This window comes from Dyadobacter luticola (genome assembly GCF_005860805.1).
Lineage (GTDB): Bacteria > Bacteroidota > Bacteroidia > Cytophagales > Spirosomataceae > Dyadobacter > Dyadobacter luticola.
This window is the reverse complement of the sequence record NZ_VCEJ01000004.1, coordinates 1,441,791-1,672,476: the sequence shown is the minus strand read 5'-3', so window position 1 is coordinate 1,672,476 and position 230,686 is coordinate 1,441,791. Positions and strand designations below refer to the sequence as shown.

194 protein-coding genes (2 of these 194 only partly in view) are annotated in these 230,686 nt (G+C 47.0%); 95 read left to right on the top strand and 99 right to left on the bottom strand.

Annotated features, from left to right (window positions below; all coding sequences use genetic code 11):
- From FEN17_RS17600 to FEN17_RS17590, 3 genes are all read right to left on the bottom strand, one after another.
- Positions 1–271: the beginning of a LytR/AlgR family response regulator transcription factor gene (locus FEN17_RS17600; protein WP_138366631.1), read on the bottom strand. It extends 464 nt beyond the left edge of the window; the window shows 271 of its 735 coding nt (coding positions 1–271); the start codon lies at positions 269–271; its stop codon lies off the left edge, out of view.
- Positions 272–312: 41 nt separating this feature from the next.
- Positions 313–1,398, bottom strand: coding sequence for a sensor histidine kinase (locus FEN17_RS17595; protein ID WP_138366630.1), 1,086 nt, complete (start codon positions 1,396–1,398; stop codon positions 313–315).
- A 106-nt stretch (positions 1,399–1,504) separates the two neighbouring features.
- On the bottom strand, positions 1,505–2,149 hold the full coding sequence (locus FEN17_RS17590) for a histidine phosphatase family protein (protein ID WP_138366629.1): 645 nt from the start codon (positions 2,147–2,149) through the stop codon (positions 1,505–1,507).
- A gap of 86 nt (positions 2,150–2,235) precedes the next feature.
- Between FEN17_RS17590 and FEN17_RS17585 the strand changes: the two genes are divergently transcribed.
- The 5 genes from FEN17_RS17585 to FEN17_RS17565 all read left to right on the top strand — a co-directional run bounded on the left by FEN17_RS17585 (position 2,236) and on the right by FEN17_RS17565 (position 9,692).
- Complete coding sequence (locus FEN17_RS17585; RefSeq protein ID WP_138366628.1) at positions 2,236–2,664, top strand: hotdog fold thioesterase; 429 nt, start codon at positions 2,236–2,238, stop codon at positions 2,662–2,664.
- Positions 2,665–2,693: 29 nt separating this feature from the next.
- Positions 2,694–3,941 (top strand): chorismate-binding protein, encoded by a 1,248-nt coding sequence (locus FEN17_RS17580; protein ID WP_138366627.1) that lies wholly within the window; start codon positions 2,694–2,696, stop codon positions 3,939–3,941.
- Positions 3,942–4,083: 142 nt separating this feature from the next.
- Positions 4,084–5,181: an efflux RND transporter periplasmic adaptor subunit gene (locus FEN17_RS17575; protein ID WP_138366626.1), complete on the top strand. Its 1,098-nt coding sequence runs from the start codon at positions 4,084–4,086 to the stop codon at positions 5,179–5,181.
- A gap of 40 nt (positions 5,182–5,221) precedes the next feature.
- Complete coding sequence (locus FEN17_RS17570) at positions 5,222–8,314, top strand: efflux RND transporter permease subunit (protein ID WP_138366625.1); 3,093 nt, start codon at positions 5,222–5,224, stop codon at positions 8,312–8,314.
- A gap of 52 nt (positions 8,315–8,366) precedes the next feature.
- The gene (locus FEN17_RS17565; RefSeq protein WP_138366624.1) at positions 8,367–9,692 is read left to right on the top strand and encodes a TolC family protein; all 1,326 of its coding nucleotides are present in this window, start codon (positions 8,367–8,369) and stop codon (positions 9,690–9,692) included.
- On the opposite strand, the gene FEN17_RS27775 is transcribed toward FEN17_RS17565, so the two are convergent.
- The gene (locus FEN17_RS27775) at positions 9,684–9,815 is read right to left on the bottom strand and encodes a hypothetical protein (RefSeq protein ID WP_262711559.1); all 132 of its coding nucleotides are present in this window, start codon (positions 9,813–9,815) and stop codon (positions 9,684–9,686) included. The two genes, FEN17_RS17565 and FEN17_RS27775, sit on opposite strands and share 9 nt — an antisense overlap.
- Before the next feature lie 6 nt (positions 9,816–9,821).
- On the opposite strand from FEN17_RS27775, the gene FEN17_RS17560 reads away from it, so the two are divergent.
- The gene (locus FEN17_RS17560; protein ID WP_138366623.1) at positions 9,822–10,661 is read left to right on the top strand and encodes a CvfB family protein; all 840 of its coding nucleotides are present in this window, start codon (positions 9,822–9,824) and stop codon (positions 10,659–10,661) included.
- A gap of 6 nt (positions 10,662–10,667) precedes the next feature.
- Here FEN17_RS17560 and FEN17_RS17555 read toward each other — a convergent pair whose 3' ends face one another.
- Both FEN17_RS17555 and FEN17_RS17550 read right to left on the bottom strand, forming a co-directional pair.
- The gene (locus FEN17_RS17555) at positions 10,668–11,990 is read right to left on the bottom strand and encodes an amidohydrolase family protein (protein ID WP_138366622.1); all 1,323 of its coding nucleotides are present in this window, start codon (positions 11,988–11,990) and stop codon (positions 10,668–10,670) included.
- A gap of 30 nt (positions 11,991–12,020) precedes the next feature.
- Positions 12,021–15,041, bottom strand: coding sequence for an amidohydrolase family protein (locus tag FEN17_RS17550; protein ID WP_138366621.1), 3,021 nt, complete (start codon positions 15,039–15,041; stop codon positions 12,021–12,023).
- An 85-nt stretch (positions 15,042–15,126) separates the two neighbouring features.
- On the opposite strand from FEN17_RS17550, the gene FEN17_RS17545 reads away from it, so the two are divergent.
- From FEN17_RS17545 to FEN17_RS17530, 4 genes are all read left to right on the top strand, one after another.
- Entirely contained in the window at positions 15,127–15,414 is a 288-nt protein-coding gene (locus FEN17_RS17545; protein WP_138366620.1) for a hypothetical protein, read from the top strand.
- A 116-nt stretch (positions 15,415–15,530) separates the two neighbouring features.
- Positions 15,531–16,163, top strand: coding sequence for a SatD family protein (locus tag FEN17_RS17540; RefSeq protein ID WP_138366619.1), 633 nt, complete (start codon positions 15,531–15,533; stop codon positions 16,161–16,163).
- A gap of 6 nt (positions 16,164–16,169) precedes the next feature.
- Positions 16,170–16,910, top strand: a complete 741-nt coding sequence (locus FEN17_RS17535; protein WP_138366618.1) for a DUF3307 domain-containing protein — start codon at positions 16,170–16,172, stop codon at positions 16,908–16,910.
- A 70-nt stretch (positions 16,911–16,980) separates the two neighbouring features.
- Positions 16,981–17,385: a DUF4890 domain-containing protein gene (locus FEN17_RS17530; protein WP_138366617.1), complete on the top strand. Its 405-nt coding sequence runs from the start codon at positions 16,981–16,983 to the stop codon at positions 17,383–17,385.
- Positions 17,386–17,457: 72 nt separating this feature from the next.
- On the opposite strand, the gene FEN17_RS17525 is transcribed toward FEN17_RS17530, so the two are convergent.
- The 12 genes from FEN17_RS17525 to ligA form a co-directional block, all read right to left on the bottom strand.
- The gene (locus FEN17_RS17525) at positions 17,458–19,053 is read right to left on the bottom strand and encodes a peptide chain release factor 3 (RefSeq protein WP_138366616.1); all 1,596 of its coding nucleotides are present in this window, start codon (positions 19,051–19,053) and stop codon (positions 17,458–17,460) included.
- 22 nt (positions 19,054–19,075) lie between these two features.
- A complete protein-coding gene (locus FEN17_RS17520; protein ID WP_171037939.1) occupies positions 19,076–19,687 on the bottom strand; it encodes an inorganic pyrophosphatase in 612 nt (203 codons plus the stop codon).
- Between the two features lie 58 nt (positions 19,688–19,745).
- Positions 19,746–20,717 (bottom strand): glycosyltransferase family 2 protein, encoded by a 972-nt coding sequence (locus FEN17_RS17515; protein WP_138366615.1) that lies wholly within the window; start codon positions 20,715–20,717, stop codon positions 19,746–19,748.
- A 60-nt stretch (positions 20,718–20,777) separates the two neighbouring features.
- A complete protein-coding gene (locus FEN17_RS17510) occupies positions 20,778–21,500 on the bottom strand; it encodes a tRNA1(Val) (adenine(37)-N6)-methyltransferase (RefSeq protein ID WP_138366614.1) in 723 nt (240 codons plus the stop codon).
- 3 nt (positions 21,501–21,503) lie between these two features.
- Complete coding sequence (locus FEN17_RS17505; protein WP_138366613.1) at positions 21,504–22,136, bottom strand: ribonuclease H1 domain-containing protein; 633 nt, start codon at positions 22,134–22,136, stop codon at positions 21,504–21,506.
- A 1-nt stretch (position 22,137) separates the two neighbouring features.
- Complete coding sequence (pepT, locus tag FEN17_RS17500; RefSeq protein ID WP_138366612.1) at positions 22,138–23,373, bottom strand: peptidase T; 1,236 nt, start codon at positions 23,371–23,373, stop codon at positions 22,138–22,140.
- An 18-nt stretch (positions 23,374–23,391) separates the two neighbouring features.
- Positions 23,392–23,856: a pyrophosphohydrolase domain-containing protein gene (locus tag FEN17_RS17495; RefSeq protein ID WP_138366611.1), complete on the bottom strand. Its 465-nt coding sequence runs from the start codon at positions 23,854–23,856 to the stop codon at positions 23,392–23,394.
- Positions 23,857–23,874: 18 nt separating this feature from the next.
- Positions 23,875–24,444, bottom strand: coding sequence for a MarC family protein (locus FEN17_RS17490; RefSeq protein WP_138366978.1), 570 nt, complete (start codon positions 24,442–24,444; stop codon positions 23,875–23,877).
- 87 nt (positions 24,445–24,531) lie between these two features.
- Complete coding sequence (locus FEN17_RS17485; protein WP_138366610.1) at positions 24,532–25,245, bottom strand: NUDIX hydrolase; 714 nt, start codon at positions 25,243–25,245, stop codon at positions 24,532–24,534.
- Positions 25,246–25,319: 74 nt separating this feature from the next.
- Positions 25,320–26,378, bottom strand: coding sequence for an aminotransferase class V-fold PLP-dependent enzyme (locus FEN17_RS17480; protein WP_138366609.1), 1,059 nt, complete (start codon positions 26,376–26,378; stop codon positions 25,320–25,322).
- Between the two features lie 83 nt (positions 26,379–26,461).
- Entirely contained in the window at positions 26,462–27,352 is an 891-nt protein-coding gene (gene dapA / locus FEN17_RS17475) for a 4-hydroxy-tetrahydrodipicolinate synthase (RefSeq protein ID WP_138366608.1), read from the bottom strand.
- Positions 27,353–27,415: 63 nt separating this feature from the next.
- A complete protein-coding gene (gene ligA, locus FEN17_RS17470; RefSeq protein ID WP_138366977.1) occupies positions 27,416–29,503 on the bottom strand; it encodes an NAD-dependent DNA ligase LigA in 2,088 nt (695 codons plus the stop codon).
- Positions 29,504–29,674: 171 nt separating this feature from the next.
- Here ligA and FEN17_RS17465 point away from each other — a divergent pair, with 171 nt between their 5' ends.
- The 17 genes from FEN17_RS17465 (at position 29,675) to FEN17_RS17385 (ending at position 50,982) form a co-directional block, all read left to right on the top strand.
- Positions 29,675–30,196 (top strand): Uma2 family endonuclease, encoded by a 522-nt coding sequence (locus tag FEN17_RS17465; protein ID WP_138366607.1) that lies wholly within the window; start codon positions 29,675–29,677, stop codon positions 30,194–30,196.
- Positions 30,197–30,249: 53 nt separating this feature from the next.
- On the top strand, positions 30,250–30,897 hold the full coding sequence (gene rpe, locus FEN17_RS17460; protein WP_138366606.1) for a ribulose-phosphate 3-epimerase: 648 nt from the start codon (positions 30,250–30,252) through the stop codon (positions 30,895–30,897).
- 33 nt (positions 30,898–30,930) lie between these two features.
- On the top strand, positions 30,931–32,217 hold the full coding sequence (locus FEN17_RS17455) for an apiosidase-like domain-containing protein (RefSeq protein WP_138366605.1): 1,287 nt from the start codon (positions 30,931–30,933) through the stop codon (positions 32,215–32,217).
- Between the two features lie 84 nt (positions 32,218–32,301).
- A complete protein-coding gene (locus FEN17_RS17450; RefSeq protein ID WP_138366604.1) occupies positions 32,302–34,323 on the top strand; it encodes an OmpA family protein in 2,022 nt (673 codons plus the stop codon).
- Positions 34,324–34,401: 78 nt separating this feature from the next.
- Positions 34,402–36,270, top strand: a complete 1,869-nt coding sequence (locus FEN17_RS17445) for a glycosyltransferase family 39 protein (RefSeq protein WP_138366603.1) — start codon at positions 34,402–34,404, stop codon at positions 36,268–36,270.
- 115 nt (positions 36,271–36,385) lie between these two features.
- A complete protein-coding gene (locus FEN17_RS17440) occupies positions 36,386–37,213 on the top strand; it encodes a transketolase (protein WP_138366602.1) in 828 nt (275 codons plus the stop codon).
- Positions 37,206–39,200 carry an NAD-dependent epimerase/dehydratase family protein gene (locus FEN17_RS17435; protein WP_138366601.1) on the top strand — a complete coding sequence of 665 codons (1,995 nt, stop codon included), beginning with the start codon at positions 37,206–37,208 and terminating at the stop codon, positions 39,198–39,200. Before FEN17_RS17440 ends, FEN17_RS17435 begins: the two co-directional genes overlap by 8 nt.
- Positions 39,201–39,276: 76 nt before the next feature.
- Positions 39,277–39,570 (top strand): type II toxin-antitoxin system HigB family toxin, encoded by a 294-nt coding sequence (locus FEN17_RS17430; protein WP_138366600.1) that lies wholly within the window; start codon positions 39,277–39,279, stop codon positions 39,568–39,570.
- Between the two features lie 10 nt (positions 39,571–39,580).
- Entirely contained in the window at positions 39,581–39,766 is a 186-nt protein-coding gene (locus FEN17_RS17425; RefSeq protein ID WP_138366599.1) for a hypothetical protein, read from the top strand.
- Between the two features lie 5 nt (positions 39,767–39,771).
- Positions 39,772–40,692: a transketolase family protein gene (locus FEN17_RS17420; protein WP_138366598.1), complete on the top strand. Its 921-nt coding sequence runs from the start codon at positions 39,772–39,774 to the stop codon at positions 40,690–40,692.
- Positions 40,689–42,386, top strand: a complete 1,698-nt coding sequence (locus FEN17_RS17415) for a hypothetical protein (RefSeq protein WP_138366597.1) — start codon at positions 40,689–40,691, stop codon at positions 42,384–42,386. Before FEN17_RS17420 ends, FEN17_RS17415 begins: the two co-directional genes overlap by 4 nt.
- A gap of 2 nt (positions 42,387–42,388) precedes the next feature.
- Positions 42,389–43,510, top strand: a complete 1,122-nt coding sequence (locus FEN17_RS17410) for an acyltransferase family protein (protein ID WP_138366596.1) — start codon at positions 42,389–42,391, stop codon at positions 43,508–43,510.
- A gap of 69 nt (positions 43,511–43,579) precedes the next feature.
- A complete protein-coding gene (locus FEN17_RS17405; RefSeq protein WP_138366595.1) occupies positions 43,580–44,323 on the top strand; it encodes a glycosyltransferase family 2 protein in 744 nt (247 codons plus the stop codon).
- A gap of 11 nt (positions 44,324–44,334) precedes the next feature.
- Positions 44,335–47,013 (top strand): DUF3352 domain-containing protein, encoded by a 2,679-nt coding sequence (locus tag FEN17_RS17400; RefSeq protein ID WP_138366594.1) that lies wholly within the window; start codon positions 44,335–44,337, stop codon positions 47,011–47,013.
- 4 nt (positions 47,014–47,017) lie between these two features.
- Complete coding sequence (locus tag FEN17_RS17395) at positions 47,018–48,043, top strand: alginate O-acetyltransferase AlgX-related protein (RefSeq protein ID WP_138366593.1); 1,026 nt, start codon at positions 47,018–47,020, stop codon at positions 48,041–48,043.
- A 68-nt stretch (positions 48,044–48,111) separates the two neighbouring features.
- On the top strand, positions 48,112–49,242 hold the full coding sequence (locus tag FEN17_RS17390; protein ID WP_138366592.1) for a lipase family protein: 1,131 nt from the start codon (positions 48,112–48,114) through the stop codon (positions 49,240–49,242).
- Between the two features lie 9 nt (positions 49,243–49,251).
- Complete coding sequence (locus FEN17_RS17385) at positions 49,252–50,982, top strand: M14 family metallopeptidase (protein WP_138366591.1); 1,731 nt, start codon at positions 49,252–49,254, stop codon at positions 50,980–50,982.
- A 4-nt stretch (positions 50,983–50,986) separates the two neighbouring features.
- On the opposite strand, the gene FEN17_RS17380 is transcribed toward FEN17_RS17385, so the two are convergent.
- Entirely contained in the window at positions 50,987–51,808 is an 822-nt protein-coding gene (locus tag FEN17_RS17380; protein WP_138366590.1) for a porin family protein, read from the bottom strand.
- Positions 51,809–51,979: 171 nt separating this feature from the next.
- Here FEN17_RS17380 and FEN17_RS17375 point away from each other — a divergent pair, with 171 nt between their 5' ends.
- A complete protein-coding gene (locus FEN17_RS17375; protein ID WP_138366589.1) occupies positions 51,980–53,119 on the top strand; it encodes a DEAD/DEAH box helicase in 1,140 nt (379 codons plus the stop codon).
- Positions 53,120–53,180: 61 nt separating this feature from the next.
- Entirely contained in the window at positions 53,181–53,483 is a 303-nt protein-coding gene (locus tag FEN17_RS17370; RefSeq protein ID WP_138366588.1) for a rhodanese-like domain-containing protein, read from the top strand.
- On the opposite strand, the gene dapF is transcribed toward FEN17_RS17370, so the two are convergent.
- A complete protein-coding gene (gene dapF, locus FEN17_RS17365) occupies positions 53,467–54,258 on the bottom strand; it encodes a diaminopimelate epimerase (protein WP_138366587.1) in 792 nt (263 codons plus the stop codon). The genes FEN17_RS17370 and dapF overlap by 17 nt on opposite strands.
- A 160-nt stretch (positions 54,259–54,418) precedes the next feature.
- Complete coding sequence (rplS, locus tag FEN17_RS17360; protein WP_138366586.1) at positions 54,419–54,781, bottom strand: 50S ribosomal protein L19; 363 nt, start codon at positions 54,779–54,781, stop codon at positions 54,419–54,421.
- Between the two features lie 134 nt (positions 54,782–54,915).
- Between rplS and FEN17_RS17355 the strand changes: the two genes are divergently transcribed.
- On the top strand, positions 54,916–56,397 hold the full coding sequence (locus tag FEN17_RS17355) for an NAD(P)H-hydrate dehydratase (protein WP_138366585.1): 1,482 nt from the start codon (positions 54,916–54,918) through the stop codon (positions 56,395–56,397).
- A 206-nt stretch (positions 56,398–56,603) separates the two neighbouring features.
- Here the strand turns inward: FEN17_RS17355 and feoB are convergent, their stop codons facing one another.
- Positions 56,604–58,727 (bottom strand): ferrous iron transport protein B, encoded by a 2,124-nt coding sequence (feoB, locus tag FEN17_RS17350; RefSeq protein WP_138366584.1) that lies wholly within the window; start codon positions 58,725–58,727, stop codon positions 56,604–56,606.
- 27 nt (positions 58,728–58,754) lie between these two features.
- Positions 58,755–58,982: a FeoA family protein gene (locus FEN17_RS17345; protein ID WP_138366583.1), complete on the bottom strand. Its 228-nt coding sequence runs from the start codon at positions 58,980–58,982 to the stop codon at positions 58,755–58,757.
- A 231-nt stretch (positions 58,983–59,213) separates the two neighbouring features.
- Here FEN17_RS17345 and FEN17_RS17340 point away from each other — a divergent pair, with 231 nt between their 5' ends.
- The 7 genes from FEN17_RS17340 (at position 59,214) to FEN17_RS17310 (ending at position 66,502) form a co-directional block, all read left to right on the top strand.
- Entirely contained in the window at positions 59,214–59,879 is a 666-nt protein-coding gene (locus FEN17_RS17340) for a heme exporter protein CcmB (protein ID WP_374756672.1), read from the top strand.
- A gap of 35 nt (positions 59,880–59,914) precedes the next feature.
- Positions 59,915–60,586, top strand: coding sequence for a cytochrome c biogenesis protein CcsA (gene ccsA, locus FEN17_RS17335; RefSeq protein ID WP_138366581.1), 672 nt, complete (start codon positions 59,915–59,917; stop codon positions 60,584–60,586).
- Between the two features lie 38 nt (positions 60,587–60,624).
- Complete coding sequence (locus tag FEN17_RS17330) at positions 60,625–60,849, top strand: CcmD family protein (RefSeq protein ID WP_138366580.1); 225 nt, start codon at positions 60,625–60,627, stop codon at positions 60,847–60,849.
- A gap of 6 nt (positions 60,850–60,855) precedes the next feature.
- The gene (locus FEN17_RS17325; RefSeq protein WP_138366579.1) at positions 60,856–61,290 is read left to right on the top strand and encodes a cytochrome c maturation protein CcmE domain-containing protein; all 435 of its coding nucleotides are present in this window, start codon (positions 60,856–60,858) and stop codon (positions 61,288–61,290) included.
- A complete protein-coding gene (gene ccsA, locus FEN17_RS17320) occupies positions 61,287–63,899 on the top strand; it encodes a cytochrome c biogenesis protein CcsA (RefSeq protein ID WP_138366578.1) in 2,613 nt (870 codons plus the stop codon). The genes FEN17_RS17325 and ccsA (FEN17_RS17320) overlap by 4 nt, the downstream gene beginning before the upstream one ends.
- A gap of 81 nt (positions 63,900–63,980) precedes the next feature.
- On the top strand, positions 63,981–64,289 hold the full coding sequence (locus tag FEN17_RS17315) for a DUF3817 domain-containing protein (protein WP_138366577.1): 309 nt from the start codon (positions 63,981–63,983) through the stop codon (positions 64,287–64,289).
- Between the two features lie 35 nt (positions 64,290–64,324).
- The gene (locus FEN17_RS17310) at positions 64,325–66,502 is read left to right on the top strand and encodes a DUF5916 domain-containing protein (protein ID WP_138366576.1); all 2,178 of its coding nucleotides are present in this window, start codon (positions 64,325–64,327) and stop codon (positions 66,500–66,502) included.
- A 3-nt stretch (positions 66,503–66,505) separates the two neighbouring features.
- On the opposite strand, the gene FEN17_RS17305 is transcribed toward FEN17_RS17310, so the two are convergent.
- The gene (locus FEN17_RS17305; protein WP_138366575.1) at positions 66,506–67,882 is read right to left on the bottom strand and encodes a leucine-rich repeat domain-containing protein; all 1,377 of its coding nucleotides are present in this window, start codon (positions 67,880–67,882) and stop codon (positions 66,506–66,508) included.
- 97 nt (positions 67,883–67,979) lie between these two features.
- Entirely contained in the window at positions 67,980–68,954 is a 975-nt protein-coding gene (locus FEN17_RS17300; protein WP_138366574.1) for a polyprenyl synthetase family protein, read from the bottom strand.
- 213 nt (positions 68,955–69,167) lie between these two features.
- Here FEN17_RS17300 and FEN17_RS17295 point away from each other — a divergent pair, with 213 nt between their 5' ends.
- Together FEN17_RS17295 and FEN17_RS17290 are read left to right on the top strand one after the other, a co-directional pair.
- The gene (locus FEN17_RS17295) at positions 69,168–70,076 is read left to right on the top strand and encodes a patatin-like phospholipase family protein (RefSeq protein WP_138366573.1); all 909 of its coding nucleotides are present in this window, start codon (positions 69,168–69,170) and stop codon (positions 70,074–70,076) included.
- 11 nt (positions 70,077–70,087) lie between these two features.
- On the top strand, positions 70,088–70,975 hold the full coding sequence (locus tag FEN17_RS17290; protein WP_138366572.1) for a glycerophosphodiester phosphodiesterase family protein: 888 nt from the start codon (positions 70,088–70,090) through the stop codon (positions 70,973–70,975).
- Between the two features lie 70 nt (positions 70,976–71,045).
- On the opposite strand, the gene FEN17_RS17285 is transcribed toward FEN17_RS17290, so the two are convergent.
- Positions 71,046–74,450: a TonB-dependent receptor gene (locus FEN17_RS17285; RefSeq protein WP_138366571.1), complete on the bottom strand. Its 3,405-nt coding sequence runs from the start codon at positions 74,448–74,450 to the stop codon at positions 71,046–71,048.
- 441 nt (positions 74,451–74,891) lie between these two features.
- On the opposite strand from FEN17_RS17285, the gene FEN17_RS17280 reads away from it, so the two are divergent.
- The gene (locus FEN17_RS17280; RefSeq protein WP_138366570.1) at positions 74,892–75,668 is read left to right on the top strand and encodes an alpha/beta fold hydrolase; all 777 of its coding nucleotides are present in this window, start codon (positions 74,892–74,894) and stop codon (positions 75,666–75,668) included.
- Here FEN17_RS17280 and FEN17_RS17275 read toward each other — a convergent pair.
- The gene (locus tag FEN17_RS17275) at positions 75,661–76,092 is read right to left on the bottom strand and encodes a hypothetical protein (protein ID WP_138366569.1); all 432 of its coding nucleotides are present in this window, start codon (positions 76,090–76,092) and stop codon (positions 75,661–75,663) included. The genes FEN17_RS17280 and FEN17_RS17275 overlap by 8 nt on opposite strands.
- 76 nt (positions 76,093–76,168) lie before the next feature.
- On the opposite strand from FEN17_RS17275, the gene FEN17_RS17270 reads away from it, so the two are divergent.
- The 5 genes from FEN17_RS17270 (at position 76,169) to FEN17_RS17250 (ending at position 80,182) form a co-directional block, all read left to right on the top strand.
- Positions 76,169–76,873: an SAM-dependent methyltransferase gene (locus tag FEN17_RS17270; RefSeq protein WP_138366568.1), complete on the top strand. Its 705-nt coding sequence runs from the start codon at positions 76,169–76,171 to the stop codon at positions 76,871–76,873.
- A gap of 79 nt (positions 76,874–76,952) precedes the next feature.
- Positions 76,953–77,663: a hypothetical protein gene (locus FEN17_RS17265; RefSeq protein WP_138366567.1), complete on the top strand. Its 711-nt coding sequence runs from the start codon at positions 76,953–76,955 to the stop codon at positions 77,661–77,663.
- Positions 77,664–77,717: 54 nt separating this feature from the next.
- Positions 77,718–78,356 carry an MBL fold metallo-hydrolase gene (locus FEN17_RS17260; RefSeq protein WP_138366566.1) on the top strand — a complete coding sequence of 213 codons (639 nt, stop codon included), beginning with the start codon at positions 77,718–77,720 and terminating at the stop codon, positions 78,354–78,356.
- 32 nt (positions 78,357–78,388) lie between these two features.
- Complete coding sequence (pssA, locus tag FEN17_RS17255; protein ID WP_138366565.1) at positions 78,389–79,090, top strand: CDP-diacylglycerol--serine O-phosphatidyltransferase; 702 nt, start codon at positions 78,389–78,391, stop codon at positions 79,088–79,090.
- 90 nt (positions 79,091–79,180) lie between these two features.
- Positions 79,181–80,182, top strand: coding sequence for a 3-oxoacyl-ACP synthase III family protein (locus tag FEN17_RS17250; protein ID WP_138366564.1), 1,002 nt, complete (start codon positions 79,181–79,183; stop codon positions 80,180–80,182).
- 7 nt (positions 80,183–80,189) lie between these two features.
- Here FEN17_RS17250 and FEN17_RS17245 read toward each other — a convergent pair whose 3' ends face one another.
- Positions 80,190–80,549 carry a CoA-binding protein gene (locus FEN17_RS17245; RefSeq protein WP_138366563.1) on the bottom strand — a complete coding sequence of 120 codons (360 nt, stop codon included), beginning with the start codon at positions 80,547–80,549 and terminating at the stop codon, positions 80,190–80,192.
- Positions 80,550–80,701: 152 nt separating this feature from the next.
- Between FEN17_RS17245 and FEN17_RS17240 the strand changes: the two genes are divergently transcribed.
- Positions 80,702–81,274 (top strand): NUMOD4 domain-containing protein, encoded by a 573-nt coding sequence (locus FEN17_RS17240; RefSeq protein WP_138366562.1) that lies wholly within the window; start codon positions 80,702–80,704, stop codon positions 81,272–81,274.
- Between the two features lie 6 nt (positions 81,275–81,280).
- Here the strand turns inward: FEN17_RS17240 and FEN17_RS17235 are convergent, their stop codons facing one another.
- Positions 81,281–81,586, bottom strand: a complete 306-nt coding sequence (locus FEN17_RS17235; RefSeq protein WP_229208861.1) for a HesB/IscA family protein — start codon at positions 81,584–81,586, stop codon at positions 81,281–81,283.
- A gap of 139 nt (positions 81,587–81,725) precedes the next feature.
- On the opposite strand from FEN17_RS17235, the gene FEN17_RS17230 reads away from it, so the two are divergent.
- On the top strand, positions 81,726–82,244 hold the full coding sequence (locus FEN17_RS17230) for a DUF7935 family protein (protein ID WP_138366561.1): 519 nt from the start codon (positions 81,726–81,728) through the stop codon (positions 82,242–82,244).
- Positions 82,245–82,257: 13 nt separating this feature from the next.
- Positions 82,258–84,666 carry an endonuclease MutS2 gene (locus FEN17_RS17225; RefSeq protein ID WP_138366560.1) on the top strand — a complete coding sequence of 803 codons (2,409 nt, stop codon included), beginning with the start codon at positions 82,258–82,260 and terminating at the stop codon, positions 84,664–84,666.
- A gap of 78 nt (positions 84,667–84,744) precedes the next feature.
- On the opposite strand, the gene FEN17_RS17220 is transcribed toward FEN17_RS17225, so the two are convergent.
- Positions 84,745–85,983, bottom strand: a complete 1,239-nt coding sequence (locus FEN17_RS17220; protein ID WP_138366559.1) for an MFS transporter — start codon at positions 85,981–85,983, stop codon at positions 84,745–84,747.
- 234 nt (positions 85,984–86,217) lie between these two features.
- Here FEN17_RS17220 and FEN17_RS17215 point away from each other — a divergent pair, with 234 nt between their 5' ends.
- From FEN17_RS17215 to FEN17_RS17200, 4 genes are all read left to right on the top strand, one after another.
- A complete protein-coding gene (locus FEN17_RS17215; RefSeq protein WP_138366975.1) occupies positions 86,218–87,345 on the top strand; it encodes a Gfo/Idh/MocA family protein in 1,128 nt (375 codons plus the stop codon).
- Between the two features lie 37 nt (positions 87,346–87,382).
- On the top strand, positions 87,383–88,528 hold the full coding sequence (locus tag FEN17_RS17210; protein WP_138366558.1) for a Gfo/Idh/MocA family protein: 1,146 nt from the start codon (positions 87,383–87,385) through the stop codon (positions 88,526–88,528).
- Between the two features lie 3 nt (positions 88,529–88,531).
- Positions 88,532–89,584, top strand: a complete 1,053-nt coding sequence (locus tag FEN17_RS17205; RefSeq protein ID WP_138366557.1) for a sugar phosphate isomerase/epimerase family protein — start codon at positions 88,532–88,534, stop codon at positions 89,582–89,584.
- A gap of 80 nt (positions 89,585–89,664) precedes the next feature.
- On the top strand, positions 89,665–93,072 hold the full coding sequence (locus FEN17_RS17200) for a ThuA domain-containing protein (RefSeq protein ID WP_138366556.1): 3,408 nt from the start codon (positions 89,665–89,667) through the stop codon (positions 93,070–93,072).
- Positions 93,073–93,163: 91 nt separating this feature from the next.
- Here the strand turns inward: FEN17_RS17200 and FEN17_RS17195 are convergent, their stop codons facing one another.
- From FEN17_RS17195 to FEN17_RS17180, 4 genes are read right to left on the bottom strand one after another with little or no spacing between them, the layout of a single operon-like run.
- Positions 93,164–93,967, bottom strand: a complete 804-nt coding sequence (locus FEN17_RS17195) for a TIGR02757 family protein (RefSeq protein ID WP_138366555.1) — start codon at positions 93,965–93,967, stop codon at positions 93,164–93,166.
- Positions 93,954–94,166 (bottom strand): hypothetical protein, encoded by a 213-nt coding sequence (locus tag FEN17_RS17190; protein ID WP_138366554.1) that lies wholly within the window; start codon positions 94,164–94,166, stop codon positions 93,954–93,956. The genes FEN17_RS17195 and FEN17_RS17190 overlap by 14 nt, the downstream gene beginning before the upstream one ends.
- A gap of 19 nt (positions 94,167–94,185) precedes the next feature.
- Positions 94,186–95,229, bottom strand: coding sequence for a septal ring lytic transglycosylase RlpA family protein (locus FEN17_RS17185; RefSeq protein WP_138366553.1), 1,044 nt, complete (start codon positions 95,227–95,229; stop codon positions 94,186–94,188).
- Complete coding sequence (locus FEN17_RS17180) at positions 95,230–96,036, bottom strand: DUF4905 domain-containing protein (RefSeq protein ID WP_171037938.1); 807 nt, start codon at positions 96,034–96,036, stop codon at positions 95,230–95,232.
- Positions 96,037–96,089: 53 nt separating this feature from the next.
- On the opposite strand from FEN17_RS17180, the gene kdsB reads away from it, so the two are divergent.
- Together kdsB and porX are read left to right on the top strand one after the other, a co-directional pair.
- The gene (kdsB, locus tag FEN17_RS17175; protein ID WP_138366551.1) at positions 96,090–96,830 is read left to right on the top strand and encodes a 3-deoxy-manno-octulosonate cytidylyltransferase; all 741 of its coding nucleotides are present in this window, start codon (positions 96,090–96,092) and stop codon (positions 96,828–96,830) included.
- 159 nt (positions 96,831–96,989) lie between these two features.
- Positions 96,990–98,555, top strand: coding sequence for a T9SS response regulator signal transducer PorX (gene porX, locus FEN17_RS17170; protein ID WP_138366550.1), 1,566 nt, complete (start codon positions 96,990–96,992; stop codon positions 98,553–98,555).
- A 74-nt stretch (positions 98,556–98,629) separates the two neighbouring features.
- Here porX and FEN17_RS17165 read toward each other — a convergent pair whose 3' ends face one another.
- Together FEN17_RS17165 and fsa are read right to left on the bottom strand one after the other, a co-directional pair.
- Positions 98,630–99,310 carry a cell division ATP-binding protein FtsE gene (locus FEN17_RS17165; RefSeq protein ID WP_138366549.1) on the bottom strand — a complete coding sequence of 227 codons (681 nt, stop codon included), beginning with the start codon at positions 99,308–99,310 and terminating at the stop codon, positions 98,630–98,632.
- 24 nt (positions 99,311–99,334) lie between these two features.
- Positions 99,335–99,991: a fructose-6-phosphate aldolase gene (gene fsa / locus FEN17_RS17160; protein ID WP_138366548.1), complete on the bottom strand. Its 657-nt coding sequence runs from the start codon at positions 99,989–99,991 to the stop codon at positions 99,335–99,337.
- A 281-nt stretch (positions 99,992–100,272) separates the two neighbouring features.
- Here fsa and FEN17_RS17155 point away from each other — a divergent pair, with 281 nt between their 5' ends.
- Together FEN17_RS17155 and FEN17_RS17150 are read left to right on the top strand one after the other, a co-directional pair.
- Entirely contained in the window at positions 100,273–100,974 is a 702-nt protein-coding gene (locus tag FEN17_RS17155; protein WP_138366547.1) for a tetratricopeptide repeat protein, read from the top strand.
- Between the two features lie 86 nt (positions 100,975–101,060).
- Entirely contained in the window at positions 101,061–101,390 is a 330-nt protein-coding gene (locus tag FEN17_RS17150) for a transmembrane 220 family protein (protein WP_138366546.1), read from the top strand.
- Here the strand turns inward: FEN17_RS17150 and FEN17_RS17145 are convergent, their stop codons facing one another.
- Positions 101,391–102,158 (bottom strand): biotin--[acetyl-CoA-carboxylase] ligase, encoded by a 768-nt coding sequence (locus tag FEN17_RS17145; protein WP_138366545.1) that lies wholly within the window; start codon positions 102,156–102,158, stop codon positions 101,391–101,393.
- Between the two features lie 43 nt (positions 102,159–102,201).
- Here FEN17_RS17145 and rsfS point away from each other — a divergent pair, with 43 nt between their 5' ends.
- The 3 genes from rsfS to FEN17_RS17130 all read left to right on the top strand — a co-directional run bounded on the left by rsfS (position 102,202) and on the right by FEN17_RS17130 (position 105,754).
- Positions 102,202–102,585 (top strand): ribosome silencing factor, encoded by a 384-nt coding sequence (gene rsfS / locus FEN17_RS17140; RefSeq protein ID WP_138366544.1) that lies wholly within the window; start codon positions 102,202–102,204, stop codon positions 102,583–102,585.
- Positions 102,586–102,654: 69 nt separating this feature from the next.
- Positions 102,655–104,712 carry an ATP-dependent zinc metalloprotease FtsH gene (gene ftsH / locus FEN17_RS17135; RefSeq protein ID WP_138366543.1) on the top strand — a complete coding sequence of 686 codons (2,058 nt, stop codon included), beginning with the start codon at positions 102,655–102,657 and terminating at the stop codon, positions 104,710–104,712.
- 94 nt (positions 104,713–104,806) lie between these two features.
- Positions 104,807–105,754, top strand: coding sequence for an aldose 1-epimerase (locus tag FEN17_RS17130; protein WP_138366542.1), 948 nt, complete (start codon positions 104,807–104,809; stop codon positions 105,752–105,754).
- Here FEN17_RS17130 and FEN17_RS17125 read toward each other — a convergent pair whose 3' ends face one another.
- The 6 genes from FEN17_RS17125 to FEN17_RS17100 are packed head-to-tail and all read right to left on the bottom strand — an operon-like array spanning position 105,755 to position 111,132.
- Complete coding sequence (locus FEN17_RS17125; protein ID WP_138366541.1) at positions 105,755–106,840, bottom strand: nucleotidyltransferase family protein; 1,086 nt, start codon at positions 106,838–106,840, stop codon at positions 105,755–105,757. It abuts the gene before it with no gap.
- Positions 106,833–107,750: a serine kinase gene (locus FEN17_RS17120; protein WP_138366540.1), complete on the bottom strand. Its 918-nt coding sequence runs from the start codon at positions 107,748–107,750 to the stop codon at positions 106,833–106,835. Before FEN17_RS17120 ends, FEN17_RS17125 begins: the two co-directional genes overlap by 8 nt.
- Positions 107,751–107,766: 16 nt before the next feature.
- Entirely contained in the window at positions 107,767–108,207 is a 441-nt protein-coding gene (locus FEN17_RS17115; RefSeq protein WP_138366539.1) for a lasso peptide biosynthesis B2 protein, read from the bottom strand.
- A 3-nt stretch (positions 108,208–108,210) separates the two neighbouring features.
- Positions 108,211–108,477, bottom strand: a complete 267-nt coding sequence (locus tag FEN17_RS17110) for a PqqD family protein (RefSeq protein ID WP_138366538.1) — start codon at positions 108,475–108,477, stop codon at positions 108,211–108,213.
- A gap of 45 nt (positions 108,478–108,522) precedes the next feature.
- Positions 108,523–110,061: an L-piperidine-6-carboxylate dehydrogenase gene (amaB, locus tag FEN17_RS17105; protein WP_138366537.1), complete on the bottom strand. Its 1,539-nt coding sequence runs from the start codon at positions 110,059–110,061 to the stop codon at positions 108,523–108,525.
- 9 nt (positions 110,062–110,070) lie between these two features.
- The gene (locus FEN17_RS17100; protein WP_138366536.1) at positions 110,071–111,132 is read right to left on the bottom strand and encodes a saccharopine dehydrogenase family protein; all 1,062 of its coding nucleotides are present in this window, start codon (positions 111,130–111,132) and stop codon (positions 110,071–110,073) included.
- A gap of 113 nt (positions 111,133–111,245) precedes the next feature.
- On the opposite strand from FEN17_RS17100, the gene FEN17_RS17095 reads away from it, so the two are divergent.
- A complete protein-coding gene (locus FEN17_RS17095) occupies positions 111,246–112,460 on the top strand; it encodes a BaiN/RdsA family NAD(P)/FAD-dependent oxidoreductase (protein ID WP_138366535.1) in 1,215 nt (404 codons plus the stop codon).
- On the opposite strand, the gene uvrC is transcribed toward FEN17_RS17095, so the two are convergent.
- The 4 genes from uvrC to porW are packed head-to-tail and all read right to left on the bottom strand — an operon-like array spanning position 112,457 to position 119,990.
- Entirely contained in the window at positions 112,457–114,268 is a 1,812-nt protein-coding gene (gene uvrC, locus FEN17_RS17090; protein ID WP_138366534.1) for an excinuclease ABC subunit UvrC, read from the bottom strand. The two genes, FEN17_RS17095 and uvrC, sit on opposite strands and share 4 nt — an antisense overlap.
- 21 nt (positions 114,269–114,289) lie before the next feature.
- Positions 114,290–115,426, bottom strand: a complete 1,137-nt coding sequence (locus FEN17_RS17085) for a glycerate kinase (protein ID WP_138366533.1) — start codon at positions 115,424–115,426, stop codon at positions 114,290–114,292.
- Between the two features lie 16 nt (positions 115,427–115,442).
- Positions 115,443–117,743, bottom strand: coding sequence for a transglycosylase domain-containing protein (locus FEN17_RS17080; protein WP_138366532.1), 2,301 nt, complete (start codon positions 117,741–117,743; stop codon positions 115,443–115,445).
- A gap of 48 nt (positions 117,744–117,791) precedes the next feature.
- Positions 117,792–119,990 carry a type IX secretion system periplasmic lipoprotein PorW/SprE gene (gene porW, locus FEN17_RS17075; RefSeq protein WP_138366974.1) on the bottom strand — a complete coding sequence of 733 codons (2,199 nt, stop codon included), beginning with the start codon at positions 119,988–119,990 and terminating at the stop codon, positions 117,792–117,794.
- Between the two features lie 133 nt (positions 119,991–120,123).
- Between porW and FEN17_RS17070 the strand changes: the two genes are divergently transcribed.
- From FEN17_RS17070 to atpH, 6 genes are all read left to right on the top strand, one after another.
- Positions 120,124–120,372, top strand: a complete 249-nt coding sequence (locus FEN17_RS17070) for an AtpZ/AtpI family protein (protein ID WP_138366531.1) — start codon at positions 120,124–120,126, stop codon at positions 120,370–120,372.
- A 7-nt stretch (positions 120,373–120,379) separates the two neighbouring features.
- A complete protein-coding gene (locus FEN17_RS17065; protein WP_138366530.1) occupies positions 120,380–120,739 on the top strand; it encodes a hypothetical protein in 360 nt (119 codons plus the stop codon).
- A gap of 24 nt (positions 120,740–120,763) precedes the next feature.
- The gene (atpB, locus tag FEN17_RS17060; protein ID WP_138366529.1) at positions 120,764–121,858 is read left to right on the top strand and encodes a F0F1 ATP synthase subunit A; all 1,095 of its coding nucleotides are present in this window, start codon (positions 120,764–120,766) and stop codon (positions 121,856–121,858) included.
- Between the two features lie 47 nt (positions 121,859–121,905).
- The gene (gene atpE / locus FEN17_RS17055) at positions 121,906–122,169 is read left to right on the top strand and encodes an ATP synthase F0 subunit C (RefSeq protein ID WP_031525687.1); all 264 of its coding nucleotides are present in this window, start codon (positions 121,906–121,908) and stop codon (positions 122,167–122,169) included.
- A gap of 154 nt (positions 122,170–122,323) precedes the next feature.
- Positions 122,324–122,818, top strand: coding sequence for a F0F1 ATP synthase subunit B (gene atpF, locus FEN17_RS17050; RefSeq protein ID WP_229208860.1), 495 nt, complete (start codon positions 122,324–122,326; stop codon positions 122,816–122,818).
- 14 nt (positions 122,819–122,832) lie between these two features.
- Entirely contained in the window at positions 122,833–123,369 is a 537-nt protein-coding gene (gene atpH, locus FEN17_RS17045) for an ATP synthase F1 subunit delta (RefSeq protein WP_138366528.1), read from the top strand.
- A 66-nt stretch (positions 123,370–123,435) separates the two neighbouring features.
- Here the strand turns inward: atpH and FEN17_RS17040 are convergent, their stop codons facing one another.
- The 10 genes from FEN17_RS17040 to FEN17_RS16995 all read right to left on the bottom strand — a co-directional run bounded on the left by FEN17_RS17040 (position 123,436) and on the right by FEN17_RS16995 (position 134,866).
- Entirely contained in the window at positions 123,436–124,320 is an 885-nt protein-coding gene (locus tag FEN17_RS17040; protein WP_138366527.1) for a sugar phosphate isomerase/epimerase family protein, read from the bottom strand.
- A 34-nt stretch (positions 124,321–124,354) separates the two neighbouring features.
- Positions 124,355–126,040, bottom strand: coding sequence for a carboxylesterase family protein (locus FEN17_RS17035; RefSeq protein WP_138366526.1), 1,686 nt, complete (start codon positions 126,038–126,040; stop codon positions 124,355–124,357).
- Between the two features lie 161 nt (positions 126,041–126,201).
- Complete coding sequence (locus tag FEN17_RS17030) at positions 126,202–128,739, bottom strand: ATP-dependent Clp protease ATP-binding subunit (protein ID WP_138366525.1); 2,538 nt, start codon at positions 128,737–128,739, stop codon at positions 126,202–126,204.
- Between the two features lie 66 nt (positions 128,740–128,805).
- Positions 128,806–129,465, bottom strand: coding sequence for a WbqC family protein (locus FEN17_RS17025; protein ID WP_229208859.1), 660 nt, complete (start codon positions 129,463–129,465; stop codon positions 128,806–128,808).
- A gap of 103 nt (positions 129,466–129,568) precedes the next feature.
- Entirely contained in the window at positions 129,569–130,195 is a 627-nt protein-coding gene (locus tag FEN17_RS17020) for an L-threonylcarbamoyladenylate synthase (protein WP_138366523.1), read from the bottom strand.
- A 30-nt stretch (positions 130,196–130,225) separates the two neighbouring features.
- On the bottom strand, positions 130,226–131,218 hold the full coding sequence (locus FEN17_RS17015; protein WP_138366522.1) for a glycosyltransferase: 993 nt from the start codon (positions 131,216–131,218) through the stop codon (positions 130,226–130,228).
- 123 nt (positions 131,219–131,341) lie between these two features.
- The gene (locus FEN17_RS17010) at positions 131,342–132,265 is read right to left on the bottom strand and encodes a YihY/virulence factor BrkB family protein (protein ID WP_138366521.1); all 924 of its coding nucleotides are present in this window, start codon (positions 132,263–132,265) and stop codon (positions 131,342–131,344) included.
- A gap of 19 nt (positions 132,266–132,284) precedes the next feature.
- Complete coding sequence (locus tag FEN17_RS17005) at positions 132,285–132,698, bottom strand: acyl-CoA thioesterase (protein ID WP_138366520.1); 414 nt, start codon at positions 132,696–132,698, stop codon at positions 132,285–132,287.
- Positions 132,699–132,700: 2 nt separating this feature from the next.
- Entirely contained in the window at positions 132,701–133,738 is a 1,038-nt protein-coding gene (gene mltG / locus FEN17_RS17000) for an endolytic transglycosylase MltG (RefSeq protein ID WP_138366519.1), read from the bottom strand.
- Positions 133,739–133,786: 48 nt separating this feature from the next.
- A complete protein-coding gene (locus tag FEN17_RS16995; RefSeq protein ID WP_138366518.1) occupies positions 133,787–134,866 on the bottom strand; it encodes an Ldh family oxidoreductase in 1,080 nt (359 codons plus the stop codon).
- Between the two features lie 167 nt (positions 134,867–135,033).
- Here FEN17_RS16995 and FEN17_RS16990 point away from each other — a divergent pair, with 167 nt between their 5' ends.
- The 5 genes from FEN17_RS16990 to FEN17_RS16970 are packed head-to-tail and all read left to right on the top strand — an operon-like array spanning position 135,034 to position 140,858.
- Complete coding sequence (locus FEN17_RS16990; protein WP_138366517.1) at positions 135,034–135,648, top strand: hypothetical protein; 615 nt, start codon at positions 135,034–135,036, stop codon at positions 135,646–135,648.
- 22 nt (positions 135,649–135,670) lie between these two features.
- Complete coding sequence (locus FEN17_RS16985) at positions 135,671–136,906, top strand: 3-phosphoshikimate 1-carboxyvinyltransferase (RefSeq protein WP_138366516.1); 1,236 nt, start codon at positions 135,671–135,673, stop codon at positions 136,904–136,906.
- Between the two features lie 3 nt (positions 136,907–136,909).
- Positions 136,910–138,502 (top strand): FMN-binding glutamate synthase family protein, encoded by a 1,593-nt coding sequence (locus tag FEN17_RS16980; RefSeq protein ID WP_138366515.1) that lies wholly within the window; start codon positions 136,910–136,912, stop codon positions 138,500–138,502.
- A gap of 17 nt (positions 138,503–138,519) precedes the next feature.
- The gene (locus tag FEN17_RS16975) at positions 138,520–139,194 is read left to right on the top strand and encodes a hypothetical protein (protein WP_138366514.1); all 675 of its coding nucleotides are present in this window, start codon (positions 138,520–138,522) and stop codon (positions 139,192–139,194) included.
- A complete protein-coding gene (locus tag FEN17_RS16970) occupies positions 139,191–140,858 on the top strand; it encodes a S8 family peptidase (RefSeq protein WP_138366513.1) in 1,668 nt (555 codons plus the stop codon). Before FEN17_RS16975 ends, FEN17_RS16970 begins: the two co-directional genes overlap by 4 nt.
- Here FEN17_RS16970 and FEN17_RS16965 read toward each other — a convergent pair.
- The gene (locus FEN17_RS16965; RefSeq protein ID WP_138366512.1) at positions 140,845–141,384 is read right to left on the bottom strand and encodes an NUDIX hydrolase; all 540 of its coding nucleotides are present in this window, start codon (positions 141,382–141,384) and stop codon (positions 140,845–140,847) included. The two genes, FEN17_RS16970 and FEN17_RS16965, sit on opposite strands and share 14 nt — an antisense overlap.
- A gap of 74 nt (positions 141,385–141,458) precedes the next feature.
- Between FEN17_RS16965 and FEN17_RS16960 the strand changes: the two genes are divergently transcribed.
- Positions 141,459–142,367 (top strand): DUF2911 domain-containing protein, encoded by a 909-nt coding sequence (locus FEN17_RS16960; protein ID WP_138366511.1) that lies wholly within the window; start codon positions 141,459–141,461, stop codon positions 142,365–142,367.
- 3 nt (positions 142,368–142,370) lie between these two features.
- Here FEN17_RS16960 and FEN17_RS16955 read toward each other — a convergent pair whose 3' ends face one another.
- The 3 genes from FEN17_RS16955 to FEN17_RS16945 are packed head-to-tail and all read right to left on the bottom strand — an operon-like array spanning position 142,371 to position 144,277.
- On the bottom strand, positions 142,371–142,979 hold the full coding sequence (locus FEN17_RS16955) for a trimeric intracellular cation channel family protein (RefSeq protein WP_138366510.1): 609 nt from the start codon (positions 142,977–142,979) through the stop codon (positions 142,371–142,373).
- Positions 142,980–142,991: 12 nt separating this feature from the next.
- Positions 142,992–143,813, bottom strand: a complete 822-nt coding sequence (locus FEN17_RS16950; protein WP_138366509.1) for a thymidylate synthase — start codon at positions 143,811–143,813, stop codon at positions 142,992–142,994.
- Between the two features lie 35 nt (positions 143,814–143,848).
- Positions 143,849–144,277, bottom strand: a complete 429-nt coding sequence (locus FEN17_RS16945; protein WP_138366508.1) for an OsmC family protein — start codon at positions 144,275–144,277, stop codon at positions 143,849–143,851.
- A gap of 191 nt (positions 144,278–144,468) precedes the next feature.
- Here FEN17_RS16945 and FEN17_RS16940 point away from each other — a divergent pair, with 191 nt between their 5' ends.
- From FEN17_RS16940 to FEN17_RS16915, 6 genes are read left to right on the top strand one after another with little or no spacing between them, the layout of a single operon-like run.
- Positions 144,469–144,711 (top strand): 4a-hydroxytetrahydrobiopterin dehydratase, encoded by a 243-nt coding sequence (locus tag FEN17_RS16940; RefSeq protein WP_138366972.1) that lies wholly within the window; start codon positions 144,469–144,471, stop codon positions 144,709–144,711.
- A gap of 42 nt (positions 144,712–144,753) precedes the next feature.
- Positions 144,754–145,467, top strand: coding sequence for a 16S rRNA (cytidine(1402)-2'-O)-methyltransferase (gene rsmI / locus FEN17_RS16935; RefSeq protein WP_138366507.1), 714 nt, complete (start codon positions 144,754–144,756; stop codon positions 145,465–145,467).
- Positions 145,451–146,671, top strand: a complete 1,221-nt coding sequence (locus FEN17_RS16930; protein ID WP_229208858.1) for an Lnb N-terminal periplasmic domain-containing protein — start codon at positions 145,451–145,453, stop codon at positions 146,669–146,671. The genes rsmI and FEN17_RS16930 overlap by 17 nt, the downstream gene beginning before the upstream one ends.
- A gap of 1 nt (position 146,672) precedes the next feature.
- Positions 146,673–147,467 carry an inositol monophosphatase family protein gene (locus FEN17_RS16925; protein ID WP_138366506.1) on the top strand — a complete coding sequence of 265 codons (795 nt, stop codon included), beginning with the start codon at positions 146,673–146,675 and terminating at the stop codon, positions 147,465–147,467.
- A 1-nt stretch (position 147,468) separates the two neighbouring features.
- A complete protein-coding gene (locus tag FEN17_RS16920; RefSeq protein ID WP_138366505.1) occupies positions 147,469–148,005 on the top strand; it encodes a YfiT family bacillithiol transferase in 537 nt (178 codons plus the stop codon).
- A gap of 17 nt (positions 148,006–148,022) precedes the next feature.
- Complete coding sequence (locus FEN17_RS16915; RefSeq protein ID WP_138366504.1) at positions 148,023–148,184, top strand: FeoB-associated Cys-rich membrane protein; 162 nt, start codon at positions 148,023–148,025, stop codon at positions 148,182–148,184.
- 49 nt (positions 148,185–148,233) lie between these two features.
- On the opposite strand, the gene acs is transcribed toward FEN17_RS16915, so the two are convergent.
- Positions 148,234–150,123, bottom strand: coding sequence for an acetate--CoA ligase (gene acs, locus FEN17_RS16910; RefSeq protein WP_138366503.1), 1,890 nt, complete (start codon positions 150,121–150,123; stop codon positions 148,234–148,236).
- Positions 150,124–150,206: 83 nt separating this feature from the next.
- Here acs and FEN17_RS16905 point away from each other — a divergent pair, with 83 nt between their 5' ends.
- Positions 150,207–151,412 carry a THUMP-like domain-containing protein gene (locus FEN17_RS16905; protein WP_138366502.1) on the top strand — a complete coding sequence of 402 codons (1,206 nt, stop codon included), beginning with the start codon at positions 150,207–150,209 and terminating at the stop codon, positions 151,410–151,412.
- Here the strand turns inward: FEN17_RS16905 and FEN17_RS16900 are convergent.
- The gene (locus FEN17_RS16900) at positions 151,405–151,761 is read right to left on the bottom strand and encodes an ArsC family reductase (protein WP_138366501.1); all 357 of its coding nucleotides are present in this window, start codon (positions 151,759–151,761) and stop codon (positions 151,405–151,407) included. The two genes, FEN17_RS16905 and FEN17_RS16900, sit on opposite strands and share 8 nt — an antisense overlap.
- A gap of 27 nt (positions 151,762–151,788) precedes the next feature.
- Positions 151,789–153,189 (bottom strand): dicarboxylate/amino acid:cation symporter, encoded by a 1,401-nt coding sequence (locus FEN17_RS16895; protein WP_138366500.1) that lies wholly within the window; start codon positions 153,187–153,189, stop codon positions 151,789–151,791.
- 289 nt (positions 153,190–153,478) lie between these two features.
- On the opposite strand from FEN17_RS16895, the gene FEN17_RS16890 reads away from it, so the two are divergent.
- From FEN17_RS16890 to FEN17_RS16880, 3 genes are read left to right on the top strand one after another with little or no spacing between them, the layout of a single operon-like run.
- A complete protein-coding gene (locus FEN17_RS16890) occupies positions 153,479–154,330 on the top strand; it encodes a universal stress protein (RefSeq protein WP_138366499.1) in 852 nt (283 codons plus the stop codon).
- 10 nt (positions 154,331–154,340) lie between these two features.
- On the top strand, positions 154,341–155,462 hold the full coding sequence (corA, locus tag FEN17_RS16885; protein WP_229208857.1) for a magnesium/cobalt transporter CorA: 1,122 nt from the start codon (positions 154,341–154,343) through the stop codon (positions 155,460–155,462).
- Positions 155,453–157,924 (top strand): bifunctional UDP-N-acetylmuramoyl-tripeptide:D-alanyl-D-alanine ligase/alanine racemase, encoded by a 2,472-nt coding sequence (locus FEN17_RS16880; protein ID WP_138366497.1) that lies wholly within the window; start codon positions 155,453–155,455, stop codon positions 157,922–157,924. Before corA ends, FEN17_RS16880 begins: the two co-directional genes overlap by 10 nt.
- On the opposite strand, the gene ppk1 is transcribed toward FEN17_RS16880, so the two are convergent.
- The 17 genes from ppk1 to queG all read right to left on the bottom strand — a co-directional run bounded on the left by ppk1 (position 157,925) and on the right by queG (position 192,507).
- Entirely contained in the window at positions 157,925–160,294 is a 2,370-nt protein-coding gene (ppk1, locus tag FEN17_RS16875; protein WP_138366496.1) for a polyphosphate kinase 1, read from the bottom strand. It lies immediately after the preceding gene.
- A gap of 189 nt (positions 160,295–160,483) precedes the next feature.
- On the bottom strand, positions 160,484–162,439 hold the full coding sequence (gene gyrB, locus FEN17_RS16870) for a DNA topoisomerase (ATP-hydrolyzing) subunit B (RefSeq protein WP_138366495.1): 1,956 nt from the start codon (positions 162,437–162,439) through the stop codon (positions 160,484–160,486).
- Positions 162,440–162,671: 232 nt separating this feature from the next.
- Positions 162,672–164,342 carry a hypothetical protein gene (locus tag FEN17_RS16865; RefSeq protein ID WP_138366494.1) on the bottom strand — a complete coding sequence of 557 codons (1,671 nt, stop codon included), beginning with the start codon at positions 164,340–164,342 and terminating at the stop codon, positions 162,672–162,674.
- A 149-nt stretch (positions 164,343–164,491) separates the two neighbouring features.
- Positions 164,492–167,053 (bottom strand): T9SS type A sorting domain-containing protein, encoded by a 2,562-nt coding sequence (locus tag FEN17_RS16860; protein WP_138366493.1) that lies wholly within the window; start codon positions 167,051–167,053, stop codon positions 164,492–164,494.
- A 214-nt stretch (positions 167,054–167,267) separates the two neighbouring features.
- Positions 167,268–170,444, bottom strand: coding sequence for a PVC-type heme-binding CxxCH protein (locus tag FEN17_RS16855; protein WP_138366492.1), 3,177 nt, complete (start codon positions 170,442–170,444; stop codon positions 167,268–167,270).
- Positions 170,445–170,489: 45 nt separating this feature from the next.
- Positions 170,490–171,353: a ThuA domain-containing protein gene (locus tag FEN17_RS16850; RefSeq protein ID WP_229208856.1), complete on the bottom strand. Its 864-nt coding sequence runs from the start codon at positions 171,351–171,353 to the stop codon at positions 170,490–170,492.
- A gap of 174 nt (positions 171,354–171,527) precedes the next feature.
- Positions 171,528–171,953 carry a DUF6157 family protein gene (locus FEN17_RS16845; RefSeq protein WP_138366491.1) on the bottom strand — a complete coding sequence of 142 codons (426 nt, stop codon included), beginning with the start codon at positions 171,951–171,953 and terminating at the stop codon, positions 171,528–171,530.
- A 28-nt stretch (positions 171,954–171,981) separates the two neighbouring features.
- The gene (locus tag FEN17_RS16840; RefSeq protein ID WP_229208855.1) at positions 171,982–172,695 is read right to left on the bottom strand and encodes a hypothetical protein; all 714 of its coding nucleotides are present in this window, start codon (positions 172,693–172,695) and stop codon (positions 171,982–171,984) included.
- Positions 172,696–172,800: 105 nt separating this feature from the next.
- Positions 172,801–174,117, bottom strand: coding sequence for a vanadium-dependent haloperoxidase (locus FEN17_RS16835; RefSeq protein WP_138366489.1), 1,317 nt, complete (start codon positions 174,115–174,117; stop codon positions 172,801–172,803).
- Positions 174,117–177,431: a VCBS repeat-containing protein gene (locus FEN17_RS16830; RefSeq protein ID WP_171037936.1), complete on the bottom strand. Its 3,315-nt coding sequence runs from the start codon at positions 177,429–177,431 to the stop codon at positions 174,117–174,119. The genes FEN17_RS16835 and FEN17_RS16830 overlap by 1 nt, the downstream gene beginning before the upstream one ends.
- Before the next feature lie 143 nt (positions 177,432–177,574).
- Positions 177,575–179,161: a SusD/RagB family nutrient-binding outer membrane lipoprotein gene (locus FEN17_RS16825; protein WP_138366488.1), complete on the bottom strand. Its 1,587-nt coding sequence runs from the start codon at positions 179,159–179,161 to the stop codon at positions 177,575–177,577.
- 5 nt (positions 179,162–179,166) lie between these two features.
- Positions 179,167–182,280, bottom strand: coding sequence for a SusC/RagA family TonB-linked outer membrane protein (locus FEN17_RS16820; protein ID WP_138366487.1), 3,114 nt, complete (start codon positions 182,278–182,280; stop codon positions 179,167–179,169).
- Between the two features lie 329 nt (positions 182,281–182,609).
- Entirely contained in the window at positions 182,610–185,915 is a 3,306-nt protein-coding gene (locus FEN17_RS16815; RefSeq protein ID WP_138366486.1) for a VCBS repeat-containing protein, read from the bottom strand.
- A 108-nt stretch (positions 185,916–186,023) separates the two neighbouring features.
- Positions 186,024–187,595 carry a SusD/RagB family nutrient-binding outer membrane lipoprotein gene (locus FEN17_RS16810; RefSeq protein ID WP_138366485.1) on the bottom strand — a complete coding sequence of 524 codons (1,572 nt, stop codon included), beginning with the start codon at positions 187,593–187,595 and terminating at the stop codon, positions 186,024–186,026.
- A gap of 29 nt (positions 187,596–187,624) precedes the next feature.
- Positions 187,625–190,687, bottom strand: a complete 3,063-nt coding sequence (locus tag FEN17_RS16805) for a SusC/RagA family TonB-linked outer membrane protein (protein WP_138366484.1) — start codon at positions 190,685–190,687, stop codon at positions 187,625–187,627.
- Positions 190,688–191,069: 382 nt separating this feature from the next.
- The gene (locus FEN17_RS16800) at positions 191,070–191,483 is read right to left on the bottom strand and encodes a DUF1761 domain-containing protein (protein ID WP_138366483.1); all 414 of its coding nucleotides are present in this window, start codon (positions 191,481–191,483) and stop codon (positions 191,070–191,072) included.
- Between the two features lie 76 nt (positions 191,484–191,559).
- Positions 191,560–192,507: a tRNA epoxyqueuosine(34) reductase QueG gene (queG, locus tag FEN17_RS16795; RefSeq protein ID WP_138366482.1), complete on the bottom strand. Its 948-nt coding sequence runs from the start codon at positions 192,505–192,507 to the stop codon at positions 191,560–191,562.
- Positions 192,508–192,620: 113 nt separating this feature from the next.
- Between queG and FEN17_RS16790 the strand changes: the two genes are divergently transcribed.
- The 3 genes from FEN17_RS16790 (at position 192,621) to FEN17_RS16780 (ending at position 195,715) form a co-directional block, all read left to right on the top strand.
- Positions 192,621–193,235 carry a nucleotide exchange factor GrpE gene (locus tag FEN17_RS16790; protein WP_138366481.1) on the top strand — a complete coding sequence of 205 codons (615 nt, stop codon included), beginning with the start codon at positions 192,621–192,623 and terminating at the stop codon, positions 193,233–193,235.
- Between the two features lie 39 nt (positions 193,236–193,274).
- Entirely contained in the window at positions 193,275–194,435 is a 1,161-nt protein-coding gene (gene dnaJ / locus FEN17_RS16785) for a molecular chaperone DnaJ (protein ID WP_138366480.1), read from the top strand.
- A 113-nt stretch (positions 194,436–194,548) separates the two neighbouring features.
- On the top strand, positions 194,549–195,715 hold the full coding sequence (locus tag FEN17_RS16780) for an endonuclease/exonuclease/phosphatase family protein (protein ID WP_138366479.1): 1,167 nt from the start codon (positions 194,549–194,551) through the stop codon (positions 195,713–195,715).
- Positions 195,716–195,797: 82 nt separating this feature from the next.
- On the opposite strand, the gene FEN17_RS16775 is transcribed toward FEN17_RS16780, so the two are convergent.
- From FEN17_RS16775 to tsaE, 7 genes are all read right to left on the bottom strand, one after another.
- On the bottom strand, positions 195,798–198,770 hold the full coding sequence (locus FEN17_RS16775; protein ID WP_138366478.1) for a glycosyltransferase family 117 protein: 2,973 nt from the start codon (positions 198,768–198,770) through the stop codon (positions 195,798–195,800).
- Positions 198,771–198,913: 143 nt separating this feature from the next.
- Positions 198,914–200,239, bottom strand: coding sequence for an ABC transporter permease (locus FEN17_RS16770; RefSeq protein ID WP_138366477.1), 1,326 nt, complete (start codon positions 200,237–200,239; stop codon positions 198,914–198,916).
- A 33-nt stretch (positions 200,240–200,272) separates the two neighbouring features.
- Positions 200,273–201,187, bottom strand: coding sequence for an ABC transporter ATP-binding protein (locus FEN17_RS16765; RefSeq protein WP_138366476.1), 915 nt, complete (start codon positions 201,185–201,187; stop codon positions 200,273–200,275).
- 86 nt (positions 201,188–201,273) lie between these two features.
- Complete coding sequence (locus FEN17_RS16760; protein ID WP_138366475.1) at positions 201,274–201,708, bottom strand: hypothetical protein; 435 nt, start codon at positions 201,706–201,708, stop codon at positions 201,274–201,276.
- 77 nt (positions 201,709–201,785) lie between these two features.
- The gene (locus tag FEN17_RS16755) at positions 201,786–202,190 is read right to left on the bottom strand and encodes a hypothetical protein (RefSeq protein ID WP_138366474.1); all 405 of its coding nucleotides are present in this window, start codon (positions 202,188–202,190) and stop codon (positions 201,786–201,788) included.
- 24 nt (positions 202,191–202,214) lie between these two features.
- The gene (locus tag FEN17_RS16750) at positions 202,215–203,441 is read right to left on the bottom strand and encodes an alanine dehydrogenase (RefSeq protein ID WP_138366473.1); all 1,227 of its coding nucleotides are present in this window, start codon (positions 203,439–203,441) and stop codon (positions 202,215–202,217) included.
- 30 nt (positions 203,442–203,471) lie between these two features.
- Complete coding sequence (gene tsaE, locus FEN17_RS16745; RefSeq protein ID WP_138366472.1) at positions 203,472–203,912, bottom strand: tRNA (adenosine(37)-N6)-threonylcarbamoyltransferase complex ATPase subunit type 1 TsaE; 441 nt, start codon at positions 203,910–203,912, stop codon at positions 203,472–203,474.
- 207 nt (positions 203,913–204,119) lie between these two features.
- Between tsaE and FEN17_RS16740 the strand changes: the two genes are divergently transcribed.
- Positions 204,120–205,073 (top strand): sugar phosphate isomerase/epimerase family protein, encoded by a 954-nt coding sequence (locus tag FEN17_RS16740; RefSeq protein WP_138366471.1) that lies wholly within the window; start codon positions 204,120–204,122, stop codon positions 205,071–205,073.
- 68 nt (positions 205,074–205,141) lie between these two features.
- Positions 205,142–206,179: a Gfo/Idh/MocA family oxidoreductase gene (locus tag FEN17_RS16735; RefSeq protein WP_138366470.1), complete on the top strand. Its 1,038-nt coding sequence runs from the start codon at positions 205,142–205,144 to the stop codon at positions 206,177–206,179.
- Positions 206,180–206,251: 72 nt separating this feature from the next.
- On the opposite strand, the gene FEN17_RS16730 is transcribed toward FEN17_RS16735, so the two are convergent.
- Entirely contained in the window at positions 206,252–206,608 is a 357-nt protein-coding gene (locus FEN17_RS16730; protein ID WP_138366469.1) for a T9SS type A sorting domain-containing protein, read from the bottom strand.
- A gap of 484 nt (positions 206,609–207,092) precedes the next feature.
- Between FEN17_RS16730 and FEN17_RS16725 the strand changes: the two genes are divergently transcribed.
- The 5 genes from FEN17_RS16725 to FEN17_RS16705 all read left to right on the top strand — a co-directional run bounded on the left by FEN17_RS16725 (position 207,093) and on the right by FEN17_RS16705 (position 209,086).
- A complete protein-coding gene (locus FEN17_RS16725; protein ID WP_138366468.1) occupies positions 207,093–207,641 on the top strand; it encodes an RNA polymerase sigma factor in 549 nt (182 codons plus the stop codon).
- An 11-nt stretch (positions 207,642–207,652) separates the two neighbouring features.
- Positions 207,653–208,042, top strand: a complete 390-nt coding sequence (locus tag FEN17_RS16720) for a hypothetical protein (RefSeq protein WP_229208854.1) — start codon at positions 207,653–207,655, stop codon at positions 208,040–208,042.
- A 117-nt stretch (positions 208,043–208,159) separates the two neighbouring features.
- The gene (locus tag FEN17_RS16715; protein WP_138366467.1) at positions 208,160–208,417 is read left to right on the top strand and encodes a hypothetical protein; all 258 of its coding nucleotides are present in this window, start codon (positions 208,160–208,162) and stop codon (positions 208,415–208,417) included.
- Between the two features lie 3 nt (positions 208,418–208,420).
- Positions 208,421–208,639, top strand: a complete 219-nt coding sequence (locus FEN17_RS16710; RefSeq protein WP_138366466.1) for an MFS transporter — start codon at positions 208,421–208,423, stop codon at positions 208,637–208,639.
- Positions 208,640–208,651: 12 nt separating this feature from the next.
- Positions 208,652–209,086, top strand: a complete 435-nt coding sequence (locus FEN17_RS16705; RefSeq protein WP_229208853.1) for an Hsp20/alpha crystallin family protein — start codon at positions 208,652–208,654, stop codon at positions 209,084–209,086.
- 99 nt (positions 209,087–209,185) lie between these two features.
- Here FEN17_RS16705 and FEN17_RS16700 read toward each other — a convergent pair whose 3' ends face one another.
- The 10 genes from FEN17_RS16700 to FEN17_RS16655 all read right to left on the bottom strand — a co-directional run bounded on the left by FEN17_RS16700 (position 209,186) and on the right by FEN17_RS16655 (position 228,486).
- Positions 209,186–210,964 (bottom strand): RagB/SusD family nutrient uptake outer membrane protein, encoded by a 1,779-nt coding sequence (locus FEN17_RS16700; protein ID WP_138366465.1) that lies wholly within the window; start codon positions 210,962–210,964, stop codon positions 209,186–209,188.
- 40 nt (positions 210,965–211,004) lie between these two features.
- Positions 211,005–214,193: a SusC/RagA family TonB-linked outer membrane protein gene (locus FEN17_RS16695; protein ID WP_138366464.1), complete on the bottom strand. Its 3,189-nt coding sequence runs from the start codon at positions 214,191–214,193 to the stop codon at positions 211,005–211,007.
- Between the two features lie 479 nt (positions 214,194–214,672).
- Positions 214,673–218,230 (bottom strand): VCBS repeat-containing protein, encoded by a 3,558-nt coding sequence (locus FEN17_RS16690; protein ID WP_138366463.1) that lies wholly within the window; start codon positions 218,228–218,230, stop codon positions 214,673–214,675.
- Positions 218,231–218,347: 117 nt separating this feature from the next.
- A complete protein-coding gene (locus FEN17_RS16685; protein WP_138366462.1) occupies positions 218,348–219,487 on the bottom strand; it encodes a carboxypeptidase-like regulatory domain-containing protein in 1,140 nt (379 codons plus the stop codon).
- Positions 219,488–219,548: 61 nt separating this feature from the next.
- A complete protein-coding gene (locus FEN17_RS16680; RefSeq protein WP_138366461.1) occupies positions 219,549–221,312 on the bottom strand; it encodes a phospho-sugar mutase in 1,764 nt (587 codons plus the stop codon).
- A 58-nt stretch (positions 221,313–221,370) separates the two neighbouring features.
- On the bottom strand, positions 221,371–224,061 hold the full coding sequence (locus FEN17_RS16675) for an MGH1-like glycoside hydrolase domain-containing protein (protein WP_138366460.1): 2,691 nt from the start codon (positions 224,059–224,061) through the stop codon (positions 221,371–221,373).
- A gap of 48 nt (positions 224,062–224,109) precedes the next feature.
- On the bottom strand, positions 224,110–225,825 hold the full coding sequence (locus FEN17_RS16670; protein WP_138366459.1) for a D-alanine--D-alanine ligase family protein: 1,716 nt from the start codon (positions 225,823–225,825) through the stop codon (positions 224,110–224,112).
- Between the two features lie 166 nt (positions 225,826–225,991).
- On the bottom strand, positions 225,992–226,249 hold the full coding sequence (locus FEN17_RS16665) for a NifU family protein (protein ID WP_138366458.1): 258 nt from the start codon (positions 226,247–226,249) through the stop codon (positions 225,992–225,994).
- A 67-nt stretch (positions 226,250–226,316) separates the two neighbouring features.
- Positions 226,317–227,423, bottom strand: a complete 1,107-nt coding sequence (locus FEN17_RS16660; RefSeq protein ID WP_138366457.1) for an Mrp/NBP35 family ATP-binding protein — start codon at positions 227,421–227,423, stop codon at positions 226,317–226,319.
- Between the two features lie 64 nt (positions 227,424–227,487).
- Positions 227,488–228,486, bottom strand: coding sequence for a GSCFA domain-containing protein (locus FEN17_RS16655; protein WP_138366456.1), 999 nt, complete (start codon positions 228,484–228,486; stop codon positions 227,488–227,490).
- An 83-nt stretch (positions 228,487–228,569) separates the two neighbouring features.
- Between FEN17_RS16655 and FEN17_RS16650 the strand changes: the two genes are divergently transcribed.
- The 3 genes from FEN17_RS16650 to FEN17_RS16640 all read left to right on the top strand — a co-directional run.
- Positions 228,570–229,052, top strand: coding sequence for a DUF6934 family protein (locus FEN17_RS16650; RefSeq protein ID WP_138366455.1), 483 nt, complete (start codon positions 228,570–228,572; stop codon positions 229,050–229,052).
- A gap of 138 nt (positions 229,053–229,190) precedes the next feature.
- Positions 229,191–230,024 (top strand): glycoside hydrolase family 16 protein, encoded by an 834-nt coding sequence (locus tag FEN17_RS16645; protein ID WP_138366454.1) that lies wholly within the window; start codon positions 229,191–229,193, stop codon positions 230,022–230,024.
- 38 nt (positions 230,025–230,062) lie between these two features.
- A protein-coding gene (locus tag FEN17_RS16640; protein ID WP_138366453.1) for a DNA polymerase III subunit gamma/tau crosses the window boundary here: on the top strand, positions 230,063–230,686 show its start. It continues 1,134 nt past the right edge of the window; only the first 624 of its 1,758 coding nucleotides appear in the window; it begins with the start codon at positions 230,063–230,065; the stop codon falls past the right edge of the window.

Sequence of the window (230,686 nt, the reverse complement as noted above, 5' to 3'; positions counted from 1 at the left end):
ATTCAAATGCTTTGATCGCGTATTCGTCGTAAGCCGTCGTAAAGATTACTTCCGGACTTTTGCCTTCGATGGAAGAAAGCAGCTCAAAACCATTTTTTCCCGGCATCTGAATGTCCAGAAACAACAGCTCCGGTTGCAGGTCTTCGATCAAAACCAAAGCTTCTTCCGCATTGGCCGCCTCTCCTACAATCTCAATTTTCGTGTAAGGTTCAAGCAACCGCTTCAACTCATTTCTGGCTAAACGCTCGTCGTCAACAATTAAAGTCCTCATGGCAGATCAGTTAGGAATATATTGAAAAATTGATTTTAACATTAAGATCCTGTTCCCGACTCCGCACCGACCATCATCACCCCCTCCGACAACATAGGTATTTTCACTTCCGAGCAAACGATTCCTTCTTTATATTGGAAAATCCGGAAAGTCGCGCCCTTTCCATATAATATTGACAGGCGTTCCGCAGTGTTTTTCAACCCTACCCCACCCGATTCTGTATTCGATAAATTTTCTGTGGAACCCAGGGTCCCCGAATTCAGGATTGTGATTACCAGTAAATCGTTATCAATTTCGGAAGTCATCTCAATGATACCGCCGCCCATAACTTTTGAAACGCCGTGCTTGATGCCATTTTCAACCAACGTTTGCAGCATCATTGGCGGTACCTGCCAGTAAATCGCCTGTGGGTTGGTGGTGATGGTATACCGCAGCCGGTCTTCGTAGCGCACTTTTTCCAGTTCCAGGTAATCTTCGACGGTTTTGATTTCCTCTTGCAAATCCACCGTTTTTCGTCTGTCGGCGAGCAGGGAATTTCTTAAAATATTGGATAGCTGCGTAATGCTGACCTGCGCTTTCGCCGGATCTTCATAAACCAGCGCGCGGATGCTATTTAATGCATTGAATGTAAAATGCGGGTTCAGCTGTGACCTTAAAACCTTTGCCTCTGCTTCACGCATGGACATTTTCAGCATGATCTTTTCATAACTTTCCAGCCGCGTTTGTTCCACATAATGATAAACCGTGTATGATAAGATCCAGGCCAGCAGATTTTTACACCAGTTGGCATAATATCCCCAGAACACCAGCGGCTGGTTCAGCAAATTATGTTCGAGCATTTCGCGGTCCATCGGCTGATTGATCATCGCCATGATCAGGCCAAGCCATAAAACGGAGCCGACAACCCTTAATGCAAGCCGGGGCAGCGGAAGCGACGACCAGTTCCATTTCCGGATAACCAATCTGTAAACGTGTGTGAGGCAAATGCCGAGCAGAATGTTGGCGAGGGCAGTATAAAATTCCCCGAGCTCGAAGCCGTATTCCAATACGTAGGGAACGTATTCGAACATGATCAGCAGGGTCCAACCCAGGATCTGCAAGGTCCAATAAGTCCTTTTTTTGGACATGAAAATGATGAAACGCTGATTATTCCGACAAGCCGCAAATGTACCGATGCGTCAAAAAAAGGTGTGCTTTACTACACGAAAGGAGACGAATCTACACAAACGGCTTTTACAAAGTTTGCGGAATTTCTAAGGAAAGCAAATGCGTAATGTCGTTGGAAACTTCCAGATCGAATTGCTGGGTATCGTAAGAGTAGTTTATTTTGTAGAGGCAAAGGTTACTGTGCTCATAATCGTCCATTTTGATCAATGGCTGCTTGAAAAGCGTCGTCAGCAAAACACGCATGGCGCGGCCGTGCATGGCGATCAGGATATTTCTTTCGTGCGGCCTGGAAATAATCGTTTCGATCACAGGCAGTTGACGCTCGCGGACTTGTACTGGGCTTTCGCCTTCTTCGGCCGAGAGTTCCACTTGTCCGCTGCGCCAGGCGGCTACCAGCTCGCGGTAATAGTTGTTGTCACCGGTATTCGGCTCGCGGCCTTCACGGATTCCCCAGGAGATTTCGTTGAGGCCCGAATAGCTTTCGTGCGGGATACCCAGGCGGATGAACCCGCGCACGGTTTGATGTGTTCGCTTTAAGTCAGAAGTATAAATTTTATCAAAAGGAACATGCTGATAAGCATTGAAAAAAGCGGCTGCCTGGGCTTCTCCCCATTCGTTAAGCAAAGAGTCAACGCCACTTCCCTGAACCACTCCTCTGCGATTGAAATCCGTTTCACCGTGGCGAATGAGGTATATCGATTTTCTTTTCAAAATAAATAGTACTATTTAAATATTAATTTTGCAAATACCTTGTTATCAGTCAATAAAGCCACTACAAATTTATACAATTTTTAGATATGTTCGCTAAAACCGTCACGATTGATCAACTTCATCGGCTCAGAGAGAACACCATCGCCGGACATCTTGGTATTGAATTTATTGAGATAGGAAATGATTACTTATCCGCGCGTATGCCCGTCGATCAACGTACGCACCAGCCATTTGGGATTTTGCATGGCGGGGCCTCGGTGGTGCTGGCAGAAACACTGGGCAGCATTGCTTCGTATCTGACATTGCCGGACGAAAGCCAGCATGCCGTCGGATTGGAGATTAATGCCAACCATTTGCGGCCGGTGAAAGACGGATTTGTATACGGTGTGGCGAGGCCGATCCATCTGGGGCGGACCACACATATCTGGGATATCAGAATTACCAATGAGCAGGATAAACTCGTTTGCATCAGCCGGCTTACTGTCGCTATTGTGAATGCAAGCCCGCAGAATTAATTTGCAGAACCATTGATTGCCGAATACGCATGTTTTCAATAGACACCGATACCAGAATTTCCATATTTGAGGGCCTGCAGGTGCAGGATATCTGGGAAGCTTCCAGGCAGCTGGGATTTCCTTCCGCACTGTGGCGGCTTCCTCATACCAATGAAATCAAACTTTTAATTTCCATTCACGAAGGCATCCGCAAATGTCAGCCCGACCTGGAAAAACTTTCTCCCGGCTTCATTATCAATACTTTTCAATCGCAAAATGATGATGAAATGCTTTTTCTGGAAGGAGATATCATACTCACTTTTTCAGAAAGCAATGTTCTGAAAACTGTTCAAAACCGAATTGGCGAAGAGCATTCCGAAGTAAAAAGGCTGATCAGTCTGGCAGAAAACATCGGTTCGAAGCAGGATGCAACTTCTCCCGGAACATTCTTTCATCTTGAAAAACCGGAAAACCAGGACCCGGCAGCCCGCTTCCAGCGGACGGTTGAGTTGGCCGTCTCGGCGATCCGTCAGAAACAATTTAAGAAAGTGGTTCTGTCCCGGACGAAGGAGCTGGGATATTCTGAAAATTTTCAGCCGGCAGAGGCATTCCGCAAGCTCTCAGCAGTTTATCCGCATGCATTTATATCGCTGGTAAACCTTCCGGAACATAATGAAATGTGGCTGGGTGCGAGTCCCGAGCTACTGGTTGGCCAGAATGCTGGCGGCAAATTCACAACAATGTCCCTGGCTGGGACGCAGAGTGCACGCAATGCCGCGGGTGAAATTGTTCCTAAGTACGACATTCGCTGGAATGAGAAGGAAATCGAGGAACAGGCGATGGTGAGCCGGTATATTGTAGAATGTTTCAAGAAAATCAGGCTGCGGGAATATCAGGAGACTGGTCCGCGCACGGTGCTGGCAGGGAATTTGTATCACTTACGCACTGATTTCGAAGTGGATACAATCGCATTGAATTTTCCTGAACTGGCCTCGGTCATGTTGAAACTGCTTCACCCGACTTCGGCGGTGTGCGGGGTGCCTAAAAAGGAGAGTTTGCAATTTCTTACCGACGTGGAAGGCTACGATCGCTCGTTTTATAGCGGGTTTCTGGGACCGGCGCAGGTGGGTGGTGAAACCAATCTTTTCGTCAATTTGAGGACGGTTAGATTTAAGGATGGAATCGCTACTTTTTTTGCCGGCGCAGGTATTACAGAGGATTCTATACCAGCCAAAGAGTGGGAAGAAACAGAATTAAAATGCGAAACACTGCTGAAAGTGATAGCACCGACGTTTTAAAAATATTTTTCATTATTAAACTTTTATAATACAAAAAAGTCTAATCGGTTTAAGATTAATATATAATTTTGAGATTCACTCGGAAAAGGATATAAAGTCCTGATGACCCCTAAACCATTAAGTTCCGGAATTTGCCAACCCTATGAATTCTATCTCGAAGTCTGTTTTTGCAGGCATTTCACAAATTAAAACCAATCCACTCTCCTATCTTCTTGTTTCGGGTACGCTCTTCATCACACTTTCCTGCGGAGAAAAAAAAGATACTTTTCAGCAAAAAGGCGGCGGTGGCCCGACTACTGTTGATGTAATTATTGCCAAAGAACAAAGGGTAAGTGATAAAGTTGAGGTGAACGGTACGATCGTAGCAAACGAATTTGCCGAATTACGCCCGGAAGTGAGCGGGCTTCTTACCTATCTGAATGTTCCGGAAGGAAAATCAGTCGAAAAAGGTACGGTAATTGCCCGTATTAATAATGCAGATTTGATGGCGCAGTTGAGCCGGTCGAAAATACAGTTGGACCTGGCGCAAACTACCGAAAAGCGGCTGAAACAACTGGTGGATATCAATGGTATTAATCAGGCCGATTATGATCTGGCTGTGAACCAGGTGAATACATTAAAGGCCGATATGGTTTACACCCAGGCTTTGATTGATAAAACCATCATTAAGGCGCCTTTTACCGGGGTGATCGGTTTGCGGAAAGTGAGCGAAGGCTCCTACGTTTCGCCAAACAGTGTGATCGCTACCATGCAGCAGCTTTCCAATCTCCGGGTCGATTTCACGATCCCTGAAAATTATCAGAAATATGTTTCAAAAGGCGGCAATGTAGAAGTGTTGCTGGATAATTCAGGCCGGAAAGAAACGGCCAGGATCATTGCCCTGGAACCGCAGGTAAACCAAACAACCAGAAACATTACCGTGCGCGCCGTGCTGAATTCAGGCAACACCAGCCCGGGCTCTTTTGCCAAGGTATACCTGAATGCGACGAATAATAAAAGCAGCATTATGATCCCTACCAACTGCATTATCCCGGAAGCGATGGGTAAAAAAGCAGTGACCGTGAAAGGTGGCAAAGCCGTTTTTGTGACCATCGAAACGGGGGACAGGAAAGAAGACGTCGTAGAAGTTACAAGTGGCTTATCCGTTGGTGATACCGTGGTCGTATCGGGTGTATTGTTCGCCCGTCCCGATGCTCCTGTGAAAGTGAGAAACGTAAGAAGCGTAAATGTTGCAAAGTAGCTCATAGGGTTACGATGACTATTCCCTTGAAACCTGTCCTATGAATATTTCAGAATTATCCTTAAACCGGCCCGTACTGGCGGTCGTCATGAACCTGCTCATCATTTTGTTTGGTGTGGTAGGTTATAACTTTTTGTCGCTCAGGGATTATCCGGCCATTGATCCTCCGATTGTCAATGTGCGGACCAGCTACACCGGGGCCAATGCCGATATCATTGAAAGCCAGATCACTGAGCCGCTCGAAAAGAGTATCAATGGTATTCCGGGTATCAAAAGTATCAGCTCATCCAGCCAGATCGGTTCCAGCAACATTACCGTGGAATTCAACCTGGAAGCCGACCTGGAAGGCGCCGCGAATGATGTGCGCGACAAGGTAAGCCAGGCCCAGCGGAATTTACCGCAGGATGTGGATGCCCCGCCTGTGGTAAGCAAGGCCGATGCAAACAGTGATTTTATCCTGTTGCTGGCAGTACAAAGTCCTTCCAAAGGTCTGCTGGAACTGAGCGAATACGCGGAGAATGTTCTTCAGCAAAGTTTACAGACCATTGATGGTGTGAGCTCCATCAACATTTTCGGGCAGAAAAGATATGCGATGCGTATCTGGCTGGACCCGGATAAAATGAGCGCATTTAACATTTCTTTTAATGATATAACCAATACGCTGAGCTCTGAAAACGTGGAGCTTCCGGCGGGTAAGATTTATGGTAAAAATACCGAGCTGACCATCCGGACGATGGGCCGGCTGACCAGTGAAAAAGAATTCAGTGATCTCGTAATCCGTAATGATAGCAGCGGTATTGTGCGGCTGGCTAATGTGGCGAAAGTGGAGCTAGGGCCTGAAAATGAAGAACAAAGCTGGAAATACAACGGTATGTATGCCGTGGGTTTGGCGGTAATCCCTCAGCCCGGCGCCAACTACGTGGAGATCTCGGATGAATTTAACAAGCGTCTACAGGAAATCCAGAAATCCAATAAATCGGACATTACATTCAGTGTACTGATTGATAACACGCGACTTGTACGCCAGTCGATCGAGGAGGTGGAAGAAACCCTTTTCATCGCATTTTCGCTGGTGGTAATCGTAATTCTGTTCTTCTTCCGGAATTTTCTGGTGGCAGTCCGCCCGCTTATCGACATTCCGATTTCCCTGGTCGCGACATTCTTCGTCATGTATCTTTTCGGGTTTTCGATCAACATTCTGACGCTTTTAGGAATTGTACTCGCCACGGGTCTTGTGGTGGATGATGGCATCGTGGTCACGGAAAACATTTTCCGAAAGCTGGAAACCGGATTACCGATCCGACAGGCAGCATTAGAAGGTAGCAGGGAGATTTTCTTTGCGGTAATTTCCACCTCGCTGACACTGGCCGTCGTGTTTTTGCCCGTTATCTTCCTCGAAGGTTTTGTCGGAAGTCTTTTCCGGGAATTTGGTATTGTGGTAGCATCCGCGGTTTTGATCTCGGCATTTGTTTCGTTGACAATTACACCCGTTTTGAACGTATTCCTGAACCGGAAAGATGCAGGTCATGGATGGTTTTATAATAAAACAGAGCCTTTCTTCACGGGCATGGAAGACGGCTACAACCGCAGCCTGCGCGGATTTATGAAAGCGCGCTGGATCGCCTGGGTACTGGTAGCGGCTTGCGGCGTATTGATCTGGTTTACCTACACCCATCTCCAAAGCGAACTTGCGCCTATGGAAGACCGGAACAGCATCCGTTTCAACTTATCTGCACCCGAGGGTACCAGTTTCGACCAGATGCAGCAGGTCAATGATGAGCTGGGCAACTTCTTAAATGACTCTGTACCCGAAAGAGCATTCACCTTCTCGGCCACGCCGGGCTTTGGTGGCGGTGGAGTTAATAGCGGCACGGCGCGTATCGGTTTGGTACCGGCCGGAGAACGTAAAAAAAGTCAGAATGATCTTGCGCAGGAAATCAATAAAAAGCTTTCAAGATTTAATAACGCACGGATTTTCGCTACGCAGGAGCAGACGATTGCCGTAGGTCAGGGTTCAAGAGGCGGCTTACCTGTACAGTTTGTTCTTCAAAATCTTGATTTCGATAAAATCTTCAATGTATTGCCGAAATTTCTCGAAGAAGCCCGCCAGGACCCCACATTCCAGAATGTGGACGTGAATTTGAAATTCAACAAACCGGAAGTAAGGCTCACCATCGACCGCCTGAAAGCGCGTGATTTGGGACTATCTACCACCGACGTAGCCGCGGCTATCCAGTCAGCATTCAGCGGTCGTCGTCTGGCTTATTTCATTAAAAATGGTCAGCAATACCAGGTTATCGGCCAGGTGGAACGTTCTGAGCGTAACAAGCCGGGCGATATTTCAAAACTTTACGTGCGTAACAGCCGCGGCGAAAGCATTCCGCTGACTGCCGTCGTAAAAATGACGGAAGAAAGCGGCCCGCCGACGATCTATCACTTCAACCGATACAAAAGTGCAACCGTATCTGCCTCGCTGGTAGAAGGAAAAACGATTGGTGACGGCGTAGCTGCCATGCGCAGGATCGCCGCCAAGCTGCTCGACGAATCATTCCAGACATCCTTGGTAGGTTCTTCCCGAGATTTTGAAGAAAGTTCTTCCAACACCAGTTTTGCATTCGGACTTGCGCTGCTGCTGGTATACCTGGTTTTGGCCGGACAATTTGAAAGCTTTACAGATCCTTTCATCATCATGATCACCGTGCCGCTGGCCCTCGCCGGCGCATTGCTGAGCTTGTATATCTTTGGTTTAACCATCAATATTTTCTCGCAGATCGGTATGATCATGCTGATTGGGCTTGTAACCAAAAATGGGATTTTGATTGTAGAATTTGCAAACCAGAAGCGGGAAGCTGGTATGGGCCGGACGGCTGCGGCGGTGGAATCTGCTACTCAGCGTCTCCGCCCGATCCTGATGACCAGCCTTGCTACGGCATTTGGTGCCCTGCCGATTGCGATGAGTTTGGGTGCTGCCGCTACCAGCCGTGTGCCGCTGGGCGTCGTGATCGTAGGTGGCTTAATGTTCTCCCTGATCCTGACATTGTTTGTTATCCCAGCTATTTACACCTTTATTTCACCTAAAAAACACCGGGTAATCCACGAACAAAAAGCGACGCCAGCGCAGATCACCGCCTGATACATCCGACTTTCGAGTTCGCCCTGAACCATTAATCAACATTTGTTTTTGCATGAACCTGTTCGCAATCTTTAAAAACAATACACTGCTATTTCTCTTATTGCTTTGTGGCAAATCCTTTGGTTATCAGGCGCCTGACACGCTTGCGCTTACATTAGACAATGCCATTGCCACTGCATTAAAGAATAGCTATGAAATAGAAATTGCAAAGAACAATGTTGAATCCAACACCATTTTGAATAACTATGGCGTCGCCGGCGGCTTGCCGGTAGTGGCCGCAAATGCTTCCAACACCGAGCAGGTTACACAGGTAAACCAGCGACTGAATGATGGTACGGTGATTAACCGGAATGCTGCGGCGGGTAATAACACACAGGCCAACCTGACCGTCGGGCTGCTGCTTTATAATGGAAAAAGGGTGGTTTCTACGAAAAAAAGGCTGGCAGAGCAGCAATTTCAAAGTGTTGAAGTACTTAACTCTCAGGTTCAGAATACCATAGCCTTGGTGATGACGAGCTACTACGATGTAGTTCGCCAGCTAAGTTATCTCAATACATTAAGGGCTTCCATACAAGCATCCGAAAAACGTCTTGAAATTTTGCAGGTACGTAAAGAGGCGGGTATGGCCAATAATGCGGATATTTTTCAAGCCGAAATTGACCTGAACACATTGAACCAGACCCTGCAAGATCAAATGATGGTGGCGCAGGTGGCCAAAGCAGAGTTGCTTCGGGTTCTGACACTGGACCCGAAATCGGCTGTGACGATCCGGGATACGATCACGGTTGACAACAATTTGCAGCTTCAAACTATTCTGGAACGACTTACCCTGAATGCGGATGTGAAGGCAGCGGATCACCAGATCAAAATTAATGAGCTGATTGTGAGGGAAACTGCTGCACTGCGCTACCCGACGGTGAGGCTCAACACTTCCTACAACTATTCCAGAAACCAGGTAGCAGCGGGTTTGACGCTTTTGAACCGGTCGGTAGGTCCGAATGCTGGGTTAACGTTGGTAGTGCCGATTTATAATGGTTCGGCTTATAAAAGGCAAAAACAGGTCGCCGAAATCAATACGACAAACGCAACCCTACAGCGTAACATGGTTTTGCGCGACTACAATGCGGGTGTCGTGAAAATGTACGAAACCTACCTGAGTTCCCTGCAACAGCTTGAAACACAGAAGAGAAACTTTGCATTAAGCAAGCAGCTTCTTGATTTAACATTACAACGTTTCCAGCTGATCCAGGCGACGATCATTGATGTGCGTGAGGCGCAAAGAAGTTTTGAAGATGCAGGCTACCGGATGATCAACCTCAATTATGCCGCCAAAGCTGCGGAAATTGAACTGAAACGCCTGAGCAACACATTACAGTAACCTTACTTTAAGATATGTTAAAACGCTGGCCTTCACGACCGGCGTTTTTGTTTTGTGCCTGAATGCTGCCGGATAGCCGCCGGTCTTGCCGAAAACGTTACCTTTGCCGGATAATTTTGACACAACAGCATGCTTTTTATAGGAAAATACAATAACCTGACGATCGAGCGGGTAACCAGCGTGGGCATGTTCCTAAGCGACGTGGAAGGTGAAGAAGTGCTCCTGCCGAACCAATATCTCACCGACGAAATGCAGGTGGGCGACAACATAAGGGTTTTTGTTTACCTCGATTCCGAAGACCGCCCCGTCGCTACAACCGAGACGCCGAAGATCGTCCGCAACGAATTTGCATTCCTGGAAGTAAAGGATGTTTCCGAGTACGGCGCATTTATGGATTGGGGGCTCATAAAAGACCTTTTTGTGCCGTTCCGTGAGCAAAGCAAGACGATGGAAATCGGGGAGCGCTATGTTGTTTTTCTTTATCTTGATCAAAAAACCTCCCGGCTGCTGGCTTCCGCCAAAATTGATAAATTCCTTGAAAATGAGCGGCTAACCGTGAAGGAAGGCGATCAGGTAGAGCTCCTGGTTTATCAAAAAACGGATCTGGGTTTCAATACCGTCGTCAATCAATACCATAAAGGACTTATCTACGCCAACGAAGTTTTCCGCGACCTGGAAGTGGGCGATTCGCTGACAGGTTATGTGAAAAAAATCCGGGAAGACAACCGGCTGGATATCAGCTTGCAAAAAGGCAGCGCAGAGCAAATTGAGCCCACGTCGCTGCTGGTTTTGGAGGTATTAAAAAAGGAAAATGGTTTTCTGAATCTTTCCGACAGCAGTTCGCCGGAAGACATTTACAAGAAATTCCAGATCAGTAAAAAAGTATACAAAAAAGCCATCGGCGGCTTGTACAAGCAAGGGCTTATACGAATTGCCACCGATGGGATTTATTTGATTGGAGAGGACTAAGACCGGTTACTTCGTCCCGTACTTCTCCTTATACTTTTCGTAAAGCCGTTTTTGCTTATCATCCAGGTTCACTTTTGAGCCCTTGATATACACGGTTTTGATCACATTACCCCGCATATCCAGCACATCACCGTCGGCCACCAGGAAAGAGGCATGTTTGCCTTTTTCCAATGTGCCTACTAGCCGTTCTGCACCGATAATTTCGGAGGCATTCTTGGTGATAAACTGCAATGCTTCTTCCGGGGTAACATTTCCAAAACCGGATGAAGTACCTGCTAGAAACGCCAAATTACGTGTACGCCACCATTCATCGGAGTAAGTGATCGCCACTTTTACGCCTGCTTTGTGTAAAAGTCCGGGTAACTCGTACGGCAAATATACATTCTCGTCAACGCGGTCAGGCAGGCGGTGCGTAGGGTTCAATACTACCGGCACCTGGTTTTCCTTCAAAAATGCAGCGACTTTGAAAGATTCATTTCCACCGACAATCACCAGCTTTTTCACCCCCGTTTCTTTCGCCAGCTTAATCGCTTCCACAATATCCTTGGCATAATCTGCCCGGACGTACAGATTCGCAGAACCATCAAAAAGTGGCTTCATAGCCGCCAGACGGAGATTAACCGGATTGGGCGAAGCAGTTTCACCATAATTTTTCGCATCTGCCAATGTAGCCTTGATCATATCGATCGCTTCCTGGCGCTTCTCATTTCTTTTAACAGAAACCGTAAAATCCTCATTATTGAAGGTACTTGCCAAAAACGGCGGCCAGCTGAGCCAGATACCATCGTCCTTTTTCAAAACCGCATCTTCCCAGTTCCAGCCATCACTGTAAAAAACCGACGACGATCCGGAAATAAGCCCGCCCTGCGGTACCGCCTGCGAAAGCAGGATACCATTACCTCTCAATGTTGGTATTACCTCAGAATCAGAATTATAAGCGACCAGCGCGCGGACATGCGGATTGATCTCCCCTACTTCCTGAAAATCCAATGTGGCTCGGACCGACGCCACTTCCTGCAAGCCAACTGTCGTATTCAGCGAAATAATACCCGGATAAATGTGCTTGCCCTTCGCGTCAATCGTCTCTGCGCCCGTCACATTCGAAACCGAGCCGGCCGCACTGATTTCGGTGATTATACCCTTATCAAATGCAATCACACCATTCTGGATCACCTGCCCATTCCCGACGTGGATGGTAGCGCCCGTCATGACCACCGGCTTGCTTTGCGGCAGACTTGGCGCTGGATTTTGCGCTTGTGTTTTGGAAAATATACCCGCCGCCAGCGAAAATGCGATGGCCAGCGCGGGAATTGTGTTTTGATTTTTCATGATAAACTTTGAATGTTTTGGAAAGAAAAACTACCGGAGCTCGGTATCCATACCCGCCACGTCTTCGCAATGCCACATTTTAGGCTGCGAGGCCTGCGGTTTTTGCGTCGGCTTGCCTTCGCTTTTGTCCCCGATCATTTTCTGGATCAGTCGCTCCCTTTCCACCAGCATCGTTTTTTGCTTTTCCTCGTCTTTTTTCCGATCAAAATACATGGTACCCTCGATCATCGTGAACTCAGGTCGCGCGTACACCGACAGCGGGTGCGCGTTCCAGAGTACCAGATCCGCATCTTTTCCGGCTTTCACACTGCCCATCCGATTTTCCAGATGTAGCAGTTTCGCAGGATTCAAGGTCACCATTTTCCAGGCATCTTCCTCAGGCACACCGCCGTACTCCACGGTTTTGGCAGCTTCCTGGTTTAGCCGGCGCGCCATTTCCGCATCGTCCGAGTTGATCGCCACCGTCACACCTTCATGATACATTAGGGCTGCGTTGTAAGGAATTGCCTCTTTTACTTCCATTTTATAAGCCCACCAGTCGGCGAATGTCGAGCCGCCGATACCGCGTTTCGCCATGCCATCGGCCAATTTGTAGCCTTCCAGAATGTGGGTAAATGTATTGATTTTAAATTTCAGCGAGTCGGCCACATGCATCAGCATATTGATCTCCGACTGCACGTAAGAGTGGCAGGTGATAAACCTTTCGTTCGCCAGGATTTCTGCCAGCGCATCCAGCTCAATGTCGCGTCTTGGCGCAGTCAATGATTGCTTTTTCGAACTAGCATTATAAGTTTTCCAGCTGGCGGCATATTCTTTGGCGCGGATAAAATGATCAAAATAAACCTGCTCCACACCCATCCGCGTTTGCGGGAAACGTACCCGCTGCACATCGCCCCAGTTCGATTGCTTCACATTCTCGCCCAGCGCAAACTTGATCGTCTTCACATCCGGCATCAGCATATCCGACTGGCTCGTTCCCCATTTCAGCTTGATCATCGCACTTTGCCCGCCAATCGAATTCGCAGATCCATGCAGTAGCTGAGAAGCTGTCACCCCGCCAGCCAGCTGGCGGTAAATGTTAATATCGTCCGGATTGATCACATCACTCATCCTCACCTCGGCCGAACTTGTCTGCCCGCCTTCGTTAATGGTAAAAAGCGCAATGTGTGAATGTTCGTCAATGATCCCGCTGGTCAAATGCTTGCCAGTACCATCAATCGTCCTCGCGCCCGAAGGTGCCGCCAGCGACTTACCTACCTTGGAAATTTTACCATTCTGAACAATCACATCCGCATTTTGCAGGATACCTTCTTTTTCGTTTGTCCAAACCGTCGCATTCTTAATCAGGACCGTTTCAGCTTTCGGTAATGTTTCATTTCCAAAACCCACAAAAGGATACACAATCGGCCCGGTTTCTTTGGGCTTGATCGCGCTCGTATCTGCCGCAGCTGCTGTTTGCTGGTATTTTTCAGACAATGTTGCCGCCCAGGGAACCACAGTTCCGTCGGGTAATACACCCTCTCCCGCCAGGCCGCTACCTGCGATCCAGCCGGTCAGTCTGATCGTTCCCGACGCTTTTTTGTCGGGCTGATAAGAGATCGTCAAAAGTTCATTGGCGAGCGTAACTTTTGGCGTGATCTTAATGCTATCCTGGATCAAAACCTTGTATTCCGGCTTTTCCGGCGAGCCGGTGATCTGCAATTTCCCGCCCGGCTGGTTGTTCACCTGCAAAGAATAAGTACCTCTGATATCCGGCACATTCAGCGGCGCAATGATGTATTTCTTTCCCTGCACCCAGTTTTCATAAATCACATTATCCTTCCCGAACAAGTCACCCGAGGTAATGATAAAGTTTGCAAGCAACCCGGCTTTGAGGCTACCGATCTGATTTTCAGCTTTGATCAGGCTTGCTGGCAATGTTGTGAGCGCTTCCAGTGCCTTTTCTTTTGGCAGACCGTACTCGATAGCGGTTTTAATATTTTTCAAAAAATCACCTTTGTTTTTTAAACCAGCCGTCGTGAATGCAAAAGGAATTTCAGCCTTCGCAACTTCCGCTGGATTTTTCGGTGCGAGCTCCCAATGTTTCAGTTGCGCCATACTTACCACGTCCGCATCCCAGGGATCGGTCACGTCATAAGCATCTGGAAAAACGATTGGCAAAATCAGCGGTGCTTTCGTTGCTTTTACTTCCTTGATCCGCTGGTATTCATCGCCGCCGCCGCGGATAATGTACTGAATACCAAACTCATCCCCGATTTTATCGGCGCGAAGAATGCTGTATTTATCATTGGTTTCAAAAATGGAAGGAAGCGTTTTGATCTGGTTAAATGCGTCCAGAGAAAGATTTGCCTCTTTATTTTTTTCTTTCGCATACCAATCGGCATCATAGTAATTCTGCCGCAGCAGCGCCACCACGCCCATCGTCGACGAAGGGTAAGTCTGCGAAGAAGTGCCTTTGCTGAAAGAAAAATGCGCCGATGCTTTCCGGTTCAGCAAAGCTTTATTTGCAGCTTCGTCCGTCAATGTTACCAGCGCGCCGTTTCCCCGCACAATGCCATCGTGAGAATAAACCAGCACCGTACCGAAGCCAATTTTTCGCAGGTCGCCCGCCTTTTTTGCATCCGGCGTGAACATTAGGCTCGCATCATTTTCAGGCTGTACGGCCTGGTTCCAGCCAAACGCACCTTTTTTATTCGATTCAAGTTGAGGCGTTTGTCTTCCGCCGCCCGGTCTGTTCCGGGTTACTTCGGGCATCCCGTAATCCGAGTCCAGGTCGATGAGCGAGGGGTAAATGTATTTTCCCTTTAAATCCACCACAATGGTTCCCGCGGGTATTTTCGCCTGCTTGCCAACTTCTTTAATTACCCCATTTTCAATCAGCATCGTGCCGTTCGGAATGGTCGTTTTTGAATCAACTACAATGGTAGCGTTGGTAAAAGCATATCTTCCGGGACGCTCGTCGTAAGCACCGTTTCGGGGAAATGTTTCCTGCGCGTGACAATATAAACCGACGGTGAGAGCGGCGAGGAACGTTGATAGTTGTTTGAACATATATTGTTATTTTAATGAAAATTCAATCCTACAAGATACAAGGAAAATCATTTTCTTTACACTTCATCCACTATTTCAAATCCGAATGACTTACGAAGAATTTAAAGAATCACTTGCCCAATCATCGCCGCCAAAGGGCATTTCTGTTCTTTTAGAGGCACTTTGGTATGATGCAAAAGGAAATTGGGAGGCCGCCCACAACATTGCCCAAAGCAGCGAAGGTACCCGCGATTATGATCATCTACACGCCTACCTACACCGCGTTGAAGGCGACACCTGGAATGCCGGTTACTGGTACAGAAGATCTGGTAAAGAGGTGTTTAAGGGGACATTACAAGAAGAATGGGAAAGTCTTGCACAGTCGTTTCTTTGAAAAAATATAAGGCTTTTAGCTTATATTAATCAATTATAAGGTTTTTAGCTTATATTCTTATGATATAAGGTTTTTAGCTTATATTTGATAGTTATAAGTTAAATAGCTTATATTTTATGAAAAAGAACCAGGCAGTTATTACCGCTGATATGGTTAACTCAACGCTCTTTTCAAGGGAAGAGTCCACATTATGGCTTGAAAATACCCTTGAAATCCTGCGTCAGCATACCACATTTCAATGGGCACTAAAACCCGAAATTTACCGTGGCGACAGTTTTCAGGGCGTTTTAAAAAATGCATCGGAAGCCATGAAAGTGTCCATTCTGGCAAGGGCCGCAATGCGCAGCCATGCACCGAATACCGATTTACGCATTGCCATCGGTATCGGAAAAATTGAATCGCTCACCGACCGGGCCGGGACTTCCGACGGGGAAGCATTCAGGTTATCCGGGCATTTGGCGGATAATATTCGCAAACAAAAAGCGCGGATCGGGATTGCGCTCGCGGTGCCTTCAGAGCCACTGAATGCAACCCTGGATCTGCTCGAAACATTGATCGAGAACTGGACGACTGCTCAAAGTGAGGTCATTACCGCATTGCTGAACAACTATAATGTAAACCAGATCGCTGAGAAATTTTCGATCAGCCAGTCTGCCGCAAGTCAGCGTGTGGCGGCTTCCAAATGGTGGGCAGTTGAAAGTTTTTTGGCTACCTTTCCAAAACATTTAGAGCTATACACAAAACGCTAAACCCTCATGAAGGAATTTCTCCTGCTGCTTCTGGCCCACATTATCGTCGATTTTTACTGGCAGCCTACTTCCTGGGTGGTTGACAAAAAAGAAAAATCATTTCGCTCGAAATACCTTTATTTCCACATTCTGCTCGTCATTGTAGTTTCCTATATCCTGCTCGGACACTGGGATAACCCGCTGCCCGCCATACTGTTAGGCATCGCCCACGGCATGATTGATATTTTCAAAGTGAGTCTGGATAAAAAAGGCAGCATTACCTGGTTTGTCGGCGACCAGGCGGCACATTTGATCAGCATTATCATCACCGCGCTGCTGATCACCCACAATGTGCCGGCCGGTTTTGAAACATTTAAAAACTGGATTTATACGCCCAAAACACTGGCCATACTTTCGGGCGCGCTGCTCACATTATCACCGATTTCATTCCTGGTAGGTATACTTACCCGGCCCTGGCGCGAAGAATTGGCCACGCTGGTACCCGAGGCCAATGATAACCTGGCCAATGCAGGCCGGTGGATAGGCATGTCGGAAAGACTACTGATCTTCGTTTTTGTACTTGTCAGCCAGTTTGCAGCGATCGGCTTTTTGATTGCAGCGAAATCACTTTTGAGATACAATGATAAAACCGCGGAAGGCACCTCGGCCGCGTACATCAGCAAAAAATCGGAGTATGTGCTTGTCGGGACTTTGATGAGCTACACTTGCGCAATTGCCGTGGCCCTGGCGGTGAAAATGTTTTATTGAAAAAATCCGCAACTGCTTTAAACCCAGGCACGATTTTAGCCTCTAACCCGGGTATCTAAACTTTGTAACCATGAGAAAAACAATGTTTGCCTTTTTGCTGGCGTTTGCGAGCATGACGGCTTTTGCACAACGCGGAGATTCAGGGATGACGCCGGAGGCACGTGCTGAAAATCAGACTAAAACTTTGACCGAAAACCTGAAACTTTCGGATGACCAGAAAAAACAGGTGTACGACCTGAGCCTGGCGCGCGCGAAAAAAATGCAGGAGATGCGCGATTCACAGAAAATGGACCGTGAGCAAATGCGGGCTTCGATGGAAACATTCAACACTGAAATCGCGAAAATATTGACCGTTGAGCAGCAGGAAAAATACAAAACCATGCTAGAAGATCGACGGAATAACCGGGGTGGTGGAAACGGAGGTCCGAGAGGCGGCGCGGCACCAGGAGCAGACGGCGGAGGCACCAACAACTAATACACTGATCAACAAACTAAAAAAGGAGACTGAATCCAAATCAGCCTCCTTTTTTAATGCATTTGAAAAAACTTATATCGCCATTTCCGTCTTAAATTCCGACGTAAAATGGAAATGGATCGCCGGGTTATTCTCGCGGTTCATCCGGATCATCCATTCTGATTCCGCCAGGAAGACCGGGTTGCGGTCTTTGTCGTAAGCGATCTGGTTACCTTTTAAGCGAATAAACTGGTCCATCGCCGGTTTCTCGTCTGCTGTGAGCCAGCAGGCGCGGGAAACGCTCATCGGTACCCAGCGGCATTTCGCGCCGTATTCATGTTCGAGGCGGTACTGGATTACGTCAAATTGAAGTTCCCCCACAGTTCCAACGATCTTCCGGTTACCCAAATCCAATGTAAAAAGCTGGGCTACACCTTCGTCCGTCAACTGCTGGATCCCTTTTTCCAACTGCTTGGATTTCATTGGGTCCATGTTGATCAACTCCTTGAAAATCTCCGGAGAAAAGCTTGGTATACCCGAAAATTGCAGGTTTTCACCTTCCGTCAAGGTATCACCGATTTTGAAACTACCAGTATCGTACAGTCCTACCACGTCGCCGGGGAAGCCTTCGTCCATCACACTTTTATCGGAAGCCATGAATGTAAACGGACTTGAAAACCGCACATCCTTGCCTAATCTGACGTGTTTGTAAAACTTACCTCTCTCGAATTTACCCGAGCAAATCCGCAAGAATGCGATTCTGTCGCGGTGACGCGGGTCGAGGTTTGCGTGGATTTTGAAAACAAAACCGGTGAATTTTGACTCGGTCGGTTCTACTTCGCGTACATCCGTCGGCCGTGGCTGAGGGATCGGAGAAATATCGCAGAATGTATCAAGTAACTCCTTGATACCGAAGTTATTGATCGCACTGCCGAAGAATACCGGCGCCAGCTGACCTTTTTGATAAGCCTCTTCGGAAAACGCGTCATAAACACCTTCTACGAGCTCCACATCTTCGGTAAGCTGCTCCGCATCCTTTTCTCCCACGAGGTCCACCAGGGTGTCGTCGTCCAGACTTACCTTGGCGACATCATTCTCGATTTTGGTTTTATTGATTTTAAAGAAATACAGCATTTGTTCGTACAGGCTGTAAACTCCTTTAAAATTGGCGCCCATATTGATCGGCCAGGTGAGCGGGCGAACACGAATGTTCAGCTTGTTTTCCAGCTCATCCAGCAGCTCAAACGGGTTTTGACCTTCCCTGTCCAGCTTGTTGATAAAAATAATCACCGGCGTATTGCGCATCCGGCACACTTCCATCAAACGTTCTGTCTGTTCCTCCACGCCTTTCACACAATCCACCACCAGGATTACACTATCCACGGCGGTCAATGTGCGGTAAGTATCTTCGGCAAAATCCTTGTGACCGGGTGTATCGAGAATGTTGATCAGCAGATCTTTATACTCAAAAGTCATTACCGACGTAGCCACCGAAATACCTCTCTGCTTCTCGATTTCCATGAAATCGGAAGTAGCCGTCTTCTTGATCTTGTTGGATTTTACCGCACCCGCAGTCTGGATCGCGCCCCCAAAAAGCAGCAGCTTTTCAGTCAAAGTCGTTTTCCCGGCATCCGGGTGACTAATGATCGCAAACGTGCGGCGTTTTTTTATTTCTTGTATGTTACTCATATAAAGCCTTGTACCTGAAATCTCAGTAGTAAGAATGCTTGTAATCTTCCACCGAGGTATGAATTACCTCGTGCGCCTCCTCCTTGCCATAAACATTCGTGATCTCGATTTTGGCCTTTTCGCCCGGCAGGTTTTTGTAGGTCAGAAAGTAATGTTTCAGACGCTCCACAATTCCTTCCGGAAGTTCGTTGATGTCCGAATATCCGCCATACACTTCATCGCCTTTCAAAACTGCAATGATCTTGTCATCCGCCTCGCCACCATCGAGCAGACGAATCCCGCCGATCGGTTTTGCCTCACAAAGAATATTTCCGTGTGAAATGATTTTTTCACATAACACAATGATATCCAGCGGGTCACCATCACCTTCCGTCACCTCGCGACCAGAACGTTCCCGCGCCAGTTTCGCAATTTTTTCGGCACAATAAGTTTTTGGGATAAAACCGTAAAGTGCTGGGACTATGTTGGAGTATTTTTGCGGCCGGTCGATTTTCAGGTAGCCGGTCACTTTGTCAATCTCGTATTTAACGGTATCGGTCGGAACAATCTCAATAAAGGCGGTTACTAGTTCAGGTGCGTTGTCCCCCATCGGAATGCCATGCCAGGGATGGGCTTTGTGTACGTTTGCGATCATTATTTGTGTAATAGATAACTTGTAATTATGAATTTCTTTTTATTTCAAAAATGGAAATTTACGCCCCTACCCGCTCGGAAACATTGTAGTCCCCGGTTTTAGAAACAGATTGTTTAACAAACAGTTCCCCTAAAAATCCGGCAAGAAACAATTGTGAACCCACCATAATTGCGACCAGCGCAAGAAAAAACAGGGGGTTGTCCGTCACATTTCGGTAAGGCAGCAAATGGTAAATGTTATAGATTTTTCGGCCAAGAAGCCAGAAAGCGATAACGCTTCCCAGAAAAAACATAAGGGTTCCCAGACTGCCGAACAAATGCATCGGCCTGCGTCCAAACTTATTCACAAAGGCTATTGAAAGCAAATCCAAAAACCCGAAAATGAAGCGCTCTAAACCAAATTTCGTATGCCCATACTTTCGCGCGCGGTGTTGAACCACTTTCTCCCCGATCTTCGCGAAACCGTTCCATTTAGCGATCACCGGGATGTAGCGGTGCATTTCGCCGTAAATCGTAATGTTTTTCACAACATCTTTCCGGTACGCTTTCAAGCCGCAGTTAAAATCGTGGAGCGACACGCCGGAAATGCTCCGGGTAGCCGCATTGAAAATTTTGGTCGGGACCGTTTTGGTGATCGGATCGTAGCGTTTTTTCTTCCAGCCGGATATCAGGTCAAATTTATCAACCGCGATCATATTATAAAGCTCCGGAATCTCGTCGGGACTATCCTGCAAATCGGCGTCCATCGTGATCACCACATCGCCCCTCGCGGCCTGAAAAGCAGTTTGTAATGCAGCAGTCTTGCCATAATTGCGGACAAAACGAAAGCCGCGAATATGCGGATCATTGGCAGAAAGTTCCTTAATTACGTCCCAGGAGCGGTCTTTACTGCCGTCGTCCACGAAAAGCACCTCGTAGGAATACCCATTTTCCAGCATTACCCTGGCGATCCACTCGCTGAGCTCCGGCAATGATTCGTCCTCATTGTAAAGCGGGATAACAACTGAAATCTGAATAGCTGATAGGGTCATGAACTTATCTTACTGGCAATGTCCTCTGGAACGAAGGTGCAAAGGTCGTGTTTTTCCTGATCAAAATATTAAATAAAAGTCTTTCAGCAAGTCTTTAAATGCCGGATGATACGTTTTTCCGTCTTCCTGATAGATATGCAAGGTTTCTGCCTCGGGCTCGTTTTCTGCCAAATGTTGCTTGCTGAATGTCATCAGCTGCCGGAAAGCCTTTTTATCCTCTTGGTGGCAGAGGTTTAGTTCTTTGGTCAAATGCCAGCCCGCGGCCTCCGCTTTTTTCCGGAATATATTCCCTTCTTCGACGGGCAGCAGAATGTTAAAACGTCCGTCAGGCTTTAACAACCTTTCGATCGTCTGCAGTAATTCCTCAAAACCCAGTGAACCGGCATGCCGCGCGAGATTTTTCTGGTCGACCGGGGATAATAAGTCGGCCTGAAAAAAGGGCGGGTTCGTAATGATCACATCGTAATGATGCTCGGTTTCAAATTCCTGGACAGCTGAATGATAGAGCGTGATCCGCTCATGAAAAGGGCTCTTTTCAACATTCTCCCCCGCCTGGTAAAAAGCTTCCGCATCAATTTCGACCGCGTCGATCATCGCGTAGGAATTTCGCTGGGCTACCATTAAGGATAACAAGCCGGTTCCCGCGCCAATGTCTAGAATGCGGTCAGCGTCAACCACATCGGCCCAGGCGCCCAGCACGCAGGCGTCCGTGCAGACTTTCATCGCACATTGATCCTGTTGGATCGTAAATTGTTTGAACTGGAAACTTGAATTTTTTGCCATCGCCTATTTTCGTCCAAAGTCCGCGGGATTCTCACCCCAATATTCCGTTTCCCATTTCAATATTGGATTGGAAAAACGATTCTCAGCCAGCCAGCGCTCAGCCCTTTGCAGCATTTCAAAAACAGGCTTGTTACGCGGCGTCAGGACCAATTTGGTATTGGCGTGTTTCTTCTTCACCCAACTGATCGCCGTGCGCGAATCGCTGTAAATAGGCAGATCGCTGCCTTTTTTTTGTAAATAAGCGAGCGCATGAACAATTGCCAGAAATTCCCCGATGTTGTTGGTCGCGTCTTTAAATGGTCCCTGTAAAAAAATCCGGTCGCCGGTACCGTAGTAAATGCCCTGATATTCCATATCGCCGGTGGCCGTGTTCCAGGCCGCGTCTACGGCAATACTGTTTTTGATGGGTTTTCCAACATTCGGGGGTGCTTCTTTGAGGACCGGCTTACTGTCTTTTTTTGTAACAAACTCCCAATAATCGCGCTGGATGGCCTTTTCAGCCTCCTGCAACGAGTCAAAAGATTTATAACGCGCGTCCTCAAAGCCCTTGATCTGGGCTTCGCATTCTTTCCAATCCGTAAAAACGCCGGTTTGTCTTCCCTGCCAGACGACGTAGAATTTGGTTTTTTTTGCCATACTACGCGTTTTCTTCCCAAACTTGCGCCAGACTTACGATCACCTCCACTGCTTTTTCCATATCCTGCACGGAGACCCATTCCAGTTTGGAATGAAATGCATGTTCGCCAGCGAAAATATTCGGGCAGGGTAATCCCATAAAAGAAAGCCGCGAGCCGTCGGTGCCGCCGCGGATACTTTGGCGAATCGGGCTTAGGCCTACCTTTTCCATCGCGGTTAATGCATTTGAAATGACTTGCGGATGCTGATCGAGCACTTCCTTCATGTTCCGGTATTGCTCATGCACTTCAAAATCACCGGTAGAATGTGGATAATGTTCCAGCACTTCTTCCATGATTTTTTTTAGGAAATCTTCTTTTTCCTTCAAACCCGGCGTATTGAAATCACGTACTATGAAGCTCAATGTTACTTTTTCCTGAATCCCCTCGAATTGTACAGGATGGATAAAACCCTGCTTATCCTCGGTCGTTTCGGGAGAAAGTGAATCCTTTGGCAGTCGCGCTAGAATTTCTGCACCGATTTTCAAAGCATTTTCCAGTTTTCCGATCGCATAGCCCGGATGCGTACTTATCCCGTGGATCGTGATTTTCACAGCATCGGCAGAGAATGTTTCATCCTCTAATGTTCCTACTGCTTCGCCATCGACTGTATAACCAAAATCAGCTCCCAGCTTCTGTAAATCCACTTTTTCCGTCCCGCGACCCACTTCTTCGTCCGGCGTGAAAAGGATTTTGATGGTGCCATGTTTCAAATCAGGATTATGCATTAATATCTCAGCCGCAGCCATAATTTCAGCCACGCCGGCTTTGTTATCTGCGCCCAGTAATGTTCCACCGCTCGCTGTCACAATGTCATTTCCGATCTGCGTGTCCAGATCATGCAGTTCCCCAATCCGCAAAACCTGCTTGTGATCGTCCGGCAAAACAATGTCCGAGCCGTCCCAATTTTCATGTACGATCGGCACCACACTGGCACCCGTCACATCGGGCGAAGTATCCACGTGCGAACAAAAGCAGATTACCGGCACATTTTCTTTGCTAGAATTAGCCGGAATCGTTGCGTAAACATAGCCGTGCTCGTCCACGTGCGCATCCGAAATACCCAGTTCCTGCAACTCCACCGCGAGCAAATTGCTCAGGTTTCGCTGTTTGGAAGTACTCGGAAAACTCGGTGAATTCGGGTCCGACTGAGTGTCGATCTGGACGTACCTCAGAAAACGGTCAAGAACTGATGTCATGATAGTCAATTTGAAACCTTAACCTAAAATAGAAGTCAGGTCAGCCGGGGAATAATTGATATTCTTCAAAGTTTTATCATCGGCAGTTCTGTAAACCAGGTACTTACCATTATCTTCCTTAAAATAACACTCAGTACCTTTTGCCTGATAATGTGCTACCGTAGCCTCCGCTTCCTCAATATTCAGACAAGCTTTCGACATATTCGACCGCTGCACTTCGTCAAAAAGCGTCCGGAATTTTTCACCTAAACCAAATTCCAGCACCGCGCCCGACAATACATATTGCAAGTCGCAAAGCGCGTCCGCCACTTCCACAATGTCTTTTTCCAGAATCGCCACTTCCAGTTCTTTCAGCTCCTCGGCCAGCAATGCTACGCGCAAGCGGCTGCGTTCTTCGGATGGTATCGTCGGCTTATCGAGAATCGGATGTTTAAATGTTTTGTGGAATTCGGCTACCTGGTTCAGGCTGTCAAGTTGTTGCATTTTTATATTTATTAATGTTTAAACTGAGAAGTTTGCTTTGAAGAGTTTGATGGCGATCGCCAAAAGAATGATCCCGAAAATCTTTCTGAGAATGTCTGTACCACCCTGACCCAGCTTTTTTTCGATCCAGTTGGAGGATTTCAGGACGAGATATACAAAAAAAAGATTGAGAATGATCCCTACTAAAATGTTCTGTATCTGGTAAGCCGAGCGCAGGGAAATCAATGTGGTCATCGTAGCCGCGCCGGCGATCATCGGGAAGGCAATCGGGACGATGGAAGCTACGCCCACATCCATGTTATCATGCTTGAAAATGTTCCGCCCGAGCACCATTTCCATACCCAGCAAAAAAAGAATGATCGCGCCGGCGATAGCGAAAGAAGCGACGTCCACCCCGAAAAGGCTCAGCAAACGCTCACCCAAAAACAGGAAGACGATCATGATAATCCCGGCCGCCAGCGTCGCTTTTTCTGACTCGATCCTGCCCAGTTTTTTCCTGAAATCAACAATTACCGGCAGCGAACCCAGCACGTCGATGACTGAAAAAAGAATAAGGGTAACCGAAACAATTTCTTTAAAATTAAATATCATGTTGCTCCCGGGTCTGTCCTGCAAAGTTGCTCAAAAGCGGCTGCTTACACAACATTCGGTCGTTTTCAGGAGAAAATAAGGCGGTCAGGAGCTGCTGCCAGGGAGAAAATTCAGGAAGTTATTGAAGTGTTTCTTGTACTTCTCTTCATCGATTTTGTAGAAGAATGCGCCCTTTTTGGAATAACCTTTCTGCTTCTCGTCGAGCTTCACCAACAAATTGGTAGAAAGCAGCTTACGGCTGAAATTCCGCTTATCCAGCTCCGTCCCGAAAATCGCTTCGTAGAGTTTTTGCAGCTGCGGTATTGTGAATTTTTCAGGCAATAATTCAAAACCGATGGGATGCTGGGAAGCTTTGTACCTCAAATGCTGGATCGCCATATCCACCATGGCGCCGTGGTCGAAAAGCAGCTTGGGCAATTCCTGCATGGAAAACCAATGTGCCTCAAAGTTTTTGGAAATCTTGTGATCGTAGTCCTCGACATTGATCAGCGCAAAATAGGCTACCGAAACCGTCCTTTCGACCGGGTCGCGGTGCGGGCTGCCGAAGGTATGTAGTTGTTCAAGGTAAATGTCCGTTAGGTTGGTCAGCTCAAATAAGATGCGGGACGACGCGCCTTCTAGACTTTCTTCGGGCTGCACCCAGCCGCCCATGAGCGACCACGTGTGGGTTTCGTCCTCTATACCTCTTTTGACGAGCAACAATTTTAATTCCTCACCGTCAAAACCAAAAATGATGGAATCCAGGGCTACAAGACATTTGGTTTGGGCCTGGTATTGTTCAAGTATATCTATCCGCACAATATATTGTCTAGCGTGGTTTTAAACTGTTTTTTAGTTATTAAATACAAACCACACCATTTACTACTCATTCCCTATTTTACAGCCTCCCGGGCCAGAAAATCCATTAATGTCCTGATTTCGGAATCTTCAATCGCCGGAAAGTTAGCGATCCGGAAGCTGGTTTCTTTTTCCTTTCCGTAGCCATTTCCAATCGTGATACCGGCGGCTTTTGCGGATTTTTTCAGATAGGCGACGCGCTCTTTGGTTTCCCGCACAGCAATCACGGTATCCGAGCGCACCTCTTCATTTTCCACTAATAATTCGTAGCCGTTTTCTGCAAGAAATGCATACCAATTTCTTGCTCTTTCCAATGTCTGAATCTGTAATTCTTCAATCGGCGTGACTTGCTGCATCACCTTCTCCATCAGGTATATGCCCAATGTATTCGGGGTGTAAGGAGTCTGGAATTTGAGAAAGTTATCCCGGATAAAAAGCAGACTGTTATAATGTTTGCGTTCCCCCACCACCTCGGCCTGTTCCACCGCCCGCGGCGAAACGATCATCACCGCCATTCCGGCCGGAAGTCCAAAGCATTTCTGCACGGAGGCATACCAGACATCCGCATTTTCCCAGGGAAGCGCCACGCCCGCCATCGAGGAAGTAGCGTCCACAGCAATGACATTGTTAAATTCCTGGCGGACATCAGCCAGGAAACTATCGGGGACTTTGGTACCATTGGAAGTTTCGTTGTGGGTGATACATATCACTTCATTTTTTGAAAAAACCGCGGAGTGATCCAGCAATAGGTTCTCGTTGTAATCAAAAGAAGCTTCGCTGGTACGGAGAGAAATTTTGTGGGTATACTCCATCCATTTTTCTCCAAAAGCACCATTGAAAACGTGCAGGCTGGAATCAATAATCAGCGATTGCGCGATGATTTCCCAACATTCCGTAGCGGAAGAGACGAAATAAACTTCGTAATCGTCGGGCACTGCAAGCTTTGATTTCAAGCCAGCAATCGTCCTTTCCAGCATTTGCATAAACTCCTGGCTGCGGTGATTGGCGCTGATGATGCCGCTGTCAAATGCTTCCTGAATGTATTGGGCCACCTGCGGATAAACTTTCGACGGCCCGGGATAAAACGTGATCATATTTCAGTTACTTTAAAATAAAAAACATCACAAAATTGGCCGTAACCCAATTCTGTGATGTCATTCAGACCAGATTATCTTTTTTATAAAAATCCTTCGCGGATCATCGCCTTTTCCAGCTTTTCGCCCAATTCTTTCGAGGCTTTCAAAAGCGGCAGACGTACGTCCGAGCTACATACCCCTTTGATTTCCAGGCATTTCTTAATGCCAACCGGATTCGATTCAATATAAAGCAAGGTATCGAATTCCAGAAATGCCAGCTGTAATTTCGCAGCTTCCTTGAACCTTCCTTCCAATGCATGCCAGGTTAGTTCACCAAATTCTTTCGGGAAAGCGTTGGCGATCACCGAAATTACGCCATGGCAGCCTACGCTAGCCATCGTCGTTACAAGGTTATCATCGCCCGAAAGCAGCAGAAAATCTTCCGGTGCCCGCGCTGCCAGTTCCATGGTTTGTTCCAGACTTCCGCAGGCGTCTTTGATGCCGATAATGTTCGGATGTGCCGCCAGTTTAATGATGGTATCCGGCTTCATATTCACGACGGTACGACCGGGAACATTGTAAAGCAAAACCGGGATCGGGGAAGCATCGGCGATGGCCGTGAAATGTGCGAAAATTCCTTCCTGCGTGGGCTTATTGTAATATGGACAAACCGAAAGGATCGCGTCGACGCCGGTCAGGTCCGTTTTCTTGATACAATCCAGGACAGCCCGGGTATCATTGCCTCCGATTCCGTAAACGATGGGTAGTGATTTCGAATTATTCTTTATGGTAAATGCCAGGATATCAAGCTTTTCCTGTGAAGTGACAGTCGGCGATTCGCCCGTAGTTCCCTGCACGACCAGGTAGTCGCTCCCCCCTTCCGTGACCAGGTCGATCAGTCTTTTGAGGCCCGGATAATCAATCTCATTTTGTTCATCAAAGGGTGTAATCAGCGCAGCGCCGACCCCTTTGAAACGTAGGTCCAATGGCATTTACTTACTTATATAATGGTTGTTTTAAAACGCAAAGTTAGCTTTCTGGGTCGTTTTTCTTAGTTAATCATTCAGCATTGCCAAAAATTCTTCCTCCGACAAAATCGTCACGCCCAGTTTCCTGGCCTTTTCCAGTTTGGAAGGTCCCATATTTGCGCCGGCCAGCAGATAATTTAGCTTCCCCGAAACGCCGCTGAGTATCCTTCCGCCATTTGCTTCGATCTTATCCTTCAAATCGTCCCGCTCGAAATTTTCAAATGTTCCCGAAATCACGAAAGTCTTGCCTTCCAGCACATTGCTTTCAATCTCGATTGGTTTTTCATCACTTTCCATTTGCAGGCCAGCCTTTTCAAGTCGCTCCACCAACTGCTTGTTTTCCGGCACGCTGAAATACGATTCAATGCTTAGCGCAATCCGTCCGCCAATCTCAGGAACCGCAACAAGCTGATCATAAGTGGCCGAGCGCAGATTTTGAATAGATTTAAAATAAACCGCCAGTTTCTCAGCCACAGTAGCGCCTACAAACCTGATTCCCAGCGCGAAAAGCACATTTTTGAAAGGAACGGTTTTGGAAAGCTCGATACCCGCCAGAATGTTCTCCACCGTTTTTTCGCGGAAACTGATTTTCTTCACTTTCCCAGTTTCTTCATTCAGAATGTTCTTTTCCAGACCCAGCAGTTTATCATAAGTCAAGTCATACAAATCGGCCGGCGTTCTGACCAAATCAAGATCAAACAACAATTCAATTTTACCCTCGCCCAAACTTTCAATGTTCATCGCCTTGCGGTGGATGAAATGTTCGATCCGACCTTTCAGCTGCGGCGGGCAGTGGCTATCATTTGGGCAGAAAAATGCAACTTCACCTTCGTTGCGTTCCAGTTTCGAGCCACATTCAGGACAATGTGTCGGGAAAATGATAGGTTCGGTGGGATACTGCTCACGCTGAGTGACGTCCACGCCGGTGATTTTTGGGATGATCTCACCACTTTTTTCAACAAAAACCGTGTCTCCAAGCTGAATACCCAGTCTTTCCAGTTCATTGGCATTATGTAATGTGGCCCGCTTCACCCGCGTACCCGACAAATGCACGCCCACGATTTTGTTCAAAGGCAGCGCGCGTTCCGTCAAATCGCACAGGTTTGCTACCGGCGTAATCGTGCCGGTTCTTCCAACCTGGTAAGTTACCAGCCGCAGGATGGCAGGTTTATTTTCAGCTTTATATTTAAACGATATAGCCCAGCGGGGACTTTTGGCAGTGAAACCTAATTCGCGCTGCTGCTCAAAGGAATTTACTTTAATCACTATACCATCCGTCGCGAGCGGCAATGTCATGCGCTTTTCTTCCCACTCGTGAATGTAGGCCAATACGTCGTCAATGTTGTCCACTTTCCGCCAGCCGGGAGACACATTGAATCCCCAGGATTTCAGGCCCAGCAAACTTTCTTCATGACTTTTGAAAAAATCCTGATCGGACAAAAAGGAATAAATGTAGCAATCGAGGCCGCGCCGGGCGGTTTCGGCGGAATCCTGCAACTTGAAAGAGCCGGAAGCCGCATTGCGGGGATTGGCATACTGGTTATCACCCAATGTTTCCATTTCCTCATTCAGCTTTTGAAACGAACTCAGCGGCATAAAACCTTCGCCCCGGATCTCAAAAAGCGGCGGCAGTTTTTCGGATTTCACGCGCAGCGGCAATGTGCGGATGGTTTTAACATTGTTAGTGATCTCGTCGCCGCGGGTACCGTCGCCGCGGGTCACGCCGCGTACCAGCGAACCATTTTCGTAGGTAAAACTGAGAGATATACCGTCAAATTTCAGCTCGCAAATGTACTCATAAGCTTCGCCGTCCAATCCCTTTCGTACCCGCTCATCGAAACTACGTAGCTCCTGCTCATTGTAGGTATTGTCCAGCGACAACATTGGGTACCGGTGGTAAACCGCATTGAATGTCTTGGTAATCGTCCCGCCTACCCGCTGTGTCGGTGAGTCGAGCTGCCGGAATTCCGGGTACTGGTCTTCCAGCGTTTTCAGCTCTTTGAGCAACTGGTCAAATTCATAATCCGATATTTCCGACACGCTGTCCTGGTAATAGCGGTCATTATAGTGATGCAGTTTTTCGGTCAACTCCTGGATTTGCAATTCGGGGCTCATGGATCTGGCGGCTACGGTTTCGATTTGGCCCAAATTTAAGATTTATATAAAAAATCCGGGCACCCCTGTTACTTTTTCAAAAAGCCACGTCTAAACGGTACACACCATTCCGATTTGGCAACATGATTCTTTTTATCAATTTCAGTATATTCGTAAAAACCAGCGACGCGTATGAAAACTATGGAAGCAACCATTACATACAATCCAGATCTTACGCAGATCATAAATGGGGAGGAAGTTATGTCACCTAGCCCGTTTATTCCGCATCAGCGGGTTCAGATTAGACTTTTAAGATTTCTCGGAAATCATGTTGAGCCCGATAATCTGGGTGAACTTTTCGTCGCTCCATTGGATGTGATTTTCGAGGAGGGCTTTAATGTTTTGCAGCCTGATATAATTTTTATCAGCCGGGAAAATCAGGACATTATGAAAGAGTGGATAAGAGGAGTTCCTGATCTTGTCGTCGAAATCGTTTCCAAAAGCAGTGTCAAAATGGACACAGTGATCAAAAAGGAAATTTACGAGCGTTATGGCGTGCCCGAGTGCTGGATTGTATTTCCTGATAAGACCAAAATCGAAATCTTCGAACTTGTAAATGGAAAGTATCAGCTTTCGGGAAGTTACCAGGGTAACCAGGAAGTTTCTTCGCCTGCGCTGCCGGGACTTCATTTCAAGGCTTCCGCCATTTTTTAGCATTCATTAAGTATTTCATTAATTTCGCCGGGTTAACTTATCATTAAGATTCCATGGCTGAAATTGCCCCTTCCATACTTGCTGCCGACTTTGCAAATCTCCAACGCGATGTTGAAATGCTGAATGCCAGTGCCGCCGGCTACATCCATGTCGACATTATGGACGGCATGTTTGTCCCCAATATTTCTTTCGGGATCCCGGTTTGCGAGGCGGTTTACAAACATGCCCAAAAACCGCTCGACGTGCATTTAATGATCGAGCAGCCCGATCGATACCTGGCCGATTTCAAAAAAGCCGGCGCCTCGGGAATTACGGTACATTATGAAGCCTGTCCGCATTTGCACCGTACTGTCCAGCATATCAGAGAATTAGGCGCCGAACCTGGCGTAGCGCTCAATCCCCACACGCCGGTAGATAACCTGGTGGACATTCTTGGTGATGTTTCTCTGGTTTTGATTATGTCGGTCAATCCGGGCTTTGGGGGCCAGAAATTCATTGAGAATACTTATCGAAAAGTCGCGCATCTGCGGAGTTTGAGAGAAAAATTTGGCTATACATTCAAGATTGAGGTCGATGGCGGCGTTAATCCCGGCAATGCTCCGCTGCTAATCAAGGAAGGAGTCGATATTCTGGTGGCCGGAAGTTTTGTTTTCAATGCACCCGACCCTGCCGAAGCGATCCGACTTTTGAAAAGCAGTTAGTTATTTCTGGACTTAACTTATCAAAAACCGCTGATGAAACTGGCATGTAACTTTATTTTCAGTTTCCTCCTTATCATTCAAAGTGTTATCGCGAAGCCGCGAGTTAAACCTTCTTTACAGGCTGATGTAAAATTTCCGCTTAAAATCAGCCCGAACGGCCGCCATATCACGGATAGTAATGGTGTACCGTTCCTCATGGTGGCCGACGTCGCGTGGCAGCTTCTCCGGAAACTCGGTCCGGTGGAGTCGGCGCAGTACATGGACATGCGCAAGTCGCAGTCTTTCAACACATTCCTGGTACAAGTTTTACCTGCTTTGCCTAACCAGCGCAATTACGCCAAGGTTTCGCCTTTTTTGGAAAACAATGACTTAACCAAACCCAACAAACCCTACTTTGACCATCTTGAAAAAGTGATCTTGGCAGCGAAAGAGCGGCAACTGGTGGTGGGTTTGGTGATTTCACGGAAAAGCTGGAATGCGGTTTTTGACGCGCAAAGTGAGGATGCCTGGAAAAGTTACGGGGCTTATGTTGGAAAACGTTTTGCCAAATATTCCAACATTATCTGGATCGTAAGCGAGGAAGAATATCAGAATACTTCGCAATTCCGGCTGATTACAGACGGTATCCGCTCTGAATCTGACGGACAAATACTTGCGTCGCTGAATACCTGCTCCCCGACGAACATTAATGATAACTCGCCGAATCGCTCTGACCTTAAATTTATTATCCCGGATTCAACCGTCACTCCGACAGAGTATGCAGCGCTGGCCAACTGGCAGAAAAATTCCGCAGAAGCAGCACTAAGACCATTTTTAATTGCTAATTCAGAATTTCCCAAAGAAATTACAGACCAGTCGGTACTGATCAGAAATCAGGCATACCAGTCGATTTTAAGCTCCGCAGCCGGTTTTTGCCACATGAGTACCATCAAAAATTTCAATCCGACCTGGAAGGTTAATATTACCAAAGATGGCGCCGAGTATATTCATGAGCTGGTTAAAATTTTGAAAGGAATTCCCTGGGAGTATATGCAGCCCGACACTCCGGATTTGCTGGCAGATTCGCTGGATAAGGCTGAAATCGGTGTGGTATCGCTTTCAAATAAAAGAATGTCAATGCTATATATTCCCACATCCAGATCGGTCAAACTTGATTTATCGCATTTGAACGGTACTGAATTCGGTGCAGTCTGGTACAGTCCACGCACGGGACGCCGCTGGGATGGCGGACTTTACAAAACCTCCGACGCGCCCGTGGTGCAGCCACCCGACACCCAGCCCGGATGGGACTGGATACTCCTGATCGGCACCAAACAGTAGGTTTGGCTTTCCGCCGTATTCTTAATAATATTACTTACATTGAAAAATACTCGCGGGACTTGTCGGGTAAGGATTGGAGCACCAATGAACCCTTTGATTAAATCTTTTTTTTGCTGTCTTCTGGCGTTGCAGTGGGGCAATGCAGCCGCTCAGCAGGTTTTATGGGCCAGTAAAGTGCTTGGCTACTCCTCCGAATATCGCCCTGGCCAGTACGGCCATGCTTACCGCGCCAAACAAATTCTGGGTATCCCAAACAAACTTCCAGATTTCGGAAACAGCCCCTGCGCCTGGTCGCCTGCCGAAGCCGATGGGCGAGGCGAAGAGTGGATAAAAGTTGGCTTTGAAAAAGCAATTCCTGCCAAACAAATCGCTATTGCTGAGAACTTTAACCCCGGTGCCATCGTCCGGGTACTTGCTTATGATGAGTCTGGCAAGGAATATCTCGTTTCTGAAACACCTGCCGCTCAACAGGCTGTCAAAGGCAGAATGCTGCATGTTTTTCTAAAACAAAATGTGCTGGTAAATGCCGTGAAAATCGTGCTGGAACCTGGCAAAGTTTCTGGATTTAATCAGATCGATGCGATCGCAATTTCGGAATCTGCTACACCTGTTGAAGCCGCTATCAACTTTGCGCAGAATATGCAGTTGAAGTCGGAGAAGGAAAATATGGGCAAGGCGATCAATACCAAAGGTCAGGAAGTGGCGCCGATTATTTCGCCCGACGGAAAGACACTTTATTTCACCAGGACCAATTTCGAAGGCAACATTGGCAACCCGAACCGGCAGGATGTCTGGGTTTCGACATTAAATGACAAAGGTCAGTGGACGGACGCGACGAACATTGGCCCGCCGATCAATAATGCGGGGGATAATGCGATTACCAGCATTTCGGCTGATGGAAAGACGATTTACCTCATCAACATTTACCGCCCCGACGGCAGCATGTATTTTGGTTTTTCGAAATCATTTAAAACAAAGACGGGCTGGACTTTTCCGAAAGAATCAAAAATTGTTAATCTGCTGGGTAATGCTACGTCTATTGAAATTGCGGTTTCCCCTTTTGAAAATGTGCTGATTATGTCGGTACAAAGAGCTGATACAGAGGGCGGAAAAGATCTTTACATTTCATTTTTACAAAAAGACAATACCTGGTCGGAGCCGCGGAATCTGGGAAGTGTGATTAACACCGCAGACTATGAGGGGACGCCGTTTTTGGCATTGGATAACAAGACTTTATACTTTTCTTCCCAGGGTCACAGCGGCTACGGGGAAGGTGATATTTTTTTAACAAGAAGACTGGACGATACCTGGCTGAACTGGTCGAAACCGGAGAATTTAGGCCCTGCGATCAACTCGCCGCTTTGGGATGCGTTTATTAACATTCCAGTCACCGGAGATTATGCTTATTTCAGCGCAAGTGACAAAGTTTTGGGGCAGGAAGATATTTTCAGGATCAGAATGTCGCCGGAAATTAAGCCTGAGCCTGTGGCAGTTGTGACGGGTGTGGTTTACGAGGCGGAGTCTACCAAACAAGTCAAATCCGACATTGCGGCTGATCTGAAAAAGGATAACTCTTCATTTGCCAAAGCCAATTTTGACCCGGAAACCGGCGAGTACCGTTTGATTTTACCATTAAAAGAAATTTACAGCGTCTCGGCCTCAGGTGAAGGTTATTTTCCAGTTTCGGAGGACATTGATTTATCAGAGGAAACCGGTTTTCGCACCATCCGGAAAAACCTTTACCTGCAACCCATCAAACCCGGGCAACAAATTAGGCTGACCAACACGATGTTTACCCAAAGCAGCGCGGAGGTGGTGCCTTCCTCCTACTCGGAACTCGACCGTATCGCGCTCGCTATGACCACATACCCGGCGATGGAAATCCTGCTGGAAGGCCATACCGACAATCAGGGGGAAGTTCAGAAAAATGTCCAGCTCTCAAAAGACCGGGTGGAGCAGGTAAAAAAATATCTGTTGTCCAAAGGAATTGATGCAAAAAGAATACAGACCAAAGCCTGGGGACCCTCCCGGCCGATTGCCAGTAACCTCACCGAACAAACCCGCCAACGCAACCGCAGAGTAGAGTTTACGATTCTTAAAATCTGAAAAACGTCCGTAAGAGGAAATTTCCTTAATTTCGCGACCATATGATTTCGGGTAGCTACCCGTGATAACTACTCATCAATGTTTTCAGATCAACCTCGCGAAACCCTCCGCACCTGGCTCATTTTGGTCGTCATTTTGTGTGTGGGAATCACATTAAGACTCTATCATTTAGACAAATACAGTATTTTCTTCGACGAGAAAAGTACGATGGTCATCAGCCAGGGCATTGTGCTGGAAGGTGCCAATCAGAAGGACGTTTTTTCCACATTGCGGCTCGAAAGCTCGGATTTTTGGAAGTCGCCCAGCCTGGATTATAAGCCGAATCTGGTACTGAGGTCATTTACTTACAACGAAATTTACACACCAAAAACCTTCACCCCAGCCGAGTTCTGGTCGCCCAAAACATTAAAGGATTACTTCGAGGCCAACAACCGGAGCGACATCGGAAACAGCCCTTTTTATTATTTGCTGCTACATTACTGGCTTGAAATCTTCGGGTTATCAGACTTTTCGGCCCGCGCACTTTCTGTCTTGTTCAGCATGGCGATCATTGTTTTGACCTATTTTTTTGCAAGAAGATTTTTCGGCGTCAACACCGGTTTGATCTCCGCAGGAATTGTGGCCATCGAGCCCTTTTTTGTAGCATACAGCCAGCAGGCAAGAAATTATTCGCTGACTTTCTTTTTAACATTACTGGCTACTTATCTTTTTCTGCAAATCATTGAAGGTAAGGCCAATAAGCGAAATACACTTCTGCTTTACATTGGCTACATTCTCTCCGCCGGCCTCGGCTTGCTCTCCCACTTTCTTGTGATTTCAGTTTTGATGGCGCATGCGATTTATGCGGTGCTGTTTCTGAGATCATGGAAAGGCTGGATTGCGATGGGCGTTTCGGCGGCGATTGCACTTTCAGGCGTGACGCTCTGGATGCTTTACGGCGGCGGGCAGTACACTTTATATACATTAAATTACCAGGCCGATCTTTATAAAAGAATGGCGGAAACCCGGCCTTACAACAATCCTTTCGGCATTATTTTGCCAGCTACGATCAAGAATGTTTTTCACGAATCGCTGCCCATTTTTACCGACCTCGTCATTTTCACGCATGGGATGACGGATAATCTGGAAGGAAAAAAGAATGTGATCCTGGCGGTGGTGATCGGCGTGCTGCTGATTGTTTTATCAAGATCAAAAAAGCGATTTTCACTTCCCGAGCGGCTTGTGAGCTATCTTCCATTTCTGGTCTTGCTGACCGGTTTTGCCATTTACAGTAATCACCGGTTGCAGTTCACGATAGTATCGGTAGCGATTCTGGCGCTTTCTTATCTTCCCGATGTTTTCATCAAAGAAACCTCAGCACAAAGAAAGCGGCTCTGGTTGCTGCTTTTAATGGCACTATTCCCCACGATTTTCCTGATTATCATGGCATTTCGGGGTGGCCACACGCATGGTCTCACGCAGCGCTACTCCGGATTTTCATTTCCTTACATGATCATGCTGCTGAGCCTTTTGCTCCAATATTTCTGGACATTGCGGATTGAGCTCAAAATCATACTATATGTTTTTCTAACCGCGCAGCTCTATTTTGTAGCGCTCAAAATGAAGGATTTTTACCGGGATAAGTCGCCGAAATATGGCTATTATGATCCTGCCCGGGTCCCTAATCCTTACTATGCGGCCGCGAAAAAAATAGAAGCGACTTACCAGCCGGGTGATACGGTTTTTTACCCTGCTCCGCGATACGAAATCCTGTCTGAAATGGACCGAACCTTCCTGCCCTATTCCATCCAGGATGCGCAGCTGACGAATTTGTACCTGCCCAAAAAAGCACAGTACATCCAGGCGATGGACATCTACCAGGTGGACAAGATCTGGCTAAAAAAAGGCGAAGGCGGACAGTCGGTTGACATCATGAACCTCAGAGGTTTACGCTACGGATCGCAGTAGTCGGGTGCGCTCATGTAGCGAGCCGTGAAATAACATTTCGTATATTGCGCACTTAAAACCGAAGTTTTGGCCGTTAATTTGTGCGTAGTCGTTCACATTCATATACACATCTGGCATGACCGCAGAAGAGATACTCAGTGACCCCAGACAGTTAAGCGGAGAGCTGCGTCTAAAAATTCTTGGACTTTACAACAAAGCAAATGCGGGCCACATTGGCTGCTCACTGAGCTGCATTGACCTGATGATTGCGGTATTGTTTCTTCATAAATCAGAACAAGACACATTCATTTTATCCAAGGGACACGCCGCGGCAGCGCTTTACGCTTGTCTGAATACTTTGGGCGAAATCACGGACGAAGAGCTGGATACATTTTACCTCGACGGCACGACATTACCTGCCCACCCGGCACCCAGACAGTACAAAGGAATTCCATTTGCGACCGGATCATTAGGTCACGGCTTACCCATCGCAACCGGCATTGCCCACGCTGCCAAAGTGAGCGGCGAAGACAGTTTTTCATTCGCACTACTTTCTGATGGCGAAACTAATGAAGGGACAACCTGGGAAGCAGCACATTATGCGATTCAGAATCGGCTGGACAACCTTTTTATGATTGTGGACAAAAATGGTTTGCAGGGTTTTGGTTTTACGGATAAAGTGCTGGGTGAAACTGCTTCGGTGGAAAAATGGAATGCAATCGGTTTTGAAACGATTGAAGTCGACGGTCATGATATTAACTCTATTTATCTGGCTGTAAATGAATTAAAAACACACAAAAACGGACTGCCCAAGGCGATCATCGCCAATACCGTCAAGGGCAAAGGGGTTTCCTACATGGAAAACAAGCTGGAATGGCATTATCTGCCCATGAACAAGGATCAATTTGAGCAAGCTACCCTGGAAATAAAGGAACGTTATTTTAATGAATTGACGAATGCTTGATCATTTACCGGCCTACCGCGATAAAATAGAAAGTTTAAAAGGGCCCATTTTTGTTTACGGTGCGAGTGGTTTTATCGGCGCCAATCTTTTCAATGATATTTTCAAAATTCGCAAGGATTGTTATGCATTGACGCACGACGCTACGAAGGCATGGCGATTGAAATTGTTGAATGTTCCTTTCGAAAACATTGTCCACTGCGACATTCTTTCCAATAATTCTGTTCAGGAAACTTTTGAAAAATACAAGCCGCAAACGATTTTCAACCTGGCGGCTTATGGCGCTTACAGCAAGCAAAGCAATGTCAACCTGACCTACGAAACGAATGTGATCGGGACGGTAAACATTCTGCAAAACTGCACCCGCGAAATGGTGTACATCCACGCCGGCAGCAGCTCGGAATATGGATTTAACTGCACTAGTCCGAAGGAAACCGATCGCGTAGAACCGAATAGTCATTATGCGGTGTCCAAGGTTTCAGCGGCTTATTTGCTGGAATATTATGCCAAAGTTTTTAACCTTAAAACGCTCAATCTCAGGTTATACTCCATTTACGGATACTGGGAAGAACCCGACAGGCTAATCCCGAAACTGATCGAAAATGCACGAAAAAAGCAGCTTCCATCCCTCGTTTCACCGGATATTAGCCGTGATTTTGTCTTTATAGAAGACTGTGTCGAAGCATTTCTGGATGCAGCATTAAAAATCAGCACCGAAACTTCTGGTAGATCCTACAACATTGCTACCGGCCGGAAAACGACCATGGGTGATCTGGTCGATACGACCCGGAAAACCTTTCAAATCGCACAGGAACCACAGTGGGGCAGCATGTCGAACCGCAAGTGGGATTTGGCAGAATGGTACGGCGATCCGGAAGCTTTTGAGACAGACTTTGGCTGGAAAGCGCGGACATCGCTGGAAACCGGTCTATCCAAATACAGCAAATGGCAGGAAGCAGAGCGTTACGAAAGCAGGGTAATCCCAGCTTTTGAAAACCCGAAACTGAACCCGGTCATCACTGCAATTATCGCTTGTTACAAAGATGCGCAGGCGATTCCTTTCATGTACGAAAGGTTGGTGAAGACTTTCAACGAACTGAAAGTGCGCTACGAGATCATTTTTGTGAATGATAACTCGCCCGATAACCAGGAAGAAGTGATCAATGCGATTTGTGATAAAGATCCTAATGTAGTAGGAATCAGCCACTCGCGGAATTTCGGCTCGCAATCTGCATTTTTAAGCGGGATGGAAATTGCTACCGGCGACTGCGTTGTTTTGATGGATGGCGATTTACAAGATCCACCGGAAATCATCCCAGCATTCTACGAAAAATGGATGGAAGGGAATGACGTAGTTTACGGCGTCCGCGTGCAGCGCGAAATGAAGCCGCACATTCACTTTTTCTATAAATCATTTTACAAAATCTTCCAGGGACTGAGCTACATTCCCATCCCCCGCGACGCTGGAGATTTCTCGATGATCGACCGGAAAGTAGTGAAGGAATTAGTGGATTTGCCTGAAACTGAGCAATTTCTACGTGGGTTAAGAGCCTGGGTTGGTTTCAAACAAACCGGAGTTCCTTACGTCCGTCCGGAAAGAATGTTTGGTGTCTCGACTAACAACTGGACAAAAAACATCTGGTGGGCCAAGAAGGCGATTTTCTCATTCAGTTTTGCACCGCTGGAATTAATGAGCTATGCAGGTTTTGCATTAACCGGCTTGTCGATCCTAGGCATTATCTGGCAAATCCTGGCAAAATTATTCTTTTACCCGGACACGCCTCAGGGAATCAGCACAGTCATCGTCCTGATCGTTTTCTTCGGCGGCTTGACGATTCTTGGCATTTCGTTCTTAGGAGAATACATCACCAAAATTTTCGAAGAAACCAAAAAGCGACCCAAGTACATAAGAACCGGAATCCGCCGCGGGGTGAAGTCTTATAAGACGGCTGATGAAATCAGTACACTGGTGAAGCAGTTGCGGAAATAAGTTAAAATAACACGAACTCAACATTTTTGAACAATTCAATTTATTTGGCCAAAACCAAATTAAATGTTGTAGTTTGATGGTTATAATAAAAAGCAAAACACTGCACGATTACTGCCTTATGTACCCGAAAGCAAGGGTTGCGATCAGTGAGTGGGCCAGTAAAACAGAATCTTCGGATTGGGCCAATTTTATAGAGATAAAATCTGTTTTCAATAGTGTAGACTACGTAGGCGACAACCGATATGTGTTTAATATTAAAGGGAACCAATATCGGCTTGTCGCAATGATATTTTTCAGTGTACGGACGGTTTACATCCGATGGTTCGGTCCGCATGAAGCTTATGATAGAATCAATGTAGCAATGATTTAACACTTTTGTTATGGAGATTTTGACTGAAATACAATACAATGAGGCTTTCAAAAAAATTGACAGTCTTATTGCTGAAAATTTCGAAAGCAGCGAGCAAAAGCAACAGGAATTTCTTGAAATCGCTATGGCGATACAACTATATGAAAAGAAGTACTACCCGATTTCCAAGCTCGAAACGGTAGGATTGAAAATATAACAGCAATGAGAAAAGAATTTTCAAATGCCATGGAAAGGTTGGCGGTGGAGGATGAATCCATTGTTTTCATTACCGGCGATCTCGGATATAACGCTTTGGAAAATCTCCAAGCCAAAATGGGCAAGAGATTTATCAATGCGGGTGTGGCGGAGCAGAATATGATCGGCGTGGCAGCTGGCTTTGCGCATAAAGGATATAAAGTTTTTTGTTACAGCATTGCACCTTTCATTGTTTACAGATGTCTGGAACAATTCCGTAATGATGTGTGCTTCAATAATTTGCCGGTTTTTCTGGTAGGGAACGGCGGCGGATATGGCTACGGAATTATGGGAAGCAGCCACCATACTATTGAAGATCTGGCTTGTCTGAGCGGCCAGCAAAATGTAAATGTCTGGGTGCCAGGGTTTTCGGATGAAGTGGAGCCTGTCTTGGAACAAATCGTAAAAGATGCGCGGCCTGCATATCTGCGGCTGGGTGCAGGGAAAACAACACCTGAAAACAGCTACCAAACCGGCTCATTTAAAGTAATCCATCATTCTGAAACTGCTGAAATTACCGTTTTTGCATTAGGCCCGATTGCTAATAATGTAATGAGTGCATTATCGCTTTCGCCTGAACTGGAAACGAAGGTGAATGTGATCACTGCATTGCATTTCCCTCTGCAAATGACCGACGAACTGACCGATCTGATCAGAAAAGCGCCGTCGGTTCTGGTGGCGGAAGAGCATATCAGCATTGGCGGACTGGCGCAGCAACTTTCGGTGCAACTACTTGAAAAAGGGATCATACCAGCCGGATTTAAAAGTTTAAAAGCCGAAGGTTATCCAAACAGCCGGTATGGCAGCCAGGGTTACCACCAAAAATTATCCGGCCTCGACCCCGATTCCATCCTATCTCATATCAGCCAATTAATGATCACGGCATGACAAAAAGGGCTTTAACAATCATTCTGAGCCTTATTATCCTTCTACCGATCCTGATCTATTTTACAGTCTGGAATTACTACGCTATCAACATCCCCAAGTGGGACGACCACGCTTTAAAGAATTTCATCGAAGAATTCGTCCATGCGCCGGGCTGGAAAGGAAAGATCCAGGCATTATTCCGGCAGCATAACGAACACCGCATCGCCACCACGCGCTTCTTCGCCTGGCTAGATTATTCTATTTTCGGCCACCTCAATTACCGGCATTTAATGACTGTCGGAAATTTGCTGCTGGTAGGCATTGTCCCACTTTGCTACGATTTCCTGAAAAAGAACAAAAAGCCGCTTTTCGCGCTGGTACCCGTGCCATTTTTACTCCTCACGCTGGCTTTTTGGGAGAATATGTACTGGGGCATGTCGGCGATACAAAATTTCGGGGTGGTAACGCTAACACTCTGGACCTTATATCTTTGCATAAATTCAAAAGTGCTGCCTTTCGCTATTTCAATGGTTTTGGCAGGCATAACTGTTCTCACCAGCGGCAACGGATTAATGGTGCTGCCGCTCGGCGCATTGCTTTTATTTTTAGGCCAAAACAGAAAACGATTTGCACTGTGGCTTGTCGTCTCCGCGGCCGAGATTTTCTGCTATTTTTATTGGTATACCAAACCCGAATCCAATCCGCCGATCAGGGCGTCATTTTTTGAATTGGTAAAAGGTTACATGACTTTCCTGGGTTCTTTCGCAGAATCGATTCCGATTGCCGACAATTTTAAAATCTGTTTTTTCTTCGGCATTGTGCTTTTTCTTGTTGCGATATCCATAGGCTTTACGACCTTATTCGGGATACTGAAAAACAAATACAGCAACAAATTCGAGCGGACTACGGACCTATTTTGCCTTGGCGCTATACTATTTATACTTGGTACCGCATTAATCGTGGTTTATAGCCGAGCGGGTTTTGGGCTGGACGGAATGTTGCTGAGCCGCTATAAAATTTACTCGGTGCTGCTGCTGATTGTGGCTTACCTGTACATTGTGATACCGATTCGCGGGACTTTTCTTTCGCCTTACATTACCGCGATTGTCTTGCTGGCGATCACATTTAACATTTTCAGCTACCATTATCATCTGGTCGATGCCTATAATTTGCGCAAGGAACTGACGACTTCACAATTTAACTGGCGGTACCTTGACAAATCGTTGACGCCGGTGGCTGATACTTCATTTGCAGGCAACATTGTTGAAAAAACACCGGTTTTCTATGAAAAACTGCTCCCGCTGATCAAGCTGGCCGATAACCAGACTTATGCAGGCGAGTCCCGTGGAATGACCGAATTATTTGACCGGACAACATTCAAATCCGACACCAGCTTTTTCCGGGTAAGCAACAATTCTTTCACCAGTCAGCGTCTGCAGGATAGTGGGATTTACATTTTGCTGAGTTCCAAAGACCGGTTTTACATTTTCCCGGCATTGCGGACGCGAAACAAAAGCAGGAAAGAGCTTTTTCTCAAACAATATTATTTTGAACCCGGCTTCCATGCGGAAATACCGTTTTCTGATCCGCTGGAAAAAGGCGTGTACAATGTTGCACTCATCCAGCAGCAGGGAGAGAGGGCGTCAATTCTTTTCAAGGATAAGAAGCTGACAGTCAAAGACATTAAAAATAAAACAGTGAAGGTTAACTGGTAAATATGCGCACTACTACCGAGGGACATATCATTCAATTAGATGGCGTTCGCTTTATCGCGGTCGGGCTGGTGCTGGTCGATCATTTGTTTGTGGCGATCAATAACATTCCCTATGGTGCGCTGGGGGTGACAATTTTCTTTGTTTTAAGTGGTTTTTTGATTTCAAGGATACTTTTAAAAAGCAAAGAAAAAACAGCGGGCACACCTGGCGGTTTTAAAAAATACCTGCGCAAATTCCTGATCAGAAGGACGATACGCATTTTCCCTGTCTACTATTTAATCATCGCTCTGCTGTTTGCCTTTAATGTCCCGCCAGTTCGTGAAAAATTGCCTTGGCTGGCGCTTTACGGCACGAACATTTACATGGCACTACACAAAAGCTGGCTTGGTTCGGTGGATCATTTGTGGTCGCTAGCAGTGGAAGAGCAGGTTTACCTATTTTTTCCATTTCTGATTTTTTTTATACCAAAAAACAGGCTGATCCCGGTGCTTGGCGTGATGGGCATCTTCGGGTTTGCATTCCGGCTATTCTACTATTTATCTATTCCAGATTTTACACCGGCACATTGGATTGTGACTTATGTAAGCACGCCGGCCTGCTTCGATTCGTTTGCATTGGGCGGATTGATGGCCTGGTTGCAGCTTTATAAAAACGAAACTTTCGTCAAACTTTTCAACAAATCCTGGCCGGTTCTGGTGGCGCTGATCGCTTGGATTCTGGTACAATACTGGGCTAAATCCCTTGACAAAACTTACAACATTGCCTTTGTGGTTTTCGACCGGACGTTATCTTCGATTTTTGGTTTTTTCCTGATCGGCAGGTCGGTGATAGGTTTTAGGGGCTGGATGGCGGCGTTTTTAGAAAATCCGGTCAGCATTTATCTCGGGAAGATCAGTTACGGATTATATCTCTACCACAACTTCGTTTACAACCATTTTCACAGCGGTCCGATGCACCCGACGGTCCGGCTTTTCCGAAAAATTTATCAATACATTCCTGAACTAAAAGGCTCTGTCGCCTTCGAAGCGTTGGTTGTAGCATTACTTACTATTCTTGTCGCATCGGTCTCGTGGCACTTTTTCGAGAAGCCGATTAACGCCCTGAAAGACAAGTACGCTTACTAAATAATGACCCGCCATAGCCCGGTTACAGGCTTTATTTCTTAATTTCGCGCAAACATTCCAAATTGAATTTTGATGTACCTTCTAAGTATAGTAATGCCCGCATACAATGAACAGGATTGTATTGAAAAAGTAGTACACAACTGGACTGGTTTCCTGAAAAACAAATTCCCAAACGATAATACCACACTGATTGTCATTAATGACGGCTCTAAGGACAACACCAAAGTCCTTTTAGATAAATTACAAAAGGAGGTTACGAACCTGACTGTCATCAACCAGAAAAACGGTGGCCACGGTAATGCAGTCGTAAACGGTTACCGCAAAGCGCTCGAACTCGACTCCGAATATGTGTTCCAGACTGACAGCGACGACCAGTTTGTTTCAGAAGATTTTGATAAGCTTTGGGATAAAAGAAATCAGTCCCAATTTATTCTGGGCTACCGGCAGGTGAGGCACGACGCCGGGGTTCGTTTGTTCATCACGAAGTTTCTCCGCAGCACCATTTCAATGGTTTACGGAACTTACATTATGGACAGCAATATTCCTTTTCGCCTCATTAAAGGTTCCTTCCTCCAAAAATTAATGGATCAGCTGCCTGATCCTGAACCATTTGCACCAAACATTTTCCTATCGGTGATGGCGAAGAAATCAGGACAGAACTTGTTTGATATCCCCATTACCCACAAAGACCGTGAGACGGGCACAGTTTCTATTGTAAAATGGAACCTGTGGAAAGTCTGCATTCGAAGCTTTAAGGAACTGCTGCGTTTCCGCCTTGAACTCAACAAACACGTGAAGGCGATACGTGCTTAAAACATAGGCTTGTGTCTAAAAAAAATGTGCTGATTGTTCTGCTGGTCCTGGTCGTCGGATCGGCAGGATATTTTCTTTTCAGATGGTCGCGAGGCTCTACGGCTGCCTGGAAATTTATTCCCTCCAACGCAATCGTTGTCATTACCAGTGAACATTTGCAGGATACGACTTACGTTGCGACCGAAGCGAAACTTGATCTGAAAAGACTGCCGCTGCTGGACGTCGCCAGTGACAACCTTAGCTTACTCAACCTACTCACCAAGGACCGGAAAAAGCTCGCTAAGTTCCTGCACGGAAAATCACTCTCCTACTCTTACCATCCCAGAACCAGCACAGAATGGGGGGTGATCATGTACATTCCGGTTACCGACGAAGAAACGAAATGGCTGTCCAGTCCGCAGAATGCCAACATCCGGGCGCTGCACCACAATTTTCAGGACAACCGGATCACCGATATTATTGATACCAATTCCCGCCCGCTTTTCTCATTTTTGGTTAAGGACAGTTATCTGATTGTCAGCTACTACGGCGATTTGATCGAGGATGCGGTGCGCGCTTCTAATCTGAACATTGAATCTTTCAGGCTGAGATCAAAATTTGCAAAAAATGATGATTCCGATTTTGGAACGAGCATTTATTTGCGCGTCGATGCGTGGAAATCGGTGGTATCGGCTGAAAGTGCCAGCGGTGTTTTTGGAGAATTTGGTAAAAACTTTCCTTCCTACCAGGATTTTCACATTGAGAAATCGCTAAAAAAAGGAAGCCTTACCTTGAAGTCGTCCGGAACTGATGCACCGGACGCGTACCTGGCAAACATTCTGAAAGACATTCCCGGATCGCCTTTTGCCGGTCACAAACACATTTCGCAGCAGACTTCCTACCTGTACCGATCGGCTGTGGTCGACAAGCAGGCTTTTCAAAAGGAATTTACCGCCTGGCATAAAAAGTATAAGTCGCCATCCTGGGATAAGCTCAAATATTACATTAACAATGAGAGTAACCTGCTGATCGACAACCTCGGGCCTGAGCTGATTTTGTGCCAGTTAGAAGAAAATAACAGTATTAGCGACGGGAAAATTTTGCTGGCGGAGTTTTCAAATTATGATAAACTGCGACCGGTTTTGCAAAAATTGGCGCGGTTGTCGAATCAGGAAACCAATGCTTCGGTGGACCAATATCAGGGTTACGACATTTATTCCGTACCGATTCCCGAGCTGCCTTCCGGACTTTACGGCCCCGTTTTTACAGGATTTCCTCGAAGCTACCTGACTTATATTGCGCCATATTTAGTGATTAGCAACAATTCACAAGTACTTCAAAATTACATTGTTGACTATGAAAACCAGCTAACCTGGAAACAATCGCCGGAATACGACAGCGTGCTCACCAATAAAAATTCTGAGGCGCAGCTTTCCATGATTGTGAACCTGCGCAAGGCGCAATCGCGGGCGGATGATGGGATCATGAAGTACGCGGATATGGTTTCCAAAATGGAATCGCTCACTTTTCAATGTCGTTATGAAGGCGACCATGCTTTTCCGGAAGTGACTTTGACGCCTAAAAAACGGCAAACTGCCAGCAAGGTTCTCAACCGCACATTCCTCAACATTGACATTGAGTGGCCGGACATTTACGATTCGGAACTCTCAGCCCTACAAAATCCGATTGACGGCAGCTCAGAGATATTGTTGACCGACAAAGAACATAACCTACTCAGGACAAATAATTTAAGAGAAGGAAAAACAGAAGTTATCGCAAAACTTGACGGCCCGATCAGCACCGCAGCGTACAAAGTAGACTTTCTGAACATTGGCCGCCAGCAAAGGATTTTTGCTACAAAACGGACGGTTTACGCCCTCGATGAAGACGATTCGACACGCGTCACAACATTTACTGGCACATTGCCCTCCGGCGAGGACATTGCCGCGCTGTATTCGATTGACGGTGGCGATGATGGCAGTAACCGCTTCATTATCAAGAATACGTCGGAAGAATTGTTTATTTGGGAAGCCGCGACCAAACCGATCCGGCGGCTCAATCATTCCGTCCGCTTTGAAGGCATTCAGGGGCCGGTGGTCACCTTGAACCAGATTGGTAACCGAGGTTACATTGTTACGCAGAAAAACGGGAAAATTTTTGTGTTGAAAGAAAATGGCTCGGTCAGGGCGGGTTTTCCGGTGGACATTTTGACACGGGCAGAAAGTGCATTTACCTGGGCGCAAAATCCCGAAAATGGTCAGCCTGAGATTGTTGGCGTGAGCGTTTCCGGCGAGCTGGTTAGGATTGGTCTGGACGGAACGATTACTTCAAGAAAACAATTACTTCGCCCTGAGCCTGGCTCACAGTTCCGTATTTTGTACGATCGCAATTCGCTGGATTGGATTCTGGTACGCTCTGTGAATTCTAAAACCGCGATTATTACCAAAGAGGGCCGCGATCTTTTTGAGATCAAGGACATTCTGCCGAATTCTACGATACAGTACCACTTTTTCGGCGTCGATAACCGGTTTATCACCATTAAGTCAGGCAGTTATACGACGGTTTTCGATATGTCGGGTAAAAGGTTGGGCGACAAAGCAATACCTTCCGAAATGCCGGTTCAGCTAACTTATCAGCCGGGTTATTATAAATTGCTTATTTTCAGTCGGTCAGAGAAAAAGATCCAGGTTTGGTCTGTTAAGCTGCGTTAATGTGATGAAGTTTTTAAAATACGCATTTCTGGTTTTAGGCTGCATTGTCTGGGCAGTCGGGCTCTCGCCTGCGTTATTTTCAAAAACGATCGGCTGGGGTATTTCCAGCGACGGTTACGAGTACGGCGATTTGTACCGGCTATCCAATCTTTCCAAATTCAAGGACCCAAGAAAATTTTGCACCGGCTACACGCCCCCGGCGAAAGCTGCACATTCAAAAAAAGTACACCTTTTTATCATCGGCGACAGCTTCACCGAGGAGCAACGTGTTGACAAAAAGGATTTTGCGGTGGATAGCTACACGCACATTAAATGGAATAACATTCTACATGTAAAGCTGGATACGACCGAAACCAACATTCTGCTCGTAGAATCCGTGGAGCGACATTTCCGAGAAAAAATGGTCGGCCCGATCACAAATTTTGTCGCAGACACCGCCACTTTTGTACAAACTTATGGCCAGGATAGATTCGTGACCAAGCTGGACGATGCATTCCGGACCACGTCTGTGAATGATCGCCTGGACGGTCTATTGTTTCAAAATGCTTTTTTCCTGGGTTTGAAACAGCGGAAGGCAGATTTTACCAGCAATCTTTTCAATCGCGTCAATACTTCGACAACAATGGTAAACGATGGTCGCGATCTGGTCTATTTTATGGACACGGATACCAGCATCACTTCCTCGTTTCATGAACTAGCTGATACCGAGGTAGATTCGATCGTCAAGAACATCAATAAAAGCCGTGATCTCGCCATGTCAATCGGCTTTGATCAGGTGATTCTTTCGGTCATTCCCAACAAAGTTTCGGTCGTGGATCCCGGTTATGATACCTATAACCATCTGATCGAGCGGGTCTACAGACATCCCGGATTGCATGTACCGGTAATCGACGTATTGCCGGAATACCAGAAAATGGGCAGCAGCGCCTATCTGAAAGGCGACTCGCACTGGACTTGCGAGGGACAATCGATCTGGCTCGACAAGGTCAATAGGCTCATCAATGTGCTGGTCGGCCAGCCACGATTGTAAACATTCCTGTCCGCGCATGGATAGATTTCCTATTTTTAGGGTAAGGTACCTCTTAGTGATCTCGTTTCATGCAGAAAATAGCTACATGCCTGCGCTTTTTGTTCCTCGCGAACATACTTTACCCGCAAACATTATTAGCCCAAAATCACAAACTAAAACCTGGTTTTGATAAGGCCGAATACATTGAATTGATGCAGATGCATGTTTTGCTGTACGATTCAACAATGACCGGTGCGAGTATCCCGAAATTTGAAATTCCAAAACCAGCACATTACAAATCCCTGTACGCTTCCCCAGTTATGGGGCTGGACAACCGCTGGGAATTATGGAAAAATGACCAATCGGTGGCAGTGATTAATGTGCGGGGAACTACGAAAAACCCGGTCGGCTGGCTGGAAAATTTTTACACAGCGATGGTGCCCGCCCGCGGCGAATTGAAGTTGAGTAACACATTTACATTTAAATACGATCTAGCGAGCCACCCGAAAGCCGGCGTGCATCTGGGCTGGCTGATCGGCACGGCTTACCTGGCTACTGACATTGTCCCGCGCATTGATTCACTTTATAAAACAGGTATCAAAGATTTTCTAATTATGGGGCATAGCCAGGGCGGCGGGATTGGCTTTTTGCTTACTGCCCACCTTTATTCGCTTCAAAAACAGGGTTTGCTGCCCAAAGACATTCGTTTCAAAACGTATTGCAGCGCGGGCCCGAAAGTGGGCAATACTTATTTTGCCTACGAATACGAACACATTGTCGACGGCGGGTGGGCTTATAATGTGGTAAATTCAGCGGACTGGGTGCCTGAGGTACCCTTTACGGTGCAAACTTTGGATGATTTTAATGAAACCAATCCTTTTAAAAACATGGACAAAGTGATTGGCAAACAAAAACTTCTGACCCGGATTGCGCTAAAACATGCTTACAAAAAAATGAAAAATCCGAGCATGAAGGCCCAGCGGAATTACGAAAAGTACCTCGGCGATTTTGCCTATAAAATCGTAAAGAAATCGCTGCCGGAATATGTAAAACCAGCTTACCTGAAAAGCTCCAACTACATGCGCACCGGCCCGTCGGTAATGCTTTGGGCTGATTCAGAGTACTATAAGAAATTTCCTGATTCTGACGTCAATCCTTTCGCACACCACGCGCCCCAGCAGTACCTCTACCTGATGGAAAAATACCAGCCTTCGTTTTAATTTAAAAATATGAGATTTTCACTACTCCTGCTCCTATGTATTTTCACATTCCAGGCACATGCTCAATATAAAACCCGCTTTGAGCTCAGTGACGGTAAACAAACACCCACTTACGAGGAGGGCATTGCTTTCTACAAGCTGCTAGCGAAGAATTTTCCGCAAATCCAAATGACCGAAAAAGGGCTGACAGACAGTGGAAAGCCGCTGCATCTGGTTTTGTTTTCCAAGAATAAACAGTTTGATATCAAGAAGTTAAAGGCACAGGGCAAGGCTATACTCCTGATCAACAATGCAATTCATCCCGGCGAATCGGATGGTGTTGATGCCTCAATGATGCTGCTCAGGGATATCGTAACCAATCCAGCCAAATTTCCTGAACTCGATAGCGTCGTCGTGGCGATTATTCCTTTTTACAACATTGGCGGTGCCTTGAACCGCAACAGTACGACACGCACCAATCAGGAAGGTCCGGAGGAATACGGTTTTCGGGGAAATGCCAGGAATTATGATTTAAACCGCGATTTTATCAAAAATGACACCCGCAATGCCAGAAGTTTCGCTGCAATTTTCCATGAGTTGGATCCTGATCTTTTTGCAGATACCCACGTAAGTAACGGTTCAGATTACCAATATGTGATGACGCTTGATTATGCTCAAAAAGACAAGCTGGGCGGAAAATTGGGCGACTATAACAATGAAGTTTTCCTACCTTTTATGTACAAACATTTGAAGGAAGCGGGTTACGAGGCCACACCTTATGTGAATGCCTGGGGCCAGACGCCGGACAAAGGTTTTGTGCAGTTCCCCGATTGGCCGCGCTACTCGACAGGTTATGCTGCATTATTTCATACCATCGGCGTGATGACCGAGACGCACATGCTCAAATCTTACGATAAGCGCGTAAAATCGACTTATGCTTATCTGCATGGCAACATGAAGTTTTTGGCGGCGCAGCGGAATGCTTTGTTAAAACTCAGAAAAGAGACGAAAGAAGCGGTCAAATCGCAGGAGAAATTTGCGGTGAGCTGGCAGGTGAATAAAGAAAAAAATACGCAGATCGATTTCAAAGGGTATGAGCCGGAGTACATTCCCAGCGAAGTAAGTGGCTTAAACAGATTGCATTACGATCGCTCGAAGCCTTTTACCAAAACAATCCCTTTCTACGATACGTATGTTCCCCTCGACGAAGTGACCAAGCCGGTTGCTTACGTCATTCCGCAAGGGTGGCATAACATTATCGACCTGATGAAACTGAACCAGGTGGAAGTGAAGCAACTGGAAAAGGATACCGAAATGGAAGTGGAGACATATTATATCGACCATGTTGAAACGCCCATACAACCTTTTGAGGGACATTACTGGCATACTTCTGTAACATTGAAGACAGAAAAGCAGAAAATTATTTTCAAGAAGGGTGATTGGTATATTCCTGTAAATCAGTGGACAAACCGATACATTGTCGAAACCCTCGAACCAAGAGGCGTCGATTCTTTTTTCAAATGGAATTTCTTCGATACCATTTTACAAGCTAAGGAACATTACTCCGGCTATGTTTTTGAAGATCTCGCCAAAAAATTGCTGGACCAATTCTCCGAGCTAAAAACTCAGCTGGAAGAAAAAAGAAAGTCGGACCCCGAATTTGCAAAAAACGCAAATGCGCAGCTCGACTTTATCTACGAACATTCACCCTACCGCGAGAAGGAATATCTGCGGTATCCAGTTTTTAGATTAATGAAATAAAAGATCAGAATCGGAACCCAAGGCTGAAATTGAACTCCCCGGTAATGTTAATGCCACCCCGGTTTGTGATGGAGTCAAACTCATTTTTTTCGCGATCTACATAGCGCGAGCCGAGGCCGCCATTTAAACCAAGTTGAAATTTCGGAGTGATCTGGAAATTGACATAATTGTTAACCAGAATACCCAGTCTGAAATTCTTTGTCGTGCCGGTCCTGGGAATGTAACCCCCGGTTGTGGGATCATAAATGGAGTTATTGGAATAACCTTTACCATAACCCAGGAAAAGCTGAGGCCCGACCGCGTAGGTTACCCGGTGTTGGGAAAAAGGATAAATCTTCAAGCCCGGCGACACATAATACATTTCTGAACGGTTCCCATTTGAATCAAAAAGATAATTGTACCGATCGGGAAAAGTCATCGTAAGTGGCAAAATGATGCCGATATACTGGTTTTTGTCCACCTGGATCTCATAGCTAATACCAAAACCAGGTCCACTGTCGAGCGCTTTGAACGGTGAAAAATTGAGCTGGCTCCTGCCATAAACTTCGTTATTCGATGGCTTGCTGATCTGTTTTCTCCCGAGATTTAAACGGTCATTTAAAAGAACTGTCTGGCCATTTTCAAATTCGATCCGGCTCAATTCGTTTTTACGGATAACAAAAACGGCCGCATTAGGCTCCTTACTGATCTTATAGGAAACACGGTCAATGCCCACCTCGATTACTTTGCCTTCGATGGTATCGCCATTCCTTTTGACAAGGACATCCTGCGCGTGGGCAGAAATAAAAATGAATAAAAAGAGCGTAGCAAGAGTAATTGTTTTCATAAGTGAGATATAGGTTGATGAGTAGAAGAACCAAAATTAAGCAATGGGTTGTAACCGCTGGAACGATATTCACTGAACGTTTAAAATAGGTGTGCTGTTATCTTTGCGGTCATAAGACCATTTTATTTATCAGACTGTTTGGATTCGATCTTGAACAGTCATCAAAAACAAATGATATTTCAAGATTTAAAACTCATTGAGCCTATTACAAAGGCTCTGAAAGAAGAAGGTTACACCACTCCCACTCCGATCCAGGCCAAGGCAATCCCCATTATTTTAGAGAAAAGAGATTTGCTGGGATGCGCCCAGACGGGTACCGGCAAGACGGCGGCTTTCGCAATTCCAATGTTGCAGCTGCTGCAGGAATTTAAGGATGGCAGGCAGGAAAGAAGACATATCCGCGCACTTATTTTGACGCCGACCCGCGAGCTGGCGATCCAGATCGGGGAAAGTTTTGCGGCTTACGGTCGCCATATGCAGGTGAAACACACGGTTATTTTTGGTGGAGTAGGTCAAAAGCCGCAAACCGACGCTTTGCAAAAAGGGATCGATGTACTGATTGCGACGCCAGGCCGGTTGCTCGATTTGATCAACCAGGGCTTTGTGAAACTAAACCAGCTAGAATTTTTTGTTCTCGACGAGGCGGACAGAATGCTGGACATGGGTTTTGTGCACGATGTAAAAAAGGTGATCAAGCTTTTGCCAGCCAAAAGACAATCGCTTTTCTTCTCGGCTACCATGCCTCCCGCGATTGTCTCATTAGCTAACACTATTCTGACAAACCCTGCAAAAGTGGAAGTTACCCCGGTTTCTTCTACGGCGGATACGATTCGTCAGTCTTTGTATTATGTGGATAAATCGGATAAAAACTCGCTTTTACTGCATATTCTGGAAGACCAGACTATCGCTACTGCGCTGGTTTTTACAAGAACAAAACATGGCGCGGATAAAGTGGTGAAAGTACTCAGAAAAGCGGGCGTAAGCTCGGAGGCGATCCACGGAAATAAATCGCAAACTGCGCGGCAAAATGCTTTGAAAAATTTTAAAAGCCAGACTACCAGGGTTTTGGTAGCGACGGACATTGCGGCGAGGGGTATTGATGTGGACGATCTGACACATGTGATCAACTACGAAATCCCGAACATTCCGGAAACTTACGTGCACCGTATCGGCCGGACAGGTCGTGCCGGGGCGAAAGGTATTGCGTTTTCATTTTGTGATCGAGATGAAAGGGTTTTTCTGAAAGATATCCACAAGCTGATTGCCAAGAATATCCCGGTCGTGAATGATCATCCGTATTCTCTGCGCTAGTACATTTAGCTTTTTACATTACCGGTTATTTGAAAAAATATCCGGTAATTTTTTATCCAAAATGAAAAATACCTACGCAGATATCGACCTGAAAACCGCCGTAACATTTGCTGCGGAGCCAGATGCAGTATTGGTAGATGTACGGGAAGTCTGGGAATTTGAAGAATTTAATGAAGGCGGGATCAACATTCCTTTGGCAGAAATCCGCGAAAAAAGAGGCTTACTAGATTCTTATAACACCATCATTGTGATTTGTACCAATGGTGTAAGAAGTAAGGTAGCGGCGATGGATTATTGCCGCATACCGGAGTGGATTGACAAAAAGATCTTCCACGTAAAAGGCGGAATTATCGAGTCGGAGTAGTATCGAGCACACCTTCAAAAACCCGGACCGCAGGGCCAATCAACGTAATGTCGTCAAATTCACCGTTTGCATTTTGTTGAAAAGCTACTTCCAATGTTCCCCCAATCGTTTCAACCGTGATCGGGCTTTGCCAGTCATTCCGCAAACTGGCTGACAGTGCGCAAGCAGTAACGCCGGTACCGCAGCTGAATGTTTCATCTTCCACGCCGCGCTCGTAGGTCCGCACGCTCAGGTGATTTTCTTCGATGATCTCCGCAAAATTAACATTGGTACCGCCCTGAGGCCCGTAAATCGAACCGTAGCGGATTTCGCTGCCAATGTTGACCACATCCACCTCGTCCACCTGGTCAACGAAAGTAACATAATGCGGCGAGCCGGTATTGAGGAAATCATAATCTTCGTAGCGCTGCACATCTTTTACACCCGACATTTTCAACCGGATCACGTCCCCGGAAACCGTTCCTTCGTGTTCTCCGTCCACCGCGATGAACTTGGTATGATCAGAAAACAGGCCCAGATCATTCGCAAAACGAACAACACAGCGGCCACCATTCCCGCACATACTTCCTTCTCCGCCGTCCGCATTGAAATACACCATCCTGAAATCATAACCTTCCGCATTTTGCAAAAGGATCAATCCGTCGGAGCCAACGCCAAACCTGCGGTGACAGATCGATGCGATGAGTTCTTTCGAAACCGGAAAGCTTTGGTCGCGGTCGTCTATCATGACAAAATCATTGCCGGTGCCCTGGTATTTAAAGAATGTGATTTTCATAAAATGAAGTCAATGCTACGAGTTGAAAAAGCTGAGCACTAAAAGCCAATTGTAACAACAAAAAAAGCGAATACCCAGAAACAACAAAACCCTGCCAGAAATAATCACTTGCAGGGTTTTAAATTTTTGTCCGAAATGGAATTTCCGAAAAAGAAATTTCTTATTTCGAAACTTTAAGCTCTTTAATACGAGCGGCTTTGCCTTGACGGCCACGTAAGAAGAACAAACGTGAGCGACGCACTTTACCGCGACGAATCAATTCGATTTTTGCGATACTTGGCGAAAGGATCGGGAAAACACGTTCCACACCGATACCGTTCGAAATTTTACGCACTGTGAAAGTCTCTCCGCTTCCGCTAAGATTGCGACGTTGCATAACAGTACCCTGAAATTGCTGGATACGCTCTTTGTTACCTTCACGGATCTTAACGTGTACATTGATCGTGTCGCCTGACCCAAAGTCAGGATACTCGGATTTACGATTTTCAATCGTAGCTTCAACGAGTTTAATAAGTTCGCTCATGACGAGTGCTTTTTATGGATTAAAATGATAGCTTGCTTCCAGCGGATGGGGTGACGCCCCTTCATTCAAAACAGCCTTTGCGAAAACGAGTGCAAAGCTAAGATTTTTTCCCTTTAAGTAAAAGCAGAAGCGTAATGAAAATATTGAATGTCACACAGATCCGTGAACTCGACGCCTACACGATCCAAAACGAGCCAATATCTTCGCTCGATTTGATGGAACGCGCCTCGAATGCATTTGTGGGATGGTTTACCAATCATTTTGTCAACACCAGACCGGTACATATCTTTTGCGGAAAAGGAAATAATGGCGGCGATGGACTGGCCGTGGCTCGGATCCTCAGCATTCAGGGCTACGATGTTTCGGTTTCTATTATCAATTACACAGATCACGCTTCGGAAGATTTTAAAAGTAACCTCGACAGGCTGGATGCACATTTAAAAGCGCAAACATTATCGTCGGTCGATGACTTCCCAGAGGTCACGCCTAATGTCGTTTGCATTGACACGCTGCTCGGTTCAGGTTTGTCAAGGCCAGTTGAAGGTTTTCTAGCAGAAATAATAAAAAAGTTAAATGCGCTGCCCAATAAGCTGATTTCCATTGACATTGCGAGCGGCTTGTATGCCGATCAGCCTAATCAAAAGGAAGATATCATCATTGAACCGCATTGTACGGTCACATTTCAGCTTCCCAAATTGGCCTTCATGCTGCCACAGAATGCCAAGTTTACGGGAGAGTGGTTTGTGGTGGATATCGGTTTGAATGGAGATTTCATCCAAAATGCGGAGACACCTTTTTATTATACGGATAAAAAAGCTGCGGAGGCGATCATTAAACCCAGGGAAAAATTCTCGCACAAAGGCACATTCGGCCACGCGCTGCTGATTGCGGGGAGTTATGGTAAAATGGGCGCGGCGGTTTTGTCCGGAAAAGCTTGTTTACGCTCTGGCGTCGGTCTACTGACCATGCATTTGCCGGAATGTGGCTATGAGATCATTCAAATTTCCATCCCGGAGGCGATGGCGATTACAGATAGCGATCCAAAACATAATACAGCATTGCCCGAGCTCGACAGCTATTCTGCGATCGGTATCGGGCCCGGAATCGGGCAGGACTCCAAAACGGCGGCAATGTTGAAAAGCCTGCTCGAAATCGTAAAAGCGCCGCTGGCGATCGATGCGGATGCATTGAATCTGTTATCTCAGGATCAAACATTATATGAGAAGCTCCCTGAAAATACCGTTTTAACCCCGCACCCAAAGGAATTTCAGCGACTGGCGGGCGACAGCGAAAATGAATACAAAAGACTGGAAATAGCCCGGGATTTCGCTAAAAAACACAAAGTTATCATTTGCCTGAAAGGTGCAAATACTGCTGTAATCCTGCCCTCCGGCGAAGTACATTTCAACTCCACCGGAAATCCAGGCATGGCTACCGGCGGCACAGGCGATGTTTTGACGGGGATAGTAACAGCACTTTTAGCCCAAAAATATGAACCTGCTGATGCGGCAGTTTTGGCAGTTTATCAGCATGGATTGGCCGGGGATAGGGCAGCGGAAAGGAAGGGTCAGAGTGCGTTGATTGCCTCGGACGTTGTTGATTGTTTGGGCTGGTAAATTTTAATGTTACTTTTTGCTATGGCATTTAAAGACAAAAAAAGAAAGAGCTTGGTCAACAAGCGAGATGAGGTTTTCTATGTAAAAGATATGCCTAAGAATGTTAGTCTAAGTCACTTCAACTTGGATATACAAGTTGATCTTGATGCTGCTATCCAGCTATCGGAAAGTAAGGGCAAACTAACATCTGCCGACATACCTCTGTTTCAACTAAACAATTGATAAGCCACAAAAGCCGCCCCATATGCCAGTACCATGAGGTAGGCCAGCTGTATCAAAGGCCATTTCCAGCCGTGGGTTTCGCGGTAGACTACGGCGATGGTGCTCATGCACATCATGGCGAAGACGTAGAACATTAAGAGTGACGCGCATACGGCTGCGGAGAACATCGGGGCGCCGGTTTCGGGATCTTTCTCTTGCAAAAGTCGCTGCTTCACAGTCGGGACGTCTTCCGAATCTCCGCTGATGCTGTAAATCGTCGCCATGGTACCTACGAAAACTTCCCGGGCGGCAAAAGATGCCAGTAAAGCGATGCCGATTTTCCAGTCATAGCCCAGCGGTCGGATCACCGGCTCGATGAAATGTCCGAATTGTCCGGCGTAAGAATTTTCCAGTCTGGCGGAAGCTACCGCTGCATCCACTTCTTCCTGCGGTGCATTTGACATTTTTGTCAAAGTAGTTTGCTCAGCCTTTTTCATCCGATCGCCAGGGCCATAAGATGACAGCACCCAGAGCACGATCGATATCGCCATAATTACTTTTCCGGCTTCCAGGACAAAAGATTTCACACTTTCATACATCATAAAACCGACATGTCCCCAGCGCGGCAGCTTGTAGGAAGGCATTTCGAGCATAAAATAACTCGGCTCGTTTCTTGGAATAAAAAGAGAAAGCAGCCACGCCGATGCCAGCGCGCCAAAAAGTCCGAGGAAGTATAATCCGAACAAAACCAGCCCCTGCAAGCTGAAAAAACCCAGAACCTGGGTAGAGGGTACCACCAGCGCGATCAGGATCGTATATATCGGGAGGCGCGCGGAGCAGCTCATTAATGGTGTGACCAATATCGTCAGCAACCTTTCGTACCGGCTGCTGATGCTGCGGGTGGTCATAATCGCTGGAACTGCGCAGGCTACGCCGGAAATTAACGGCACCACGCTGCGGCCATTTAGCCCGAACCGACGCATTAATTTATCCATAATCACCATCACCCGCGCCATATAACCCGATTCCTCCAAAATGGAAACCAATGCAAAAAGGATCGCGATCTGCGGTATGAATACAATGATACCTGCTACGCCGGCCAGGATTCCGTCGGTAATAAGATCATTTAAAACACCTTCCGGCAAAACAGATTTGACCCACTCGATACCCTGCGCCGCGCCGCCATCGACAATATCGCTCAGGAATGTAGCCCAGCTGAAAATAGCCTGAAAAACAAGCAGTAAAACCAGCGCAAAAATCACATATCCCCAAACCCGGTGAAGCAAAATACTATCCAGCTTGCGCGTCCAGTAAGGCTGCTCGGTAGCGCCGGAAGATTTTACGGCTTTGGAAACAATCGGCTTGATTTTCTCATACCGCGCAACGGTTTCGGTGGCGAGAAAATGATTTTCATCGAAACCGTACTTTTCAATCAACTTATCCAGCCTTGTCCGTGCGGGTTGTTCCAGAAAGGAAAAATTATCGTGCTGACAGACATATTGCAGCGCTACGTAGTCATTTTGAAGATTATAGATTTGCTTCACCTCCCCTATCAGGGCAATTTCCTCTTTTTTGGGCTCATAAAAATACCGCAGCTCCGGCTTTTTCTGCACCTCTAAAAGTTGTTTCACCGCCTCTTTGAGCTTGTCGATTCCCACACCCGTCCGGGCATTGATGCTGGCTACCGGCACATTCAGCTGCATGGCAAGCTGCACCGCACTCACCGTTAAATTCATGCTCTGCGCCACATCGAGCATATTCAATGCCATCACGCAGGGAAGCCCCAGGTCGCTAACTTCGGTGAAAAGCAGGAGATTTCTTTGCAGGTTCGAGGCATCGACAACAACGATCACCACGTCCGGAAAATCGGGATGTTTGGGGTTGGCCAGGATATCCATGACCACCGCCTCGTCTTTTGATTTGGGATAAATACTGTAAGTTCCCGGCAAGTCGACCAATGTAACGGGAGCATCGATGCCTGCGATCCGGAATGTTCCTGATTTTTTCTCTACGGTGACACCCGGAAAATTTCCGGTTTTCTGACGTAAACCGGTGAGGGAATTGAATAATGTGGATTTGCCGGCATTCGGGTTACCTACCAGCGCAACTTTTATATTTCCTTGTTTCAATGGAAAAGCTTGTAAACGGAACGTACCCTACTCTAACTCGATAACCGACGCCTCATTGAGCCGCAACGACAAACTATAACATCCACCTACATTGATACATATCGGATCGCCGAAAGGCGCGATGGCATCCAGCCGCACCTCACAGCCCGGCAGACATCCCATTTCCAGCAATTTGAGCGACATAGCCTGATCTGAAAACGATTTGATGACCCCTTTCTCGCCTTTTCGAAGTTTGGAAACTGTATGGGCTGACATACGCTCTTATTTAGACTCAGTTTATTTAAGCTACAAATAAAGCATTCTCTTGCCGGAAATCAAACATTCGCTTTTCGAATTCTTCAAATGGTGACGCCGGTCAGTTAAAAACCTTTCCGTTTTATTATTTTCCTGAGGCTTTCCATCGTATTTTTGCAGCTTTGAAGGTCTCTGGTAAACGCCTGGATCTTCCTTCCTCAACCGAAGCCGACTGCCGATAGGCGATCCAGTATTTTGAACGAGATCAAGACCCTTATCTGGAAAGAAGTAACATTGGAATGGCGTCAGAAATATGCGCTGAGCGGAATGTTACTATATGTTGTCAGCACCGTTTTTGTCTGCTATCTCAGCTTCAACCTACGCAGAAACCAGCTTACCCCGATCGTCTGGAACACCTTATTCTGGATCATTTTGCTTTTCACAGCGGTCAATGCCATCGCTAAAAGTTTTTCTCAGGAACGCTACGGCCGGCTTTTATACTACTACAATCTTTGCAGCCCGCAGGCCATTATTATCTCCAAAATCGTTTACAACTCGTTCATTATGATCATGTTGTCGACGATGGGATTTATTTTCTATGCATTTGTGATGGGCAATCCGGTGGGTGATATGACGTTATTTGCGATCTGCATTTTACTCGCCTCCCTGGGTTTTGCCTCGGTGTTAACATTGGTAGCCGGCATTGCTTCCAAGGCCGATAACAGCGCCACCTTGATGGCGGTACTCAGTTTTCCAATCATTTTGCCCATGCTTTTAATGACGATCAAATTGTCGAAAAATGCATTGGACGGGCTCGACTGGTCGGTCAGCTCGGACGAAATCAGCACACTATTATCCATTGATCTCATAGTAATAACCCTGAGCTTTTTGCTTTTTCCTTATTTGTGGAGAAGCTGAAAGGCCGATTTGTTTTTTAAAGTAAAAGATTAAAAATGAGAAAGATCTGGTGGAAAATCCTGTGCATTGTGATCATTTTTTACGTGATCGTGATGGGATTTATGGGGCCTGTACCCCACCTTGCTATCATCAATGAAAGTATCCGCAATACTTACTACCACGTAGCGCTCTGGCTGGCGATGACATTCCTGCTGTTTGTCTCGATGATATTTTCGGTAAAATATTTGAATAAAGGAAAAATCGGCGACGACGACATTGCGAGTGAGCTGGCGAAATCTGCTATCTTTTTCGGGATCCTGGGCTGCCTAACCGGCTCTATCTGGGCCAATTATACCTGGGGCGATCCCTGGCCGAATGATCCAAAACTCAATGGTGCAGCCGTCGGTATCCTGATTTACCTGGCCTACCTGCTACTGCGGACTTCTTTTGAAGATGAGCAGCGCCGCGCGCGGATTTCTTCGGTTTACAACATTTTTGCATTTGCCGTTTTTATCCCGATCATTTACATTCTCCCAAGACTGACGGATTCACTTCACCCGGGTAGCGGCGGTAACAGCACATTCGGCTCTTACGATTTCGATAACAATATTCGGAAAGTATTCTATCCGGCGGTGATCGGTTACATTTTGCTTGGACTCTGGCTGGCCGAATTAAGGATCAGAATGAAGCGGATTAACCGTGTGAGAGAAGAAACCCAAACATTTTAAGTTAAAATTTCGTTACGAATTAGTTGGTTCAAAATACAATGAAAAGAATATATCCCCTTTTGCTCATCCTTCTTTTGTTAAGTGAAAACCTGTTTGCGCAGGCAGCGGGAGATTCCGTTGAAATGGCCGACAAGCTGCGTGCAGATGGCAAAATCTGGGTGGTTGTCGCAGTGGTAGCCGTCATTTTTGCAGGGATTGCAGTGAATATGCTGCGGATTGATTCGAAGCTGAAAAAGATTGAAAAAGATTTAAATATCAAGTAATCCACCATGAAGAAGATACAAATTTTCGGGTTAGTGATCATCGCCGTGGCGATTGGTATCATTGTTTCTACCGCCGGCGATGCCAGTACTTATGTTGATTTTACCAAAGCCAAAGAAATGGCGCAGGATGGCGACAATGAGAGCATTCACGTGGTAGGGAAACTCAAAAAAGACGGTATGGGGCAGATCGTGGATATGAAATACCAGCCCGAGATCGACCCCAACTATTTCGTTTTCACATTGGTAGACAATAATAATGTGGAGCAGCAAGTCATTTACAGGAACTCCAAACCACAGGATTTTGACAAATCCGAGCAGGTAGTGGTGGTGGGAAAAATCAAGGACGGGACTTTTTCCGCTGAGAAAATATTGATGAAATGCCCTTCCAAATATGAGAACGGCAAAATGGAAACCACTGAACATACTGCTGCAAAATCATGATCCACAGTACGATAGGAAGTGCAGGACACCTGCTGATCATCATTGCATTTGTTACAGCCCTCGTAGCAACATTTGCTTATTTCAAATCCGGCATTGCCCGGGGCGCGCTCGCAGGTGGGACTGTTGAAGAAACATTGACCTGGAAGAAATTCGCGCGGATCGTATTTTACATTCACGTAGCGGCGGTGATCGGGATTGTTTTCTCGCTGTACTGGATCATTGGAAACCATTATTTTGAATATCATTACGCCTGGAAAAACTCCTCACTTTCTCTGCCGACGGGTTATACCATTTCCAGTTTCTGGCAGGATCAGGAAGGTAGCTTTTTGCTCTGGATCTTCTGGAATACCATTTTAGGTTGTGTTTTAATCTTCACAAACCGCTCCTGGGAAGCGCCGGTGATGACGGTTTTTGCTTTGGTGCAGGCTTTTCTGACTTCCATGATTCTGGGCGTTGTTATCCCCGGACTTGACCTGAAAATCGGCTCGACGCCATTTTTGCTTTTAAAAGAAGTAATGCCCGACCTGCCGGTTTATAAAATGGACCCGAATTTTATTCCAAAAGACGGGAACGGTTTGAACCCCCTTTTGCAGAACTACTGGATGGTGATCCACCCGCCTACCCTTTTCCTCGGGTTCGCTACAACATTGATTCCTTTTTCCTTCGCGATCGCCGGTTTGTGGACTAAAAGAATTCAGGAGTGGATTCGTCCTGCTTTGCCCTGGGCTTTGTTTTCTTCCATGGTCTTGGGTGTGGGTATTTTAATGGGCGCCTACTGGGCTTATGAAACATTGAACTTCGGCAGCTACTGGAACTGGGATCCCGTGGAAAATTCTTCTATCGTACCCTGGCTGGTTTTGGTAGCGGCGGTGCATACGATGATCATCGGTCGGAGAAATGCGACGGCATTAAAAACGGCCTTTATTCTCACGATCGCCACATTTATCCTCATCCTCTACTCCACATTCATGACCCGGAGCGGGGTTTTGGGAAATGCTTCGGTACACTCATTTACAGATTTAGGACTTTCGGGTCAGCTTTTGATTTACCTGGGAACATTTACTGTCGTGGCGATCGGCTTGCTGGTTTACCGCTGGAAAATGTTGCCGACCGACGAAGAAGAAGTTTCGACATACTCCCAGGAATTCTGGATTTTCATCGGTGCCACCGTACTTTGTCTTTCCGGATTCCAGATTTTGGCCACCACTTCGATCCCGGTTTACAATAAAATCGCGGAAGCATTTGGTACTGTTTTGAACATGGCATTGCCAGCCGATCAGGTTGGGCATTATAATAAATTCCAGCTATGGTTTTTCTCCCTGATCATTGTCCTGACTGGTATCGGGCAGTTTTTCTGGTGGAAAAGAGTGGGTAAAGGCAACTTGCAGGCTTTATACAATCCGCTTTTAATCACTTTATTGATCAGCGCGGCGGTGATCACTTTCAAAGGCGTGAAGGACATTCAATACATTGTCTTGCTCACTACCTCGATTTTTGCGATTGTCGCCAACGGTACCATTTTACTGAACATTATCCGTGGTAACTATAACCTCTCCGGTGGCGCGATTACGCACATTGGCGTGGCGCTGATGCTGGTTGGGATCCTGTTTTCTTCGGCTTATACCAAAGTCGTTTCGATCAATAATTCGGGCTTGATGATTTCCCGGAGCGAGGAATTTACCAACAACGACAATAAGGAAAACAAGGAAAACATCACCCTCTGGCTCAATAAGCCCGAAAAAATGGGCGACTACATGCTTACCTGGCGCGATGTACGGGTGGAGCCGCGCCACATTCCGGGCTACATTCCGAAAAGCTGGGTAGACATTGTGGAAGGTGATTTCCACGCGGTAGCCTTGCGCGACATTGTGGTGAACAACCAGAAATACAATTCAAAGGGAGATACCATTGAGATTTTCCCTGAAAACTTCTACTACGAAATCGATTACCGCGAGCCTTCTGGCAAGATATTTACCTTATTCCCGCGTGTTCAGCTGAATCCGAGAATGGGCGGGATCGTTTCGTCGCCGGACATTCAGCGGAAAGTGGATAAGGACTTGTACACCTACGTTTCCATGGTAACCAACCCGAATGCGGAGCCGGTTTGGAGCCAGACCGAAAATTTCACGGTCAACCTGCGGGATACCTTTTTCGTGAATGACTACGTAGCGATTCTTGATAATGTTGTCAGGACAGACGATGTGGAAGGTGTAAAACTGAATGAAGGCGATGCGGCCGTGAAAGCGATTATCCGCATTCTTGATAATGATAAAGAATTTGTCATCACCCCATCTTTTGTGATCCGCGACCGGATGGTGGCGCGCAAACCGGAAGTCAGCAACGAATTGGGCATGCGCATCCAGTTTCAGGAAATCAACCCGCAGACCGGCAAATTCACATTTGGCGTCAATACCACCCAGCGCGATTTCATTGTCATGAAAGCCACTGAAAAGCCACTGATCAACATTCTCTGGCTAGGCACATTCGTGCTCGTAATCGGTTTCATCCTGGCGACGGTGCGGCGCTTCAAGGAATTTATCAAAATGCGAAACAAGGAAAATCAACCTACCGGCCAGGCGAAAGTAAAGCCGAAGGTTCAGACGGTCTAAAACAAAGGGTTCAGTTTTCAACTGGACCTTTTTTAATATGTATCTTTACAATCAATCACTTTCATTTCTTAGTACTCTCCAATGATTTCCGAACTGATCAAATCCAGCCTCGGCCGTTTCCGTATCGTGGCTTTTATGGAAGGTGTTTCATTCCTGGTTCTGTTAGGCATTGCAATGCCGCTCAAATATCTCGCCGGACTTCCGCAGGCGGTTCGCGTGGTGGGTATGGCGCATGGCGTACTGTTTGTTTTATTTGTGATTCTCCTGGTGCAGGTTGCAATCGAAAAAAGCTGGCCTTTTAAAAAATCAATACTCTCCTTCTTTGCCTCGCTGGTTCCTTTCGGCACATTTTACGCCGACGCCCGCTGGTTCAAGCGCGAGCAAGCGTAACATTACATTCCCTGACACCCCTATACCCGATCCAAGTGCGCCGAATTTTTACCCTGACCCCACTCTTTTTTTGCCTCATTATTTTAAAAGGTTTTGCACAAAAACCCAACGAAAGCTACCAATACCACATCCACGAGGCGGTTTCTCCGCTGACCGTCGACGGTATCGGTGACGATCCGGCCTGGAATGCTGCCGAAACCGCCAAGGATTTTTTCATGATCACGCCGATGGACACCAGCTTTTCCAGGTCGCTCACGGATGTGAAACTTTGCTACGATAAAAACAACCTTTACATTCTGGTTATCAACCACAAAGTCATCAAAGGTTCGCTGGTAGTCGAGTCACTGAAAAGGGATTTTTCATTTGGAAAAAATGACAACTTCCTGCTTTTCATGGACACATTTGACGACAAAACGAACGGTTTTTCATTCGGTGCCAATGCAGCCGGCGCTCCCTGGGACGGGCAGCAGGGCGATGGCGGTACGGTGGATCTGAGCTGGGATAATAAGTGGGTGAGTTCTGTTAAAAACGATGATGATAAATGGGTTTGGGAAGCTGCGATTCCCTTTAAAAGTATCCGCTACAAACCGGGGATTACGCGCTGGGGGATCAATTTCAGTCGCCAGGATCTGACCATTTCTGAGAAATCATCCTGGGCGCCGGTGCCGCGGCAATTTCCGTCGGCTTCGCTGGCTTATACCGGCGTGCTGGTTTGGGACGTTCCGCCGCCCAATCCCGGTCCGAACATTTCGGTGATCCCTTATGCCGCGATGAAAATGACGAAAGACCACGTTAACGATACGCCGGCGAAATATAAACCTACTGTGGGTGGCGATGTAAAGATCGGCTTGACGCCTTCGCTGAACCTGGATTTAACAGTAAACCCTGATTTTTCTCAGGTCGATGTTGACGTACAACAAACCAACCTCAACCGTTTCGAGCTCTTCTTTCCGGAGCGGCGACAGTTTTTTCTCGAAAACGCTGACCTTTTCGCCAACTTCGGGTACGCTACCATTCGCCCTTTTTTCTCCCGGCGCATTGGTTTGGGGGTACCGATCCAGTTTGGTGCGAGGATGAGCGGAAAGATCAATAAAAACTGGCGGATCGGGGTTCTCGATGTGCAAACCGGCTCTTCCGATACGTTGACGCCAAGAAATAACTACGCCGTTTTTGCATTACAGCGGCAGCTTCTCGCCCGCTCGAATGTCCGCTTTATTTTTGTCAATAAAGATGCAACCAACTATTCGCTCGACCGCCACGCCGCTACAAACCGCTATAACCGCAACATTGGGGCCGAATTCAACCTCGCGAGCGCGAAAAATTTATGGACGGGAAAAGTGATGGTTTTAAAATCATTTACCCCTGGAAAGTCGGGAGACGATTTCACGCACGCAGCCGATCTGAAATTCAACCGGGCTAATTTCTTCTGGCAGTGGCAGCACGAATATGTTGGAAAAAATTATAACGCAGAAGTCGGATATGTACCAAATGCGGTGCGGATGGGTTACTACAAGATCAGCCCGAATGTGGGTTACCTGTTTTTTATCAAAGATCCGAGGATCATCAGCCACGGCCCGAAGCTAGTCAACAATACGTATTGGGACAAAAAATTCGACCTCAGCGACCGAGAGTTTATCCTTTCCTACAACATTAACTTCATCAACCGCGCGACGATTTCGGTTTACGGGGCCGAAAATTACGTCCGCCTGCTAAGCCCTTTTGACCCGACCAACCTTGGCAAAGACAGATTACCAACCGGCAGCGAACATAAGTGGAAATCAGCAGGTTTTGACATTGTTTCAGGTCCACAAAATAGCCTGACTTTTCTCGCTTCCGGACTTTTTGGAGGTTATTACCAAAACGGTCACCGGAACAACCTGCGGGCTGAGCTCGGCTACCGCGTCCAGCCTTATGTAGCGATCACGATGGCCGCCAACTACAATGATATCCGCCTTCCCGAGCCCTGGAAGCGCACGCAGCTCTGGCTCGTTGGCCCACGGGTGGATGTAACATTCACCAACTCGCTGTTTTTCACGACATTCATGCAGTACAACAACCAGGCCGATAACATTAACCTGAATGCACGTTTGCAGTGGCGCTACAAACCGGCTTCTGATTTGTTTATCGTCTACACCGACAACTATTTGCCTGAAAACATGCGTGTTAAAAACCGCGCGATCGTGTTGAAATTTACTTACTGGCTGAATTTGTAAGTTTTAATAAAACACTTCAATGTTCTTGCTTTTCAGCAAACCCAGCTGCTGGCCGTACTTTTTCTCGGTATTTTCGGTCACAAAAGGATTGCCGCGGAGATACAGTTTTTCCAGCTGATTAATCTTCAAAAGCTGCTCCGGAAATTCAGGGAAGTTATTGGATGAAAGATCCAGCTCCTGCAAGTTGGTAAAAGCCGTCAGCTCAGGCGGGAAATTGGTAAACCAGTTGTAGCCGAGATCCAGGATCCGCAGGTTTTTCATTTGCACAATGTTATCAGGCAAATTGCTCAGATGATTGTGGTGCGCGTACAGGGTATGCACATTTTTCAGCCGGCTGATCTTTTCCGGCAGCGCCGCGATCTGATTATACGACACCGCGAAATGTGTCAGGCGCTTCAACTTTGTGATTGTTTTGGGTAATGTTTCCAGCTTGTTGTAATACAAATCCAGCACTTCCAGCCTCCGCAGTTTCTTGATACCTTTGGGTAAAATAGCAATGTCAGATTTGTAAAAATTCAGGTCGCGGAGTCTTTTAAAACCTTTAAAACTGGCGTTTGAAAGTCCGGTTAGCACATTTCCACCGAGCCAGAGACTTTCCAGCTTCTTACATTTCCGCGCGGCATCGGGGACGTCAGTAAATTTATTCTCCTTCAAATTCAGAAGGCCCAGCGACGAACTTTCGGTTAATTTGAGGCTCTTGTTTGTAAGCTCGTTGTTTTGCAGGTGCAGCTGTTTGAGCCTCGGAAACCTTCTTAGATCGATCGACGCTTCCTTGAATTCATTGCCACCAAGGTGAAGCTCCGTCAGGTTTGGAAAACGGTAAATCACATTCGGCAACGCTGTCAATTCCAGCTGATTGAGATAGAGATACTTGATCTTCAATGTGTCCCGGATCGCGATAGCCGTTTTTACATCGATCACCGCACTATCCGATTTCTTTACTTCCCGCCGGATAATTTGCTTCCCTACCTGTCGCATAGTCGCCAGAAAAAAAGGCTTTTCGGGCGCCTTGGGTAACTTCCACCCTTCCAGATTCTTTCGGAAAGAATCGGTTGCATGGTTTCTCAGCGAATCCATGTTATAGCCCTCCTCAGCTTGCAGGTCCAATATCAGATAATCTATCGTACCCGAGACATTGATATAAAACTGGGCAAAAACCATAATTCCCGCATTAAATTTTGGCGGAAAAGTGGCATCCATGGTTTTTCCAAACTGGTCTAAAACGGGCTGGGTGAATCCGGTATTGGGTCCGTCGAACTGCTGGGTAAGTTTTAGGTGATCGATACCCTCGGTTTTCAGATCTTTTTGCCAGATCACGCGCATCTGGGCGAAGGATACCTGGAAAATCAGCGTGAGTAAGATGGTTGCAGGAAGTCTCATAGCTAGATAACTAAGTTGATAATTATACAACTAAGAGCTTAGTCATATTATTATACTTACTTATATAAAAAAGAATTTGCTATGTGATCTGTAAATGTTACTTGCTACGCTCGATCGTGTACTGAACGAGTTGTTCGAGCGATCTTCTGTGCGGGGAATCGGAAAAATCGGCGAGCAGGCTGCGGGCTTCTTCCACATACCGCTGCATGACCTCCTGCGCGTATTGCAGCCCACCAGATTGTTTCACAAAGTCAATTACTTCCGTCACTTTTTTGGGTTTGTGACTTTCATTGCGGATAATGTTGATGATCCGACGTTTTTCCAGCCAGGGAGCGCGATTTAAGGCATAAATGAGCGGCAATGTCATTTTCTTTTCCTTGATATCAATCCCCAGCGGCTTTCCGATCTCGTCTTCACCATAATCAAAAAGATCATCCTTGATCTGGAATGCCATACCGACTTTCTCTCCAAATGCATGCATTCTTTTGACCATCTCCTCGCCCGCTCCCACCGAGCTTGCACCCACAGCACAGCAGGAGGCGATCAACGACGCGGTTTTTTGGCGGATAATCTGGTAGTATACCTCTTCATTAATGTCCAGTCTCCGCGCTTTTTCAATTTGTAATAACTCACCCTCACTCAATTCCCGTACGGCAGTCGAGACGATTTTAAGAATGTCAAATTCCTGATGATCAACAGATAAAAGCAGGCCGCGGGAAAGCAGGTAATCTCCTACGAGCACAGCGATTTTATTTTTCCATAAAGCATTGACGGAGAAGAAGCCGCGGCGGTAGTTGGAGTCGTCCACCACGTCGTCGTGGACCAATGTGGCAGTATGCAAAAGTTCTATCAAAGCCCCGCCCCGGTGTGTCGACTCGGTAATGTTGCCGCAAACGCCGGCGGATAAAAAGACAAACATGGGACGCAGCTGCTTACCTTTCCGGCGAATGATGTAATTCATAATCTGGTCCAGCAGCATTACATCACTTTTCATAAACTGACGAAATTTGTGCTCGAAGGCCTTCATTTCATCGGAGATCGGCGCCTGAATATCCTTTATTGAAAGGGTCATATGAATGTTAGGGGCAACAAATTTCCCCCTGATATTAAAAGGACTTTTGGTGAGCGCAGGTATACAGTTTGTATTTGGAACACTTCTGAAGTCGGATTCTCAAATTTGGAATAAAATCTTCTGTTTATACCAATTTTAGTCCGAAAATGTTTAAGATTATGGCTAAGAGAAAGGGTGAGAGGAGTCAACATTCAATCATTCAATTATTAACAAATGAAAGCACTCGTCCTCGGGGGAGGATCTATGAAAGGCGCTTTTCAGGTTGGCGTGATCCAGGCAGTGCTGGAAAACGGGTTTGAGCCTGAAATGATTTACGGAATTTCCGTCGGCGCATTGAATACCACTTTTTTGGCCAACGAAGCCGGCAGGCAGATGGAGGAAAATAAAGAGGTAAAATGGTCGCTGGCCAGCCGCCGGCTGCTCGAATTCTGGATCAAGAACATTACCCAGCCCCAGGACATTTCTATGCTCCGCTCGCGCGTCATGCTGGGCATGAACACATTAATGAGCCGGTTCGATGGCATTGTGGACCCGCTCCCACTCCACCAGCTGATCCGCAAACATTTGAGCGATGACCATTTAGCTAATACACCCGTCAAAGTGAAAGTAGGCGCTGTGAACATAGGCAGCGGCGAAATCAAATATGTATCGACCTCGGACAAGCATTACGTGGACTTTATGTATGCCAGCTCATCCATCCCGATGCTGATGCCCGCCATAGAAATCGAAGGCCAGCTTTACCTCGACGGCGGTCTGCGAGAGGTAGCGCCGATCCGCCAGGCAATCGAGGACGGCGCGACGGAAATTGTGCTGATCGCCTGCCACTCACCTTTATTATATCAACCCGAAGAACTGAATACCCGAAACCTGATCACCTTAATCGAGCGCGTGCGGGACATTACGGTGAACCAGATCGTGAACAATAACATTGGCTGGGCCGAGTCGTACGTCGATAGATCAACATTGCGGGGTAAGCCTATGAAACTGATCGTAATCCGGCCGAATGCGCCGCTATTCCTGGATTTGCAGCGTTTCAATTCCGACGACATTTCCAGGCTCATCATTGAGGGTTACCGTGCGGGGATGGAATCGATTTTGAAAAAAGAAAAGGTCTCCGAGTAAAATCAATATTTATGAAGCTAAAAACAGCCTTACTCATCGCATCCGGCGTGATTGCGATGCACATGACATTTGCCCAGAAAAATATCGGTCCCTGTAATTTTACCAAAACCGGAACATTAAAAGCTTATCTGAAACCCGCAAATAGGTCAATGCCGATCATTATGGCGCACCAGGGCGGTACCGAAGATGGTTTTCCGGGAAACAGCATGGCGACATTTGAAAGAACCTACGAGCAAGTCCCCTGCGTCATGCTGGAATTCGATGTAAGAACTACTGCCGACGGCCTGCTGGTCATTTCTCACGACGACGATCTGAGCCTTAAAACAAACGGAAAAGGGCTGCTCAGCAAAATGTATTGGGAAGACGCGAGCCAGTTGAAGCTGAAAGATTCCCAGGGTACGGTGACGGAATATCCAATACCTACATTTCAGGAATTGCTGACTTGGAGCAAAACCAAAAATTTGATTTTAATCGTCGATAAAAAGCCGGAAACCAACATTCGCAAAACCGTGGAAATGCTGAAATCGACAGGTAACATCAGCAAGTCAGTGCTTATATGTTACTCGATCGGTGAGGCCAGGATGGCGCACCAGCTGGCGCCGGACTTAATGCTGGCGGTTGGTTTTAATACCAAAGAATTAATTACGGATGTGGAGAAATCGGGCTTGCCGATGGAAAGTTTGGTAGCATTGACGCCGCGTGAGTTGCAGGACAAATCTTTTTATGATAAAATTCATGCGCTGAATGTCATTTCGTCCCTCGGTACAAATGGGAACATTGATACATTGAGAGCGGATATTTCAAAACCTTTGTACCAAAAAATTGCGGCGAGTGGCCCCGACATTATCTGCACCGATAATCCGGTTTTGGTACAAAGTATTTTCCAAAAAAAGGATTAGTAAAAACCCTAACATAACAATAGAGCCCGGTCAGAAACCGGGCTCTTTCAATTTCTGAACTTCAATCAGATTAGTTGAAGATATAACGCAGACCAATTTGCGCCTGCCATACGCTGTTCACGTTGACGTTTGGCGTAAATGAATCTCTCAAAAGGATCGTCTTGCTCACACCGCCATCATTGATAGTCTGAGTAGCAATGCGGTATTGTGGTACACCATCAGCCGAGACACTCGCCAGCGCCAGAGGGTTAGAAATCCCGCTTGAACTGGAAGCAGTAGCCAGGTTACCCAATCCCCATTTATCGTTGATCAGGTTACCCACGTTCAAAATGTCGCCACGAAGCTGGATCGTATTTCTTTTTTGCTTTTTACCAACTGCTACGTAGAATTCCTGGATCACAGTCAGGTCAAAACGGGTCAGCCATGGGAAAGCGCCACCATTACGCTCTGCATAGTTTCCGCGACGTGTTTTCAGGTAGTCATTACCAGCAATGTATTGGTCAAATGCAGCTTGTTGCTGCTCAGGAGAGTAAACCACCGCATTAGCGCCGGTACCTACTGTCAACGGAACAAATGTCAACTCGGAAGCATTTCTTGGTACGTAAATCAAATCATTGGAATTCTGACCATCACCATTCAAATCCTGGTTAAGCGTATAAGAAATTTTCTGGCCGCTTGTAGAAACCCCTGCCAGTGTAAATACCGTTGATCCGCCGAATTTTCCACCATAATTAAGACGATAGTTTACCAGACCTACGATGCGGTGACGCAAATCGTTATCCGAATAAGTCAGCGGTAAATAGTTCTGTCCGGTCGAAGTCGGAACGTTGGCCTGAACTGTGCTTCCTACAAAAGCAATGTCTTTGGCCTGACCATAAGTATAGGAAACAAATCCACCCAGACCTTTCGAAGCTGGTTTTTCCAATTTCACAGTGGCAATGTAAGAGTTACCTTTTTTGGTGTTTTTCAAAACGAATACGTTCGAAATGTTCGGATTGATAAAACGAGCCTGGTTGATGGTGTTATTGGCGCCGCTACCAGAACTTACTACACCCGATGCAGGGAAACGCGGACGGCCATCAGGACCTACGAAGCTACGGTCCGGCGATTTCAGGTTGGCATCAATGTAACGCAGACCGTTCAATGTTTTGTTATAGATAAACTCAACTGTTCCGATGAAGCCGAAAGGAAGTCTCTGATCCACCGCAATGTTTGACTTCCAAATTTGCGGGTATTTCAGGTTAGCGTCGGAAGCGTTGATTACGTACGGAGGCAACTTTGTGATATCAACAGAGTCACGGTTTGGAACAAACCGACTTGGATCCAGCGTAAATGGATAATCAGTCGTATTCTGAGCACTGATCACCGCGGTGTTAACACCGTTGTTACCAAGCTGGTTAGAAACCAACACCTCAGGAATTCTTGAAACAAAAAGACCGGTACCACCACGCACCTGGGTTGTTTTGTCGCCCGCTACGTCCCAGTTAAAACCGATACGTGGCGATAAAAGCAATCTGGTTTTAGGGAAAGTGCCGGTACTCACTTTGTAAGGTTGGCCATTTTCATCCCTGAATGTCATTGCGGCTACAACCGGGTTTTCAAAATCCTTTGCTGTTGAATTGTCGTAAGCAAATACGTCGCCTCGGATACCGGCGGTAATTTTGAAGTTAGGCGTCGCCTGGAATTCATCCTGTACATAAGCACTATACAAATCTCTTTTCAAAGTCTGCAAAGGCTCGCCGCCGCCTGGCAGCAATGAGTAACGCAGGTTATAACGTGCAACCGAGACTGGGGAAGTTGTAGCGTTCGGGTTGTTCTTGTAAGCCAGCGCAGCAGTTTTGAAATCATCGATAGAGTTATACACATAGACTCCATTCGACGATGGGAAGAACACGTTGTTTGAAGTAAAATGCTCGTAAACCACACCGAATGTGAATGTGTGTTTTCCGGCAAAGTAGCTCAGGTTGTTCGTAATGTTGAAAGTCGAATAGTTCAGCTTGTTGTTCGGCGTAAAAGGGTCGAAACCTACCGTGGTGTAAGTACTTCCGTCTTTTAAAATATCAACGGTCGGGAAGAGCGAAGTTTTGTAGGTACGGTCTTCGATTTGTTTGTTGTAGGTTACCACCAGGTCATTTGCAAATTTACCGCCGAAGTTGGAAGTTAATTCCGCTGCAACCGAACGCGTGTTATCCGCGATCAGGTAACCAGTGTTTTCGCCGGAAATTGCCAGGCCGCTGTTGTTACGGTTACCATTACCAGCCGTGTTTGAGCTGTTACTGTTACTGATAATCTGCCCAGACTCTGAGTCGTGGTGCGAGTAACGAACCGATAGTTTGTGATGGTCATTGATGTTGTAGTCCAGACGGATCAGGCCTTTTGTACTTTTTACATCATTGTTATAACCGTCCAACGCGCCCAGGTTGTAGTTGAAGTTGGTTTGCATAAATTGGCTCAGGTCCTGCAGATCAGCCAAAGTCACACGCGATATGTTGGTACCTGCTGTTCCGCGATCCAAAGACCAGGTCAAAGCAGGCGTGCTGCTCTTAAAGTGTTCTGCATTGATAAAGAAGAACAACTTGTTTTTAATGATCGGACCGCCCAGACGGAAACCGTAAGTGTTTTCTTTTACGTTCGGTGCAGGAGTAATTTTCTGTCCGCCATTTCCATCTTTACCTACCAGGTCATTATTACGGAAAAGTGTGTAGGCAGAACCCGATAGTTCGTTGGTTCCCGAGCGAGTTACCGCGTTAATACCAGCACCTGTAAAGCCAGACTGGCGAACGTCAAATGGTGCTACGTTTACCTGAACCTGGTCAAGGGCGTCCAGTGAAACCGCTGTTGTACCGGTCCGTCCACCCGCCGAAGCAGAGTTGCCCAGACCGAAACCGTTGTTAAAAACAGAACCGTCAATAGTAATGTTGTTAAAACGCGCATCCTGACCTGCAAACGATTGTCCGTTTGAGTAAGGGTTGTATTTCGTAATGTCGCTGAGGGTACGGCCGATTGTCGGCGTCGTATTGATCTGCTCGCGGCCGAATGAGGTTGAAGCACCGGTTCTGTCAGAGCTGAAAACGTCGCTTCTGGCCGTGGATACCACCACTTCTTTCAGGTCAGTGCTGCCGTCCACCATTTTAAAGCTGACGTCAGAAGTAGAACCCAGCTCAGCAAAAATGTTGTCTTTCACCTGGTCCTGAAAACCAACGAATGATACGGTAACCGAATAAGGACCGCCCACGCGAACCGCAGGGATGGTGTACAAGCCTTTTTCGTTGGTGATGGAACCGTACTTAGTGCCGGATGGTACGTGTACTGCAACTACGGTTGCGCCGGGCAGAGACTCCCCTTTGCTGTCCGTAACATTACCCGTGATTGTCGATGAAGTTACCTGCGCCTTTGCGTCAGGCCCGAAGAACGAAAATAGGAGTGCGGTCAGCGCCAGAAACGCTGCCCTGAAAAGTAAACTTTTCCTTTTCATAAATTTGGTGATTTGGTTTGTAAATATTGGTAGGATCATCGGTACCGATGAATAAATATTTGTTGCAAAATAATAGGTTTTTTAATTCAGAAGCAAAAACCAAAATCTAACTAAAATGCAATGCTACTCATCGTAACTGACTGATCTGTTGGAATAATCTAAAATTCTATACCAATACTTCAATATTTTGAAGATTATCAAATTATTAAAAAAGCATAATAAATCACCAGTTCGTTGTAACCCTGTTTTTATTCGAAAAACGAGGCTTTCGTAGAATTTCTTTGATATAAATTGATCAGCGGAAATCTGGCAGATTATGTAATTGTTAAATTTCCCGGCGGCGTTTGTTGCTTTGGGGAAATTACCGCCCAACTTTGTTGTTGTAAAGCGGGGAAGGATTACTAAAAATCCGGATGCCCGGCTTCTTTCAATCCCATTTTTATGCAGCTTAATTTCAAACAAATCGGAGAGAGCGGAAAACCTATGATTATCCTGCACGGCGTGTTCGGCCTGCTGGATAACTGGCTGGGGATCAGCAAAACGATCGCCGATCACGGATACCGCGTCTTCTTAGTAGATCAGCGAAACCACGGCCGGTCGCCGCACCAGGAGCCGCTTGCATTTCCGGCTTTTGCGGAAGATTTAAGAGAATTCATCGCCGAACATCAGCTGGAAAAACCAGTGCTGGTTGGACATTCGATGGGCGGGAAAACCATCATGGAGTATGCTGTAACCTATCCCGGCACTTACGACGCGCTGGTGGTGGTTGACATCGGCCCGAAAGCTTACCCGATCCATCACGCCAGGATTTTACAGGGATTGAATGCGATCCCGATAGACAAAATCGAGAGCCGTACCCAGGCCGACGAGATTTTGAGCGAATATGAGCCGATCCTCTCGGTGAGGCAATTTTTGTTAAAAAACCTGTACAGAAAAGATGAAGGCGGTTTTGGCTGGCGGTTTAATCTGGCTTTGCTTACAAAAGATATGTCGAATGTAGGCGCGGAGATCAAATCGGAAAGCAGGATAGAAACCCCGACACTTTTCGTCCGGGGCGGAAAATCGACCTACATTCTGGACGATGATCTGGAAGGGATTCAGGATATTTTTTCTAATGCACGGCTGGAAACCATTGCGGATGCCGGACATTGGGTGCAGGCTGAGCAGCCCAGGGAATTTGTTACTGTTTTATTCAAATTCCTCGACGAGGTTATCTGACATATTTGGTGCGCCCGCTTAGGCAGGAAGAAATAATCAGCGTGTCGTCGGTCCAGGTAAGCTCCCAGGTAGGGCAGTTAACGCAACTGACATAAAAGCAAATGGGATTGGCGGGTATGGCGCTCTGCGGTTTAATTTCCATGATGGCCCCGTTGATCAGCAGCGAATTTGGTGCGCAACACCTGGGTGTGCCGTCCCCGTTCAAAATAACGCCGTCGCTTCGGAAAACCAATGTGTCTGATTGGTTTGCGGGTACCTTCTCCCAAAAACGCTGGTTGGCAAGTGAAGTTTTTTCAACTTCTACCAACCGCCAGGGGCCGGCGATTGTTTGAATGTTTGCGGCGTCATAAGCACTATCCATGCTGTCCTTTTTGCAGGCAAAAAATAGTGTGAGGAAAAGTGGTAAGTATAAAAGCCTTTTCATTTTTCTTGTTATTTACAAACCGTAGAGTAAGAATCTGCTCTTTTGGTTGGAACAAAAAAATAATTTACAAATACCTATGAATGAACCGGGTATAGCGATATACATGATCCCGACGATCCTCGCGGAAGACACCCAGGAGCGGGTGATAGGACCGCAGATCAGGGAGGCGATTAGCCGGCTGGATGTGTTCTTTGTAGAGAATGTGCGCACGGCCCGGCGCTTCATCAGCAGCCTGAAACTCGGCAAAGTGATTGATAACCTGACGTTTATCGAGCTTACCAAAGACACGCCCGAGTCAATCACCTGGGAAGCATTGAAAAACCTAAGGCAAGACGCCGGTATCATTTCGGAAGCAGGCTGCCCGGGCGTGGCGGATCCTGGCGCAGCGGCCGTGCAGATTGCGCACCAGTTGGGACTGAAAGTAGTGCCGCTGGTTGGGCCATCTTCGATTTTGCTGGCATTGATGGCGTCGGGGACGAGCGGACAATCTTTTGCATTTCACGGCTACTTACCTATCGACAAGGCTTTGCGCAAAAAGGCGATCCAGACGCTGGAAAGGGACGCCAGGCAAAAACAGCAGACCCAGATTTTCATGGAAACGCCTTTCCGGAATAATCAATTATTAGAAGCTGTATTGGAAACCTGCATGCCGGATACGCTGGTTTGCATCGCCTGTAATGTAACGGCTGCGGACGAAATGATCAAAACCCGCACCGTAAAAAGCTGGAAAGCTAACCTGCCTGATCTTCATAAGAAACCGACCATTTTTATCATTGGCTAAAAGCTTGTTTCCAACTTTCACCCACCAAATGCCATCCTGACCTCGATAACCAACATTTATTCAACCAACTTTTTAAGCCATGCAAAAATGGATCTTGTGTGCAGGTGTAGCATTGACTGCTTTTCTATCCGCCTGCAATAACGACGGACTCGATGCCATCACCACAGTAGATTCCGACTTCGAAAAGTCGCTCGACGGATGGAGTGCAGCCTTCTCGGAATATTCTTCCGAAACCGACACGGCTTCATTAGTCTTACGGTCTGGCCGCACCTCACTGCCCCCTGGTCTGGATACCACCCAGCACGCATTCGTCCTGCAGGGTATGAACGGGAGCGACGACATGTTTATGTATTTAAAGAAAAAAGTGACTGGCTTCGTTGCAAATGGGACTTATGAGGTGGTTTTTGACATTAACCTTGGCACCAACTATCCTGAAAACAGCTTTGGCACAGGCGGTTCTCCGGGCAGCTCGGTGTATTTAAAGGCGGGGGCATCGGGCACGGAGCCTTCGGTAAAACTGGTGAACAAATTTTACGAATTCGCCCTGGACAAAGGTGCGCAGTCGCAGGAAGGAAAAGACGCTATCATACTGGGCAATGTGGCCAATGAGCGCGAAGACACGAAATATGCACTGGTAAAAAGATCCAATGGTGGAAAACCATTTACCGTAAAAGCCGATCCGCAGGGTGTGATCTGGCTTTTCGTAGGCACAGATTCGGGTTATGAAGGTCTTACCAAGCTTTATTACAACCGGATCACGGCCAGACTCACCGAATTACAGGTAAACTAAACCGGCGCGTTTTGTAACTTCGCGCACTTTCACAACGCACCAACATTAATTGGAATGATCCAGGTAAAAAGCTTTGTCTTTAATCCGTTTTCAGAAAATACCTATTTGCTTTATGACGAAACCGGCGAGACGCTGATCGTAGATCCCGGCTGCCACGACCGGGAGGAGCTTAAAGAACTCGCAGATTTTATAGCTACTCAAGGGCTCAAACCGGTTGGAATTATCAATACCCACGCCCACATTGACCACGTCCTGGGAATTTCGGCGTTGAAAAGAAGGTACGACATTCCTTTTTCCTTGCACAAGCTCGACGAGCCTCTGCTGAAAGCAGTTAAAACTTACGCTTCGAACTACGGTTTTTCGGGCTTCGACGAGCCGGAAATTGACAACTACCTGACAGAAGGCGAGACGGTAACATTTGGGAATTCAACATTGAAAATCATCTTCGTCCCCGGCCACGCGCCGGGGCATGTGGCCTTTGTGAGCGAGGAAGATAAGTTTGTGATCGGTGGAGACGTACTGTTCCGGATGAGCATTGGCCGGACGGATTTACCCGGCGGCGACCATAGCACTTTATTGAACAGCATCCGTACCCAGTTATTTACATTGCCCGAAGACTACACCGTGTACGCAGGGCACATGGAGCCTACGACGATTGGATTTGAAAAGAAAAATAATCCGTTTTTCAGGTAAATTGCGCGCTCAATGCTAACCCGACTTGCTTTATGATCCGTAAAAATATCCCCAATGCACTGACTTGCGGAAACTTGCTTTGTGGCTGTGTCGGTGTTGTAGAGGCGTTTCATAATAACCTTGTCATTTCCTGCCTGCTGATCGGCGTCGCTCTGATCTTCGACTTTCTCGACGGTTTTTTTGCAAGATTATTAAAAGTAAGCTCCCCGATCGGCAAAGACCTCGACTCGCTGGCCGATATGGTCACATTCGGGCTGCTGCCTTCGATTATCCTTTATCAAATGCTGATGCAGAGTATCCCGGACCTTTTTGGGATCTGGAAAGCATATGCTGCATTTATCATCGCCGTTTTTGCGGCTATCCGTCTGGCGAAGTTTAATAATGATCCCCGCCAGTCCGATTCATTTATCGGTGTACCTACGCCCGCTATGGCGATGCTCATCGCTTCCCTGCCGCTAATAATCCAGTTTGAAGGCAATTATTGGAAGGAAATTATCATTGAAACCAACCGCCTGCTGATCCTGGCCGTGGTCCTCTCCTACCTCATGGTGATGGAAATGCCGCTCATCGCTTTAAAATTCAAGCACTTTGGCTGGCGCGGTAATGAAGCCCGGTTTGTGATGATCATTCTTACGGTGATCCTGCTGGTGACACTCAAAATCCTGGCAGTCCCGGTGATCCTGGTAGCCTATATTCTATTATCTGTCATTGAAAACATCAGAAAAAAAGCTTAATACCGGTTGCTACACCAGCATTTTATTGCAAATTTGTAGTTTACCTTGACAGATATTGGATTTTTAGTACATTTTCTCTTTCAGTAATTTATGACATTGTCGCGTATTACAGGCCTGGGTTATTATGTTCCCGATAACATTATCACCAACAACGACCTGACCCAGTGGATGGAAACATCCGACGAATGGATTCAGGAGCGGACTGGAATCAAGGAAAGGCGCTATTTTGAACACGGCAAAGACACGAATTACAGCATGGCTGCCGCAGCTTCCCGCCAGGCGCTCGAACGCGCCGGTCTTGCACCCAACGATATCGACGTCATTGTTTACGCAACCATCACCCCGGACTATTTTTTCCCCGGCTCGGCATTCCTCATGCAGCGCGAGCTCGGCATGGATGGCAAGCCTGTGATCGACATCCGCGAGCAATGTTCCGGTTTTGTTTATGCATTATCGATCGCTGATCAGTTTATCAAATCGGGCATGTACAAGACCGCGCTGGTGGTCGGTTCGGAAATCCAATCGTCGTGGATTGACCGCAGTACGGCCGGCAGAAACACGGCTGTTATTTTCGGTGATGGTGCCGGAGCAGCGGTTCTTTGCGCTACCGACGATCCCCAACATTGTATATTATCTACACACCTGCACGCCGACGGGCGCTTTGCGGAGGAGCTTTTTGTACGCGAGCCGGGCAGCAGCCGAGCGGGCCGGGCAGCTACGCATGAGATGCTGGACGAGGGTGGTTTTAATGTTTATATGAATGGCAATGCGGTTTTCAAACACGCCATTGTGCGCTTCGGAGAGGTAATCGGCGAGGCTTTGACCGCAAATGGTTACACGCCGGGCGACCTGGATTTGCTGGTTCCCCACCAGGCAAATATCCGTATCAGCGATTATGTCAGGCAACAATTAGGGCTTTCTGAAAGCCAGGTTGTCAACAATATCCAACGTTTTGGTAACACCACGGCCGCGTCCATCCCGATTGCATTATCCGAAGCCTGGGAAAACGGCAGGCTCAAAGAAGGAGACCTGATTTGCCTCGCTGCCTTTGGAAGCGGGTTTACCTGGGCTTCCGCATTAATCAAATGGTGAGAAATATTTAGTACTGGCCAATTGAGAGCATTACCAATGTGCATGCCTCAATTGGTATGATATTTTTATCACTTAACATGCTTTTAAATTCAGGATTTTCAGTACCAGGGTTAAAAATGACGCGTTTAGGCTTTAAAGAGATAATATAATCGTAGTATTCAGGTTGGTGGCTGGGATTAATGTACAGGGTAACCGTATCGACATCCTCCCAATTTGTTTTATCAAGATGAATTTCCTCACCTAATGCAAACCCTTTTTTCCGGCCAACCAAAACAATGGGATGCCCGTGACTCCTGAGTTTTTGCGCAGCCAGATAAGCGTATCTGGATGGATTTGACGATGCTCCGATAATTAACGTACGTTTCATAACTGCGGTTTTTCGTGAACAATGTTGATGACCTATTCACACTAACAAACAATGGAAGAGTGCAAAAATGTTTCACGCACCCGGCAAGGTGCTTCGGATGACATTATTTTTGGAATAACCTTTTAAGAACCTAATTATATATCCTTATCAAAATGAATGAGTTAAATGCAAGTCGGAGTTTTTGGAATGAAAAGTGGGGAAGAATCAAATTCGACGAAATCGAGAACGCTCCTCATTATGAAGTGTCCAATTACGGGAGGCTGAAAAGCTTCCAGAATAACCCGAAAGAAGGAGTAGTGATTAAAGGTTCAGTGATACAAGGTTACCGTTCTTTAAACATCCGGGTGGCAGGCGGAAAAACCATCAACAGGTACGTACACAAGCTGGTAGCAGAACATTTTGTGGAGCGCCAGGATGCGGAGCACAATTTTGTGATTCATGTGGATTTTGAAAAACAGAACAACCACTATGAAAACCTGAAATGGGTCACGAAAGCGGAAATGATCGAGCACAACCGTGAAAACCCTGCTTTTATCAATCGCGTGATCCCGAGAAGGACCAAAAACTACAAGCTGACGGAGAGCAAGGTAAGGATTATCAAAAAGCTGTTGAAAAATGATAATAACCGCCTAAAAATGATTGCAAAGCAGTTTGGCATCACACATACGCAGCTGAACCGCATCAGGTCCGGAGAAAACTGGAAACACGTGACAATAGAGGAATAGGCGGTATCAGCTGTTTATTTTCTCGGCGGTGGAAACCGTATACCCCGCTCCGTTCAAACCTTCTTCATAATCCACCGACACGCCGATGACGTACATAAGGTGACGCTTGTCTATGAACACTTTGATATCTTCAACAAGATAAGTCTGATCATGCTCCGTCGCCGTGTCAAAACCCAGCAGGAATGTTCCGCTGCATGCACCTCCGCGCAGCCCTACCCGCAAGCCGTAAGTGTCTGGGATCTTGTTGGCTTCCAACGTAGACCTAATTTCGAGCTTCGCCTTTTCTGTCAGTTGAATCGGGCTTTCCATCATAACATTACCATCACTTTCATTTATTAACGATCCTAACACGATTCGGGCCGCTTACATTCGCGGTTTTGAATAAAAATCGGCCGAATGGACGCAAAACCTTAATTTTGTGTTTTATCCTGAAAAAAATAGAAGTTAGAAGATGGAATATTACATGGTGCTTGTTGTTGTCCTGATCGGCGGAATCGTCACATTCGGCGTTTACCTGACCATCACTACGGTCGCTGACAAGATTTTTCAGAAGCAAAAATGGGAAATACGCTCCAAAAACGTCGAGATTACCTTGCCGCTGCGCTTGCAGGCGTATGAAAGAATGTGCCTTTTCCTGGAAAGGATCACGCCGAGCAACCTGCTGCTGAGGCTGGTACCTTCGGCAATGAGCGCGCTGGAATTGCAGCAGATACTATTACAGGAAATCCGCGACGAATACAACCACAATGTGGCGCAGCAGCTGTATATCAGCGTTCATGCCTGGGAGCAAATTACGAATGCGATGAACGAAACCGTCGCGGTAATCAACCAGTCAGCGGCGGAAGTTTCGGCGGAAGCGCCGCCTTCGGATTTGGCAAAAAAGATATTTTCACACGTGATCGAGAAGGAAGTGCAGCCGGCGGCGCACGCATTGAAAGTCCTGAAAGAAGAAATCAGGCAACTATTTTAATTAAAAAAAAGTAATGCTATATCCCAACACCATAGAGCAAAAATTAGGTTTTGATAAATTAAGGGAACGGTTAAAAGAAGCTTGTATCAGTCCTTTGGGACAGGCTTTTGTTGAAAAAATAAAATTCTCGGAAAACTTCGGGCTGGTTGAAAAACTGGTGAGCCAGACTGCCGAAATGCAGCGCATCCTCGAAATCGGCGAGAATTTTCCTTCCCAAAACTACATTGACGCAACACCTTATCTGAAACGGGCGGCCATCGAAGGCATGCTCCTGACACAACCCGAGTTTTCCGATTTAAAGGCGTCTTTACACACAATCCGGCTGATTTTAAAGTTTTTCGACAGCCAGGAGCCTGAATCTTTCCCGATCCTGATCGAATATTCAAAGACGATCCGCGTTGAAAAATCCATTACAGATGCAATCGACCGCATTATCGACGAGCGCGGGCAAATTCGCGATTCGGCCTCAAACGAACTTTCCAGGATCCGCAAGCGACTCATTTCGGAGCAGGCTGGCATACGGAAAAAGCTTGATACGATCCTGAAATCGGCAAAAAGCAGCGGCTGGATCGGTGAGGATGTTTCGCTGACGGTCAGGAACGGAAGAATGGTGATCCCGGTTGCGGCGGAGCACAAAAGAAAAGTCCGCGGCTTTATTCATGATGAGTCTGCCACCGGGCAAACGGTTTTCATCGAGCCGACGGATGTTTTTGAATCCAACAATGAGATCCGTGAGCTGGAATATGAGGAGCGCCGGGAAATCAACAGGATTTTACTGGAACTTACTGCTACGCTCAGACCGTATGTTCCTGATCTTCAAAAGGCTTACAACTTTTTAGGCCTGATGGATTTTCTGCGCGCAAAAGCAAAACTGGCGGCAGAAATGGGCGCAATTAACCCGCCTTTTCAGAACCAGCAATTCGTTGATTGGCGCGATGCGCGTCACCCGCTTTTACATTTATCATTTCAAAAGCAGGGCAAAAAAGTTACGCCCCTGAACATTGAGCTGAAAGAAAAACAGCGCATCCTGATCGTTTCCGGGCCGAATGCGGGCGGAAAGTCGGTGGCGCTTAAAACCGTCGGGCTGATCCAGTATATGTTCCAATGTGGCCTGCTGGTGCCGGTGGCGGAAGGTTCTTCGATGGGTTTTTTCCAAAATATTTTTATTGATATCGGCGACGAGCAGTCGCTGGAAAATGACCTGAGTACTTACAGCTCGCATTTAACCAACATGCGGCATTTTTTGACGATGGCCAACCGCCGGACATTATTTCTGATCGATGAGTTTGGTACGGGCACCGAGCCCGGGCTAGGCGGCGCAATTGCGGAAGCGATCCTCGAAAATCTGACAAAATCGGGCGCTTATGGCGTAATTAATACACATTATACCAACCTGAAAGTGCTTGCTGACAAAACGGATGGACTGGTAAATGGTGCGATGCGCTTCGACGGGGAACATTTGGAGCCTCTTTATCAGCTGGAAATCGGTCGCCCAGGCAGCTCTTTTGCGTTTGAGATTGCGTCTAAAATCGGGTTACCGAAGGCGGTGATCGAGCGGGCGAAGGAAAAGCTGGGGACGCAGCAGGTAAGTTTTGAAAAACTGCTGAAAGAACTGGACATTGAGCGCCGGGTATTTTCCGAGAAGAACATTGAGGTGGGTATTAAGGAAAGAAAGCTGGCGAAACAGCTCGCTGACTATACTTCTTTGAAAGAAAACCTGGAAAACAACGAGAAGAAAATCGTCAACGAAGCCAAGCAAAAAGCCAAAAATTTACTCTCTGATGCCAATCAGCTGATTGAAAATACCATCCGGGAAATCAAGGAAAACAAGGCTGAGAAGGAAAAAACGAAAGTTGTAAGGAATGAGCTGGAAACATTCGGAAAGAAAAACCTGGAACTGGAAGAGGTAGTTGAAACCGCGCCGGCAGAAGATGTGTACGAGCCGGAAGGCGGCGATATTACGCCGGGCAGCTACGTAAGGATTATCGGGCAAACGGCTATCGGTGAGGTACTTTCGCTAAAAGGCAAGGACGTGGAAATCAGGATCGGGGATTTGAAATCGAATGTAAAGCTCAACCGGCTGGAAAAGGTTTCCAACAAAACCTACAAGGCGGCTACCGGCGAGAAGAAGGTAAAAACCGCTGCAAAAGGCGTCGACTTAAATGAGCGAATGTTGAATTTCAGTTTTAACCTGGACATGCGTGGAAAACGCGGTGAGGAAGCCTTAGGTGTGGTGGACCAATTTATGGATAATGCGATCATGCTGGGTTACGATGAACTTCGCATTGTTCACGGCAAAGGCGACGGGATCCTTAGAACATTGGTACGCAACCATTTGAGAGGCTACTCGCAGGTGAAAGGCATGCAGGATGAACATCCCGACCGTGGTGGCGCTGGCGTGACGATTGTAAAGTTGAAATAGATTGAAACAAAAAAAGAAAGTGCGGATGCAGGAACAATCTGTTCCCGCATCCGCACTTTCTTTTTAACCTAAATAATATTAATGTAAAGCAGCTCCCTGCGTTCCAGGTACTGTTTTACGGCTTTTCATCCAGAAGAAAAGGATCGCAAATGCCACGATCAAAATAGCCGGGAACATGAGCATCGTGCTCAATGTAGCCTGGCCTGCTGCCAACTCCATTTCATCGCCAGTCAATCCCTGTGCAATTTTCTCAGCTCTTGCGTCATCAATCCAGCTACCGATAATCGGTTGGAAAATCGCCGTCGAAAACATTCCCACGCCACCTACGATAGACATACCGAGTGCACCGCTCAAAGGCACATTCTGCGCGATAAATCCGATCATGGTTGGCCAGAACAAACCTACTCCGCAAGCGAAAACCACCGCCGCAGCATAAGCCAGCGGGCCAGTTACGGTACTGAACATATAAATTCCGATCGCTGCGAGGATCGAGCCACCCCAAAGGATACCCGTAGCTCCCAGGGCCGATACGATCGGCGCTGCGAAAAAGCGGATTAATGCCATTAAACCGGTCACCAATGCAAGGATCAACATTGGGCTTGCGCCGCTTTTACTCATGATCAGACCTGTCCACTGCTGCGGACCAAATTCGCTGATTGCGGTAAACGCCATGCAGAAGAAAATGAAGATATACAGCGGAGTAGCCATCGCCCTTAAATTCTCGCTGATGGATGTAACGCCGGAAATATGTGGCTTTGGAAATGCCTGTCCCCAGAAAAGGATGGCGTAAATGATAGCCGGGATCATGATCACCCAGATTTGTGCCTGCCAGCCCAGGTTTGCGTCGGTCATAAACTTGGAGATCAAGCTACCTACCACGATACCGCCAGGGAACCACATGTGAAAGCGGTTGAGCATTTTGTTCAGCTTCAACCCGTCGTAAGTATCGGCGATCATTGGGTTACAGGCTGCTTCCGTACATCCGTTACCGATTCCGATGAAGAATGTTGAAACCAGAAGTCCCACATATCCACCGGCATAAATCGTCATGACGATACCGATAATGTGGCAGACGAGGGCGATCTGCATAATGATTTTTGGCCCTACTGAGTGATAAACAAGCCCCCCGATGATCATAGACAAAGGAAAACCCGCAAAAAACATCGAGTTGATAAAACCAAGCTGCTCGGCAGAAAGGCCGAACTCTGCGCCCAGCTGGGGAAGGATCCCTGCGCGGATACTGAAAGAGAACGCAGTGGTAATAAGCGCAAAACAACTGGCATTGAATAACCTGCTGCTGTTAACGGTTTGAGTCATAAGACTAAAAGGGTTTGATTATAGATTTTGATAAAAATTAGTGAGCAATGTTTTATTTAAGATTTTCTCAGAAAAAACAAATTAGGCAACATTCTACTGCTTTTACTCTGCTTCTGACCGGGTATTATGACCGTTAAATTTATATTTGTAAGAAGTAAGAGTAATGTATACTACTCTTTATATGTGTAAAATCTTTGAAACTTTAAACCAACTGGAATGTCACGAAAGATCAGAATGGGCATGGTAGGTGGCTCCCTGGACGCATTTATTGGTGGGGTTCATCGCCGTGCAGCGATCATGGATGGAGAAATTGAACTTGTTTGCGGGGTGTTCAGCTCCGACGCTGCCAAATCCAAGGAAACAGGACGCGCATTGTACCTGCCGGAAGACCGCCTGTACGATGACTACGAAGAAATGATCCTGAAAGAAAAGCAGCTGCCCGAAGGTGAAAGGATGGATTTTGTTGCAATAGTAACACCCAACCACATGCACTACGGCCCTACCAAGCTGGCTTTGGAAAATGGTTTCCACGTAGTTTGCGATAAACCGATCACATTGAATACCGAAGAAGCGGAAGAAATTGCCGCTTTGGTGAAGGAAACCGGCCTGATTTTCTGCCTGACGCATAATTATACCGGCTACCCGATGGTGAAAGAAGCCAAAAGCATGATCGCTTCGGGCGCTATCGGCGAGGTACGCAAAGTAATTGTGGAATATCCGCAGGGCTGGCTGGCCACATTGGTAGAAGTTACCGGCAACAAGCAGGCTGCCTGGCGTACCGACCCTAAAAGATCGGGTGCCGCGGGTGGACTGGGCGATATCGGTACCCACGCCGAAAACCTGGCCGAGTACATTACTGGTTTAAAAATCAGTCAGATATGTGCCGACTTGACCATTTTCGTAGAAGGCCGCCTGCTAGACGACGATGCGAATGTGCTCCTGCGATTTAACAATGGCGCGAAAGGTATTTTGCAAAACAGTCAGATTGCAAATGGTGAAGAAAACGACCTGAATATCCGCGTTTACGGGGAAACCGGCGGGCTGCAATGGAAGCAGATGGAGCCTAACACATTGATCCACAAGACAAACCAGGGCGTGCGCATTATCCGCACAGGCGTGGGCAACTTATCCAAAGCCGCCCAGGTACATACGCGCATTCCCGCAGGGCATCCCGAGGGTTACTTCGAGGCATTTGCCAACCTTTACAGAAATTTCGCGATCCATTTGAGGGCTTACTGGGAAGGCAAAAAAGCCGATGCGGTGTACGATTTTCCCTCCGCCGAGGACGGTCTTCGCGGCATGAAGTTCATCGACGCGGTGATCGCTTCCAACAACTCGGATACCAAGTGGACCGATTTCTGATTTCTAGTTTTTTCACCTATCTCCATACCCATTTTTTATGAACAAAATTAAAGTTGGTGTCGTCGGTACAGGGTTCATCGGGCCTGCGCACATTGAAGCGCTGAGACGGCTCCCGAATGTGGAAGTAGCTGCGCTTTGCGAGGTTACAGCTGAACTGGCCAAAGAAAAGGCAGACGGCCTGGGCATTGCCCGTTCCTACACATTTGATGAATTGCTGAAACAAGAGGATATTCAGGCAATTCACATTTGTACCCCCAACTTCCTGCATTACTCCCAGTCGAAAGCAGCATTGCTGGCTGGAAAGCATGTAATATGTGAAAAACCTTTGGCCAAAGACCTGGCTGAGGCAGAAGAACTGGTTGCGCTGGCAGCCCAGACCGGTCTGGTGAATGCTGTGCACTTTAACCTACGCTACTACCCGCTGGCCCGGCAGATGAAATCCATGCGTGAGCGCGGCGAGCTGGGAGAGATTTACTCTTTCATCGGTTCATATCTGCAAGACTGGCTTTTTTACGAAACCGATTACAACTGGCGCCTCGAACCGGACAAATCGGGCGACTCCCGCGCAATCGCCGATATTGGCTCACATTTGATGGATATACTGGAATACATTACCGGCCTGAAAACGGTTTCGGTGATGGCAGATTTCAATACCATCCATAAAACCCGCAAAAAACCATTGAAGCCGGTAGAAACTTACTCTGGCAAAATGCTGCAACCCGAAGATTACGCCGACGTACCCATCACCACCGAAGATCACGCGAATGTGCTCCTGCGTTTCGATAATGGCAGCAAAGGGGTGATCACTGTTTCCCAAGTTTCGGCGGGTCGTAAAAACCGAATGGCGCTGGAAATCGCTGGTTCGAAGAAAACATTCAGCTGGTGCTCGGAAGCTCCCAACGAAATGTGGATCGGTAACCGCGACAAGGCAAATGAAGTTTTGATGCGCGATCCTTCGCTGGTCAATGATGATGTGCGCTCGACCATCACATTCCCTGGCGGACATAACGAAGGTTTCCCGGATACTTCCAAGCAAATGTTCAAGGAAGTGTACGCCGCCATCGCTGCTGGCAAACAACCCGAAAACCCGACATTCCCTACCTTCGCCGACGGGTACCGTGAGTTATTGATTTGTGAAAAAATTCTTGAAAGCAACCGGGCGCAGGCTTGGGTAACTATTTAAATCATGAAAACAATCAAAGGACCAGGCATTTTTCTTGCTCAATTTCTGGGTGATGAGGCGCCTTTCAATACATTAGATTCGATTGCGGATTACATGGCCGGGCTGGGCTACAAAGGTTTGCAGCTTCCTACCTGGGACCCGCGCGTGATCGACGTGAAACAATGTGCTGAGTCGCAGACTTATGCTGATGAGCTGAAAGGCAAATTGGCAGATAAAGGTTTGGAAATCACAGAACTGGCTTCGCACATTATCGGTCAGCTGGTGGCTTCTCACCCGGTTTATGACGAAATGTATGATGGCTTTGCAGTACCTGAAGTGCGCAATAATCCAAAGGCACGTGCGGAGTGGGCGACGGAACATTTGAAATATGTGGCACAAGCAAGCCGCAGATTGGGACTAAGCGCAAGTGCCACATTCTCTGGTGCTTTGGCGTGGCCGTTTTTATATCCTTGGCCGCAACGTCCTGCCGGTTTGGTGGAAACAGCATTCAAAGAGTTGGCAGCCAGATGGAAGCCGATCCTGGACGTGTATGACGAAAATGGTGTGGACGTAGCTTACGAGCTGCACCCGGGTGAAGATTTGTTTGATGGTTCAACATTCGAAATGTTTGTGGATTACCTCAACGGACATACCCGCGCCAACATTAACTACGATCCAAGCCACTTTATATTGCAACAACTTGATTATCTGCAATTCATCGACTTGTACCACGACCGTATCAAAGCATTCCACGTAAAAGATGCCGAATTCAATCCTACCGGGAAGCAAGGTGTTTACAGCGGTTTTGCCGGCTGGGCAGATCGCGCGGGGCGTTTCCGTTCTTTGGGAGACGGTCAGGTAGATTTTAGTGGTATTTTCTCGAAACTGTCGCAATACGATTACGGCAGTTGGGCAGTTTTGGAGTGGGAATGCTGCATTAAGTCGCCGGTTCAGGGAGCTGCCGAAGGTGCACCTTTCATCGAGGGACATATCATTGAAGTGACGACGAAAGCATTTGACGATTTTGCCGGAACCGGTGCGGACGAAGCATTCAACCGCAAAGTACTAGGCCTTTAACCAGGTCGTTTACAGTATATAAAAAACCTGTCTTTCTTATGGAAGATAGGTTTTTTAGTTAACCAATCACCATAATTGTAATGCGTAAATTTCCTTTTTCAAAAGCGGCAGACAGCTTTCGGATGCTTTTTTTCACTGCATTTGCCGTTTGCAGCCTCTCAGCATTTGCCCAGACCGTTACCCCGGAAAAACGGGTTTTGGTTTTTTCTAAAACCGCCGGTTTCCGGCATTCTGCTATTCCCGCAGGAAAAACTGCAATCATCAAACTAGGCAAGGATACCGGCTTTGCAGTCGACACGACGGAAAATGCCACGGTATTTACCGAAAAAAACTTACAAAAATACAGCGCCGTCATTTTCCTGAACACCACAGGTAATGTGCTGAACGACAAGCAGCAAGAGGCTTTTGAACGGTACATTCAGGCGGGCGGCGGCTATGTGGGCATTCACTCCGCGACCGATACTGAATATGACTGGCCTTGGTACAACAAACTTTCAGGCGCCTATTTCGCCAGCCACCCAGGCAATCCCAATGTACAGGAAGGCGAAGCTTATGTGGTGAACGATCAGCATCCATCGATGGAGGGTTTTCCAAAAAAATGGAAGATCAAAGATGAATTCTACGATTTCAAAAGCTTCAATCCGCAAGTAACTATACTTGTGAAAATCGACGAGAAAAGCTATAAAGACGGAAAAATGGGCGACGATCACCCGATGTCGTGGTACCATGAATATGACGGCGGAAAAGCTTTTTATACCAATTTCGGGCATGAAGATGCTACCTATGTGAACCCGGTGTTTGTCAAACATTTAACCGGCGGGCTGAACTGGGTGACGGCTTCGAAACTGGATTATTCCAAAGCGCGGCCCGAGGAAAACCGTTTTACTAAACAGGTACTTGCTACCAAGCTGGACGAGCCTACAGAGCTGGTTGTTTTGGACGATCAACGCATTTTGTTTACCGAGCGGAAGGGAAAGTTGAAATTATATAATCCTAAAACCGGGAAAATCAAGATTGCGGGTGAAGTGCCCGTTTATACAAAACAGGAATATGGTCTGATGGGCCTTAACATTGACCCGAATTTCAAGACTAACAAGCTGATTTACATGTATTATTCGCCGCCATCTTCGGAGGCAGATACTGCGCAGCATTTGTCGAGATTTAAATATGATGATGTAAAAGATACGCTGCTGCTTTCGACCGAGGAAGTAATGTTGACGGTGCCTGTAAAAAGGACGGATTGCTGCCATACCGGCGGCTCCATCGCCTGGGACAGCAAAGGAAATTTGTACCTGTCGACCGGTGACGATGTAAACCCTTTCCAATCAAACGGTTACGGCCCAATTGACGAGCGTCCGGGACGTGAAGGCTGGGATGGTCAGTTTACTTCTTCCAATACCAATTCTTTGAGAGGTAAAGTTTTAAGAATTAAGCCACGCTATGGCGACCGTCGCGCCAATATGCCAGGCGGCACCAATTTGTACGACATTCCGGAAGGCAACCTTTTCCCTCCCGGCACCGACAAAACCCGTCCGGAAATCTATGTGATGGGTACCAGAAACCCTTACCGCATTGCGGTGGATCAGCATACCGGTTTTCTGTACTGGGGAGATGTGGGCCCGGATGCGTCGGTAGACAGCCCTAAGCAAGGTTCAAGAGGTTATGACGAAGTGAACCAGGCGCGGAAGGCAGGCTATTTTGGTTATCCGCTCTTTATCGCCAACAACAAGCCATACATTGATTTCAACTACGCGGACAGTACTTCCGGCAAACCATTTGATCCGCTTAAACCGATCAATAATTCGCCTCACAACACCGGCTTGCAGGAATTACCGCCCGCTCAGCCTGCATTCATTTATTATCCCTACGCCGATTCGCCGGATTTTGGGCCGGTTGTAGGCAAAGGTGGCCGTAATGCGATGGCGGGGCCGGTTTACTATGCCGCTGATTTCAAGGATAGTAAGGTGAAATTTCCAGGTTATTATACCGGTAAATTCTTCGCTTACGACTGGATCAGGGATTACATCAACATTGTGACTATGAACGAAAAGGGCGACCTGACGAATATTGAGCGGTTCCTGCCGAATACCAAGTTTAGTCACCCGATCGATATGCAGTTTGCGAATGATGGTTCGCTTTACACCCTGGAATACGGACCTAACTGGTTCGCGCAGAATGATGAAGCAAGTCTTTCGCACATTACTTATAATGCCGGAAACCGCGTCCCAGTTGCGGCGGCTACTGCCAGCAACACCACCGGCGCCAGCCCGCTGAAAGTAACATTCTCTTCGAAAGGTTCTCTGGATTACGATGGCGATCCGATCAAGTATGAGTGGACTTTTGGAAAAGGTTTGCCAAAAAGTAATGTGGCCAATCCGAGCTATACTTACACAAAGCCCGGCGAGTACACGGCCATGCTGAAAGTGACCGACAATGCCGGAAATTCGAATACTTCGGAAGTGATTGTGCGCGTGGGTAATGCGGTACCGAAAGTGGATGTGGCGATCAAAGGCAATAAAACTTTTTATTGGAATGATAAGCCTGTGAATTATGAGGTTTCAGTGACCGATAAAGAAGATGGCAGTCTGGCGGATAAGAAAATCCCTGAGGATGAAGTTACCCTGACGATCAACTACCTGGAAGGTTTTGACAAAACGCAGCTCGCGCAGGGACACCAGGCCAATACCGGCTTTGAAACGGGTAAGAGAATGATTGAGCTGAGCGATTGCAAAGCTTGCCACTCCAATGATAAGAAGTCGATCGGGCCAGCTTACAAGGAAGTTGCCAAGAAATATGCGAGCGAACGAAACTCACTTAAAAAACTGACTGACAAGGTTTTGAAAGGCGGAAGCGGCGTTTGGGGCGAGCAGGCGATGCCCGGTCACCCGCAGCACAAGCCTGAGGAAGTGGAGGAAATGGTGAAATACATTCTTTCGCTGAACAACGAAAAAGGGGTTGATAAGAAACCTTTGAAAAGCACTTACGTGACCCAGGCTAAGAAAAAAGATGGTTCGTACATTTTCACGGCCAGCTACACCGACAAAGGAAACGGCGCGATGGGACCTCAGACAGGCTCGAAAACAGTAGCATTGCGTCCGGCTACCGTCTTGGCGAGTACGGCAGATAGTACCAGAAACACTGCAACATTCAAGATGGAAGGCGGCTCGGAAGTGGTTGTAGGGCTGAAAACCGACGGCTTCATCGCTTTCGACGACATTGACCTGAGCGAAATCTCCAACCTGGCAGTCGCCGTAGGCAGCAGCGCCGGACGAACCGCCGGAGGTACCCTGGAAATCCACCTTGACAGCCCAGCCGGAACAAAAATCGGCGAAGGCAAAGTGGACAAGCCCGAAACCTTAAACATTCCGGTCAAAGCGCCAGCCGACAAAAAAATGCACAAAGTGTTCTTTGTCTTCAAAAATCCGGAAGCGGGTCCCAAGCCATTGTTTACAGTAGAATGGATCCGGTTTGATAGTTCTGTGCTGTAGGTTTTTTGGTTTTGAAAGAGATATAAAAAATGCGGCTTCCTTTGGGAGCCGCATTTTTTTGTTTAGTAAATTTTTATCACCGACTGGAAAATCACTTCGCAAACCCCTCAATCCCCAGCCCGAACAAAGCAAAATCATACTTTACAGGATCACTCGGGTCAAGAGAGCGCAATGATGCGGTAAGTTCCAAGGCAGTTTGCCAATCCGTGACAGGACGCCTGATCATTCCAAGCAGGCGCGCGACGCGGTCGACGTGGACGTCGCAGGGGCAGACGAGCTGGGCGGGTTGAATGTTGTTCCAGATGCCGAAGTCTACGCCTTGGTTGTCTTTGCGGACCATCCAGCGGAGGAACATATTGAGGCGTTTGCAGGAGGATTTTCGGACGGGCGTCGCGATGTGCTTGCGTGTGCGGGCAGGGAAATTTTCGGAGTCGCTGAATTGATCATGGAAACCGATCAGGGCGTTTTCAATTGTGGTGTCGAGCGATGTAATGTGATTGCTGAATGCGAATTCCAGTGAATCGTGGCGGCGGTAATATTCCTGGAAGAAATGCAGGAAGTAGAGCGTATCCGTCGCGTTGAATGTGCGGTGCTTGAAATCCAGAAATGGTTTCAGATCGCTAGGCTCGTGATTCAGGACGAAATCGTATGGCGCATTGTCCATCAGCCGGGAAAGTTCGAGACATTTGTTGATGATGGTTTTGCGCTGTCCCCAGGCGAGTACTGCTGCCCAGAAGCCCATGATCTCAATGTCCTGCTTGATTGAAAACCGGTGGGGAATGCTGATGGGATCAAATGGAATAAAATCCGGGCGGTTATATTGAACCACCTTTTCTTCCAGCAAATCAAAAATATAAGAGGAAACTGGCGGGTTTTCGGTATCAGTGCTTGACATGGCTTCCTCCGAACAGGTAAGCCAAAATTCTTGAAATACCAGAAAAAAACATCACTATACCCGAAAACAAGAAGGTAAATATGGCAATAAAAGGATACAGCAGCATGAACATCACACTCCACAACTTATAGCCTGGCGTGTTCTTCATTTCAGCCCTTTCCTCTTCTCTTTTAGAACGGAATTCCGGTGCGTGTTTCATATTTTTATGTTCGTTGATTTTATTCCAGATAACTTACTACTGCCCTGAAACGCTTGCTGTTAGGCGAAACTTTTTCAAATGCGCGGGAAGAAAGTTTGATCACAATGTCATCATTAATACTGGTATCGGGAATGCGTCCGATGATCCTGACAATGATTTTTTCCTGGTTATATTCATTTAAAACTTCCACCAGCGCGCCGATCGGTGCAGTGCGGTGAAGACCTAGGAATTTGCTGGTACTCTCGTCTGTTTCAATGACTTCTGCCAGGCCAGATTCCGAAATTCTTTTACCCTTAACTACTTTGGGCGGCGCTACTTCTTCTACCGGCTTCAAAACCTTTTCAGGAACCACAGCTTTCGCTTTTACTGAATCCTTTACAACAGTGGTCGTGGTAGTCACTTTCGGTGCGGGTGGCGCTACGGTCGCAGCGGCAGGTTTCTCAGCGCCTTTCTCGCTCACAATCAGCTCCTGGCCATCTTTCAGATTATCGTCGGTGAGACTATTCCATTTACGTAGATCCGCCATCAAAACGCCATACTTCACGGCTACGCGATATAATGTTTCCCCCGGCTCGACTTTGTGAATGCCATTTGCGGGCGGGGCTACGGCAGCACCGGCAGTGGGCGCCGCGGTGGTGGGAGCGGGTGTCGGAACGGTTGCCGGAGCAGCAGCGGCTGGCGTATCAGCTACTGGCTTTACTTCCTTTACCTCAGCTTTTTGGGCTTCTTTTTTTTCTTGCCTTTCTTCCTTTTTCGCTTCTTTCTCCTCTTTCTTTAAATCCTTTTTTGAAACTTTTCCAGCATAAGGAACCCGGATTGTCTGCCCCGACTGAATCTGGTCGCTCATGCCTGGATTGGCCTCGCGAAGTGCCTGGATAGTAGTACCATACTGGCGGACAACCGCAAACATGGTTTGTCCCTGATTGACTCTGTGCAGGACAAAAACTTTCCCTCCTACCCGCTCGATTCCAACAGAATCGACAACACTTAACTTCCCGGCCCGGGCATTCGCTACTCCTGACAACAATCCCGCCATAAGGGCCAGGCAAAAAATATATCTCATTTATTTTGAAAGCGTTAAACTCGAAAACTCATTATTATTTTTCAGATAAACCAGCGTCGACGCTTTCAACATCATCGTAGACCGGCCTAGTCCCTCACGCCCTTCTGACAACTTTTCGTGTAGAATTGTTTCCGTCTGATCTGTTACTATGAGGAGGTATTGCACCGTTTTATCTTGCTCGTAAATATAGTAAGAAAAGATCACATAGGGCCGCGTTTCCAGATAATCGATGCTGTGTGCGAGGTGCCCGCCAGAGAGGTTCCCGCCGGTTTTATTTTGAATGAAGGTTTGCAGTTTTTCAAAATAAATATTTCCAGTCATGTAACGCACCGGCTCCTGTAAAATTATCTGGTTCTCTTCCTCAGGAATATTTTCCAAGTCCGGCAAAAATCGGTGTATCCCTACATCATATATTTTCTGCTTGAAACCCTCGCCTGCCTTGGTAGCCAATGTTAAATACTTTTCCCCGGCCGCATTCACCAGAATGTAATTCGGCACAACCTCTTCCAACTCGCCGTTTGCGGCCGAAAGTATGACAAGATCCGTAGGCTCAGGTACTTCCGGATACCGATAGTTGTGCAGATAAACGCGACCATACGAAAACGCGGTCAGCGATGTCCACCAGTCGGTTGCCTCAGGTTGCTGATGCCACAAAAGTGCCTGCTTTTGTGTATCGATCATGGCAAACGAAACTTGTTTTTCGACCGTATCCCGTAGCTCGATAACCCACAGATGACTCGCCGGGTCCGCATCGGGAAGTATGCGCCAGATATTTTGGGAAAACTTTTGAGATATGAGTTTTTGCAATTTTTTACATTTATTTTGAAACAAATTACAATGTTCAGACAAACTACGACCTCGTGCAAATACTAGGAATAATACCTGCCCGCTACGCTTCTACCCGTTTTCCTGCCAAGGCTTTGGTGGATATCGGCGGTAAAAGTATGATCCGCAGGGTATATGAGCAATCATTAAAAGCAAAACAACTGGACCACCTGGTCGTGGCGACAGACGATGAGCGCATTATGGACCACGTGCTTTCCTTTGGCGGGAATGCGGTGATGACTTCTACGGAACATCATAGCGGTACAGATCGCTGCTTTGAGGCTTTCAGCAAAACGCAAGGAGATTTTCAATATGTGATCAACATTCAGGGTGACGAACCTTTTATCAGCCCCGAGCCGATTGAGGAACTGGCCGGGGTGCTCGATGGTGATACCGAGCTGGCAACATTGGTAAAAGTGATCGACTCCATGGACATTTTATTTAACCCGAATGTGCCGAAAGCGATCCTAAATAAAAGGGATGAGGTCATGTATTTCAGCCGCCAGACGATCCCCTACCTGCGCAATGTAGAGCAGGATAACTGGCTGAAATTCCATACGTTTTACAAGCATATCGGCATTTACGCTTACCGGACCGATGTGCTGGCCGAGATCACAAAACTGTCGGTTTCCGCGCTGGAAAAGGCGGAATCGCTGGAACAGCTACGCTGGCTTGAAAACGGATTTTCTATCAAAGCGGTGATCACTTCCGACGATTCTCACGGCGTGGATACCCCCGATGATCTGGACCGGGTGACCAAAAAATTTCTGCTTTAACCGACCCGATTTGGTATACATTTTTTAGTCTTCAAAATGACGTATATTGTCGAAGGCAAGTGGTCTTAAAAAATGTTAAACAGGCATTTTTTATACGCGTTGCCGGAAACACCTCGTTACTTAAATCTAATCACTCATTAACTTTTGAATTACCAGCTTATGCAATATAACATCCTTTGGGCCGATGACGAGATAGATCTTCTTAAACCACATATCATGTTTTTGACCAATAAAGGTTACAGCGTGACGCCCGTCAACAGCGGCGCGGATGCACTGGACCGTATTGAGAATGACCGTTTTGATATTGTTTTCCTTGATGAAATGATGCCCGGTATGACGGGATTGGAAACGCTGGCGCAGATCAAGCAGCAGCAGCCGAACCTGCCGGTGGTCATGATCACCAAGAGCGAGGAAGAGCACATTATGGAAGATGCAATCGGCTCGAAGATTGACGATTATCTGATTAAACCTTTGAATCCTAACCAGATATTACTTTCGGTAAAAAAGATCCTGGACAACAAAAGGCTGGTGACGGAAAAAACAACATTGAGCTATCAGCAGGAATTCCGGAACCTGGCGATGCAATATCAGGACCGGATCGGGCATGAAGAATGGGCTGATATTTATAAAAAACTGATCTACTGGGAACTGGAACTGGAAAGTTCTGAGGACCAGGGCATGGCGGAAGTTTTCAGTATGCAGAAAAGTGAGGCAAATGCCAATTTCTGTAAATTTATTGAAGATGAATACGAGGATTGGTTGAATGATCCTCGCTCCGATAAGCCTATTCTTTCACATCAATTAATGAAACAAAAGGTTTTCCCGCACCTTAAAACTTCGGATGAACCTGTTTTCTTTTTGCTGATCGATAATTTTAGGTATGATCAGTGGAAAATGATCCAGCCGATTTTGCAGGAGTATTTCAACATTGAAGAAGAATCGTCGTACTACTCTATTCTACCAACCACGACTGGTTACGCCAGAAACGCAATTTTCTCGGGTTTAATGCCGAGCGAAATGGAACGCAAGCATCCGCAATGGTGGGTAAGTGACGAAAATACTCCGGAGGGTGAAGAAGGTTTGAACAACCACGAATTCGACTTTTTGCAGAAGCAGCTTGAAATGAACCATTTCAACATTAAGTCTTCTTACCATAAAATTCTGAATACGAATCAGGGCAAAGCATTGGTTGACAATTTCAGTAATATGCTGAACAATCAACTGAATGTGATTGTCTACAACTTCGTAGATATGCTTTCCCACGCCAGAACGGACGTGCAGATGATCAAGGAACTGGCGCCGGACGAGGCGGCTTATCGCTCGATCACGAAATCGTGGTTCCAGCATTCACCACTGCTTGATTTTATCCGAAAGATCGCTGAGAAAAAATGCCGGCTAATTTTGACGACTGACCACGGTATGATCCGTGTCCAGAAACCTGTCAAAATCATCGGCTACCGGGAGACCAATACAAACCTGCGTTACAAGCACGGAAAAAACCTGGGCTTTGATGATAACCATTTGATGGTTTGCAGGAAACCGGAGCGCATTTTCCTGCCGAAACCACACGTTTCGACGTCTTATGTATTTACTAAGGAAGATTATTTCTTCGCTTATCCAAACAACTACAACCAGTATGTGAATTTGTACCGGGATACCTTCCAGCATGGCGGGGTGTCTCTGGAAGAAATGATCATTCCGGTGATTGATCTGAAAGCGAAGTAGTTATATCGATTATAGCAAAACAAAAAGAGCGGCCAAGAATGTGCCGCTCTTTTTGTTATGCTATAAAATGAAATCTAACTAATCGTCACACCGCCGTTTTCACATTTGAGGACCCGCGCAGGGAACCGCTTCAAAAAGTCGTGGTTGTGCGTGGCCATCAAAATAGCGGTTCCAGCATTGTTGATCGTCCTGAAAACCTGCATGATCTGGTCTCCTACCTCTGGGTCAAGGTTACCAGTAGGTTCATCGGCAATCAAAATCGCTGGTTCGTTCAGCATGGCGCGGGCGATTACGACGCGCTGCTGCTCACCACCGGAAAGCTGGTGTGGCATTCTTTTCTGGGCGGTGCCTAGTCCAACCTGCATCAATACTTCGGCTATACGCTTGGATATTTTTGCCTGCTGTTCCCAGCCGGTAGCCCGCAACACAAACGAAAGGTTATCTTCCACAGACCGATCAGAAAGTAACTGGAAATCCTGAAAAACGATTCCAATCCTTCTTCTCAGGAAGGGGATATCTGCCCGTTTAATGTTGTGCAGCTCATAACCCGCCACTTTGGCAGAGCCGGTATGCAGCCATAAATCAGCGTACAGGGTTTTCAAAAGAGAACTCTTTCCGCTGCCGGTGCGGCCAATTAAAAATACAAATTCACCTTTGCCGATCTCAAAATGTACATCGTTCAGGACAGGCCGTTCTCCCTGATAAATGTCTGCCCTATCCAGTACAATGATTGGCTCCGTCGTCGACTCGGTCATAAAATCTTAAATTCGCAGGATATATTATGAATTTCCTTTTTTGTAGTCAGCAAGGAATTTCTCGAGACCCAGGTCTGTCAGCGGATGTTTCAACAATGCTTCCATCGCGCTCAAAGGTCCGGTCATGACGTCTGCTCCTACCTCTGCGCACTGGATAATGTGCATCGGGTGACGAACTGAGGCAGCCAGTACCTGTGTTTCAAAACCGTAGTTTCTGTAAATCGTCAAAATTTGTTCAATAAGTCCGATACCGTCGGTTGAAATGTCGTCCAGACGACCGATAAACGGAGATACGTAAGTTGCACCCGCCTTCGCTGCCAGCAAAGCTTGCCCGGCCGAGAAAATCAATGTACAGTTGGTGCGTACACCTTTTCCTGAAAAATATTTCAGCGCTTTCACGCCTTCTTTGGTCATCGGGATCTTCACCACGATTTTATCATCTATCTCTACCAATTCTTCCCCTTCGCGGATCATACCAGCCAGGTCTACGGAAATTACTTCCGCGCTTACATCACCGTCCACAATGTCGCAAATTGCTTTGTAGTGACGCATGATGTTATCCTTACCGGTAATTCCTTCCTTAGCCATTAATGATGGGTTCGTAGTGACACCATCTAAAACACCAAGCGCCTGAGCTTCCTGAATATCATTCAGGTTAGCTGTATCAATAAAAAATTTCATAACGGGAATGTATTGGTTAGAATATTCCACAAAAGTAGAAAACGCTGAACAAAAGCAAAACGAAAGGGGGAATACCGAGGGGAGAAAATAAAAAAAGGCAAACCGAGAATCTCACCGCATCGACCACCTACCCTTGCTTCCGTCAGGACCTGGGGGATTCGGAAGGAGCTGGTAGTTCCGATTTGCCGGGTACAAAGATAAGGACATTTTATTCACAAAAAGAAAACATTCATTTAGTGATTGGGGTTACTTTTGTGCGAATCAATTACAAATGAGACGGTATGCCCCGAATATTTTTTTTAATTTTCTTACTCTTTCCCCTCGCCTGCTCCCAATCTTCCGAAGCATTTCTCCAAAAAGGCCGCCAGCTGATGCAGGAGGGAAAAACGCAGGAAGCCATTGAATTTATTAATAAAGCCATCGAGAAAAATACTTCAAATGCCGACGCATTTAACCTTCGCGGCGTGGCATATTACGAGTTAAAGGAGTTCCCGAACGCATTACTCGACTTTGCGCAGGCAATCCGGTTGCAGCCAAATTCTTACCGTCCTTATTTCAATCGCGCACTTCTTTACAAAGACCAGAACAACCTGGATTCCGCTTTTATAGACTACAACAAATCGGCTTCACTCGCGCCTGACACGGCTGATATTTATCTGAACAGAGGGCAGTTACTAGTGCTGATGGATAAGATTCCTGACGCGATTACGGATTTCGAGAAAGCCACCAAACTAAACCGCGACAACAAGCAAGCCTGGTATAACCTGGGCAATACGTATTACAGATCAAAAGATTTCAAAAAAGCGGCGCTCGCATTCAGACAGACCATTAAACTGGACGGCCAGTATGGAAAAGCATTCTACGGACTCGGGCTTGCGCAGCTGAATGATGGGGAAAAAGATCTGGCCTGCACCAACCTGAAACAGGCACTAAACCTGGGTTATCAGGACGCAGCGACGGCTTTGGCACAATCCTGTCAGTAATTTTGTTGCAGGATACCCCGATGCAAGTAATTTGAGTGAGGGCAAGACTTATTATTTCAACTTCTCAAATAAAAACCCGCTGATCTATGAAACTCTTCAAAATATTTTTCGGACTTGTTTTCGTCCTTTTCGCCTACTTCCAATACAATGATCCCGATGCCGGGGTGTGGATCGGGGTTTACAGTTTTGCGGCCCTTGGCTGCTTTATGAGTATCCGGGAATTATGGCCCAGCTGGGTATTTTATGCGATGGCGGCGGGTTATCTTATTGCTGCTGTTCTTCAATGGCCACCTGAGTTTGAAGGAATTTTCTGGGGTGAAACCGCCATGCGAAGCCTGAACATTGAACTTGCCCGTGAGTCTTTGGGGCTTGGTATATGTAGCGTGGTGATGGCAGTTTTGGGCAGGTGGGGCTGATCAGTCCATCAACCATTCGATTTCTTTCATTCCTACTTCGACAACTTCCTCCTGGTCTGCGAGCTTTAAGCCTAGCAGACCCTGGGGAGTGACGTAAGCCACTTTTGCATATCGATTCTGGCCTTGATATTTTACCGGAACTTCATGATCATATCCGTAAAGATGGCTCAGATAAGTTTCCCGTATCGCCTGAGCACCGGAAAGTGCTTTCAGCCTGATATACAGCGCATCAAGGCAACCCAATAGTTTTGGAAATTCTTCTGTTAATAAAAATGATCTCCCGGTTTCGGCAGCAATGGAAGTTGCTCTTCCATTTTGAAAGCGCATCTGATTGACATTCAAACCAATACCTATCACAGAATTGGTAAGTTTGCTTCCCTGAATCGCATTTTCGATCAGTATGCCGCAAAGCTTCTTTTTGTTTGTTAAAACATCATTGGGCCACTTCACCTTTACGTCTTTCAGGTAGCCGGCGACATACTCCCTAACCGCCAAAGCCGCAATTTCGCTGATTAAAAACTGATCCGAAACCGAAAGAAAATCGGGCGTCAGTATTACGGAAAATGTTAGATTTTCGCCGGGATTCGCCAGCCAGGTAGTGCCCCGCTGGCCCCTTCCTTTCACCTGATTATCAGTAATGACAACGGTTCCCTCGGTAAACAACCCCGCGTGCACTATTTCAGCCGCAATGTCGTTTGTTGAGTGACAAGATGGCAGGTATATAACTTTTTTACCAATTATTAGCGTATCTTGTATGGAGTTGTACAATTTTTTTGCTTTACTTTAGGGTTTAGAAAGGAATTAACTACGCATGAAAGAACGCAAAAATAAAGAACTATCCTCAAAAGATCTCTCCGAGCTGGTTGCTAAAGGAATGACAGAAAAGAAAGGCTTGGACATTGCAATTCTCGACCTCCGGAAAGTAAAAAATTCAATAACTGATTTTTTTGTAATTTGTTCGGGTAACTCCGATACGCAGATTGATGCTTTGGCCAATTCGGTTGAAGACGAAGTTTATAAAATGTCCAAAACAGAACCCTGGCAGAAAGAAGGAAAGGCGAATGGAGAATGGATTTTAATTGATTATGTAGACGTGGTAGCCCACATTTTCAATAAAGAACGCCGCAAGCATTACGATCTGGAAGAACTTTGGGGAGATGCAGAGGTAACATACCTGGAAGATTCCGTGGTATAAAGGCCTGGACTCGGCGAGTAGCCCGGTCCGGAATGTTGTTTAATATTTCCTCTTAATTTAAAACTCAGAATGTCCGAAAACGATAACAAAAGGGGGCCTCTCAGTCCTAAAAGTCCCCAAAAGGGATATCAGGGCTGGATTATTGCCGCTCTGATTGCCACTATACTTGGAATAACCTACCTTAACCGTACCTCAACCATCCGCGAAACGACTCAAAAACGTTTCGAAAAAATGATGGCTGACAAGGAAGTTGAACGAGTGACGATTGTCAATGATAAGTCTGTTGAAGTTACGCTGAAACCAGAAGCGCTCAGGCTTCCCAAATACAAGGTTGTAGCGAAGGAAAATAACTACTTCGGCGGAGAAAGTGCTTCACATTATCAATTCCAGGTAACGTCTGCTGAAACATTCAAAAAGGATTTTGATCGTATCCAGGAAAAAATTCCTGACGATGACAAAGTACCTTTCGTAGTGGATACCCGCAACGACTGGACCAGTTTCCTTGGAACCTGGGGCTTTTTTATTGTCATGATCCTGGTGATGTACTTTATACTTGGCAGAATGTCAGGTGGCGTAGGACCGGGTGGCCAGATCTTCAACATTGGTCGTTCGAGAGCAACATTATTTGATGCTGAGAATAAGGTAAAGATTACATTTAATGATGTAGCCGGTCTTGACGAAGCGAAAGAAGAGATCAAGGAAATTGTAGAATACCTGCAAAGCCCTGACAAATTCAAGAAATTGGGTGCGAAAATTCCAAAAGGCGCATTGCTGGTAGGACCTCCGGGAACAGGTAAAACACTTTTGGCCAAAGCCGTAGCCGGTGAAGCAGGTGTACCTTTCTTCTCTCTTTCGGGTTCCGACTTTGTTGAAATGTTTGTGGGTGTCGGCGCGGCTCGTGTTCGTGACCTTTTCAAACAAGCAAAGGAAAAAGCGCCTTGTATCATTTTTATTGACGAAATCGACGCAGTAGGTCGCTCGCGCGGACGGGGTGCTATGCCAGGTTCCAATGATGAGCGCGAAAATACCTTAAACTCCCTGCTGGTTGAAATGGATGGTTTTGCTACCGATTCAGGTATCATTATCGTTGCAGCTACCAACCGTCCCGACGTATTAGACCCTGCATTGCTTCGTCCAGGTCGATTTGACAGACAGATTTCTGTTGATAAACCGGATGTTATCGGTCGTGAGGCAATTTTCAAAGTGCATTTGAAACCGTTGAAACTTTCGACGGATGTGAATATTCAAAAATTATCTTCTCAGACGCCTGGTTTTGCCGGTGCTGAAATCGCGAACGTTTGTAACGAAGCTGCCTTGATCGCGGCCCGTCGTAACCGTGATGAAGTTACCATGCAGGATTTCCAGGATGCGATGGACCGTGTGATTGGTGGTTTGGAAAAGAAAAACAAGCTTATCTCACCAGAAGAAAAAGAGATCGTAGCCTATCACGAAGCAGGTCACGCAGTAGCAGGCTGGTTCCTGGAACATGCTGATCCCTTGGTAAAAGTTTCAATTGTTCCCCGTGGGGTTGCGGCATTAGGTTACGCACAGTATCTACCAAGAGAGCAGTATCTGTACCGTACCGAGCAATTGTTTGACGAAATGTGCATGACATTGGGCGGACGTGCTGCGGAGGATGTAGTTTTTGGTAAAATTTCTACCGGCGCATTGAGTGACCTAGAAAGAGTTACGAAAGTGGCTTACAGCATGGTAACGATGTACGGTATGAATGATAGAATCGGAAACATCTCGTTCTACGATTCAAAACAAAGTGACTACGCATTTACAAAACCTTATTCCGAATCGACCTCTCAGGCGATTGACGAAGAAGTTCGGAAATTGGTGGATCAGGCCTATCAGTTTGTAAAAGGTTTGCTTGCCGAAAAACGTAAGGCGTTGGAAGTTTTGGCAAAAGAATTGCTCGAAAAAGAAATCCTATTCCAAAGTGACCTTGAAAAACTGATTGGCAAACGTCCTTACGAGAAGGAAACCAGCTATCAGGCATACATTAACCGCCGCTCTAATGAGGAAGCTGCGATTCATGAAGAGGTTTTAAAACATACTCTGGAAAAAGAGCATAAAGAAGAAGAGATGGCGGAAGCCGAAAAAGATGCTTCAAACGAATAGTTTTTAGCGTTGGAATAATTTTAGAATAGCCGGACAGTAATTATTGTCCGGCTATTATTTTTACGGACCTATCCAATTATCAAATCCCGAAATCATGCCTTTTGAAATATTCAAGCAGCAATTTGGAGAGCTTTCCGAATATGTGATCCACGATACAGCGACAGAAAATCGCTGTGTTGTCGTCCCCGAACTCGGTGGCATTGTACGTCAGCTTTCATTGAGAAAGCATTTGACATTGTTTTCAATCCTGAAAACGCCTCCGACGCCGCAAACATTGATAGACGATACCAAGAGTGCCGGCGAATTGCTTTTTCCGTTTGCCAGCCGTATTCCGGACGGTAAGTATACATTTCTGGGCAAAGAATATCAGCTGTCTAAAAATGAAGCCGGCGAATTAAATGCAATTCACGGACTGGTGCGGAAGCAGCAGTTTCATATCGAGGAACAGGAAGTGGAGGCGGACTACGCGTCGCTATCGCTTTCATGTGGAATCGATCAGCCGGAGGGCTATCCTTTCAAAGTTCATTTCCGTGTGAAATACACCTTATTTGCGGATGGGCGATTCACCTTAAATTATCAGGCGCGGAATGAGGGCTCGGACGCTTGCCCTGTGATGTTTGGCTGGCATCCCTACTTCGTGCTGGGCAACGAAATGCTTGACGCGTGGAAAATCAGCATTCCTTCAACTGAAATCGTCACATTTGACTATAACCAGATTCCCATCGGCAAGGCGCCTTTTCACCTGGACAGACCGGCTTTACTGCACCAAAAAGCTTTCGACAACTGCTTTATTGTTGAGCAAATATCCGGAAAAGTTGTTACCCAGCTTATTTCCGAAAACCAGCATGTGACCTTGAATGTAGAGCAGGAAGCGGGCAAAGGCAAATTCAATTACCTGGTAATTTACACTCCGCCGGCGCGTGACTGCATCGCGATAGAGCCGCTGACGGGAAATGTGGATTCATTCAATTCCGGCGATGGGCTGAATATTCTTGCGCCGGGGAATACCGCGGAGGGCACCATCACTTTATCTCTTACCTAGTTAGGAATTCCTCCTGTACCAGCGCGCCTTGTGCAGGAGGAGTTTCCAGTTGCTTGCATATTTCAGGTGGCTGACTACCACTTTACTTTTTCCGACTAGTCCATCGTGCATGGCCAGGCTTTGCTTAAAATACGGGATGGTAGAGTTTGCGGGTTGCGAAGGCATTGCAGCCCAGACTTCGAGCAGCTGAGAAACGTCGGTGTTTGGAATTTTATCGGGCCAGGTTGCGCGCCAGGGCATTCCCAACGCTTTGAGAATTCCTAAACTCCAAGTTAAGAGTGTAAGAATGTTCTTCTCACCAGCCAATCTGAAAACCTTTTTCCAATCCGTCACATCCCCATATCTGTTCATATACGCAGCCAGATCGGCCATGTATTTCAGGTTACTCCATTTTTCCTTGCCGCCATGATGCACGAGCAAAAGCAGAAATTGATATTCGTTGTCAAAACCTTTCAAATTACCTCTTGCAACCTGATAAGTTTTGGAATGCACGTCCCACTCACTTCTCGGAAAATCATAACCCAGCCGGGGATATGCAATTTGCCAGTGCAGCTCAACCACGATCGAGTCCAGCTCACGTTGCAACAGTACATGATAATCGGTTCCGAAAAAGGCTTTCCGGATATTGGGCTCCGATAATAAAAACTCACGATAAGTGTCGGGTTTGTATTCTCCCTCTTCCTTTAATGCTGCGGTAGCTCTCAATATATCTGCCTCTGCCACCAGCAAATCAATGTCTCCGGCTTCCCGGTGACCTACGTTATCGAAAAGCCACTGCGCCCATAAAATGCCTTTGTAAGCAAAACAGGGAATATGATCTCTTTGAAGCTGATCGGTAATGCGCAGAACTTCCCGCGCCAGCATTAAATTCAGTATGGTAATTTTCTGACATTCAGCGGCCAGGGCTTCGTTGATGCCAATGTTCAGCTCATTCCGGTGCAGGAAGGCAAGCAACTGCGGGCGGACGCGGTGGTAATGTAAAAATTTGGCGAGTTGGGCCGTATCCAGGTTTTCGATAGAGTTATCCGGCTTGGTATCAAGACAGGCGTTGATCAGCAAGGATAATTCAGGAGAAACCTTATTCATTAATAACCGATTTTGAGATACATTCAGAAACCCAACTTTCCAGATTAGCAAAACCTTCCGGCCTTTTCATCCGCCACATTTCAGCGGACTTTCCGCACTGCATACTTTGCATAAAATGCCTTTTCAAAGCCTCACCCACCAATAAAGCAGTGGGCAGTGGAAAATGGATAAGTAATTGCGTGGGAATATCTCCGGCCAGCAGCGGCTGCGGGCTTTGAATGTCACCGGTTTTATGAAGAAAGAAAACCTTGCCAAGCTTCACTGCCCCATGCGAGAATGTGGATGTGGGGTGATAGGCGAATTTTCTTACGCCCTCACTTACAGGCTGTAATGTGGTCTGATCATAGGCGAGGCCATTGACCGTATTTTCCCAGATTTTTAATTGCGGATAAGCAGGTATCACGTGCGCGACACCATTCTGATCCATGCGGATTGCGGTCAGGTCATCGCTCAAAAGTTTGCAGCCAGCTTTGATAAATGCAGCGGCCGTCGTCGATTTCCCGGCTCCCGGCTCACCCATGAAACACCAGGCTTCGTCTCCTACCAGCACAGAACTCGCATGCAGCAGAAAGTATCCTCTTTGAAATAAGATCAACCCCAATGCCTCACTGACAGTGAAAAGGCTGATGATACTATGATCGGGATTCTGTGGTGAGACAATTAAGATATCTCCGGATATCGCTTTAAACGAAGCAATGTTATTCCAGGTCAAATACAGATTATTTTCAATATCCTGGCCAAAATGCGCTTCCGTACTTCTTCTGAAAATCCGGGTGGGGGCAGTTTCCGGTAATATTACTTCGCCTTTTTTAATTGTTAAATCAACTTCCGATTGCGGGTCACCTTCGCTCAGTTCAGGTAAGACAATTTCAGAATCGATGTTTAAACCAAAGGCTTTGTAGCGGTGCATGTGTGGTACATTTGAATTATTCCCAAACCCAGAGTCTCTGGTAGGATACTGTTTTGGGCCAGTCGCCGATAATGATGCGGCCGTTTTTTTCTACCCAGGCGTGGGCTTCGAATTTCTTGGCAGGATTCACTTCAATGCCGATTTCCAATGTTAGTGAAGGCATTTTGCGAAGCAGGTATTTTGTAGCCAGCGCGCGAGGAAGGCACAAAAGTTCAAAAGGAAGAATGTTGGCAGCGGTATCCACAGACCACGCGATCTGCTGTACTTTTTCAGGCTTGAATTCTTTGGTAGACTTGCTACTCGTAAGTCCGTGAAAAAGCTTGCGGAAGATGGGAAATGGCAATACTGTCAATGCACATTTAATCAGAATCAAACAAATCGCAGCTTTCAGAAAAATCAGTTTTTCCGAAAATGACAATTTCTGCCACGTGCTCCAATATGTGCCTGATTCGCTCAAAACTCAATTGATTACTTCTACCAGCTTCTCGGAAACAAGATCATTCAGCAACACATTCACATCACTTCTGCACGTGTTGGCATCGACCTCGTATTCACTAATCACGGCTTCGCATATAGAATCGATCGTCTGCGGGCCTTGTTCGAGCAGGTCCCAAATAAGGACACCCACTTCATCGAGCCCGTAGTAAACACCTTTGTTATGATTTAAAATCACCGTCTCCCCACCTACTTTTGACGAGATCTGATCGGGGGATAATTGATACTTCATAGAAACTCTTATAATGTGCCGTTCTCTACAAAGTTAAACTTATAATCAATCGAACTCAAACTTTATTCCCTGCGCCAGCGGCAATGCTGTGCCGTAATTAATCGTGTTGGTCTGCCTGCGCATGTACGCTTTCCAGGCATCCGAGCCGGATTCACGCCCGCCGCCCGTTTCTTTTTCGCCGCCAAATGCTCCGCCAATTTCCGCACCCGAAGTTCCGATATTTACATTCGCAATCCCGCAGTCCGATCCTTGCTGAGAGAGGAAAAGCTCGCTTTCACGCAAATTAAGGGTGAAAATTGCGGAAGAAAGTCCCTGCGGCACGTCATTCTGAATTGCGATCGCTTCTTCGATTTCTGAATATTTGATTAAATAAAGGATCGGCGCAAATGTTTCATGCTGCACAATCTCGTAGTCATTCTGCACTTCCGCTATGCACGGATTTACATAACAACCAGACGAAAATCCTTCGCCAGAGAGCACGCCTGGTTCAACAATGAATTTTCCACCGGCTTGTTTCACTTTTCCAACGGTATCCAGATATTTTTCCACTGCAAGCTGGTCTATTAAAGGTCCAACGTGGTTGGATGCGTCCAGCGGGTTACCGATTTTGAGCTGCGAATAGGCTTTTACGAGCCGGTTTTCCAAATCCTCATAAATGCTTTCATGGACAATGATACGCCTCGTAGAAGTACATCTTTGTCCCGCAGTGCCTACCGCGCCGAAAACGATCCCGGGAACCGCAATGCTCAAATCAGCCGATGGCGTGACGATAATCGCGTTATTGCCACCGAGTTCCAGCAAACTTTTCCCTAATCGTCTCGCAACCGCTTCGCCGACAGACCGCCCCATCGGAGTGCTGCCTGTCGCAGAAACCAGCGCCACCCTCGGATCTTCCGCAAGCCATTTCCCAACATCCCGACCACCGGTTACAATCGAGGAGATACCTTCCGGGAGGTTATTATTTTCTAAAACAATTTTAATGATCGACTGGCAGGCCAGTGCAGTCAGCGGCGTTTTTTCGGAAGGCTTCCAAACGCAGACATCGCCGCAAACCCAGGCGATCATCGCATTCCACGACCAAACTGCCACTGGAAAATTAAATGCTGAGATAATCCCGACAATACCGATCGGATGCCACTGCTCGTACATCCGGTGCTGCGGCCGCTCGCTGTGCATGGTCAGCCCGTAAAGCTGGCGCGAAATTCCTACGGCGAAATCGCAGATATCGATCATTTCCTGCACCTCGCCCAACCCTTCCTGCAAACTTTTGCCCATTTCATAGCTGACCAATGTGCCAAGTTCCTGCTTCTTTTTTCTCAGCTCCTCCCCCATTTGTCTTATGATCTCGCCTCTTTTTGGTGCTGGTAATAGTCGCCAGGCTTTAAATGCTTCCTGCGATTTTTCGATCACCTGATCATAATCCGCTCTCCCGGCCTGACTTACCTCCGCAATCTTCCCACCATTTACCGGAGAATGTGATACCAATGTTTCCCCCGATCCCGGCCAGCTTTGCAAGCCGGTAGTGATCCCATGATTTTGCTCCGTTATATTCAGTCTATCGAGAATATCTTTTATCTCAACCATCAACATTTCCTAATTATTTTCTTTAAAAAACGCCCCGTTTGAAGTTTCCAAAAACGCTTCGAGGATAATATCTTCTTGCCTGATAAAACCCTCGGAAGGTAAAACGCCATCCGCAACCAGCTCCACAACCGACGCGATAGATGCCGCGGTAGTCCAGGAAATAGCCCGCCAATGTTGTCCGTCGATTTCAATAGGATGATAGGCGCGATAAAACTCTTCCCTTTCCAGCCGGTTGTCTTTCCAGCCTTCCACCACAGCATATACATATACAACATCCTGCTGCACAGGCGGTTTAGCTTCGGTCAGGATTTTTTCAACCAGCTCCCGCTTGTCTTTCAGGCACAATTCGTAGAGCATGAACCGCATCAGGCTGCAATGTCCCGGGTACCGTATTGTTTTGTAATTCAACGTATCCAGCTTCCCTTCCAGCGTTTCGCACATGGTGCCCAGGCCGCCGGACGTAATAAATGCCTCAAATTCCTGCCCTTCAATGTTGATCATCTCCACGCCTTCCAGCGACGGTACCATTTTGCGGACACCATTATGGATCACCTCGGCATCATTAATATATTCATTCACAACACCCGCCGGCGACCAGGTAAAGGAGTAACCCATCAAACCATTCGGGTACCGCGGCAATGCGCCCACCCGCAATTCAATGTCCCGCAACTTGGTAAAACGCTTCGCCAGGTCCATTCCCACAATTCCTATAAACCCGGGAGCCAGGCCACATTGCGGCGCCAGCACGCTCCTGCTTAGTTCCGCCATGTCGCGGATGGCCGAAGTTGTGGCGACATCTTCTGTCAGATCAAAGTAATGAATGCCGCTTGCGCAGGCTTTTTGGGCGATCGGCAGATTGAGATAATAAGGCATGCACGAAACCACCGCATCCTGGCCCATCAGCACTTCATCAAGAAAATCGGGATTGGTAATGTCACCCGCCAAAACCGGGAACGGAAGCAAAACAGCGGGCTGGGCCTTATCGACGCCGGTAACATTGAAACGTTTGCCGAGCAAAGTGCCCACCAGCGAACCCACTTTACCCAGACCAATAACGACAACTTTTTGCATGTATAGTTATGTAAAGTTTTAGTTAAATTTTTCGAAGTGATTTTGAAAGATATGAAAAGAAATTGCAGTTTTTAAAACTAACATTTCATTTTTGTAGGATTGAAACTGGAATTATGCGGATAGTAATTGTAGGTGGCGGGGCTTCCGGATTTATGGCGGCAATCACGGCAGCGGAGAATTTTCCGAATGCGGAAATCTTGATTTTAGAAAAAAACAGGACGGTACTCAACAAAGTCCGCATCTCCGGCGGTGGCCGCTGTAATGTTACCCACAACCCATCCGATCTGCGGTTTTTTATCAAAAATTATCCTAGGGGTGAAAAATTGCTTCGTAAACAACTACCCGCATTCGACGCCGCAGCGACTGTAAACTGGTTTGAAACAAAAGGAGTTAAACTCAAAACCGAGGCAGATGGACGCATGTTTCCGGTGACGGATTCTTCTCATACCATCATTGAATGTTTGCTGAGAACCGCCAGAAATCACAAGATTGAAATCCGCACTAGTACCGGAGTTGATTCTTTCACAAAAACGCCCGAAGGTTTTACATTAAAACTGCATGATGACGAGCTACTGACTGCGGACCGTTTGCTGATTGCTACTGGTGGATATCCGAGGCTGAGCAGCTTCGACTGGATCCAGGAGCATGAACATCAGATCATTAACCCGCTACCTTCGCTTTTTACATTTAATACACCCAACAATTTTCTGCTTCCGCTAGCAGGGGTTTCGGTGCAGGATACTTTGGTGAAAATCGCCGGGACCAAGCATGAGTGGCGCGGGCCGCTGCTGATTACACATTGGGGTTTCAGCGGACCGGCTGTTTTGAAATTATCGGCCTGGGGCGCGCGGGATCTTGCCGAAAAAGATTACAAGTTTATATGTCGCATCAACTGGCTCCCCGAAACCAATGAAGAAAAAGTGCGGGAATTTTTGATTAGTGAAAAAACGAATACCGGTAAGCAGCAAATTACCTCTCACGCCAGATTTGGCCTGCCGCTAAGACTTTGGAAGGCGCTTACTGAAAAAGCGGAGATACCGGAAACATTGCGCTGGTCGGAGGCAACGAATAAAATGCTGAACAGACTGGCGGAATTACTTACAAATGCACAGTTCGAAGTAAATGGCAAAACAACATTTAAAGAGGAGTTTGTCACCTGCGGCGGCGTGGCCACTGGTGATGTGAATCCTGAAACACTGGAAAGCCGCTCCATGCCAGGGCTTTTCTTTGCAGGCGAAGTATTGGACGTGGATGGCATCACCGGCGGCTTTAATTTTCAGAATGCCTGGACCACCGGTTTCATCGCAGGTACGCACATCGGACGCTAACCCTGCGCCATCGTATCGAAATACAATCTTACTTTTTTGGCACGATCCAGTCCTACAAGTCCGGTCAATGTTTCCAGCGTACTTTCCCTGATCGCTTTTACGGAGCCAAAATGTTTCAGCAACTTCGTAGCAGTCACTTTTCCCACACCATCTACACCTTCCAGCTCGCTAATCAGGCTGCCTTTGCTACGCTTATCGCGGTGAAAAGTGATCGCAAAACGGTGCGCCTCGTCCCGGATTTGCTGGATCAGTTTCAGCGATTCGGATTTTTTATCAATGTATAAAGGCAGTGAATCTTCGGGAAAGTAAATTTCTTCCAACCTTTTGGCAATACCTATCACAGGCACCTGGCCGTAAATTCCCAGACTTTTCAATGCATCGCAGGCCGCACCCAGCTGCCCTTTTCCACCATCGATCACAATCAAATCCGGCAGTGGCTGCTCCTCGGCGATCAGCCTCAGGTAGCGGCGGCTGACCACTTCGTTCATAGAAGCAAAGTCGTTGGGGCCGATTACTGTTTTGATATTAAAATGCCGGTAATCTTTCTTGGAAGGTTTTCCTTCTTTAAAACAAACCATCGCGGCTACCGGATTGGTACCCTGAATGTTGGAGTTATCGAAACATTCAATGTGACGCGGCAAGGATTTCAGCTGCAAATCGGATTTTAGACGGATCAGTATCCTGTCTTTTTTGGAAGATGTCGCCGAAGCTTCCACCTCTCGGCGCTCGGCTTTTTCCCTGCGGAAATACATGACATTGCGCATGGACATATCCAGCAGCTTTTTCTTGTCTCCGAGCTGCGGTACCGTCACATTCAGCCGCATTTCGAGGTCTGGTTTGATATTGGAAATCAGCTCTTTGGCCTCGCTGCCATAGACTGAGCGCATTTCAATGATCATTAATGCCAGAATTTCCGCATCGCTTTCATCCAGCTTTTTCTTTACCTCCACGGTCTGCGTCGCCACCATATATCCCTGTTTTATTTTCATAAAACTCAGGTAAGCCGCTTCCTCGTCCGAGACGATCGTCAGCACATCAATGTTACCGATCCTGGGGTTGATGACAGTGGCCTTACTCTGGAAATTCGACAAATGTTCCAGCTTGGTTTTCCAGGCGTGGGCACGCTCAAATGCCATTTCCTCGGCTGCCTGCAACATTTTTTCTTTGAAATACTGCTGCGGAGACGACAGGTTGCCTTTCAGAATGTTGTGCACCTGCTCAATTTCATTATTGTATTCTTTCTGATCCTGAAAACCTTCGCACGGACCTTTGCAGTTGCCAATGTGGTATTCGAGGCATACCTTCCATTTTCCAGCCGCAATGTTGGATTCATTCAACGGAAGCTGGCAGGAGCGGATCTGATACAAGGATTTGAACATATCCAGCAGCGTGTGCATCGAGCGTAGATTGGCAAAAGGACCGTAGTAAGTTCCTTTTGTTTTGTCCATATTCCGGGTGGGATATACCCTCGGAAAAGGCTCGTCGGTTACGCAAATGAAAGGATAGGTCTTATCGTCTTTGAGGAGAATGTTGAACTTCGGTTGAAGCTGCTTGATGAGCTGGTTTTCCAGCAGCAAAGCATCCCACTCGCTCAAAACAATGGTGTATTCGATTCGCCGGATCTGGCTTACCAGCCGTCGGGTTTTACGATCGTGCTGGTTGTTTTTGAGAAAATAGCTGGATACGCGGTTTTTAAGGCTTTTGGCTTTGCCTACATATATAACCTCCCCGGTTTCGTCAAAATATCGATAAACACCGGGATCATTGGGAATTTTGGAAAGTTCGTCTTTGTAATTGAATTCGGACATCAGGCAGTTTTCTTCGGCAAATCAATTCCTCCTTGCAAAAAACAAGCGTACCAGGTTAAAAGTTGCGTCCTTGATCAGCCCGAATGCTTCCTTTTCTGCGACATTCAAACCCATCGGCCGGTTCAGGACGGAGGTCAGGTAAGTAATGCCGGCGGCGCGGCTTTGTTCCGGCGTGATTTGCAACGTACCGCAAACAACGGCCAGTGGCACGTCAAATTTCCCACACATATCTGCCAGGCCTTTCACCACTTTTCCATTTAATGTCTGCTCGTCCACTTTTCCTTCGCCTGTAATCACCAGGTCGGACCCTGCGATCAGCTTGGTCATGTTGCTTTGCTCCATCACTATACCAACTCCATCTTTTAATGTAGCGTGCAGAAACCACATGCATCCAGCGCCCATCCCGCCAGCCGCTCCTGCGCCGGGCTCGTGGCTCACATTTCTGCCAAAAGTCCTCGTTGCCACATCCGACAGGTTTTTCAAACCTTTGTCCAGACTGTCAAGCATCGGACCGTCGGCACCTTTTTGAGGACCGTATATATATGCTGCGCCGCGTCTTCCGTAAAGCGGATTGGTCACATCGCAAGCCACTGTCACAGATACAAAGTTAATGCGCTCGTCCACCTGCGAAATGTCGATATGGCGGATAGAATTCAATGCGGCACCATTTGGGGCCAATAATTCGTGGTGATCGTCGTAAAACCGGTAGCCCAAAGCGGCTGCCATACCGATGCCTCCGTCTGTCGTTGCGCTGCCGCCGATGCCCAGCACAATTTTCTTCGCATGCCTGTCCAAAGCATCGCGGATCAGTTCGCCCGTTCCGTAACTACTTGTTAAAGAAGGATTTCTTTCTTGGGGACTTAATAAATTCAGCCCGGAAGCTGCCGCCATTTCAATGTAAGCAGTCTGGGTTTCAGAAGAAAAACCGTAACCTGCGCTGATCTTGCGTCCGAGCGGATCGGAAACTGTTAATGTGATATGTTCGCCGCCGGCCTGCCTGGTCAGGATTTCCGAAGTGCCTTCCCCGCCATCCGCCAGTGGTACGGTAATGATATTGGCATGAGGGAACGCAAGCAATATGCCGACTTTGATTGCTAGACAAACTTCCGTAGCCTCCAGAGAGCCACGGAATTTGTCAGGTGCTACAAGAATATTCACTGTATGGGGTTTGCTATTAAAATAAAATCCCCTCATCATCCGATCTGGATGGAGGAACGTAAGTATCTGTACTGTCGCTCGTTGTTGTGCTGCCACAATTTCGAACGTAATTTTCGGGCTTGTTAAAAGGCCCTTTTCTGTATTGAACCAATGTCGGGTCGGCGTATACTTTTGCCATATACATTCCCCACGCCGGCATGGCAATACGTCCCCCCTGTCCTAATGCAATGGTACGGAAATGTATGCTCCTATCCTCACCTCCAACCCAGATACCTGTAACCAAATGCTGCGTCATGCCCATAAACCAACCGTCTGAGTAGTTGGAAGTTGTTCCGGTTTTTGCCGCAATTTCATTTCCTTCCGTCACGCCATATTGTCTCAATCTTCCAGCCGTACCACCCGGATCTTCCACAGCACCGCGCATCAGATACAGCATATCGTACGCCATATTTTCACTGATTTCCTGATTTTGTTTCTGGAAAAATTCCTGTAAAACATTCCCATACCGGTCTTCAATCCGCAGCACGGTCATCGGATCAGTCCGGTGCCCACCATTCGCGAATGCACAATAAGCGCCAACCAGCTCAAAAACAGACACATCGCTGATCCCCAGACAAAGGGAAGGCACGCTTTGCAGCTTGCTTGTAATACCCAATTTATGCGCATATTCCACCACCGTTTTAGGCTTCACCATTTTCATCAGGTACGCACTGACGGTATTGACTGACTTACCCAATGCCTGACGCAGCGAAAGCGATTGATAGGAATATTTGTTATTAGAATTTTTAGGAGACCAGCCGCCCGGCACGCCATCCGACAAGCCGAAAAAGATAGGTTGGTCCGTCACGTGATCACAAGGCGTCAAAAAGCTTTTATCCAAGGCAGAAACATATACAAAGGGCTTGAATGTAGAGCCCGGCTGCCGCGAACCTTGCTTGACGTGGTCATATTTGAAATATTTGAAATTAATCCCTCCTACCCAAGCCTTTACATGACCATTACGTGGGTCCATGGACATCATACCAGCACGCAGAAAACGCTTGTAGTAGGCGATGGAATCCATCGGACTCATGGTTACTTCCTTCTCGCCGTTCCAGGTAAAAACCTTCATCTTGTAAGGCCTGCGCATAATTTTCCAGGCTTCTTCTTCTCCCAGATCGCGTTTCAAAGAGATGAAATGCGGCGTTTTTTTAGCTGCGGAAACCAGGAAACCGGGTATTTCTTTTCCGTTATCAAATGTCCAGGGATTACGGCCTTTCCAATGTTCATCGAAGAGCTTTTGTTGCTGCTTCATGTGCTCTTCCAACGCATCTTCCTGATAGCGCTGCATGCGGGAATCGATGGTGGTATAAATTCTTAGACCGCTGGTATAGAGGTCAAAATCCGTATCGTGCTCTTCATTATATAGTTTTACCCAGCTTTTGAGATAGCCCCGCATCGACTCGCGGAAATACGGTGCGAGACCGGTATTGTGGCTGTCAACTGTGAAGTTTAAACCCAGCGGTTTTTCTTTGTATCTGGTAAAATCCTCTTCCGGAATGTATTCGTATTTCGCCATCTGCGCCAAAACCGTATTCCTGCGGTTCAACGCATTGGTCGGGAAGCGTAGCGGATTAAATAATGTGGGGTTTTGTAGCATTCCCACGAGCAGCGCCGCCTCAGTGACATTCACGTCCCAGGCTTCTTTGTCAAAATACGTTTTAGCCGCTACCTTGATACCATAAGTATTATTTCCGAAGGAAACCGTGTTGAGATACATTTGCATGATCTCCTGCTTGGTATACTTTCTTTCGAGCACCACGGCCAACACCCACTCTTTTGTTTTGGCAATCACGATTTTCACAACCGGCACTTTTCCTAATAAGCCTTCAAATTCCTCCGAGCGCGTATTGAAAAGGTTCTTAGCCACCTGCTGGGTCAATGTACTGCCACCACCCGAACTCGAATTTCCTGAAACAACCCCTTTAAAAACGCGCAGCAAACTCCGCGGATCGATCCCTGAGTGATTTACAAAACGGGCATCCTCGGTTGCTACCAGCGCGTCGATCAGGTTGGGAGAGATTTGCCCGATATCGATGGGCGTCCTGTTTTCGAAGAAGTACTTACCCAACGATTTTCCGTCCTCGCTAATCAGCTCGGACGCAAGTTCACTCTTAGGGTTTTCGAGCGTTTTCAGATCCGGCATGCCGCCGAAAAGCCAGAGAAAATTGAACCTGACCGCTACGATATATAATATAACCAGACCCAGTCCAAGCCCAAGATACCGCCACAGACGGATAATGGTGCGTCGATATTTTCCGGGTTGCAATTCAATCATATTGTGGATTATTTGGTATTAAACTGACAAAGATACACTTTCAGGCATTTATCTCTTGCCCATCGACAGGCTATTAAATTCCTGCATTTCTTTTAACCGGGGCAGATAGACACTCATGGGGTAGAGCCGCATGAATTCGGTGATGGCCTGACCATAAGCCTCCTTGCCACGGACCTTGCCAATCAGGAAGACACGCAGCAAGGCAAATTTATCTTCCATCGACCCGCCTTTGTAAGCTGGCAGGTCACGCTCAATGTTTTCCAGGGCCGTGGTGTAATTTCCCTGGCTATATAACTGATACACAGCCTCATATTCTTTCACAGGATTACCTGAATTCCCCGCTGCATCCGTAGATTTACTGATCAGCCTTGCATAAGTTGAGGTTGGAAATTCGGTCAGCAGGCGATTTTTCCAGCTGCCTTTATTCTGATCATTATCCTCATAACTCAGATAAAGCAGGTAGTAAATCTCGTCTTTGTATTGTGTTTTGGGAAATTCGGTCAGCACACGTTCAAATGTGGCAATCCCGCGATGCGATTCTTTCAAATCAAACCGGTAGATCTTCCCAAGGTTATATAATGCATCTTCCTTCTTCTTCTGCGAATCGGCAAACTGGTTGTCTGTCAAAGGAATGTCTGCTTTGAGCTTGTCATGTTCCTGCTGCCACTCGGCGCTCCCTTTTTGAAGCCCCGCGTCGACTTTGGCAGCAGTTGCTGTCAAACTATCGGCCGGATTCAAAGGATTATTCCCAGCGACTGATCTCAGCGGACGGTTGCTTCGCCGCCAGTCATCTTCCAGCTGCCGATTGCCCCAGGCCCTTTTAAAATCAATCTTACCCTGGGTCACCAAAGTCGGATCATACAATTCCCACCGACGCTCGTTGGAGTTCAGCATGGGATTGGCGATACTTTGCGGATTGGCAGCCTGAGCCGCCAGCTGCGCCTTTTTTGCTTTTTCTTCGTCGTCAATCCGCTTTTTCTCCCGCGCTTCAATAATCGCATCAATTCTATTATCCAATGCTGCGGGGTTCATTTTCGCCAGTTTCTGCAAGCTGTCTTCGGTGGTCACAATCGCATATTCTTTCACGAAACTATCCAGCGCCCTTTTGCGGTCGGCCACCAACACATATTCCGGCACTTCGCGCGGCAAAATCGCCAGTGCGCTGTCATAATAAGCTTTTGACACTTCAAAGTTTTCCAGGGATTCGTAATTGATCCGGGCCAGTTGCAGATAAGTGTATGCTTTTTGCTGCACATTTCCTTTCGAAGCTGATATCGCTTTTTGAAGGTAACCTACCGCGTCAGGAATCTGCTTTCTATGCTCCGCCAAAAGTCCCATTGTGAAATAAACCCGGTCACGCAGGTCTTCATTTTTCCGGTCACGGAGCATTTTATCAAAACCAATGTCGCTCAAATCCTTCTTTGGATTTAGTACTACGTCATTTTGCAGCGAATTCATGGAAGAATAAAAGCCCAGATCGTAAGAAGGCCGGTTTTTATTGACACTTCTGTAATGTTTGTTCGCCAGTGCATATTGACCCAGCTGGTCGTACATTTGAGCCGCCGCGAAATGTATCCGGGCTGTCTCTACGGATTTTTTCAAAAGCGGAAAAGTTTCTTCCAGAATCGCGACGGACGTCAGGTACTCGCCATTTTGCTGGTGCAGATAGGCTTTTGTCAGATAAAAATCCCTTAATGATGATTTGCTCAAAGGCTGCTGGCTCAGATATTCCGCCACGCCCAAGGCATTTGAATAATCCTTCTTTATGATGTAAGCCCGCATCAGCAGGATCAGCGCATTGTTTTTATCATTCTCGTCACGACCGTTGGCATATACATAACGCAACGCTTCCAGGCCGTCCGCCCACTCGCCCAGGTATAAACGCGATTTCCCAAGAAGGATATAGCTGTTATCGAGCCACTTACTGTTTTGATGTTTCTCCGCAACGATGGAAGATTTCTTAATCGCATCCTGCAATTTGGGCTTAACCGGCAGGGAAAGCACCGAGTCCATCGGAAGTAGGATCGGCAGGAGCTGGTTGTAATTCTCTTTATATGCCTGCTTCATCGCAAACTCCGCTTCCATCATATCTTGCTCCGCCATGAAATACGCATTATACCGCGCCGAAACATTGTGGAAGTTGACAGCCCCGGGCCGGGAACTGAATTGCGAGCAGCCCGCCAGCAAAAGGATTAGAAGAAGATAGGTTGCTGTTTTTGTAATATGCGGGACAAAGCTTTCTATCACGTAGATGACGTTAGGGATGTTCTTATAGATCCTGATAAGCAAAACTAAAACGGTATTTTGGTTAAAACCGTATCGAAGATAGTGCATTTACGAAATTTGAAGCAATTTTACCAGGAGAATCGAGGCCCGAAATATGAAAAAAGACAAGAAAGAATTGGGTTATGGAAATGAAGGCGGCCAGCAAAAGAAAGTTTCGTCGGGTTTTCTGAAATATTCCGGGCTGGCTACGCAAATGTTGGGTACCATTCTCGTGTTTACCTACCTCGGTTACCGCCTCGACGGCTGGCAGCAAAACAAGGTCCCCTGGTGGACACTCGTACTTTCGCTGGCTTCAATCGCCGCCTCGCTGTTTCTTTTAATCAAAAGTTTTACCAAAAGGTAATCCCCGAATGCTAAGAACATTAATCGCCACGATAATTTTAGGAATTGTACTTTTCCTCGTTCAACGATATCTGCCTTTCCCGATCCTGCACCCTTATATATGGTACATCCTGATCTTCTTTTTCGGGCTGTCGTTTTTTGCGCACCGGCTGATGGAATTCGGATTAAGAAACAATCGGGAGAAATTTGTCACATTTTACATTTCTACCATTGTCGGACGCATCATTTTGAGCCTGGTATTCATAGGGCTGTTTTTATATCAGGGGCTAACTGATTCATTCTTATTTGTAACCAACTTTTTTGCACTCTATTTATTTTATACATGTTTTGAAATATATGGTTTGTATCGTAACTTGCGCCGCGATTGACAAAGCATAGTATTTCAAGCATTTATGTATACCCATTTCAAACGGTTTTTTACTATTGCCCTTGTTGCGGCAACCTGCCTTTTTACCTCACCTGTAAAGGCAGATGAACCTGTTCAGCACGAAGCCCAGGAAGTGGCTCAGGGCGTCAATGAGCAGGAGCATAAAATTGAACATAAGCTTGAAGAGAACGAAGAGAAGTTCAACATTGGTGAGATGATCATGCACCACATTGCTGACTCTCACGAATGGGAAATGACGCACGGAGTTGTGATCCCGCTTCCAGTAATTCTCTACTCTGCCGACCGCGGCATCGAAGTTTTTTCTTCTTCCAATTTCCACAACGAACACCACGAGTACAACGGCTATCACCTGGTTCACGGTGATTCTGAGCAAGTTGTACCGGTAGACGAATCCAGAAAAATTTACGATTTCTCGATCACAAAAAATGTCGCCTCTATGTTATTGAGCGCGGTGATCCTGATCCTGGTATTTACAAGCATTGCGAATTTTTATAAAGGCAGTAAACAAAAAGCGCCAAAAGGTTTCCAGTCTGCGATGGAGGTTATTATCCTATTCATCCGCGACGATGTGGTGAAACCGAACGTTGGGCCTAAATACGAAAAGTACCTGCCTTACCTGCTGACACTTTTCTTCTTTATCCTGATCAACAACATCCTGGGCTTGCTTCCAGGCTCCGCCAACCTCACCGGTAACATTGCCATTACCCTTACGCTCGCAGTGCTGACATTCATCATCGTCCACCTGAATGCGAACGGTAATTATTACAAACACTTGATCAGCCCTCCTGGCGTTCCGATCCCCTTGTTGCTGATCATGATCCCGGTTGAGATCGTAGGTGTTTTCATGAAGCCATTTTCCTTGATGGTCCGGCTTTTCGCCAACATTACCGCAGGCCACATTATCCTGCTGAGTCTCTTTGGACTGATATTCATTTTCCAAAGTTTTATGATCGCCCCGGTGATCTCGCTTTTCGCCCTGTTCCTCAACTTTATCGAGATCATGGTGGCATTTATCCAGGCATTTATCTTTACCCTTTTATCGTCCATGTACATTGGCAGCGCTATCGAAGAGCACGGCCACGCAGATCACGGACATTGATTTAGCATCTTCTTTTTTATTAATTATATTTTAAAACAAACACAATTATGTTGCTTCAAATTTTGCTTCAAGCTGCTGAACAAAGCGGTGCAGGTCTTGCGGTTTTCGGTGCTGCTATCGGCGCAGGTCTGGCTGCTATTGGTGCAGGTCTTGGTATTGGTAAAATCGGTGGAAGCGCAGTAGAAGGTATCGCCCGTCAGCCAGAAGCTGCTGGTGCTATCCAGACTGCCATGCTTATCATCGCGGCTCTTATTGAAGCGGTAGCGCTTTTCGCAGCGGTTATCTGTCTGCTGATCTCGTTCAAGCTTTAACAAAACCATTGGACGAAAGTCCTTGCTTCTGCAACATTAGGTTCAGCAGCAAACAACAAAATTTCGTGGAAGCATTAGGCTTCCACGATTTCTAATAAAGAAGAAGATACAAGGTTTCGCCTTAACACATCTTACACTCAAACTCATTTATACTATGTCATTGCTTACTCCAAACCCAGGTCTTATTTTCTGGATGCTGGTAGTATTTTTACTGGTCGTTTTTATTCTTGCCAAATTTGCCTGGAAGCCTATCATCAAGGGTTTGAAAGACCGCGAAAATGAAATTCAGGGCGCTTTGGACCTTGCTGAAAAAACAAGAGCTGAAATGGCGCAGTTGAAATCAGACAACGAAAAACTGATAGCAGAAGCGAATGCCGTACGTGACCAGATCCTGCGGGACGCAAAGGATGCTTCTGACCGTACCATCGCTGAGTCAAAAGACAAGGCAGCAGTGGAAGCGCAGAAAATGATCGACAGCGCCCGCGATGCGATCCGCAACGAACAGGCATTAGCTGTTTCAAAAATCAGAAAAGAAGTAGCTGTTCTTTCACTTGAAATCGCGGAAAAAGTTTTGCACCGCGAACTGAAAGACAAAGAAGCACAAGAAAAATTGATCGAAGAACTGGCATCGACAGCTCGTCTTAATTAATAAATCCCATACCTATGTCAGTAAGTATAGTAGCTGCCAGATATGCCAAATCGTTGATAGATCTTGCGAATGAAAAGAATGTTCTGGAAGCAGTTTATCAGGATATGCTTTTATTCAAAGACACTGCCGACAAAAACAGGGGTTTGATGCTTGCCTTGAAAAGCCCGATTGTTCGTCACGAAAAAAAGGCAGGGATTCTGAAATCACTTTTTGAAGCACGGGTTAACCCGATATCATACGCAATTTTTCTGATCATTTCTAAAAAGAACAGGGAGTCGATCCTGGACGAAATTGCGGCAGAATTTATTAAAGCATATAATTTGAGCCAGGGAATCCAGAAAGCGACTGTGGTGACTACCACCCCGCTGACGGACGAACTTCGCAAGCAATTTAATGATATGGTGGTTTCTGCCACTGGCAGGAAAGTGCAGCTGGCCGAAAAAATCGATCCAAATCTGATCGGCGGATACGTTCTCACGATTGATGACCGTCAGGTTGACGCGTCGCTGAGAAGCCGCCTCAATGAACTTAAATTACAGTTAGTAAACTGATATTTTTATCTGCATAATTTGGAAGACCCGGCAGCTATGCAGCCAGGTCTTTTTTTATGTCCAAACTTATACTTTCATCTTGCTCACATTCTTGAAGCTGATTTCTATCGCTTCAGTAGCCGGGCGTTTTGCAACATCCTGCTCTACGAAGAAATGTGTTAACCCAGCTGTTTTACGGGCATCGAAGATCTTTTGGAAATCAATAGAGCCAGTTCCTACCTCAGCAAAAGATCCGTCACCTTTATCCATATCTTTCACGTGCCACAGCGGGAAACGTCCCGGATGCTGCTTGAATAACGCAACCGGATCAAGACCTGCCTTTACGATCCAGTAAAGATCGAGTTCCAGTTTTACCAGGTTCTTATCGGTAGAAGCAATCAGGTCATAAGGCAGCTGACCATCGATTTTCTTGAATTCAAAGTCGTGGTTGTGGTAACCAAATTGCAAACCTGCCTTTTTCGCCGTCTCGCCGGACTTATTAAACAAGTCCACATAACCCTTATACTGATCAATTGTTTTACGCTCAGTTTCCGTCAGGTAAGCACAAACCACATATTTCTGACCCAGCTCTGCTGCATCGTCCACTGCCTGCTGCCATCCGTTGCTCAATGTGCCTATCGTCGTTTTATTTTCAACGCCAGCGCCATAATGCCCGCTTACCGGATCAAGACCCAGGTCACCCAGGATTTTCTTGAATTCCTTCGGTGTTTTGCCAAAAAACTTACCGTTTGAATAGCCAAACAATTCCACTTCTTTATAACCAATGTCGGAGACCTTTTTCAATGTCCCCATCAGGTCTTTGGACAGGTCATTTCTCAGCGTGTACAGTTGCAGCCCTATTTTGGACGAAGCTTTTGGCTCCCAATCCAGTTTGGACAACATCGGCGTGGCCAGCAGCATTGCACCAGCTTTCATGAACGATTTCCGCGAAATCTTTTCGTTGTGATTCATCTTGTTAAGTCAAAAAAAGTAAGAGGTATTTGTTCTATTTGGTAAATCGGATTGCTCCCGAGGCTGAGAGCTTGTTTTTTGTTTCGTCGCTGACCGTCCAGTTTTCTGTAAAATAGCTGTCCGTAACCACATTTTTAATGCTGTCCTTAAAAAGGAAAATGTCTTTGTAATCCGTCAACTTTCGCTGCATCACCGGCATAAAAGGATATCCCTGATCTTCGGTCCCAGTCCACCAAGGCAACCCGGAACTGACAGCGACGTAATGCTTATCAACCGGAAAAACATACAAAAGTCCATGCGTTTTGTCGGCAGGATTTAAATGCAGCGGAAGTTTATCAGCATATTTAGCAACCATCGCATTATTTTCTTTCGTCCCAAATAAAATCAGATTACTGCTTTCAAGGTCACTTGGACGCACATCTTTATCGGCGACTACTCTCGGAAAAAACATTACCCGACCCAGAAACGGCCCACGGTCCTGCGACCAGTTCGCCGCCTGATTGGCAATATCCATTCTCTTTTTCAATTCCTCCGGCGAAGGATTGTCGGAAGTACCATAAACGTAAATGTGCCTGGCTGAAAATGCGTCGTAAATCGGACCTTCCGCACCCTTCTTTTTAGTCAGGCCTGTTGAAACATTGTTGGAAGCAGATATAGCCCATTTTCCACTTGTTTTTATAAAAGATAAAGAGCTATCCATTTTCGAAGAAAGCTTCGCGCCGTCAATGGTAAAAACAGCGTCCGCACCAGCTTTAAACTTCGGATGACCTTTCAAGTTGACCGTAAATGCTTCCAGATTTTTTGTCTTGATATCTGCCGTGTTTTCCTTTGTCAACTTCGCTTCAATTTCCGCTAGTGAACCGTAAGCCATCTTGTCAAACTGTACCCAAAAAGCCTTGTTATACTTGTACTGCTTGCTTACAAAATTGACCCGATCAGGATATGGATTTCTCTCGGCATGCCCGAACCATTCAAAGATAAATTCATTGTCGTAAGCACTTACCCAGCTATCGTGTTTCACATCTACGAACTCTTTGTAGCTCACTTCCACACCGATATCCTGCAAATGCTCCACCCATTTCCGAGTACCGGCAACCGGCACCGTAGGATCGGCATCACCGTGGAAAAAGTGGACAGGAAAATTCAAAGCATTGGAAGCCAGATCAAATGTACCGGCAGGAGGCGCAGGACAAACCGGTGCAATCGCCGCCCAAATATCAGGCCGGGTAAGGCCGATCCACAATGTTCCGCCTCCACCCATGGATAACCCCGTGAGATAAATTTTATTCTCATCAACGTTAAACCGCTTCTTCACATCGTCCAGCACATCATACACATCTTCCTCCGGAATACCCTGATACCCCGCGGTACCGCGTGCATACGGCGAGGCTACGATAAAATCAACATCGTCCCATTGCGGGAAATAGCGGCTCGCTTCCACGTCATTTTCACCTTCCGCATTGCTTTTTCCAAATACGCGCCGCAAAGCAAGCCGATGATTGGAACCGGCACCATGCAGCATGATTACCAGCGGATATTTCTTATTCTGATCGTAGTTTTTGGGAAGATAAAGTCCGTAAGGCTGCTCGGTGTCGTCTGCATCGGAGAAGAATGTAAGTACCTGCGGACCAGGAGAAAATGTCTGTGCGAAGGAATTGGAGGAACTGATCAACAAACCTAAAATCAATATAAAGTACGCCTTCCTAATATCTATTTTCATCACCTTTTTTCAATTTTCGGAGGCTAAATATAAACTAATTCATCGTGCGATAACATTTAAGACCATTTTCATTTTGACTGGCGGCTGTTAATAATTGCAAACAAAAAAAGCAGTGCATTGCTGCACTGCTTTCTAAGCTTCATTCTTGCCGGAGCTACCGGTTAGTTGGCCAACTCCTCTTCCTTTTTACGAACACTAATAACAAGTTGTTCACTGTTTTCTTCATGATTTGCTACCAGTACATCGCCTTCACGCAAATCGCCTTTCAATATTTCCTCTGCAACGGGATCTTCGAGATATTTCTGGATCGCGCGGTTCAAAGGACGGGCACCATATTGCGGGTCATATCCTTTTTCCGACAAGAAATCCTTCGCAGCGATCGTCAGTTCAATTTCATATCCAAGACCTTTCACTCTGCTAAACAATTTGCCAAGTGAGATGTCGATGATCCTGTGCAAGTCTTCACGTTGCAGTGAGTTAAACACAATCACATCGTCCAATCTGTTCAGGAACTCAGGAGAGAATGCTTTGCGAAGTGCACTTTGGATCGTACCCTTCATAATGTCATCCTGATTCTCGGTTTTAGCTCTTGTCGAGAAGCCGATTCCCGATCCGAAATCTTTCAAATCACGCGCTCCAATGTTGGAAGTCATGATAATAATTGTATTTCTGAAATCGACGCGACGTCCCAAACCGTCAGTTAAAATACCATCGTCCAAAACCTGCAGCAGAATGTTAAACACATCCGGATGCGCCTTTTCGATTTCGTCAAGCAGTACGACGCTGTAAGGTTTGCGACGAATTTTTTCAGTCAGCTGTCCACCTTCTTCGTAACCTACATATCCCGGAGGCGCTCCAACCAGACGCGATACGCTGAATTTCTCCATGTATTCGCTCATATCAATGCGCACCAGTGAATCGTCTTTATCAAAGAGATAGGATGACAGAACTTTTGCAAGCTCGGTTTTACCAACACCGGTAGGCCCAAGGAAAATGAATGATCCGATTGGCTTTTTAGGATCTTTCAACCCTACCCTCGTACGCTGAATCGCTTTTACCAATTTTTCGATCGGTGGATCCTGGCCGATTACCTTGCTTTTCAGCTCGTCGCCCATGTTCAGCAATTTCTTGCCTTCGTCCATAGAAACGTTAGTCACTGGAATTCCGGTCATCATCGCCACTACCTCGGCCACATTGTGTTCGGTAACAGTGTAGCGTTTTTGCTTGGTTTCTTCTTCCCAGGCTATTTTAGCGCGCTCCAACTGATCGATCAATTTCTTCTCACGATCTCTAAGTTGCGCTGCTTCCTCGTATTTCTGGCTTTTTACAACCCGGTTTTTCTCCTGCTTAATATTCTCGATCTGCTCTTCCAGCAAGAGAATATCTTCCGGAACTGTAATGTTGCTGATGTGAACACGGGCACCTACCTCGTCCAAAACATCGATTGCTTTGTCCGGCAAAAACCTGTCTGTGATATAACGCTCCGACAATTTCACAGCCGTGCTGATCGATTCCGGTGTGTAGTTTACGTGGTGGTGATCCTCGTATTTATCCTTGATGTTTTCCAGGATCTGAATGGTTTCTTCAATCGAAGTAGCATCCACCATCACCATTTGAAAACGACGTGCTAATGCACCATCTTTCTCAATGTACTGGCGATATTCATCCAGCGTAGTAGCTCCGATACATTGAATTTCACCACGTGAAAGCGCTGGTTTGAACATATTCGAAGCATCCAGCGAACCGGAAGCGCCACCGGCACCTACAATTGTGTGAAGCTCGTCAATGAACAGAATGACGTCCGGAGATTTTTCCAGCTCGTTCATTACCGCTTTCATTCTCTCCTCAAACTGACCGCGGTACTTGGTACCAGCAACTAATGAAGCAAGATCCAATGTTACCACACGTTTTCCGAAGAGCACGCGGGATACTTTTTTCTGAACAATACGGAGGGCAAGACCTTCCGCGATGGCAGTTTTACCAACGCCGGGTTCACCGATGAGGATTGGGTTGTTCTTTTTACGACGGCTCAGAATCTGGGCAACACGCTCAATTTCCTTTTCGCGGCCAACAATCGGATCAAGTTTTCCGACTTCCGCCATTTTCGTAAGATCGCGACCAAAGTTGTCAAGTACAGGCGTACGTGATTTCTCAGCGCCTTTTGATTCTTTACCGGATGTTGAGCCACCGCCTCCGAACATGCCACCTCTTGCCTCATCATCCCCGTCTTCGGTTTCCGGCCCCATATGAGGTCTCGAACCAGATGATTGATATTCTAACATTTCCTTAATGACTTCGTAGTTAACATTAAACTTATGTAAGATCTGAGTGCCTACATTGTCTTCATCTCTCAGGATCGACAGCAGCAAATGCTCCGTGCCAATCAGAGTACTTTTGAATATCTTGGCTTCCAGATAAGTGATTTTCAGCACTTTCTCGGACTGCCTCGTCAAAGGGATATTTTGTAGATTCTTCACATTATTGGTTGCGGCCCCCTTCGTAGCCTGCTCGATCGTCTGCCTTACGTCGTCGAGTGATACGCCCAGCTTTTTCAATAAACCGATTGCCACGCCATCACCTTCACGGATCATTCCTAATAACAAATGCTCTGCACCAATATAGTCATGTCCGAGACGGAGGGCCTCTTCCCGGCTCATGGAAATGACTTCCTTCACTCTATTCGAAAATTTTGCTTCCATTGTGTAGCAATAAAAAGTGTTTAATAATCTAAACGCTACCTGATCCTCATTTGTTCAAAATAGCTCTTACTGAGACTTACAGGATCTTAACAAAACACTTTTTGCTTCCGGCCCCATGTTAAAAAGTAAATCGACAATACTCAGGTTACTCACAAAATCATTCCCGAAGGTCTGGTAATAAGGTATCGGCTGGTAATATTTAATAGAATTTTGACCTTTCTTGTTGTTAATCACCGATATATCATTAACAACGCTATTTTCTTCACTTTCAACACCTGACAAATTGTACCGAATGTCTTTTTTGATTCCAACCAATCTAAGACAAAATGTCAATAAATCATAGTTTAAATCAACAAGATACGCCGGTCTCTTTTGAAATATTTCGATCAGATCAGGGGCGTAGTATTCATAAAACGGCGATTTACCGTACGCTGATTTAAAACAACCCAGATGCCGTCTGATCCAGTCCTGGTTGTAGTCAATCAAAATGTCTTTTGTGGGGCTTGCTGCGTCGTATCCTTTAACCGGAACGGTCAATAAGTCTATCTTATTCGTGGTGAGCACATTGCACCGGTTCCTGTAAGATTGCTTCACATACCTTTCCTCCACATCGATGCAAATCCGGTCGTACTGTAAAATGCAAGTAAAATATTCTAAACAAGGCAGATACTGTAACTCGATCCGAACTTCCCTGAACCGATTCTCTGAACTTAAAAATTCCGGCACTATCAAATATGGTAAAGGCTTGTGATATTATCAAAAAATTTATAATAAATATTTTGCCTGTAAGGCATTCTACAATACCAACTTAAATCATTCCAATTTACACTCAATAGAAAATACTGGCATCGCCCAATCCCTCCCGAATAATTTCAAAGCTATCGTTGTCCGCTTTCACAATCGTGGAAGGAATATTTCCGCCGTATCCGCCATCCACCACCATATCCACCTGGTGTTCAAACTTTTCAAAAATCAGCTCAGGATCAGTCGAATACTCGATAATTTCATCATCATCTTTGATGGAAGTCGTGACTATCGGGTTACCCAACTCTTTTACGATCAGTCGGGGAATAAGGTTGTCCGGGACGCGGATTCCGACCGTTTTTTTATTCGTATTCAGCAGCTTCGGAACATTACTGGTGGCGTCCAGAATAAAAGTATAGGGCCCCGGTAGTACCTTTTTCATGATTTTAAATGCTGAATTTCCCACCCGCGCAAAATCGGCAATGTGGCTCAAATCGTAGCAGATGAAGGAAAAATCATTTTTCTGAGGCTTGATACCCTTGATCCGGGCGATCCTCTCGACGGCGCGGGTGTTGTAAATGTCACAACCCAAACCGTAAACCGTGTCCGTAGGATAAATGACGAGGCCTCCATCTTTGAGGCAATCTACTACCTGACGGATTCGTCGCTCGTCAGGGTTTTGAGGATATATTTTGATGAACTCCGCAGGCATAGGAAATTTTTGCTTTTGGAGTGAACAATTTCAGAAGCTAAATCCTTCCGGGATAAATGCTTTTCTTAGATTTTTAATATAAAATCGGTAAGCAAAATTCACCGGTAAATGCAGCCTGCACAATAAAACAATGAACTCCGTCTGCCAGCCGGGATTCTCGATATAGTTCAATAAACGCCGGAAACGCAGCGCCAATTCGAACTCCTGGGCATACAAACATTTTCTGATAAATGTACGTATCCGGGCGGCCAAAAGATCAAACTCCCGCTGGTCCCTGTTCAAATCATAAGCTTTGTTGCAAACCGCATAATAAGAAGCCAGCATTCCGCTGCCTTTGCGGTAAACATGGGAAGAGAGTGAACCCGACAAAACCCGCTTTAATGTCAATATTTCATCCTGGTAAAAGTATTTGAAGCGGACCGACGACCTTACCCAAAAATCAAAATCCTCAAAAAGAAGTGATTCGTCGTAGCCGCCAAGCTGGTTCAAACTTTCGGTGCGCATCATCATGGTCGGCGTGCAGATGAAGTATTTTTCCAGAACATTTTTATAAACATCGCCGGAAGGTATCTTCTCCAAAGATTTTCCATTCCGATCGATGACATAATGATTATTCAGCTTCCTGCCCTGCTCGTTAATATAAGTAGCGTTTGAAAAAATAACACCGTAATCGCTGGATAATTCTTCGAAACAGGCCACCTGTTTTTCAATGCGGTCGGCGATCATAATGTCGTCGCCGGAAAGATCGATGACGTATTTTCCCTGGGCGACCAGCAGTCCCTGATTGAATGCCTTGCACAGACCCACATTGAATGGATTTTGAATGTATTGAAAGGCCGGAGCCTTGGCTTTGAATGTTTCGATGACCGACCGGGTGCCGTCTGTGCTGGCATTGTCGATCACGATCAGTTGAATATAGGGATATGTCTGGTAAAAGACGGAAGTAAGTGTTTCTTCAATGTATTTTTCCTGATTTAATGCGGTCAGGATTACCGTCACCAATGGTTTTTCCAGTTGTCTCATTAAAACTTGCCCTGCAATGCTTTACGTCCTTTTTTGCGCCGGCCGGAGGAATCTGGCCGCGCTTTGTTTCAGCAAAAGTAGGCACTATAAGAGTATGGAACAGAAGATGTTATTATTCGGTCGTCAGATCTTGACCATCTTTTTACCGCGTCTGGCAGCGGCGATACTCGCATTGATTTCAAAACCCAGAATGATCACAAAGGCCAGCAAATAGAGCCAGATCATCAGCGCGATCATGGTACCGATGGAGCCGTAGAGCTTGTTATAAGAGCTGAACCGTGACAAGTAAAATGAAAAACCATAGGTAGCGGCCAATATCAAAATCGACGCAACGATGGAGCCGGCATTTACGAATTTATTCTGCCTGCCATGAGAAGGTGCAAACCGATAAATGATCGAAATCGTGAGCATCAGCGACCCAAAACTGACGAGATACCGGGTAATGTTGAGAGAAGTTAGCAACCACTTTTCCTGTACAATATTCCACTCCCCTAGCAAATTCATCACCGCGTCCCCGACAATCAGCAGAATCACCGAAACGAAAAGCACCGCAAGCAATAACAATGTTAAGAGCATAGCAATCCCCCTGATTTTCAGAAATCCACGCGTCTCATCATCCTCATAAACCATGTCAAATGAGCGCATCAGCGACATCATACCATTGGTCGAGGCGATCATGGCAAAAATAAAACCGAGTGAAAGCACCCCGCTCCTCGGCCGGCTGATAATGTCCAGGATCGTCTGATCAGCATCTTCATAAATCCCACGCGGAATGTTCTCGCGCAACATGTCCATGATCTGCGTATCCAAATGCTCAATCGGAATGTAGGGAATGACGGTAAAAAGAAAGATGATCCCGGGAAAAAGGGCCAGCGTCAGACTGTAAGCTACTGCGGAAGCCCGCTGGTCAATGTCATATTTGCGGTTGCTCCTCACCAGGTTGACGAGGATTTCGTATAATGAAACCTTGCCTTTCAGCGGCTCCGTGCGCTGCAACCACATCACGATCTGCTTGACGAATCGGTTTTTCAACAGTTTTTCAAGCATGGTTTCCTCCTGGTTCTGCCTATACTTCAAAATACGGCCTGAGCTTGTTCAACAATTTGTCGGGCGGCATGCAAAGTTTGCCATTGTCCCGTCGCTGGAACACCAATGTAGTATCTCCGGTGTTCAGCAGCAAATTTTCCTGGTTTCGGATTTCGTAAAAAAACGCGATCCGGATTCCGGGTAATGTCTTGATTGTTACTTTGATACTTAGTTCGTCATCATACCTCGCCGGTTTCAGGTACCGAAAATGACTTTCATAAACCGGCATCATTACGCCCTCATCCTCCATAGCCTTATAATGAAAATCCAGGCTCCGGAGTGACTCTACCCGGCCAATTTCATAGTACCTTGCATAATTTCCGTAATACACATATCCCATTTGGTCCGTGTCGGCGTAGCGCACGCGGATACCTTTCACCTCGTAAACAAACATACCTATTTCATGATTTTGAGCCGGTTCAATTCTGCCTGGTACAAGCGGGCGTTGTTGAGGTGGTCGTTGTAGTTTGTTGCAAAAGCGTGGTAGCCCGACAGATCCGCCTTGGCGCACATATAAATGTAGTCGTGCTTGTCGTAGTTCAAAACCGCGTCGAGGGAGTTGAAATCCGCCACCCTGATCGGGCCGGGAGGCAAGCCGGTATTGACATATGTATTGTAAGGAGACTTGATTAAAAGCTGACCATTCAAAATGCGTTTGATTGCAAAATCTTGTAATGCAAATTTGATCGTCGGGTCGGCCTGCAAAGGCATTTGTGCATGTAAGCGATTAATATACAAGCCTGCCACACGCGGACGCTCGTCTACTTTCCGCGCCTGCTCCTCTTCCACAATCGAAGCGAGGATCGAAACCTGGATCGGCGTCAGACCAATTTCCTTCGCTTTTGCCAGCTTTTCGGGTGTCCAGTATTTTTTGTACTCGCTGTGCATCCGGTCGAGAAACTTTTCGGTGCCGGTAGTCCAGTAAATGTCATAAGTATTAGGCAAAAACATGGAAACGATGGTCAATGTATCCATGCCGTATTTCTGGCAAACCGCAGGATCATTCAATGCTTTCCTGAAATTCTCCTCGCCAAATTCAAACCGGCTCCCGATGCGCTTAATCAGATCTTCCTTTAAACGAATGTTGTTAAAAGTCAGCTTCACCGCATCCTGATCGCCCGAAACCAGCTTTTTGATCGCCGTATAGTTATTGGTATTAGGCTTAATTACGTATCGGCCGGGTTTTACTTTTTCAGTCAGTTTTAAAAATTTGGCCAAAAACTGAAAGGAAATGTGATCGTTAATCACATCATATCTGTCCAGCGAGTCGCGAACATTCTTATAAGTAGCACCTTCCGGAATCAGCAGGACAAAGCTGGTTTGTTTGTCGGCCTGAAGATTAGGCGTTTTAAAAATTTGCCAAAAATAAAATGTGAATGTCGTGACCAGGATTGCAACGGTCACAAATAAGCCGACTTTGAAATTACGGGACATATTTTTAGGCTTTTAGCTTTCAGCGACTGGCTTTCAGCTTTTTATATTTCAAATGTTTTTTTCAAAAGGGATATTAAAACGGCTTGCCAGTTCTTCAAGTGACAAAACGACAGGTTCGAGCAGCGAGATACCATTTACCTCACGGTCCGCCTCCATTTCGCGCTCCGGATCTCCGGGAATAATCACTTTCTGACCTTCCACCGCCCGCGCGCCCCTGAATGCACGGATCCATTTATCCATATCTTTTTTAAAATCCTCCGCCGGCCGAAAACCATCGACACGCATTGCCCCAAGGAAATGTCCGGTACCCAAACCTACCCCTTCCTGCGCCGACATAAAACCCGCCGTCGCAAAAGGCGGTACCCACGGACCAAAATTAGCCCCCGACAAAACGCCCGAAAAAATATCAACAATTGCGCCGAGGCCGTAACCTTTGTGACTTCCGTGCTCACGGTCAGAACCCAGAGGAAGCAAGCCGCCGCCGCTTTTTACCGCATTGGAATCCGTCGTGGCATTTCCTTCCGCATCCTGCGCCCAGCCCAGCGGAGCCGGCAAACCTTTCCGCTGCAAAATTTCAAACTTACCGTAAGCCACCGCCGTCGATGCAAAATCAGCTACGAAAGCTGGCTCCTCCGAAGCTGGCACTGCCACGGCTATCGGGTTGGTACCGAGCAATTTGTCCAGAGAAAACGTAGGCGTTACCAGCGGCGCGGCATTGGTCATCGTCCAGCCGATCATATCTTTTTCCAAAGCCAGCATCGCGTGATAACCTGCAATACCGAAATGATTGGAATTCCTTACAGAAACCCAGCCAGAACCCACATTTGCCGCTTTCTCCATCGCTACTTCCATCGCCTTCGGCGCCACTACCAGCCCAAGGCCCTGGTCGCCGTCCACAACTGCGGTGCTCGGTGTTTCATACACCACTTTAATGTCAGGCGTCGGGTTGAGCCGCCCGTGGTCATAAAGCCTTACGTAGCCCGCCAAACGGGCGATTCCATGTGAATCTACGCCCCGTAAATCTGCACTTACCAACACCTTGGCAGCCAGTTGGGCGTCTTCCGGGGAACATCCTATCGCAAGAAAAACTTCTTCGGTAAAATGCTTCAAATAACCGGCCTGATACATATACATCAATTGATTGGACTTACTTTTTATTTGCCGAAAGGTATGGAAAAGTCGTGATATGTGACAAAAATGCTGGTTTCAGCGGCACTTTAAAATAAGCAACATTGCAACACTTTCGCCCGTTTAAAAGAATGATTCCCTATATTTGAAACATTCTTTTTTTTATTATGAGACAACTTGTTCCAATTGTCATTTTGCTTTTTTTAGGGAATCTGGCCGCTTCTGCACAGGACCATTACGACCCCAAAAAAGCCGTTTCCAGCGAAGAACTTTTTCTTAAACAAGGCAATGCAAGCAGGGTGATCGCTACGCCGGGACAAAAATATCTGGTGCTCGACGCGTCCCCGGTAATCGGTGGTTTTCATCGGTACCGTTTTTTTCCGGGCGATAATATCAAATTTCGTATGCACGATGAAACGATCCGTTTCAACGAAACCATTGCGAGTGTAACCGATTCCTCTTTCAGCATTGGCATTATCAACGAAGCAGTCGGCCGGATGGATTACCAGGAAATTCTCCTGAAAGACATCCGACTCATGAAAGTTTCCAGAAGGATCCCTTTTATTTCCCAGCTCGCCCCTATCCTGCCGCTGGCCGGCTTAATTTTCATCGGTGCCGATTTTTTTAATAAAGGAGTTGATAATAAACGATTTACCACTGATACTTCTTCTCTGATCGTGGGCGGCTCTTTGATGGCAGCGGGTTTTGTCTGCTACAAACTGACATTCGCCTCGCTCAAAATAAATCACCGCAACAAGCTGAAAGTGCTTGAAACATACTGAGTTATCATTTGATTCTTTGAAAGTGAAATCCATTTTAGTCAATCCCCCCAAACAACCCATACGCGCAGAAATTCAACTCGCTGCATCCAAAAGTGAATGTAACCGTGCTCTCATCATCAATGCATTGACCGGTTTTAAATGTGAGCTTACCAACATTTCGGAGGCGCGCGATTCACAAACGATGCTGCGGCTGCTCAATTCCAGTGACCAGGTAGCCGATGTGATCGACGCAGGTACAACCATGCGTTTTCTGACCGCCTATTTCGCGGTGACCAATCAGCAGAAAACCATGACAGGTACTGCCAGAATGTGTGAAAGGCCGATCGGGATTTTGGTGGATGCGCTGCGTTTTTTGGGTGCGGATATCAGTTATGAAAAAGAAGAAGGTTATCCTCCTCTGAAACTGAATGGATTTACTTATTCCGGAAATCGTGAAATAAAGATGCGAGGCGATGTGAGCAGCCAGTATATTTCGGCTTTGCTGATGATCGCGCCCGAGTTACCCAGCGGCCTGACCATTCAGCTCGAAGGAGAAGTCGGCTCACGTCCCTACATTGAAATGACGCTGAACCAGATGGCGCATTTCGGGATCGATTACCAGGCCGATTGGCAGAAAAATACGCTTTTTATCCCGCCGATGAAATATCAGCCGCAGCCATACGCCATCGAATCCGACTGGTCGGGCGCGAGCTACTGGTACAGCATTGTAGCACTGGCCGAAGACGCAGAGGTCGAATTGTTAGGATTAAAAAAGAATTCCCTACAAGGCGACAGTGCTATCGTGAACATTATGAAGCATTTGGGTGTGGAAAGCACATTCACCGAGCGTGGCGTGCTGCTGACTAAAATTCCTGCCGCCGCATCCATCGGCTGGGATTTCACCGACTGCCCAGACCTCGCCCAGACTGTGGCAGTTTGCTGCGCCGTCAAAGGTATCCGCCTTTCACTTACGGGTGTAGAAAGCCTTAAAATTAAGGAAACCGACCGCATTTTTGCGTTGCAGCAAGAGTTAAAAAAGCTGGGTGCGGAGTTGAAAGAAATCGAAAAAGATCATTTATACGAAGTACACGCCATTCAGGATCCCGGCGTGATCCAGTCGCCTTCCATCCATACTTATGATGATCACCGTATGGCGATGGCCTTCGCACCTGTCGGGATGGTTTTTCCGGTGGTGATCGAGGAGCCGGGCGTGGTGGTCAAGTCTTATCCCGGCTACTGGAAAGACCTCGCCAAAGTCACTTCCTGGGAGGAAATCTGAAATATGGGTAGCGCAATCAATTTCCTGGCAGCAATTCCTGTATGGATTTACATTTTAGTGGTGTTGATCATCGTCGCTTTACGCGATGTTTTGCAGCGAAAGCATACCATCCAGCATAACTTCCCGCTGCTGGGTCATTTTCGCTACTGGCTCGAAACCATCGGCCCTGAGCTCCGACAGTACATTGTCGCCAACAACCGAGAAGAACTGCCTTTCAACCGACGCCAGCGATCCTGGATATACGCTTCTGCTAAAAAAGAAAACAACTACCAGGGTTTCGGTACAGATCAGGACATGCAAGAGCCGGGTTATGTTTTTGTAAAACCGGCCATGCTGCCTTTAAAGCTGGATTCGACACACAGTCACCACGTCAAAAACGGAAACGATCCCAACCACTATACCATACCTGCCGCCAAAGTAATCGGCATTTACCACAACCGAAAACGTCCCTACCGGCCGCGTTCTGTCGTGAATGTCAGCGCAATGAGCTTCGGCTCGCTTTCGTCGCGCGCGGTGGAATCGTTGAATAAAGGTTCTTACCAATTCGGGAATTATCACAACACCGGCGAAGGAGGTTTGTCGCCCTACCACAAATTCGGGGCCGACGTGGTTTTCAATATGGGTACCTCCTACTTCGGTGTGCGCGATCATGAGGGAAATTTTATGATGGAGAAGTTGATCAAAATGACGGAGAATAATCCCTTTGTCCGGATGATCGAGCTGAAACTTTCGCAAGGTGCCAAGCCCGGGAAAGGCGGCGTCCTGCCAGCCAGCAAAATTACCGAAGAAATTGCCGAGATCAGGCAGGTACCGATGGGCGTGGATGTGGTTTCGCCACCGTACCACAGCGCATTTTCGGATATCCGCAGCATGATTGATTTCATTGAAGAAATGGCTGAAAAAACTGGCTTGCCGATCGGGATTAAATCGGCCGTAGGTAAAACCGATATGTGGGAACAGCTGGCAGATCTGATGGTCGAAACCGGCAAGGGCCCAGACTTTATCACCATCGATGGCGGTGAAGGCGGTACCGGCGCTGCCCCACCCTCTTTCGCCGACCACGTTTCCCTGCCGCTTGTTTTTGCATTCAGTACCGTTTACAAGATTTTCCAAAAGAGGGGTTTAACCGACAAAATCACATTCATCGCTTCCGGTAAACTCGGCCTGCCAGCTCAGGCTGTGATGGCGTTTTGCATGGGCGCCGATGTGATCAATGTTGCGCGCGAAGCCATGATGTCGATTGGCTGCATCCAGGCGCAGATTTGTCACACCAACCGCTGCCCGACGGGTATTACAACCAATAATAAGTGGCTGGAATCCGGCATTGATCCCGCCTTAAAAAGTCAGCGTTTCAATAATTACATGACCACGCTGGCCAAAGAGATTATTGAAATCACGCACGCAACCGGATATGAGCACCCTTGCCAGTTTGATATGAATGATGTCGATATTTCCATGGGCGATCACAACAGCATTATTTCGCTGGCGAATAATTATGGATATTTGAAAACAATCGTCCCCTATAATGGCATGAAAGCATTGCTGGATTGCCAGTATCTCGGAGGTCGTGAGATACCCGGCGAAAAAGTCGCGTAGAAGAACACTTTATACACATGCTTGCTAAAAAATTTGCGCTGTGCCTCATTGTAGGCATCGCTTCCTGCTCCCATCCCGAAGCTACAAAACCGGCGGATAATCCTTATTTTTTATTAGAAACAGGCAGATATTCCGATTTTCGGGTTGATAAAACGACATTTGAAATTGGTAAAACAGATCAGCTGCATAGTTTAAAATACAGAAGGAAAATCGGCGAGGCATTTAAAAAGTCGGACGGCGGCCAAGCTTTCGCTATCGGATATTCATCTTTAAAACTTACTAACCGGCAAACTGACTCTGTGTCAGCGATCTGGCAGACAGAGAACCGTATTTTTGAGTTAGAAAATGGCCAGCCAGTAATAAAATTGACCCTCCCAGCATATGAAGGGGCGATCTGGAATGTCAATGCATATAATGCGCGTACTGAAAGTATTTCCCGGATTACGGAAACCGGAAAGTCTTACCAGATTGGAAATCAGGTTTTTGAAAATACCATCACGGTAATCAGGCAGGACGACTCCACACTTTTGACCAGAAAGAAGTATATTGAAATATATGCGCAAAATGTTGGACTGATAAGGCGTGAGCGGCTTAACTTGCAATACTGTCACAAAGCAGATTGCTTAGGAAAAGGAATCGTCTTATCAGGCTCGAAAGAAATTACCACCATTGAAAATTTTGGAAAACAATGACCAAAAATTTGCTACTCACACTTGCTTTCATCTGCGCCGCCATCCTCGAATGTGCTGCGCAAACCAATCCCCGATATCTGGTTTTGTTCAATGACAAAGCCAACTCTCCCTACACGGTGGCAAAACCTGCCGAATACCTCTCAGAAAGGGCTATTTCCAGAAGAACACGCCAGAACATTCCAATTTCCAGCCGAGACTTTCCAGTTAATCCTGCCTATATTGCTGCCGTCAAACAAACCGGCGCGACGATCATTTATTCTTCCCGATGGTTCAATGGTTCGCTGGTTGAAGCTTCGGCGACGCAACTTGCCGCGATTAAAAAGCTGGCATTTTTTAAAGGTATCGAACTCGATTTGCCGGTTGCTAACCTTACATCTCAATCGCCGGGCATTGAAAGAGTATCTGCCATCAATAAAAAATTCGAAACCGAAGAAGAGCCGCTTTCTTACGGCAGCATGAATGCGCAGCTGGCATTGATGGAAGTGCCTGCGCTGCATCAAAAAGGCCTGCACGGTGAGGGAATGCTTGTCGCTATCCTGGACAATGGTTTTTCCCAGGGTGAAGAAGTGGGTTTTCTGAAAACACCGCGCGACGAGAAGCGCATTGTGGATACCCACGATTTCGTGGACCGCGATGGCAACGTTTACAACAACGGTTCGCACGGTTTGAATGTGCTGTCGACGATCGCCGCCTACCAGCCGGGTACCATGATCGGGGCAGCATTCAAAGCATCTTTTGCATTATATCATACTGAAAATGACGGCGGAGAATCGCCTTACGAAGAAATTACCTGGCTGCTGGCAGCTGAGCGCGCAGATAGCCTTGGCGTAGACGTGATCAACTCATCGCTGGGTTACACCACATTCGATGGCGAATTTGATACCGATGCCTACAACCATACTTACGAAGATATGGATGGTAAAACGACCATTATAAGCCGCGCAGCTCGTATTGCGACGCGCACGGGCATGATCGTCACTGTTTCTGCTGGAAATGATGGGAACAAAAGCTGGCATTACATTTCTGCTCCCGCCGATGTGGATTCTGTGTTGAGTGTCGGCGCTACAACGTATGACCGGACTTATGCCGCATTCAGCTCTGTGGGGCCAAATGCGGCTGGCCAAATGAAACCGGACATTTCCGCCGTGGGCGCCGGGGCGATCGTGGGGACAACTGCCGGTACGGCATCCAGCTCAAATGGAACTTCATTTTCTTCCCCGTTAATTGCGGGCCTGGCCACTGTCCTTTGGCAGGAGCATCCCAGTCTTACCGCCCAGCAGATTATTTATGTTTTGAAAAAATCGGGTCACAATGCTGCCAATCCGGATAATATGATCGGTTATGGCGTGCCGAGTGTGACCAAAGCCGAGGAGATTATCCAAAATGAATTTATGCCGCTGGGTACGGAGAAGGAAATGTTACAAGCAGTCGTCGTTTCTCCAAATCCTGCGCACGCCGAAGTAACATTGACGATCCCGCAAACATTGGTTGGGAAAAATGCCGAGTTGAACATTTACGGCGCAACGGGCAGCTCACATTTCAAATCAGCTACGCGACTTTCAGAAAAGCATAACATTAACACCAGACAATTACCGGCAGGACTTTATCTGATCCATCTCAAAGTCGAGAATCAGGAGCGGACATTGAAATTCATAAAAAACTGATCTTACGCACCATTCGCATGATCGACTCAGAATTATTCAGTTTATGAACTTCCCCGACAGGCACCCACTGCACGTCCCGCGATTCACTATTGACTAAAATCGGCTGCTCATCCTGCATTTGGAATACAAAGCGAATGTCATAATGGTAATGCGCCGGAATGTCTTTGTTGGCCGGGATCAAATGCACGTCCACGTCGTAAATGCCATTTTTCAATACTTCTAAATGCTGGATGCCGGTTTCTTCCCACACTTCCTTTCGGGCTACGTCTTCCACATCCGGGTCGCCGTCGCAATGTCCACCAGGCTGAAACCACTTGTCTAGCTTGCGGTGGTGCATGAGCAGAACATCACTTTTATCTTCGGAAAGTACCCAACCGGAGGCGGTTACGTGGCCTTTCAGCAATGTTCTTTCAAAACAATTTTCATTTTCCCGGACAAATGCAATGGTATCCTGATACATTTTTTCCTCCTCGCCCTTTTCGGGCTGGTAGCTGTCGAGCAGGGCGAGCAAACTGTTTCGTTTCATGTAGGGTATCTGATTTTTTCATTCTAATTTCACCACAAGTTTAAACCACAGCAGCCACAAACCACCTTGCCAGAATGAAAAAGTATCTACTTTCCCTTGCCCTGACCACCCTGCTTTTGACACATTCTATCGCCCAGCGCACGCCTGCGCCAAGCCAGGGCGCGATGGTCATGCAGACGATCGGCATCACCGATTTCACGATAAAGTATTCTAGGCCAACCCTTAAAGGCCGCAAAGTATTTGCGGACAGCTCCACATTGGCGCCGTACAACCAGCTTTGGCGGACTGGCGCAAACTCGCCGACAACATTAGAAGCCAGCACAGAATTTTCGTTCGGCGGCCGCACGGTACCTGCCGGAAAATATGCGTTACTATCCATTCCCTCCGGCGCAGCCTGGACGGTAATTTTGAACAAAAAGTTTGATCAGGGAACAGAATCCTACAACGAAGCCGACGACGTGGCGAAAGTGCAGGTGGTACCCACTTCATCCGCGTACCATGAAGCATTCACCATCAAAGTCGATCCGACCAGCGATAGCACGGCCTACTTGAATCTTTCCTGGTCGTCGGTAAATGTGCCTGTGCCGATTTCGGTGAAGACAGAAAGCCTGACGATGAATGCTTTAAACAAGGCTATCGCCGAAAAACCGGAGGACATTCAAACTTTGGAAAGTGGCGCGGCTTATTTATTGTCAAAAGGAAAAGATTTACCGATCGCGTTATCGATGGCTGACAAAGCGATTGGTTTGAAAGAAGGTTACTATAATCTATACCTCAAAGCTGCGATTCTTGCCAAGCTCGGCAAATACAATGAAGCATTGCCTGTCGCGCAAAAAGCTTTGACACTGGGGACACCTTCCGACAATGCATTCAACAGTTTTTTCAAAGGACAAATCGAGAAAACGATTGCGGAAATTCAGCCGAAAGTAACTACGAAACAAGCAGTTGCGACGGTTTCAAAAGGAAAGAAAAAGAAGAAATAAGGATTACCGGAAAAACCGCGGGACGCTCCACTCGTAGCGTACTGCCAGGATCCGGATGACGATAATGACCAGGGAGGCAGATATAAAAGCGACATTTCGTCCGGCACCCAGCTTATCGAGCAACAAATAACTGCATGCCCCGGCGAGGCATGCAGTTGCATATACTTCCTTCCGGTAAATGATCGGGATTTCGTTCGTCATCACATCCCGGATCACGCCGCCCATCGTCGCGGTAAAAACGCCCATTATCACGGCAATTTCTGGCCTCACGCCCAAATGCAGGGCTTTTTCAGTTCCTACGATTGTAAATAACGCGATTCCAAAAGTGTCGAAAAGGAAAAGTGTTTTCCTGAGCATCAGCAAAAATTCGTAAAAAATAAAGGTGGTAATAATGCCCGCAATGATGGCATAAATAATAGTAATGTCGCTGATCCAGACCAGCGGATAGCTGCCGAGTAAGATATCCCGCAACGTTCCGCCACCGATTGAGGAAATAAATGCGGTGAAGCTGGCACCAAACCAGTCCTGGTACTTCTGGTCTTTCATGGCCAGGGCACCCGAAATGGCAAATGCAAATGTGCCAATAATCTCTAAAATGTACTGGATGCCCATTTTGCAGAACTACTAAACAGCCACAGGCGCCTTAATACCCGGCCAGGGATTGTAGTTTTTCAATTCAAAATCCTCGAATTCGAAGTCGAGCACATTTTTGATTTCGGGATTCAAAACCATTTGAGGCAACGCACGCGGCTCGCGGCTAAGTTGCAGATCCACTTGCTCCAAATGATTCAGATAAATGTGCGTATCTCCGCCAGTCCAGACAAAATCGCCCAGATCCAGATCACATTCCTGCGCGATCATCATCGTGAGCAAAGCGTAGCTGGCAATGTTGAAAGGTACGCCCAGGAAAACATCCGCGCTGCGCTGGTAAAGCTGGCAGGAAAGTTTACCTCTCGTTTCACCTGCTTCGGAATCCGCCGGTGCCACGTAAAATTGAAATAAGGCGTGGCAGGGCTGCAATTTCATTTCCGAAAGCTCCGCAGGATTCCAGGCTGAAACCATAATCCGGCGCGAATCCGGAGAATTTTTCAATTGTTTCAAAACCTCTTGCAACTGGTCCACGGATTTACCGTTTGCGCCTTGCCAGCTGCGCCACTGTTTGCCGTACACCGGCCCGAGATCGCCATTTTCATCGGCCCACTCGTCCCAGATCGACACATTGTGGTCTTTCAGGTATTTAATGTTGGTATCCCCTTTCAAAAACCATAGCAGCTCGTAAATGATGGATTTGGTATGCACCTTTTTAGTCGTCACGAGCGGAAAACCGTCTTTCAGATTGAAACGCATTTGATAGCCAAACACGCTGATCGTCCCGGTGCCGGTGCGGTCTGTTTTCCGGACGCCATTTTGAAGAATGTGGCGCAGTAAATCCTGGTATTGTTGCATTGATTTTTGAAATGAATACTTTGAAAGATAACCTGCTAAACAGTAGCGATTTCAACACTATATGTGATCTCTGCCAAGGCTTCGAGCTGAGCAGTCGCCGAGCAATATTTTTCCATTGATAAGCCGATCGCGCGGTTCACTTTATTTTCGTCCAGTTGATTACCCGCTAATTTGAAAACCAAATGAATTTTTGTAAATGGTTTGCGCTGTGTATCAGGCTCTTGTTCACGATCACCTTCCACGCTGATGCGAAAATCGGAGATTTCCTGACGCTGTTTTTTTAATATCAAAACCACATCAATGGCACTGCAGCTGGCGAGGCCCATCAACAATAATTCCATCGGCCGGACGCCCAGATTGTGGCCGCCAATGTCTGGCGCGCCGTCGGTATGTACTTTAATTTCGGAGGAGCCGCTGCCTTCAAAATGGAAGGCATCATTGACGCGGACGAGTTCTACTTTCATAAATTGGAAAGGATTTCTACCAGAACAAAGTTCAAATATAGGGACCAAAAACGATTGGTCGAAGGCTGTACAGGAATAATGCCGGGAGTAAAAGACGCGGGCGTTTTTCTTAGTAAGTGGTGGGTGGCATGGTATTTAGAATTGAGTCGGTCAACATTGAAAGTATTTTTTTAAACATTAACAGGAGAACCATGTGGCAGGAAGAAGATAACAAGCTGAAAAAGAGCTTCACATTCAAAGACTTCAAGGAAGCATTCCGGTTTATGACTGAGGTGGCTTATACCGTGGATGAAATGGACCACCACCCTTACTGGACGAATATGTACAATAAGGTCGAATTTGAGCTGAATACACATGATGCAGGGGACGTGGTGACCGACAAGGACCGCAAACTGGCAGCGGCAATCGATGAAATCTTTGAAAAAAAGGGATAATTTCGGGCAGATTTTTACATCCAAGTTTGCCCGGCATTCACAATGAAATTATACATCGTACCTACCCCGATCGGCAACCTGGAAGACATTACGCTGCGTGCCATCAACGTCCTCAAAAGCGTGGACGTGGTGCTGGCGGAAGATACGCGCACTTCGGGCACGCTGCTGAAACACCTGGGTATTTCCAAGCCCATGCACAGCTACCACATTCACAATGAGCATCAGACAGTTACGCGGGTAGCCGAGCGTATTTTGAAAGGTGAATCGATGGCGCTGGTTTCCGATGCGGGTACGCCGGCGATTTCGGATCCCGGCTTTTTGCTGGTGCGTGAATGTATCCGGCAGGGAATTCCGGTAGAATGTTTGCCTGGGCCAACGGCATTTGTACCGGCTTTGGTTAACTCCGGCTTGCCCAATGACCGTTTTACTTTCGAAGGTTTTTTACCTCATAAAAAGGGAAGACAAACCCGGCTGCAAAACCTCGCTTCCGAAGAACGCACGATGGTTTTTTACGAATCTCCGCACAGGTTGGTTAAAGCATTGCAGCAGTTTTCCGAATTTTTCGGTGCTGAGCGGCAGGTATGTGTGTCTCGGGAGCTTTCCAAGATTTTTGAAGAAAATGTGCGGGGCACATTGCAGGAGGTTATTACCTATTTTTCAGAAAAAACTGTGAAAGGCGAGATCGTGATTGTGCTGGCAGGGAAACCCGAAGAAAAAAAGAAATCAGATAAATATGAGGATGAAGATCCCGAATAATATGAACCCAGCTTATCAGCCGTTTTTGAAGCGTTTTAGCATTGCTTTTTTTCTTTTTTTTCTGGTAGTTCAGTCCACATTCGCTCAGTTTACGACGCTCAGTCCGCAAGCGAAAGCGAGCCTGATCACCTTCGGGCCGGGCACGGATCTGTACTCCGGTTTCGGGCATAGCGCACTTTGGGTATACGATCCGGTGACTGGGGTCGACGGCGCTTACAGTTACGGTACATTCAAATTCGACGAAGGAAATTTTTATCTCAAATTCCTACGCGGATCCCTTCCCTACACGATTTCGGTGGCGCCGATGGCACCACACATTGCCTTTTACAGGGCTGAAAACCGTTCTATTTCGGAGCAGGTATTGAATTTATCTCAGGCTCAAAAACAAAAGCTGTACAATTACCTGGAAACTAATTACCTGCCGCAAAACCGGGCATACCAATATCTTTTTTTCTACGATAACTGCGCAACCCGTCTGGTAGACGCTTTGAAAGCTGCGGCTGGCGATAGCCTAATTTATAACGGATATACCAAGGAAAAACGGAGTTTCCGGCAGTGGATTGATAAGTATGCCTACAAACAAAATCCCTGGGCGGATTTCGGGATGGACCTTGCCATTGGTACGCAGGCGGATGAAATTGCCACGGCCGAACAAGCGACTTTTTTGCCGGATAACCTGGCCGACGCTTTCGCCGCGGCCAAGATCAAAACAGCCGCAGGTGTTGCGCCGCTGGTGATCTCAAAAAGTGACATTTTCACGGCGGAACCGATCCAATATAAGGGCATCTTCACGCCGATGGTCACTTTCTGGACATTAGCCGTTTTGGTGCTGGCGCTCAGTTACTGGCAAATCAGTAAGGGTATCGTTGATTTCACGCTGGATAAAATCCTGTTTTCGATTGCCGGGCTGGCGGGCTGGATACTGGTGCTGCTCTGGGCAATTCGAACTGACGAAACAACGCGCTGGAATTACGACCTGCTCTGGGCATTTCCGCTATGGATGCCGCTGATTTTTTTCTTTTCCAAAAACAAGAAGCCAGCCTGGTTTCAGTTTTTGTTGATCTTTTACGGATTTCTCTTACTTTGCGCAACAGGCAATGTTGCCAAGCATAACCTTGTACTTATACCCATTTTGTTGATGCTGATCGTCAGGGTTTATTACATTAATAATTCACTATCAAAAATTCCTTTAAAGGATAAATAGCATGGATCTCGAATTGCTGACACAAAAAACCATAGAAATTGTAAGGCAGGCTTCTTCCTTCATCCAGCAGGAAGCCGCGCTTTTTTCCAGGGATAAAATAGAATACAAAGACCTGAATAACCTCGTTTCTTATGTGGATAAAGAGGCTGAAAAACTGCTCGTAGCGGGTCTGAGCGAACTTTTACCTGAGGCCAGCTTCATTACCGAAGAAGGCACCACCGGCATTGAACCCGACCCGACGGCGTTGAACTGGATCATCGACCCGCTCGATGGCACCACCAATTTCATCCACGGCATTCCGGTGTATTGCGTGAGCGTGGGCTTGGCGCGAGGTAAAGAATTGCTGGCTGGCGTGATCCACGAACCAAGCCTGAACGAAATGTTTTCGGCCTGGCAGGGCGGCGGCGCGTGGCTGAATGGTAAGCAGATGAAAGTTTCGACGGTACCACATTTGCAGGACAGCCTCATCGCGACCGGTTTTCCTTATTATAAATTCGAAAAACAAAAACGCTACATGTACATTCTGGAACTGCTGATGCAAAGAACGCACGGTATCCGGAGAATGGGCGCGGCGGCCGTGGATTTGGCATACGTAGCGGCTGGCCGGTTTGACGGTTTTTACGAATACAATCTCAATTCCTGGGACATGGCAGCCGGCGTACTGCTCATCAAAGAAGCAGGCGGCAAGGTAACCGACTTCAACGGTGGAGATAATTACCTCTTCGGCGGTGACATCATTGCCACCGCAGGAAAGCAACACGAGGAACTGGTTTCAGTCATCAAAGAAAATTTCTAAAATGGACATCGAACAGCTTAAATATCCGATCGGGAAATTCGTCTCGCAGGAACATTACACGCCAGCGGAAGTAAAGTCGAACATTCAGATCATCAGCGCATTACCTTCCAAATTCATCAACTTATTGGGAAATTGGGAAAATGACAGGCTCGATACCCCCTACCGCCCCGACGGCTGGACGATCCGGCAACTGGTTCACCACGTCGCCGACAGCCACATTAATGCGTACACCCGCTGCCGGCTGGCATTAACGGAGGATAATCCGGTGATCAAGCCTTACGAAGAACATTTGTGGGCCGAGCTACCCGACGCCAAAACGGCGCAGATCGAGCTTTCGATCCAATTGTTGCGATATGTGCATTTGCGGTGGGTTTTATTGCTGAATTCTATGGATGAAACTGATCTGGCAAGAACTTACATTCACCCTGCGACAGGCAGAACATTCCGGCTGGATGAAGTAATTGCAAATTACGCCTGGCACAGCGAGCATCATTACCAGCACGCTTTTCAATTGGCGAAAAGGAACAATTGGGAGTAACCGGGCGTTTGCAAGGCATGGGAATTCAGGAGATCATCATATTAGCATTATTCCTTGTGGCAGCGGGTTATATCGGCTGGCGATTCTGGAAGACATTCAGCAACCGAAATAGCGGCGGCTGTGCCAAAGGATGCGGTTGTGCGGCAGATAAGGCATCCATTTCAAAGTTTAATGCATAAAAAAGAGGAAGCCCGAAAAGCTTCCTCTTTTATTTTATGACTGCTAATCTTACAAAGCGCCTTTTTTGATTTCTTCCACCACGGTCGGATCCAGCAATGTCGAGGTATCTCCCAAATTGCTTACATCCCCTTCGGAAATCTTTCTCAAAATCCTTCGCATAATCTTCCCTGACCTGGTTTTCGGCAAACCGGTCACAAATTGCACCTTATCTGGTTTCGCGATCGGGCCGATGATGCGGGAAACCGTAGCGCCAATGTCTTTTCTGAACATTTCGGCGTCGTCAATTTCTTTATCCGAAATCACGTAGGCGTAAATTCCCTGACCTTTAATGTCGTGCGGGTAACCTACCACCGCCGACTCTACTACGCCCAGGTGCATATTGATCGCATTTTCAACTTCGGCGGTACCGATACGGTGGCCGGAAACATTCAATACATCATCCACGCGGCCAGTAATGCGGTAGTAGCCGTCTTCGTCACGGAGACAACCGTCGCCGGTGAAATACATGCCTTTATAAGTCGAGAAGTAGGTTTGTTTGGCACGTTCGTGGTCGCCATAAGTCGTGCGGACAATGCCCGGCCAGGGGAATTTGATACAAAGGTTTCCGCTCACGCCATTTCCTTCGATCTTCAGACCATTTTCATCCACCAAAACAGGCTGCACACCCGGTAACGGTAGAGTAGCAAACGTTGGTTTTTCTGGTGTAATGCCAGCCAGCGGTGAGATCATGATCCCGCCGGTTTCTGTCTGCCACCAGGTATCCACCAGCGGACAATGATCGCCGCCAATGTTGGTTTTATACCAGTGCCATGCTTCTTCGTTGATCGGCTCCCCTACCGAGCCCAGCTTTGTCAGACTTGAAAAGTCGTGTCCATTAACATAATCCAGCCCCGAGCTCATTAGCGAGCGGATCGCCGTCGGTGCAGTATAGAGAATGTTAACCTTATGTTTTTCAATGATTTTCCAGAACCGGCTTGCGTCGGGATAGGTTGGTACACCCTCAAAAACCAGCGAAGTGGCGCCATAGCAAAGCGGTCCGTAGACAATGTAGCTGTGACCGGTGATCCAGCCAATATCCGCGGTACAAAAATGCACCTCGCCCGGCTCGTACTGGAATACATTGGCAAATGTATAAGTCGCATAAACCATGTAGCCGCCGCAAGTATGCACGACACCTTTCGGTTTACCCGTAGAACCAGAAGTGTAAAGGATAAACAGCATATCCTCCGCATCCATCGGCTCGGCTGCGCAGACCGAATCTACCAGCTTCACTTCTTCTTCCCACCATAAGTCCCTGCCTTTCAACATGGAAACGGGCGTGCGGGTACGCGTCATCACGATCACATTCTTCACGCTGTCACATTGAACAAGCGCTTCGTCCACCGTGGCTTTCATCGGGATTACCTTGTTACCGCGGAATGCGCCATCGGACGTGATCACCATCGTGCAGGCTGCATCATTAATACGATCGGCGATAGATTTGGCAGAAAAACCACCGAAAACAACCGAATGAATCGCCCCGATCCGCGCACAAGCCAGTACCGCCACGGTCAGCTCGGGAACCATCGGAAGATATATGCAGACGCGGTCGCCTTTTTTGACGCCATGCTTTTTCAAAACATTGGCAAAACGGCAAACCTGATCGAATAAAACGCGGTATGTCAGAGAAACGGATTTGTCTTCGGGATCATTGGGCTCCCAGATAATCGCGGGCTGGTCGCCTTTGTCGGCCAGGTGCCGGTCCAGTGCATTTTCGGTAATGTTCATTACACCACCCTCAAACCATTTTACATTCGCCTCGTTGAAATCCCAGCTCAGCACTTTTTTCCACGGGGTACGCCACTGAAATTGTTGGGCCACTTCCGCCCAAAAACCTTCGGGATCGTCTACACTTTGTTTGTAGGCAATCTGATACTCTTCAAAGGTCTTAATTTTCATGATAAATAAAGGTTAAACTTAGGGAAATAGGATATTAGCCGACAAGTTATAATATTCATCTGGTTAGTCCCAAATCCACTTTCATGAAACTACATTCTCCCGGTCTTTCAAATGAAGAAATTGCTTTTATCCAGAACCACCTGTCGGAGAATGTGGGTCAGCTTATTTTAAAGTCGGGTAAATACAAAAACCTGGATGTCAGGAAACTAGCTGCGCAGATCCAATCGAGGCAAAAGGCAGCGAAGAAATTGCCGGAATGGTATGCCCATGAAAAACTGATTTTCCCCCCCGCATTGTGCGTCGAGCAATCTTCGTCGGAGGCTGCGGCGAAATTTAAGGCAAGCCTGGTTTCCGGCAAAAAACTGATTGACATTACCGGTGGCATGGGGGTGGATAGTTTTTATCTGAGCAAAGAATTTGAGCAAGTCGATTACTTCGAAATGCAGGAAGAAGTAGCTGCTGCGGCGGCTTATAATTTTGAGCAGCTAGGCGTAAGGAACATTCGGGTACACGCAGAAAATTCTTTGAATGCACTCGAAACCAGCAACTTCACCAGCACCTGGATTTACACCGACCCGGCAAGGCGCGACGAGAACCGTGAAAAAGTGGTACGCCTGGCCGACTGCGCACCAGACATTCCGAACAATCTTGAAACATTATTTAAAACCGCCCCAAACATTCTCCTGAAAACCTCTCCCCTGCTGGACATTACATTGGGTGTAAATGAGTTACGAAACGTGAAGGAAGTGTATGTGATCGGTTATGAGCAGGAATGCAAGGAATTGCTTTTTGTTCTGAACAAAGATTTTGAGGGCGAACATTATCAGATCAAAGTCAGGATTTTAGACCACGATGGGACTGCAAAACAAACATTTGATTTTAATCCGGAAGACGAAAAGAACGCGCAAAGTACTTTTTCCGACCCGCTAGGTTATCTCTACGAGCCGCATGCCGCTGTGTTAAAATCAGGCGGGTTTAAAATGATTGGCAAAAACTATCAGGTTAATAAGCTGGCCGTGAATAGTCAACTTTACACTTCCGAACATTTGGCCGAAAACTTCCCGGGCAGGTCCATGCAGATTCTAGCGGTTTGCAAACCAGACATTAAGGAAATTTCAAAGCACATTCCGGGCGATAAGGCCAACATTACCGTCCGCAATTTTCCTGCAAAACCGGAAGAGTTGAGAAAAAAATGGAAGTTAAAGGAAGGCGGCGAACATTATCTTTTCGCCACCACATTGTCCGATAATTCCAAAGTTGTGATCGTGACGACGAGAGCCGCTATTTGAGAAAAGTTTCTTCGTAGATTTTTTCTGAAAATCCCAGGGTAAGCGCCTTGCCGGTGCTGTCTTCAATCACCGGCCGCTTGATAACCGTCGTATGCGCTACGGCCAGTTTTGCAGCTGAATTTTCATCGGTTACCGCTGCTTTTTCTTCATCCGAAAGCTCTTTCCAGGTTGTAGAGGCTTTATTAATCACTTTTTCCCAGGGGAATGCTTTGAACCATTTTTTCACTTTCGCCGTCGTGATCGGCTCTTTTCGGTAGTCGTAAAAGGTGTACTCAACTTGGTTTTTATCCAGCCAGGTGCGTGCTTTTTTAATGGTATCGCAATTGGGGATTCCGTATAGGGTAAGCATATTTTAAATCTGAATTTCAATAAAAAACTAAACTTTCGAGGCGACAGCTTCCTCGGTAATCAGGTCGGAGTTGTGCATTTTTTCGTCGTCCAGCTCACCTTCCCAGCGGGCTACCACGGCGGTGGCGAGGCAGTTTCCAGTCACATTGACGGAGGTCCGCGCCATATCCATCAGTTCATCGATACCCATAATCAAAAGCACGGGCCACTCGGGCATCCCGAAATTGGCGATCGCGCCAAGCAGGATAACCAGGGTGGCGCGGGGAATACCAGCTACTCCTTTGCTGGTCAACATCAACAACAAAACCATCGTAAGTTGTTGACCAAAAGACATTTCGGTACCAGTAGCCTGGGCTACAAAAACCGTCGCCAGGGCGAGATATAATGTGGAACCGTCGAGATTAAAGCTGTAACCCGTCGGCATCACGAAGGAAACGATCTGACGCGGGACGCCGAATTTCTCCATTTTCTCCATCGCTTTCGGTAATGCTGATTCTGAGCTGGTAGTAGCAAATGCGATGGAAACCGGCTCGAAAATCGCTTTGGCAAACTTGATCACCGGAATTCTGGCAATCATGGCGATTGGCACAAAAACAATGAGGATGAAGACGATTAATGCACAATATAATGTCGCCAGCAGCAGCGCAAGATTTTTCAAAACATCGATCCCCATATGACCGACCGTCTCCGCAATCGCAGCACCGACGCCGATGGGCGCGAAGTACATGATGATCTTGGTAAACTTGAACATGACTTCCGCCAGCAGCTCCACGCCGTGGACAAATTTTTCCTTCTTCGCAGCAGGCAGCAATGCCAGGCTTATCCCGAATAACACACTAAAAACGACGATTTGAAGTACTTCCCCGTGGTAAATTGACTTCGCCATGTTTTCAGGAAAAGAATGCAGCACAATGTCCTGCCAGGTCTGTTCCGACACTTTCGGCAGGGTAGCATTCAAAGATTCCGGCGGTATAATGCCTACGCCGGGTTTGAACCAGTTAGCAAAAAATAACCCGATCAGCAGCGCGAATGTGGTTACGACTTCGAAGTAAAGCAAAGACTTCCAGCCCATCCGGCCGACTTGTTTCAAATCGGAATGCCCGGCTATGCCCGTCACCAACGTCGCGAAAAGCAGCGGCGCGATCACGGTTTTGATCATTTGCAAAAATATCTGCCGCAGGAAATGCAGCTCTGTACCCATTTTCGGGTAGTCGTAGCCAATCTCCGTTCCGACCAGCATCGAAATCAGGATGGAAGTTGTGAGGTTTTTTTTGATGATTGCATAAACGATCAAACTGGCGAGGGCGAGCCAGCGGAGCGAAATCAGCACATTATCAGAAATGGTAACAACATTGTAAGCATTTAATACTGTTGCGATTGCCGCAATCGTCACCAGCACGAAATTGATAATGGTAATTTTGCTCTTCATATGGCGAGTTTGAGATGAGTATCCGTTTGTGAGGGTAAACTTATGAAAAATCAGCTTAAGGCCAACAATTGCAATCGGCGCAGTTAAGGTAATATGCAAAATTTATAATATGTTTTATTTAAAGTCATTTATTGATTGTATTAAAGTTTTTCTGTTTTTTGAAATAAAACTTGGTAGAGAGGCGGTTTGACTTTTTTCTCTTGGCACAAGTTTTTCGCTCTTGCCTTTGTTTCATTCCTCAAATTGAATACGTTCGGAAACTACTTCGAAACATTTACCAAATTCCATTATGAACCGGATACTGATCCCGATCGACTTTTCAGAAAATGCTGAACATGCCCTCGCAGCCGCAAAAATTATTGCCGAAAAAGAACAGACCGAGTTGCTCATCCTGCACGCCTACCAGCCCTACATTGCCGACGTAAACCTTACGCCGGGCAGCGTAGTACCCGGAATTGGCGGGTCCGATTTCCTAACTATGACCAATGAGCTGGAAGACGAATTCAGGAAAAGGCTCGACAGCTTCGCGGAGAATGTGGCGGCGGAAGGCTATAAAACGCAGGCGATCTGGGCGCTGGGCAGCATTCACTCAGCGATTGAAGATGCGGCGGAAACTTACTCTCCGGACCTGATCGTGATGGGCCGCACGGGCGAGGGCGGTTTTCTGGATAAACTGGTCGGCAGCTCGGCGACGCAAATTGCCCTGCACGCCAAATGTCCGGTGATGATCATCCCGCCACACATTAACCCTGGTAAATTTTCGAAGGTCGTATATGCCACTCAGTTTGAGTATGATGAAAGTGACGTATTGAAAGAAGTTTTTGTACTGATGAACCACCTCGGCGCAAATTTGACATTGCTGAAAGTAAAATCGGATTCGCAGCCTGACATTCAGCCGGATAACCAATATGTTACAGAAATCAGGCGACAATTTGCGGTGACGGACGAACAGATCGTTGTCCGCGAATCCCGCCATGTGCTGGAAGGTATTGAAGATTATTGCGACGAAGTAAAAGCGGATCTGGTGATCATGTCGGCCCGGGAGCGCTCTTTTATTGAAGAATTTTTGATCAACCCCAGCGTAACAAAAAGGCTGATTGTTGATACGCACATTCCATTACTCGTGTTCCATATTAAGTAAGCTGCTGATTTTGAACAAGTCCGATAGTGTCAGGCCCACTGATTTAAAGCCGGTTGTGAAGAAAACGAAAAGATATAGAAAACGGAATTTGCTCACCTCCCCTGGTACGCTGACGTACATCGGGCCTGACATTGCAGTAAAAACCAAGATCCGTCGCATCCAGTACAGCGACAAAATTTTCCGCGACGAGCCTGCACATTCGCTGAGCGACTGCGCGCCGGCCGACCAAACAGAACCGGTAACCACCTGGCTCGACGTGGACGGCATCCACGAAATTTCCCTGATCGAAAAATTGGGGAAACTTTACGAGCTGCACCCGCTGCTGCTCGAAGATGTGGTCAATACCGAGCACAAGCCCAAGCTGGAAGTGTACGATGCGGGTTACCTGTTTTTGACATTAAAAATGCTGCACGTCCAGTCGGAATCGCCGATTGAGATTTCATGCGAGCACGTCAGTTTTGTGCTGGGTGATAATTATGTGATTTCTTTCCAGGAGGAATTGACCGAGGACATTTTCAAACCGGTACTGGAACGTTTGCAAGCTTCCGTGGGCAAAACCCGCAAGAATGGCCCTGATTATCTGCTGTTTGCACTGCTGGATGTGGTGGTCGACAATTACTTTATTGTACTGGAAAAACTCGGAGATAGCCTCGACCGGGCCGAAGACCAGGTGATTGCCGGTGCACACGATTTGTCGCTGAAAGATTTATATGCGTTAAAACGCGAGCTCAGCATTGCCCGCCGCCAAATCTGGCCGCTCAGGGATATGCTTAACCAGCTCATTCGCGAGGATAACGCGCAGATTAACAAGGAGATTATCCCCTACTATCGGGACCTATACGACCATGTGATGCAGGTTCTGGATACCATCGATTCCTACCGCGAACTCGTCGCCTCGCTTGCCGATGTACATTTATCAACATTAAGCAACCGGATGAATTCGGTGATGAAAACGCTCACCATTTTCTCCGCCGTCTTCATGCCCCTGACATTTATCGTGGGCGTTTATGGCATGAACTTCGAAAATATGCCTGAACTAAAGTGGCATTATGGCTACTTTTACGTCTGGGGACTGATGGCTGTGGTAACCATCGGGATGATATTTTATTTCAAGTCTAAAAAATGGATGTAGGTTTCAAACCGCAAGCTGCTCACCTTCTTACCGATAGCCGTCAAGTTTCATTTCCTGAACAAAGCATTTTCTTCGCCATCCAGGGCGAGCACCACGACGGCCACGCATTTCTGCAGGATTTATATCAAATGGGCGTCCGAGAATTTGTCGTGGAAGAAGCAGCCTGGACCGATGCGCGAAAAGCAGAAACTGTACATTGGACAGATGCCAAAATCTGGGTGGTACCCTCTGCAATCCGGGCGATGCAGAAGCTGGTAGCTGAAAAAAGAAGAACATTCAACATTCCGGTGCTGGGTATCGCGGGCAGTAATGGCAAAACCATTGTAAAAGAGTGGCTTGTGCAATTAATGTCGCCGGGGCAGCGGATTGTGGCCAGTCCGAAAAGCTATAATTCGCAGATCGGCGTACCACTTTCGGTCTGGAATATGGGTAAGGAGCATACGCTGGGGATTTTCGAGGCGGGTATTTCCAAAGCCCACGAAATGGAATATTTGCAGCCGGTCATGCAGCCTACCGTCGGGATTTTTACCAACATTGGCCCCGCGCATGACGACGGTTTCAGAAGCCGGAAACAGAAGATCACGGAAAAACTGCGGCTTTTTACGAAAGTCAAAAAACTGATCTATCGCAAAGATTATAAGGACATTGACGAAGAAATTTCGCTGATACTGCGGCCGGTAAATCCGTTTCTGGAAACCATTACCTGGGGCACTACCAAATCCGGGGCTGCGATTCAGGTAGCTTTTCAGATTTTAAAAGATAAAACGATCATTTCCCTCAAAGGAAAGTCAGGAAATTTCAGCTTTGAAACCGGTTTCCGCGACGAAGCCTCGCTGGAAAACCTGACACATTGCATTGTTTTCATGCTCGATTTCGGGGTGAATGCTGCGCAGATCCAGGAAAGGATTTTGTCCCTGAAACCAGTCTCGATGCGACTGGAATTGAAGGAAGGAATTAATCACTGCTACCTGATCGACGACGCGTATAACAATGATATGCAGGGACTTTCGATGGCGCTCAACTTCCTTTCGCAGCAGGAACAGCGGCAGAAAAAGGCGATCATTCTCTCGGATGTTTTGCAAACCGGCCAGACGCCAGCGGAGTTATATAATCTGGTCTCAAAATTATTGACCGAAAAATCAATCAACCGGCTTATCGGCATCGGTCCGCAGATCAGCAGCCAGGCGCAGCTTTTCGACATTCCCGAGCAGCAATTTTTTCCAGATACAGATGCATTTTTAAAAGAATTTGCCTTTAATACCCTGACAGACAGCCTCGTGCTCGTAAAGGGTGCACGGCCATTTTCCTTTGAAAAAATCGTCCACCGGATCCAGCAAAAAGCGCATGGGACGGTTTTGGAAATCAACCTCGATGCGCTGGTGCATAACCTGAATTTTTACCGCGCCAAAATCAGTTCAGGGCCGGGGCATCAGAATACCAAAATCATGGCGATGGTAAAAGCGTTCGCCTACGGCAGCGGCAGCTCGGAAGTAGCGTCGCTTCTGCAATTTCACCGCGTCGACTACCTTGGCGTAGCTTATGCCGACGAAGGCGTGGCGCTCCGGCAAAATGGCATTACATTACCGATCATGGTCATGAATGCTACCGTCCCCGCATTTGATCTGCTTTGGGAGCATCAGCTAGAACCTGAGATTTATAGCCGCAGAATCTTGACCGATTGGGTCGATTACATCCGAAAAAAGAATGATCCGGAAAACACGCCGCTGGTACACATTAAGCTGGATACCGGTATGCACCGGCTGGGTTTTGTGAAGGACGATTACGACTGGCTGATCGGGCAGTTAAGAGAAAATCCATCGATCAAAGTGGCGAGTATTTTTTCACATTTGGTTGGAGCGGATGAAGGTGTTCATAATGCATTTTCTAAAAATCAATATGAGCAGTTTATGGAAGGCGCTACGCTGCTGGAAGAAATATTAGGTTATACTACAATCAAACATATTCTCAATTCAGCCGGAATCGTACGTTTTCCCGAATATCATCTGGATATGGTGCGGCTCGGGATCGGATTGTATGGAGTGGAAGCCACCGGGCAGGAGCAGTATGCTTTGCAATCCGTTGGCACATTGAAAACCATTGTTTCGCAGATCAAATACTTGGCTTCGGGGGAAACGGTAGGTTACAGTCGCAGCGGGCATGTCAGCCACGATTCGGCGATTGCAACTTTGGCAATCGGGTATGCCGATGGGTATGACCGCGGGCTGGGAAATGGTATAGGCCAGGTTTCGGTTAATGGTACACTTTGCCCTACGATCGGCAATGTTTGTATGGATATGACCATGATCGACGTCACCGGCGCCAATGTGGAAGAGGGCGACGAAGTGGTTGTTTTCGGCAAAGAAATGCCGATCACGGATCTGGCAAGACGGATTCAAACCATCCCCTACGAAATCCTGACCGGCATCGGCGACCGCGTAAAGCGGGTTTTTTACAAAGAATAACTACGACAAATCGGCTTCCGTCGACTCCTCGATGACAAGAGGAGGTATTTCTGCGGCCGGCGATCCGGCGGCAGGCGACCCTGCGCCCGGCGTCTGCCCGTTTTCCGCTGCTGGTTCATGATGGACCGGCTGCGGGGCTTCATCTTCAAAAAGGTGCGTCGCCATTACTTCGTCCAGCGTCACATCATAAAATGCTTCGTGCACATTCAAAGGCGCGACACCTTCGGGGCACTCACATTTTTTGTAGTTACCATCTTCCATCAGCTCGTAAGCATTCACATTGTCTTTCAAACTGTAATATAAAATGTGAATTGCTTCCTGCCTCACGCGCGGATCGACGAGCTTAAAAAGTGACTCGATACGTTTATCAAAACTGCGGACCATGGCATCAGCGCTACCGCCATATACCAGTGGATTGCCGTCTTGGTGGAAGTAAAAAATCCTTGAATGTTCCAGAAAATCCCCTACCAGTGAGCGTACCGTAATATTTTCGCTCAATCCCTGGCGTTTCGGACGCAGGCAGCACATACCGCGTACAATCAGGCGGATAGGTACGCCAGCTTCTGAAGCTTTGTACAATTCGAGAATGGTATCCCGGTCTTCCAGGGAGTTGATTTTAATACAAATACCACTTTTCAAACCTGCTTTCGCATTCTCCGCTTCCTGCTGGATCAGCTCGATTAGTTTAGCGCGCATATAACGCGGCGCCGTGATCAGATTCTGGTATTCCGATGGGATCGAGTGCCCGGTGATGACATTAAAAAACTCGGAAATGTCATGGGTATATTCTTCGTTCGACGTCAGCAGGCCAGTATCTGTGTAAAGCCGCGAGGTATCTTCATTATAATTACCGCTCGACAAATGCGCATATCTCAAAACCCGGTTTCCTTCGTTTCTGACGATCAGCAGCAGTTTTGTGTGGGTTTTTAATAAACCAATACCGTAAATCACAAAGCAACCGGCTTTCTGTAAACGCTGCGCTTCGCGAATGTTATTTTCCTCGTCAAAACGCGCTTTTACCTCAAATAAAACCGCGACGTGCTTCCCGTTTTCAGCAGCATGCAGTAATGCTTCGGTCACCCGGGAGTTTTTGGCAAGACGGTAAATAGTCAGTTTGATGGACAAAACCTTCGGATCTTCGGCGGCTTGTTCCAGCATTTGCAGCACCGGCTCGAAGTTGTTATAAGGATGGTGCAGCAGAATGTCCCGCTCGCGCATCGTTTCAAAAATGTCCGGGATGCGCTCCCTGTCCAATCCCAGCGGTGGCACAGGTGAATGTATCGGCGGGATCTGATCTTTAAATTCCGGATGCTTGATAATGCCCCAAAGCGCCGTGTAGTCGATCAGACCTTCGATCGGGAACACGTTATAGTCATCAATTTCCCAGCGTTTTTTAATCAGGTTCAGCAAATCCGGGTTCGTATCCGGCTCGATAGAAACCTGCACCACACGTCCCAGACGCCGGTTTTTTATTTTTTGTTTGATCTCATCAATAAAATCAGATTCAATGTCATCACTCTCTTCCAGGGTAAAATCACCATTCCGGAGAATGCGGAAAAGGTTGGTCGAAACAATGTCGACATTCCGGTAAAGCTTGCCAATGTGCGTCCGGACAATGTTTTCGATCGGTATAAACAACAACTCATCATCCCGCTCGATCACATAAAACCGCGGCAAGTTGAGTGGCAGCTGTACGAACGACAGCTTCCGGTCTTCTTCTGAAGTAGTACCTTTTACCTGGGTGATCACGCCCAAAACCAGCACTTTGGCCAGCAAAACCGGAAATGCGTGGGTATAGTCGAATAGCATCGGTGTGAGCATCGGGTACACCGTCCGCTCGAAATATTCTTCCACAGCCGCAGCCTCATCGGCCTCCACTTCCTCCAAACCCACCACCCGGAAACCGTGCTTCGCGAAAAGCGGTACCAGCTGCTTGGTATAACATTCATTTTGGCGGCGGATGAAATCGTGCAGCTCACGCATCAGCACTTTACGAAAAGGGATCTCGCGCAGGCCCGAATAATCGAGCCGCTCTTTTCCAAAATCCAGGTAATTATATAGACTGCCGACGCGGATCGTGAAAAATTCGTCCTGATTGGACGAAGTGATCGCGAGGAATTTGAGCCTGTCGAAAAGGTTTCGATCCTCGTTTGTCGCCTGGTCCAGCACACGTTCGTTGAACTTGAGCCAGCTGAGATCGCGGCTGATCAGGTCACTTTGCTGAACCTGCGTTTGTGCTTTTTCGGTGGAGCTCACCGCTTTGTTGTCCTCAGCGGGTGCCGGCTCCTTGGAGCTTTTGAAGAAAGCGAGCAAACTGGTCAGTTTGCCTTTTTTTTCATTGTTGTAGGAAGCGTCGTTGGTGCCGGGCATAACTCATTCAATTTGTGTAATAATAAAAAAACCTCGTAAAATTCAACGAAACTAAACATTCTAATGTTTTCGGGCCTGTGAACTTTGTGTTAAATTTTAGCCCTGAAAACAAGAACGGATGACTGCCAGTGACAGCCATCCGTTCCCAAATATTTATCTGAGCGCGGCCCAAAGTCCGACTACCGATCGCTAAACGTCAACACGTGCATACTTGGCATTTTTCTCAATAAAATCGCGCCGCGGTGCAACTTCGTCGCCCATCAGCATAGAGAAAAGGTGATCTGCTTCCGCCGCCGAATCGATGGAAACTTGTTTCAGGCTGCGTTTGTCGGGATTCATGGTTGTTTCCCACAATTGTTCGGCGTTCATTTCACCCAAACCTTTATAACGCTGTACGCCAACGGATTCCTCACGTCCGGCGCCAATTTCGCGCACTGCTTCCTCACGTTGTTGCTCGGTCCAGCAGTATCTTTCTTCTTTTCCTTTTTTCACCAGATAAAGTGGCGGCTGCGCAATATAAATGTAGCCGTGGTCGATCAGGATCTTCATGTAGCGGAAGAAGAATGTCAGGATCAAGGTACGAATGTGGCTTCCGTCAATATCCGCATCGGTCATGATCACAATCTTGTGGTAACGCAGCTTGTCAATGTTCAGCGCGCGCTCATCACCGTCTTTACCGATCTGGACGCCCATCGCGGTAAACATATTCTTGATCTCCTCGTTTTCGTAAATGCGGTATTCCTGCGCTTTTTCTACGTTCAGGATCTTACCCCGCAGTGGCAAAATCGCCTGATATGCGCGGTTACGGCCTTGCTTGGCAGTTCCACCCGCCGAATCTCCCTCCACGAGGTACAATTCGCAAATGTGCGGGTCGGTTTCCGAGCAGTCCGACAGCTTTCCGGGAAGTCCGGTACCTGTCAGAATGTTTTTCCGCTGCACCATTTCACGCGCCTTTTTAGCGGCAATACGTGCTTTCGCGGCCAAAATCACTTTGTCAATGATGACGCGGGCTTCTTTCGGGTGTTCGTCGAGATAGGTATCCAGCATTTCGGCCACTACCTGGCTCACTACGCTGGTCACTTCCGAGTTACCGAGTTTTGTTTTGGTCTGACCTTCAAACTGCGGCTCAGCCACTTTAATGGAAATTACAGCAGTAAGTCCCTCACGGAAGTCATCACCGCTGATCTCTATTTTTTCTTTGGTAAGAATTCCCTGCTTGTCCGCATAGTTTTTCAATGTCCTCGTCAATGCAGCACGGAAGCCCGAAACGTGTGTTCCGCCTTCTACCGTGTTGATATTGTTGACATAAGAAAACACGTTCTCGCTGTAAGAAGTATTGTACATCATCGCCACTTCTACCGGCACGGTACCTTTGTTGGTTTCCATGTGAATCGGCTCGGGGATCAGCGGGGCGCGGGTAGCATCGAGATAGGTCACGAATTCGTTCAAACCTACTTCGGAGTAAAACTCTTCGCCCCGGAAATTGCCCTCTTCATCCTCCTCGCGCTTGTCTTGCAACGTAATGCGGATCCTTTTGTTCAGATATGACAGCTCGCGCAAACGCGTCGCTACGGTTTCGTATTTGAATTCGGTAACCGTGAAAATGGTCGCATCCGGCAGGAAGTGGATGAATGTTCCGGTTTTTTCCGATTCGCCGATGACGCGGGTGGCGTACAAAGGTTTTCCTTCGCTGAATTCCTGCTCGAATATTTTTCCTTCGCGGTGAACCTCCGCCCGAAGGTGTATAGAAAGTGCATTTACGCAGGATACCCCCACACCGTGCAAACCCCCTGAAACTTTGTAAGTGTCTTTGTCAAATTTACCACCGGCGTGAAGTACTGTCAAAACCACTTCAAGCGCCGATTTTTTCTCTTTCGGGTGCATTCCGGTTGGAATCCCGCGACCATTATCCTGAACGGTGATCGAATTATTTTTTTCTATCGTCACATTGATGGTGTCGCAATAGCCGGCCATCGCTTCATCAATGGAGTTGTCAACAACCTCCCAAATCAAATGGTGAACGCCTTTAAAGCCTGTGTCACCGATATACATCGCCGGACGTTTCCGTACAGCTTCTAAACCTTCAAGAACTTGGATATTTTCGGCCGAATAACTATTTACTTCTACCACTGTTTCGTTTGACATATAGTTTGTTTTTCACTGGGATAAAAAGAACCGTTTTAAGGCTTTTTAAGCATGCGAAGATACGCTTTTTTTATGGTTTAACCTAGTGAAAAGGGGAGCGAAGTGAGGCAAAAAGGGTGCGTTCCTGATAATTTTTACGTGTGCAATTGACTGACTGCAAATAGGAAATTTTTTATATTCCAAATCGCCGGAAAATAAAAAATCCGTGGCCGCTGAATAAATGATGGGTTGACTATTTGACCGGCGCAGGAGCCGTGATTGTCACATTTGTAGAAGTCCAGCTGAGCCGGTTTTTTCTCAAAATCGCGATCTGATAGTCGCCGGGAGAAAGATTCTCGGTTAAAAATTCGACGGAAAATCCTGGCTTCAACCATTTACCGGTTTTCAGGAAATCAAAAATTCCGCTGTGACTTTTACGGCAGGCCAGCCAGTAACCCTGCGCGCCGTTTTGAGGTTTTAAATAAATGAAAATGCTCTTCTCGTCCAGGTTATCATTTGAAATAGCAATGTAATCCCGGTTATAACTTCTGCTGGCGTCCTTTTCTTCTTTTGTGAAATGCTCGTATTGCAAGTTGATGGGCTTCGCTGCCTGGTTAGCCTGCAAAGAATCTTCCTGAATGTGGCCAAAATGGTCGCCGGAAATGCAAATACCTTTTTGTACTACCCGCTGATACTCCAACCGGATGTTCGTGTTAAAGGACGCGCCGTAAATAAGGAAATTGCTATGGTGTGTCCAGTTGGTGTCATCCGCCAGCAGCCAGTCGCGGCGGTAGAGCAGCTCTTCGGTGTAACTGAAATAAGATAGGGCATTGAAAAGCAAGCCGCCAACAATTCCCGTCACACCCACAATCTTTCGCGTTTTACACGTCAGAACCGAAATCAATACTAGATAAACCAGGCAGGCGACGAACGAGGAATAATGCTGATAGCGCGGCGCTATGATCGTCTCAATACCTCCCCAGCTTCTGGAAACGCTCACCAATGCACCCGTGATCGACAAAAAAGCAAAAATCCCGGCTACCATCTTGACTGTCCAGGGCAAGGCAAGGTTTCTTTTTTGGAAATAAAAAAAACGGGTAATGATAAAAGCGGCCAGCGCCAGATAAAAGGCCATACCGATAAAAACCGCCGCCATCGGATCTGCAAAACGCACTTTACTAAGCGAACCGAAAAAAGCAAAAAAGCAGGAAATCAGCCGCACAGGATCTGATAGACTTTGCATAAAATCCGCATTCTGCCCCTTACTGAAATTGAAAAAGTAGAGGATACCTGTCAAAACCCAGGCACCCGCAATGATGCCGGACCATTTCCAGTTCCGGTCGTAAAAGGTGAAGAGTAATGCGATGAGAAAGCTGAAAATGCCGTTTCCGTGCGTAAATGTGGCTATCAGGCAGACCACCAGCGCGGCTTTATATTTTTCTTTTGAGCATAAATAACTCAAAACGACGAACCAGAAAACAATCACCGATTGCTGTAAAATACTGATCGACCAGGTAACATTGTCGTAGTACTGAGGGTTGAGCATGATCAGCGGCGCAGGGATAAAAAGCCAGATCGCGGCGCCGGAAACGCGGAAACTTTTCCAGAAAAACCAGAGGATCGCAACCCAGAGCACATTGCCCAGCAGGATCAGCACCGGCCAGTTGATGTGCCCGAAAATCAGGTAATTGATGTAAGTAATCAGCCTTGGGATGACTATCCGGTGCTCGTTATGCTGCTGCAAAAACAATTGGACCTTGCCCAGAAAAGATGGCTCCTCACCTACCCAAAGCACGGTTTTAAGCAAATGAAAATCGTCGGAAAAAAAGAGCGGCTCGGAGAGCGACCAGCTGTAAATGAGGTAGATAAAGACTGGAAGCAGGATGAAGAGAAAGAATAGTGGGTTTCTGTACTTATCTGACATATCTGTATTCATCGTGCGGGTTCCAGGCGACCAGCAATTTTTCTCAAAGTTTAGTCGCCTTGCCAGGGCATTTTGGCAAAACTAAATCATTAAAGTGGGTTATTTAAATTTCCGAATGTTTTCTTATTTTCTGAAAACCGCACCGCGGTTCAGTTCACCACTGCAACTTTATGCCTCGTTTGCATCGTGCCATAGTCAGCCGTGAGAATGTACAGGCCAGGCGCTAGTTTCCCCTGCGGCTTTACCAGCAGGTTATTTGGGCCATTTTTCTGAATGTCAGAAACAATTTCCTTGCCCATCACATCCGTCAATGTCACCGCCGGAACTGCCCCGGAGTATTGCAGCGAAATAATGCCGGAATTTACCGGATTTGGAAAAACAACCGTCGCAGCACCTTTTTCAAACCCAACCAAAACCATTTTGGAATAAGCGAATGTACCGTCCAGGTCCACCATTTTCAGCCTGTAAAAATTATCTCCGGCTAGCGGATGTGGGTGAACAAAAGAATACGATTTCAAACCCACACTTTCGCCCGCAGAATTCACATTACCGATCTCCGACCATTGTTTTCCATCCATACTATGCTGGATTTCAAAGTGATCGCTGCTCGTTTCCTCGGAAGTTTGCCAGGTGAGCGAAGCCGAATGTTCCACTTTTTCTCCTTCAAAACGGGCGAGCGTCACCGGAAGCGGGCCTGCCTTGTCAGCAGTTACAAAAAAAGACGAGAAACCATTGACATTGAACGCGATACGCCACATGTTCAGCACGCCGTCCCACTGAATGTCCTCATCCGCCGGGTCGATCACTTCGTCGGGATTGCCGGTCAGCGCATTGTCGCCATGCCACTGCCAGATCCGCAGCTTAGTTTTGCCATTGATATCTCCGGAATTTGTAGGCAGTCTTACCGTACTCAGTTGATTGAAAGCCGTAAATTCGTCCTGGCTCACATATATGGTCAGCCGCGCCTGGCTTGGATTGGTACCGCCGGGCTTGAATGCAAAATGGCGCTGGACGTAAGGCTGGCTTTTATAGCTTTTCACTTCGCCGTCTATCGTCACCTTGGCGTTAAATGGCGTATTTCCATTTGTCAGATTATTGCCTTTTACTGTACCTACCAGCCGGCAATCGTTGCCTGTGAGGTGATAGTACTGGTTATCAGGGATAATCGCCGAAACATTATCATTGTTATTCGCGGCGCGCAGGTCTTTGTAAAAACAGCCCGGCGTAGTCACATCGTCGACCATAAAAATATTGACCGGCTTACTGCCCGCATTATTGTAAGCATTGCGCCAGTTCCGGTACGCATCGCAATCTCCTGAATAACTGTCACGATTGGTTTCGCAGCCGTCTGCATTGAGCATATTGGACAAGGCGAAAGTATCATTGTTCGACGGGTTCAACTTGGTCACATTCTTGTTTTTCACCCACTTATCAGTCAGTGCTTTCATGGCATCCCGGGCCGAAGGCGATGCCAGCGCGTCATCCATGTGAAAGATCGTGACCATGTTCGCGCCATGCTTGTAGCTTTCCTCGGTCAGTTCCTCGGCGAACTGCGTGCCGCTGTAATAGGCTGCTTCGTTGATGTAGAACCGATCGGGTAAGTTGGAGCGCAACAGGTCCAATGCAAAACGGTGGTCATAATGAATGTCGTCATTGATCTTGATACCGTCCAGATCAGCGCCGATTTCCTTAAAGGCAAGAGTCCCGCGCTCGCTGGACAGTTTATCAAAAACCGACCCGTGGTGCGTAATCACCGTCACCCTCGAATCGACCTCCCGTACCGCGTTCCTGAAAATGTTGTTGGTCTCTTTGAGGACGGCCGTACGGTACAAAAACCAGTCGTTTCCATCCGCGCCGGTGTAGGTGCTGCCGGAGGGAAGTTTGGGAAACACGCTGCCGAAAGAAGGATAATTGCTGCCCCATTGGGAATTGAGGTACATAATGTTACCATACTTCCCTTGCAGCCAGTTGCGGTAACCATTCACCATCGGCGTCGAATAATCGCTCAATGCCGCTGACATATCCAGCATCTGGTCATAATGGTATTTACTGGAACCCATGTCGAACTCACCTTCGCCCGCCCGGCTGAAAATGACATTGATGTAAAGCAAATCATCCGAGTCGAGCAGATATTTGTACCGCTGCATGACCTTTTTTGCAAAACTGGTGATCCTGTCCCGCGTGGATTGCGCCACCAGCGAGGTCATCACAAATTGCAAATTCAGACCCGGCCTGATCGGGCCGCCCTGTTTCTGAAAAACAGCGCCTTCTCCGCTGTAATTGATCACCACTACCCTGTCCTCTTTCGCCCAGCCATCGCCGGTGTCGATCCCGTAGCGGTCCGACAAACTGTTGGTAGCATCGTCGCCGGTACTGACGGCCACATTGATCGCGATTTTCATTCCCAGCGACGTCGCCAGGGCAATCTGGTCGTCGTACTGCTTCCAGACATTGTAATTTTCCCCATGTTCCTGTTTTAGTATTCTTGAAATTTTCCCCTCGATACTCCCCCACTGTATTGTTAGGGCCACAGCATTCGCCCCCACATCTTTGGAACCCTGGATCACGTCCAGCTCAGGATCGTCATTTTCGTTCACCATCGACACCGCAAAATAACGTTGCTGGGCGCGTAGGTCACTGACATTCAGGCAGAAAAAACAAACAAACCAAACACCCAGGCAAGTCCATCTAACACGTAACGTTTGTTTCATATTTCATCTTTTATAGTGGTATATTTTTAAGCAAACCATTCAAAAATATGAAATTATTCTAATCGACGTATAGAATTTATTTTAATACAGGGATAGCTAAACTAAAATTTGTCACTTGCCGACACATTTTTAGGCATTAAAAAAGGCTTTGCGCGGCACCCGAAAAAGTGCGGCACAAAGCCTTTTTGGCAACATTAAGCCCGTTTTTAAAACATCACATTTTTTCCAGCGGATGCTCTTTCATCAGCTGCTCAGGCGAGTAAAAATCTTTTTTACTTTCTGTCTGCAATCTCACTTGTTTCACTTTTTCCGGCAGCACCGCAGGACCTTTGTTACCAAAAGAATTACGGACATAAGTCAGCACCGCTGCCACTTCCTCGTCTTTCAGCAAACCACCAAAAGGTGTCATCGGAACCTGTCCCGGATACTTCTGACTATTCACTTCAATCGGCCCAAGCAAACCTTTCAGCACCAGTTTGATCAGCCGCTCATCACTGCCCACAATCCACGGATTTTTAGTCAGCGGCGGGAAGCCGGAAGCGGAAAGTCCCTTACCGTCAGGCTGATGGCAGGTGGTGCAGTATCCTTCTTTGGCATAAACCTCCTTACCCATATTGAAGAGATTCAGCTCGGCGCCTTTCAATGTCGTTTTGGCTACCTCTTCTTTCTCTTTTTTCACATTCTCACCTTTCAAATGTGCCTCCGCAGCTTCGTAGGCATGGATCGTCCAATCATCGAGCGGCATTTTTTTAGCTTCCGCCAAAATCGGCAGACCCTTTTCTTTCCCGATCCAGGATGCCGCCACGATGGCCACTAAACGTACCCGGCTGTTTTCGTCCCGCGCCGCTTCCATGAGCAATGCGGCCTGGTCGGCAACCTGGTGACCGGTGTAGCGCAAAACTTCTACAGCAGCAGCCCGCGCGTGGTAATCTTTGGCTTTCAGCATTTGTTTCAAAAGCTTTTGATCCACCTTATCCAGGCCCCAGCTTACCCACAAACCTTCCAGCACATGGTGCTCATATCTTGCATCATTCTTGTCCAGCTTGGCTACCCATGCAGTCAGTTTTGGTAAAACTTCGGCAGCGCTGCGGCCTCTCAGCTCGCGGCGGGTACGGTAGCGGGTGCGGTATTCAGGCAATTTAAGGTTATCTAAAAGTTCGTCAATGCTCGCGCCGGCCACTTTTGCAGGCGTTACCAGAGGTCTCGAAGGATAGGTAATGCGGTACACACGTCCGTGCGAGTGGTCGCGCAACGGGTCACGCGCATTGTGCTGCATGTGCCCGATCAGGATGTTGTGCCAGTCGATCACATACAGCGAGCCGTCGGGGGCAAATTCCATATCCACCGGTCGGAAATTCCGGTCTTCACTCACAACCAGGTCCTGGCGGTGGTGGCTTTTATAACCCGTCCCGTCGTCGGTCAATGTATGCTCTTTGGTACCCAGAAACCCGATGGTGTTATTGATCAGAAAATCACCCTGCAACTCATCAGGAAAGTGACGGCTAGAGACGAATTCCAGACCGGAAGTAGGCCTTACCCGATGTTTCTCCTCGATCAACTGCACCGATTTATGCGTAGCCTCACCATATCTAGGCAAAACCGAACCCGGCAGCATCCAGCGTACATCCGGGCTGGAAGTTTCTGCAAAAAACGGTTGTCCCCAATCGTCAAATGCAATACCCCAGGGATTCGGGATCGATAATTGCGCGGTACGTTCCAATTTTTTAAGCTGCGGTGCGTAGCGGTAAAAACCACCATTCGTTGCCCGCACAGGCCCGTAAGAAGTTTCCACATTGGTATGCAAAAACACGCCTTCACCAGAGTAAATCGCACCCGACGGGTCTACCGTAAATGCGTGGCTGTTGTGGTGCGTATCGTGGTCGTCAAAACCGCTCAGCAGAATTTCCATTTTGTCGGCCTTGTCGTCACCATTTGTATCCGTGAACAATTTCAGGTTGGTACCTTGCGACACATAAACCCCTTCCGGCGCAATTTCAAAGCCCAGCGGCAAATGCAGTTTATCAGCAAAAATCGTCTGCTTATCTGCCTTACCATCGTTATTGGTATCTTCCAGGATGATGATCTTGTCGTCCGGTTTCGAATCACCCGGCTTGTAATGCGGGTAGCTCGGCATCGTCGCGATCCAGAGGCGGCCTTTGTTGTCAAACGACATTTGCATCGGTTTCGCCAGGTCCGGAAATTCTTCCTCCGAAGCAAACATTTCGATCTTATATCCTTCCGGTACCTTCAATTTCTTCACCGCATCCTGTCCATACAGATATTCCAGGCTGCCGTTTTTCTCAGGGTTAAAATTAGTTTTGATCTCTGGCAAAGGTCTTGTATTCTTGTCCGCAGCCGCCACATCCATTTTTTCCCCTTTTGAAGCCGCCAACCATACCGCTTTGTCGCGGATATCGGTCATTTCACGGATTTTCTCAATCTCTGCCGGGTAGTTATCCTGCCCGAAAGGATTGTAACGGCGGCCATAAACGTGCACCCCGTTCGGGATTTTGAAATCGTTGTGCCACATCCAGTTTTTCTCGGCTACCGCATCATGGATCAGCGCCCGGTTTTTCTGTGCTTTTTGTGCCGCTTTTCCAAAAACCTGGTCTACCAGCAAAACACCCAGCTTTTTGTAACCTTCCTCATTCAGCTGTGAACCGTCGATGGTCAGGTCCTCTTTCGAATCCGCGTACCATTTTTGAGACGGCGTAAATGCATCTACGAAAAGCACACCTTTATTCTGCGCCACCACGTCTTTCATAGCATTGGTATACAGCAGCAGGTTTTCATTTTCCTTTTTTCCGTTTGGCAGATCAAATTTTGAAGACAAATCCTCAAAAGCGATCGGCGAAACGATAGCCAGCTGCGGTGGCGTGGTGCCGTTGTATTTCTGGTTTAATGTGTATTTGATAAATGCATCGAGCTCCGCTTTGTAGTTGGCCAGTCCCGCTTTTCCTTCAAAAGATTCATTATAACCAAAAAAAGCAATGATCACGTCCGTTTTCAGGCGGGTCAGCCACTGGTCCGGGGTTTCAAAATGTCCCTCACTTTGGGAAGGATTAGCCAGTTCTGTCTGGAATTTTTCTGCGCCGGGAAATGCCCACGGAGAATTGCGGCTGGCATGCGGACGAAAGCCCGGCGTGTCGCCGCCATCGCACATATTGCGGATGTACAAACTATTCTCGGGATACCTGACGTGCAGCTCCGTTTCGAAGTTGTCGTAGTTCATCATCCTCGAACCCAGGTTATTACCGAGCAGAATAATGTGAGATCCCTTGTTTACGGGAATAGGAACTGCCTGGCTGAACTTGAACGCGCTAAACGCGATAATGGCAAGTCCAAGCGCGATAACCGACACTTGGAGACTAATTTTCCTGGGTTTAGACATTTTACTGGTATTCTTAAAGTTTGGATTTAGGTAATGTATGGGGTCTTATTTTGCTTCACGGTAAGGCACCTGAATGTCCATTTTGCCTTTCCATCTTTTGGGGACTTTCAGGCCCAGCTCATCATGTATGGCATTGATCACCAGCCGCTGAAATGGTTCGAGCCGAAAATCTTCGGGATGTCCGAGTGTTGTCATAAACACTTTTCCGCCGAAAGAATTGGTACCGGTCCAGGCCACCGGATTTTCGATCGCCTCTTTATCCGGGTTGACGGATTTGCCCATCAATAACCAGGTCGAGCCTTTTACCGGGTAATCAGGCAGGACACGGTACAACCATGATCTTGCATGAAAAGGGGCCGTCACGCCGGTAAGGATTGGGTTTTTAGCTTGTTCGGGGATAATGGTCACATCAGTGCTGCTGTTGTGGCCGTAATGTGTGTGCTTGGCAGCGCCGCCCCATCCGGGAGGCGCATTTAAGGCAAATTCGCCAAATGCGTTCCATTTTTCGCTTTCGTCGCCTTTCGGGAAATTGAATGCGTGGGTGGTAGTGCGGAAGCCCATCACCGGTTTTCCTTTTTTCAGGTACTCCTCAATGTAGGCAAGCTGGTCTTTGGGAAGCTGGCGCCATCTCAGGTAAAAAACCGCCAGATCGGCGTCTTTCAATGCCTCGAGGCCGGGAATATTCTTTTCGCTGTTGTGATCGGGAGAGGCTTTCAGGACGATCGTCCGCATGCCGTAGTTCTTCTCAAGCTCCGCCGCTACGATCGGCAATGTTTCTTCCCCGCTGTACTCATGGTCGCCGGTGACAAAAACGACGAGCGGCTTTTTGCTCTGGGCGTCAGCATTTTGCGGAACAAGCGTAACAATAAAAACCAGGAGAAAGCACGAAATCAAATGCCTTAGTTTCATCAGGAAAGGATTAGGACAAATTAGTGGATCAGGAATATAATGCAAAATAACCCTCAAACTACTGTTAAAGACCGGCCGTCTTTCAAAAATTCCCTCAAACCGACGACCACCTAAAAACAAGACTGTTTTGTCCTACTTTTCCCTTAGTTTGTTATAAAGATTTCTACGCCCTGCTTAAACCCGCTTCGACCGCATTGCCTTCGTATGCTTTAAATTCTCATCGTTCGCAAATTTTTTGTATTCTTCGGAATCGACCGGGTAAATGGCGATTTTGCCTTCGGAGTCGCTGTGGACGCCCCAGCCGAAGCGTTTGGTGAGAGGTGACGCGCGCATGCAAGCCTGGCCTTTTGAGAAAAATTTTTCGCGCTCTTCGGCCAGGTCGGAGCGGCTGATGTCATTTCTTTTGGCAAAAACTCCGAAAATAACATCGTCGGAAGTGTATTTATAGGGATTTTCGTAAACCATATCAAACTGCAATCCGGCCACGGTTTTGCCCCCGGCCTTTTGCGGCGGGATTTCCGCGGTTTTCACCGGGCTGTCTTCCGCGGTTTCAATGAATGTGTCCTGGTAATTGGTGGTGTGTCCGTTTTCAGTTTTCATAAGAATCCGGGTTTCAGGTGATGATTGTTTATTTCAAAAATCCAAGCCCTACGGTAAGCGAAAAGCGTGAAAGGTCTACGCTGTTATCCTTCGATAAATGTAACGTCGCCGAGCTGATTTCTGTTTTTCGTTGCAGCCGGTAAATTGCCCCCATCATCGCCGAGCCCGTCACGTTGAAGGCAAATTTCTCTCCCAGTCGATGTTGCAATCCGACGCTAACACCCCAGCCTGCCGTTTTACCATTTAATGTAAATTGTTCAGCGCCGACAGAAGTTTTATTCTGATAAGGCTGGTATCCTACCATCAGGGAAGTCAGCACAAATGTTCGCTGGTTTTTTAGCACAGACCGGTGGGTTAAAAGTCCGCTCAGATGCTGTATTGTCACATCTTCGGTCAGGTCATTCCATGTTGCTTTGCTCTGGTACCGCTCATATCTCACGCCAAAACCAAACCGCGGCCAGGGGAAGTAAGCCACATTGCCCCCAAATGCAATGCCGGATCTGAAATCCTTGATATACCTCTGGTTTGCCGCCGTCGTAAAAACTTTCCCGGTACGAAAAAGCCGGTAGCCATATCCGCCATCCAGCGAAGCGCTCCATTTAGGCAATATCGATTGCGACGCCTGCTGTTCCTTTGATACCGGCTTCGGGTGCTCCGGCTCGCGATGCGACCCATCCTTCGCCCACTCCACCTCCCCCGATTGCGCATTCACCCGCCCCGCAGCAGCAAGCGTAATTAGCATAAAAACGGCCCAGGCTCTGATCATTTACTTGTCCAAAACAACATTACCAATTCCAAAACTAGCCATTTCGGGTTAGAAATCGACAGGGATATCCCTCCATTCCTCTCACAAAACCGGCTTTACCCCATTCTTTTTCAATTTTTCAACTACAAATTCCCCGATCGCTCTGCCTTGTTCCTGGCCGTTGACGATGGCGTCGCGGTAGTGGATGCCGCCGTAGAGGCGGGAGATGGCCGCTTCTTCGGCGGCCTGGCGGAAGGATTTGAAATCGCGGGTCGGAAGTTCGAAAATCACTTCGGTGTCGTCGCGGAAGGCAAAATTGTCGCCTAGTAAGTAGGTTAGCAGCTCGGAAACTGCCGTGGAAATGACACTGTGCCCGCTGGTATATTCGGGGAAAGGCGGGGTCTGCAAAAGCGGCGTCCATTTTTGGTCGATCGAGCGGTTGATGACTGTTTCGGGCCTTACCCGGCTGCTGCGGTACTTTTCGTCCCAGCAGCTGATAAACGAATCCATCAATGTTGCCGCGGCGAGCGCGTGAACCAGTATGCCTTTGTCCAGATCAAGGTTCGCTTTGGCAGTGGCGATGCCCGTAATGTTCATCCAGTGCCCGCCCGGGCTGATTTTTTTGAAACCAATCGACATATGCCCGGAAGTGTTGATCGCGAAGGGGTTACAATCCCAGTAGGACGCGATAAACCGTTCTTTTTCAGTCAGATTTTTACCGACCAGATACACTTCTTTCGTCAGCTTGTAAAATTCACTCGCCGTATCCTTACTGAATTCGACCGGCGGTTTTGGAGGAAATTGCGTGCAGGTGTCAATCAGCATCGGGCGGATCGTGCGCCAATGCGGCTCAATGCCTTCAATATACCCCGGCGGTGTCGGGTACCAGTAGGCATCGCCTTTTTTCGGGCGGTATCTCACCCGCGTGCTCAGTTTGAGATAGCCGTCGGTCGCAGCATTCGCGGCGATTTTCTTCGCTACTTCCTGCGCCACCGACACCGCCAGGTCAATCGTTTTCTGCGCGTGACCTTCGCGCAACAAATTAATAATAAGCTTTTTCTGGTCTTCTTCCAGCATCGATCCCGACGGCAGGATCAGCCGACCGGTTTCAAGAATGCAGTACAATGCTGCGATCCGGTAATCATATTGTTTCGAAGTTTCAATGCTGATGGGCTTAATGCTGGCGATAAAAGCCGTCGGCGAGGTAATCTGCTTGTTGTTCTGGGCCACGATTTCGTAGGCGCCCATCAGGCAGTAAGTATAAAAACGGGAGGCGGCGGGCGGGTTCACCACGTCGTGGATCATCACCATCGTGACCGAAAAAACGGCAGGCTGCAAATGTTTTCTCAATTCATCCTTGTTCGCTTCTGCCCAACAAACCTGACAGCAAAACATTAGGAAGAGCACTGTTTTACGCATTACTTCTTCTCATTTTTATAAAATTGCAGCGCCTCATTAAACGCCCCGACCACCACATAGTGCTGCTTCCCGACGGTCACTTCCGCAGTGGATTTTACATCACCAATCACACACAATCCCGAAATGGTCTGGCTTTGATAAGTAAATGTTCCTTTTCCATCACCCGACAACAAACAACCATAATTGGCATCCATACTGCCTAGTTTCAGGCGGTTATCCATTTTATTTCCGAGTAAGAGCAAATCCTTTTTCCCATCCTGATCAAAATCTTTGACCATAATAGTGGTGACCGGCGCAAACTGGGCCTGTACGGGCAGCACCACTTTCTGCATTCCCTCTTTTTTATTCAGAAACAAAACCGTCTGCAATTCACTGGCATGCAGCCGGGTAGCATTATCCAGCTCGGCCTGTGAAAACACTTCTTTGATCGAAGCATTCGCATAGTCTTTATAAAAAGCAAATTTCTTGCGCATCGGGTAAATCTGATCATTCAGTTCGTCGCGGCTCACGAAAGGGTAAGATTTGCCCTGGACGTAAAAATTGAAAAATGGATCGATGGAACCGTTTTTATCAAAATCAGCAAAAAACAATTCGGCAGGCTCAGCTTTCGAGGCTTTAATCTGAGAATTCAATCCCAGGTTTCCGGCTACGATATCCGGTCTTCCGTCGCCGTCCAGGTCGTCAATTTTCAAAGCTGACCAAAAACCCGCTTCCTCTTCCTTGAAGTACTGCGAGGTTTTGTCTTCGAAATCCTTTCCGTTGAATGTGAAAACTTTCACCGGCATCATTTCACCTACAATCACCAGTTCCGGTTTGCCGTCCGCATCCAGGTCCGCCCACTGTGCGTCGGTGACCATACCCACTTTAAAAAACGGCGATTCTTTGATGGTGTAATTTCCTTTGCCATCATTTAAAAGCAAAAACGAAGCGGGCGCCTCGGGATACCGGCCGGGAATGATGCGGCCGCCCACAAACAGATCCAGGTCGCCATCTTTGTCGAAATCAAAAGGCCGGACGCAGGACTTACTGCTGGCTTTCAGGTTGGGCAGCGAAAGTACCGAGAGGTTCAGATTCCCTTTCCCGTCGCTCAGGTAAAGTTCGTCCTGCAAAGAATAGGTATTGGGCTCAAAAAGCGAGTAGCCGCCTTTGGCAATGTACAGATCATCAAATCCATCCCCGTTTGCGTCAAAAAACACCGCGGACGAAACTGCCGAAACATTCTCGTCGCCAATCGCAAAACCCGGCATTTCCTTGAAAGAACCGTCCGCATTTTGCAGCCAGATTTTAGCTTGTTTGTTCTGGTCGCCGCTCACGAATAGGTCTTGCAAGCCATCTTTATTCACATCGCCGCGGGCTACGATCGGGCCGGTTTGCGAGTACATGGTCAGCATCAGCGGCTGCCTTTTAAAATCATTTTCGTTAAAACCCTCGTGTTTGTATGCAATGATATCGGGAGATTTGGTAAAAACCGTCGCCGGTTTTTCAGCCGCTTTGATCTTATCCGGGCTTTTTCTTTCCGGTTTTTCGACGGTCAGCACTTGCCCGGCTTTCACATTCTTTTTCACTTCCAGCGTCCCGTCAGGCCAGATAATCCGCACCGAATCCGCAGAAGCCGCATTCCCAAGACCGAAATGCAGGCGAAGCGGCGTGCATGATAGATAGCCGCGATTGGGATTGAGTTCCTGGTACTGCATATTGCCCTGGCTATACACATATACTTTCGCCCCGACGCTATTCTGGTTCCCCGATTTTTCTTTCAATTTCAGTTGCAGCCACGAGCCGGCTTTCTGCTCCGACGACATGTTCTGGTACACAAAAGCGACATCATTAATGTTGTTGACCACCAGGTCCAGGTCACCATCATTATCCAGGTCGGCATACACGGCGCCGCTCGAAACCGCCGGCTCGGCCATGCCCCATTCTTCCAGTTTTTTGGTAAAAGTGAGATCGTGGTTGTTGCGGAAAATGTAGTTGACCAGCTTGGTTGAAGGCATCGCTTTCACCAGATCCATCAGCTGAAAAGGTTCTTTATCAACCGCTCTTTTGAATTTATAATCACCCCAGTATTTTAGAAAATCCTTGTTGGTATAGTCCCTCAGATAACCATTTGAAATAAAAAGATCTTTGAAACCATCATTGTCAAAATCGGCCAGCAGCGGGCTCCAACTCCAATCCGTATTAGAAACACCTGCAATCTGTGCGATCTCGCTGAAAGTGCCGTCGCCATTATTGAGTTGCAGCATATTCCGCATGTACTGCTTGTGCAGGTTTTGCTGCTGCATGAGCTCGAACGATTCGTAATTTTCCTGCAACTGCAACAATTTTTGTCGCTGATTATCCTCAGGCAACATATCCAGCGACATAATGTCTGGCAGGCCGTCATTGTTGAAATCCGCGATCTCGATCCCCATCGAAAACTGGGCAATGTGCCTGAAATACTGCTGGGTCACATCCTTAAATGTGCCGTCGTGGTTGTTGATGTAGAGATAATCCGATTCGTTATAATCATTCGTCACATAAATGTCCTCCCAGCCGTCCTGGTTTACATCGGCGATCGCGATGCCCAGCCCGAAAGTCAGCGGATACTGGTGAATACCAGCCTTTTGGGTTACCTCTACAAAATGATTTTTCTGGTTTTCAAAAAGCTTGTTGCCAGCCAGCGCGTCGGTTTCCGTCTTGAATTTCGCCAGCTCCATGTTGTCGATTTTCTTCACGCTGTGGTTTAACAGCATCATATCCAGGTCACCATCATTATCATAATCAAAAAAGGCAGCCTGCGTGCTGTAACTTACATCGTCTAAACCATATAATGCCGCCTGCTCGATGAATTTCGCATTTCCCTGGTTGATAAAAAGCTGGTTTTTCCGCATTTCATCCGGCACCTTACCGGAGTAGCAGATATGAATGTCCAGCAGGCCGTCGCCATTTACATCGGCCATGGTGACGCCGGTTTTCCAGCCGCCTTTCCGGCCTTCGAGCCCTTTTCCGGCCGTTAATGTAATGTCTTTAAATTTCATGGGCTGCCCCTCTGCGCCGAGGTTCAGGTACAACTTGTTGGGCCCCATGTTTGAGGTAAAAAAAAGATCGTCGAAACCGTCATTGTTGATATCCCCTACCGCTACGCCGCCGCCATTATAAAAGTATTCGTACGACATCACATTCTTGGTTTCATCTTCATTGATGGGGTTGATGAAGCCGATACCGGTGAGCTTGGGGGCAAGCAGTTTCAGCAAAGGCTGCTGCGCGCGGACCGCCGAAAACTGGACTGCCAGCATCAGGAAAAAGAGGAAATTACGGCGCGCTGGGGTATTCATCAAGGTACAAATGCCGGTGGCTGAAAACAGGAAGAGTTACTTTAAATCAAAAAAACTTCAACTTTTGGTTGAAGTTAAAACTTAGTAAACGCATTTGAAAGGGGTAAGAAATTTTGCTTTTCTTACCCCTTTACTTTTAAATGTTATTTATCCCACCAAACCCGGCCGGTAAGCAAATCACCACCGTTCAAACGGTTCACTGCTTCCTTATAGCTGGCTCCGTTGTTGATGATCTCGGTTGATAAGTAGATCATCCTGCGCGGAATTGTGCCGCCGGTTACATTACCCGGATATTTTACAGGAGTCAGTTGCGGATAACCCGATCTTCTCCAGTTGTGCCAGTTTTCCATGAAATTGAATTCCGAGCCGGTCACGATCCAGTACTGGGTATTTATGTCTTTCAGCGACGCTTCCAAAGAAGTTGTTGTCAGCGGATGGGCAGTTGCGTATGCCGTAGCGGTAGCCGCAGAAATGTCGGCAGTTGCGTCGAGCTGGCCCATGGTAGTCATGCCGCCAACAATTCCGTTTTTATAGTGGTCGGCAGCTGTTCCCGGTACATTCCAGCCGCGTGCTTTTGCCTCGGCCAGCAACAATTCAATTTCAGGATAAGTCAGCACGAACAATGTTCCGTTCCTTTTCAGGTATACCGAAATTCTTGGCCTTGAATAATTTCCAAGTGGCGCAATGTCATTTCCTGTACCTGTTGGGCCTGGGTAACCTGGTGCTTTTTTGATGTCCGTAGCCCCGCCGATCAGGTCGTAACCATTTGGCAAACCCATCTGGATTGCAGCCGAATTATTACCAACTAATGATTGATTGGCATTGGCAGCCGCACCCGCAGCAGGAACTTCCGCAATAGCCGAAAGACGTGGATCGCCAGCTGTTTTCAATGCATCAATGAATGTTTTCGAGAAACGAAGCTCCCGGTAATCATCCGCTACCTGATATACCCCGTAAATCGCAGAGTTGGCATTGTTAGCATCCGCAACAATCTTTGCATTGTCATCGATCGACGCAAATGTACCTCCCGCAGCCGCTTTTTCTGCCCAGGTTTTTGCCGTAGCCGGATCAACCTTTGTCAGGCGCATTGCTACGCGCAGCATCAGCGAGTAACCGAATTTTTTCCATTTTGCAATGTCACCACCGTAGAAAAGGTCACCAGTTGGTTTCAGCTTTGTGGCATCCAGTCCGTTGATCGCAGATTCGAGCTCAGGCAGCAAAGCCGCGTAAATCGACTGCTGCGTATCGTATTTCGGAGTCTGTACGCCATCCCTGATTTTAAATGCTTCGGTATATGGCAAATCGCCGTACGTATCGGTGCCTTGCTGGAAATTCATCACCTGCATGATCCGGCCCACATTGTACAGGTTGGCATACTGCTCTTTATCCTTGGTCAAACGCATCATTTCCGCCAGCAGCCTTCCTACACTATAGGTAGTACCAAAAATGCTTCCCTGATAGCTGGTAGAGTTTTGCGTATTCACATACTTGTCGCCATTTCCATAATAATAGAATGTAGAAGCAAGTACCTGCGTGGCCAAACTCTGGTAAATGATGCTGCCATAACCCAGGTTAATGTACTGCATCTGGGCATTTGGAAGAAAATAATTAGGGTCCCATACAGACTCACTAGCCTGCGTCGGGTCGGTATTGATCTCGTCGAATTTATCCGTACAGCCTGCTGCGCAAAACAGGAGAAGGGATAATCCATATATTGATAATCTTTTCATAGTTCTTATTTTTTGAATCTTGCGTTAACAGTAAATCCGTAAGTCCGGGTGGAAGGATATTGAGAACCTTCTGTTCCAGCGTAAGACACGTTAGAAGAGAAGCCAGCCTCAGGATCAAAGTTTTTGGTATGCATCAGCAATGTAGCCAGGTTACGCCCCACTGCCGAAACCGAAATCCCTTCAAATGGCAGCTTGTTGTTGAACCAGTTGGCAGGCAGGTTGTAGGTCAAAACCACTTGTCTCAGTTTGATAAAATCCGAGCTGAATACGTTTAGTTTCGAAATGTTGGTCACCAGTTTTGAATAGTAAGTCTGGGCCGAAACATTCTGTGCATTTGTCTCACCTGTTTCCAGTACACCATTCGCCACGATTCCCGTTTCACGTCCTACCAGCGTCATTTTGTTTAGACCGTCCACAATCGAGTAGTGGTTCGTTGCTGACAACACTTTTCCGCCAAATTTATAATCAAACAAAAATGACAGGGTGAATGCTTTGTAGTTCAATGAGTTGTTGAAACCACCATACACTTTTGGAAGCGAAGAACCCATCGGTTTCAACTCACCGCGTACAGGGATACCATCCGTTCCGATAATCATTTGACCGTTTGCATTGTACTTGTAGTCATAAGCCATGATCTGCGCTGCGGGCAAGCCTCTTACGTGAGCAATGTTGGCATTCAGAGGACGGTAAGTTCCCAAACCAAAAACAGTAGTTTTAGGAGTACCGTCTTCATTCAGACCATCAATGTCTGCGATCGTGTTTTTAACCGAAGTAATGTTAAAAGACATGTCCCATTTGAATGAGGTCGACTGGACTGGCGTGCCGGTCAGCAAAATCTCAATCCCGCTATTTTTAGTAGAACCCAGGTTCAAAACCTGCGAGGAATAACCGGTTGTAACTGAAAGCGGTCCATTTACGATCTCGTCTTTGGTAGTCCGGTTGAAGTAAGCCACGTCAAGACCTAATCTGTTGTGCAAAAACTTCGTTTCGAAACCGATCTCAAATTCTTTCAGGCGGTACGGTTTCAGGTTAATGTTCGGCAGCTGGTTACCAAATCCTCCCTGTGGTAAACCATTGTAGGTATTTCCAAGAGAATAATACTGACTGGTCAGATACGCATCAAATGCTTCACCACTGGTTTGGGCATAAGACGCACGCAGTTTTCCAAAATCCAGGAAGCTCGAATTCATCAGCTCCGAGAAAATAAACGCACCGGAAACCGAAGGTGCGAAGATGCCACGGTTAGACGATGGCAGCGTTGAGTAAATGTCGTAGCGACCAGTGGTTGACAATGTCAGGAAACCTTTGTAATCAAAGTCAGCGGTGTAGTAACCCGACTGTACTTGTCTTTCATTGTAGTTGTAGCTTTGGCCTTTCGTTAATGTGTTTGACAAAGTATAGAGGTAAGGAATGCTCAGCTGACCACCCGAAACACCCACACCTTCTGCTTTGTTTTTACGGAGGTTAGCTCCCAAAGCCACATTCACACCGAAATCACCAAAGGTTTTATTGATACCCAACAAACCATCGATGTTCATTTCTGTGGTTTGCGACTTGCTGTTACCCACGCCGCCTTTGCTTGAAAAAGCAGTTCCCCAGGGCGTAATGTTAAATCCGCCATCATTGATCAGGTCATATCCGATACGGCCCTGCAGATAGATCCAGTCAGCAAACTGGTACTTGCTGGTGATCGCAGTAATCAGACGCTTTCTTGAAATCTCATTTTTATATTGATTAACTACAAACCACGGGTTGGTTTTATAGGTATCGTCGCTGAATGTCATTTCTGCGCCGGTGATCGGATCATAGCCGGGCATCAATGCTTTCTGGTTGAAACTGGTTGCGAGGAACATGATACCATAGTTGGCATTCATTGGGGCATCACTCAGCATGGCACGGTTACGGTCCACCTGGTCAATGTAGTTACCCATTACGCTCACATCCAGTTTATCCGTTACTTTCTGCGTCAGGCTCAGGTTGATTGTTTTGCGGTTGACACCACTGCTTCTCAATACTGCATTCGCATTCATATTGGAAAGCGAAAGGCGGAAGCTGTTTTTCTCGCCACCACCCGAAACTGCTACGGTATTGGTAAATGTAGATCCTGTACGGTAAAAGTTTTCGAAGTTATCTTTCACCGGTGAATAAGGATATTGCTTCCCGTCAAACTGGGTGTAAGGCTGACCGTCCATTTTCTCGCCCCAGCTGTAAATACCGGAGTTTTTGGCACTGTTAACGTCTGTCGGCCTTTTTCCCTGCTGACCTTGTCCGTACTCGTACTGGAAATCAGTGTAGTCAATTACCTTGTCAAACTGCGAGTTGGTGTTGAACTCCACGGAAAGACCTCCATTTTGTTTACCGCCTTTTGTGGTAATCAGGATTACTCCGTTTGCCGCGCGGGTTCCATACAATGCCGCGGCACTAGCTCCTTTCAAAACCGTCATACTTTCAATGTCGTCGGGGTTGACGTTACCGATACCATCCCCGTTGTCGGCACCGCCCCATTCACCCGAAGTACCTCTGGAAGTGTTGTCCATCGGCACACCGTTAATTACGAACAGGGGGCTACCGCCTTTGAAGTTACTTACCCCACGCAAGTTGATCCTTGACGAAGAAGCAGGACCACCGCTCGCCGGGCTGATGTTCAAACCTGCCACACGGCCTTGGAGGGAGTTAACCACGTTTGTTTCACGCGCCTGGTTAATCGCCACCGCCTCAACAGTCGTGGTAGAATAGCCCAGTTTCCGGGTGTCCTTTTTAATACCCAAAGCGGTTACCGTCACCTCCTGTAAGCTGGCTACATCTGCCAGCATCTTTACGTCGATCACGCTGCGGTTCCCAACCTGGATTTCCTGTTTCGTAAAACCGATCGAGCTGACAACCAGCACGTCAGAATCCTTCACACCAGTAAGCGAAAACTTTCCGTTTGAATCCGCATTAGTCCCTTTCGACGCTCCCTTAATTGTGACGGAAGCTCCGGGCAGGCCCTGATCCTTGTCGTCTGTCACCATTCCTGTCACTGTCCTGTCCTGAGCAAAGCTGGGCAGCGTGACAAAAAGCAAAAATAGCCCCAACGGAAAAAATCCTCTTCCCAAGGCTGCAAGTAGCTTTTCTTTCATAGGTTAATAAATTAGTAAAATATTAATTTGGTTAAATTTGGTAATAGCCGAATATTCCTTGGAAGAATACCCGGATTTAACAAATATCTTAATTTAATTGATAATTAAATAATTTTAATAAACTCCTACCAGTGAGCTAAATTTTTAAGATTCCTTTAATTTTTAACTCTTCAATCTTTATGAAATGCTTTCCATTCTTGACTACTGGAAAGTACACTTAACGCACTGGAAATGAGGCATGCCGATTGAGGGCTTGGGCGACTAAAAAATAAAAATGCCCCGGAACTGCTGTTTTGCGTCCCGAGGCATCGATTATTTTTAACCAAAAATTAATTACCTGCTGGCGTCAATCGGTACCCGATCACATTGGCATTGTTCATCGCCCCCAGCAAATACGTTTCCCCCGACATTTTGAAAACCGCCATATCACGCACGTCGCCGGTCACGTAAAATCCGCTTTGGGTCTGGGGAATGTAGTCGAACTGCAAGGCACCCCTGTTTTTGAAAACCTGCAAAAGGTTCGCATCGTTTTTGCCCATTCGCACGCGGGTTTGTTTCAGGTTTCCGCCCAGGATCAGGTCCGGTTTTCCATCGGCATTTATGTCGGAAATGTCGATGGCGTAAATCGGGGCAAACTGTGCCTCTACCGGCAGTGGACGAAAAACCAGCTTACCGCCCTTATTCTCCAAAATGCCGCTTCTGAACTCCCTGGCCTCTAATTTCTGCGCAGCTTTCAGTTTTTCCTCTGGCAGCATTTCCTGCAATGTAGCTTTGGAGTACAGTACATAGTTGGTGTATTTTTTCTTCAAAGAAGGAATCTGATCCAGCAATTCGTCGCGGCTGGCGTAGGGATACTCCTTGCCATTTTCCGTCACCCCGATCACCGGCACAATCCTGCCCAGCTTGTCAAAATCGCCTGCATATAGGGATAATCCGCCCGGCGAAGTAAGGTTCCACTGCCAGTTGCTGCCCATATTTCCGATGATAAAATCCGTATCGCCGTCCCCATCCAGATCGGCCGCTTTGATGGCATTCCAGCAACCGTTCAATGCAGCAGTACCCCAGGCGCTGCTTGCATTGGATAATTTTCCTTTGTTATTATTAAAAACTTGCACCGTATTCCAGTCAGCCGTCAGGACCAGTTCGGGGTAACCATCCTTATTGATATCCTGAAAAGTGGCGTCTGTGATCATTCCAGCCTGTTTTAGCTGCGCAGCCATATCGCTGGTATGGTCAGTGAATGTGCCTTTTCCATCATTCAAAAGCAAAACCCCGCCGGCACTTTCCGGAAAACGCTGAGGCGTGACACGGGTACCCAGAAAAATGTCCAGATCGCCGTCCTTATCCACATCGGCCACCGCCACGGCAGCAGCATTCAGTCCGGTATTCGTAAACGCCGCTTTTTTAAATGTACCCCTGTCGTTCATGTATAAACGCGGCGCCAGTAGCGGATCGGTTGGTGAAAGGTCATAACCAATGCTGGTGACGATCAAATCTTCGTCTCCATCCTGGTCGGCATCCAAAAACGCCATATCGGCATCTTCAAAAACCGCGTCCTGCTCAAAAGCCGGCTGGGCCAATTTCTGGAAGCCTTTTCCGTGGCTTAGAAACAATGTTCCGGCCTGGTTCCTGCCGCCGCCAATGTAAAAATCATCCACGCCATCCTTGTTCAAATCTTTCTGCGCGAAATGTGGGCCCTGAAACGACAGCATCGACGGAAGTAATGTTTGGATACGGAAATCATTGCGGGCATCTTCCGCGTGCGTAAAGTCGATCAGACTGGCCGGCTGCCACATTTGTGACTTTGGTTTTTCCGGCAACAACCCACCTTTTTTCGCGTCGGTGTATTTCAATGTTATGGGTTTGCCGGTCGCAGGTTTGTGCAGTACCTGCCGGTTTCCGTCGGCCCAGGTTACCACCAGCGAATCAATGTTCCGATCATTCCCCAGCCCGAAATGCATAAGATCCCACTGCGACGACTGGAAGCCCCGTACCGGAATGAATGTCTGCGTCTGAAAAAGCGAGTCGGAGTACAAATCCACTTTGGTACCCGCCAGGAAAGCATATTTCGGGGATTCGAGCTTGATTTTCTGAAATTTGTTGGTCAGCTTGGTTTCCGCATTATTCCGGTACACCGACGCTTTTTCATTCACATTGCTGGTCACCAGGTCCAGGTCACCATCATTGTCCAGGTCGGCGTAGATCGCACCGTTCGACTGGTTGTTTTTCGAAAATCCCCAGTCCTCGATCTTTTTGGCAAAAGTCAGGTTTTTCTGGTTTTGAAAAATATAATCCGGCTCGTTGATCGGCGGCATCTCCTTAATAATATCCATCTGATCTGGCGCTTTACCTCCCTGCCCTGCTTTTACCTGCACATCGGTGGAGTATTTCAAAAACTCCATATTGGTATAATCCCGGGCATATCCGTTGGAAATGAAAATGTCTTTCCAGCCATCATTATCGAAATCGGCCATCAATGCTGCCCAGCTCCAATCGGTATTGGATACCCCCGCCAGCTGCCCGATTTCACTGAAAACCGGGACACCATTTGCATTCACACCATTGTTCATTTGCAGCATATTCCGCATCGTCTGGTCGTGGAAACCGGCGCGCAGCAACTGCTGGTATTTATCATAATTATCATCCCCGGCGGTGAGCTTAATACGTTCGTTGGACGCCGGGAGCATATCTAATGTTAATATATCGGCGAGTCCATCATTGTTCAAGTCAGCCGCATCGGTACCCATCGAGTACAGTGAAACATGGCCCGTCGCTTCGCGGATCACCTCTTTAAATTTTCCGTTTTGCTGGTTGAGGTACAGGTAATCATTTTCATTATAATCATTGGAAATATAGATATCCTGCCAGCCATCATTGTTAAAATCATGAATGTTAACTCCCAGACCAAAGCTCAGCACATTGGAAACAATGCCCGACGAATCGGTGGCATTGGTGAACTTCCCGCCATCATTCCGCAGCAGCTTATTGCCATAAGCATCATTGCGCTCCTGGCGGTAATTACCCAGCAGGTTGCTGAAACCAGCGTATTTCTGGATGGAGTGATTGAGTAAAAAACAGTCGGTATCGCCGTCGCGGTCGTAATCGAAAAATACAGCTTGTGTGGTATAGGAGCGGTCGTCGAGACCATATTCGGCGGCTCTTTCCGTGAATGTGGGGATGCCGTCGGCAGTCTTACCATTATTGACATACAGCAACTTACTTCTCAGTTTCGGGTCCTGGGCACCTGCGCGGCATACGTAAATGTCGATCCAGCCGTCATCATTGATATCCACAATCGACACGCCGGTTTTCCAGCCTTCATTCAAAGCTGCTCCCGACTTTTCGGAAACATCCTCAAATTCCATTTCACCTTTGTTGAGGTATAGCTTGTTGGCCACCATGTTACCGGTGAAGTACAGGTCTACCAGGCCATCATTATTAAAATCCGCCGCCGCAATTCCGCCGCCATTATAGAAATAGCCGTATTCGAGCACATTGCTCGTCGCATCTTCTTCGATATAATTATTAAACTTGATCCCGGTCTCACCCGACCCAAGCAAGGTAAAAAGCTTATCGTCCGACTTACAGGAGGCAAGAAAAAGAAGAAGAAGGATAAACAGGCGGCTATTTTTCATTTCAAAAAAGGGTACTGGTATTTTACAAAAAAGAAGAGAATCCTTTGAATAACAAAAAGGCAGGCACAATGCCTGCCTTTTGCTCACTTGTCATGCATTTGGCATCGGTTAGTTTTTATCCCACCACAGCGGCGTGCTGGCTTTATCAGGACCACCCAGTAGTTTCACTGCATCTTCCACAGCCTGCTTGTTGGTTTCTTTTTCAGCAGTAATAAATGGAATCCTTCTCAAAACTGAGCCCACAGGAACATCCGGGTTTTCAGAGTTTACGACAGGGTATAGTTTAGGAAAACGTGTTCTGCGGTATTCAGCCCATGCTTCCATTCCATCCGGGTACAATCCCAGCCATTTTTGCGTACCGATTTTTTCGCGTTTCACCGCATCGGTAGCACCATCTTCCCACTTGATGGAAACGTCGGAAAGCGGAGCTGAATTCAGCTGATCACCCGGAGCTACTGGCTTGGCAGAACTGTTGATGTAAGCAGTTACTGCTGCGCCGGTTACGCCCCACTGCGCCATAGACGCGGTAATTCCTTTTTCGTACAACTCTTTTGGAGTGCCACCCATGTTCCAGCCGTTTAATGCACCTTCTGCGCGCAGGAAGTACGCTTCGGCAGTGTGCATGATATCCTGCGGTGTTTCGAAATTGGTATTCCAGGCAGCGCCCGATCCGGTTACCCAGCGCGTTCCAACATTGGAGTTGGCATCGTTGAGGTTTTTGGGAAGTGCAAGCTGCGCAGGTGTTAATCCGTTGCGCAAACCATCGTAAGCTTTGGTGGTGGTTGCAGGCTGGAAGTAAACGCCGATCCGTGGATCACCATAACCTTTCAGTACAGACTCCATCGATGCGCTCATCCGGAACTCGTTCCAGACCGCGATCCGGCTCAATCCGTTTGCGTCATCACCTACCAGCTTTTTGATCATGTAAGCATCGTCCGCAACATCGGTCATTACACCGCCTGCATACGCAGCCTCAGCTTGTTTTTTAGCTTCTGCCGGATCTACTTTCGAAATCCGCAGTGCCAGACGAAGGCGCAGGGTATTCGCAAATTTGATCCATTTAGCCACATCGCCTCCGTAAATCAGGTCAAATGTACCGTAAGGTTTTGCAGCAGCATTGGCTTTCAAAGCACTGGTCGCTGCGTCCAGACGTACAAAGAAATCTTTGTAAATGTCTGCCTGCGCATCGTATTTCACACTGATCGCCGGAACACCCGCGTCAAAATAAGGCACCGGACCATAGTAATCCGTCAACCGGTGGAATGAGAATACCCACATAATGTTAGCCAGCGCGTATTCGGCAGAAGTTGGTTCTGTCTGTTCGAAAAGCGTTTTCAGCTGAGGCACCACCTGGGTGTAAATTGGGTTCCAGTGGCCGGTCAGCCAGTCGTAACGCATCACGTAGCGGTCGGAAGGAAAATACGTAGCCGACGTAGCAAAATATTGCGCGTAAAGATCCGCGAAGAGGTTTTGCGCAATCTGGTAAGTACCGCTCTGGTAAGATGCCTGCTGCTCCGCACGTGAGAAAAGGAACGGAAGTTCATCTTCTGACAGGGAAGTAAGCTTTGTCTTACTCGTATTCATCTCCTCAAAGTCGCCCGTACAAGCCTGCATGAGAGCCGCAGAGCCAAGTACCATACCCGCAAATGCAAGTTTTCTATATTTATTGATAATGCTCATTTTTTATTTATCGAAAGAAGTGGTTTTTACTAGAATCCAAGTTTCAGGTTCAACCCCATAGTCCTCGTGGAAGGAAGGTTACCATATTCAATTCCCTGGAAGTTACCCGCACCGAGGTTCACATCCGGGTCAAATGGCAGCTTGCGTTTTTTCACTCCCGGAATGTCCAGTGTTGACGAACCTCTGTAAATGAAGAACAGGTTACGCGCTACAAAAGATATCCTGGCATTTTTGATAAAGAAACCACTGCCGGTAGGAATATCGAAACCAACTGAAAGCTCTCTCAAACGAACGTTAGTAGCAGAATAAGTGAAGAATTCACCCCAAGAATAACGACCGCCGGATACTGTGGTCCAGAAACTTTCAGCATTGATCGGCGAGCTGTTGGCCTCTCCCGAAGGAGTGACGCCTGGCAATACCCAACCGCCTTCGCGGTGATCGGTGGTGAAATCACCTGTTCCGTCAAATGCCAGGTTAGCTGCTGTTCCGGAAGTCATCACGCCACCAAAGCGGCCGTCGATCAGGAAGCTTGCAGTAAAACGCTTATATCTGAATGTGTTATTCAAACCGGCAGTCAATTTTGGGTTGAAGTTTCCGATGTATTCATTTTCTGCTGTAACGACCGGCTTTCCTCCATTATTACCTGATGGATCAGGCGCAGTGACTACCAATCTTCCCTGCTCATCTCTCTGCCAGCGCTGAGCGATCATATCGCCATAAGAACCGCCTTCTTCCACCACTGGTGTAGCAGTCCGGCCGAAGCCGCCGCCAAGGAATGCACGTTTTACGTTTGGATCAAGACGGATGATCTTGTTCTTGTTGCGGGCCAGGTTCAATGTCATATCCCAGCTAAAATCGTCGCTTTTTGCCACTTTGCCAGTCAGAGATATTTCAAAACCTTTGTTGTTGATTTTACCCGCATTGATAAACTGCTGGGAGAAACCTGAGGCAGGTGCCAGAGACAATGAAAGCAGCTGGTTTACCGTGTTGGAGTTGTAATAAGTTACATCCAATCCCAGTCTTCCGCTGAATAAACGCAGGTCAAGACCAATCTCCGTAGAAGAAGAAATTTCCGGTTTCAAATTGGTAGCAGGCTGCGTCGGGTCACGGTAAATGTATCCGCCTGTACCGCCTTGGGTAAAGGTGTAAGTTTGTGACAACAAATAAGGATCGGTATCATTACCTACCTGCGCCCACGATCCGCGGATTTTAGCAAAACTGATCACCTGTGGCAGTTGAATCGCCTCTGAAAGGATCAGGTTTGCACCAAATGATGGATAGAAAAACGAGTAAGGCTTAGGCAATGTGGACGACCAGTCATTTCTGGCTGCTGCATCCACTGTCAAGAAATCCTTGTAGGACAAAGATGCCGTACCAAATACGTAGTGCAATTCTTTTTCACTGAAATTGGCGATCTGCGACAAGGATGACGCAAACGAAAGGTCAAATTTGTTAGGTACCAGCAATCCGTTTGCATTACCACCTACCTGCGAGTAACGTTTGTAAGTTTGACCTGCACCAAAGTTGTAGGTAAGTGCAAAATCTTTTCCAAAGTTGTTGTTACCCGAAACGATCAAATCCAGGTTTTTTTCAAGAATCGCTACCGAATAATCCTGGTAAGAACCACCCGGGCCAGCGAAAAGCAATGTACGGTTAGACCAGGCTCTGTTTACGCGGTCGTCGTAGCGGTCGTAGCTGATACGGCCTTGTACATTCAGCCAGTCGGTCAGGTTGTATTTGGCAGAACCCAGCGCAGTGATACGGTTACGTTTCTCATCGTCCGATGTTTTGTTCATCGTCCAGTAAGGGTTCATATAGATAGAAGAAGAAGTCCAGTAAGTCGGCTCGCCGTTTTCATCTTCGTATTTTTTGTAAGTGTTCAAATCAACACTTCTTGGCACTTTGTAAACATTCATCACCAAACCGCTTTCCTCACCGGATTTAGGCTTGTTTTTAATATCCTGGTTTACGTAAGTGATTTTTGCATCAGTAGAAAACTTCTTGGTCAGCTGTGTACCAATGCGCACGTTGAATGTGTGACGTGCCAGGCTGTTATTTGGAATAATACCCTGTACATCATTATAAGCATAAGAAGTATACGTCTGAACTTTATCCGTTCCCGCTGAAATACCGAAGGAATTGTTGGTAGAAACCCCGGTACGGAAGAAATCTTTCACATTGTTCGGGAATGTAGTTGTGGCAGGTCCCCAGCTACCGTAAGAATTGGAAGCAGTTCCGCCTGCACCCTGTCCGTAAGTATTCTGGAATTTTGGAAGCAAAAATGGATTTTCAACCACCACGCCGGAGTTAATATTGGCAGTTACTGCGCCAGCTTTACCTTTTTTCGTGGTGATCATCACAACACCGTTTGCCGCACGGCTACCATAAAGAGCAGATGCCGCAGCACCTTTCAACACGTTCATGGACTCGATATCGTCCGGGTTAATGTTGGACGCACCGTCACTACCGTTTGTTCCACCAAAATCGTTTCCAACCTGACCTTGTACCGTGTTATCGATGGGCACACCATCAACCACAAACAAGGCATTGTTATTTCCGCTAATAGAACGATTACCGCGCAAAACCACGCGGGTAGCAGATCCCGGACCTGAGGAACCCTGGGTTACCACGATACCGGCTACTTTACCCGAAAGCGTGTTCACAAAGTTCGCGTCACGCACATCCGTCAATTGCTTTCCGTCGATTTTCTGGGTAGCGTAGGTCAGCGATTTGGCACTTCTTTCGATACCAAGCGCGGTTACCACTACTTCTCCCAGATTTCTTACGTCCGGTTCGAGGCTCACATTGACATTGGTCATGGCGCCGGTCACTGCGATCTCTTTTGCAAGATACCCAACCGAAGAGATGATCAGCGTAGCACCAGAGCTGGCAACACTGATGGAGAAGTTACCATCCGCATCTGTATTGGTACCTCTTGTAGTTCCTTTAACGAGCACGTTCGTTCCTGGCAACCCCGCCCCATTCTCATCGCTCACCTTACCCGTAATCTGCCTGTCCTGGGCCTGGGCTGGTGAAACAAAAATTGCTACTACGAGGAAAGTTAGCAGCAAGTAGAGTACACTGTTTTTCATAGGTTAATTTGGCTTAATTTAAATTCGAGGAAATTTATAACTAAATAACAACACACGCAATTTATTTGGTAAAATTTAATTGTACTAAACTAATATTCCGAATTACCACTAGGAAGAAGTAGTAAAAGTCCAGTTACCAACTACACAAGAAATATTATATGTCTCTAATACATTTATCAGAACCGAATATATTTTCTGCGTGCTCGAAGACACTGTTTAAGATTCTTCTGTATCGGCAAAATTGCCCGCAAATCTCGAAAGTTATATCGAGCCAAGAAAAAATTGAAATTATCGTACAGAGCAGGCTACAATGCAGCCGTGCCGCATTGCAGGGAAGTAGCATTAAAATAAGATTAATTCAGGGGAGCGACAGAACCGACAGTTACTCGTACTTGCGCCAGACACCCAGTATAGCGCCGGTTATGGCGTAGATAATGACGCTGACGCCACCATCAATCATGGAAAGCATGAGCGGACGTAAAGAGAACATATCCTTCACAATCAACTCGAATAGCACGAAAACAACTCCGAAAAGCAGTCCGGTGAGAAAACCGGCGAGCAGGGATTTAACGGGGATCTTGGTAAAAACCCAGGCCATGGTGTAGGCCATAAAGGAAGAAGAAACAATACTTGCCAGGTAAGGGACGGGACTTGTAGCCCCTTTCATCTGCTCCGTGGTGAAACCGTTTAAAGCCATCCACTGTTCCGAAAAAGCACTATACCACAAAGCCGGAACCACTTGCCCTATTACTACGCACACCAGCACCGCCCAAAGATTGACAGATTGTTTTCTCATACTACGAGTCTTTTTATTCAGTCATCGAAAGGAACTCCCGAATCCAAATATAAAGGTTATAACTGAATTGTGCTTTTTATTTAGACGATATAACAAATTCGATATTGCGCTTCAAGCCGTCGAATTTGGTCCTTTTAAGGGGGGAGCGGCGGAACACTTCACGGAAAACTTCTTCCGTAATTTCCTGCCAGTCAGTGCTTGAAAATCCTGCCAGACCTTCCGGAAGATTGAACTCCGGCGTGGTATGCGGTTTTGAAAAGCGGTTCCATGGACACACATCCTGGCAGATATCACAGCCGAAAATCCAATTACCCATTTTTCCCTGCGCTTCTTCGGGGATTGCGTCTTTCAGTTCAATGGTGTAGTAACTGATGCATTTACTTCCGTCAACCACAAACGCTTCGGTGATCGCGTCGGTCGGGCAGGCATCGATGCAGCGTGTGCAGGTACCGCAATAATCGCCCACGGCGCTGTCGGGGGCGAGTTCCAGGTCGCAGATGATTTCCCCGATAAAGAAGAAGCTGCCCATATCGCGGTTGAGCAGGTTGGAATGTTTGCCGATCCAGCCCAGGCCGCTTTTCGCTGCCCAGACTTTGTCCATCACCGGCGCCGAGTCCACAAAAATCCGCCCGCTCACCTCCCCGATCTCTTCCTGGATCGCCAGCAGCATTGCACCCAGCTTTTCCTTTAATATATAATGATAGTCCGTGCCGTACGCATACTTGGAAACTTTCAGGTCGTCGGGGCCTTCGGGAAGTCTTTTTTCAGGATAATAATTGAGCAAAACCGAGATGACACTTTTCGCGCCATCGACCAGCTTGCGGGGATCAAGTCTTTTATCAAAATGGTTGGCCATGTAGCCCATCGCGCCGTGGTGGTGCTTGTTGAGCCAGTTTTCGAGGCGCGGCGCCTCCTGTTCCAGGAACTCCGCTTTGGATATACCACAGAAATCAAACCCGTTTTCGAGGGCCTTCGCTTTGATGAACTGACTTCTTTCCTGCCTGACTATATCTTCCGTGGTCATTTTACAAAGTTACTAATTGATTATAAAATGCCATCTTGTCAGTATTTTAGCACTGGCAAAATAATTTTGAACCAATGTGGTCATTGTAAAAGTTACATTATTGATAAAGCGTCATGCCGGAAAATCAGGAATTCAACATAGATCAAGACAAAAATTACGTAATGAACGAGGACAAAGAACCTTTGGAAGCTGACAGCCCGGAAAACGGGGAAAATGGCGAAACGAATTCTGTACCGATGGATAATGCGGGCCAGGAAATCAAAGAAACGCCTTCGGTTGATCCACTGGAAAGCGCCAAAAGCGAAATCGCCGAGTTAAAGGACAAGTATCTGCGCCTGTATGCCGATTTCGAAAATTTCAGAAGACGTACTGCGAAAGAAAAGCTGGAAATGATTTCCGGTGCCAGTGCGGATATGGTAAAGCTCATTCTCCCGATCGTGGACGATTTCGAGCGCGCGAAGGTATCCTTTGATTCTTCAACTGAAATCGATGCATTAAAAGAGGGCGTCGATCTGATTTACAACAAATTATACAAGGCACTTGAATCAAAAGGCCTGAAACCGATGGAATCGAAAGGCGAAACTTTTGATGCCGAGATCCACGAATCCATCGCCCAGTTCCCTGCGCCGAGTGAAGAATTGAAAGGAAAAGTGATCGACGAGATCGAAAAAGGTTATTATTTGAATGATAAAGTGATTCGCTACGCCAAAGTGATCGTAGGCTCTTAAAAACGTTAACCTCCTTACAGGAACCACCAGCAATTTAAAATGGCAAAGAAAAGAGATTATTACGAGGTACTGGGCGTGGACCGTGGAGCGGCTGCCGACGACATTAAGAAAGCCTATCGCAAGCTGGCCATCAAGTTTCACCCGGATAAAAACCCGGACGATCCGACTGCGGAAGACAAGTTTAAGGAAGCTGCGGAGGCTTACAGTATCCTCAGCGACGATAACAAGCGTGCGCGGTATGACCAGTACGGTCATGCGGGTGTCGGCGGCGCGGGTGCCGGTGCGGGCGGTTTCGGCGGCGGATTTTCGATGGACGATATTTTCTCCCAGTTTGGAGATATTTTTGGCGATAGCAGCCCGTTTGGCGACATTTTTGGTCGCGCGGGCGGTGGCGGCGGTCGCCGGGTACGGAAAGGTTCGGATCTGCGGATCAAGCTGAAACTGAACCTGGAAGAAGTCGCGAATGGTGTTGAGAAAAAAATTAAGGTCAAAAGGCATGTAACCTGTAATACCTGCGGCGGAAATGGCGCAAAAAACGGGACTTCGCTGACCAACTGTAATTCATGTAATGGTACCGGCCAGGTCCGGAAAGTGGTGAGCACGATGCTCGGCCAGATGGTTTCTACCAGCACCTGCCCTACCTGTAACGGTGACGGCAAGATCATCAGCGAGCGCTGCGACTCCTGCGCAGGCGAAGGACGTTTGCTGCAGGACGACCTGATCACATTGAACATTCCGGGCGGGGTGGCCGAAGGTATGCAGCTTTCTATGTCGGGCAAAGGAAATGTACCTGCGCGCGGCGGTGTAGCCGGCGATCTGCTGATCGTGATCGAGGAAGAGGAAGATGCAAACCTGAAACGCGACGGTAATAATGTGGTTTTTGATATGCATTTAAGCTTTATCGACGCGGCACTGGGCACTTCGGTGGAAATCCCGACTATTGATGGAAAAGCAAGAATTACCGTCGACTCAGGAACTCAGGCGGGCAAAATTCTTCGTCTGAAAGGAAAAGGCATCAAAGACCTGAACGGATATGGAAAAGGCGACCAGCTGGTACATATCAATGTATGGACACCGCAGCAACTTTCATCCGATGAGCGCCAGACGCTGGAATCGCTTCGTAACTCCCCTAATTTTCAGCCCAAGCCGGGAAAAAATGAGAAGGGATTTTTTGATAAAATGAAAGACTTCTTTCACTGAAATGTGTGACACCAATTGATAAAAGAGCTGCTTCCGTACGGGGGCGGCTCTTTTTATTTACAGCATTACTATTATTTTTATCATTCAAGTCCACATCAACATTTTAATTTAAAATGAAAAAGTTACTCCTATTTGGCCTGATGCTCTGCTCTGCACCCACATTTTCAAAAACTGAACTCACCTTTGCCACCTACAATGTGAGCATGGAAGCCGAGAATTATATGCCGAGAGGCACGCCGGGAAACTCTGAGAAGATCCTGATCAAGGAATTGGCGTCGGGGCAAAATCAGCAGATTAAGAACATTGCGAGCATTGTCAAAACGGTGCGGCCGGATGTGATTTTGCTAAATGAATTTGATTACATCGCGGACCCGAAAGCCGGCATCCTGCAATTTGTGAAGGCTTATTTAAAAGAGGACAGTAATGGTTTGAAAGGAATCGATTATCCCTACTACTATTATTCGACCGTCAACACCGGCCAGCCAAGTCCATACGACCTGAACCGTGATGGGAAGAAAGAGAACCTGGGCAATGATGCGTGGGGCTTTGGAAATTTTCCCGGTCAGTACGGTATGGTACTGCTGTCGAGGTATCCGATCGAGACGAAAGATGTGCGCACTTTCCAGCATTTCAAGTGGAAAGATATGCCCGGCGCTTTGAAGGTAACCAATGCCGACGGCAGCGACTGGTATGAGCCGGATGCCTGGAAGCAATTTCCACTGTCGTCTAAATCACATTGGGATATCCCTGTGAAAGTGGGAAACAATGTAATTCACTTTCTGGCAAGCCACCCTACCCCGCCCAGTTTCGACGGCGCGGAAGACCGGAACGGAAAACGCAACCACGACGAGATCAGGTTTTGGAAAGACTATATCAGCGATAGCGACGCTGCTTACATTTATGACGATAAAGGAAAATACGGCGGCTTGAAACCGGATTCCCGCTTCGTCATTCTGGGTGACCAGAATGCGTCACCGGACGAAGGAAATGCGATTTCAGAAGGCATTAAGTCACTTCTGGCCAGCCCGAAAGTAAATAGTGAACTGGCGCCAGCCAGCAAAGGCGGCGCGGAACATAGCGCGTCAAATGCTTTTGCCAAAAACCACACAGCATTCTGGCGCATGCGCGCGGATTACGTGCTGCCTTCGAGGAAAGGTTTTCAGGTGATTGATAGCGGTGTTTTCTGGCCGGCCAAAGGCGAGCCGATGGCGGATCTGGTGGAGAAGCGGGAGTCGAGCTCGGACCACCGGATGGTTTGGGTGAAGGTGAAAGTGCAGTAGTTTGTCATGCCGAAGTTTGTCATGCTGAGCGCAGTCGAAGCGTCACGTAAAGTGCTTCGACTGCGCTCAGCATGACAAGGACTTACTGGCCTCCGTACATATTGAAAGCCTGCAAATGCTTTTGGAAAACTGCTTCGTATTTCTTTGCGACGGCTTCCTGTTTTGCTTCGCGGCATTCCTGCACGATGATTTGCAGAATGTACAGGTACACATTGCTGTCGCGGCGGCGGGTGGTACCGTTGTCTTTGGCCCAGGTCAGCACCTCATCAGCACGGTTGACCATCGTTTCAGCGATTTCCAATGCTCTTTTTGTTTCTCCCAGATCAAATAATGGCCCGATGAAATTGGCCGAGAACTGATCGTACGGAATACTCTTATCCGGCATCGTTGCAAGCGATTTGTCTATCGCTTTTTTGGCTTCGTCTTTTCTGCCGTCGGCGATCAGCTGACCGGCAAGACGCAAGAATGCGATACGCGCAGTAGCTACCGGAGAACCGAGGTATGTATTGTCATAGTACGTTTTCGGATTGTCGAGATCGCGCCAGAACATTTTGGTCATCAGGTTATTGTACATGACGTCGGAGTTGACATATCCGTCGTTTGCACCAGGCACTTTCACCGGCAGCAAGCGGTAGGCGTAACCTTCCAGCTGCATGTATTCTTTCAAATTCAGGTAACTCGAACCACCCAATGTTGACGAGAAATAGATCGGACGTACCCAATCATTCGTGGCAATAATATCGAGCATAATCAGGTCTGATTTATACAAATCACCCTTGCCGATCGTCCAGCTGATCGAATCGCTCACAAATGGTACGAGGTCTTTTTTAATGATATTCATTTTCTTCACTGCATCCGCATTCACTGGCAGGAACAGCACCGAAGATGGCAGAATCGACGTCATATCACCGCTGGTCAGAGGCACCTGGATCGCCTTGTTTTCCTGTTTTACCAGGCCCAGATACTCTTTCAGGTTGATACCACCTTTCACACTCGGAATCTCGTAGAAGGGTACAATGTCATTTTTACCAAATGCATAATTGTTTTTATCCAGAGAGATCGGCAATGCTTCTGAGAGGTACGTTTTGCGCTTCATCTGGTCGATATACCAGTCAGTGCCCAGCAAGCTGAGGTTACAAACGCGGACATCGGTACGGAAACCTTCCACTTCCTGCACATACCACAGCGGGAATGTATCATTATCACCGCCCGTGAAAAGGATCGCATTTGGCGCACAAGAATTCAGCAGGTTTTTGGCAAAATCAACAGAATGGTATCTGTGGTCGCGGTTGTGGTTATCCCAACCTTTTGCACCCATAATGACCGGTACCACAAGGCTTACCGCCGTCGCTACACCGGCGCGGGTCGTAGCGTTTTTGAGGATTTTATTGAATGCATCGGCAATCGCGATCACGCCGTAACCGATCCAGATACAGAAAATATAGAACGAACCCACATAAATGTAGTCACGCTCGCGCGGCTCGGTGGGCGGCGAATTGAGGTAAACAACCAGGGCAACGCCGGTGAGAACAAATAACAATCCCAGCACCAGCAAATCGCGTTTTTGACGCAGGAATACCACGACCAGACCAAACAAGCCCAGCAAAAACGGCAGCATGAAATAGTTATCGTGCGCTTTGTTATTCTGAATTGGTTCCGGGTATTTTTTGGCAATGTCCCACGGCAGCAAATTTCCGGCGCCTTCCTCATCACTTTCGCGCCCGACGAAGTTCCAAAGGAAATACCGCCAGTACATGTGCCCGATTTGATAAGAAAACATGAATGACAGGTTTTCTTTCATGGTCGGTTTCTGGTTCTCTGCCAGGCCGGTCATTTGCCGGTATAACTCGGGGTGGCCTCCCTGGGTGCTGTACATCCTTGGCAACAACATGCTACTGCCGGGTTCGTACTCATATTCAGGACGATAATCGTAAATCGCGTATTTTCCATCCTGCTTGCGGTACATAGGCGCGCCACGTTTCTGGCTTACCGGACGTGATACAAATGATGGTCCGAATAACAGCGGGCGGCTTCCGTACTGCTCTCTTTTTAAGTAGGATACAAAGCTCAGAACATCATTTGGGTTGTTTTCATTGATCGGTGGATTGTACTCGGCACGCACCAGCACCATCAGGTAACTTGCGTAACCAATCAATACAAAAGCGAGTGAAAGCAGGCCGGTATTGAGCAGGACTTTTTCCTTTTTCTGAGAATAACGGATACCCCAGATCAGGGCGCCGATGAAGATAATGATGAAGAAAATCACCCCGGATTTGTAAGGCATTCCGAGCGTGTTGACGAAGAAAATTTCAAACTTACCGGCAACACTTGGAAGTCCCGGAATGATACCGGAGTTGATAATTGCCAGGATCACGAGGCCTCCTACAAATGCGATAACGCCGCCCAGCATGCTGGGTTTTGGGTATTTTTTGAAATAATAAACCAGTGCTAATGCTGGAATCGTCACGAGGTTCAGCAAGTGGACGCCGATGGAAAGACCTACCAGATAGGCGATGAGAATCAGCCAGCGGTTTTCCGTAGCCGGGTCCTGCACGCGTTCCCATTTGAAAACAGCCCAGATCACGATGGCGGTAAAGAAAGACGACATTCCATACACCTCGGCTTCCACAGCCGAAAACCAGAATGAATCGGACCAGGTATATGCCAGCGCTCCTACAATTCCGGCCCCCATCAACAGGATAATGTCGCCTGAATCAAGTTCTTCGTCTGTTTTGGCGATGATCTTGCGGGCAAGTAATGTGATTGTCCAGAACAAAAACAGGATCGTGAATGCGCTGCTGAGTACCGAAACCATGTTGATCCAGTAAGCAACATTGGACAGATCACCGAACGCAAAAAGAGAAAACAGGCGGCCTATTAAAAGAAAAAAGGGTGCTCCCGGGGGGTGAGGCACCTGTAATTTGAAAGCACACGCTATAAATTCTCCGCAATCCCAGAAACTCGCGGTCCGCTCGACGGTAAGCGCGTAGGTTATGAATGCGATGGCGAAGACAATCCAACCCGTAAGGTTGTTGGAACGATTGAAACGGGTCATTTGAAAGAAGGTAGATTTAAAAAGTGTTTATGCAAAACGCGCAAGGATGGTAACGCTTCTGGAGCAGTTTTATCAATGATCGGCCAAAATTAGCAAAATTACCACAACGGCAAGTTTTTCCTTCTCTTAAAAAAAGTTAAGAATCATTTATAAAATATCCACTTTGCGAGCTCTTTGTAGCTCACTTTTTTGCCGTACATGAGGATGCCAACCCGGTAGATACGCGCTGCAAGCCAGGTAGTTCCCATAAATCCGATCACCAGCAAAACCATCGACAGGGCAATCTCCCAGGCGGGTACGCCGAAGGGTATCCGCACCATCATAATGATGGGGGAAGTAAAAGGTATCATGGACGTCCAGAATGCCAGGGTGCCGTCCGGATCGCGCAAAACGAACTGGGCGAAAACGAAGGAAAAGATGATCGGCAGGGTGATGGGCAGCATAAATTGCTGGGTATCCGCATCATTATCGACTGCCGCGCCGACTGCCCCAAACAAGGCGCTGTAAAGCAGATAGCCGCCGAGATAGTAGAACAAAAAGCAGCCCAAAATTAAGGGAATGTTGAGGCTGTTGATCGCGCCCAGTACTTCGGAAACAGGGTTTTCGACATTACCGCCGGGCATTTGCTGACGCGGCATACCTTTCTGGATTTTATCCATTTCCTGCTGTATTTCCGGGGACTCTTTTGCCATTCTGGCACTTACCACCGCCGAAGTTGCGCTGGTGAGACCGGCGGTCAATGTGATCCAGAGAATAAACTGGGTCAGACCGACGAGCGCCACGCCAATGATTTTACCCAACATTAAATCAAAAGGCTTTACGGAAGATATGATCACTTCCACGATGCGGCTCGTTTTTTCCTCGGTAATCCCGCGCATTACCTGCGTTCCGTAAATAAAAACCGACATATAGATCAGAAATGCGCAGATACCGCCGATGACCGTCGCCGCGCCGGAGCTGCTGGTTTTCTCGCCTTCTTCGCTCAGGCTGATCGTTTCGGAATTAACATTCACCCGCGAATCTTCCAGGATTTTATGGGTAATGCCTGCTTCCGAGAGCTTGATGTCTTCTATTTGTTTTTCAATCACTTTTTCAATGTCCGACTTCAAATCCATGCTCACATTTTTGGCGGCATAAATGCGGACGCTTTTCGGCTCCTTGATCACATTTTTTGGAATAAAAACCAGCGCATTCGCGTCGCCATTTTTAAAGTCCGCCTTTGCTTTATCGATCGTGGAATCCAGAAAGCGGAATTTCAATGTTTCCGAATCCTTGAATTCTTTTCTGAACAAACCGCTTTCGTCCAGCACCTGCACGGTTTTCGCATCCACCGAACCCAGCGCTACCCAGATCACCGTCGCATAGAAACCCACAAACAGCAGCGGCCCGAGCAATGTCATCACAAGAAACGACCGTTTCTTCACCCTCACGAGGTATTCTCTCTTGATAACCAGGAAAATATTACGCATTCTCTTTAAGATTAAATAGGAACATTGATCTGTCTAAGCTTCCGGCACTTCATTCACAGAGCGCATAAAAATGTCGCTCATACTCGGGATATTTTCTCCGAACGCACGCACTTCCACTCTTGGTAACAAATTCATTAAAAGCGCATTAGGACTCACATTCTCGCCCAAATGAATGTTGGTCCGGCGGTAACCGTTTTCCAGCTCCTTCTGATCGAGCACATTGAAATCCGAGCCGAGCAAGTCGAGCTCACCTTTATATTCTACAAAATAGGTGTTGGTCTTGAATTGCTCTTTAATCAGGTTTTTGGGACCGTCGAGCACTTTTTTGGATTTGTGAATCAGGGCGATGTTGTCGCAGAGCTCTTCTACGGTTTCCATCCGGTGGGTCGAGAAAATGATCGTGCTGCCTTTCTGTTTGAGTTCAAGAATTTCGTCGCGGATCAGGTTAGCATTGATGGGGTCGAAGCCTGAAAATGGTTCGTCGAGAATGATCAGGTCGGGTTCATGAAGCACTGTGGAAACAAACTGCACTTTTTGCTGCATACCTTTCGAGAGATCGGCCACGCTTTTGTCCCACCAGGTTTTAATGTCAAATTTGATAAACCAGGTTTTCAGCTTTTCCATCGCCTGTTTTTGCGACAAACCTTTGAGCTGTGCGAGGTACAGCAGCTGCTCTCCGACTTTCATTTTTTTATACAAGCCCCTCTCTTCCGGCAGATAGCCGATCCGGGAAATGTGGCTAGAATTCAAATGTTCACCGTCGAACAAAATTTCGCCTTTATCGGGGCCGGTGATCTGGTTAATGATCCGGATCAGCGACGTTTTGCCCGCACCATTCGGGCCGAGCAGACCGAAAATGCTGCCTTTGGGGATGGAAATGCTGACGTCGTCGAGTGCTACGTGATTGGCGTACTCCTTCGTGACATTTCTGACTTCTATAATATTCATAAGTTGGGAACGCTGTGATAGGACTTCAATATGCGAAAATATACCCAGGCAGGAATAAAGTTATGATGAAACCCGCATATTCCGGTTTAAACGTATTTCTCCCGGATCTGAAAAAGTATCCAAAATCCGACGATACCCGCAAAAATCGCTGTAAAAAGCATAAGCTGCACCAGATTGCTGAACAAGCCGATCAGCAGGGCATAGTAGAGCAAGTTCCAGCCCGATCTTTTCCGCGCGCGCAGGCGGGGAAATGCCATCAGGTACATGATCAATGTAATGATACCCAGGACAATACTGATGTAAAAATTAAACCCAATACCTGGTGCTACCGCCCCCAGACCGAGCGCCGCGCCGGATATCCCGAGTGCCAGCAACAAACCAAAAATGATGATTACGGATAAAATCAGGATAAAATACGGCCCGTATTGCACCAGAAATTCTTTTAGCTTTTCCGGAAATGGCGGGAATTTTTGGAGAAAAATCGGTTCAAGTTCTTTTTCGAGCGGTAGTTTTGGTTGCATATAGGTACGTTGAGGTGTTAATTTTAAATAACAGGGCTAATCTTCCGCCTCAACCTAATCCTCCAAAACAAATACGATCAGTCCTCGGGGTAGGGAACAAATACAAATCCTGAAAATTCGCCGATCAGCGCGAAGAGACAGCAAAATTCATCCGGGTTCTTATAGTTTTCTGTAAACAACAAAACCGACTCTTCGCCGATCAGTTTCCGGTCGACAAACTCCTGCATGTAAGACGCTTTGTACACATAATGATTCGAAAGCTCTTCCCGATCGATGAGCAGCGCGCCCAGTTCCACTTCATTATTGGTAACAGCAAAAATCGGATGTTCCGAAAATCCACGTTTCCTGATCTGGTAGGACGCTTCTTTCAGCTGGTCGGCCACTTTGATAAAATCCTCTGATATATAGCCCATCAGCTTCTGGTTCAACTCCGGGGAGTTGGCATCGTCCATCAGGGTATTTTCGTTACTGTTGTTAATCATGATTGGTTTTTAGCTTTAAAAAAATCACATTCTCGCCGCGAGAAGCAACGTCAGGTCCTTGTATCTCATATCAAAACTCCTGGCAATGTGTGAGTTGGTCAATGTTCCTTTGTGGCAGTACACCCCTTTCATAAACCATCTGTTGGCATAAATCATTTCCTCAATACCGCCGATGGTTCCGGTTTGCAATAAAAATGGCAAAAATACATTGCTTAGCGCCGTACTGGCCGTATGCGCCACCCGCGACGGAATGTTGGGCACGCAATAATGCACCACATCATTGTATTTGAATGTCGGGTGCTTGTGGCTGGTCATTTTGGAAGTTTCAAAAGAGCCGCCCTGGTCAATGCTGACGTCGATGATCACCGACCCCGGCTTCATCTGGGATACCATTTCCTTCGTTACTACCAGCGGACTGATCCCGTTTTCGGCACGCATGGTGCCGATGACCACGTCCGCCCTGGCGATTGCCTCTCCTAATGTTGCCGAGTCAATAATAGAAGTGTAAATGTTTTGCCCGATAGAATATTTGAGCCTTTGCAGGCGGTAAATGTGTTTATCAAAAACTTTAATGTCGGCGCCGACGCTGATCGCCGCGCGGGTCGCATATTCGGCAACGGTACCTGCGCCAAGGATTACGATTTTAGTCGGTGGAACGCCGGTAATACCTCCCAGGATAATGCCGCGACCACCATTTGGGGTGGATAAATATTCCGCGGCGATCAGTAAAACGGTACTCCCTGCAATCTCGCCCATCGCCCGGATGATTGGCTTCCCTCCTACCTTGTCTTCGATCAGTTCGTAACCGATACCGGTGATTTTCAACTCATTAAGCCGCTCGAAGTAACGTCTGTCATGGGCGGGCAGGTTTAATGCTGAAATAAGGGTAGTACCGGATTTAATATACCTGAACTCCTCCTCGACCAGCGGCTCTACTTTTAATATTACCTTGGCTTGATATACTTCCTCGACACTTTGCACAATGTGCGCGCCGGCCTCGCTGTATTCGTGATCCGAAAGATTGGCAGCCTTCCCGGCATCTTTTTCCACCCAGACTTCGTGGCCATTTCTGACAAGTATCGCGACGGCGTCGGGCGTAAGTGCGATGCGGCTTTCCTGCAAAGAAACTTCCTTGGGCAGGCCAATGTGCAGCGAATTCTGGTCCTTACGAACTGCCATCAACGATTCTTGCGGATACAGTACCGACTGCTTGGCAAGCTCTTCAAAGCCGGTAATCTGAGGTTGTGCCATTAATGAGCAAAAATGAAAGTGAAACCAATTTTAAGACCCCAATACCTTTGTAACCTTCAACATTCTCATACCACTTTCGTCGGCCTGAAGGTTGAGATATAAATACTTCTCGGGCCACAGCGACTCGATTTTGACCGGCCACTCGACAAAACAGAAATCGCCGGAATAGAAATATTCTTCCACACCCATATCCAGCGCCTCGGTCTCGTCCTTAATGCGGTAAAAATCAAAATGATAAATGAGTTTTCCACCCGCTTCATACTCGTTGACGAGCGAAAATGTAGGACTCTGAATGTGTGAAGTTACGCCTAATCTCTCGCAGAGCGCTTTGATCAGTGTTGTTTTTCCAGCGCCCATTTGACCTTCAAAAAGCCACACCGGAGTATCTCCGCCCAGATCCAGCAGGCGGGCGGCTACTTGTTCCAGTTCATCAAGGGCTTTGAAATGTAAGATGGCAGGCTCGGCGGTCATGCAGCAAAAATACACATTTTAAAAAAAAGGTCAGCCTCGCACCTGCCATTCCTTTGCAGACTTTTTCCGGTGCGCAAATTGTGTTCTTTATATATGATAAAACTTTCTTTTTCCGGGTCGAAGCCAACATTGCGCGTCCTAAAAGTGAATGATTTGATAAGAAGGTAAAAAGTGCAGCTTACACACTTATGAATCAAAACGAAGACGATGAACGAGCACATTTCCAGACGTAATTTCCTCATCAACAGCGCTATCGCTGGTAGTATCATTCCGGGTGTGGTTAGTCAGGCAATCTCAAAACCGAAAACAACCTGGGCTGATACTCCGAAGATCAACATCTTCTCCAAGCACCTGCAATTCCTGAATTACCAGGATATGTCCGAAACCGCCAAAGAAATTGGTTTCGACGGAATTGATCTGACCGTGCGCCCGAAAGGTCACGTAGTGCCGGAAAAAGTGGAAACTGATCTGCCGATGGCTGTGGAAGCGATGAAAAAGGTGGGATTTTCGCCGCTGATGTTCTGTACCGCGGTGGAGGATGCGAATAACGCAGTTGATAAAAAAGTATTGGAAACCGCCGCCAAACTGGGTTTCAAATATTACCGCATGAACTGGTATAGGTATAATGAGCAGCAGACCATTCCGGAACAACTGGCCGGTTTTCAGGAAAAAATGATGGGTTTGGGCAAATTAAATGCTCAGATCGGCCTGACGGGTTGTTATCAAAATCACTCCGGCAGAATGGTTGGTGCATCGATGTTCGAAACCTGGAACATTTTACAAAAAGCGGATCCGAAAACGATGGGCGCCCAATACGACATTCGGCACGCGACGGTGGAAGGCGGAATGTCGTGGCAAACTGGTTTTAACCTGATCCGGCCACACATTAAAACAATTGTCATCAAAGATTTTATCTGGGAGAAAAACAATGGTAGGTGGGCCGTGAAAAGTGTCCCGCTGGGCGAAGGGATGGTGGATTTTAAAACGTATTTCAAACTTTTAAAAGACTACAAAATCGAGGTGCCGATATGTCTTCATCTTGAATACCCGCTCGGCGGCGCAGACCAGGGCGCAGACAAGATCACCGTGGATAAAAAAGTGGTTTTCGACGCGATGAAGCGGGATTTGCAAAAAGTAAAGGAACTCTGGGCCGAATCGTAATGCCGCAGGGTTGACTCTTAACCGCTAAAAATTACTTTTGTCTAAAAGTGTAACATACCTTATACAATATGTCTTCAAAAATTTTAAATGTCGGGCTGATCGGCTTTGGATTGTCCGGCCGATATTTTCACTCCCCGTTTCTGAGTACCAATCCGGGTTTTAAGATCAAAACCGTTGTGGAAAGATCTAAAAACGAAGCGCAGGAATTTGACCCGAACATTGAAAACGCCCGCTCTACCGACGAGCTGCTGAGCGACCCTGAAATTGACCTTGTTTTTATCTGCACGCCCAATGATACCCACTTTCCGTATGCGATGGACGCACTGGAAAATGGGAAGCACGTGGTGATAGAAAAACCGTTTGCTGCTACCGAAAGCGAAGCCCGACAGCTGGCAGATTTGGCAAGAGAAAAAGGTTTGATACTGACTGCCTACCAAAACCGTCGCTGGGATTCAGATTTTTTAACCGTAAAAAAACTGATCGCCGAAGGAAAGCTGGGCGACATTGTGGAGTACGAAAGCCGCTACGATCGTTTCAGAGAAGTAGTACCGACCGAATCCTGGAAAGAAAAAAAGGTACCCGTCGGTGGCAATGTATACAACCTCGGCCCGCATTTGATCGACCAGGCGCTGGTGTTATTTGGTGAACCTGAAACTGTTACGGCAGAGATCAGAACCGTGCGTCCAAACAGTGAAGTGGATGATTATTTCGACATTCGGCTGGGTTACAAAGACAAGCTGGTAATCGTCAAGTCAAGCCTGATGGTTTACGAAAACAAGCTCCGGTACGTTTTGCACGGGACCAAAGGCTCTTTCATCAAAGGCGGCCTCGATCCGCAGGAGGAAACATTAAGAAAAAACATTCTGCCTACCGAGCAGCCGTGGGGCATCGAACCGGAAGACCGCTGGGGAACCTTGTACAGCAAAGATTTTACCGGAATTATCGAAAGTGAAGCCGGCGACTATGCGCCTTTTTACCAGAATGTGTACGATGCAATTGTAAATGGCGCCGAACTTGACGTAAAACCGGAAGAGGTAGTACGCACCGCCCGGGTAATTGACCTGGCATTCAAGAGCAGCGAAGAGAAGCAGGTGATGACTTATTAAGTCGGTTTTTATAAAAACAATAAAAGGCAGCCCGAGACCCGGACTGCCTTTTTCATGCCGATAAGCGGCTGATTATTTTACTACTGCAACAACCTGACGTTTTGTTTCAGTCGAGATAGAGAATGGTTTAGAAGAAATTTCACCGCCATTGTTGATCACGAATGTGTAAGTACCGTCTGAAAGGTTCGACAAGTCGAATACTTTCGAGAAGTTTTCAGATTTTGGAAGGTTTGAGCTGTAAACAGTATCGCCGCCGAAATCTTTGATTACGATAGAGGATCTTTCTTTTACGTTGTCAAGAGAAAGTTTGAATTTCAATTCGCCTGTTGAAACCAACTCAATTGAAGTGTTTGCTTTTTCGCCAGCGATAGAAAGGTTTGCAGCTGATACTCCCACCAAAACTGCGATTGTCAAAAATACTTTTTTCATGTTTCCTAATGTTTAATGTCTAACTAATGTTCTGTTGTACTTTTTGAATATTTGCACTTAATCGAAATCTACTTAGCAAGTCAGGCTCTAAAACGCTGTGTCCGACTGGTTTGATGATTCAAATGTAGGCAACATCTTCAATACAAGTCAATAACCGCATTTTCACATTAAGAAAGTTCTTTTTAGTGTGATCTATAAATATAGGAATAGTGATACGTTTATAACAAAAGTACAACAAGTCGTTTGAAATTTGACAGTTAAATTAGAAAAGTACAAATCCCGCCTTGTTGTACAAAACCAAGAATAAGCATTGACAATTGTTCATCTGACATTTAAAGGGAATTTGGGAACATTACAGATCGAAAGAATTCGTGGTGAAGTCGCGGCCACCGCTGCGGTGCATTCGTGGCAAAAAAATCCTCAGAACATTAAAGTATTTTAGAAAACCACCCGTCTATTAATCTGCAATCAATCCTCCGGTCAGTTGTCCCAGAAGAAACCAAATATCATTCAAACCGTCACATCATACAGTAAGCAGCTGCTGAGCTTTATCCGGCAGCGTGTGAACACCGATGAGGACGCGGAAGATATTTTGCAGGATGTGTGGTTTCAACTAAGCAGCCTGCCTGAGATAGAGGCGATTGAACAGATCGGAAGTTGGCTTTACCGGGTTGCCAGAAACCGTATCATTGACAAGTACCGCAAACAAAAACCGGATTCGCTGGAAGATCATGGTTATGAGGACGAGGAGGGCGAATTTCACTTCAAAGATATCCTGCTCGCCGACGACAATACGCCGGAAACGGCTTATATGAAAGACCTTTTCTGGGAGCAGCTGCAACTGGCCCTGGCAGAGCTGCCCGAAAACCAGCGGAACGTCTTTATATGGAATGAGCTGGAAGACCAGACATTTCAACAAATCTCAGACAGGACGGGCGACAACATTAAAACATTGATATCACGTAAACGTTACGCGGTCCAGCATTTGCGGGAACGATTAGATTCTATTTACCGGGAGTTCGTTAATTATTAAATTTGGTGATCATGAACCAGCAAGACAGACATAAAAAGCGCTTCGCATTTATTCCGGTTTTTATCATAGCCGGGATTTTCGCCCTGGCAGCAGTGGTGCGTTTTCTTTGGAATAAAATACTTCCCGAGGCAGTTGGGGCCAACCCGATTTCCTACTGGCAGGCGCTGGGATTGTTTGTTTTATGCAAGATACTTTTCGGCGGATTTCGCGGCCGGCCTGACCGTAACAAGCAGTGGGGCGGCTGGCAAAAATTTAATCGCGGAGGCGGTCCGGGAAGCCAGTTTGGCAACCTTCGGGGTAAATGGATGAGCATGAGCGACGAGGAGCGCCAGCGTTTCAAACAGGAAATGAAAAGAAGATGCGGCAGGCCACCTGGGGCCAGGCCTCCGGAGAATATTTAACCTAAAACCCGGCCCAGAAAGCCGGGTTTTATTTTTACAAAAATTAAAGTATTTCTGCTTTCTCCACGTCTGCCCTATTGTACACAATGTTGTGTAACATTCTAACAATCAGACGCCATGATCGCACCCATTTTGAAAGTTGTAGCCGCGGGTATCCTTGGAGGCATCCTGCTTTTTGCCATCCCCTTTATTTTATTCAGGGTCGTATTTTTCTTCCTTTTTATCGGCTTCATTTTCCGGTTAATAGCCGGGCGACGCGCCAGAAGATGGAGAAGGTTTCACCCATATTACAGCAACTATGAAGTGGTAGAACCCTTTCGCGGAAAAGAAGAAGGACTTCATGATCATTTTAACCAAAATCCAAAACAGATATAAATCATGAGACGAAGCACAAGAGCGTTGCTCGGGATCAGCGTAGCGCTGGTCACCGCAGCGACCCTGCACCTGACGGTCGGGGATCGTTTCCACCGCAGTATGTGGGGACAACATGGCGGCTACGGCTGCGGCCAGCATTCCTGGAAAAACCATCACCGGGATGCACATAGCAGTCACGAAAATGCACAGGAAAGGCCTGTGGAGAATTCAGATAACCAATAAATAGAAAAAACAATGTGTAACAGATATGGAAACCGTGGAGTAGGCATGCGTGCCTTCGGCCACCATGGTTTTGGCATGGGCCACGAACATTTTGGCAGGGGCTTCGGCGGCGGCCGGAGAGAATACCGAGTACCGGTAAATATTGTAAAAAATGCCAGCACCTACGAGCTTTTCGTTTTCGCGCCCGACCGGTCGAAAGAGGATTTCAAGATTAACATTAAAGGTCACGAGCTGACCATCTCCTACGCATTCAGCGAGGAAGCGAAGGACAACAAAAACTGGATCAGGCACGAGTTCAGCAAAACTTCTTTCGAGCGGAGCTTCATGATTGATGAAACGGTGGATGCGGAGAACATTCGTGCAGAATATGTGAATGGTATCCTACAACTTACATTGCCCATCATTCCCGGCTCTGAAAAACCTGCCCAGGAAATCAGGGTTAACTAATTAACTATTAGCCAAACACTAAGAAAGCCTCTGCACTGAATGTACAGAGGCTTTTCTGATTACAACGCTTAACAAATATTGGTATATACTAACCAAAAACTATTTATAGGCCGGGTCTTGGGTGAGGGTCGCTGCACCTGCTTTATATGACCGGTCAATTGCTTCCTGAGGAATCGGGAAATATTCGTTTTTGCCTTTTGTGAACACCGCACCTTTTTTGTAAACACGTTTGGTTTGTTCAACTGCCACGTATTTGTTCAAAGTTTCAGCGGCAATTCCCCAACGTTGCAAGTCGAAGAAACGGTGGCCTTCCATCGCAAATTCAAGGCGCTCTTCAAACCTTACTGCTTTTCTGGCAGTTGCGGCGTCCGCCCAGGCTGCATCGTAAGTTTTGATCAGATAGTTTGCAGCCGGCTCGTTTAGCACGGTATAATCATCACGCGACTTGGTTCCCTGAACTGCTTTTTTCACAAAACCGGCAGGATTAGCAGCCCGGGTACGGATCTGGTTTACCAGTTTTCTGGCATTTTCCAGGTTACCCAGCTCCACTTCCACCTCTGCAAGCCACAGCAGGATCATACCATAGCGCATAATGCGGTAGTTGTTGCTCGACAGGTTACCCCAGCCATTGATACCAAATCCGGCTTTTTCAGAAATGTGCTTTTTAGGAGAATAAGGTCCTGCATAAGTCTGATCGCGGATGAAGTCGCTGCCATGGATTTTGAAATCTTTGAAAAGAATGCCACGGCGGCCAACTGTCTGATCCAGACGTGGATCTAATGTTCCTGTGTAAGGCTCGAAAGGATCTGAATATTTCAAGCCCTGGTCGTTTTTCACATCGGAGTCATTGAATGTATCTAGCAAAGGATGTCCGGTAGCGTCGGTTTTAAATGCATTTACCAGGTTTTGTGAAGGCTGGTAAAATCCGCAGCATCCCCATGGGTCAATGTATGGGTGAGCCAAACCTACGCCCTGATCTGCCGCATCACCGGATGCACTGGAAACAGAGTACTGTATCTCGAAAATCGACTCTGCATTGTTACGGGTAGCAATCAGGAAGTTATCCTCAAACTTAGGCGCCAAGGTGTAGCGGCCGGTTGCGATGATTTGTTCCAGAATTGGTTTCGCTTTTTGCAATGCCGGCAGGTTCACAGCTCCCGTCGTCACATTCCAGCCCTGGTACATGTATGCTTTGGCAAGAAAAGCCAGCGCAGCCCATTTAGTAGGACGTCCTGCTTGTGATTGTGTTTCGGGAAGGCCTTCCGACGCAGCTTTCAAATCCGCTTCGATCATCGGCCAAACATCCTTATCATTCGGGATCTTGGTACTTTCCAGATCGTCCAGCTTGTACGTGTTTTCGTCAATGTAAGGGATCGTCTTCCACATTTTCTTCGCTTCGAAGTGGTACAATCCGCGTAGAAATCTGGCTTCCGCGATGATTTGCGCCCTTCTCGTATCAGCTACTTCCGGAACTTCCGCCAGGGTATTGATCACGTCGTTGGTACGTGCAATACCTTTGTAAAGTCCGCGCCACTTGTTTTTAATATGGTTGTTGGTTGGCTGAAAATCCCATTTTTCGATGAAAGATTGCTCAGGCTGGTCACCCGCGTCAGTTCCTTTGTAGGAATCATCAGAAGCCAGCCCACCAAATACCCAGCTCTGGATATCGTTGTTCCAGGAATCCTGACCGTCCAGACCGTTACCATCAATCATTGCATACGCACCGACCAGCAAGCCTTCTACCCCACTTGGAGTTTTAAGTGCAGTCGGGCTGTATTGTCCCTGTGGGTCTCTTGTAAGAAATTCATCTTTACAAGCAGTTACAATACCAATCGCAAAACCGACCCCGCACACATATTTTAAAAATGTCTTATTCATATTACCAGAGGTTTTTAAAGTCAATTAGTTAGGGTAGTGATCAGAAAGAGAAGTTTAAGCCCAGCAGGAATGTCCTGGAAACTGGCATGAAACCTCCGTCAAAGCCCAATGTGTTATCCTGGCCGGTTTGAATCTCAGGGTTAAGACCTGTATACTTGGTAGCAGTCCACATGTTTTGTCCCTGGATATAAACCTGTGCATTAGAGAAGCCGATTTTAGCAGCTGCTGCTTTTGGCACGGTGAATGTCAGCTGCACGTTTTTCAACCGGAAATAGGTTCCTTTTTCTACGAAGTAGCTGGAAGGACGGCTGCTGATCTGATCATCCGCATCCATGATAGGCACGGTACCGCTTTTGTGGTCAGGCTGCCAGGCGTCGTACAATGCACGTTTCGCCCTGTTACCCTGGAACGTATTGAAATCTGTGAAGTAGCGCTGATAGTTGAAGATCTCGTTTCCTACCACACCGTTTCCAAATACAGTCAGGTCAAACATTTTGTAACCCACATTGATGTTGATACCATAAACAAAATCAGGGTGCGGGTTTCCGATTACAGTACGGTCATCATCTGTGATTTTACCGTCATTGTTAACATCCGCAATTTTGAATTTACCAGCCTTGTTGTAAGAACCGTATGGCGCCCAGGCTTTTGCCTCTTCGTCAGACTGGAAAATACCCAATACTTTGTAGCCGTAGTAAGAAGACAGCGGCAAACCAGCCTGTGTCAATGTTACAGATGGAACCCTTGAACCAGCACCGAAGTATTTGGTCGCATCACTTTCATCCAGTTTGTTCACTTTGTTACGGTACATCGAGTAGTTCATCGAAATTCCGTAGCGCAGGTCACCTTTCATAGCCGAATTACGATAGCTGATACCCAGGTCAATTCCTTTGTTGGTCATCGCACCTACGTTGAAGGAAGGAGCGCTCGCGTCACCAGCGGTATAAGTGATTGGCGTTGAGAACAACATATCCGCGGTCTTACGGTTCCAGAAGTCGATTTCAAATGTCAAGGCATCGTTCAGGAATGTTGCATCCAAACCTAGGTTGTTAGATGTAGTAGTTTCCCATTTCGCTTTTGGGTTACCGAATGAAGAAGCATCATACCCGATGGTTGGTTGGCTGCCAGATCCGTCGATTGGATAACCTGCGTGGAAAATATCGGCGCGGTAAGTAGTGTAAGCATTGTAGTCCCCGATTTTCTGGTTACCAGTTCTACCCCATCCGTAGCGGATTTTCATGTCATTGATAAATCCTGCGCTTTTCATGAAATTTTCTTCAGATAACCGCCATCCCGCGCTGAATGCAGGGAACAAAGCGCTTCTGGAAGCCTGCTGGAAACGTGAGGAAGCGTCATTACGCAAAATGAACTGGAACAAATATTTGTCCGCGAACGCGTAGTTCACTTTTCCAAACTGCGAGTAAAGGCTGTAATCCCTGTTCACACCGCCATAGTTGGTCGCTTTTGTTGCATCGCCCAGGTTCAGGTAGTTGATGATAGAAGGAATTTCAAACGCATATCCGGAGCGGCTTGCACCAAATTCCTCGGCGAATTCGCGGATAGACTCGATACCTACGTAAGCATCCACCTTGTGATTGGTACCAAAGTTTTTAGAGTAGCTTAAAGTGTTTGTCCAAACCCATTGATAAGAATAATAATCGGTCGAAGTCGATCCGTTGTTGAAGCTACCTTCCACATACTCAGGGTTGGCGCGGCCAATGTAACGACCTCTCTGGCTCACACCGTCGATACCCAAGCTGGTTTTTAATGTTAAGTTAGGGATGATGTCAAACTCGCCGTAAATGTTACCGAAAGCGCGCAGACGCAATGTACGGTTGTCTTTTTCACGATAAAGTGTTGCGTATGGGTTGGAGTTGTTACCCAGGTTGGCACCACGTGAACCTGCAAAATTTCCGGCAATGTCGTAAACCGGCAGCAACGGGTGGTGCTTGTAGCTACCGGATACCGCATTTTGTTCCTGGTTGTTACCGAAACCGCCTTTTCTGTTATCAAAAGATACCGCAAGGTTTTCACCTACACGAAGGCGTTTGCCCAGCGCAGAAAATTCAGTGTTAGCACGAACGGTATAACGGTCATACCCAATAAATTTCACCACACCGTCCTGGCTGAAATAACCCACAGACAATGAATAGCGGCTGTTGTCGGTACCGCCGGAAGCAGTCAGCTGATAGTTTTGTATCGGCGCCCGGGTGGTCAGCTCTTTCCACCAGTTGGTGTCTGCAGCTTTGGTGATCGCGTAAATGTTACCAGGCACAAGCGAGTATTTCGCAGGGTCTACCTCCGGGCTACCCGCCTTTCCTTTACTTGGAAAAACGTAGTCAGGAAGCGTCACCTCGCCATTTGGTCCGTAAGTGTACTGACCGTGCGAAGGCGTTTTGCCCGCATATTTATCAGCCAGGTACAGGTATTGTCCAAGCTCTCTTGCATTTAATGCTTCTACGTCCTTATAAGTCTTTTGTGTACCGTAATAAGCATTGAAGGAAATCACCGGCTTACCAATTTTTCCTCTTTTAGTCGTGATAATCACAACCCCGTTCGCCGCACGTGAACCGTAAATAGAGGCCGAAGACGCATCTTTCAGGATCTGAATGGTTTCAATGTCGTTCGGGTTCAGGTTGCCCTGGTTTTCAGTAGGCACACCGTCAATAATGAAAAGCGGGTCGTTGTTACCAATCGTACCGAAACCGCGGATACGTACGGTAGCATTACCGCCGGGCGTTGCATCATTTACAATGTTCAAACCCGACGCACGTCCTTGCAGCTGCTGCGCGAATGTTGTCGCCGGAACCGACTGCAAGTCCTTGGCATTGACCGTTGTAACCGAACCCGTAATGTCTCTTTTAGACTGCGAGCCATAACCTGTTACAATTACTTCTTCCAAAGCGCTCACGTCGCTTGTCATGGTGACGTCGATCACCGTCCTGTTGCCGATGGCCACTTCCTTGGCTGTGTAGCCGATAAAAGAGAACACGAGCGTTTGGGCACTTGGTGGCACTTTGATGGTGTACTTTCCGTCCGCATCCGTCGTCACACCCACTGTTGTTGAACCTTTTAATGTAACCGAAGCTCCGGGTAAGGTCGACCCCGATTGTTCGTCCGTAATTTTCCCGGAAATCGTCATATCCTGGGAAAATACATTTTGGCAAATGAGGAAGAGGAGCATACTAAGGAAGAGCCTGCCTCCTGAGAGAAGGTAATTTTTTTTCATAATGATTTGTTAGGTTAATAATATTAAACCACCCAAAACTATCATTTTTAATCATCAAAAAATCTAATTAACAGATAATATATTCAAATCAATAAATAATTGCACTTTATCGGCTTAATATCTGCTTAAACATTGTACTATTTCTATAATTACCGACTCGTTCTTTGCCATTTTTAATACGATTTTAATGCACCATTTTAAAGTGTCTTTTATACAAATATCACTAGATCAATGATTTAAAGTATAAAATCGGTTACTTAACATATCTTTTTTATAGAAAATTATCAACACTAGAAGTATGAGGCAAATGCGCCTGGATGGTTACTTAATGATAAAAATATAGTTACACAATGTAACAGAATATTTATAACTGTATGAATGACATTTTATACGTTTATTGGAAATGTCATATATTCATAAAGCATAAAAAAGCCTGGAAAACAGATTTTCCAGGCTTAAAAAATGTCAATATCGTATAACTATTTTACTTGCCGCTTTTTACCGTCCGAACTAAAAATAGTGGCCTCAGTTACATTTGAAGGCAGGAAAAGTACATGTGACGACTGTGAAAGAAAGGACGACCCAAGACTGAATTCTTCCTTTCTTGACTTTCCATTCTGATATTTTAGAATAGCGTAATCCTCTGTCGGTTGCAATGGAAATCTTCGCATTTGATTTGCGCTCCGGTGAAATCTCAGCGAATCCCGGTTTTGCGAGGTCACTGTAAGCCAATCAGCGCCCGAAGTGCCGATTTTGACCAGCCCCTTCGCATTTCCCTTGGTCATGTAACCACTTTCAGCCATATTCATCGGCGTAAAGCCTCCTTTTCCATTTCCTTTTAGCACAAGTCCGTACAATGCATCGTAGCGTCCGACGGACACTTCCGAACCATAATCATTGCCCGAGAGCATCACATCCAGGTTACCGTCCTGGTCAAAATCCTCTGCAACCATTCCAAAAAGCGGCGCAAATTGTGCCCGGAGTGGCAAAGAATGCAACTTAAACTTCCCGCCACCCAGATTCTCCACATAACTACTATGCATATACGTCGCGGAAACATGCAGCGCATCCTTTAATTCTTCCGGTTTAAATATGTCGGGCAAAGTTGCTTCTGAAAACTTCGCGTACTCCTGAAAACGCTGGCGGACCTGGATGATCTGCTTACCCATTTCATCTCGGGTGTTGTAGGGAAATTCTTTATAGCTGCCGTCTGAGGCTTTGTAAAAAACAGTCGGGATTGCGTCATAATACCCATCATTATTAAAATCCTTGGCGTAGATACTCACCGGACGCGTCTCCGAAGCGCGGTTAAGCGAGTTCAGCCCCAGGTTTCCGGCGATGTAATCCATATCGCCATCATTATCAAAATCCCCGGATACCAGGCTACCCCACAATCCTTTCTCTCCTTCCAGACCCGACTGCGCCTTCTTTAATTTACCTTTTTCATTTTTAAAGAATGTCAGCGGCATCCACTCCCCTGCTACCAGCAAATCCGTCCAGCCATCGTTGTCGTAATCAGTCCATAATGCATCGCAGATCAGCCCGATGTTCAGCAATTCCGGCGCAACTGCCGGCGTCACGTCCGAAAAACGGGCCACATTGTTTTTACTGTCATTCCTTAAAACAAAGCTGGAAACCGGCTTTGGATAAGCCCCCGACTCCACGCGCCCGCCGATAAAAAGGTCCAAGTCACCATCTTTATCAAAATCGACTGCCTTCACACAAGAACCATTTACCAAAAACTGCGGCAGCGCAGCCACATCTTGACGAAAGTTACCTTTACCATCATTGATAAACAATGTACTTTTCAGCCCATCAGAACCTGTTTTAAGCTCATAACTACCGCTCACAATAAATAAGTCCAGGTCCTTATCCTGGTCCGCATCGAAAAGCAGGACGCCCATATCTTCCGTAATTTTTTCAACTCCTCCCGCTCCGGGCAAAAGATCCACTACTTTAAACCGACCATTCGGCTGCTGCAATAAAAACCGTCCCTTATGCATATACGCGCCACCGACAAAAATATCATCCAGCCCATCCCCATTCACATCTCCCGCAGCCAGCGCAGGCCCGAATTGTGATAATTTGTGTGGCATCAGCTTCTGCACATTGAAATCAATCATATCAATTTCCTCATGCACATAAGGCACATTCAAAATAGAAGTAATATCCGTAAATAGCGGCTTATGTTTCACTTCAACCGTCTGACTTTCAGTAGGATCAACCGCATTTTTCTCACTCAGCGCCAGCACCTGATTAACTTTTACATCCTTCAAAATCTGACTCATACCACCCGGCCAAGTTACTTTCAGCTGGTCCACTTTTGTGTTTTTACCTAAACCTAAATGCACCACAGGCTCCACCGTGGACAGGTAACCGCGATAGGGCGAATTTTCTGCCACCTGCTTCTCGCCTCCTGCATATTGAATTTCCACCACCGCACCGATACCCGCATGATTATACCTATCCCCTTTAAAACTGATCCTCAAATAGTTACTTTCAGCAGGTTTGAGCTGAATGCTGTTATTGCGATAAACCGTCGCGGAATCATTGATGTTATTTACAATGTAATCCAGATCGCCATCATTGTCCAGATCGGCATAGGCAGCACCACTTGAAAAATCGGGCTTGTCCAGTCCCCACTGTGTGGTGACATCCTCAAAACCAAGGTTTCCTTTATTTTTAAAAGCAAAGTTCGATATCTTGACCGAGGGAATGTAGCCCAGCATCATCTTCGGTTCCATGATGCTGGAAACCTCGGCACGGTAGGCGACAAAATCCATATCCGTGATGTCTTTGGGAAATCCGTTTGTGATGATAATATCCCGCAAACCATCATTATCGAAGTCCGTCACCATCGGTGTCCAGCTCCAATCCGTCTCTGCAATCCCGCTCAGCAGCCCGATTTCACTGAAAACCGGATCCTTACTTTTCGGATCGGCCTTGCCCATATTGAGCTGCAATGTATTACGCGCCACCTGATACTGGTAGCCAAACAACTCGTTGTTCTGATACGTGACATAATTGTAAGGCGGCGTCATCATTTTTTTCCGCTTGTTCGTCGCCGGCATCATATCCACCGCGATCACATCCACCAAACCATCGTTATTAATGTCCGCTACATCATTTCCCATCGCCGATTGCGAGGTATGCTTGAAATAGCTAGCGGCCTTATCGGTGAAAGTTCCGTTACCATTATTGATATACAAAAGGTCATTGGTAATGTAGTCATTGGTCACGTAAATGTCCTTCCAGCCGTCCTGGTTCACATCCGTCACATTCACGCCCAGCCCATACCCCTCGATCAGGATACCCGCTTCTTTCGACACATTGGTAAAAACCGGATGTTTCAATGTTGCATCCCAATCATTTTTATAAAGCCTCGAAGTACGCTTTGACGAGCCGTCGACTACTTTTTTGTGATACCGGTTTGGGAAATTCGTATCATCCATTTCATTCACTACCAGGAATAGATCCAGGTCGCCATCATTGTCATAGTCAAAAAACGCTGCATTGGTAGTATGCGTCGTATCCGCAATGCCATACTCCTTGCCCATTTCTTTAAAAACCGGAACATTATCAGCGCCCACGCCCTGATTAACATACAGCAGGTTTTCACGCTGCGCAGCCACTTTTCTCACCGATGAACAAACGTAAATATCCAGCAGATTATCATTATTAATATCCACCAGCGCCACGCCCATCGCCCACTTATCCTTGCCGGCAACCTGGGCTTTTTCAGTTACATCTTCAAATTTGAAATCACCTTTATTGAGATACAGCTTGTTATCGACCGTATTTCCGGCAAAATAAACGTCCGGCAGACTATCATTATTAAAATCACCCAAAGCCACCCCGCCGCCATTATACACATATTCGAAAGCCAGAATGTTCATCGTATCATTCTCCGCGATGCGGTTCGAAAACTGGATGCCCGTCTCGTCGCTATCCAGTTGCGTGAAGGTCTTGACCTCTTTTTTACAGGATGCAAAAAGAAGCGCAACTGGGATCGCCAGCGTAAGTAACTTAAAGTACATTAGATTAATGCAAGAAATTGACAGAAATGGGATATTTCGAAATTAATAAAAGCTGATGGTAAAATACACACAATGCTATTTATTTACTTTTTCCGACAAGATTTTGACAAATCCTGGTTAGTCGTCACGCTTCCAGTCGGCAGGTAAGAGGGTCGAAAACCGATCATTACCAAGGTCGCCGGCAATTTCAAAGCCCATCGGCATCACCACCCAGCCCTGCGGAGTAATCACAATGTATCCCTGTGGCATCGTAATCTGCGAATATGCGTGCGGCATGTCCGAGTAAGGCGAGCGGCCCGGTTTGTTCATATAAAAAATTTCAAGCTGCGTCATCGATACCACCAGCCGCTCAGTTGGTAATTCGCCCGGCCGGACCAGCTTGAAGCCCGGTGTTTGCTCAATACGATTGTGTAAGTGATTGGAAATCTGATTCAAACCATTCGAGCTCCGGATGGTTTTGGAAAACCGGAGCGAATCCGGGATCGCCTGGTACACTTTAAAGCCGTTCTCCTGCAAACTGTCGGCCACAATGCTCGCCAGCAAATGTTTCAGCGAACCCTTGTATGCCACTTTCTGATTGGCCCGCCATTGTTTTTTCTGCAAACTATCTTTGGGCGTCAGCAACTCAAACCGTGTGGTGCCGCCATAATAAACTTTGCCTTCGTAATAATCAAAATCGTCCAGATCCTGGTGAATGCGATAGCCCAGCGCGTTGTTTTCGATGATCAGCGGAGCAGTCGTTTGCGCACTCAAATGTCCATCGTCACCTTCCGAAATGCGTAGTACTTCCGGGTTCACGATCCTGCAAAGCTTGCTGAACTTGGTGTTACCCAGCAGCTCCCTCGCAATAATTTTCAGGTTCTTCTCCCGCTTTTTATTCTTTTTGGCAAAAATCGTAACCCCTTGCAGCTGCTGACCTTCCCGTAATTTGATCAGCACCGACTTCATCCCAGGCTGCTCAAATCGAAGTGTTTGTTTCACAGTCTCATAGCCTAAAAACGACACTACCAGTTCCAGGTTTCCGATCGCCAGATTACCTAGCCGGTAATTCCCATTTTCGTCCGCATTGGTACCGATCGTGGAGTTGTTGATAAAAACATTGGCAAAAGGCAGCGGCTTACCGGTTTTTTCGTCGGTTACCTTGCCAGTTAATGTTACAGTCTGCGCAAATGCCTGACTGCCAGCGCAAAATAAAATGATTGTAATAATCCGGAGCTTGTAAGAAATGTAGCTGGTAAAATGCTGACCCGGACGCATAAGGAATAGAAACCGGAACCGCCATTTTCTGACAGCCCCGGTTTAATTTAAATTTCAAAAATTACTTCAACCCCAACTCTTCTCCAATCCCCTTCACTTTCTCTTTCAAACTATCATAAACCGAATCAAAATCCTCATTTCTTTCCAGTGCAGCTCTTACGCCGACGTAGAATTTAATTTTTGGCTCGGTGCCGGATGGGCGACAGGTAAATTTGGTACCGTCTTCGGTGAAGAATTGCAGCACATTAGATGGTTCGATGCCCATTTCACCCGATGGAATTGAATGCGTCGTGCCAGATGTGAAATCCACGGTGGTCAATGCTTTGTAGTCATCCATGCGGATTACCGGTGAGCCTGCCAATGTTTTTGGAGGGTTTGCCCGGAAATCTGCCATCATTTGCTGAATCTCGTCCGCGCCGCTTTTTCCTTTTTTAGTCAAAGAAATCAGACCTTCGTAGTAGAAACCAAACTGCTTGTAGATTTCCATCAGCATGTCAAAAAGGCTCAGCCCTTTGTCCTTCGCATAAGCCGTCAGCTCGGCGATCATAGCGCAGGAAGCAATCGCATCCTTGTCACGTACCGCATCGCCGATCAGGTATCCGTAGCTTTCCTCACCGCCGCCGATAAATTGCTCAACGCCTTCTTTCTCCCTGATTACCTGCGCGATATATTTGAAACCCGTCAATGTATTGTAACATTTCACATCATAAGCCGCCGCCATTTTATCGATCAGGTCGGTGGTAACGATGGTTTTGCAAACAAACTGGGTGCCTGTCAGCTTACCTGCATCTTTCCACGCATTTAGGAGATAGTATATCAGCACGCTGGCAGTTTGGTTGCCATTCAAAAGCTGGATTTCGCCGTGGTGGTTTTTCACTGCAATTCCCACGCGGTCGGCATCCGGGTCGGTACCCAAAACCAGGTCCGCATCAATTTCTTTCGCCCGCGCCACCGCTTTGGACATGGCCTCACTTTCCTCCGGATTTGGATAAACCACCGTCGGGAATTGTCCGTTTCCTTTCGGCTCGGCTTGTTCTTCGATAACCGTCACAGCTTCAAAACCCATTTTGCCCAAGAGTGTCGGAACAAGCGTAACTCCTGTTCCGTGGAGCGGGGTATAAACGATTTTAAGGTCTTTCTGGCGTGCAATCGCATCTTTGGAAATAGATAGCGACAGAATGTGGTCCATGTATTTCTCATCAACCTCCGCGCCAATCTTATGAATTTTGGAACTATCCCCGTCAAATTTCACATCGTCGATTGACTTAATCGCGTTTACTTCGCCGATAATGTTGGTATCGTGCGGCGCTACCACCTGCGAGCCGTCGTCCCAGTAGGCTTTGTAACCATTATATTCTTTCGGATTGTGCGAAGCAGTTACCACTACCCCACTTTTACAGCCCAGCAGACGGATCGCAAACGAAAGTTCAGGCGTAGGGCGAAGCGCTTCAAAAAGATAAACCGTGATACCATTCGCTGAGAAAATCTCGGCGATAATTTTGGCAAATTCATCTGACTTAATGCGGCTGTCGTAAGCGATCGCTACCTTTTTCTCCTCGTTTGGAAATGCTTTGTTAAGATAATTTGCCAAACCCTGCGTAGCCGTGCCGACCGTATACCGGTTCATCCGGTTCGAGCCAATACCGATCAATCCACGCAAGCCGCCTGTTCCGAATTCCAGGTCTTTATAAAACGCATCCGTCAACTCCGTATCATTCGCCTCATCAATCAGCTGCTGGATGGATTGTTTAGTATCAATATCGTAATCACCGTTCAGCCAGCTAGTTACTTTGGCCATTACATTCGGGTCCAATTGCGAAGTCATAGTAAGAGTTTAATAGTTTGATTTAGATTAAACCAGTTATATTGAATTTATACTTCAATTATTTGCTTATTTCCAGTTCCGCCTGTGCTTTTTCCTTGGAAGTTTCATGGGCAGTTTTGAGGATCAACTCGGCTACCAGACCCGTCCAGCCTGTCTGGTGACTGGCACCGCAGCCGCGACCATTATCTCCATGAAAATATTCATAGAAAAGCACGTGGTCATTGAAATTATCATCTTTCTGCATCCGCATATCCTGACCATACACCGCCCGGTTGCCTTCTGTATCCTTTTTGAAAATATCGATTAAGCGACATGCGATCGCCATGGCAGCATCTTTAATGGTCGCCAGGTTGCCGGAATTGGTTGGATACTCCACCATAAAATCCTCGCCATAATACGCGTGGAACTTCATCAGTGAGTCAAAAATCAGGTAGTTCAGCGGGAACCAGATCGGGCCGCGCCAGTTGGAATTTCCACCCATAATGTCGGTCAATGCCTCGGCCGGCGTGTAATCGACCTGCAAAACTTCACCGTTGATATAAAACTTGTATGGATTCTGCTCATGGTATTTGGACAATGCCCTCACTCCATAATCAGAAAGGAATTCGCTCTCATCAAGCATTCTTTTCATGATCATTTTCATCCGGTGACCGCGCAGAATCGACAACAGGCGGTTTTCACCTTTACCAGATTCAAACCAGCGCGATATCAGCCTCGCCAGATCCGGACGGTTTGCCAAAACCCACTCTACCCGTCGCTTGAACATGGGTAGTTTATCAAGATTCTGAGGATCAAGGATTTCAACTGCGAATAAAGGTATCAAACCAACAATCGAGCGGACTTTCAAAAGAATGCTCTGACCATTTGGAATGTGGATAACATCATAATAAAACTGATCTTCCTCATCCCAGAGACTGATCGACGAATTTTTGCCGCCGATAGATTCCATCGCGCCCGCAATATGCAGGAAGTGCTCGAAAAATTTAGACGCCATATCCTGGTAGACCGGATGCACCAGCGCAATTTCGACCGAAATCCGGAGCATATTCAAGGTGTACATCGCCATCCAGCCGGTCGCATCGGCCTGCTGCAATTTTCCGCCAAAAGGCATCGGCGTCGAGCGGTCGAATACGCCAATGTTATCCAATCCAAGGAAGCCACCGCTGAAAATGTTATTTCCCGTATCGTCTTTCTGATTAACCCACCAGGTAAAATTCAGGAGCAGCTTGTGGAATATTTTTTCCAGAAACTGAATGTCGCCGACGCCATTATTTTGCTCACGATCAATCTCATACACTTTCCAGGTAGCCCAGCCGTGGACAGGCGGGTTGACGTCCGAGAAATTCCATTCATAAGCCGGAATCTGACCATTCGGGTGCATATAATATTCCCGGAGCAGGATTTCCAACTGTCTTTTGGCAAAATCCGCATCCAGCCTCGCCAGCGGTACGCAGTGAAAAGCCAAATCCCAGGCCGCAAACCAAGGATACTCCCATTTATCTGGCATCGAGATAATGTTGGCCGCATATAAATGCTTCCATCCCGAATTCCGCCCCCATTTTCTACCCTGATTTGGCCCTGGCTGCGCAGGATCGCCTTTCAGCCACTCGTAAACATTGTAATAATAAAACTGCTTGCTCCACAACATACCGGCATAAGCCTGGCGCTGGATCGACCGAAGATCCGCATCCGTAACATCCCGCTGGATGTCATCATAAAATTCATCGGCTTCGCGGATCCTTTTGGCAAACATATCTTCAAAACCACCAAAAGGCTCTGATATCGTGTGGTTTACATAGCGCATCCTGAAAGTTGCGCTCTCGCCCGCCTTGATGGTTTTGGTAAATCGCGCGGATGCTTTGGTACCGATATGGTTCGGATTGACGGTGTTACTTTTGCCCGAGCTGACAATGTAATCGTTGATCCCATCTTTGGGATAAGCCGTATTATTGGCCGTACCGTACAGTTTCTTGAAGTTGGTTTCGTTCTCGCAAAACAGCAGCTCGTCGGCATTATCCAGATACAGATTGTACTTACCGTGCTTGCGGTGGGTCACTTCGATCAGCCGGTTTGAAATCCCGTTCATGATCGGCTTGTAATTGAATGCCTCGTAACCCCAAGACCAGGTATTTCTGAATAAAATGGTCGGCAAAACGGTGATTGGCGCATCCTCTGTACCGCGGTTGAATACGGTCACTTTCATGAGGATATCCTCCTCGTCGGACTTGGCGTGTTCGATAAAAATATCGAAATAATCATTGTTATCGAACACACCCGTGTCCATGATTTCATATTCCTGGTCCGCTTTCCCACGCCGGCCATTTTCCTGCCGCAGCTTATCATAAGGAAAAAGCTGCTGCGGATATTTGTAAAGCATTTTGGTATAAGAATGCGTCGGCGTACTATCCAGATAATAATACATTTCCTTCACATCCTCGCCGTGGTTGGACTCGCGGTTGGTCAAACCAAAAATCCGCTCTTTCAAAATTTTGTCCTTATGGTTCCAAAACCCGAAAGAGAGGCATATATGTTGCTTATTATCAGAAAAACCTGCGATACCATCTTCACCCCAGCGATATGCTTTCGACAGGGCCATTTCATGGGTAATGTAGTTCCAGGCGTCACCGTTTCCACTATAATCCTCCCTCACTGTTCCCCACTGCCGCTCGGAGAGATAGGGGCCCCACTTTTTCCAGCCCTTATTTTCCTTCTGCAGACTTAGTCTAACTTTCTCAGCGCCGTGTGCCATTAACTATAAATTTTCGATAGGAATGAATAAAGAATTAAATCTACGACATTAGGAGGTAAATGCCGCCGAAGAAATATCCGGATAAACACTTATGTCATAGGATACTGCGCCCGCATAAAATTCCGTGAGTGCTGCCGCTTTTTGAGAAGTTTCTACCAGCAAAGGATGTCTTTCTTCATGCAGCAAAGCCTCTACATCCGACACATATTCCTTGAACATCAGCGGATTAGTCAATTTGTAAGACTTACCATCCGAAGCTTTCAGAACCGGCACCGGCGTAACTTTTCCTTGCGCATTCAGCTGCCCGTATTTGAGCCTCGCCTGCTGATATTCCTCGTCGGTAGCGCCGAAAGAGACGATTTCCTCTGGTTTAATGATTGAATTGTTGGCCGCAATCTGTTCGTCCAAAGTAGCCAGCAAGCTCCTCAGCTGCCAGGTATTTTTGCCGATCCGAATTCTTTCCCTGATCGATTGCCTGACAAGATAAGTCAGTGCCTGGGTAACATTCAGGCCGATTTCTGCCATTTGTTTAAAAATAAAAGAAGTCGGCGACATGCCCGGAATCGTATTGGGATCGTGGAGCAGGATCGTGCCGTCGGGCGTTAAAAAGCCGTCGATACGGGCACAAACCGTGATACCAAGCTGCTCGAAAACGTCCGCGATCACCTTCCGTATTTCCTGATTTTTTTCAAGAGAAGTATCTACTGGAATGCGTTTCCGGCTGGCACCCGGTTTGTATTTTGCATTAAAATCAAAAACCTTGACCATTTTGATGACCTCGCTCGGTGGTAGGGCCAGCGGTTTTCCGCCATCAAACTGGATGCAGCCGCAGGAAAACTCCTGGCCTTCAATGAATTCTTCGATCAAAACCTGATCTTCACTATTGAGGCTGCTCAAAAATGCTTCGGAATTTCCGGCAGCAAAAAAAGTATCAAGTTTCGAGATCAAATCGGCAGGATGGTAAATTGTATCTCCTTCAAAAACAACAGGAAAACCGATTCCTTCATCTAGATTAGCCACTTTCTGGCCCCAGGCTTGTTTCTCGGCACTATCCAGCGATTTCCAGGTATCCGCATTTAATTCGATTTGAAAAAAACATTGGTTCACAGCAGCCACAAACTCTTCCAGCGAATCTTCCTTCACAATAGCCACCCCGATCGACGAACCCTGATGCGGCGCTTTGATTACCAGCGGCAAGCCCAAATGTTTTTTAAGTACCTGAAAAAGAATCGGATATTCTCTCGGTAGCCATTTATCATAAGTCAATGTCCAGCTTTTCTTTTCCTGTCCATTGACCAGCCGGATCATTTCATTTTGCAAAATTTTATCAATACCCACCGCAGAACCCATCAAACCTGGCCCGCTGTAAGGAACTTTATACCATTCCAGCAAACCCTGGATCGCACCATCCTCACAATCAGGGCCGTGCATGGCGAGGAACACGAAATCGAAGTAATCTTGAAATCTTGCAGGATCTAGCAAAACGCCGATTTCCGACGGAATAGGCTCCTTGGCCAACTCTGGGAATGATTCAATGTATGTTTTAAATGTATCCTTCTGAATTGACTTGGGCGGATAGAATTCGCGGATTTCGGTGGAGTACATCAGCTCTTTTTCAAGCAAAATAAACCGGCCGAAACTGTCTACAAAAACCGGAACCGGTTCAAAAAGAGACTTATCCAGGTACTCAAAAGCCGTCTTGCCGCCTGCAAATGAAATCTCCCTCTCGCGGGATGGACCTCCAAAAAAAATTCCGATACGCATATTAAAAATTCCGGGATAAACGCATTTAAATCATTCCTGCAATATAAGCCACTAATTTAAGAGTAAGGAATTTCTCCACTTCCGGCCGCAGATTTTTAAGCAAAAAAAGCAGCTCCCGATACCGAGAACTGCTCTTTTCATTTATCTAAAATATTATTGCTAAGCCTTATGCAAGCTCCGGAACATTCACTGAAACTACCTTACTGACGTAGGGAACCGCTTTTCTGATGGATTCTTCCAAACCGGCCCGGAACGTCATCGCGCTCATCGGGCAGCTCTGACAAGAACCCTGCAATTCCAATTTCACGATCATATCGTCCGTCAGGTCAATGAACTTTACATCCCCACCGTCCGCATGCAAATAAGGACGCACCGTTTCGAGCGCCTGCTCTATAAGTTCTATTGTTTTTTCTTTTGAATCCATTTTTTACAAAAATCTATGTGCTAATATGCACGATTATATTCAAAAAATCAAATTCTGCGTACTTCGGTCAGACCTGGATCTCGACCGGTTTTGTCCTCTCCCGCGAAGCATTTCTGATCGCCACCTGCTGCGCCAGCGACTCGGCAGCATCCCGGAAAGCATCATTCACAATCGGATTGGTATTCATCACCGCTGGCCGGCCTTCATCCCCGGCCTCCCGGATCCCCTGAACCAGCGGAATCTGGCCAAGCAAAGGCACCTCGAATTTGTCGGCCAGCTGCTGTCCGCCACCTTGTCCAAATATAAAATACTGATGATCAGGCAACTCTTCTGGTGTAAACCAAGCCATATTTTCAACTACACCCAAAATCGGCACGCTGATCTGCGGCTGCTTGAACATGGACATACCTTTAATCGCATCGGCCAGCGCCACTTTTTGCGGGGTTGTCACAATCACGGCGCCGGTTACCGGAACCGTCTGGACCAATGTCAGGTGAATGTCGCTCGTGCCGGGAGGAAGATCGATCAACAAATAATCAAGATCGCCCCAATCCGTATCTGCGAAAAACTGCCGCAGTGCCTGGCTGGCCATCGGTCCACGCCAAACTACCGCACTATCCGGCGGCGTCAGAAACCCGATCGAGATCATTTTAATGCCGTACTGACGGATCGGGTTAATGTAGTTTTTGCCGTCTTTGGGTGTAATGGTCGGCTGCATATCTTCCGCACCGAACATTAATGGTATAGAAGGCCCCGAAATATCGGCATCGATGATCCCCACTTTCGCACCCGATCGGTGCAATGCCATCGCAAGGTTCGCAGTCACGGTAGACTTACCTACCCCACCTTTACCGGATGAAATCGCAATCACATTTTTCACGCCGGGAATCAGCGGCCCCGTATGGCGCGTAGTGGTAACATTGGCTGTCAGCTTGATTTTCACCTCCACATCCGGACTTAAATGTTCGTGGATGGCGGCTTCGCAGTTGCGACGGATCAGTTCTTTAAGGGGGCAGGCAGGCGTGGTCAAAACCACCGTAAAACTGACTTGATTCACACCGACTTCCACATCCTGGATCATGCCCAGGGTTACCAAATCCTTCTTAAGATCCGGCTCTTCGACGGTGCTTAATGCTTGTAAGACCTTTTCTTTATTGGTTGTAAATTCTCCCATTATACTGGTTGAGGACGCGTATTTAATTCTATGCAACAACAAATGCTGCCAATGAGTTTGAAAATCAAATAGGAAATTGCGCGAGCCTTTCTTCAATCTGCGTAGTCTCTCTGGAAACATCGATTCCTCCCGATATGGAATGCAGCTTGTCAAGAACAGATTGCAACATTTTGTGGTAACCGGGCGTCTCTCCATGCTGCGGCCGATGGAGCATGCTGTGCATGATTCCGTCCCATTGTTTCATGAATTCCAGCGACCCGGCAGCGATATTTGACTGCGCAAATTTGTTGAAAATGTAGTCCTCGGCGATTTTGTTTGGATGGATAAGGTCTTCATTATAAAACCGGTAATCACGCAACTCGTCGAGCATAATTTCATATGCTGGGAAATAACTGATGTGCCTGTATTTTTCGGAAAGTCGGTGGCAAGTCAGCCGCAATGTTGACTTACTTACTTGGTTTAATGTCAATGTATCTTTCGTATGTCGTACAGGACTGACCGTAAGGATGATCCTTAGGTCGCGGCGATGTATCAGCAACTTTTGGATCAAAGGTTCGAGCGCAATGCTGATTTGCTCAGGATGCAGTAGTTCTTTTACAAACCGATCGGCAGGTTCTTTGTGACAGTTACCAATAATCTGATTGGCACGTTTATAACGGTAGGCGTAGGCTGTTCCTAATGTGATCACCAGCACATTTGCCTCTTTCAAATAGGCTTTTACCCCTTTTAATTTTTCAATTAAACCAGCCGCCAGCGATTCTTTACTCGCCGCCCACTGTGAAGAATGAAAGTCATGATGGAGCCAGATTTTGTCAGCATTCTGCAAATATAAATCATTGTCCGGCGACTTATCCTGTAAAGCGTAATCCAATATTTTACAGATCGTTAGCGGATTAAAGACCGTCCCGAAAGGATTGTTCAGAACATTAAATTTATACTGCCCAAGCTGACTCCCAAGCACCTCCGCAAAACACGAGCCCATCGTCATAATCCGGGACCGGTGGTCCAGCTTCTGCTCCGAAACCTTGACATTCACCTCGGTAATAAACTTAATATCTTTCATATCGTTGAAATTGGTCCTGCTTCACAAAACTAACACCTCCACCCGATGATCCGCCTGGTTTTAAGTTTTGTTTAAAATGTTCTATGTTTGGTACAATTGTCACACACGCTAGCCAGCCACTATTTATGCAGGAAATTTCTTATCCATTTGCGCTTGTCCGCCATGAGCTTCGTTATGAATTTGTTAGTGTCAGTGAGCGGAGGAAAATCACAAAAGTAGTACTCATTACAAAATCGGCTGATGATCGTATTTTCAATTTGGCATTACTAGACGAGTCTGAAAATTTCGAGTTAAGTGATATCTCAGAAAGCAACAATGGGGATCTAAAAAATGTGTTGGCGACCGTATTCAAAATAATCGACCACTTTTTAAACGTTCACACCACTTCTGTCATTTCATTCAGGGGTAGCGATGAAAGAAGACAAAGATTATATAGAATTGCGATAAGCAGAGAATTGGCCGCGATTTCAGAAAGATTCGTAATTTTAGGTATGAACAGAGGGAATATAAGCCTCTACGAAGTTGATCGGGACTACGACTTTTATCTAATTAGAAAAAGGATATGAAAACATCAAAAAAGAGCACCGCTCCAAAATTGACGGGTGAACAGATTGTTCAGAAGAAAGTAAACGAACTAAATGAAGCCTTAAAAACGGTCGACTTATCAAAAATTTTCGACAATCGTCAGCCAAATCGATAAAATAATGGATCGTCTATTACTGGCATTCTTGCTAACATGCGTAAGTATTCTTACAGGCTGTTCCCAATCCATTCAAACCCCAAAATCTTCCGTTTACGAATTCGCAGCCACGCCTTCCTGGCAGGACGAATTCAACTACTCCGGCAAACCTGATGCTACCAAGTGGGGCTATGCGCTCGGAGACGATGGCTGGGGGAATAATGAGCTGGAAAATTATACGGATAAGATTGAGAATGCGCAGGTTGAGAATGGTAATCTGATCATTACGGTCATCAAGGAAAAGTCCGGAAAGCAGAATTACAGCTCGGCGCGGCTGGTTACGAAAGGGAAAGGGGATTTCCTGTATGGGAAGTTTGAGATTCGGGCGAAGCTGCCGACTGGTTTGGGCACGTGGCCGGCCATCTGGATGTTGTTCAGCGAAAATAATTATGGCAATCACGGCTGGCCTGATAATGGCGAGATTGACATTATGGAACACGTCGGGTTTGATCAGGACCGGGTGCATGGTAACATTCATACCAAAGCTTTCAACCACGTGATCCATACCAATAAAGGCAATAATGTGCTGGTTACAAATGCTTCCACCGCATTTCACGTCTATTCCTGCGAGTGGACGCCCGAGACGGTTACGATTTTGGTCGATGGAAATGCCTATTTCAAGTTCGAAAAACAGCCGGGTTACCAGTGGGCGGAATGGCCTTTTGACAAACCTTTTCATTTGATTTTAAACATTGCTGTAGGTGGAAACTGGGGTGGACAAAAAGGCCTGGATGACAGCATTTTCCCACAAAAAATGGAGGTGGACTACGTCCGCGTTTACCCGCTCGTCACCAGATAGCAGCTTTGAAAATCCAGTGCACGGAAGTATCTTGCATCATGGATCATTTCGTTGTTTCAGCCAGAAAATACCGCCCGGTTACCTTTGACTCCGTCGTTGGACAGTCGCACATCACTACCACATTAAAAAACGCAATCCGTACCAATCACCTCGCTCAGGCTTTCCTTTTCTGCGGGCCGAGAGGGGTTGGAAAAACGACCTGCGCGCGGATTCTGGCCAAAACAATCAACTGCCAAAACCTGGGAGATGACGTAGAAGCGTGCGGCGAATGCGAGTCCTGCGTGAGCTTCCAGAACAATGCCTCCTTCAACATTCACGAGCTGGATGCTGCCTCTAACAACTCCGTGGAGGATATCCGTAACCTGATCGATCAGGTGCGTTATCCTCCCCAGACCGGCAACTATAAGATCTACATTATTGACGAGGTGCACATGCTGTCACAGGCGGCTTTCAATGCTTTTTTGAAGACGTTGGAGGAGCCACCGAGCTACGCTATTTTCATCCTTGCTACGACTGAAAAGCACAAGATCCTGCCGACCATTCTTTCGCGCTGCCAGATTTTTGATTTCAACAGAATTCAGTCGCGGGATATCGCTTATCACTTAGCTGATATTGCCAGAAAAGAAGGCATCACAGCTGAAAAAGAAGCGTTGGAACTGATC

Excerpts from the sequence above, each read along its gene's own strand:
- FEN17_RS17410 (WP_138366596.1), top strand. The coding sequence starts at position 42,389 with ATGCGCACTACTACCGAGGGACATATCATTCAATTAGATGGCGTTCGC.
- rplS (WP_138366586.1), bottom strand. The coding sequence starts at position 54,781 with ATGAGCGAACTTATTAAACTCGTTGAAGCTACGATTGAAAATCGTAAA.
- FEN17_RS16980 (WP_138366515.1), top strand. The coding sequence starts at position 136,910 with ATGGGTAGCGCAATCAATTTCCTGGCAGCAATTCCTGTATGGATTTAC.
- FEN17_RS17450 (WP_138366604.1), top strand. The coding sequence starts at position 32,302 with ATGAACCCTTTGATTAAATCTTTTTTTTGCTGTCTTCTGGCGTTGCAG.
- FEN17_RS16645 (WP_138366454.1), top strand. The coding sequence starts at position 229,191 with ATGGATCGTCTATTACTGGCATTCTTGCTAACATGCGTAAGTATTCTT.
- FEN17_RS17245 (WP_138366563.1), bottom strand. The coding sequence starts at position 80,549 with ATGAAACGTACGTTAATTATCGGAGCATCGTCAAATCCATCCAGATAC.
- FEN17_RS17220 (WP_138366559.1), bottom strand. The coding sequence starts at position 85,983 with ATGACTCAAACCGTTAACAGCAGCAGGTTATTCAATGCCAGTTGTTTT.
- FEN17_RS17305 (WP_138366575.1), bottom strand. The coding sequence starts at position 67,882 with ATGAGACTTCCTGCAACCATCTTACTCACGCTGATTTTCCAGGTATCC.
- FEN17_RS17550 (WP_138366621.1), bottom strand. The coding sequence starts at position 15,041 with ATGTTCAAACAACTATCAACGTTCCTCGCCGCTCTCACCGTCGGTTTA.
- amaB (WP_138366537.1), bottom strand. The coding sequence starts at position 110,061 with ATGGTTGAGATAAAAGATATTCTCGATAGACTGAATATAACGGAGCAA.
- atpF (WP_229208860.1), top strand. The coding sequence starts at position 122,324 with ATGTCATTGCTTACTCCAAACCCAGGTCTTATTTTCTGGATGCTGGTA.
- FEN17_RS17425 (WP_138366599.1), top strand. The coding sequence starts at position 39,581 with ATGGAGATTTTGACTGAAATACAATACAATGAGGCTTTCAAAAAAATT.
- FEN17_RS16890 (WP_138366499.1), top strand. The coding sequence starts at position 153,479 with ATGAACCGGATACTGATCCCGATCGACTTTTCAGAAAATGCTGAACAT.
- FEN17_RS17455 (WP_138366605.1), top strand. The coding sequence starts at position 30,931 with ATGAAACTGGCATGTAACTTTATTTTCAGTTTCCTCCTTATCATTCAA.
- FEN17_RS17210 (WP_138366558.1), top strand. The coding sequence starts at position 87,383 with ATGAACAAAATTAAAGTTGGTGTCGTCGGTACAGGGTTCATCGGGCCT.
- FEN17_RS16650 (WP_138366455.1), top strand. The coding sequence starts at position 228,570 with ATGTTTGGTACAATTGTCACACACGCTAGCCAGCCACTATTTATGCAG.
- FEN17_RS17585 (WP_138366628.1), top strand. The coding sequence starts at position 2,236 with ATGTTCGCTAAAACCGTCACGATTGATCAACTTCATCGGCTCAGAGAG.
- FEN17_RS17390 (WP_138366592.1), top strand. The coding sequence starts at position 48,112 with ATGCAGAAAATAGCTACATGCCTGCGCTTTTTGTTCCTCGCGAACATA.
- FEN17_RS16955 (WP_138366510.1), bottom strand. The coding sequence starts at position 142,979 with ATGGGCATCCAGTACATTTTAGAGATTATTGGCACATTTGCATTTGCC.
- rsfS (WP_138366544.1), top strand. The coding sequence starts at position 102,202 with ATGAAAGAACGCAAAAATAAAGAACTATCCTCAAAAGATCTCTCCGAG.
- uvrC (WP_138366534.1), bottom strand. The coding sequence starts at position 114,268 with ATGTCCGAATTCAATTACAAAGACGAACTTTCCAAAATTCCCAATGAT.
- FEN17_RS17440 (WP_138366602.1), top strand. The coding sequence starts at position 36,386 with ATGACCGCAGAAGAGATACTCAGTGACCCCAGACAGTTAAGCGGAGAG.
- FEN17_RS16825 (WP_138366488.1), bottom strand. The coding sequence starts at position 179,161 with ATGAAAAGATTATCAATATATGGATTATCCCTTCTCCTGTTTTGCGCA.
- FEN17_RS16835 (WP_138366489.1), bottom strand. The coding sequence starts at position 174,117 with ATGCGTAAAACAGTGCTCTTCCTAATGTTTTGCTGTCAGGTTTGTTGG.
- FEN17_RS17570 (WP_138366625.1), top strand. The coding sequence starts at position 5,222 with ATGAATATTTCAGAATTATCCTTAAACCGGCCCGTACTGGCGGTCGTC.
- FEN17_RS17345 (WP_138366583.1), bottom strand. The coding sequence starts at position 58,982 with ATGTCAGCCCATACAGTTTCCAAACTTCGAAAAGGCGAGAAAGGGGTC.
- FEN17_RS16840 (WP_229208855.1), bottom strand. The coding sequence starts at position 172,695 with ATGCTAATTACGCTTGCTGCTGCGGGGCGGGTGAATGCGCAATCGGGG.
- FEN17_RS17445 (WP_138366603.1), top strand. The coding sequence starts at position 34,402 with ATGTTTTCAGATCAACCTCGCGAAACCCTCCGCACCTGGCTCATTTTG.
- gyrB (WP_138366495.1), bottom strand. The coding sequence starts at position 162,439 with ATGTCAAACGAAACAGTGGTAGAAGTAAATAGTTATTCGGCCGAAAAT.
- pssA (WP_138366565.1), top strand. The coding sequence starts at position 78,389 with ATGATCCGTAAAAATATCCCCAATGCACTGACTTGCGGAAACTTGCTT.
- rsmI (WP_138366507.1), top strand. The coding sequence starts at position 144,754 with ATGAAATTATACATCGTACCTACCCCGATCGGCAACCTGGAAGACATT.
- FEN17_RS17030 (WP_138366525.1), bottom strand. The coding sequence starts at position 128,739 with ATGGAAGCAAAATTTTCGAATAGAGTGAAGGAAGTCATTTCCATGAGC.
- FEN17_RS17560 (WP_138366623.1), top strand. The coding sequence starts at position 9,822 with ATGCTTTTTATAGGAAAATACAATAACCTGACGATCGAGCGGGTAACC.
- FEN17_RS17385 (WP_138366591.1), top strand. The coding sequence starts at position 49,252 with ATGAGATTTTCACTACTCCTGCTCCTATGTATTTTCACATTCCAGGCA.
- FEN17_RS17395 (WP_138366593.1), top strand. The coding sequence starts at position 47,018 with ATGAAGTTTTTAAAATACGCATTTCTGGTTTTAGGCTGCATTGTCTGG.
- FEN17_RS17380 (WP_138366590.1), bottom strand. The coding sequence starts at position 51,808 with ATGAAAACAATTACTCTTGCTACGCTCTTTTTATTCATTTTTATTTCT.
- pepT (WP_138366612.1), bottom strand. The coding sequence starts at position 23,373 with ATGACATCAGTTCTTGACCGTTTTCTGAGGTACGTCCAGATCGACACT.
- FEN17_RS17495 (WP_138366611.1), bottom strand. The coding sequence starts at position 23,856 with ATGCAACAACTTGACAGCCTGAACCAGGTAGCCGAATTCCACAAAACA.
- FEN17_RS17325 (WP_138366579.1), top strand. The coding sequence starts at position 60,856 with ATGAAGAAGATACAAATTTTCGGGTTAGTGATCATCGCCGTGGCGATT.
- FEN17_RS17125 (WP_138366541.1), bottom strand. The coding sequence starts at position 106,840 with ATGAATAAGGTTTCTCCTGAATTATCCTTGCTGATCAACGCCTGTCTT.
- fsa (WP_138366548.1), bottom strand. The coding sequence starts at position 99,991 with ATGAAATTTTTTATTGATACAGCTAACCTGAATGATATTCAGGAAGCT.
- FEN17_RS16820 (WP_138366487.1), bottom strand. The coding sequence starts at position 182,280 with ATGAAAGAAAAGCTACTTGCAGCCTTGGGAAGAGGATTTTTTCCGTTG.
- FEN17_RS17290 (WP_138366572.1), top strand. The coding sequence starts at position 70,088 with ATGAAGCTAAAAACAGCCTTACTCATCGCATCCGGCGTGATTGCGATG.
- FEN17_RS17010 (WP_138366521.1), bottom strand. The coding sequence starts at position 132,265 with ATGCTTGAAAAACTGTTGAAAAACCGATTCGTCAAGCAGATCGTGATG.
- FEN17_RS17420 (WP_138366598.1), top strand. The coding sequence starts at position 39,772 with ATGAGAAAAGAATTTTCAAATGCCATGGAAAGGTTGGCGGTGGAGGAT.
- FEN17_RS17370 (WP_138366588.1), top strand. The coding sequence starts at position 53,181 with ATGAAAAATACCTACGCAGATATCGACCTGAAAACCGCCGTAACATTT.
- FEN17_RS17260 (WP_138366566.1), top strand. The coding sequence starts at position 77,718 with ATGATCCAGGTAAAAAGCTTTGTCTTTAATCCGTTTTCAGAAAATACC.
- FEN17_RS17250 (WP_138366564.1), top strand. The coding sequence starts at position 79,181 with ATGACATTGTCGCGTATTACAGGCCTGGGTTATTATGTTCCCGATAAC.
- FEN17_RS17110 (WP_138366538.1), bottom strand. The coding sequence starts at position 108,477 with ATGAAGTATCAATTATCCCCCGATCAGATCTCGTCAAAAGTAGGTGGG.
- FEN17_RS16660 (WP_138366457.1), bottom strand. The coding sequence starts at position 227,423 with ATGGGAGAATTTACAACCAATAAAGAAAAGGTCTTACAAGCATTAAGC.
- FEN17_RS16775 (WP_138366478.1), bottom strand. The coding sequence starts at position 198,770 with ATGACCCGTTTCAATCGTTCCAACAACCTTACGGGTTGGATTGTCTTC.
- FEN17_RS17215 (WP_138366975.1), top strand. The coding sequence starts at position 86,218 with ATGGGCATGGTAGGTGGCTCCCTGGACGCATTTATTGGTGGGGTTCAT.
- FEN17_RS16920 (WP_138366505.1), top strand. The coding sequence starts at position 147,469 with ATGGACATCGAACAGCTTAAATATCCGATCGGGAAATTCGTCTCGCAG.
- FEN17_RS16865 (WP_138366494.1), bottom strand. The coding sequence starts at position 164,342 with ATGTCAGATAAGTACAGAAACCCACTATTCTTTCTCTTCATCCTGCTT.
- FEN17_RS16665 (WP_138366458.1), bottom strand. The coding sequence starts at position 226,249 with ATGGATTCAAAAGAAAAAACAATAGAACTTATAGAGCAGGCGCTCGAA.
- FEN17_RS16990 (WP_138366517.1), top strand. The coding sequence starts at position 135,034 with ATGAGACAACTTGTTCCAATTGTCATTTTGCTTTTTTTAGGGAATCTG.
- FEN17_RS17555 (WP_138366622.1), bottom strand. The coding sequence starts at position 11,990 with ATGAAAAATCAAAACACAATTCCCGCGCTGGCCATCGCATTTTCGCTG.
- FEN17_RS16850 (WP_229208856.1), bottom strand. The coding sequence starts at position 171,353 with ATGAAACTAAGGCATTTGATTTCGTGCTTTCTCCTGGTTTTTATTGTT.
- FEN17_RS17275 (WP_138366569.1), bottom strand. The coding sequence starts at position 76,092 with ATGAAAAGGCTTTTATACTTACCACTTTTCCTCACACTATTTTTTGCC.
- FEN17_RS16740 (WP_138366471.1), top strand. The coding sequence starts at position 204,120 with ATGAACGAGCACATTTCCAGACGTAATTTCCTCATCAACAGCGCTATC.
- FEN17_RS16900 (WP_138366501.1), bottom strand. The coding sequence starts at position 151,761 with ATGCTTACCCTATACGGAATCCCCAATTGCGATACCATTAAAAAAGCA.
- FEN17_RS16860 (WP_138366493.1), bottom strand. The coding sequence starts at position 167,053 with ATGAAACAAACGTTACGTGTTAGATGGACTTGCCTGGGTGTTTGGTTT.
- FEN17_RS17190 (WP_138366554.1), bottom strand. The coding sequence starts at position 94,166 with ATGAAACACGCACCGGAATTCCGTTCTAAAAGAGAAGAGGAAAGGGCT.
- FEN17_RS17330 (WP_138366580.1), top strand. The coding sequence starts at position 60,625 with ATGAAAAGAATATATCCCCTTTTGCTCATCCTTCTTTTGTTAAGTGAA.
- FEN17_RS16675 (WP_138366460.1), bottom strand. The coding sequence starts at position 224,061 with ATGGCACACGGCGCTGAGAAAGTTAGACTAAGTCTGCAGAAGGAAAAT.
- dapF (WP_138366587.1), bottom strand. The coding sequence starts at position 54,258 with ATGAAAATCACATTCTTTAAATACCAGGGCACCGGCAATGATTTTGTC.
- FEN17_RS17155 (WP_138366547.1), top strand. The coding sequence starts at position 100,273 with ATGCCCCGAATATTTTTTTTAATTTTCTTACTCTTTCCCCTCGCCTGC.
- FEN17_RS16965 (WP_138366512.1), bottom strand. The coding sequence starts at position 141,384 with ATGAAACGAAACAGTTTGCTCGCCCTGCTCGACAGCTACCAGCCCGAA.
- FEN17_RS16770 (WP_138366477.1), bottom strand. The coding sequence starts at position 200,239 with ATGCGTAATATTTTCCTGGTTATCAAGAGAGAATACCTCGTGAGGGTG.
- FEN17_RS16700 (WP_138366465.1), bottom strand. The coding sequence starts at position 210,964 with ATGAATAAGACATTTTTAAAATATGTGTGCGGGGTCGGTTTTGCGATT.
- FEN17_RS16780 (WP_138366479.1), top strand. The coding sequence starts at position 194,549 with ATGAAAAAGTTACTCCTATTTGGCCTGATGCTCTGCTCTGCACCCACA.
- FEN17_RS16995 (WP_138366518.1), bottom strand. The coding sequence starts at position 134,866 with ATGTATCAGGCCGGTTATTTGAAGCATTTTACCGAAGAAGTTTTTCTT.
- FEN17_RS17580 (WP_138366627.1), top strand. The coding sequence starts at position 2,694 with ATGTTTTCAATAGACACCGATACCAGAATTTCCATATTTGAGGGCCTG.
- FEN17_RS17375 (WP_138366589.1), top strand. The coding sequence starts at position 51,980 with ATGATATTTCAAGATTTAAAACTCATTGAGCCTATTACAAAGGCTCTG.
- FEN17_RS17595 (WP_138366630.1), bottom strand. The coding sequence starts at position 1,398 with ATGTCCAAAAAAAGGACTTATTGGACCTTGCAGATCCTGGGTTGGACC.
- FEN17_RS17095 (WP_138366535.1), top strand. The coding sequence starts at position 111,246 with ATGCGGATAGTAATTGTAGGTGGCGGGGCTTCCGGATTTATGGCGGCA.
- dapA (WP_138366608.1), bottom strand. The coding sequence starts at position 27,352 with ATGCCATTGGACCTACGTTTCAAAGGGGTCGGCGCTGCGCTGATTACA.
- FEN17_RS17265 (WP_138366567.1), top strand. The coding sequence starts at position 76,953 with ATGCAAAAATGGATCTTGTGTGCAGGTGTAGCATTGACTGCTTTTCTA.
- FEN17_RS17540 (WP_138366619.1), top strand. The coding sequence starts at position 15,531 with ATGAAAAAGAACCAGGCAGTTATTACCGCTGATATGGTTAACTCAACG.
- FEN17_RS17040 (WP_138366527.1), bottom strand. The coding sequence starts at position 124,320 with ATGAATCACAACGAAAAGATTTCGCGGAAATCGTTCATGAAAGCTGGT.
- FEN17_RS16960 (WP_138366511.1), top strand. The coding sequence starts at position 141,459 with ATGAAAAAGTATCTACTTTCCCTTGCCCTGACCACCCTGCTTTTGACA.
- FEN17_RS17575 (WP_138366626.1), top strand. The coding sequence starts at position 4,084 with ATGAATTCTATCTCGAAGTCTGTTTTTGCAGGCATTTCACAAATTAAA.
- FEN17_RS17300 (WP_138366574.1), bottom strand. The coding sequence starts at position 68,954 with ATGACCCTTTCAATAAAGGATATTCAGGCGCCGATCTCCGATGAAATG.
- FEN17_RS17100 (WP_138366536.1), bottom strand. The coding sequence starts at position 111,132 with ATGCAAAAAGTTGTCGTTATTGGTCTGGGTAAAGTGGGTTCGCTGGTG.
- atpH (WP_138366528.1), top strand. The coding sequence starts at position 122,833 with ATGTCAGTAAGTATAGTAGCTGCCAGATATGCCAAATCGTTGATAGAT.
- FEN17_RS17510 (WP_138366614.1), bottom strand. The coding sequence starts at position 21,500 with ATGGCAAAAAATTCAAGTTTCCAGTTCAAACAATTTACGATCCAACAG.
- FEN17_RS16755 (WP_138366474.1), bottom strand. The coding sequence starts at position 202,190 with ATGATTAACAACAGTAACGAAAATACCCTGATGGACGATGCCAACTCC.
- FEN17_RS16945 (WP_138366508.1), bottom strand. The coding sequence starts at position 144,277 with ATGAAAGTAGAACTCGTCCGCGTCAATGATGCCTTCCATTTTGAAGGC.
- FEN17_RS16950 (WP_138366509.1), bottom strand. The coding sequence starts at position 143,813 with ATGCAACAATACCAGGATTTACTGCGCCACATTCTTCAAAATGGCGTC.
- FEN17_RS16925 (WP_138366506.1), top strand. The coding sequence starts at position 146,673 with ATGGATCTCGAATTGCTGACACAAAAAACCATAGAAATTGTAAGGCAG.
- FEN17_RS16895 (WP_138366500.1), bottom strand. The coding sequence starts at position 153,189 with ATGAAGAGCAAAATTACCATTATCAATTTCGTGCTGGTGACGATTGCG.
- FEN17_RS16905 (WP_138366502.1), top strand. The coding sequence starts at position 150,207 with ATGAAACTACATTCTCCCGGTCTTTCAAATGAAGAAATTGCTTTTATC.
- FEN17_RS16815 (WP_138366486.1), bottom strand. The coding sequence starts at position 185,915 with ATGAAAAATAGCCGCCTGTTTATCCTTCTTCTTCTTTTTCTTGCCTCC.
- FEN17_RS17520 (WP_171037939.1), bottom strand. The coding sequence starts at position 19,687 with ATGATCGCAAACGTACACAAAGCCCATCCCTGGCATGGCATTCCGATG.
- FEN17_RS17080 (WP_138366532.1), bottom strand. The coding sequence starts at position 117,743 with ATGATTGAATTGCAACCCGGAAAATATCGACGCACCATTATCCGTCTG.
- FEN17_RS16930 (WP_229208858.1), top strand. The coding sequence starts at position 145,451 with ATGAAGATCCCGAATAATATGAACCCAGCTTATCAGCCGTTTTTGAAG.
- FEN17_RS16845 (WP_138366491.1), bottom strand. The coding sequence starts at position 171,953 with ATGAAAACTGAAAACGGACACACCACCAATTACCAGGACACATTCATT.
- FEN17_RS16975 (WP_138366514.1), top strand. The coding sequence starts at position 138,520 with ATGCTTGCTAAAAAATTTGCGCTGTGCCTCATTGTAGGCATCGCTTCC.
- ftsH (WP_138366543.1), top strand. The coding sequence starts at position 102,655 with ATGTCCGAAAACGATAACAAAAGGGGGCCTCTCAGTCCTAAAAGTCCC.
- FEN17_RS17355 (WP_138366585.1), top strand. The coding sequence starts at position 54,916 with ATGAAAATATTGAATGTCACACAGATCCGTGAACTCGACGCCTACACG.
- FEN17_RS17205 (WP_138366557.1), top strand. The coding sequence starts at position 88,532 with ATGAAAACAATCAAAGGACCAGGCATTTTTCTTGCTCAATTTCTGGGT.
- FEN17_RS16800 (WP_138366483.1), bottom strand. The coding sequence starts at position 191,483 with ATGAGAAAACAATCTGTCAATCTTTGGGCGGTGCTGGTGTGCGTAGTA.
- FEN17_RS16810 (WP_138366485.1), bottom strand. The coding sequence starts at position 187,595 with ATGAGCATTATCAATAAATATAGAAAACTTGCATTTGCGGGTATGGTA.
- FEN17_RS16855 (WP_138366492.1), bottom strand. The coding sequence starts at position 170,444 with ATGTCTAAACCCAGGAAAATTAGTCTCCAAGTGTCGGTTATCGCGCTT.
- tsaE (WP_138366472.1), bottom strand. The coding sequence starts at position 203,912 with ATGACCGCCGAGCCTGCCATCTTACATTTCAAAGCCCTTGATGAACTG.
- FEN17_RS17295 (WP_138366573.1), top strand. The coding sequence starts at position 69,168 with ATGAAAGCACTCGTCCTCGGGGGAGGATCTATGAAAGGCGCTTTTCAG.
- FEN17_RS16970 (WP_138366513.1), top strand. The coding sequence starts at position 139,191 with ATGACCAAAAATTTGCTACTCACACTTGCTTTCATCTGCGCCGCCATC.
- FEN17_RS17225 (WP_138366560.1), top strand. The coding sequence starts at position 82,258 with ATGCTATATCCCAACACCATAGAGCAAAAATTAGGTTTTGATAAATTA.
- FEN17_RS17270 (WP_138366568.1), top strand. The coding sequence starts at position 76,169 with ATGAATGAACCGGGTATAGCGATATACATGATCCCGACGATCCTCGCG.
- FEN17_RS17565 (WP_138366624.1), top strand. The coding sequence starts at position 8,367 with ATGAACCTGTTCGCAATCTTTAAAAACAATACACTGCTATTTCTCTTA.
- FEN17_RS17230 (WP_138366561.1), top strand. The coding sequence starts at position 81,726 with ATGGAATATTACATGGTGCTTGTTGTTGTCCTGATCGGCGGAATCGTC.
- FEN17_RS16705 (WP_229208853.1), top strand. The coding sequence starts at position 208,652 with ATGTGTAACAGATATGGAAACCGTGGAGTAGGCATGCGTGCCTTCGGC.
- ccsA (WP_138366581.1), top strand. The coding sequence starts at position 59,915 with ATGAGAAAGATCTGGTGGAAAATCCTGTGCATTGTGATCATTTTTTAC.
- ligA (WP_138366977.1), bottom strand. The coding sequence starts at position 29,503 with ATGAGCCCCGAATTGCAAATCCAGGAGTTGACCGAAAAACTGCATCAC.
- FEN17_RS16680 (WP_138366461.1), bottom strand. The coding sequence starts at position 221,312 with ATGACTTCGCAATTGGACCCGAATGTAATGGCCAAAGTAACTAGCTGG.
- FEN17_RS16760 (WP_138366475.1), bottom strand. The coding sequence starts at position 201,708 with ATGCAACCAAAACTACCGCTCGAAAAAGAACTTGAACCGATTTTTCTC.
- queG (WP_138366482.1), bottom strand. The coding sequence starts at position 192,507 with ATGACCACGGAAGATATAGTCAGGCAGGAAAGAAGTCAGTTCATCAAA.
- FEN17_RS17415 (WP_138366597.1), top strand. The coding sequence starts at position 40,689 with ATGACAAAAAGGGCTTTAACAATCATTCTGAGCCTTATTATCCTTCTA.
- FEN17_RS16750 (WP_138366473.1), bottom strand. The coding sequence starts at position 203,441 with ATGGCACAACCTCAGATTACCGGCTTTGAAGAGCTTGCCAAGCAGTCG.
- atpB (WP_138366529.1), top strand. The coding sequence starts at position 120,764 with ATGTATACCCATTTCAAACGGTTTTTTACTATTGCCCTTGTTGCGGCA.
- FEN17_RS17505 (WP_138366613.1), bottom strand. The coding sequence starts at position 22,136 with ATGGCAAAAAAAACCAAATTCTACGTCGTCTGGCAGGGAAGACAAACC.
- dnaJ (WP_138366480.1), top strand. The coding sequence starts at position 193,275 with ATGGCAAAGAAAAGAGATTATTACGAGGTACTGGGCGTGGACCGTGGA.
- FEN17_RS17280 (WP_138366570.1), top strand. The coding sequence starts at position 74,892 with ATGCAGCTTAATTTCAAACAAATCGGAGAGAGCGGAAAACCTATGATT.
- FEN17_RS16830 (WP_171037936.1), bottom strand. The coding sequence starts at position 177,431 with ATGAATACCCCAGCGCGCCGTAATTTCCTCTTTTTCCTGATGCTGGCA.
- FEN17_RS17120 (WP_138366540.1), bottom strand. The coding sequence starts at position 107,750 with ATGCACCGCTACAAAGCCTTTGGTTTAAACATCGATTCTGAAATTGTC.
- FEN17_RS16805 (WP_138366484.1), bottom strand. The coding sequence starts at position 190,687 with ATGAAAAACAGTGTACTCTACTTGCTGCTAACTTTCCTCGTAGTAGCA.
- FEN17_RS17200 (WP_138366556.1), top strand. The coding sequence starts at position 89,665 with ATGCGTAAATTTCCTTTTTCAAAAGCGGCAGACAGCTTTCGGATGCTT.
- ccsA (WP_138366578.1), top strand. The coding sequence starts at position 61,287 with ATGATCCACAGTACGATAGGAAGTGCAGGACACCTGCTGATCATCATT.
- FEN17_RS17435 (WP_138366601.1), top strand. The coding sequence starts at position 37,206 with ATGCTTGATCATTTACCGGCCTACCGCGATAAAATAGAAAGTTTAAAA.
- FEN17_RS17235 (WP_229208861.1), bottom strand. The coding sequence starts at position 81,586 with ATGATGGAAAGCCCGATTCAACTGACAGAAAAGGCGAAGCTCGAAATT.
- FEN17_RS16670 (WP_138366459.1), bottom strand. The coding sequence starts at position 225,825 with ATGCGTATCGGAATTTTTTTTGGAGGTCCATCCCGCGAGAGGGAGATT.
- FEN17_RS16715 (WP_138366467.1), top strand. The coding sequence starts at position 208,160 with ATGATCGCACCCATTTTGAAAGTTGTAGCCGCGGGTATCCTTGGAGGC.
- FEN17_RS17035 (WP_138366526.1), bottom strand. The coding sequence starts at position 126,040 with ATGAAAATAGATATTAGGAAGGCGTACTTTATATTGATTTTAGGTTTG.
- FEN17_RS17285 (WP_138366571.1), bottom strand. The coding sequence starts at position 74,450 with ATGAAAAGGAAAAGTTTACTTTTCAGGGCAGCGTTTCTGGCGCTGACC.
- FEN17_RS17430 (WP_138366600.1), top strand. The coding sequence starts at position 39,277 with ATGGTTATAATAAAAAGCAAAACACTGCACGATTACTGCCTTATGTAC.
- acs (WP_138366503.1), bottom strand. The coding sequence starts at position 150,123 with ATGAAAATTAAGACCTTTGAAGAGTATCAGATTGCCTACAAACAAAGT.
- FEN17_RS17130 (WP_138366542.1), top strand. The coding sequence starts at position 104,807 with ATGCCTTTTGAAATATTCAAGCAGCAATTTGGAGAGCTTTCCGAATAT.
- FEN17_RS17515 (WP_138366615.1), bottom strand. The coding sequence starts at position 20,717 with ATGACCCTATCAGCTATTCAGATTTCAGTTGTTATCCCGCTTTACAAT.
- FEN17_RS16685 (WP_138366462.1), bottom strand. The coding sequence starts at position 219,487 with ATGCGTCCGGGTCAGCATTTTACCAGCTACATTTCTTACAAGCTCCGG.
- FEN17_RS17150 (WP_138366546.1), top strand. The coding sequence starts at position 101,061 with ATGAAACTCTTCAAAATATTTTTCGGACTTGTTTTCGTCCTTTTCGCC.
- FEN17_RS16735 (WP_138366470.1), top strand. The coding sequence starts at position 205,142 with ATGTCTTCAAAAATTTTAAATGTCGGGCTGATCGGCTTTGGATTGTCC.
- FEN17_RS16695 (WP_138366464.1), bottom strand. The coding sequence starts at position 214,193 with ATGAAAAAAAATTACCTTCTCTCAGGAGGCAGGCTCTTCCTTAGTATG.
- FEN17_RS16915 (WP_138366504.1), top strand. The coding sequence starts at position 148,023 with ATGGGAATTCAGGAGATCATCATATTAGCATTATTCCTTGTGGCAGCG.
- FEN17_RS16690 (WP_138366463.1), bottom strand. The coding sequence starts at position 218,230 with ATGTACTTTAAGTTACTTACGCTGGCGATCCCAGTTGCGCTTCTTTTT.
- FEN17_RS17015 (WP_138366522.1), bottom strand. The coding sequence starts at position 131,218 with ATGAGACAACTGGAAAAACCATTGGTGACGGTAATCCTGACCGCATTA.
- FEN17_RS17530 (WP_138366617.1), top strand. The coding sequence starts at position 16,981 with ATGAGAAAAACAATGTTTGCCTTTTTGCTGGCGTTTGCGAGCATGACG.
- FEN17_RS16720 (WP_229208854.1), top strand. The coding sequence starts at position 207,653 with ATGAACCAGCAAGACAGACATAAAAAGCGCTTCGCATTTATTCCGGTT.
- FEN17_RS17480 (WP_138366609.1), bottom strand. The coding sequence starts at position 26,378 with ATGATCACGTTTTATCCCGGGCCGTCGAAAGTTTATCCGCAGGTGGCC.
- FEN17_RS17525 (WP_138366616.1), bottom strand. The coding sequence starts at position 19,053 with ATGAGTAACATACAAGAAATAAAAAAACGCCGCACGTTTGCGATCATT.
- FEN17_RS17165 (WP_138366549.1), bottom strand. The coding sequence starts at position 99,310 with ATGACCGAGTCGACGACGGAGCCAATCATTGTACTGGATAGGGCAGAC.
- porX (WP_138366550.1), top strand. The coding sequence starts at position 96,990 with ATGCAATATAACATCCTTTGGGCCGATGACGAGATAGATCTTCTTAAA.
- mltG (WP_138366519.1), bottom strand. The coding sequence starts at position 133,738 with ATGTCCCGTAATTTCAAAGTCGGCTTATTTGTGACCGTTGCAATCCTG.
- FEN17_RS16880 (WP_138366497.1), top strand. The coding sequence starts at position 155,453 with ATGGATGTAGGTTTCAAACCGCAAGCTGCTCACCTTCTTACCGATAGC.
- FEN17_RS16730 (WP_138366469.1), bottom strand. The coding sequence starts at position 206,608 with ATGAAAAAAGTATTTTTGACAATCGCAGTTTTGGTGGGAGTATCAGCT.
- FEN17_RS16655 (WP_138366456.1), bottom strand. The coding sequence starts at position 228,486 with ATGAAAGATATTAAGTTTATTACCGAGGTGAATGTCAAGGTTTCGGAG.
- FEN17_RS17070 (WP_138366531.1), top strand. The coding sequence starts at position 120,124 with ATGAAAAAAGACAAGAAAGAATTGGGTTATGGAAATGAAGGCGGCCAG.
- FEN17_RS17020 (WP_138366523.1), bottom strand. The coding sequence starts at position 130,195 with ATGCCTGCGGAGTTCATCAAAATATATCCTCAAAACCCTGACGAGCGA.
- FEN17_RS17545 (WP_138366620.1), top strand. The coding sequence starts at position 15,127 with ATGACTTACGAAGAATTTAAAGAATCACTTGCCCAATCATCGCCGCCA.
- FEN17_RS16790 (WP_138366481.1), top strand. The coding sequence starts at position 192,621 with ATGCCGGAAAATCAGGAATTCAACATAGATCAAGACAAAAATTACGTA.
- FEN17_RS17005 (WP_138366520.1), bottom strand. The coding sequence starts at position 132,698 with ATGTTTGTTTACGAGGTGAAAGGTATCCGCGTGCGCTACGCCGACACG.
- FEN17_RS16940 (WP_138366972.1), top strand. The coding sequence starts at position 144,469 with ATGTGGCAGGAAGAAGATAACAAGCTGAAAAAGAGCTTCACATTCAAA.
- FEN17_RS17465 (WP_138366607.1), top strand. The coding sequence starts at position 29,675 with ATGAAAACTATGGAAGCAACCATTACATACAATCCAGATCTTACGCAG.
- ppk1 (WP_138366496.1), bottom strand. The coding sequence starts at position 160,294 with ATGCCCGGCACCAACGACGCTTCCTACAACAATGAAAAAAAAGGCAAA.
- FEN17_RS17195 (WP_138366555.1), bottom strand. The coding sequence starts at position 93,967 with ATGTCAAGCACTGATACCGAAAACCCGCCAGTTTCCTCTTATATTTTT.
- FEN17_RS17240 (WP_138366562.1), top strand. The coding sequence starts at position 80,702 with ATGAATGAGTTAAATGCAAGTCGGAGTTTTTGGAATGAAAAGTGGGGA.
- atpE (WP_031525687.1), top strand. The coding sequence starts at position 121,906 with ATGTTGCTTCAAATTTTGCTTCAAGCTGCTGAACAAAGCGGTGCAGGT.
- FEN17_RS17185 (WP_138366553.1), bottom strand. The coding sequence starts at position 95,229 with ATGAGATATATTTTTTGCCTGGCCCTTATGGCGGGATTGTTGTCAGGA.
- FEN17_RS17315 (WP_138366577.1), top strand. The coding sequence starts at position 63,981 with ATGATTTCCGAACTGATCAAATCCAGCCTCGGCCGTTTCCGTATCGTG.
- FEN17_RS17065 (WP_138366530.1), top strand. The coding sequence starts at position 120,380 with ATGCTAAGAACATTAATCGCCACGATAATTTTAGGAATTGTACTTTTC.
- rpe (WP_138366606.1), top strand. The coding sequence starts at position 30,250 with ATGGCTGAAATTGCCCCTTCCATACTTGCTGCCGACTTTGCAAATCTC.
- FEN17_RS17535 (WP_138366618.1), top strand. The coding sequence starts at position 16,170 with ATGAAGGAATTTCTCCTGCTGCTTCTGGCCCACATTATCGTCGATTTT.
- FEN17_RS16710 (WP_138366466.1), top strand. The coding sequence starts at position 208,421 with ATGAGACGAAGCACAAGAGCGTTGCTCGGGATCAGCGTAGCGCTGGTC.
- FEN17_RS16765 (WP_138366476.1), bottom strand. The coding sequence starts at position 201,187 with ATGAATATTATAGAAGTCAGAAATGTCACGAAGGAGTACGCCAATCAC.